This is a genomic window from Bacteroidales bacterium (assembly GCA_016709865.1).
Classification (GTDB): domain Bacteria; phylum Bacteroidota; class Bacteroidia; order Bacteroidales; family VadinHA17; genus LD21.
The window spans coordinates 173,015-403,700 of record JADJLX010000006.1 but is presented as its reverse complement, the minus strand read 5'-3'; the positions used below and the strand labels follow the sequence as shown (position 1 = coordinate 403,700).

173 protein-coding genes and 4 tRNA genes (2 of these 177 cut by a window edge) are annotated in these 230,686 nt (G+C 40.7%); 101 read left to right on the top strand and 76 right to left on the bottom strand.

The window, feature by feature from the left end:
- From radC to IPJ16_18025, 6 genes are all read right to left on the bottom strand, one after another.
- Window positions 1–464, bottom strand: the 5' portion of a protein-coding gene (radC, locus tag IPJ16_18050) for a DNA repair protein RadC (protein MBK7629070.1). The gene continues 220 nt to the left of window position 1, outside the view; 464 of the gene's 684 nt are visible here — the first part of the coding sequence; the start codon lies at window positions 462–464; its stop codon lies beyond the left edge, outside the window.
- Window positions 465–682: 218 nt separating this feature from the next.
- On the bottom strand, window positions 683–934 hold the full coding sequence (locus IPJ16_18045) for a 30S ribosomal protein S20 (protein ID MBK7629069.1): 252 nt from the start codon (window positions 932–934) through the stop codon (window positions 683–685).
- 39 nt (window positions 935–973) lie between these two features.
- Window positions 974–1,045: transfer RNA gene (locus IPJ16_18040), tRNA-Glu, on the bottom strand.
- 143 nt (window positions 1,046–1,188) lie between these two features.
- Entirely contained in the window at window positions 1,189–2,532 is a 1,344-nt protein-coding gene (locus tag IPJ16_18035; protein MBK7629068.1) for a peptidoglycan synthetase, read from the bottom strand.
- Window position 2,533: 1 nt separating this feature from the next.
- Entirely contained in the window at window positions 2,534–3,400 is an 867-nt protein-coding gene (locus IPJ16_18030; GenBank protein MBK7629067.1) for a TIM barrel protein, read from the bottom strand.
- A gap of 125 nt (window positions 3,401–3,525) precedes the next feature.
- Window positions 3,526–5,403, bottom strand: coding sequence for a heparinase II/III family protein (locus tag IPJ16_18025; GenBank protein ID MBK7629066.1), 1,878 nt, complete (start codon window positions 5,401–5,403; stop codon window positions 3,526–3,528).
- 108 nt (window positions 5,404–5,511) lie between these two features.
- On the opposite strand from IPJ16_18025, the gene IPJ16_18020 reads away from it, so the two are divergent.
- Entirely contained in the window at window positions 5,512–6,693 is a 1,182-nt protein-coding gene (locus IPJ16_18020; protein ID MBK7629065.1) for a hypothetical protein, read from the top strand.
- Between the two features lie 101 nt (window positions 6,694–6,794).
- On the opposite strand, the gene IPJ16_18015 is transcribed toward IPJ16_18020, so the two are convergent.
- Window positions 6,795–7,658, bottom strand: coding sequence for an esterase family protein (locus IPJ16_18015; protein MBK7629064.1), 864 nt, complete (start codon window positions 7,656–7,658; stop codon window positions 6,795–6,797).
- A 258-nt stretch (window positions 7,659–7,916) separates the two neighbouring features.
- On the opposite strand from IPJ16_18015, the gene IPJ16_18010 reads away from it, so the two are divergent.
- Window positions 7,917–8,759 carry an MBL fold metallo-hydrolase gene (locus tag IPJ16_18010; GenBank protein ID MBK7629063.1) on the top strand — a complete coding sequence of 281 codons (843 nt, stop codon included), beginning with the start codon at window positions 7,917–7,919 and terminating at the stop codon, window positions 8,757–8,759.
- Window positions 8,760–9,142: 383 nt separating this feature from the next.
- Window positions 9,143–10,753: a fumarate hydratase gene (locus IPJ16_18005; GenBank protein ID MBK7629062.1), complete on the top strand. Its 1,611-nt coding sequence runs from the start codon at window positions 9,143–9,145 to the stop codon at window positions 10,751–10,753.
- A gap of 77 nt (window positions 10,754–10,830) precedes the next feature.
- On the opposite strand, the gene IPJ16_18000 is transcribed toward IPJ16_18005, so the two are convergent.
- A complete protein-coding gene (locus IPJ16_18000; protein ID MBK7629061.1) occupies window positions 10,831–12,261 on the bottom strand; it encodes a nucleoside hydrolase in 1,431 nt (476 codons plus the stop codon).
- 330 nt (window positions 12,262–12,591) lie between these two features.
- Here IPJ16_18000 and IPJ16_17995 point away from each other — a divergent pair, with 330 nt between their 5' ends.
- From IPJ16_17995 to IPJ16_17985, 3 genes are all read left to right on the top strand, one after another.
- The gene (locus IPJ16_17995; protein MBK7629060.1) at window positions 12,592–14,124 is read left to right on the top strand and encodes an SUMF1/EgtB/PvdO family nonheme iron enzyme; all 1,533 of its coding nucleotides are present in this window, start codon (window positions 12,592–12,594) and stop codon (window positions 14,122–14,124) included.
- Window positions 14,125–14,416: 292 nt separating this feature from the next.
- Window positions 14,417–17,590 (top strand): TonB-dependent receptor, encoded by a 3,174-nt coding sequence (locus IPJ16_17990; GenBank protein MBK7629059.1) that lies wholly within the window; start codon window positions 14,417–14,419, stop codon window positions 17,588–17,590.
- Between the two features lie 29 nt (window positions 17,591–17,619).
- Complete coding sequence (locus IPJ16_17985) at window positions 17,620–19,524, top strand: RagB/SusD family nutrient uptake outer membrane protein (GenBank protein ID MBK7629058.1); 1,905 nt, start codon at window positions 17,620–17,622, stop codon at window positions 19,522–19,524.
- An 89-nt stretch (window positions 19,525–19,613) separates the two neighbouring features.
- On the opposite strand, the gene IPJ16_17980 is transcribed toward IPJ16_17985, so the two are convergent.
- The gene (locus tag IPJ16_17980) at window positions 19,614–21,386 is read right to left on the bottom strand and encodes a hypothetical protein (protein MBK7629057.1); all 1,773 of its coding nucleotides are present in this window, start codon (window positions 21,384–21,386) and stop codon (window positions 19,614–19,616) included.
- A gap of 125 nt (window positions 21,387–21,511) precedes the next feature.
- The gene (locus IPJ16_17975; protein MBK7629056.1) at window positions 21,512–23,002 is read right to left on the bottom strand and encodes a PD40 domain-containing protein; all 1,491 of its coding nucleotides are present in this window, start codon (window positions 23,000–23,002) and stop codon (window positions 21,512–21,514) included.
- 325 nt (window positions 23,003–23,327) lie between these two features.
- Between IPJ16_17975 and IPJ16_17970 the strand changes: the two genes are divergently transcribed.
- The 4 genes from IPJ16_17970 (at window position 23,328) to IPJ16_17955 (ending at window position 28,152) form a co-directional block, all read left to right on the top strand.
- Complete coding sequence (locus tag IPJ16_17970) at window positions 23,328–24,758, top strand: Gfo/Idh/MocA family oxidoreductase (GenBank protein MBK7629055.1); 1,431 nt, start codon at window positions 23,328–23,330, stop codon at window positions 24,756–24,758.
- Window positions 24,759–24,790: 32 nt separating this feature from the next.
- Window positions 24,791–25,738, top strand: coding sequence for a TIM barrel protein (locus IPJ16_17965; protein MBK7629054.1), 948 nt, complete (start codon window positions 24,791–24,793; stop codon window positions 25,736–25,738).
- A 93-nt stretch (window positions 25,739–25,831) separates the two neighbouring features.
- Window positions 25,832–27,031 (top strand): exo-alpha-sialidase, encoded by a 1,200-nt coding sequence (locus IPJ16_17960; protein ID MBK7629053.1) that lies wholly within the window; start codon window positions 25,832–25,834, stop codon window positions 27,029–27,031.
- A 5-nt stretch (window positions 27,032–27,036) separates the two neighbouring features.
- Complete coding sequence (locus tag IPJ16_17955) at window positions 27,037–28,152, top strand: lactonase family protein (GenBank protein MBK7629052.1); 1,116 nt, start codon at window positions 27,037–27,039, stop codon at window positions 28,150–28,152.
- A 1-nt stretch (window position 28,153) separates the two neighbouring features.
- On the opposite strand, the gene IPJ16_17950 is transcribed toward IPJ16_17955, so the two are convergent.
- Window positions 28,154–28,690: a cysteine hydrolase gene (locus IPJ16_17950; GenBank protein ID MBK7629051.1), complete on the bottom strand. Its 537-nt coding sequence runs from the start codon at window positions 28,688–28,690 to the stop codon at window positions 28,154–28,156.
- 240 nt (window positions 28,691–28,930) lie between these two features.
- On the opposite strand from IPJ16_17950, the gene IPJ16_17945 reads away from it, so the two are divergent.
- The 10 genes from IPJ16_17945 (at window position 28,931) to IPJ16_17900 (ending at window position 43,915) form a co-directional block, all read left to right on the top strand.
- On the top strand, window positions 28,931–30,175 hold the full coding sequence (locus IPJ16_17945) for an alkaline phosphatase family protein (protein ID MBK7629050.1): 1,245 nt from the start codon (window positions 28,931–28,933) through the stop codon (window positions 30,173–30,175).
- Between the two features lie 242 nt (window positions 30,176–30,417).
- Window positions 30,418–31,977 carry a glycerol-3-phosphate dehydrogenase/oxidase gene (locus IPJ16_17940; protein ID MBK7629049.1) on the top strand — a complete coding sequence of 520 codons (1,560 nt, stop codon included), beginning with the start codon at window positions 30,418–30,420 and terminating at the stop codon, window positions 31,975–31,977.
- Between the two features lie 32 nt (window positions 31,978–32,009).
- Entirely contained in the window at window positions 32,010–33,500 is a 1,491-nt protein-coding gene (glpK, locus tag IPJ16_17935) for a glycerol kinase GlpK (GenBank protein ID MBK7629048.1), read from the top strand.
- A 158-nt stretch (window positions 33,501–33,658) separates the two neighbouring features.
- Window positions 33,659–34,369 carry an aquaporin family protein gene (locus IPJ16_17930; GenBank protein MBK7629047.1) on the top strand — a complete coding sequence of 237 codons (711 nt, stop codon included), beginning with the start codon at window positions 33,659–33,661 and terminating at the stop codon, window positions 34,367–34,369.
- 140 nt (window positions 34,370–34,509) lie between these two features.
- The gene (locus tag IPJ16_17925) at window positions 34,510–35,814 is read left to right on the top strand and encodes a PQQ-like beta-propeller repeat protein (GenBank protein ID MBK7629046.1); all 1,305 of its coding nucleotides are present in this window, start codon (window positions 34,510–34,512) and stop codon (window positions 35,812–35,814) included.
- Window positions 35,811–38,411, top strand: coding sequence for a DUF4982 domain-containing protein (locus tag IPJ16_17920; protein MBK7629045.1), 2,601 nt, complete (start codon window positions 35,811–35,813; stop codon window positions 38,409–38,411). Before IPJ16_17925 ends, IPJ16_17920 begins: the two co-directional genes overlap by 4 nt.
- A 28-nt stretch (window positions 38,412–38,439) precedes the next feature.
- The gene (locus tag IPJ16_17915) at window positions 38,440–40,941 is read left to right on the top strand and encodes a DUF4982 domain-containing protein (protein ID MBK7629044.1); all 2,502 of its coding nucleotides are present in this window, start codon (window positions 38,440–38,442) and stop codon (window positions 40,939–40,941) included.
- Between the two features lie 186 nt (window positions 40,942–41,127).
- Window positions 41,128–42,453 (top strand): Gfo/Idh/MocA family oxidoreductase, encoded by a 1,326-nt coding sequence (locus tag IPJ16_17910; protein ID MBK7629043.1) that lies wholly within the window; start codon window positions 41,128–41,130, stop codon window positions 42,451–42,453.
- Between the two features lie 70 nt (window positions 42,454–42,523).
- Complete coding sequence (locus tag IPJ16_17905) at window positions 42,524–43,165, top strand: hypothetical protein (GenBank protein MBK7629042.1); 642 nt, start codon at window positions 42,524–42,526, stop codon at window positions 43,163–43,165.
- A 195-nt stretch (window positions 43,166–43,360) separates the two neighbouring features.
- Entirely contained in the window at window positions 43,361–43,915 is a 555-nt protein-coding gene (locus IPJ16_17900) for a hypothetical protein (GenBank protein MBK7629041.1), read from the top strand.
- Window positions 43,916–44,060: 145 nt separating this feature from the next.
- Here the strand turns inward: IPJ16_17900 and IPJ16_17895 are convergent, their stop codons facing one another.
- The 6 genes from IPJ16_17895 to IPJ16_17870 all read right to left on the bottom strand — a co-directional run bounded on the left by IPJ16_17895 (window position 44,061) and on the right by IPJ16_17870 (window position 50,869).
- A complete protein-coding gene (locus tag IPJ16_17895) occupies window positions 44,061–45,578 on the bottom strand; it encodes a hypothetical protein (protein MBK7629040.1) in 1,518 nt (505 codons plus the stop codon).
- A 144-nt stretch (window positions 45,579–45,722) separates the two neighbouring features.
- Complete coding sequence (locus IPJ16_17890) at window positions 45,723–46,478, bottom strand: response regulator transcription factor (protein MBK7629039.1); 756 nt, start codon at window positions 46,476–46,478, stop codon at window positions 45,723–45,725.
- Window positions 46,479–46,481: 3 nt separating this feature from the next.
- Window positions 46,482–47,555, bottom strand: coding sequence for a sensor histidine kinase (locus tag IPJ16_17885; GenBank protein MBK7629038.1), 1,074 nt, complete (start codon window positions 47,553–47,555; stop codon window positions 46,482–46,484).
- A 44-nt stretch (window positions 47,556–47,599) separates the two neighbouring features.
- Window positions 47,600–49,162: a carboxylesterase family protein gene (locus IPJ16_17880; GenBank protein ID MBK7629037.1), complete on the bottom strand. Its 1,563-nt coding sequence runs from the start codon at window positions 49,160–49,162 to the stop codon at window positions 47,600–47,602.
- A gap of 11 nt (window positions 49,163–49,173) precedes the next feature.
- On the bottom strand, window positions 49,174–50,361 hold the full coding sequence (locus IPJ16_17875; GenBank protein MBK7629036.1) for an esterase: 1,188 nt from the start codon (window positions 50,359–50,361) through the stop codon (window positions 49,174–49,176).
- 436 nt (window positions 50,362–50,797) lie between these two features.
- Window positions 50,798–50,869 (bottom strand) — tRNA-Met (locus tag IPJ16_17870).
- 286 nt (window positions 50,870–51,155) lie between these two features.
- Here IPJ16_17870 and IPJ16_17865 point away from each other — a divergent pair.
- From IPJ16_17865 to tatA, 5 genes are all read left to right on the top strand, one after another.
- Window positions 51,156–51,542 carry a dethiobiotin synthase gene (locus tag IPJ16_17865; GenBank protein MBK7629035.1) on the top strand — a complete coding sequence of 129 codons (387 nt, stop codon included), beginning with the start codon at window positions 51,156–51,158 and terminating at the stop codon, window positions 51,540–51,542.
- A gap of 98 nt (window positions 51,543–51,640) precedes the next feature.
- A complete protein-coding gene (locus IPJ16_17860) occupies window positions 51,641–52,504 on the top strand; it encodes a M23 family metallopeptidase (GenBank protein ID MBK7629034.1) in 864 nt (287 codons plus the stop codon).
- The gene (locus IPJ16_17855) at window positions 52,504–53,691 is read left to right on the top strand and encodes a 1-deoxy-D-xylulose-5-phosphate reductoisomerase (GenBank protein MBK7629033.1); all 1,188 of its coding nucleotides are present in this window, start codon (window positions 52,504–52,506) and stop codon (window positions 53,689–53,691) included. The genes IPJ16_17860 and IPJ16_17855 overlap by 1 nt, the downstream gene beginning before the upstream one ends.
- Complete coding sequence (gene rseP / locus IPJ16_17850) at window positions 53,688–55,019, top strand: RIP metalloprotease RseP (GenBank protein ID MBK7629032.1); 1,332 nt, start codon at window positions 53,688–53,690, stop codon at window positions 55,017–55,019. The genes IPJ16_17855 and rseP overlap by 4 nt, the downstream gene beginning before the upstream one ends.
- A gap of 71 nt (window positions 55,020–55,090) precedes the next feature.
- Window positions 55,091–55,276 (top strand): twin-arginine translocase TatA/TatE family subunit, encoded by a 186-nt coding sequence (tatA, locus tag IPJ16_17845; GenBank protein MBK7629031.1) that lies wholly within the window; start codon window positions 55,091–55,093, stop codon window positions 55,274–55,276.
- A gap of 145 nt (window positions 55,277–55,421) precedes the next feature.
- Here the strand turns inward: tatA and mqnC are convergent, their stop codons facing one another.
- A complete protein-coding gene (mqnC, locus tag IPJ16_17840) occupies window positions 55,422–56,546 on the bottom strand; it encodes a dehypoxanthine futalosine cyclase (GenBank protein ID MBK7629030.1) in 1,125 nt (374 codons plus the stop codon).
- A 329-nt stretch (window positions 56,547–56,875) separates the two neighbouring features.
- On the opposite strand from mqnC, the gene IPJ16_17835 reads away from it, so the two are divergent.
- The 5 genes from IPJ16_17835 to gcvH all read left to right on the top strand — a co-directional run bounded on the left by IPJ16_17835 (window position 56,876) and on the right by gcvH (window position 67,797).
- The gene (locus tag IPJ16_17835; GenBank protein ID MBK7629029.1) at window positions 56,876–58,150 is read left to right on the top strand and encodes a leucyl aminopeptidase family protein; all 1,275 of its coding nucleotides are present in this window, start codon (window positions 56,876–56,878) and stop codon (window positions 58,148–58,150) included.
- A gap of 6 nt (window positions 58,151–58,156) precedes the next feature.
- A complete protein-coding gene (gene pdxA / locus IPJ16_17830) occupies window positions 58,157–59,257 on the top strand; it encodes a 4-hydroxythreonine-4-phosphate dehydrogenase PdxA (protein MBK7629028.1) in 1,101 nt (366 codons plus the stop codon).
- A 2-nt stretch (window positions 59,258–59,259) separates the two neighbouring features.
- Window positions 59,260–59,841 carry a Holliday junction branch migration protein RuvA gene (gene ruvA, locus IPJ16_17825; GenBank protein MBK7629027.1) on the top strand — a complete coding sequence of 194 codons (582 nt, stop codon included), beginning with the start codon at window positions 59,260–59,262 and terminating at the stop codon, window positions 59,839–59,841.
- A gap of 18 nt (window positions 59,842–59,859) precedes the next feature.
- Window positions 59,860–67,296: a cell surface protein SprA gene (gene sprA / locus IPJ16_17820; GenBank protein MBK7629026.1), complete on the top strand. Its 7,437-nt coding sequence runs from the start codon at window positions 59,860–59,862 to the stop codon at window positions 67,294–67,296.
- Between the two features lie 126 nt (window positions 67,297–67,422).
- A complete protein-coding gene (gene gcvH, locus IPJ16_17815; GenBank protein ID MBK7629025.1) occupies window positions 67,423–67,797 on the top strand; it encodes a glycine cleavage system protein GcvH in 375 nt (124 codons plus the stop codon).
- Here the strand turns inward: gcvH and infB are convergent.
- The 3 genes from infB to rimP all read right to left on the bottom strand — a co-directional run bounded on the left by infB (window position 67,792) and on the right by rimP (window position 72,583).
- A complete protein-coding gene (gene infB / locus IPJ16_17810) occupies window positions 67,792–70,809 on the bottom strand; it encodes a translation initiation factor IF-2 (protein ID MBK7629024.1) in 3,018 nt (1,005 codons plus the stop codon). The two genes, gcvH and infB, sit on opposite strands and share 6 nt — an antisense overlap.
- Before the next feature lie 62 nt (window positions 70,810–70,871).
- Window positions 70,872–72,110, bottom strand: a complete 1,239-nt coding sequence (gene nusA / locus IPJ16_17805; protein MBK7629023.1) for a transcription termination/antitermination protein NusA — start codon at window positions 72,108–72,110, stop codon at window positions 70,872–70,874.
- Between the two features lie 20 nt (window positions 72,111–72,130).
- A complete protein-coding gene (gene rimP / locus IPJ16_17800) occupies window positions 72,131–72,583 on the bottom strand; it encodes a ribosome assembly cofactor RimP (protein MBK7629022.1) in 453 nt (150 codons plus the stop codon).
- 128 nt (window positions 72,584–72,711) lie between these two features.
- On the opposite strand from rimP, the gene IPJ16_17795 reads away from it, so the two are divergent.
- Window positions 72,712–73,623, top strand: a complete 912-nt coding sequence (locus IPJ16_17795) for a radical SAM protein (GenBank protein MBK7629021.1) — start codon at window positions 72,712–72,714, stop codon at window positions 73,621–73,623.
- Between the two features lie 163 nt (window positions 73,624–73,786).
- Here IPJ16_17795 and IPJ16_17790 read toward each other — a convergent pair whose 3' ends face one another.
- The 7 genes from IPJ16_17790 to IPJ16_17760 all read right to left on the bottom strand — a co-directional run bounded on the left by IPJ16_17790 (window position 73,787) and on the right by IPJ16_17760 (window position 89,524).
- Window positions 73,787–74,503, bottom strand: coding sequence for a hypothetical protein (locus tag IPJ16_17790; GenBank protein MBK7629020.1), 717 nt, complete (start codon window positions 74,501–74,503; stop codon window positions 73,787–73,789).
- Window positions 74,500–79,275, bottom strand: coding sequence for an efflux RND transporter permease subunit (locus IPJ16_17785; GenBank protein ID MBK7629019.1), 4,776 nt, complete (start codon window positions 79,273–79,275; stop codon window positions 74,500–74,502). Before IPJ16_17785 ends, IPJ16_17790 begins: the two co-directional genes overlap by 4 nt.
- 16 nt (window positions 79,276–79,291) lie before the next feature.
- Window positions 79,292–82,426, bottom strand: a complete 3,135-nt coding sequence (locus tag IPJ16_17780) for an efflux RND transporter permease subunit (GenBank protein MBK7629018.1) — start codon at window positions 82,424–82,426, stop codon at window positions 79,292–79,294.
- Window positions 82,427–82,431: 5 nt separating this feature from the next.
- Window positions 82,432–83,484: an efflux RND transporter periplasmic adaptor subunit gene (locus tag IPJ16_17775; protein MBK7629017.1), complete on the bottom strand. Its 1,053-nt coding sequence runs from the start codon at window positions 83,482–83,484 to the stop codon at window positions 82,432–82,434.
- A gap of 18 nt (window positions 83,485–83,502) precedes the next feature.
- On the bottom strand, window positions 83,503–84,987 hold the full coding sequence (locus IPJ16_17770; GenBank protein MBK7629016.1) for a TolC family protein: 1,485 nt from the start codon (window positions 84,985–84,987) through the stop codon (window positions 83,503–83,505).
- Window positions 84,988–85,132: 145 nt separating this feature from the next.
- Window positions 85,133–88,615, bottom strand: coding sequence for a hypothetical protein (locus IPJ16_17765; protein MBK7629015.1), 3,483 nt, complete (start codon window positions 88,613–88,615; stop codon window positions 85,133–85,135).
- 15 nt (window positions 88,616–88,630) lie between these two features.
- Window positions 88,631–89,524 carry an ABC transporter ATP-binding protein gene (locus tag IPJ16_17760; protein MBK7629014.1) on the bottom strand — a complete coding sequence of 298 codons (894 nt, stop codon included), beginning with the start codon at window positions 89,522–89,524 and terminating at the stop codon, window positions 88,631–88,633.
- Between the two features lie 319 nt (window positions 89,525–89,843).
- Between IPJ16_17760 and IPJ16_17755 the strand changes: the two genes are divergently transcribed.
- From IPJ16_17755 to lpxA, 4 genes are all read left to right on the top strand, one after another.
- Window positions 89,844–91,097 carry an HD domain-containing protein gene (locus IPJ16_17755; GenBank protein MBK7629013.1) on the top strand — a complete coding sequence of 418 codons (1,254 nt, stop codon included), beginning with the start codon at window positions 89,844–89,846 and terminating at the stop codon, window positions 91,095–91,097.
- Between the two features lie 16 nt (window positions 91,098–91,113).
- Window positions 91,114–92,151, top strand: coding sequence for a UDP-3-O-(3-hydroxymyristoyl)glucosamine N-acyltransferase (gene lpxD / locus IPJ16_17750; GenBank protein ID MBK7629012.1), 1,038 nt, complete (start codon window positions 91,114–91,116; stop codon window positions 92,149–92,151).
- Between the two features lie 121 nt (window positions 92,152–92,272).
- Entirely contained in the window at window positions 92,273–93,667 is a 1,395-nt protein-coding gene (locus IPJ16_17745; protein MBK7629011.1) for a bifunctional UDP-3-O-[3-hydroxymyristoyl] N-acetylglucosamine deacetylase/3-hydroxyacyl-ACP dehydratase, read from the top strand.
- Between the two features lie 7 nt (window positions 93,668–93,674).
- A complete protein-coding gene (gene lpxA / locus IPJ16_17740) occupies window positions 93,675–94,448 on the top strand; it encodes an acyl-ACP--UDP-N-acetylglucosamine O-acyltransferase (protein MBK7629010.1) in 774 nt (257 codons plus the stop codon).
- Window positions 94,449–94,456: 8 nt separating this feature from the next.
- Here lpxA and thiL read toward each other — a convergent pair whose 3' ends face one another.
- From thiL to IPJ16_17725, 3 genes are read right to left on the bottom strand one after another with little or no spacing between them, the layout of a single operon-like run.
- The gene (gene thiL / locus IPJ16_17735) at window positions 94,457–95,488 is read right to left on the bottom strand and encodes a thiamine-phosphate kinase (GenBank protein MBK7629009.1); all 1,032 of its coding nucleotides are present in this window, start codon (window positions 95,486–95,488) and stop codon (window positions 94,457–94,459) included.
- Between the two features lie 10 nt (window positions 95,489–95,498).
- The gene (locus IPJ16_17730) at window positions 95,499–95,876 is read right to left on the bottom strand and encodes a YccF domain-containing protein (GenBank protein ID MBK7629008.1); all 378 of its coding nucleotides are present in this window, start codon (window positions 95,874–95,876) and stop codon (window positions 95,499–95,501) included.
- Between the two features lie 17 nt (window positions 95,877–95,893).
- Window positions 95,894–97,507 carry a DUF4139 domain-containing protein gene (locus IPJ16_17725; protein MBK7629007.1) on the bottom strand — a complete coding sequence of 538 codons (1,614 nt, stop codon included), beginning with the start codon at window positions 97,505–97,507 and terminating at the stop codon, window positions 95,894–95,896.
- A gap of 208 nt (window positions 97,508–97,715) precedes the next feature.
- Here IPJ16_17725 and IPJ16_17720 point away from each other — a divergent pair, with 208 nt between their 5' ends.
- On the top strand, window positions 97,716–98,783 hold the full coding sequence (locus tag IPJ16_17720; protein MBK7629006.1) for a nitronate monooxygenase: 1,068 nt from the start codon (window positions 97,716–97,718) through the stop codon (window positions 98,781–98,783).
- A gap of 3 nt (window positions 98,784–98,786) precedes the next feature.
- On the opposite strand, the gene IPJ16_17715 is transcribed toward IPJ16_17720, so the two are convergent.
- Window positions 98,787–100,895: a hypothetical protein gene (locus tag IPJ16_17715; protein MBK7629005.1), complete on the bottom strand. Its 2,109-nt coding sequence runs from the start codon at window positions 100,893–100,895 to the stop codon at window positions 98,787–98,789.
- Window positions 100,896–101,109: 214 nt separating this feature from the next.
- Window positions 101,110–102,480 carry a citrate transporter gene (locus tag IPJ16_17710; GenBank protein MBK7629004.1) on the bottom strand — a complete coding sequence of 457 codons (1,371 nt, stop codon included), beginning with the start codon at window positions 102,478–102,480 and terminating at the stop codon, window positions 101,110–101,112.
- Window positions 102,481–102,905: 425 nt separating this feature from the next.
- Between IPJ16_17710 and sufB the strand changes: the two genes are divergently transcribed.
- From sufB to IPJ16_17655, 11 genes are all read left to right on the top strand, one after another.
- Entirely contained in the window at window positions 102,906–104,354 is a 1,449-nt protein-coding gene (sufB, locus tag IPJ16_17705; GenBank protein MBK7629003.1) for a Fe-S cluster assembly protein SufB, read from the top strand.
- A gap of 109 nt (window positions 104,355–104,463) precedes the next feature.
- Window positions 104,464–105,228, top strand: coding sequence for a Fe-S cluster assembly ATPase SufC (sufC, locus tag IPJ16_17700; protein MBK7629002.1), 765 nt, complete (start codon window positions 104,464–104,466; stop codon window positions 105,226–105,228).
- Window positions 105,225–106,583: a Fe-S cluster assembly protein SufD gene (gene sufD / locus IPJ16_17695; GenBank protein MBK7629001.1), complete on the top strand. Its 1,359-nt coding sequence runs from the start codon at window positions 105,225–105,227 to the stop codon at window positions 106,581–106,583. Before sufC ends, sufD begins: the two co-directional genes overlap by 4 nt.
- A 12-nt stretch (window positions 106,584–106,595) precedes the next feature.
- Window positions 106,596–107,813 (top strand): cysteine desulfurase, encoded by a 1,218-nt coding sequence (locus IPJ16_17690; GenBank protein ID MBK7629000.1) that lies wholly within the window; start codon window positions 106,596–106,598, stop codon window positions 107,811–107,813.
- A gap of 9 nt (window positions 107,814–107,822) precedes the next feature.
- Window positions 107,823–108,245: a SufE family protein gene (locus tag IPJ16_17685; GenBank protein MBK7628999.1), complete on the top strand. Its 423-nt coding sequence runs from the start codon at window positions 107,823–107,825 to the stop codon at window positions 108,243–108,245.
- 19 nt (window positions 108,246–108,264) lie between these two features.
- Window positions 108,265–108,585 (top strand): DUF59 domain-containing protein, encoded by a 321-nt coding sequence (locus IPJ16_17680; protein ID MBK7628998.1) that lies wholly within the window; start codon window positions 108,265–108,267, stop codon window positions 108,583–108,585.
- A 42-nt stretch (window positions 108,586–108,627) separates the two neighbouring features.
- Window positions 108,628–109,104 carry a DUF1730 domain-containing protein gene (locus IPJ16_17675; GenBank protein MBK7628997.1) on the top strand — a complete coding sequence of 159 codons (477 nt, stop codon included), beginning with the start codon at window positions 108,628–108,630 and terminating at the stop codon, window positions 109,102–109,104.
- A gap of 83 nt (window positions 109,105–109,187) precedes the next feature.
- Window positions 109,188–109,541: a hypothetical protein gene (locus IPJ16_17670; protein MBK7628996.1), complete on the top strand. Its 354-nt coding sequence runs from the start codon at window positions 109,188–109,190 to the stop codon at window positions 109,539–109,541.
- Window positions 109,542–109,647: 106 nt separating this feature from the next.
- Complete coding sequence (locus tag IPJ16_17665) at window positions 109,648–110,193, top strand: RNA polymerase sigma factor (protein MBK7628995.1); 546 nt, start codon at window positions 109,648–109,650, stop codon at window positions 110,191–110,193.
- A 2-nt stretch (window positions 110,194–110,195) separates the two neighbouring features.
- Window positions 110,196–110,741: a hypothetical protein gene (locus tag IPJ16_17660; protein MBK7628994.1), complete on the top strand. Its 546-nt coding sequence runs from the start codon at window positions 110,196–110,198 to the stop codon at window positions 110,739–110,741.
- A gap of 4 nt (window positions 110,742–110,745) precedes the next feature.
- On the top strand, window positions 110,746–111,810 hold the full coding sequence (locus IPJ16_17655) for a hypothetical protein (GenBank protein MBK7628993.1): 1,065 nt from the start codon (window positions 110,746–110,748) through the stop codon (window positions 111,808–111,810).
- Between the two features lie 80 nt (window positions 111,811–111,890).
- Here the strand turns inward: IPJ16_17655 and IPJ16_17650 are convergent, their stop codons facing one another.
- Window positions 111,891–112,397, bottom strand: a complete 507-nt coding sequence (locus IPJ16_17650; GenBank protein ID MBK7628992.1) for an RNA polymerase sigma factor — start codon at window positions 112,395–112,397, stop codon at window positions 111,891–111,893.
- A 395-nt stretch (window positions 112,398–112,792) separates the two neighbouring features.
- On the opposite strand from IPJ16_17650, the gene IPJ16_17645 reads away from it, so the two are divergent.
- The 4 genes from IPJ16_17645 to IPJ16_17630 all read left to right on the top strand — a co-directional run bounded on the left by IPJ16_17645 (window position 112,793) and on the right by IPJ16_17630 (window position 117,886).
- Window positions 112,793–113,608, top strand: a complete 816-nt coding sequence (locus tag IPJ16_17645; GenBank protein ID MBK7628991.1) for an alpha/beta hydrolase — start codon at window positions 112,793–112,795, stop codon at window positions 113,606–113,608.
- Window positions 113,609–113,684: 76 nt separating this feature from the next.
- Entirely contained in the window at window positions 113,685–114,671 is a 987-nt protein-coding gene (locus tag IPJ16_17640) for a GSCFA domain-containing protein (GenBank protein MBK7628990.1), read from the top strand.
- Between the two features lie 66 nt (window positions 114,672–114,737).
- Window positions 114,738–117,131, top strand: a complete 2,394-nt coding sequence (locus tag IPJ16_17635; GenBank protein MBK7628989.1) for a TonB-dependent receptor — start codon at window positions 114,738–114,740, stop codon at window positions 117,129–117,131.
- An 11-nt stretch (window positions 117,132–117,142) separates the two neighbouring features.
- Complete coding sequence (locus IPJ16_17630; protein ID MBK7628988.1) at window positions 117,143–117,886, top strand: hypothetical protein; 744 nt, start codon at window positions 117,143–117,145, stop codon at window positions 117,884–117,886.
- A gap of 1 nt (window position 117,887) precedes the next feature.
- Here IPJ16_17630 and IPJ16_17625 read toward each other — a convergent pair whose 3' ends face one another.
- The 3 genes from IPJ16_17625 to kdsB all read right to left on the bottom strand — a co-directional run bounded on the left by IPJ16_17625 (window position 117,888) and on the right by kdsB (window position 120,152).
- On the bottom strand, window positions 117,888–118,787 hold the full coding sequence (locus IPJ16_17625) for a MerR family transcriptional regulator (protein ID MBK7628987.1): 900 nt from the start codon (window positions 118,785–118,787) through the stop codon (window positions 117,888–117,890).
- A 166-nt stretch (window positions 118,788–118,953) separates the two neighbouring features.
- Window positions 118,954–119,325 (bottom strand): T9SS type A sorting domain-containing protein, encoded by a 372-nt coding sequence (locus IPJ16_17620; GenBank protein ID MBK7628986.1) that lies wholly within the window; start codon window positions 119,323–119,325, stop codon window positions 118,954–118,956.
- Window positions 119,326–119,378: 53 nt separating this feature from the next.
- Window positions 119,379–120,152, bottom strand: coding sequence for a 3-deoxy-manno-octulosonate cytidylyltransferase (gene kdsB / locus IPJ16_17615; GenBank protein ID MBK7628985.1), 774 nt, complete (start codon window positions 120,150–120,152; stop codon window positions 119,379–119,381).
- Between the two features lie 75 nt (window positions 120,153–120,227).
- Here kdsB and IPJ16_17610 point away from each other — a divergent pair, with 75 nt between their 5' ends.
- From IPJ16_17610 to lepA, 7 genes are all read left to right on the top strand, one after another.
- Window positions 120,228–121,472: a sigma-54-dependent Fis family transcriptional regulator gene (locus IPJ16_17610; GenBank protein ID MBK7628984.1), complete on the top strand. Its 1,245-nt coding sequence runs from the start codon at window positions 120,228–120,230 to the stop codon at window positions 121,470–121,472.
- Window positions 121,456–121,995 (top strand): LptE family protein, encoded by a 540-nt coding sequence (locus IPJ16_17605; GenBank protein ID MBK7628983.1) that lies wholly within the window; start codon window positions 121,456–121,458, stop codon window positions 121,993–121,995. Before IPJ16_17610 ends, IPJ16_17605 begins: the two co-directional genes overlap by 17 nt.
- A gap of 5 nt (window positions 121,996–122,000) precedes the next feature.
- On the top strand, window positions 122,001–122,837 hold the full coding sequence (locus IPJ16_17600; GenBank protein ID MBK7628982.1) for a hypothetical protein: 837 nt from the start codon (window positions 122,001–122,003) through the stop codon (window positions 122,835–122,837).
- 10 nt (window positions 122,838–122,847) lie between these two features.
- Window positions 122,848–123,210 carry a preprotein translocase subunit SecG gene (secG, locus tag IPJ16_17595; protein MBK7628981.1) on the top strand — a complete coding sequence of 121 codons (363 nt, stop codon included), beginning with the start codon at window positions 122,848–122,850 and terminating at the stop codon, window positions 123,208–123,210.
- A 158-nt stretch (window positions 123,211–123,368) separates the two neighbouring features.
- Window positions 123,369–123,647: a co-chaperone GroES gene (locus IPJ16_17590; GenBank protein ID MBK7628980.1), complete on the top strand. Its 279-nt coding sequence runs from the start codon at window positions 123,369–123,371 to the stop codon at window positions 123,645–123,647.
- 31 nt (window positions 123,648–123,678) lie between these two features.
- Window positions 123,679–125,313, top strand: coding sequence for a chaperonin GroEL (groL, locus tag IPJ16_17585; GenBank protein ID MBK7628979.1), 1,635 nt, complete (start codon window positions 123,679–123,681; stop codon window positions 125,311–125,313).
- Between the two features lie 190 nt (window positions 125,314–125,503).
- Window positions 125,504–127,291, top strand: coding sequence for an elongation factor 4 (lepA, locus tag IPJ16_17580; GenBank protein MBK7628978.1), 1,788 nt, complete (start codon window positions 125,504–125,506; stop codon window positions 127,289–127,291).
- Window positions 127,292–127,363: 72 nt separating this feature from the next.
- Here lepA and IPJ16_17575 read toward each other — a convergent pair whose 3' ends face one another.
- The 7 genes from IPJ16_17575 to IPJ16_17545 all read right to left on the bottom strand — a co-directional run bounded on the left by IPJ16_17575 (window position 127,364) and on the right by IPJ16_17545 (window position 133,147).
- Window positions 127,364–128,053 carry a response regulator transcription factor gene (locus IPJ16_17575; GenBank protein MBK7628977.1) on the bottom strand — a complete coding sequence of 230 codons (690 nt, stop codon included), beginning with the start codon at window positions 128,051–128,053 and terminating at the stop codon, window positions 127,364–127,366.
- Window positions 128,050–129,606, bottom strand: a complete 1,557-nt coding sequence (locus IPJ16_17570; protein MBK7628976.1) for a HAMP domain-containing histidine kinase — start codon at window positions 129,604–129,606, stop codon at window positions 128,050–128,052. Before IPJ16_17570 ends, IPJ16_17575 begins: the two co-directional genes overlap by 4 nt.
- A gap of 299 nt (window positions 129,607–129,905) precedes the next feature.
- Window positions 129,906–130,406, bottom strand: a complete 501-nt coding sequence (locus IPJ16_17565; protein MBK7628975.1) for a hypothetical protein — start codon at window positions 130,404–130,406, stop codon at window positions 129,906–129,908.
- 3 nt (window positions 130,407–130,409) lie between these two features.
- The gene (locus IPJ16_17560; protein ID MBK7628974.1) at window positions 130,410–130,850 is read right to left on the bottom strand and encodes an IPExxxVDY family protein; all 441 of its coding nucleotides are present in this window, start codon (window positions 130,848–130,850) and stop codon (window positions 130,410–130,412) included.
- A 49-nt stretch (window positions 130,851–130,899) separates the two neighbouring features.
- Window positions 130,900–131,640 carry a ribonuclease III gene (gene rnc, locus IPJ16_17555; GenBank protein ID MBK7628973.1) on the bottom strand — a complete coding sequence of 247 codons (741 nt, stop codon included), beginning with the start codon at window positions 131,638–131,640 and terminating at the stop codon, window positions 130,900–130,902.
- Window positions 131,640–132,887: a beta-ketoacyl-ACP synthase II gene (gene fabF / locus IPJ16_17550; protein ID MBK7628972.1), complete on the bottom strand. Its 1,248-nt coding sequence runs from the start codon at window positions 132,885–132,887 to the stop codon at window positions 131,640–131,642. The genes rnc and fabF overlap by 1 nt, the downstream gene beginning before the upstream one ends.
- 23 nt (window positions 132,888–132,910) lie before the next feature.
- Window positions 132,911–133,147: an acyl carrier protein gene (locus IPJ16_17545; protein ID MBK7628971.1), complete on the bottom strand. Its 237-nt coding sequence runs from the start codon at window positions 133,145–133,147 to the stop codon at window positions 132,911–132,913.
- A 182-nt stretch (window positions 133,148–133,329) separates the two neighbouring features.
- Between IPJ16_17545 and IPJ16_17540 the strand changes: the two genes are divergently transcribed.
- Window positions 133,330–133,932 carry a phosphoribosylglycinamide formyltransferase gene (locus tag IPJ16_17540; GenBank protein MBK7628970.1) on the top strand — a complete coding sequence of 201 codons (603 nt, stop codon included), beginning with the start codon at window positions 133,330–133,332 and terminating at the stop codon, window positions 133,930–133,932.
- Here the strand turns inward: IPJ16_17540 and IPJ16_17535 are convergent.
- Both IPJ16_17535 and IPJ16_17530 read right to left on the bottom strand, forming a co-directional pair.
- On the bottom strand, window positions 133,906–135,147 hold the full coding sequence (locus IPJ16_17535) for a peptidoglycan DD-metalloendopeptidase family protein (protein ID MBK7628969.1): 1,242 nt from the start codon (window positions 135,145–135,147) through the stop codon (window positions 133,906–133,908). The two genes, IPJ16_17540 and IPJ16_17535, sit on opposite strands and share 27 nt — an antisense overlap.
- Window positions 135,148–135,252: 105 nt before the next feature.
- The gene (locus IPJ16_17530; protein ID MBK7628968.1) at window positions 135,253–137,916 is read right to left on the bottom strand and encodes a leucine--tRNA ligase; all 2,664 of its coding nucleotides are present in this window, start codon (window positions 137,914–137,916) and stop codon (window positions 135,253–135,255) included.
- A 206-nt stretch (window positions 137,917–138,122) separates the two neighbouring features.
- Here IPJ16_17530 and IPJ16_17525 point away from each other — a divergent pair.
- Window positions 138,123–138,195: transfer RNA gene (locus IPJ16_17525), tRNA-Arg, on the top strand.
- Between the two features lie 56 nt (window positions 138,196–138,251).
- On the opposite strand, the gene IPJ16_17520 is transcribed toward IPJ16_17525, so the two are convergent.
- Entirely contained in the window at window positions 138,252–140,483 is a 2,232-nt protein-coding gene (locus IPJ16_17520) for a hypothetical protein (protein MBK7628967.1), read from the bottom strand.
- A 199-nt stretch (window positions 140,484–140,682) separates the two neighbouring features.
- On the opposite strand from IPJ16_17520, the gene IPJ16_17515 reads away from it, so the two are divergent.
- The 10 genes from IPJ16_17515 (at window position 140,683) to IPJ16_17470 (ending at window position 156,758) form a co-directional block, all read left to right on the top strand.
- The gene (locus IPJ16_17515; protein ID MBK7628966.1) at window positions 140,683–141,444 is read left to right on the top strand and encodes a DUF1080 domain-containing protein; all 762 of its coding nucleotides are present in this window, start codon (window positions 140,683–140,685) and stop codon (window positions 141,442–141,444) included.
- A gap of 14 nt (window positions 141,445–141,458) precedes the next feature.
- Window positions 141,459–142,937: a Gfo/Idh/MocA family oxidoreductase gene (locus tag IPJ16_17510; GenBank protein MBK7628965.1), complete on the top strand. Its 1,479-nt coding sequence runs from the start codon at window positions 141,459–141,461 to the stop codon at window positions 142,935–142,937.
- A 27-nt stretch (window positions 142,938–142,964) separates the two neighbouring features.
- On the top strand, window positions 142,965–144,218 hold the full coding sequence (locus tag IPJ16_17505) for a methyltransferase (protein MBK7628964.1): 1,254 nt from the start codon (window positions 142,965–142,967) through the stop codon (window positions 144,216–144,218).
- A gap of 515 nt (window positions 144,219–144,733) precedes the next feature.
- A complete protein-coding gene (locus IPJ16_17500) occupies window positions 144,734–146,131 on the top strand; it encodes a sugar porter family MFS transporter (GenBank protein MBK7628963.1) in 1,398 nt (465 codons plus the stop codon).
- Window positions 146,132–146,155: 24 nt separating this feature from the next.
- The gene (locus IPJ16_17495; GenBank protein ID MBK7628962.1) at window positions 146,156–147,187 is read left to right on the top strand and encodes a glycosyl hydrolase 53 family protein; all 1,032 of its coding nucleotides are present in this window, start codon (window positions 146,156–146,158) and stop codon (window positions 147,185–147,187) included.
- 12 nt (window positions 147,188–147,199) lie between these two features.
- Window positions 147,200–150,046 carry a beta-galactosidase gene (locus IPJ16_17490; GenBank protein ID MBK7628961.1) on the top strand — a complete coding sequence of 949 codons (2,847 nt, stop codon included), beginning with the start codon at window positions 147,200–147,202 and terminating at the stop codon, window positions 150,044–150,046.
- A 102-nt stretch (window positions 150,047–150,148) separates the two neighbouring features.
- The gene (locus IPJ16_17485) at window positions 150,149–151,201 is read left to right on the top strand and encodes a histidine kinase (GenBank protein MBK7628960.1); all 1,053 of its coding nucleotides are present in this window, start codon (window positions 150,149–150,151) and stop codon (window positions 151,199–151,201) included.
- A gap of 4 nt (window positions 151,202–151,205) precedes the next feature.
- On the top strand, window positions 151,206–151,964 hold the full coding sequence (locus IPJ16_17480; GenBank protein MBK7628959.1) for a response regulator transcription factor: 759 nt from the start codon (window positions 151,206–151,208) through the stop codon (window positions 151,962–151,964).
- Window positions 151,965–152,112: 148 nt separating this feature from the next.
- Window positions 152,113–154,359, top strand: coding sequence for a carbohydrate binding family 9 domain-containing protein (locus IPJ16_17475; protein MBK7628958.1), 2,247 nt, complete (start codon window positions 152,113–152,115; stop codon window positions 154,357–154,359).
- A gap of 143 nt (window positions 154,360–154,502) precedes the next feature.
- Window positions 154,503–156,758: a carbohydrate binding family 9 domain-containing protein gene (locus IPJ16_17470; GenBank protein ID MBK7628957.1), complete on the top strand. Its 2,256-nt coding sequence runs from the start codon at window positions 154,503–154,505 to the stop codon at window positions 156,756–156,758.
- A 49-nt stretch (window positions 156,759–156,807) separates the two neighbouring features.
- On the opposite strand, the gene IPJ16_17465 is transcribed toward IPJ16_17470, so the two are convergent.
- The gene (locus tag IPJ16_17465; protein MBK7628956.1) at window positions 156,808–157,593 is read right to left on the bottom strand and encodes a GNAT family N-acetyltransferase; all 786 of its coding nucleotides are present in this window, start codon (window positions 157,591–157,593) and stop codon (window positions 156,808–156,810) included.
- Window positions 157,594–157,740: 147 nt separating this feature from the next.
- Here IPJ16_17465 and IPJ16_17460 point away from each other — a divergent pair, with 147 nt between their 5' ends.
- The 3 genes from IPJ16_17460 (at window position 157,741) to IPJ16_17450 (ending at window position 160,538) form a co-directional block, all read left to right on the top strand.
- Window positions 157,741–158,733, top strand: coding sequence for an aldo/keto reductase (locus tag IPJ16_17460; protein ID MBK7628955.1), 993 nt, complete (start codon window positions 157,741–157,743; stop codon window positions 158,731–158,733).
- Between the two features lie 84 nt (window positions 158,734–158,817).
- On the top strand, window positions 158,818–159,714 hold the full coding sequence (locus IPJ16_17455; GenBank protein MBK7628954.1) for a prohibitin family protein: 897 nt from the start codon (window positions 158,818–158,820) through the stop codon (window positions 159,712–159,714).
- A gap of 11 nt (window positions 159,715–159,725) precedes the next feature.
- Complete coding sequence (locus IPJ16_17450; protein ID MBK7628953.1) at window positions 159,726–160,538, top strand: ThuA domain-containing protein; 813 nt, start codon at window positions 159,726–159,728, stop codon at window positions 160,536–160,538.
- 39 nt (window positions 160,539–160,577) lie between these two features.
- Here the strand turns inward: IPJ16_17450 and IPJ16_17445 are convergent.
- The 8 genes from IPJ16_17445 to IPJ16_17410 form a co-directional block, all read right to left on the bottom strand.
- Window positions 160,578–160,665: transfer RNA gene (locus tag IPJ16_17445), tRNA-Ser, on the bottom strand.
- 46 nt (window positions 160,666–160,711) lie between these two features.
- Window positions 160,712–161,746, bottom strand: coding sequence for an asparaginase (locus tag IPJ16_17440; GenBank protein MBK7628952.1), 1,035 nt, complete (start codon window positions 161,744–161,746; stop codon window positions 160,712–160,714).
- Window positions 161,747–161,755: 9 nt separating this feature from the next.
- Window positions 161,756–162,523 (bottom strand): TatD family hydrolase, encoded by a 768-nt coding sequence (locus IPJ16_17435; GenBank protein MBK7628951.1) that lies wholly within the window; start codon window positions 162,521–162,523, stop codon window positions 161,756–161,758.
- Complete coding sequence (gene gdhA, locus IPJ16_17430) at window positions 162,523–163,863, bottom strand: NADP-specific glutamate dehydrogenase (GenBank protein MBK7628950.1); 1,341 nt, start codon at window positions 163,861–163,863, stop codon at window positions 162,523–162,525. Before gdhA (IPJ16_17430) ends, IPJ16_17435 begins: the two co-directional genes overlap by 1 nt.
- A 179-nt stretch (window positions 163,864–164,042) precedes the next feature.
- Window positions 164,043–165,149: a DNA-protecting protein DprA gene (dprA, locus tag IPJ16_17425; protein MBK7628949.1), complete on the bottom strand. Its 1,107-nt coding sequence runs from the start codon at window positions 165,147–165,149 to the stop codon at window positions 164,043–164,045.
- A 155-nt stretch (window positions 165,150–165,304) separates the two neighbouring features.
- Window positions 165,305–166,642 (bottom strand): NADP-specific glutamate dehydrogenase, encoded by a 1,338-nt coding sequence (gene gdhA / locus IPJ16_17420; GenBank protein MBK7628948.1) that lies wholly within the window; start codon window positions 166,640–166,642, stop codon window positions 165,305–165,307.
- Between the two features lie 106 nt (window positions 166,643–166,748).
- Window positions 166,749–167,231 carry a hypothetical protein gene (locus tag IPJ16_17415; protein MBK7628947.1) on the bottom strand — a complete coding sequence of 161 codons (483 nt, stop codon included), beginning with the start codon at window positions 167,229–167,231 and terminating at the stop codon, window positions 166,749–166,751.
- Between the two features lie 118 nt (window positions 167,232–167,349).
- Window positions 167,350–167,790 (bottom strand): nucleoside deaminase, encoded by a 441-nt coding sequence (locus IPJ16_17410; GenBank protein ID MBK7628946.1) that lies wholly within the window; start codon window positions 167,788–167,790, stop codon window positions 167,350–167,352.
- A gap of 104 nt (window positions 167,791–167,894) precedes the next feature.
- Between IPJ16_17410 and aspS the strand changes: the two genes are divergently transcribed.
- Complete coding sequence (gene aspS, locus IPJ16_17405) at window positions 167,895–169,649, top strand: aspartate--tRNA ligase (protein MBK7628945.1); 1,755 nt, start codon at window positions 167,895–167,897, stop codon at window positions 169,647–169,649.
- A gap of 12 nt (window positions 169,650–169,661) precedes the next feature.
- Here aspS and IPJ16_17400 read toward each other — a convergent pair whose 3' ends face one another.
- The 4 genes from IPJ16_17400 to miaB form a co-directional block, all read right to left on the bottom strand.
- On the bottom strand, window positions 169,662–170,366 hold the full coding sequence (locus IPJ16_17400; protein ID MBK7628944.1) for a TonB-dependent receptor plug domain-containing protein: 705 nt from the start codon (window positions 170,364–170,366) through the stop codon (window positions 169,662–169,664).
- Window positions 170,367–170,393: 27 nt separating this feature from the next.
- A complete protein-coding gene (locus IPJ16_17395; GenBank protein MBK7628943.1) occupies window positions 170,394–171,101 on the bottom strand; it encodes a TonB-dependent receptor plug domain-containing protein in 708 nt (235 codons plus the stop codon).
- A 7-nt stretch (window positions 171,102–171,108) separates the two neighbouring features.
- Window positions 171,109–171,798: a TonB-dependent receptor plug domain-containing protein gene (locus IPJ16_17390; protein MBK7628942.1), complete on the bottom strand. Its 690-nt coding sequence runs from the start codon at window positions 171,796–171,798 to the stop codon at window positions 171,109–171,111.
- Between the two features lie 66 nt (window positions 171,799–171,864).
- The gene (gene miaB / locus IPJ16_17385) at window positions 171,865–173,184 is read right to left on the bottom strand and encodes a tRNA (N6-isopentenyl adenosine(37)-C2)-methylthiotransferase MiaB (GenBank protein ID MBK7628941.1); all 1,320 of its coding nucleotides are present in this window, start codon (window positions 173,182–173,184) and stop codon (window positions 171,865–171,867) included.
- Between the two features lie 175 nt (window positions 173,185–173,359).
- Between miaB and IPJ16_17380 the strand changes: the two genes are divergently transcribed.
- From IPJ16_17380 to IPJ16_17365, 4 genes are read left to right on the top strand one after another with little or no spacing between them, the layout of a single operon-like run.
- The gene (locus IPJ16_17380; GenBank protein ID MBK7628940.1) at window positions 173,360–174,103 is read left to right on the top strand and encodes a YebC/PmpR family DNA-binding transcriptional regulator; all 744 of its coding nucleotides are present in this window, start codon (window positions 173,360–173,362) and stop codon (window positions 174,101–174,103) included.
- Between the two features lie 28 nt (window positions 174,104–174,131).
- The gene (locus IPJ16_17375) at window positions 174,132–175,220 is read left to right on the top strand and encodes a hypothetical protein (protein ID MBK7628939.1); all 1,089 of its coding nucleotides are present in this window, start codon (window positions 174,132–174,134) and stop codon (window positions 175,218–175,220) included.
- A gap of 40 nt (window positions 175,221–175,260) precedes the next feature.
- Window positions 175,261–175,746, top strand: coding sequence for an SPOR domain-containing protein (locus IPJ16_17370; GenBank protein MBK7628938.1), 486 nt, complete (start codon window positions 175,261–175,263; stop codon window positions 175,744–175,746).
- Between the two features lie 2 nt (window positions 175,747–175,748).
- Window positions 175,749–177,650: an amidophosphoribosyltransferase gene (locus IPJ16_17365; protein ID MBK7628937.1), complete on the top strand. Its 1,902-nt coding sequence runs from the start codon at window positions 175,749–175,751 to the stop codon at window positions 177,648–177,650.
- Here the strand turns inward: IPJ16_17365 and IPJ16_17360 are convergent.
- Entirely contained in the window at window positions 177,644–178,606 is a 963-nt protein-coding gene (locus IPJ16_17360) for a GNAT family N-acetyltransferase (protein MBK7628936.1), read from the bottom strand. The two genes, IPJ16_17365 and IPJ16_17360, sit on opposite strands and share 7 nt — an antisense overlap.
- An 81-nt stretch (window positions 178,607–178,687) precedes the next feature.
- Window positions 178,688–179,524, bottom strand: coding sequence for a 1-acyl-sn-glycerol-3-phosphate acyltransferase (locus tag IPJ16_17355; GenBank protein ID MBK7628935.1), 837 nt, complete (start codon window positions 179,522–179,524; stop codon window positions 178,688–178,690).
- A 285-nt stretch (window positions 179,525–179,809) separates the two neighbouring features.
- Here IPJ16_17355 and IPJ16_17350 point away from each other — a divergent pair, with 285 nt between their 5' ends.
- The 15 genes from IPJ16_17350 to IPJ16_17280 all read left to right on the top strand — a co-directional run bounded on the left by IPJ16_17350 (window position 179,810) and on the right by IPJ16_17280 (window position 198,672).
- Entirely contained in the window at window positions 179,810–180,277 is a 468-nt protein-coding gene (locus IPJ16_17350; protein ID MBK7628934.1) for a division/cell wall cluster transcriptional repressor MraZ, read from the top strand.
- Window positions 180,277–181,173, top strand: a complete 897-nt coding sequence (gene rsmH, locus IPJ16_17345; protein ID MBK7628933.1) for a 16S rRNA (cytosine(1402)-N(4))-methyltransferase RsmH — start codon at window positions 180,277–180,279, stop codon at window positions 181,171–181,173. The genes IPJ16_17350 and rsmH overlap by 1 nt, the downstream gene beginning before the upstream one ends.
- A gap of 3 nt (window positions 181,174–181,176) precedes the next feature.
- Complete coding sequence (locus IPJ16_17340) at window positions 181,177–181,536, top strand: hypothetical protein (protein MBK7628932.1); 360 nt, start codon at window positions 181,177–181,179, stop codon at window positions 181,534–181,536.
- 4 nt (window positions 181,537–181,540) lie between these two features.
- Window positions 181,541–183,655: a transpeptidase family protein gene (locus IPJ16_17335; protein ID MBK7628931.1), complete on the top strand. Its 2,115-nt coding sequence runs from the start codon at window positions 181,541–181,543 to the stop codon at window positions 183,653–183,655.
- A 2-nt stretch (window positions 183,656–183,657) separates the two neighbouring features.
- Entirely contained in the window at window positions 183,658–185,115 is a 1,458-nt protein-coding gene (locus IPJ16_17330; protein MBK7628930.1) for a UDP-N-acetylmuramoyl-L-alanyl-D-glutamate--2,6-diaminopimelate ligase, read from the top strand.
- An 11-nt stretch (window positions 185,116–185,126) separates the two neighbouring features.
- Window positions 185,127–186,383, top strand: a complete 1,257-nt coding sequence (locus tag IPJ16_17325; GenBank protein ID MBK7628929.1) for a phospho-N-acetylmuramoyl-pentapeptide-transferase — start codon at window positions 185,127–185,129, stop codon at window positions 186,381–186,383.
- Window positions 186,384–186,387: 4 nt separating this feature from the next.
- Entirely contained in the window at window positions 186,388–187,722 is a 1,335-nt protein-coding gene (gene murD, locus IPJ16_17320; protein MBK7628928.1) for a UDP-N-acetylmuramoyl-L-alanine--D-glutamate ligase, read from the top strand.
- Window positions 187,723–187,734: 12 nt separating this feature from the next.
- Window positions 187,735–188,949: an FtsW/RodA/SpoVE family cell cycle protein gene (locus IPJ16_17315; protein ID MBK7628927.1), complete on the top strand. Its 1,215-nt coding sequence runs from the start codon at window positions 187,735–187,737 to the stop codon at window positions 188,947–188,949.
- Entirely contained in the window at window positions 188,933–190,039 is a 1,107-nt protein-coding gene (gene murG, locus IPJ16_17310) for an undecaprenyldiphospho-muramoylpentapeptide beta-N-acetylglucosaminyltransferase (GenBank protein MBK7628926.1), read from the top strand. Before IPJ16_17315 ends, murG begins: the two co-directional genes overlap by 17 nt.
- Entirely contained in the window at window positions 190,036–191,430 is a 1,395-nt protein-coding gene (locus IPJ16_17305) for a UDP-N-acetylmuramate--L-alanine ligase (protein ID MBK7628925.1), read from the top strand. Before murG ends, IPJ16_17305 begins: the two co-directional genes overlap by 4 nt.
- Window positions 191,424–192,203, top strand: a complete 780-nt coding sequence (locus IPJ16_17300) for a cell division protein FtsQ/DivIB (protein MBK7628924.1) — start codon at window positions 191,424–191,426, stop codon at window positions 192,201–192,203. The genes IPJ16_17305 and IPJ16_17300 overlap by 7 nt, the downstream gene beginning before the upstream one ends.
- A gap of 18 nt (window positions 192,204–192,221) precedes the next feature.
- The gene (ftsA, locus tag IPJ16_17295) at window positions 192,222–193,601 is read left to right on the top strand and encodes a cell division protein FtsA (GenBank protein MBK7628923.1); all 1,380 of its coding nucleotides are present in this window, start codon (window positions 192,222–192,224) and stop codon (window positions 193,599–193,601) included.
- Between the two features lie 15 nt (window positions 193,602–193,616).
- The gene (gene ftsZ, locus IPJ16_17290; GenBank protein MBK7628922.1) at window positions 193,617–195,098 is read left to right on the top strand and encodes a cell division protein FtsZ; all 1,482 of its coding nucleotides are present in this window, start codon (window positions 193,617–193,619) and stop codon (window positions 195,096–195,098) included.
- A gap of 141 nt (window positions 195,099–195,239) precedes the next feature.
- On the top strand, window positions 195,240–197,171 hold the full coding sequence (locus tag IPJ16_17285; protein ID MBK7628921.1) for a putative porin: 1,932 nt from the start codon (window positions 195,240–195,242) through the stop codon (window positions 197,169–197,171).
- Between the two features lie 61 nt (window positions 197,172–197,232).
- A complete protein-coding gene (locus IPJ16_17280) occupies window positions 197,233–198,672 on the top strand; it encodes a transporter substrate-binding domain-containing protein (GenBank protein ID MBK7628920.1) in 1,440 nt (479 codons plus the stop codon).
- 341 nt (window positions 198,673–199,013) lie between these two features.
- Here the strand turns inward: IPJ16_17280 and IPJ16_17275 are convergent, their stop codons facing one another.
- The 7 genes from IPJ16_17275 to IPJ16_17245 all read right to left on the bottom strand — a co-directional run bounded on the left by IPJ16_17275 (window position 199,014) and on the right by IPJ16_17245 (window position 210,923).
- On the bottom strand, window positions 199,014–199,652 hold the full coding sequence (locus tag IPJ16_17275; protein MBK7628919.1) for a CoA pyrophosphatase: 639 nt from the start codon (window positions 199,650–199,652) through the stop codon (window positions 199,014–199,016).
- Entirely contained in the window at window positions 199,645–199,962 is a 318-nt protein-coding gene (locus IPJ16_17270; GenBank protein MBK7628918.1) for an FtsX-like permease family protein, read from the bottom strand. Before IPJ16_17270 ends, IPJ16_17275 begins: the two co-directional genes overlap by 8 nt.
- Window positions 199,963–199,985: 23 nt before the next feature.
- Complete coding sequence (locus tag IPJ16_17265; GenBank protein ID MBK7628917.1) at window positions 199,986–202,043, bottom strand: ABC transporter permease; 2,058 nt, start codon at window positions 202,041–202,043, stop codon at window positions 199,986–199,988.
- Window positions 202,044–202,145: 102 nt separating this feature from the next.
- Complete coding sequence (locus IPJ16_17260; GenBank protein ID MBK7628916.1) at window positions 202,146–203,675, bottom strand: DUF4933 domain-containing protein; 1,530 nt, start codon at window positions 203,673–203,675, stop codon at window positions 202,146–202,148.
- A 33-nt stretch (window positions 203,676–203,708) separates the two neighbouring features.
- A complete protein-coding gene (locus IPJ16_17255) occupies window positions 203,709–206,021 on the bottom strand; it encodes an ABC transporter permease (GenBank protein MBK7628915.1) in 2,313 nt (770 codons plus the stop codon).
- A 38-nt stretch (window positions 206,022–206,059) separates the two neighbouring features.
- The gene (locus IPJ16_17250) at window positions 206,060–208,456 is read right to left on the bottom strand and encodes an ABC transporter permease (protein MBK7628914.1); all 2,397 of its coding nucleotides are present in this window, start codon (window positions 208,454–208,456) and stop codon (window positions 206,060–206,062) included.
- A 91-nt stretch (window positions 208,457–208,547) separates the two neighbouring features.
- Entirely contained in the window at window positions 208,548–210,923 is a 2,376-nt protein-coding gene (locus IPJ16_17245) for an ABC transporter permease (GenBank protein MBK7628913.1), read from the bottom strand.
- A gap of 219 nt (window positions 210,924–211,142) precedes the next feature.
- Here IPJ16_17245 and IPJ16_17240 point away from each other — a divergent pair, with 219 nt between their 5' ends.
- Together IPJ16_17240 and IPJ16_17235 are read left to right on the top strand one after the other, a co-directional pair.
- Complete coding sequence (locus tag IPJ16_17240; protein MBK7628912.1) at window positions 211,143–212,510, top strand: sigma-54-dependent Fis family transcriptional regulator; 1,368 nt, start codon at window positions 211,143–211,145, stop codon at window positions 212,508–212,510.
- A complete protein-coding gene (locus tag IPJ16_17235; GenBank protein MBK7628911.1) occupies window positions 212,507–213,859 on the top strand; it encodes an ATP-binding protein in 1,353 nt (450 codons plus the stop codon). The genes IPJ16_17240 and IPJ16_17235 overlap by 4 nt, the downstream gene beginning before the upstream one ends.
- Here IPJ16_17235 and IPJ16_17230 read toward each other — a convergent pair.
- Window positions 213,856–215,100, bottom strand: coding sequence for an ABC transporter permease (locus IPJ16_17230; protein MBK7628910.1), 1,245 nt, complete (start codon window positions 215,098–215,100; stop codon window positions 213,856–213,858). The genes IPJ16_17235 and IPJ16_17230 overlap by 4 nt on opposite strands.
- A gap of 151 nt (window positions 215,101–215,251) precedes the next feature.
- On the opposite strand from IPJ16_17230, the gene IPJ16_17225 reads away from it, so the two are divergent.
- Window positions 215,252–216,424, top strand: a complete 1,173-nt coding sequence (locus IPJ16_17225; protein ID MBK7628909.1) for a DUF1343 domain-containing protein — start codon at window positions 215,252–215,254, stop codon at window positions 216,422–216,424.
- A 113-nt stretch (window positions 216,425–216,537) separates the two neighbouring features.
- Here the strand turns inward: IPJ16_17225 and IPJ16_17220 are convergent, their stop codons facing one another.
- The gene (locus IPJ16_17220) at window positions 216,538–217,734 is read right to left on the bottom strand and encodes a pyridoxal phosphate-dependent aminotransferase (GenBank protein MBK7628908.1); all 1,197 of its coding nucleotides are present in this window, start codon (window positions 217,732–217,734) and stop codon (window positions 216,538–216,540) included.
- A gap of 132 nt (window positions 217,735–217,866) precedes the next feature.
- On the opposite strand from IPJ16_17220, the gene IPJ16_17215 reads away from it, so the two are divergent.
- Window positions 217,867–218,718: a phosphodiester glycosidase family protein gene (locus IPJ16_17215; GenBank protein ID MBK7628907.1), complete on the top strand. Its 852-nt coding sequence runs from the start codon at window positions 217,867–217,869 to the stop codon at window positions 218,716–218,718.
- A 3-nt stretch (window positions 218,719–218,721) separates the two neighbouring features.
- Here IPJ16_17215 and IPJ16_17210 read toward each other — a convergent pair whose 3' ends face one another.
- Window positions 218,722–219,681, bottom strand: coding sequence for a M20/M25/M40 family metallo-hydrolase (locus IPJ16_17210; GenBank protein ID MBK7628906.1), 960 nt, complete (start codon window positions 219,679–219,681; stop codon window positions 218,722–218,724).
- Window positions 219,682–219,822: 141 nt separating this feature from the next.
- Between IPJ16_17210 and IPJ16_17205 the strand changes: the two genes are divergently transcribed.
- Complete coding sequence (locus IPJ16_17205; protein MBK7628905.1) at window positions 219,823–222,456, top strand: valine--tRNA ligase; 2,634 nt, start codon at window positions 219,823–219,825, stop codon at window positions 222,454–222,456.
- 411 nt (window positions 222,457–222,867) lie between these two features.
- Here the strand turns inward: IPJ16_17205 and IPJ16_17200 are convergent, their stop codons facing one another.
- Window positions 222,868–224,169, bottom strand: coding sequence for a hypothetical protein (locus tag IPJ16_17200; protein ID MBK7628904.1), 1,302 nt, complete (start codon window positions 224,167–224,169; stop codon window positions 222,868–222,870).
- A 110-nt stretch (window positions 224,170–224,279) separates the two neighbouring features.
- Here IPJ16_17200 and IPJ16_17195 point away from each other — a divergent pair, with 110 nt between their 5' ends.
- The gene (locus IPJ16_17195) at window positions 224,280–225,788 is read left to right on the top strand and encodes a glutamine synthetase (protein MBK7628903.1); all 1,509 of its coding nucleotides are present in this window, start codon (window positions 224,280–224,282) and stop codon (window positions 225,786–225,788) included.
- Here IPJ16_17195 and IPJ16_17190 read toward each other — a convergent pair.
- From IPJ16_17190 to IPJ16_17180, 3 genes are read right to left on the bottom strand one after another with little or no spacing between them, the layout of a single operon-like run.
- A complete protein-coding gene (locus IPJ16_17190; protein ID MBK7628902.1) occupies window positions 225,763–226,707 on the bottom strand; it encodes a YihY/virulence factor BrkB family protein in 945 nt (314 codons plus the stop codon). The two genes, IPJ16_17195 and IPJ16_17190, sit on opposite strands and share 26 nt — an antisense overlap.
- 3 nt (window positions 226,708–226,710) lie before the next feature.
- A complete protein-coding gene (gene nadC, locus IPJ16_17185; protein ID MBK7628901.1) occupies window positions 226,711–227,553 on the bottom strand; it encodes a carboxylating nicotinate-nucleotide diphosphorylase in 843 nt (280 codons plus the stop codon).
- Entirely contained in the window at window positions 227,543–227,947 is a 405-nt protein-coding gene (locus tag IPJ16_17180) for a DUF4783 domain-containing protein (protein MBK7628900.1), read from the bottom strand. Before IPJ16_17180 ends, nadC begins: the two co-directional genes overlap by 11 nt.
- Window positions 227,948–228,101: 154 nt before the next feature.
- On the opposite strand from IPJ16_17180, the gene rlmH reads away from it, so the two are divergent.
- Both rlmH and IPJ16_17170 read left to right on the top strand, forming a co-directional pair.
- Window positions 228,102–228,575 (top strand): 23S rRNA (pseudouridine(1915)-N(3))-methyltransferase RlmH, encoded by a 474-nt coding sequence (rlmH, locus tag IPJ16_17175; GenBank protein MBK7628899.1) that lies wholly within the window; start codon window positions 228,102–228,104, stop codon window positions 228,573–228,575.
- A gap of 17 nt (window positions 228,576–228,592) precedes the next feature.
- Window positions 228,593–230,686: the 5' portion of a GHKL domain-containing protein gene (locus IPJ16_17170; protein MBK7628898.1), read on the top strand. Its footprint extends 1,605 nt past the window's final position; 2,094 of the gene's 3,699 nt are visible here — the first part of the coding sequence; the start codon lies at window positions 228,593–228,595; its stop codon lies beyond the right edge, outside the window.

The window sequence follows — 230,686 nt, the reverse complement described above, 5'->3', positions numbered from 1 at the left end:
GTTACAGTGCCGCTAATGCCACCCTGACTAAGTTTCATCAGGTTAATCACTCTGTTTGACCTGTTTAGAAAAAGGATCCAGAATTCCTCATGGGCAAGATCGGAGAGGATTGGCTGAAAAATGTCGGCAACATCTTTGGAACATTTGATCTGAGCAACCTCCGGGGACTCTGCAAGTTTTCGCCTTCTTCCAAGCTCAAGAGCAGCTGCTATGGTAACTGCTCTTGCAGTACCTATACCATGAAGCTTCCTGAGATCGGCAATTGTAAGCTTTCCCAGGCTGTTGAGATTATTATTTGCAAGAGTCAGCAGCTCCCGGCCAAGATCAACTGCCGATTTATCCTTTGTGCCTGAACTGATTAATATGCCAAGCAGTTCGGCATCGCTCAGACTGGAAGTCCCTTTCTGAATGAGCTTTTCCCTGGGTCTGTCCTCAACAGCCCAGTCGGTGATTTTAATTGACATGCAGCACGAAATTAGAAATGCAACTGCAATTTAATCAAATGATATAAATAAACAAAAGAGCACATGACTTAAGACACACGACTCAGGACGCACGACGCAGGGAAGAATGACCGGATTTCCGTTTGTCGTGTGCCGTGAGTCGTTAGTCGTGAGAAATGAGTAAAACAAAAAAGGCTATACCTTCCGATACAGCCTTTTGATTTATAATGTCAGAAATATTATAAGCTATTTACGTGCTTTACAAGTGAGGACTTAAGGTTTGATGCCTTTTTCTTGTGAATAATATTCTTTTTCGCAAGCTTATCGAGCATAGAAGTTAATTTAGGAAGCAATGTTGCAGCCTCTTCTTTGTTCGTTGAACTGCGAAGTGTCTTAAGAGCATTACGGGTAGTTTTTGCGTAATATTTATTACTGTCTTTCTTTACCTCGGTCTGCCTTATCCTTTTTTCGGACGACTTATGATTTGCCATGCTACTGTATGAATTAACTGCTAACTAATTAAAAATTTGTAGTCCATAGGGGAATCGAACCCCTGTTACCAGGATGAAAACCTGACGTCCTAACCACTAGACGAATGGACCGTGCAAAGAACTTTAAAATGCGGATGCAAAGAAAAGATGTTTTTTTTGATCTGCAAAATATTTTAAGGTAAAAATCCAGATATAATCAATTTTTAACCTTTGTGTACCTTTGTGAGAACCTTCGTGTCCTTTGTGGTAAAAAATTATATTATAGTTTTTAAATCAAATCCATCAAAATCCCCTGAACTCATGAAAAGATATACCGGGTTGTTATAATGCTGATTATTAATCTGTTTAAACAAATCCTGTGAATTATCAAATACCAGAATATTCTCACCTCCAAATGCATTTCTTACATTTTCCTTTCCAATCGGTTTGAGCTTTTTCAAAGCGATTGCATGAGGGTTGAAATATACATATGCTTTCGTGGCACTTTTCAGGGTTCCTTCATACAGAGGGAGAAAGTCGTCGCTAAGACTTGAGTATGTATGCAATTCAAGACATGCAATTATTTCGCGTCCCGGATACCTTGCTGCTACCGCTTCAACTGTAGCTTTTACTTTGGATGGTGAATGGGCAAAATCGAGATAGATAATCCCGCTCCCGGTTTCTTTAATTTTCTGAAGTCTTTTTGATGTGCCTTCAAAGCTTTGAATAGCTGTATAAAAATCATCCTCTGCCACCCCGACTGAAAGGCAGGCCTGCTTTGCGGCAGAAAGGTTCTGCATATTATGTTCACCGAATATTTTCAGAGGTACAACCCGGTTATGAGTAGCTCCGTAGAATCCTGTTTTGTTCTGAAAATATCCATGGACTTTATATGGGACCTTTATGAAATCACCTGTTGATTCCTCTGCAATTTTATTTACTTCAGGATCTTCAGCAAAATATATCAGGGTTCCTCCCGGTGTTATTTTATTAACAAATACCCTGAACTGTTCTATGTAATTGTCGAACGTGGGAAACACATTTTTGTGATCCCAGGCAATACCATTTATAATGGCTATATCAGGCATGTATAGATGGAACTTTGGCCTTCTGTCAAGAGCTGATGTCAGATACTCATCACCTTCAAATACAGCTATTTCTGCTTCCTCTGACAATCCAACCATAGTTTCAAATCCGTCAATTCCCGAGCCTACCATGTAATCGAATTTGATGTTCAGGAATCTCAGCACATGCATTATCATTGCAGTGGTAGTGGTTTTACCGTGACTGCCGGCAACGACAACCCGTTTTTTGTTTTTTGTCTGTTCAAACAGGTATTCGGGGAATGACATAATTTTCAGTCCCAGATCTTTAGACCTGAGCAGCTCGGGATTATCTGCCCTGGCATGCATGCCGAGTATAATTGCATCAATATCTGCAGTGATATTGCCGGGGTCCCATCCATACTTCTCCGGAAGCAAACCATACTGTTTGAGTCTGGAGAGTGATGGTTCAAATATCTCATCATCAGAACCGGTAACCCGATATCCCTTTTTGTGCAAAGCAATTGCCAGGTTGTGCATCACTGCGCCGCCGACTGCGATAAAATGTACTCTCATCCTAGACGTCACAGATCTGGATGCACTTTTTAAGCGATGCCAGTTTATCCTTATCCTTTGGTACAAATTCCTGCCCCACAAATCCTTTATAACCGGTTTTTACAATAGCCTGCATAATAGCAGGATAGTAAAGCTCCTGTGTTTCGTCCAGTTCATTTCTTCCCGGCACGCCTCCGGTATGTATATGTCCGATGTAAGGAATGTATTTTTTTATTGTATCAATAACATTACCTTCCATCAGCTGCATGTGGTAAATGTCATAGAGCAGTTTGAACCTGTCAGATCCGACCATTTCACAGAGAGCCGACCCCCAGGTGGTCTTATCGCACTGGTAGTCTTTATGTCCATAACTGTTCAGGAGCTCCATAATGATTGTAACTCCGTGTTTCTCAGCCGTTGGCATCAGTTTGCGCAAGCCTTTTGCACAATTTATCATTCCTTCCTGGTCATTCTGGCCTTCACGGTTACCTGAAAAACAGATAAGGTTCGGAACACCTGCTGCAGCTGCTTTTGGTATCATTGCCTCGAAATCGGCGATAAGCTTTTCATGATTGGCAACACGGTTGAAGCCTTTTGGAATACCCCAGTCCGTGGCATATCCCACAGCACATTTAAGTCCGTGTTTTCCGACAATTGCCCAGTCGGCTTCTTTCAGAAGTTCAATGGACTCAATGCCCATCTCTTTACATGCTTTGGCGAAGTCTTCCAGGGGAATATCTCCATAGCACCACTGGCTCACCGAATGACGGATATTGCCTTTAAGAGGGGCTGCATTATCAGTTGTACCTGCAAATACACTGTTAAATGGTGTTGCTGCTGTTACTACAGCTGCACCGGCGACACTTCCTATCATTTTTCTTCTGTTCATATGCTGGATTTTATGTAATTATTCATAAAAATAGTAATAATTTTCTATTTGTTTGTCCACTACCCCCTTCTCTCCCGGGAGTAGGGGGCAGCCTGCCTGCCGGTAGGCAGGGGTGGAGGTGTTCGCTATTTTGGCCAGTTTTCCAGTGTCATGTTAGTTATTTGGCTATTCTCAACAGAACCCTGAGGCAGCAAAAGCACTGTCAGTGATGCTTTTGTATTGGCAGGAACAGTAACTTCAAATCCTACCATTATAGTCCCGGGATTTGCAGCATCATAGCTATGTGAAGGCACTGTGCTCCAGGTTTTCATTGTTACTGAAGCCGGTGCTTTTACTTTTAGTTCTAGTTTCTTCCCGTTTTTAGTCAGGACTGCAGTATTATTATCAGTTATGTTAACAGCAGCCGAAGTAACCATGTTCCAGCGGATTACAGTTTCCGCATTTGAGGTTTCAACTTCATCCCTGACCGTAACATAACTGTTGTCAACAATTGCAATTCCTCTTATGGCTTTAGTTAGTATTCCGGAGTAAACTGAAGAAATGTCTGTAATAGCATTAATCATTCCTGCAGACTCTGAGGATGATGTTATCTTTGCGTACCCTCCGACAACCTGCAGCTGATTATTGACTGTAAGTGTGTTATGAGCCAGATTATTATATCTGAAAACCTCCCAGCGCTGTGAGTTCTGCTTCATATTCCAGAGGTCAACGCCTGCAGTCTCAAGTGAGTTATAATCCTGCATACCAAAATCCATAGCCCACCTCTCGCCCAGTGCCTCCATTACAAAGGATCCGACATCCATATGTCCGTGATTTACCGAAGGAGATCCTCCTTTTATTGCCACATACACAGCATCTTTTTCAGTCCAGGATGATCGCATAAGGGCAACAGGATTTTTGCCCTGGCCTACCCATAATTTTTTTGCAGGAGGTGTAATTTCATTAACAGACATTCCTGCGCTCCAGATCATAATTGCAGGAAGCAGCCGGTCATTCGGAAGACTCTTATTCTGAAGCATGTATCTTTCCGACCATAGAAGAGTCGGATCGCTAAGCCTGTTTGCAAGCCAAAACATAGAAGGCTGAAGACCCCCGCCTGATCCGGCATCAGAATAATTGAATGAGTTGCCTGTTGGGCCGGTCATATTCTCAAGGTATTCTGCTGTTTTGAAAAATCCTTCATTTATTGTAAGTCCATACTCACTCCCGAATGCTTTCTCCATAGCGCTGAGAAACATTATATTAAAGCTGGTACCATATCCCCAGTATCCGTAACCTTCTGGGTATGCACCATCGGGCTGATAATCTTCCATCGGCAGTTTAATTGAAGAAATTGCCCTGTCGATAATGCTTCCGGCAAGTTCTTTCTCTTCATCATATATTGCTAGAGCCCCGAATGTCATACCTGCATTGCAAACCTGGTTCCAGTTATGAGTGGCCTTCAGCCAGCTGTTATTTTTTGAATCAAGAGATGGCTTCAGTCCTTTTTCCAGAATAGCATTCTTAATTATCTTTCGCGATTCTTCGGTTAATCCATTGTAACACCAGTCATAACCAATAGAGACAGCCATAGTCATTTCAGCAACATCCAGGAAATGAGATGGATTCCAGTCACTGAAAGCTGCAACAGCCAGCATTTCCTTCTCCGCTCTGTGAAGGTACCTGGAGTCTGATGTCATACGCCACGAATAGGAGAGATAAAAAATCCTTTTAAGTGCTTCTCTCGATTTGTCAAGGAGTCTTCTTCCGATAAGCACTCTTTCAACCGGGAGCTTTCCGATTATATTATTGCTTTCGACAAGTATGAACTGATGTGCCGATCTCCATAAATCGTCAGAAGCCATTGTCATCTTGATAGCAGCCTCGTCACCCTCAAGAAGCATTATTCTGGGATGTCCGGGAAGAGGACCTGTGATACTACTCTTTTCATTCTGGGCACATGCAGTCAGGCTTATAATCCACATTATTGCGGTAAGCTTCAGGGCTAAGAAATCAGGTTTCATATTAAAGCTGTTTTGTTACATTTGTAAAGTAATGTAAAAAAGTCGAAAATAGTGATCTTGTTTTTAATGTCCTATCTTTGTATAAGAGACAGATACCATTAATAACTTATGAAGGTTCCTTCACGACACGATTATAAGAATGGTCACTCCATAAAACTTCTCAGGAGCGGGGAACAATATTTTGCAGAATGCGAAAAAATCATTGATAACGCGAAATATTATGTTCATTTCCAGACGTATATTGTCGATTCTGACGATACGGGAAAACGTTTTGTAGAATCACTGATAAGAGCAGCGAAAAGAGGAGTAAGGGTCTATTTTCTTCTCGATGCTTACGGAGGCAGCAGTTTTTCAAAAGAACTGACAGACAGGATCGAAAATGCCGGAGTACTCTTCAGAAAGTTTTCTCCCGGACTTATAACAAAGGGATTTCAGATGAGTCTCAGGCTTCATCATAAGGTACTTCTTGCCGACGGTGAAGTAGCCGTTATCGGCGGGATGAATGTGGCTGACCGGTATCATGGCACACCTGCTGCCAAAGAGTGGCTCGATTTCGCTATTATGATAAAGGGCCCTGAATGTTCACAGACGTTGCTTATTCTTAAGAGACTATGGAATAAGACTTTTCTCAAGCGAAAGGAACGCTCACATGAAATTATCCATTCTCCTAAGTATTATCCCGAAAATGTCAGAATTAAGGTTCTTCAGAACAACTGGTACAGGAATAAAATTGAAATATTAAAAAGCTACAGGTCGGCTTTAAAGCACTCGCAGGACAGGATGATAATCTTTGCCAGCTATTTCCTCCCCGGACGTAATGAACGAAAACTTCTGAGGAATGCAAGCAGAAGAGGAGTGGAGATAAAAATAGTTCTTTCGGCTGTGTCAGATTCCAGGATTTTCAAGAGAGCTACCAACTTCCTGTATGATTTTATCCTCAGAAACCATATAAAAATATATGAATATCTTCCTGCAAACCTTCATGCAAAGGTTGCAACGGTTGATGGTAAATGGAGCACTATAGGAAGTTATAATATGAACCACCTGAGCGACTATGGAAGCATTGAAACAAATGTGGATATCTCAGATGAAAATTTCTCAGGCGAGTTCGAATCGTTGCTTCTTGATATTATTGACACCGATTGCAGACAGGTTACATTCTCTGAGTATAGCCGCCGTAAAACTGTTTTGTTCCAGCTAACTGACTGGGTATCTTACCAGGCTATCAGGTTTGCTATGAGGGTAATGTTCCTGCTGACGGCTAAGAAATCAAAGCCGCATTCGATATAGATTGCCCCCCTGCCCCCCTAAAGGGGGGTTAATCCCGAATCTTAATATATATCTATTGGTGAGCAAGTTAGCCCCCCTTTAGGGGGGATGGGGGGCGGTAACTAGAATTGGTGAAACACCATCGACACATATTCCATCACCTTTGGCAATGATTCCCTCCAGTATGTCCAGTTATGAGCACCATCGCGTATTCTGAATTCATGAGGGATCTCTTTCTTTCTCATAGCAATGTGAACAAGTGAATTTCCTTCAAAAAGGAAATCATCGTCGCCGCAGTCGATATACCACCTGACTGCTTTTTTCTGAGCGTCAGGCATATTTTCAATGAGATTGAGAACGCTGTATTTTTTAAAGTAAGCTTCTTTATCTGCATCTGTAATGCCTTCAACACCAGTCCATAACCTGTAGTTTTTAAGCTCCTCAATGTTTCTAGGTCCGGTTGCAGCACTCAGCGGACATGCTGTTGAGAATAGTTCGGGATGATGCAGGGCATATATGAATGTACCTTCTCCGCCCATAGATAGTCCGGCAATGGCACGGTATCTTTTCTCACCTTTGATACGATATGTTTTTTCAATAAAGGGCATAAATTCCTCAAAGAAAAAATCTTCAAATCTCCATTCACCTTTCACATCGTTTACATAGCCTCTTTTAGTAGTGTTAGCATCGGGCATAACGATTATCATTGCAGTAGAAAGACTTGATTTTATGGCTTCATCAGCAATAGTAAGAACTTCGCCAAACTGTACCCATCCGGTCTGATCGTCACCAGCCCCGTGTAGCAGATAAAGAACCGGATAACTGCGCTGGGATGTTTCATAATCAGGCGGAAGGTAAATGGCATATTTACGGTCCATTTTCAGAATCTTGCTTGTCATGGTAAGATTATCTGATACCTTGCCGGTCTGTGCAAGAAGTGATGCTGAGATGGCAAGGATAGAGAACAGAGAGAGAACTTTTTTCATGATTTGAAGTTTATAGAGTGTAAAATAGATAATAGCGATTTTAAAGGTATTAAATTTTTTTAAGTATTTCTTTCTTTCTCTGTGGAACTCTGTGTGTCCTCCGGATTTTCTCTGTGTAACAAAAAATAGGAACTGTCACAGAGCTACACAGAGGAGGCACAGAGTTACACGGAGAAAGAATCCTTAAAGGCATTTTATTTGTTATTTAAGGAGGTAAGCATAATATTTCTTTTAATTTTATCCTGTAATTATTACTGTATGAAGATTCAGTTATTTAATATAGCCAGTTTCAAAGTTGACGGAGGAGCGATGTTTGGCGTTGTTCCCAAAGTACTATGGTCGAGGGTTTATTCTGCTGATGAAAATAACCTGATTGACCTGCCTCTCAGATCGTTAATTATTGAGACCGGGAATCATGTTATTCTGGTCGACTCCGGCTGGGGCGACAAACAGGACGAGAAATTCTTCCGTCATGTTCATCTTCATGGAGGCGAAGGACTAATTCAGGGATTGAAAAACAGAGGCTATGCTCCGGAAGATATTACAGACGTGTTTTTTACTCACCTACATGCTGATCATTGCGGGGGAGGAGTGAAAAAGAAAGAAACCGGAGAGGGGTATGAACTTACTTTTCCTAAAGCAGCTTATCACGTGAGCCGGACACAATGGGAGTGGGCTGTGACAAATAATCTTCGCGAGGCTGACTCATTTCTCGAGGAAAATATTTTGCCGATAGAACAGAGCGGACATCTTAACCTGGTTGACGAAGAGGAAGAATTGTTTCCTGGTTTCTCGGTTTTGTTTTGTTACGGACATACACCGGGTCTTATGATTCCGGTAATAAAATTCAAAGACAGGACACTGGTTTATACCGGCGATCTTATTCCGACCTCCGCACATATTCCACTAATCTGGAATATGAGTTATGATATTGAATCGCTGAAATCAATTGATGAAAAGCAGAGACTATTGAATAAGGCACTAGAAGAAAATTATATACTTGTATTCCAGCATGATAAAGATGTTGAATGCTGTAATCTTGAGATGACACAGAAGGGGATCAGAGCTAAAGACAAATTCCTGTTTAGCGAGATCTTGTGATTTGTGATCCCTTCTTTGGATCCGTCGGTTAAAACCGACGGCAATTTGGACACTTAATAGGGATTGAGCATCTGGTCTAAAGACATATTTATAAGATTTCTGCTCTTACATTAAACAATAATTTTGCTTATATGTCCAAATTGCCGTTGGCTTCAGCCCAATGAAACAATAATTCTGATTATATGTCCCAATTGCCGTTGGCTTCAGCCAACGGATTAAAGGATATAGATGAATAGGGCTTTAGCCCATCATTTTTTAAATTTTTCATTCCGATCCAAATTCTTTGTTTGTAAGACATTTGTTCTTAAATTTGATATATCCCGGCTAAGTATTATATTACATTCTCAAAATCAGGTAATTGTTAATTAAATAACAGCATAATTATGGCAGATTTCATCTATGAGAAACCATTTCAGATTGAAAAGGACTCAACAAAGTACCGGCTGCTTACTAAAGATTATGTAAAACTTATTGATCAGGGTGGGCGAAAGATTCTCCAGGTCTCTCCGGAAGGGCTCGAACTTCTCGCAAAAGAAGCTGTTTCTGATTTGTCATTTTATCTAAGGACGAGCCATCTTGAGAAACTTGCAAAGATCCTTGAGGATCCTGAAGCTACAGACAATGATCGTTTTGTGGCTTACATGATGCTGAGAAATACTGTAATTTCATCAAAGGAAGATCTGCCATGGTGTCAGGATACAGGTACTGCTATTGTAATTGGCAAGAAAGGGGAAGATGTACTCACCGGTGTCATAGATGCCGAGCATCTTTCAAAAGGCATCTTTGAAACTTATAAAACCAAAAACCTGCGATATTCACAGATCGTACCTCTTTCAATGTTTGAGGAGAAGAATACAGGTTCAAATCTTCCGGCACAGATAGATATTTATTCTGCTCCCGGAAAACGGTATGATTTCCTTTTCATAACAAAAGGAGGAGGTTCAGCCAATAAAACTTTCCTTTATCAGCAGACCAAATCCCTTCTGAATGAGGAGTCTCTTGTGAAGTTTGTTAAAGAAAAAATAAAGGATCTTGGTACTTCTGCATGCCCTCCATATCACCTTGCCCTGGTAATCGGCGGTACATCAGCGGAAGCTACTCTCAAGACAGTCAAGGAGGCATCAGCCGGCTATCTTGATCATCTTCCTGTTACAGGAAGTGCAGGAGGTAGGGCTTTCCGCGACCTTGAGTGGGAAAAACGGATTGAAAAGATCTGTCATGAGTATGGCGTCGGAGCACAGTTCGGGGGAAAATATTTTGTTCACGATGTGAGAGTTATCAGGCTGCCGCGTCATGCTGCTTCCTGTCCGGTCGGACTCGGTGTCAGCTGCAGTGCCGACAGGAATATCAAGGCTCATATTACCGAAGAGGGTATTTTCCTTGAGGAACTTGAGAGAAATCCTGCCCGTTTCATGCCGGCAAAAGCTCCCGAGCTGGAAAAACCGGTTGAGATAAACCTCGACAAACCTATGAAAGAGATCCTGGCAGAGTTAACAAAACATCCGGTAAAGACAAGGTTGAGCCTCACGGGAACTTTGATTGTTGCCAGGGATATTGCCCATGCCCGTATTAAAAAACTAATAGATGAGGGCAAGCCAATGCCTGAATATTTAAAAAATCATCCTGTATATTATGCCGGACCGGCAAAGACTCCTGAAGGCATGCCTTCGGGGAGCTTCGGGCCAACCACTGCCGGACGAATGGATTCATATGTTGATCTTTTCCAGAGTCTTGGCGGATCGATGATTATGCTGGCCAAAGGAAACCGGAGCCGTCAGGTAATTGATGCCTGCAAAAAATACGGAGGTTTTTATCTTGGTTCAGTGGGAGGGCCTGCCGCAATACTCGCTGCTGAAAATATAAAATCAGTAGAACTTGTCGATTTCGAAGATCTCGGAATGGAGGCAATCCGGAAAATCAGGGTTGAGAACATGGCAGCCTTTATTATTACTGATGATAAGGGGAATGATTTTTTTGATGAGTATAATCGGTAAAAGACCTCACCCCAACCCCTCTCCCGGGGGAGAGGGGGACGGGAGGGGGTGAGGTCATGATAAAAAAGTAAGCCTGCTTACTTAATCTCCTCAATATCAAATATCTCGTGCCTATCCAGATCCCGCCAGTATTTAACTGAGTTCTTCCTCACAAGTTCCCAGTATATATCGCTGTCGAGGCCATGAATGAAGTTGATCTCTTTTAGTTCTGAACTGATCTTTTCTGCTATTTCAGGTTTTAATGTCAGCTTTATCTTCCTGTCGAGATATGAAAACTCAACAGCCGGAATAGCCGGGGCATCGTTTATGACAGTCAGCAATCCATGTCCGGGAGTTGCACCGGTGCTCACCTGAAGCCCGTCATTCATGCAGCTAAGCGGAGGCATCGATCCTGCAAATGACACTGCACTGAACTCATCCACGCCGGTATTGAAATATTCCCTTGCCCTGATTCCCATTTTTACACCGATAATAGCAAATACGCCAAGGTGGCGATGAAGTTCATTTGCAATTACCCCTGATGTCCATTCATCAATGCCGTACCTGTTTATTATCTCAGTTACAAAGGGTTCAATATCATCAAAGTAGAATGAGGGAGACAGCGGAAGATCTCTTATAACCTGATTGCGTGCGATATTCTCTCCAGAAATAATCTTAGCCGAACAAATCCTTAATGAATCGATATTCCGGGGTGAACATGTTACATAATTCTTTCCCGAATTAATTGTGAACAGATTAGGGTAATGCAGAAACAATGGCACCATTTCATCGTATGCGTTAAATGAGAAGCTGTGATTATTTGCTGCATTTGCAGAGAAGAAGTCTGATATTTTCCGGGAGTAGGCATTATGGAGATTATCAATTTGTTTCAATAACGTTTGTGTGTAAAAAGATTCTGATTCCAGTCCCCTGACTATTTTTAATACTACATCACTTTTTAAAACACTTTCAGCTGCCGGAATATCCGCCTTATAGTTAAAGCCTTCTTTTTCATCGTGACCGGATCCGCTCCAGACGATTTGATTTACCTGCTTTTTAAAAACCGGAAGATCCTTAATAGCAGTTGCTGCCGTTGACATGCTCCCCAGGCAGATAAAAGTTATTTTGGTTTTTTCTGCAGACAGGATTTTAGCAATCAGATTCAGGTGGTCTGGTTCATTCTTTTCATTCAGCCCGGTTTCGTTTCCCCAATTAGTGGCTAAGGCAACAGGAAATTCCGGAGATTTGAACTTGCTTATCCTGTTTATACCCACAGGGATCCCTTCATGATAGAACGAATTGAGCAAACTCCTGACTTTAATATATGCTTCGCCTGAAGTAAGACTTCCCGGTGAAACAGTTATAGCCAGAACCCTCACATCAGGAGATGCCAGCAGCATCGTTATTGCCTTCATGTCATCAATACCGCCATCTGTATCAATTATAACATAATGGCGTGGTTTCCAGGGGTGTGAAAACAAAGAAAGAGTTAAGGAGAGGCAAATTATTGTGAAGAGAAGTCTTTTCATAGAAAATCAGTTTGGTTGTAAAAATAGTGATTATTATTTTGCCCCCCTGCCCCCCTAAAGGGGGGTTAAACTTGCATATTAAGATGATTCATATATAGTGTGTTATAGCAATATTTTAGGCAATAATTACGTAAATAGCAATAAAACAGTTAATTAAAGAATGAAAAGTCATAATAAAACAAGAATTAACCCCCCTTTAGGGGGGCATGGGGGGCAAAAACAAGGGAAGTACCGAAGTGAACTGTCAGGTAGGTTTTTATTCTTCCATGACAATTACCTGTTTTTGGTATTTGATAATTTTTTATCTTGACGCTGCAAAAAATTCAAATTATGAAGAAGTTCCTTATATGGTTTTTACCTGGATTGATAATTGGAAGTTTATTGATCCTTGGCGCCGGGAGAGTCCTGCATAATACCTCAACTAACGAGTATTGTGTTTCATGTCATATACATCCTGCTGCAGACAATGCATGGAAAAAATCTACTCATTATGATACGAAATCAGGTATGAGAATTGGCTGTGTAGATTGCCACCTCCCTCCCAAAGGAGAGAAATATCTATGGGAAAAAGGAAAGACCGGGTTACGCGACCTGTGGAGTTACTGGACAAAAGATTCAGCATCATTCAACTGGGAAGACCGTAGAAGACTTGAAATTGCAAGAGGCTATGTTTTTGAAAACAGCTGCAAAAAATGTCATGAGAATCTTTTCCCCTCAAAGCTTACCAAAGCCGGAGAAGATGCACACCTCTATTATACACAGACAAAAAAGACCGACGAACTGCACTGCATAAACTGTCACCTTAATGCAGGCCATTATATTGAGGGCTACACCCACGGAAGTAATAAAACTTTCGGCAGCACCTCTTCAGCTGCTAAAGAAATTTTCAAAGAGCCGACACCAGTTATAGAATTTAAGAATTACACAGAACGTGTTCCTGAATCTGCAATATCTTTTAATATGGTAGCAATTCCGGGCGGAAGTTTTAAAATCGGCAGTCCGGCTGAAGAACCTTTCAGAAAAGAAGATGAGGGTCCGGTTAAGGAGGTTGAAATCTCCCCGTTCTTTATGGCTGAGGTTGAAGTAACATGGGACGAATACATGGCATTCTATATTCAGACTGCTGCTGAAGGACGTTCAACTGATACTGAAGGGATCAGAAATAAGGTTGCAAGTGCTACAGACGCTATCTCAGGTGCTACACCTCCTTATGGACAGCCTGATCAGGGCTGGGGAATGGGACAGAGACCAGCAATATCTTTTTCATTTCATGCTGCTGAAACATATTGCAGGTGGCTTTCATCAGTTACCGGCAAAACATACCGTCTGCCAACTGAAGCTGAGTGGGAATATGCCTGCAGGGCTGGTTCAGACGGACCATATCCTTTCCCGGGAGATCCGAAGAAGTTTGAGAAAACGGGATTAAAAGCAAAACTTTCTAAAAACGATACCACTGTAATCAATACCTATATAATATATAAAGGTAACAGTCCGACAAAAACACAAACACCTGACAGAGTTAAACCTAATGCTTTTGGTTTACGTAATATGGCAGGAAATGTGGCAGAATTCTGCGCTGACTGGTATAAGGCTGATGCCTATGCTGATTATGATGATGGAATCAAAGATCCAAAAGGTCCGGAGACCGGTGAAGAACATGTTATCAGAGGAGGTTCGTTCCTGAGTACAGCTGATCTGGTAAGGAGTGCAGCTCGCGATTATACAAGAACAGAGGCATGGCTCAGGACAGATCCGCAGATGCCGAAGAGCATATGGTGGTATTCAGATTGTTTCAATGTTGGATTCAGGGTCGTCTGTGAGTATGATGAAAAGACTGGAAACTATGATTTGAATGAAAATTAAAAGTTAAATTTTAAGTTTTCGTGCAATAAATTATCTAAATTTTATTGTTTTTTAACATTTCGCTGTTTATATTGCATCATAATTATTCCGGTGATCAAAACCTGGAATGTGGTAAGACTAAATTTATAGAACAAAAAACAGCAAAAAATTTGGTGTAAAATAATGAGTGTACTTTTTACACTTAATCTTATAAACCTGACCTTAACCTTTTGATTTTTGAATTTTCAATTTTGAACTTTGAATATTAATCCTAATCACTAACTAATTATTTACTAACTAACAGTTTAACAGTATGAAAAAAACTCCCAACTACTTTTGGCTTCTAAAGCCAATGGTGACTATTCTTCTGTTTTGCGGACTGGCTTTCCCGGCCTTTTCACTGACTGAAGAGAGAGCATCCGGTGACGACATCCTGGGATCTGCAGCTGAAATGCAGCAAGGCAGAATTACAGGAACAGTTACCGACGCATCAAATGGCCAGGGTATGCCAGGTGTTAATATCCAGGTAAAAGGTACCAGTACCGGAGCAATCTCCGACGCTGATGGTAAATTCTCCATCACTACTACTGATGCCAATGCTACACTCGTATTCTCATTTATCGGTTATGTTACCCAGGAGGTGGCTGTTGCCGGCAAGAATGTCGTGGATATCGAGCTCAAAGCAGAACTTACCGGTCTTGATGAAGTTGTTGTTGTTGGTTACAGTACCCAGAAACGTGCAAACGTTGTCGGATCTGTTACCTCCATCTCCGGTGCAAGCATCCAGTCAATTCCTTCAGTTTCCGTTTCTACAGCTATTGCCGGACGACTCCCGGGATCAGTTGTAATTCAGGAAACCGGCGAACCTGGTAACCTTGGTGCAAGGATACTTGTTCGTGGTCGTAGTACCCTTGGTGGCAACAGAGCCTCCAATGCATCTGCAACCAGACCTCTTGTTATTATTGATGGAGTACAGGGTCGTTCAATGGACGAAATTGACCCTATGGATATAGCTTCTCTTTCTGTATTGAAAGATGCTTCTGCTGCGATCTACGGATCACAGGCAGCAAACGGTGTTATCCTTATCACCACAAAAACAGGTTCAGAAGGTAAACCAAAACTTAACTACCAGTTCTATCAGGGATTCATGACCCCTACAGTTATACCTGATGTAACAAATGCAGCTGAATATGCTACAATGCTTACAGAATACCAGGTTGCTAACGGAAAAGCCCGCAGCTATACTGACGAGCAGATCCAGAAATTTGCAGACCACTCAGATCCATGGAGATACCCCGATACAGACTGGTATGGTGACCTTATTAAAAAATGGACCACAACCTACAGACATAACGTTACTATTGATGGTGGTTCAAAAGGAATGAATTATTACATATCTATGGGTATGAAAGGTGATGAAGCTTTCTACAAGCAGTCATCAACTCAGTACAAACAGTATAACCTCCGCACAAAACTTGACCTGCCGATCAACGAATGGATGAAAGCAGGTGTTGATGTTGCAGCATTTTTCAATAACAGGGTCTATCCGTATAAGAGTGCTGATGCAATCGTTGGTCAGTCAACCCGTCTTGTTCCTACTACATGGTCATTCTGGCCATCTGGTGAGCCGGGCCCGGACATCGAGTATGGTGATAATCCTGTTGTTACTTCAACATTCCAGGGAGGTAAAAATGATCAGAAAACCTACAGATTACAGAATACTTTTAATCTTACTATCTCTCCTCCTTTTGTTAAAGGGCTATCGATGAATGGTGCATTCAGCTATGACCTTACAAACTATTATAACAAGGCTTTCTATCAACCATGGATTCTATACTATCCTAATAAGACTGGTACTTTGAATCCTACCACAGGTTTAAATGTTGATAGCCCACTCACTCCTACTCTGAGAGGACTTTCTTCTCCTCAGAATAATGAGACATATTCCAGAACTATCAACAAAACAATAAATATTAACGCCACATATACAAAGAAATTCGGCGATCACAATATCAGTTTGTATGGGGGGTTTGAGCAGTATGAGAACAATTACAACCAGCTGTACGGATTCCGTCAGTATTACATATCTACCCTTATTCAGACTATGGATGCAGGAGCTGACCTTGATAAGAACACCACAGGTTATGCTACAATCTATGCACGTAAATCATTGATTGGTCGTGCTACATACGACTTCAAAGGAAAATATCTGGTTGAAGCACTTTTCCGTCGTGACGGTTCTCTTAAATTCCCACCAGACAGCCGTTGGGGTAATTTCCCCGGACTTCTCGTAGGATGGCGTGCATCTGAAGAAGGATTCTGGAAAAACAATATTCCATTTATAAACTATTTCAAACTTCGTGCTTCCTATGGTGTAATGGGTATGGACCCGGGTGATCCATTCCAGTACTCAAACAAGTTTAGCCTTGGTTCAGGAATGGTGTTTGGAACAGGTACTTCTATTGAAACAGCTGTTGGACCTCCAACAATTGCCAACCCTGTTATTACATGGGAAACACAGACAACAAAGAATATCGGATTCGATTCAAAATGGCTTAACGACCTTATTTCATTTGACTTCGAATACTTCTACAACATAAGGGAGGATATTCTTGCTGCACGTGACGCTTCTGTTCCAAACTTCACTGGACTAACTCTGCCAAATGAAAACATAGCAAGAGTTGATAACAGAGGTTTTGAGACAGTTTTAGGATTCCATAAGAATGTTGGTACAGACTGGAGAGTTGACCTTAGCGGTAACTTCAGCTGGAACCGTAACGAAGTTGTATTTAAAGATGAGCCTGCAAGAGCAGTTGAATGGCAGAGAGAGACAGGACATCCTTATGGTGCATGGCTTATGTATGACGCAATCGGGATCTTTGCCGATCAGGCAGCAGTTGATGCTTATCCCCACTGGGCAAATGCAAAACCAGGTGACGTTATTTTCAGGGATGTATCCGGGGATGGTACTATTACAGGTGATGACAGGATCCTTATCGACCACGTTGATGCTCCAGAGACCTTCTACGGACTTAATCTCGATGTTATATGGAAAGACCTTACACTTACAGTTCTTGTACAGGGACAGGGTGAATACCTGAGGTTCAACCATTATGATGAGAGACGCGGTGAAGCAGGCAACTACTTCCAGTGGACATATGATAACAGGTGGACTCCAACTAATACCGTAACTGATGTGGCAAGAGCTTTCAACAGGAACGATTACTACTGGGCACACGCTGTTAACATGAGTACATACTGGCTTGATAATGTTGCATATACAAGGCTCAAGAACGTTGTTCTTACTTACAACCTTCCAAGCAAACTCTATAAACCTCTTGGTATTGCAAGAGCAAGCGTTTATTTCTCAGGAAACAACCTTGCACTTCTCTATTCGGCAACCAAGAAGTTCGATCCTGAGGTAAATGGCGCCGGAGTTTATCCCGCAATGAAAACATTTGCTGTTGGTGCAAACATTACCTTTTAATTAATTGAGAAATATTTAAATAATAAAATATGAAAAAAGTATTTAATCATATAATTGCGATTGGGGTGATGCTGTTCATGGCAACGTCGTGTACCGACGTTCTCGACCAACAGTCAGTCGACTCCTTTAACCAGGATGTGGTTTTCGCAGATGTTAACATTGTGAAAGCCTACCTGGGCAAATGCTACGACAGGATGGGTGGAATTCAAAATTCCACCAACATGAATAGCGATAACAATGGTATCCTGGGTATGCGTGAGGACCTTCTCTCATCAGCTACAGATCAGACTCTTTGTATTCACCGTCCTTCTAACTATGGCAACCTTAAGGGGACATTAAGTCCTGATCAGCTCGGATATTTTGCAAATACCGGTTATGCAGGATTTTTAAGGTGGCCACATCTATACAGCAATATTCAAAACGTTAATACAATCATTGCTAATGTTGATGCTGTAAAGGTTACTACTGCTAACGATGAAGCACTTAAGGCTCGTCTAAAAGGTGAAGCTTACTTTATCAGAGCTTTTGAGTATGCGATGCTTATGCTAAACCATGGAGGTGTTGTAATAAATAAAGAACCATTCAAACTTGGTCAGGATTTTTCAACACTTACAAGATCAACACTTGCTGAGACAAAAGATTTTATTTTATCTGATATTGATCAGGCAATTGCACTGTTACCAGCATCTATGGAGCAGGGCCGCGCCAATCGGGCAGCAGCTGCAGCCCTGAAATCAAGGGTTCTGCTCTTCTGTGCAAGTAAACTAACAAATGGCGGTTATGAGCCTTCAAACATGCTGGTTTCTTTTCCGGCAGGTAGCCAGACAGCCCTTTTAACTGCTGCAAGGGATGCTGCCAAACTTGTGATGGATGGAACATATGGTACATTTGCACTTGCAGGTTCAACAGCTGATCCGGTTCTTCCTCTTTCAGCAGCACAGGTAAAATCATATACCGACAACTTTGCATCTATCTTCATACAGAAGGGTAAGTGGAATGCGGAAACTATCTGGGGAATTCAGTATCCTCTCACAGGAGGTAACACCAACAACGCCAATATCTGGATGGGACCATGCGGTTATCATAACTGGGGAAACAATAATCCTACAGAACCCGCTGTAAGAAAATTTGAGATGGCTGACGGAACTCCTTTTGTTTGGGATGCATACACTCCCGGCGATCAGTTGTTACGTAAAGCAACTGCTGCCGAACTTGCTGCTGATCCGCTCAGAAACCCGTATAATGGCCGTGAGCCACGTTTCTACGCAACTGTCCTTTATCATGGAGCACCATGGCAGGCTCGTCCTGCAGATGCTGCAGGTTTTGATCCCCTTAACCAGGTGCAGACCGGCCATTTCTATAATACAGATGGAACAGTCAAAGCTTATGGCGTTGATACCAGGCAGGGACTTATCGAGTCATGGAACGGCACGAAGAACGGATACTACCTGAAGAAGTTCATGGATCCGGCAACTATTGGCCAGTACTACAGAGGCACACATACCTGGGTTGAATTCCGCTATGCTGAGATTCTGCTTAACTACGCAGAAGCATGTATTGAGCTTGGTGGCGCAGACCTGCAGAATGGTATTAATGCGCTTAATATGGTACGTAACCGTGCCGGTCTTCCCGACAGAGTAACTGCTGATCAGGCAACTGCAAGAGATTATGTTCGTCAGGAGAGATATATTGAGTTCTTTGCTGAAGGACACCAGTGGTACGATATGCGCCGCTGGATGACAGCCCCTACAGTAATCAAGGACGTCTTCGAGATGAAGATCAAACAGTTCACAAATGGTGATTTCGAATGGAAAGTTGACCTTGCAGCTAAACCTGATGCAAGATCATGGGCCAGTGACAAATACTATTGGCTTCCGATCGCTCGCGATGAGATGAATAAAGCACCAGCTCTGGTTCAGAATCCTGGTTATTAATATCTGATTTAGGTATATTAATTTCAAAAAATAAGTAAGGTCGGCCGTTTGGCCGGCCTTATTTATTTAAGTCCAAATAGGAACCAGGACTAACGGTAAAAGGCCCAATACCAGAATGTAGTTCCGAATTGTCTTTTTAATGCAGGTTCAGATGCCTTTGGATTGGTTCCATATTGCTGAAAAACAGTCAGGTACTGGTTCCATCGGTTTGTGGTATTACTGCTGATATGAATCCCGCCTAGATCTGGCAGTCTTCCGTCATTAAGCACTGAAAGTGCGGTTGCTGCTTCTTCAACATTTACCGGGAATTGTCTGTACCCCAGAGTTGAGAACCTGGGTAAAAGAGTTGCAATCCCTTCATAATTTTTTTTGATCATTTGAATGGCCATCATATAATCAAAAGCTTTCCTGTTAAGCGAATCTGTTATCAGAATCCGGCCAAGATTGATGTATGGGTCATCTGTAATAGCAAAGAAATCAGTATGAAGACGGATTTTTCTCTTTTCTCCAAGTTCAGGATCTTCATTTAAAGCTGAATCATTAAAAAGAAGTTTCTCATATTTTAAGGCCTCAGACCGGTAATAAATTGTTTTCTTAAGTAACCCGATATATCTGGAGGCAACCTTATAATTTCCATTTATGAGTTCTGTTTTGATAAGCATCTTTAATCCCTCGGGTGTATGTCCCTTCATAACCATATTCTCAAATGCCCACCTGTGAGCCTCATTTATCATACCCACAGAATAATAAAAATAGCCACCCCTCCTTAAAACTTCGCCCATCATCTCCCATTTAAGGTAAAGTGTTCCGCCTTCGGCATCCTGCGGAAAGCTAAATAGCTTATCGTTTAGCTGGTTAGTCTCGCATAGTGCAATGTTATTGAGGAATATAGTAAGCTGATTAGTTGGAGTATACTTTGTGTTAAAAGCAATTATTTCATTAAATTTCTTCTGATAAAACAGTTTTTCGACATGAAAATAGTTACTTGTTTTTTTGTCGTACCTGATATAACTGAGTGCACCCATAAAAACCATTATCACAACTGAAGTTATGAGGAATTGAGCTGGTTGAGTCAGTGTAATTCTCTCAGGAATCCTGTCTAAAGCAAGCAAAACCGGCAACAGCGATAAACCTCCGCAAAGTGAGAGAAAGATTGTGTGATGCATCCCTGAATTGAGTTCAGTAAATGGGAATGTCAGTAGTATCAAATTGGTTTGGAAGAACAGATACTCTTTTGAGATGTAGAATGTTAAATAACCTATACTCCATAAAAGTAAAAGTTTGATCCACTTGTCGTTTCCCTTTTTAACAGCCAGCCATAATGAGAAGAGTATCATAAAAATCCAGGCGAAGCCTCCTGTGGCAAAATAGAGCAGCGGACCGAATAATAAAGGAATCCAGCCTTTTAGAAGACTTAGGTATTTTATTGAAATATAGAATATTATGAGCTGAAGCAATAGTCCCAAAATATTAAAAAGAAAGAACTGGTAATCGGTCTGAACATAAAATAGAATCATTCCTGCAACTATTGATGGGATTATTGCATTTTTTCGGGATTGGAATTTTAATATTTCTGATAAATAGTAAACAGTCAATGATAAAATTGCTGCGATTATTAATGCGCCTGTAAAAGAATGGTAGAAGAATGCGGAAAGGAGTTTCCCCAGCCAGATAAGAAAGCCTCCGGGCTGGTGGAGATTCTCTTTTAAAAAGTCGGATGAGAAGATAAAAAGTGAGAATTTCTCCTGGTAGAATAGAACGTAATTCCCGAAGAAGGCAAAGTATATAAACACACTGACAAAGAAGGCCAGAAATGGTGACCTGCGATATAAAATGGAATTATTAATTTGAGTTTTGATCATTTTTAATATTCTTTTTTACCACAAAGGGCACAAAGGAATTCACGAAGGTCACAAAGGAGTTTCGCATTCCTCTTTAACTTTGTGTACTTTGTGTAATACTTCGTGTCCTTTGTGGTTAATGGATTTCATTTCTTATACCATTTTGCCTGAACCGCCTCAGTTTTTGCAAGGTCCCTTATTTTTCCCGGAGTCAGGTCTATTTCAATTGTTGAGAATTCGGGGATATTAAAACTCTTCAGGAATTTATCATAAAACTCCGGATCTTTCTGAGGCAGAATAAATGGCTTATCAGCTTTCCCGTTTTCATTTATATATGAAATGAACGGACGCGCTGTCAGTCCATCGCCGCGCTTGCTGCTGAAAACAAGCCATCTGCCATTCGATGACCAGGAGTGGTAGCTATCGGCAAAATCACTATTGAGATCTAAAGGTGCGGCTTTAAGATCTGAAAGATCTACTGCCCAGAGGTCTGCTTCCTTATGCCATATAGGGAAGGTTCCGTAATCAAATAATGTAAGAACCAATGTTCTACCGTCGGGAGAGATCCTCGGGAACGTCATGCTCTTGTTTAAAGCTGCAGCATCGAAAACAAGCTGAACTTCGCCGAATGAGCGATTGCTGATGTCAAAAGGAACACGGAACAGGTTATATTTTATTTCCCTGTAATCATATTCATCACCGATCTGAGGGGCCCTGCAGAAATAAAGATATTTGCCATCGGGCGACCATTCCGGGAATGTATCCATGAACTTCTCTTTGTCAGGCAGTTCAATGTTCATAATTTCGTTCCTCTCAACATCATAGAGCACAAGTGATGATTCCAGATCGCTAACTTCAACTTTCTTATTATCAGCTGCATGAAAACGCTGAATTATTTTATTTGAAGAGAAGGCGACAAACTTTCCCGAGGGATGCCATCGCGGATATACTGCCGCATTCTTCATCTCTTTTGTTTTCAGGTTTCTTTTTATGAATTCTCCGTCTTTATAAAAATATGTTCCTCCCATACTCCCTCTCATGTGAAAGAGGAAGTCATTTGTTTTCCCGTTATTGAATGAGTGGCAGTTGACACAGTTTTCCTCTGCGACACTGTTTTCAATTACAGACTGAGTTTTGAAACTCTCAAGATTCCGGCTGTTAATACTTAATTCGGCCCAACTCTCGTAGCCGGGATATAATAGCCTGTAATACAAATACGGATCAACCCTTTCAGCAGCAATCTTATTGGTGATAGTTTTAAATTTTAACCATTTTCCCTGATCATCTTTGCAATAGATATCAGCGTTGAAAGATTTCCCGATATTTTCTTGCAGCATTTTATGCCATTTCTTAATCGGGATTATTATTTTCCCATCCTTCGAACCAACTGCAAATTCAGCACCGGCTTCAGCTGAAAATTTAACAAAGAATGCTTCTCCTGTCTCTTTAATTATGAAGTTCAGTGGTGCAATGTTTGGAGGAATAGTAACACCGGAATAATCAGGATCAATTTTCGGTGCAAGTTCTGAAGTACTGAATTCTTTACCAGGGTTGCTGGTACAGCCAATAATAGTGAATATCAGCAAGATAATGAACAGATTCTTTTCCTTAAAAGTATGTAATATGTATGTCAGCATGGGAGTTTTTTACATTATCTTTTTAACTTATTTCCCTCACCGGTAGCAGGGCTTCCCCCCTTCCCTTATTGTTTAAGGGAAGGGGCCGGGGGATGGGTTAAGTTCTACCTTCGAAAAATACGAAAAAATCAGTTAATTGTCTTCAGATTTTACAATTATGGTACGAAACTAATTAACTCGTTATCAGCATCAATCTGCCTTAAGTTAAAAAACATTAAATACCTTTATTTATTTGCTTAATTCCTGCTCATTATTTACATTTGGTACAATCTGAAACTAACTTAAGGAATCTTATATAATCAGTTTTAAAAAATCCAATCTAACTATGAAAAATTCCAGTATTTCAAGGCGAAATTTTTTGGGTAAAGCAGCTACAGTAGGAGTAGCAGGGGTTATAGTTCCCTCTATTATTACCAGTTGCTCCCGTGAAGCTGCAAAAAAAGTTGTTACAATTCCAACTATGCTAGATCAGGCTCCGGACGGACCTGTTCTTAAAGCAGGTGTAATTGGTTGCGGAGGCCGCGGAACAGGTGCGGCAAATAACTTCCTCAGCGCAGGACCAAACCTTCAGATTGTTGCTTTGGGCGACACATTCCAGGATCGTGTTGATTCATGCAGGGCAAGTATTATGAAGCAGCATAATCAGGATGTTCCTCTTGACAAATGTTTTGTAGGCTTCGATGCTTATCAGAAAGTTATTGATGCAGGTGTTGATATCGTTATTCTTGCCACACCACCAATGTTCCGTCCTGAGCATCTTGCAGCCGCTATCGCAGCCAAGAAGCACGTATTTGCAGAAAAACCTGTTTGCGTTGACCCTGTAGGTGCAAGATCAGTAATGGCTACCGGACAGAAGGCAAAAGGAATGGAACTTTCTATTGTTACAGGAACACAGCGTCGTCACCAGCGCGACTATGTTGCCAACTGGCAGCAGGTAGGTCAGGGCCTTATAGGTGATATCGTTGGCGGTAATGTTTACTGGAATGGCGGTAAACTATGGCATCGCGATAATGATCCGAAATGGACTGAAATGGAATGGATGATCCGCGACTGGGTTAACTGGACATGGCTTTCAGGCGACCATATAGTTGAACAGCACGTTCATAACCTCGACGTAATGAACTGGTTTACAGGATCACATCCTGTTAAAGCTGTTGGTATGGGATCAAGGATCAGGCGTGTTACAGGTAACCAGTATGATAATTTCAGTGTTGACTTTACATTTGAAAATGGCATACATTTCCATAGTATGTGCCGTCAGATTAACGGAACAACACCAAACGTATCTGAAAGAATTCAGGGAGCAAAAGGTTCAACCAACTGCCAGAACACCATTCTCGACCTCGCAGGAACAGAACTCTGGAAATATGAATATCCTCTTGATAAAGATGGAAAGCCAACTAGAAGAGTAAGTGTTGATCCATATGTTCAGGAACATATCGACCTTGTTACAGCTATTCGTACAAATCAACCGATTAACGAAGCTGAAAATACTGCTATCTCAACTATGGTTGCTATAATGGGTCGCGTATCAGCTTATACCGGAAAAGAGACAACATACGAAGAGATGATGAACTCAGATCTGAAACTCGGACCAACAGTATTCGCATTCGGACCAGTTGATATCGACAAATCAGTTCCATTGGCAGGACTAGCTTATGATGCTGCAGCTGAAGCTGCTCAGGCAAAAGAAAGAGCTGCTGCAAGAGCTGCACGGGAAGCTGAAGCTGCAAAAGCTGCTGCTGCAACCAAATAGAGCGATTTTCAAATAATTCAATAATACTTAATATGGATTACTCAAGGAGGAATTTCATAAAGAGTGCCACAGCTACAGGAGCCGCCATTATGGCTGCTCCTGCAGTTTTTGGTACAGGTGCTGCTTCAAGGCCGCTGAAAGCTACTTATGCTGAAGCACCATTCAAACTTAAATATGCTCCCGGTATGGGCATGTTTCGCCAGAATGCCGGACAGGATCCTATCGATAATATCAAGTTCTGTAAGGATCAGGGGTTCAGGGCAATGTTCGACAACGGCCTTCCGGGCAGAGAGCCTGCTCTCCAGGAGAAAATTGCTGCTGAAATCAGCAGGCAGGGAATGGAGCTCGGACCCTATGTTCTCAGGGGAGACCCCAGAATTCCCGATTTTGTGCTGAATAAGCAGGAAATCAGGGATATGCTTGCAGAGGTGATGAAAAAAGCAATCGAGGTTACTAAGAGAACAGGTGTCAAACAGGCTCTGATAGTTCTCGGAAGATATGACGACAAGCTGCACATCGATTACCAGACTGCAAACGCTATCGACAATCTTAGGTTCTGCTGCGATATAGTTGAACCCGAAGGCATTACACTGGTGCTGGAACCGCTTAATAACCTTATTAATCACCCGGGACTTTTCCTTACAAGGGTGCCACAGGGTTATGCTATATGCAGGGCTGTAAACAGACCTTCATGCAAATTGCTCGATGATCTTTACCACCAGCAGATCACAGAAGGTAACCTTATTCCTAATATTGAGGCTGCCTGGAGTGAAATAGCTGTTTTCCATCTGGGAGATTCTCCGGGTCGTAATGAGCCAACAACAGGTGAAATAAACTACAAGAACATTTTCAAGCATCTGTATAACAAGAAGTATGATGGTACTCTGTGCATGGAACACGGAGTAAGCCAGAGAGGCACCAAGGAAGGCGAACTGAGAGTTATTCAGGCATATCGCGAATGCGATAGTTTTGAGGTATAAGATATCCAGGAGTTTTTTAACCACGGAGAACACTGAGTTGCACGGAGTAATAATCTGTGCAACTCCGTGCAACTCCGTGGTAAATTTTTTAGTATGAAAAGAACAATTATTTTATTCTTTTTACTTGTTACTACATTTTCCTTGTTTTCACAGGAACGTAAGGGAAATTCATACCTCAGTATACCGGTTATTGATCTTAATGATGAGACTTTCCGTCAGGTAGTTGTCGACAGGGAAGAGGGGCAATACCTCGGGCATCCCACAACTGTTCTTCTTGAGGATGGTAAAACAATCCTTACAGTTTATCCGAAAGGTCATGGCAGGGGAGAAATCGTGTATAAAAGAAGTATGGATGGCGGCCTGACATGGAGTGAGAGACTAAGTGTTCCGGAAAACTGGAAGACATCGAAAGAAGTACCAACAATTTTCAGGACTATCGATAAATCGGGAACAAAAAGACTTATTCTATTTTCCGGACTATATCCGGCACGACTTGCACATTCTGAAGATGATGGTAAAACATGGAGCGAACTTGAACCTGCGGGAAACTGGGGAGGCATAGTCGTAATGGGTGCACTATTCCCTCTTTCAACAGGAAAGGGCCATTATATGGCTTTGTTCCACGATGATATGAGGTATTTTACTGAAGATGGTCAGAAGTTGTTTGATGAGGATGTCAAAACTAATAAGGAACGCCTTTTTACATTATATAAAACAATCTCTGAGGATGGAGGATTAACATGGTCGCAACCAGCAGTTATCCTGAGCAGGCGCGATATGAATCTCTGTGAACCGGGAATCCTCCGGTCCCCCGATGGAAAACAGCTTGCAATGCTTCTTCGGGAGAATGCCCGGCGGCATAATTCTCAGATAATATTTTCAAACGACGAGGGCAAAACATGGAGTGAGCCCCGTCCATTGCCTAACGAACTCAATGGCGACAGACATGTACTTAAATACGCACCCGATGGCAGAGTGCTTGTCGTTTTCAGAGATGTTAGTCCGGCACGTTTCAAACCCGATGGGGGGAGTCCGACTGAAGGAGACTGGGCCGGCTGGGTGGGAACATGGAATGACCTTATTACGGGAGGGAAAGGTGAATACCGTATCAGATTTAAAGATAATCAGAACAGCTGGGATTGCTGTTATCCCGGTGTTGAACTTCTCCCCGAAGGGACCTTTGTGATAACGACTTACGGTCACTGGGATGCTGGTAAAGAACCATATATATTAAGTGTAAGAATGAAACTTAATGAACTTGATAAGAAGGTTAAAACAACAGTTAAAAATTAAGTGCTATGAGTAGAAAATCAGCTTCAGTATTCCTTTTCGTTCTTTCAATTATTTTATTTTCAGGCTGCACCGACCATTCACGATTATTTGTGGGAGGATTCACCAAACCTGATGCAAAGGGATTATCTGTTTTTGATTTTAATCCCCGGAGCGGAGATCTGAAACTCATTTCAGAGGCCCAGGTTGGACCCAATCCGGCCTATTTTTGTTTCTCCACTAAAACAAATTTGTTTTATGTGGCGAATGAAGTGATGGAGTTTAACGGAACATTCGGGGGCGGATTGACTACCTATAAATATAAAGCAGAGGATGCAAGTTTTGAGAAGTTAAATGAAATGCTGATACCCTACGGAGGTCCCTGCTACATTTCATTGTCGCATGACAGCACTCATCTTTTCATTGCCAATTACCCGAATGGCTCTGTAGCAGTTGTCAGGCTTGATGAGAAAGGTATTCCCTCTGTAATTACCGATACTATACTATATAATAAGAGCGCTCCTGATGAATCACATGCTCATATGATCCTTAGTGATCCTGCAGGTAAAAAGGTTTATGTGACAGACCTTGGACTTGACCGGGTTATTGTATATGATTTTGATAAGAATGCTGGGCAGCTGAATCAGTCTGAAAATGGCCTAGTTCAGCTTCCTGATGGGATCGGTCCCCGGCATTTTGTATTTAATGCGAACGGATCGAATCTGTATGTTATAAATGAGCTTGGTTCCAAGATGCTTGTTTTTAATATAAAGGAGAATGAGGAGCCTGGACTTGTACAGATCCTGCCAACAACAAGGTCAGAGTTCGAGGGCAATAATTATTGTGCCGATATACATTTGGGGAAAGATGGTAAATTCCTCTATGGTTCAAACAGGGGAGAGAATACGATTGTTACCTATAAGGTTGAGGCAGATGGTACTCTTACACTTGTCGGACACACATCATGCGGGGGTGACTGGCCAAGAAATTTTGTAATTGATCCCACAGGGAAATTTCTCCTTGTCGGAAACCAGAAATCAGACAGCATCTCTGTTTTCAGGCTTAATAAAAAGACAGGATTACCAATTGAACCGGGAGTAGATTTCCTGAGTACGGCACCTGCCTGTCTGAAGTTTATCGAATGATTTATTTGTTCCTGCCTTTAAGATATTCTTCTGTACTTATGATTGAGGCATAATTTTTTAAGGTGCTCAGAGTTGAATAATGCACATCTTCAGCTTTGATAATTTTATCGTTGAATTTCAGATCTTTTGTTGCACATGCATCATGTATAAGGATGCATTTATATCCCATGTCACTGGCTGCACGGGTGGCTGCTTCAACACACATATGAGTCTGCATTCCGCAAATAACAAGTGTATCGGGATGGATAGTTTTAAGCCATGCTTCGAGATCAGTTCCGATAAAGCAGTTAACTTCATCTTTTGAAATTATTTTTTCAGAGGGGAGTGGTTTGACAATTTTATTTATTTCCGCTCCTGTTTTGGCATTATGGCGCACATGAATTACAGGCAGTTTTTCTTTTCTGAAATTATCGAGCAATAATGCTGCATTTGCTGCTGCTTTTTCAGGTTCCACAAGTGCTGACGAACCTCCGGGAAAATAGAAATCCTGAATGTCAATTATTAATAATGCCTTAGTCGCCGGCTGGGCGGAAACCATAAGGATAATCATTGAAAAAAAGGCAAAGGATAAAATGAATTTTTTCATTGAATATTTTTTTTACCACGGAGACACGGAGTAACACAGAGTTTCACGGAGTCTGGTCTCCCATTCACCCCTTATCCCACTCTCCCCTTCTTTTTTTATTAAGGAGTTCTTGTGGCATATTTCCCCAAAGTTATTATTTTCTTTTTAATGTATATTTGAGCCTGCTAACATTAAAATTTTATGAATAAAACAATGAATAAGAAGCATCAATATAAACTCAGCAGAATTCCAATTTTCACTTTACTGATAATAGGTACCCTGATAATCATATCAGGTTTCAGAAAAGACTCCAGAAAACCATTTAAGAACTATGTTGTGCTTGTCTCATTCGATGCGTTCAGATGGGATTACAATAAGCTATTCAGTACTCCTAACCTTGATAAAATGGCAAGCGAGGGAGTAAAAGCTGACCGGATGATTCCTTCGTTTCCGACCAAGACATTTCCAAATCACTATTCAATTGCAACGGGTTTGTATCCCGATCATCACGGACTTATAGACAATAGTTTTAATGCTCCTGATCTTGGACTATTCTACAGAATGGGAGACAGGGCTGCAGTAGAAAATCCTGCATTTTATGGGGGAGAACCGATGTGGATTACAGCAGAAAAGCAGGGTGTTAAAGCCGCCTCTTTCTTTTGGGTAGGTTCTGAAGCACCTGTTGGAGGAAGGTATCCATCGTACTGGAAGAAATATGATGGAAATGTTACATACGAGGCGAGGATAGACACTGTAATGAAGTGGCTTGGTTATCCTGAAGATAAACGTCCTGAACTTGTAACTCTTTATTTCGATGAGCCTGACCTGGCCAGTCACGATTTCGGACCAACTTCCCCGGAGGTTGGGAAGAAAGTGCAATACCTTGACAGTATAGTTGGTGTGATAAGACAAAAAATTTCTGTCCTGCCAGAGGCAAAGAAAATAAACCTGATTGTCCTGTCTGATCATGGAATGGGACCTGTTTCAGGTGATAAATATGTGAGCATCAGGGCAGTCGTTCCGGAACGAATGATTGCATCCGTTACAGGAGGAAGTCCTGTATATTCGATCAACCCCAAAGAAGGTAAGCGGGATAGTATCCTCATGCTGCTTAACAGAGTAAAAGGAATTAAAGCCTGGAAGAAATCAGAACTTCCTGCCAGATGGAATTACGGGACTCATCCCCGTATCCCTGAGATTGTTGTGGTTGCTGACAGTTCATGGAGTATTGGCACCCGTCCTGATGGTTCATCTATTAGCGGAGGGGCACATGGATTTGATAATTACAATTCCGATATGTTTTCAATATTTTATGCCACAGGACCAGCCTTTAAGAAAAACTATAAATCCAAAGAACTTAATAACGTCGACATATATAACCTTGTTTGCAGGATTCTTGACATAATACCTGCTAGGAATGATGGTAATCCGGAGCGTATTAAAGGATTTTTACGGTGAGCTATGTGACACCTTCGCCAATTATTCGCCCCCCTACCCCCCTAAAGGGGGGTTAACTTCCTCTTTTGTTGGTATTTGTCTTAAAATGACGAACTTAGCCCCCCTTTAGGGGGGTTGGGGGGCAAAAATGGGAAGGATAATTAAGAGATTGATTACGTCCAGTTCAGACTTGAATTTGATTGTAAATTGGTTTTTGTTTTTCAAAAATTTCTCCGTAACATTATTATCAAAATCAGAGGCAGATGAATCGTGAAAGGATTATTAGTGATTTAAAGGAGAAATCAGGTAAAATCTGGGATATTATTATTATAGGAGGAGGAGCAACAGGATTGGGAATTGCTCTTGATGGGGCATCACGTGGCTATAGCACTCTGCTTCTTGAGCAGTCTGATTTTGCAAAAGGAACATCCTCACGAAGCACGAAGCTGGTACACGGAGGTGTAAGATATATGGCGCAGGGTGACCTGCTGCTCGTAATGGAGGCACTTCACGAACGCGGACTCATGCTGAAGAATGCACCTCATCTCACTTTTAACCAGGAATTTGTTATTCCTATATATACGATCTGGGATGCGATAATGTACACTGTAGGACTAAAATTCTACGATATTCTGGCAGGCCGGTTAAGTCTGGGTAAATCGTATTTCATAAATAAAGAAAAGACACTTTCAAAGCTTCCTCTCCTCAAATCTGAAGGGCTGAAAGGAGGAGTGGTTTATCATGATGGCCAGTTTGATGATTCACGGTTTGCTGTAGCACTTGCACAGTCCGCAACGGAAAGAGGAGGAACCATTCTGAACTATTGCAGAGTAACCAGCCTGATAAAAAATGAAAAGGGAAATGTATGCGGAGTAAAAGCTGCAGATGAGGTTTCCGGAAATGAATTCACTTTTGAAGCGAAGGTGGTTATCAATGCAACAGGGGTATTCGCCGATGATATTGCAAGGATGGATAATCCTTCCTCAAAACCAACAATAAAACCAAGTCAGGGTGTACACATAGTTCTCGATAAATCATTTCTTCAAAGTAATTCAGCAATTATGATTCCGAAGACTTCCGACGGGAGAGTATTGTTTGCCATACCCTGGTATGATGAAGTTGTTGTTGGTACTACTGATACACCTGTAGCTGATGTCACTCTGGAGCCTGTGGCTCTTGAAAAGGAAATCAATTTTATCCTGAAGACAGCTGAACTCTATCTTGTAAAACCACCGCGAAGGGAAGATGTTCTTTGCATTTTTGCAGGATTGCGTCCTCTTGCAGCCAATCCTGATAACCCTGAATCGACAAAAGAGGTCTCAAGGAGACATAAGATTACCCTCTCACCCTCAGGGCTTCTGTCGATAGTCGGAGGTAAGTGGACTACATACCGCAGGATGGCAGAAGAGACCATTGACAAAGCTATTGCTGCAGGATTTCTTAAGGATATGAAATGTATTACATCTGATCTGAAACTTACAAAACTCACTGATAACAGCAGTGCCGGACGTCTTCACATTTATGGCGAAAAATCAGCTGAAATTGAGAAGATGATTGCTGAAAACCCTGAACTTGGAGCACAGGTTGTTTCAGGTTTACCATATACAAAAGCTGAAGTAATCTGGATTTGCAGGAATGAGATGCCCGTGACAATTGAAGATCTTCTGGCCAGACGAACAAGAGCACTTTTGCTTAATGCACAGGCAAGCGCTGATGCTGCTCCCGAAGTCGCACGTTTGATGGCAGCAGAATTCGGGTATGACCAAAATTGGAAAAGCATCCAGATTGAGTCGTATAAGTCGCTGATTAACAAATATATATAAAATATTGATATTCAATTAATTACAAGGAAGATATGAAGAAATTCATTTTAGCACTTGACCAGGGAACGACAAGTTCCAGGGCAATAGTATTTGATCACAACGGGCTTCCTGTAGCAACGGCTCAAAAAGAATTTACACAGTATTTCCCTAAACCAGGTTGGGTGGAACATGATCCTGACGAGATCTGGTCGACACAGGCAGGGGTTGCACTTGAGGCGATTACCAAGGCAGGACTGGAAAGCTCAAATATTGCAGCAATAGGCATAACAAATCAACGCGAGACAACAATTGTATGGAACCGTAAGACAGGTAAACCTGTTTACAATGCAATTGTATGGCAGGACCGACGTACATCTGATTTCTGTGATCTTTTAAAAAAGGAGGGGCATAGCCGGACGATACGTGAAAAGACAGGACTAATAATAGATGCATATTTTTCTGCAACAAAGGTCAGGTGGATTCTGGAAAATGTCAAGGGAGCCCGGAAGCTTGCAGATGAAGGTCAGCTGGCTTTCGGAACAGTTGACTCATGGCTGGTCTGGAATCTTACAAAAGGTAAAATGCATATTACTGATGTGACAAATGCTTCGAGGACTATGCTCTATAATATAAATACTCTCAAATGGGATGAAGAGCTTCTGAAGATCTTTAATATTCCTGCCAGTATGCTGCCTGAAGTAAGATCATCAAGTGAAGTATATGGCAATACTGTTGGTAACTTTGCCACTGCAATACCTATAGCTGGTATTGCCGGCGATCAGCAGGCCGCTCTTTTCGGTCAGATGTGCACCGAACCGGGGATGGTAAAGAATACATATGGAACAGGTTGTTTCATGGTTATGAATATTGGAAACAAACCTATAGAATCGAAGAACCAGCTTCTGACAACCATTGCATGGAAAATTGGCAACGATACACAATATGCCCTGGAAGGAAGTATTTTTATCGCAGGAGCAGTTGTTCAGTGGCTCCGCGATGGACTTGGAATAATCAAAAAGTCAACCGATGTTGAGAAGCTTGCTGCGAAGGTTAAAGATAGTGATGGTGTATATTTTGTTCCTGCATTTGCGGGTCTGGGGGCACCTCACTGGAACCAGCATGCAAGAGGTACTATTGTTGGTATCACAAGAGGTTCCTCATCAGCTCACATAGCACGTGCTGCACTCGATAGTATTGCATACCAGACACTTGAGGTTCTTCTGGCAATGCAGAATGATTCGGGTATTGATATACGTGAATTGCGTGTTGATGGAGGTGCAACTGTAAATAATCAGCTTATGCAATTCCAGTCTGATCTTCTGCAGGCAAAAGTTGTTCGTCCGAAAATTACGGAGACAACAGCACTTGGGGCAGCTTATCTTGCCGGACTGGCAGTAAATTACTGGAGTAATATTAAAGAGGTTAAGCAGCAATGGCAGATGGACAGGACTTTTTCGCCTGAGATAAAACCTGCAGAAACTCACTCCCTGATAAAAGGATGGCACCGGGCTGTGAATGCTGCTAAAGTTTGGGCCGAAGGATAAATATTTCGGATTTCGGATTGCCGATTTCGGATTTATTGGAATCCAATTTCGACTTTAATCCGCAATCAAAAATCCGAAATCCGAAATTCTTTCAACAAAGACAAATTTATAAGATATACAGAATCTAATTTCAAGTGATAATTTAATAATTTGGTAATATGAATACATTTTTCGCTGAATTCTTTGGAACAGCAATAATCATCGTTTTTGGAGGAGGAGTAGTTGCCAATGTGCTTCTCAATAAAACAAAAGGTAACAACAGCGGCTGGATAGTAATAACTTTTGGATGGGCAGTAGGAGTGTTTACCGGAGTACTTGTGGCAGCACCGATAAGCGGGGCACATTTAAATCCGGCTGTAACACTGGCACTCGTTCTGGCCAATAAATTCTCTTTTTCACTACTGCCTCTTTATTGGTGCGCCCAGCTTTTAGGTGCAATGTTCGGGGCATTTCTTGTCTGGCTTGCATACAAAAAGCATTTTGATGCAACTGAAGATGCCGATTCAAAGCTGGCGGTATTTTGTACATCACCAAATATCAGAAGTTATTGGTATAATACACTTACAGAGATAATCGGTACATATATTTTATCTCTGGCTGTTCTATACATGGCAGCCCCTGATGTAGGACTGGGAGCACTTAATGCACTTCCTGTTTCTATTGTTGTCCTTGGACTTGGTCTGTCACTTGGCGGCCCCACCGGGTATGCAATTAATCCGGCCCGCGACCTTGGTCCGCGCATTATGCATTTCTTCCTGCCAATGCCATCAAAGCGCGACAGTGACTGGAGATATGCCTGGGTGCCTATAGTCGGTCCTCTTGTTGGCGCAGCGATAGCAGCAGGAATGTTTCTGATATTCGGAGTTTGAAAACAAAAGATTCTTCGCGATTGCGACACGATTTTTCTTTTTAAAGCAAGATTGGCATCTTATAAGAAACAGACCGGATATTGCATTCCATTATATTATATATATTCGAACCTTGGAATAAAACTTAAAAAAGCCATAATATGATAACAAAAATTTTTCGCAGAAGTATATACATTCTTTTATGCATTAGTGCATTTAGTTCTGCCATTGCTCAAGACTGGCCACAATATCTTGGTCCCAACAGAAACAGCATGTCTGCTCAGAAAGGTCTTCTACGCACATGGCCGCAGCAGGGTCCGGAAGTGCTTTGGACAACTGAAGTTGGCATCGGTTTTGGCGGTCCTGTTGTTAAAGGAGGGAAGGCCTATTTGCTTGACAGAGATGACAAAGTTGGGGATAAGATGAGATGTTTTGACCTTGCAACCGGTAAGGAACTCTGGAGTTTTAGTTATGATGCTCCCGGATCTGTAATGTTTCCCGGATCACGAAGCGTACCTGCTGTAGATGGCAACCGGGTTTATTCATGCGGACCTTATGGAGACCTTTATTGCATTGATATCAATACACATAAACCAATATGGAATAAGAATGTCTGGACTGATTATGGCGGGGCAAAAATCCCTACCTGGGCAATAAGCCAGTGTCCTATGGTTTACGGTGATCTGCTTATCCTGGCTTCACAGGCTCCTCAGGCTGGTGTTGTGGCTTACGATAAACTGACTGGAAAAGTTAAATGGGCAACCCCATCTCTCGGACCTGTTGGTTATGTAAGCCCTGCAATTGTAAAAGTTGGAAAAGAAGACCACGTTGTAATGATAACAGCTTCAGCTGGTCGCGGAGAAAGCGCCAGTGGCGGTAAAGTAGTTGGAATAGACCCAATTACAGGCAAAATTCTCTGGGAATATGGAAACTGGCAATGCTCAATCCCTGCCCCGAGTGCCGTTGACGCAGGTGAAGGAAAGATGCTGATCACCGGAGGATATAATGCAGGATCATCAATGATAAAAGTTGAGAAAAAGGCTGATGGCACCTACAATGTTACAGAACTTTTCAAGAATCCTGATTTTGGTGCACACACACAGCCTCCTGTTCTTGTTAACGGTTATTTCTACGCTCAGTATTCAACAAACGAAAGAAAAGACGGTCTGGTTTGTATGGGAATGGACGGAAAGGTAAAATGGATAACACGCAGAGCACCCTTATTTGATAAAGGTGGTATGATCCTGGCTGATGGTTTGTTGCTTGTCACAGATGGCAGCAGTAAGGTATATCTAATTGAGCCTGATCCGACAGCCTTTAAAGCGATCTCTTCTTCTGAACTACTTAAGGGTGATTCAGGCGATCAGAGGTTCCCGACACAGAACTGGGCACCGCTTGCATTAGCTGATGGTAAACTTCTTATCCGCGATCAGAGCCGTCTGATGTGTGTTAAAGTTGTAAAATGAAAAGGCAAAGCTTTCTGTCAGGTTCATTCGTCGTTACTCTCGCTCTGTGCCTGGGATTGACGATATTTAGCGGTCTGTCAGTATTTAGCCAAATCACAGCACCAGCCCCCCTTGTAAGGACACTCTCATTCGATGATGGCTGGCGTTTCATGAAAGACAGTATTGCAGGTGCTGAGAATCCGGGTTTCAACGATGCCAGTTGGAGAATCATCAGTGTGCCTCACGACTGGAGCATTGAAGATCTTCCGGGACAGAACGGTGATGACATCATCGGGCCATTCAGCAAACTTTCTGTTGACAAGATGAGTTCCGGATATACGGTTGGAGGAATTGGCTGGTATCGGAAAAGCTTTACAATTAAACCTGAAGATAAGAGCAAGATTGCCTATCTGCAGTTTGACGGAGTATACATGAATTCTGATGTCTGGATTAATGGAAAACATCTTGGATTTCATCCTTACGGGTATACACCTTTCAATTATAATATCACATCATTCCTTAATGCACCCGGAAAACCAAATGTTGTTGCTGTCCGTGTCAGAAACAAAGGATTGAATTCACGCTGGTATTCTGGTTCAGGTATCACACGTCATGTGTGGCTGACACTTGCTGATCCTGTCCATATTGATGTTGCCGGTGGTCTGTATGTTACAACTCCGTCCGTTTCGCAATATTCGGCAGATGTGAATATAGCCTCTTATATCACAAACAGTGGGTCAACGGAAAAACAAATTGTTCTTAAGACTCAGTTATATGATGCCTTGGGTAAGCAGGCTGGCGCGATAAATACCAATTCGTTAGTCAGACCTGGCCAGACAGTGGAAGTTCAACAACTCGTTACTGTTCAAAGGCCTGCTTTGTGGTCTCTTGAGGTACCCAACCTTTATGTGGCAAAAGTATCTGTAATTGAAAATGGAAAAATTATAGATTATGAGCAGGCTCAGTTCGGTATCCGAAGTATAAAAATAGATGCAAAGGCCGGTTTGACAATTAACGGCAAACCGGTTGAAATGATTGGAGGATGTTATCACCACGACAATGGTCCTCTTGGCGCAGCTTCAATTGACCGTGCTGAGGAGCGAAAAATTGAGATATTGAAGAAGTATGGTTTTAATGCCATCAGAACCAGCCACAATCCTCCATCGCCAGCATTGCTTGATGCATGCGACAAGCTCGGGATGCTTGTTGTCAATGAGGTATTCGATATGTGGGAAACCCCTAAAAAGGAGCAGGATTATCACCTTTATTTCAAAGAATGGTGGCAGAGAGATGTAGGGTCGTGGGTTAAGCGCGACAGAAACCATCCATCGGTAATAATATGGAGCATTGGGAACGAAATCCGTGAAACATTCGATACATCAGGATACAGGATCGCAAAAAATCTGACAGGTGAAATACGCAGGTTCGACAAGACCCGCTTTGTAACAGAATGTTTTAATGACTTTGCCTGGATGAGAGGTCAGAAAAGTAAATGGGATGAGATTCCTGAGCACATGGCCCTTTTTGATCTTATCGGGTATAATTATGCATGGAAGCGATATGAAGAGGATCATGTTAAATATCCCGACAGGGTTATGATTGGCAGTGAAACAAATCCTCCGCTGGCTCTTGAAAACTATGAAACAGTAAAAAAACTTCCTTATGTGATCGGATACTTTGTCTGGACAGCAACAGATAACATTGGTGAGGCAGGAGTAGGTATGCCTCAGCTAAGGGATATCACCTCAGAAGCCAATCCAGCATTACCTGCTGCCGCAAACCAGCAGGTTAATCAGGCTGCAAATGCACCGGCCGGTGCACCGGGAGCAGCTCCTGGAACACCTCCTGCAGGTGGTGGATTCTTCAGACGAGATGTATGGCCGGTATATACTAATTACCAGGGCGACATTGACATAATCGGAAACAGGAAAGTTCCGTCATATTATCAGTATGTTGTATGGGGTAAGAGCAAAGTTGAGATGTTTGTACATCGTCCAATTCCTGAAGGAAAGAAAGAGACTGTGAGCAACTGGGGATTTCCCGATGAACTTAAGAGCTGGAACTGGGCCGGACAGGAAGGTAAGAAATTCATTGTCCACGTTTATACACGAAGTCCTCTTGTGAAACTTGAGCTAAACGGCAAGGTAGTGGGTGAACAGAATATTGAACCCGGAAAATCAATTACTGCTACTTTCGAAGTACCCTATGAGCCGGGCAAGCTTGTTGCACGTTGCTTCGAGAATGGCAAGGAATCAGCATCTCAGATACTTGTAACTACTGGAAAGCCGTCTTCAGTAAGACTTATTGCAGACAGATATGATATCAAAGCTGATAGGAATGACCTCTCGTATGTGAGAGCTGAAATATTAGATCCGAATGGTAACATTGTTCCTGATGCCGATGATATCCTTGTGAATTTTGAGGTTACAGGAAGCGGTAAAGTAGCAGGAGTTGGTAGCGGTAATCCAAGAGATATGTCGAGTTTTCAGCAGCCAAAGAAAAAAGCATATCAGGGGATCTGCCTTGCGATAATACGTCCTGAGAAACCGGGAAATATCTATGTCAAGGCAACTGCTGCAGGATTGAAGGATGCAAATATTGTAATAGCTGCCAAATAAATTGCAGCCTGACTATAAAATAGCTTTTATGGAAAACAGGCTTAAGCGGTTGAATTACTTTTTATTTGGGGTACTTGTTTGTCTCTTACTTCTTTCATGTCAACACAGCAGTACTAATTGCATCTCCGGCAAAGCAACACTATTTGATTCTGACTGGCGCTTCAGGAAAGACTCGATTTCTGGTGCCGAGTCAGCTGATTTCGATGATTCTGACTGGAGAGTTATTGATATTCCGCATGACTGGAGTATTGAAGATCTGCCGGGGCAGAATGGTGTGGATATTATAGGACCATTCGACAGATCTGCAATTGATAAAGGTAGTTCTGGCTATATGGTGGGTGGTACAGGCTGGTACAGGAAGAAATTTACAATCAGCAGGGAGGATAAAGATAAGATCCTATACCTGCAGTTTGATGGTGTGTACATGAAATCAGATGTCTGGCTAAACGGGAAACATCTTGGATTTCATCCTTATGGATACACACCTTTTTATTATAATATTACTGAATATCTGAATCCTCCGGGCAAGCCTAATATTGTTGCTGTTCGTGTTAAAAATGAAGGAATGAATTCCAGATGGTATTCAGGATCAGGTATTTACAGGCATGTTTGGATTATTATAAAAGATCAGGTTCACATAGATGTTTCAGGCGGCATATACATTACAACCCCAATCGTCTCTGAAAACTCTGCGGTGGTGAAAGTTGATGCAACAATCGTAAACCGCGGTAACAGTAATGAAGAAATTGAATTGCGTACAGAGCTGTTTGATCCGGAAGATAAACTGGTTACAACTATTACCAGTTCAGCAGTGGTATCAGGCGAAACCTGTAATGTTTCTCAGGAGACTCAGGTAAGTATGCCATCTCTGTGGTCTATTGATGAACCACATCTTTATCTTGCCAGGGTTTCTGTACTTAAAAATGGCAATGTAATTGATGTTCAGGAAACTCATTTCGGAATCAGGAGTATAAAAATAGATGCTGAGAACGGATTTACATTAAATGGCAAGCCTGTTGAACTGATAGGTGGATGTATACACAATGATAACGGGCCACTGGGTGCTGTTTCAATCGACCGCGCTGAGGAAAGGAAGATTGAAATACTTAAAAGCAGTGGATTCAATGCAATCCGAACTGCACACACTCCGCCATCAGCAGCATTGCTCGATGCCTGCGACAGGTTAGGAATGGTAGTTATTGATGAAATCTTTGATATGTGGGAAACTGCAAAGAGGAATCAGGACTACCACCTTTGGTTTAGGGAATGGTGGCAGAGAGATGTGGAGTCGTGGGTTAAACGCGACAGAAATCACCCATCTGTTATCATCTGGAGTATAGGTAATGAAATCAGGGAGGCTTTTGATACCTCAGGACTAAGAATTGCAGGAAATCTGACAGGAGAAATCCGGCGATTAGACCAAACACGCTGGGTCACAGAGTGTTTTATGGATTTTGCATGGATGAGGGGTCAAAAAAGCAAGTGGCATGAGATCCCCGATCACCTTGCCCTCTTTGATTTAATAGGCTATAATTATGCATATAAAAGATATGAGGAGGATCATATTAAATACCCTCAGCGTGTAATGGCAGGTACTGAAACTAATCCCCCGCTGGCTCTGGAGAATTTTGAGATAGTAAAGAGACTTCCTTATGTAATAGGGTATTTTGTATGGACAGCAACAGATAATCTTGGAGAGGCGGGCAGGGGCATGCCTCAGTTGAGGAGTATAATTCCTGATACCAGTAATTTACAGGGGGCAGGTGGAGGATTCAACCGTGATGCCTGGCCTGTATTCACTAATTACCAGGGAGATATCGACCTTATCGGAAACAGGAAGGTTCCTTCATACTATCAGTCTGTGGTTTGGGGCAAGAGCAAAGTTGAAATGTTTGTCCATCGTCCTGTTCCCGAAGGCAAAACCGAGGTAACAAGTAACTGGGGATTCCCTGATGAGATGAAGAGCTGGAACTGGTACGGCCATGAGGGTGAAAAAATGCTGGTGCATGTCTACTCACGAAGTCAGCAGATCAGGCTTGAGTTAAATGGCAGGATTGTTGGAGAACAGAATACTGAAGCAGGTAAATCTATAACTACTTCTTTTGAAATACCATGGGAGGCTGGCAGACTGATTGCCCGCTGCTTTGACGATGGAATGGAGACAGCAACCCAAATTCTGGAAACAACCGGTGAGCCTGAGGCTATTCGACTGGTTGCTGACAGAACCAGGATCAGGGCAGACAGAAATGATCTGTCGTATGTTATGGCTGAAATAATAGATGCCAAAGGGAATATTGTTCCTTCTGCCGATGATATTCTTGTAACCTTTAATATAAAAGGTAAAGGAGAACTTGCTGGTGTAGGGAGTGGAAATCCGGCAGATTTATCCAGCTTTCAACAGCCGGAGAAAAAAAGCTTTCAGGGCATATGTCTGGCTATAATCAGACCGGAATCTAGTCCCGGGAAAATATATGTCAGGGCCACTGCAAAAGGATTGAAGGATGCCTTCCTGACTATAACAGCTGAATAAATATTACTATAACGTACAAGATCCTGAACATTTATGAATATTGAAAACCGTTCATAAATTTTGAAATGATTAAAACATCACCTAAATTTAGAATAGTTTAAATTCCTGAAATTTTACTGCAGGAACTGATAACAAAGGCATTGGTAACCAGGATCTGAAACTCAATTAATTACAAAAATAGTTATTATGAAAAGACGTACTTTTGTTAAATCCGTTGCGGCAACCGGAGCAGGACTGATTATCCTTCCGGGAGGTATTCTCTCAGGAAAAAGTCCAAGTGATAAACTCAATATTGCCCTCATTGGTGCACATGGTCGCGGTAGTCAGCATTATCAGGCGCTGGCCAGCGAGAATGTTGTTGCTATATGCGATGTACATGCAGGAAATATGGCACTGGCTGCGAAACAGTATCCAAATGCAAAACAATACACCGACTGGCGCAAATGCCTTGAACAAAAAGATATAGACGCAGTATTTATCTGTACACCTGATCATCACCATGCTTTTATCAGCATCTGGGCAATGAATCGCGGAAAACATGTTTATTGCGAGAAGCCTGTAGGTGAATGCGTTACAGAAGCACGTGAGGTTCGGAAAGTATATCTTGCAAACAAGAATAAACTTGCCACACAGCATGGTACACAGCGACATGCAAATGAGAATTTTAACCGGGTATCTGAACTTGTTCGCGGCGGTGCTGTTGGAGAACTGAAAGAGGTAGTTGCATGGGGTAACCGTACTCATGATAAGACCGGTTATCTTCCTGCAGCAGGACCTGCACCAGCTGATATTGACTGGGAACAGTGGATCGGTCCGGTTCAGATGCATCCTTTTAATCCGGGCTATTTCGGCGCAAGACCGGGAGCAGGTTGTCTTTTGTGGAATATGTACCATGATTTCGGCAGCTGGCAGAACGGAGACATGGGCGCCCATACGATGGACCTGGCCTGGAATGCAATAGATGCAGGCCAGCCTACAAGCGCCTGGGCAGAGGGAGACCCTTTCAATAATGAGGTTGTAGCCTCTAACCTTCATACAAAATTCAATTTTCCTGCCAACGACTGGCGCGGACCAATTACTGTTGAGTGGTACCAGGGTAAGTTAAGTCCCGCCTCCCCGAATCCAGCCGTTGACATTCTTAAAATTGGTCATGGTGCGATGTTCAAAGGCACAAAGGGAACTCTTGTAGCTGACTTTACAAACCGTATGCTTCTGCCAAATCGGAGCGGAGCAGACATGACTTACTACAAATCACCAAATAGCAGTCAGGTTGCACCTCCTATGGGAGATTTTGTTGCTCAGTGGTTCAATGCATGCAAGGGTGACCTTAAGACAGACTGCGATTTTGATTATGCAGGCCGTATGATTGAGACATTAATGCTCGGTCTTGCAGCTCATCAGGCAGGTAAGGAATTGCAATATGATCCGGTTGCAGGCAGGGTTACAAATGATTCAGCTGCGAATGCCTTCCTGACAAAGGAATATCGCAAGGGTTGGGTACTTAACGGATAATTTTTTTTATTCATTACAGACTGACCAAATATTTTTTAGACATTAGTATTAATAATTAACCCGTTTCAGGATGATTAGAAGATCCAAATTTTTGATTATAATTTTATTTCTTTCTGCTGGCATTTATTCCTTTGCATATGGCCAGGAAACAGGCTCTTTTACAGATGCAAGAGATGGTAAGGTTTACAAAACAGTTAAAATCAACGATCAGGTATGGATGGGAGAAAACCTTGCGTTTAAAACTGCAAGCGGATGCTCTGTCTATGAAAATGTAAACGACTATTTAAAGATTCATGGTTACTTATATACATGGGAAGCTGCAACAAAAGCCTGTCCCGATGGCTGGCATCTGCCTTCAATGCAGGACTGGTGGTATTTATCTAACTTTCTTGGAGGAGATGAACAGTCAGGAGGTAAGTTAAAACAGACAGGAACAGCTACCTGGAAGAGCCCTAATACCGGAGCCACAAATTCAAGTGGTTTTACTGCACTAGCCAGCGGGCAGGGCGGTGATAAAGCGATGGAACACCTGGGAAATACAACCTATTTCTGGACAAATGTAGATGATGATGATGTTACAACCTGGTGCGGGGCATTATACTCTTCCAAGCCTGATCTGTCTCTTTACCCGGTAAATAAGAAAAACGGGTTTTCTATTCGTTGTATTAAAAACTCTGACAAAGAGGAGAAGACTTTTGATTTCTGGGAGTAAACATTGATTGTGACAATATTAAAAAGCCCTGTTGAGATGCATCAGGGCTTTTTTTACGACGAGATATTTGCAATATCTAACCTTAACTTAATTAATGATATTCAGAACATCTATGAGCTGGATGTCATGATCTATAATAAAATTGCGATGTTCTAACACTTGACTTGAATCGAAAAAGGAAGTAATTTTGGTATAATGAGAAAACGTAAGGACACCGGATTCCTATTGTTTCTAGTTTTATCAACTTTTATGTTTAATTCCTGCCAAAAACAGGAAGACTATGATTTGTTCCCTCTTATCTTGGGGAATGAATTTTATTACACATATTCCAAATACCGTTTTACCGGAATTTCTGCTTATACTAATGGGACTGAAACCTGGAAGGTAACATCTGTATTAGAAGAAGACAGGTCAGTTAATTATCGTATCGAACGCATACTGAATGCCACTATTAAAGTTGCTGGTCAGACAATAGTAATATCAGATAGTATTTCCTACTTAACAATAATTGAAGATAAATCATCTTCACTGTTATCATTTTCATCATCGTTATCAATATGGAAAATCAGTTTTAAAAGATTTCAGGATGATAACATTTATGAACTTAAGCAAGAGGGGAATTCAAGTACCACACGTTGGAGTTTCAGATTTAAGGCAGATAGTGGGATGACACATTTTACTTATTATCATCCTCCTAACCAGATTACTAATGAATCACTTACTTTGGATAGTCTTAAGATAATTAATTAGGATACGGAAAGTCTGAGCAATACTTGAGTTTGGAAGGATTAATTCATGATCTGTTTTAGGGTGCTTTACACCAAGGCTTTTTCTTTGTAGACAGGAGGTTTGAAGTATCTAACCTTGAATTATTTATAGGCATGATTTGTCTGCTTCAAATTCTGCTGTGAAAAATATTCTTCATGTCATTATTAAAGGATGCTAAAGCTACAAAACATACTAACATAATTACACAAATCCAGGCAAACCAGTCCCCGGCCCAGGAATATATTGTCTTCATTCCTTTTACAGGTAACTCAGTAATAATAGACCTGTTTTTCAATGTTTTATAAAAATCCAATTGAGAAAGAACTCTTCCCTGGTAGTCTGCTCCCATCGTGAGTCCCTCAAGAGTTGTTCTAAGCATTGAGCATCCGTTTTCAACAGCACGGAACATTGATATTTCAGTATGCATGTTTGCTGCTCCTCTGGCTGGTTCGTCTCCAGGAACAATAAGGATGTCCACACCTTTTTTACCTGCTTGTCTTATAAAGCGGTGAAATTCCATCTCGAAACAGATTGGTGAGGCAATTCTCCCATAAGGAGTGTTGATTATTTCGACCATGTTACCTCTGTAAAAACTGGCATTTGGATTTCTTCCTTTGTAATGATCGTATTCGATCTGCCCGTCGGGCCGGATTGCAAGTACATGATTCTGATCAGGCCCTTTGTAATCACCGAGTACAAGCAGGCTGGGGAAAAAGTAAATCTGATTTTCCCTGGCGAAATTCTGCATACGGTTTATTAATGCAGCCTCATCCTCTGCAAACACAACAGCATTGCCACTTGCCCATGAGAGAATTCTGATCCCTGAAGGAATGAGCTTTTCTGAAGTAGCAAACAATTCATCCTGAACCTTAAATGTTAAGGCACGGTATTTTTCTTTCTCCCTGAGCTTATCTGCCTCCGACTTATCATCTTCATATATATAGAACATATTGTCTTCTTCAAAGCCGACTATTACTGATCCAACCTTGACCGTGCCAGAATCCGGAGCAAAGAAAGCCAGGCGGATACTGCCCCACATTACTATCAGAAGGAAAAGTCCTGTGAATACAGTAACAGGGATTTTAACTTTCTTCAGTTCGAATTTTTCTTCCCATAACAAATTGATTATGGAGGCTAACCATCCGACAAGGAAGGAGGGACCCCATATTCCTGTTATTGAAACAAGCTGTATAAGAGGTTTTAGCGAGAACATTGACCCGGTCCAGTGAAGTATGGTCCCTAGTTGTTCAACATATGAGAGGAGGAACTGTATCACAATAAGGGAAGCAGGATATACCATGGTTGAAAGGAGCTGACTGTTGATTTTTCGGTACAGGAGCCGGTCAACAAGGCATGGGATCATTATATAAAGTGTAAAGCTTACAGCAATGAGAATTTTAAATCCCGGTTCCACCTGTTCAGCAAGACCTATGAACCAGATATGTGAAGTCAATAGGATAAATGGGAAAGCCAGCAGGATTCCCCGGGATCCGGGTTGCATCCTGAAATATCTCAGAAAGAATATTGAACCGATCCAGGTTGTGACCGGGAGGTTCCATTTGCCGCCCATAAACAATAGAAAGATGCATCCTAACAGAAGCCAGAGGAAATTTCTCCCAAAATCATTTCTCTCATTTTTCTCCATAATTATCTCATTTAAGATTTATTTATAGCATACTTCAGAGGATAAAAATAGATATGGTTATATCAGATATACAAGATAATTCCCGGAAGCGGGACATTTCATAACCTGAATTGTACTTCTGCGGATGCGGATTGGACAGGGGTCTTATTTATTAAGCCACTCTTTGAAGCCCTGAACCCTTTCACGGCTTACTATAACTTCATGATTGTCAGGCAGGAGTTGCATGATCAGCCGGCGGTTAAAATAGCCTGAAAATTTATTAATAGCTTTAATACTTGCAATGGTATTTCGGTTTACCTGAAAAAACTGTTCAGGATCAAGTAAATCACTCAATTCAGTAATACTGTGTTCTACAATTGATCTTCCCCCTTTCAGTAATCCTGCAAACACCAGTCCATCTTCAGCAAAGAAAAATGCAATTTCATCTGATGAAAGGTATTTGTAATTATTGCCCGACTTTACAAGAAACCTCCGCTTATAGGTTTTCTGACCCGTCGAAATGATTTGATTATACTCTTTAAGATTTACTTTCAGATATGCTTCCTTCGTTCTAATAAATTTGTCAAAAGCCTTTTTTAGATCATCAGAATTCAATGGTTTCAGTAAATAATCAATACTGTTCAACCTGAAGGCATTTAATGCAAATTCGTTATAGGCAGTTATAAATATCACAGGAAGTTTCAAATTCACCTGATCAAAAAGATCAAATGACGTTCCGTCGGTCAGCTGGATATCTGCAAGAATTAGGTCTGGCATCTCAGTATTGTGTATAAACCATTGCATTCCCGTTGCAACCGAATCAATCACTGCAAGTACAGAATATGAGTTATCGTATTGTTTTATAAACCTTATGATCAGATCTGCAGTGCGTTGCTCATCTTCTATAATCAATATCTTCATACTTCAACTGAGTTTGGGAAGTTTTACAACAAAATAATTACCTGATTCCTCTATAAGCACCTCCTTATTGCTTTCCAGGGCATATCTCTTTCTGATATTTTTCAATCCAATACCTGTTGATTCCTGCAACAATTTACGTCTGCTTATATTATTGCGTACAATAATATATTCTTCATCTTCAAGGATCTCAACTACCAACAGGTTCTCCTTTGTAAATACGTTATGTTTCACAGCATTCTCAGCGAGCATCAGAAGTGAGTGAGGGAGTATTCTGCATCCTGATCTGGTTTGTGCCGTCAGTTTCACAATTAAATTGATAAGATCCTGATAACGGATTTTAATCAGGAAATAGTAGGAATCCAGTATTTCAAGCTCTTTTTCAACGATGACAACATTATCGGTATTTGTTTCAAGGATATAACGATAATGTTTCGCCAAATGTGAAATATAAGCAGCTGAAAGTTCAGTATCTTCATAAATCAATGATGACAGTACACTTAAACTGTTAAAGAAGAAGTGAGGATCAACCTGATTTTTAAGCGCTGTATATTGGGCAGTAATACTCTCCTTCTTCTGCTGAGCCGCTGCAACCTCCAATTCTTTCATATTCTTTACTGAAGTAATAAAAATATGAGCTCCATATACCAGTATGAAAAACAATATGAATCCAAAAAGTAATTCGGGATTTATTTTGATTGATTTTAAAATATCAAATGAGCCAAATAAGGCCGGATTTAAAAATGGCACATCATCTGTGCTTACAATTCCGAATAGGTCGTCCATCAAAGCATATCCATAGCTAAAGATCATCGATCCTGCAATGACAAGTAGCAACATGACCATAGTTACTAGAAAAAGCCTGCGGTACCATATTCTCTTGTCCTGTGAATTTCTAACAAGCTTGTTGTAGATCAAGCTGCAGACTTTCCAGAAAAGCATCCAGTAAATAACAAAATATAGGCTGAATACCAGACTTCTTAGGCTTGGTTCAAACGCACCTGAAAATGTCTGATCGCCCTGTTTGAATAGTAAATGAAATATTATTACTACTGAAAGGCGAAGGAAAAAGCTTTGCATATTATTATTCATTGCTGTAAAGCCTTCAGGAATGAAAAACGCTTTTATTTAGCCCAGTCTTTTCCTTCCGCTGTGCGTCTCCAACTGAAATACTCATCGAGGACTTTAAGCGATTCAGCACTCGGAACTGGTCCGATGTGAGGTGTTGGCCCCAAATACATTACCTCAGGATTGGCATCGCTGAAAGCTAGCCACATCGGAACTCCTTTGCCATTAGGGTCGCCATACTTCGCAAAATTAGTCCAGTATGTTCCCATGGCTTCCGAAATTTCAAAGTCAGATTGTGTAGTCTCCGGTTTCGATTTATCGAGTTGCATAAAAACATATGCCACATCCTGACCGTGTGGAGAGCCAAAACCATAACGCGGTGAATCTTTGGGATAATCGGGGTGCTGGTCGAAATAGTAATAGAATACTTTTGATTTTCCCGTCTTGCTTTGAAGTCGTGCCCAGATCCATGTTTGCCAGCCAAAGGCGGCATCGCGAGCCAGATCACGGGCTGTTTTCGGAACCGACGTTTCAGCAGCCGGATAAACTTTTATCAGGTCATCAGCAAACTTACCATACCGGGTTTTTACACCTTCGAAATATTCTTCAGGAGTTTTTTCCCTTGAAAAACTTGCACCTTCGTCGGAATTATAACCCACCAAAATTGGAATATCATTATACTTTCCCGCTTCATATAAAAGGTATTGGTCGTCGGGAATTACAACCCCGTCTACAATTGGCCATGCACCGCCCATGCCCATGCCCATCGGTAGTTTATCGGGTTCTATTTTGCGTAAATCGGCGATAGTAGCAACTCCCACCTTTTGGGCATATTCGATACCGGCCTGTTCAGCTTGTTGAAGTGTTTTCATGTTTTCACCCGGATACGTTGTGAGACGGGTTGGCCCGAACGAACCCCCACTCTGAGAAATGGCACCGTGAAACAAACCCTTTGCCAGCGGCGATGCACATAACATACTCACTGCAATTCCCCCTGCCGATTCTCCAAAGATGGTCACCCTCTCCGGATCGCCTCCAAAAGCAGCAATATTTTTCTGAATCCATTCCAGACCGGCAATCATATCCATTAAACCATAGTTTCCTGAGACTTTATTAGGATTTTCTGAGCTCAACTCAGGATGCGCCAGAAAGCCAAGCTGACCAACCCGATAAGCAATACTGACGAGCACAACGCCTTTCCGGGCAAGGTGTTCGCCATTGTGTACGGGGTCGGATGTTGAGCCAAAACTGAAACCACCGCCGTAGATCCAAACCAGAACAGGGACTTTTTCTTTTCCTGATTTTGCCGGTGTCCAGATGTTCAGATACAGGCAATCTTCGCTTTTTCCAGAAGGCGGATTTCCACCTTGAAAAGCAGCCGGGGCATATTCCGTTGTAATTTTAATCCCATCCCATTTAGGTGCGGGTTGCGGAGCTTTCCAGCGTAAATCGCCCACCGGTGGTGCAGCAAACGGAATTCCCTTGAAAACACGCAGACCATCTTCAATCGTTCCCTGCACTATTCCCTGTTCAACTTTTACCTGATCTGGAGAAAGTGTTGAACAACCGGTCATGATAGCAGCGACTGTTAGCGCTATCGAAAGAATTAATGTGTTCATAGTTGTTTGAGTTATTTGTTTTTCCACAAGGTGGGTAAAAATCGATAATACAACAGGTGCCTCCAGGTAGCCCAATCATGGCCACCATGACCACCCGTATAATATTCATGTTCAATGTTATGTTTTACCAATGCTTCATGCAGAACCAAACACCTTTGTCCCATAGAACCTGTGGCTTCTTCAGTACCCTGACCAACAAAAAGGTAATCTACTTTTTCATTCACTTTTGGGTCGTTTAAAAACTGTGCCAGAGAAGTTTCTGCATTGGTATCACCGGCGCTGAGAATGCCAAAATTGGCAAACAGGTCGAGCGAACGAAAACCGACAAACATGCTGTGACGGCCTCCCATCGACAAACCTGAAATAGCCCTGCCTTTGGGAGACTTTATTGTGCTGTAAGCTTCATCAACCAGCGGAATTACATGATTCCGGAGCTCCTTTTCAAAAATATCAAAAGTCAGTTCGGTATGTTTGGGATGATTCCTATGAATAATCTGGTTGTTAGGGATGGCTATAATCATTGGTACGGCTTTCCCTTCAGCTAACAGATTGTCCATAATAAAATTCACCCTTCCGTCGAACACCCAGTTAGATGGGAGTTCGCCACTTCCTCCCAGCAAATATAAAACCGGATATTTTTCCTTAGGGTTATAACCCGGAGGAGTGTAAACATAAAGTTCACGCTCACCTTTTGTTACTTCCGAATGATAAACATGGCGCGACACAGTTCCATGCCGGACATTTCGTGCATCGTAATATGCCGGCCCGTCGCCATGTACAATCAACTCACTGTAAGGTGGCATAGCTGTAAAAGCAGCGTAGGTATTGCTGGGGTCGGCAATTTGAACGCCATCTACATTAAAATGATAAGCGTACATATCGGGTTTTAGAGGCCCGATGGTCAGTGTCCAAATGCCATCATTGCCTTTTGTAAACGGAATAGGATCTTTGCCCAGGTTATTGGCCGTGTAGATTGCGCCGGTTGGCAAAACAACCTTTTGTGCATTGGGCGCTTTCAACCGAAAAGTAACGGTATGGTCGTCATGCACCTCAGGCGAATTTAGAGGAGCGCTGAAAGGGTTCAGTCCCTCTGTATTCTTTTGCGGATTGAAATCGAGATTGACATTGGCCTGTTGTCCAAAGGTACGACCCGAAATCCAGATTAATCCGACAACAATAATTGCATATTTAATTTTCATTTTCAAAATATTTATAATGAAATAGGTTTATTCCAGAACATCTTACAAATAATTAAAGATATAACAAATTCACAGTTTTACCAACGATAATAAGAGGTAGAACATACCCGCAAGCGCGTTTGGTAAGAGCAATGATGAGCAGGGTTAGACCGGGGCCACAATTCTATATTTTTCATTTAGATTTTGTCTAAATAAGATGGTAGACCAAATAATAGAATTGCCTGAAAGAGAATAAGGTAATTAGACATATCCGTTGATGCAGGAAGAATACTATCTGTTTGATCCAGACAACAAATATTTTTCAGATATCATTGTCAACATTGCGAATGGAATAAAGGAGCTACGGGTTTTAATATTTTCATTCCTTACAAATGCAAGCATTTGACGGATTGAAAATATTAAAGCCCTGGTGCTGGGCACCAAGGCTTTTTCTTTGTAGCGGAGGAAGGATTCGAACCTCCGACCTTTGGGTTATGAGCCCAACGAGCTACCACTGCTCCACCCCGCAATCTGGGTGCAAAGGTAATGCAATGAAAACAATTACCAAAACTATTTAAGAAAAAATAATTGGAGACGGAAGACAGAAGACGGGAGACCGGAGAACGTAATCGGTAATCAGTAATCGGTATTCGGTATTTTAACTTTTAACTTTTAACTTTGAACTTTGAACCAAGAACCATGGTTTCGGTCTTCGGTCTCCGGTCTCCGGTCTTCCGACTCCGGTATTCCGTCTTTGAATTTTAATTACTAAGTTTGCATATCTGTTTTACAATAAACTTAATAATCAAATAACTATGCCAAGGGTATTCAAAGCAACCGAAATAGAGAGAGAGGAAAAAGAGGTCAAACGCGACTATCTCGACAGGCATATGCCTCATGTATTTTGTCCCGATGAAGTAAAACGCGGTGATAAATTTGCAATAAAGGTAAAGCTGGGAGAGGAGTACCCTCATCCCGACGATCACGACCATTTTATAAGTGTAATCCAGCTCTGGAACCGCGAAACACTTCTTGCTGAAGCACGATATACTGCTGGAGTTTACGGAAATAAACCTTCACATTTTGAGATAGATTTCTATATTGTTGCTCCGGAAGTCTCAATGAATCTTTCCGCTATGGCGGTATGCACTAAGCATGGCCTGTGGCAGAGTGAAGATAAACTAGTGAAGGTAGTTGGCTGATCCGCAATCCACGATCCGCAATCCGAAATGTTCTGAATTCTTTAGGATAATTAATGAGATAGGATTATTACCTTTGCAAGCCGATTAGAGTAAAATATATGGCAAAAGAGGATAAAAAAAAGAATAACTGGCGAGATAAATACAGGTTTTCTGTTATCAACGACCATACCTTTGAAGAGGTATGGCGGATAAGGTTAACTCAATACAATGCTTTTCTCCTAATCACATTTCTAGTTGTATTTATCATTGGCGCAACTACTTCACTTATTGCTTTTACAAATCTGAGGGAATTTATTCCGGGTTATCCCGATGTTACAATGCGGCGTAACATACTTATGAGCGCAATCCGTCTTGATTCCCTCGATCGTGAACTCGCTCTGAGAGATAAATATTTCGCCAATCTGAACGCCATTATTTCAGGAAAACAACCTGTGGAACTCTCTTCACTCCAGGATACTTCGAGGAGTTATAATTCAATAAATTTCACTTCTTCTTCTGATGATTCTGCCCTAAGGGCCCGCGTCGAAAATGAAGAAAGGTATAATCTGACTCTCGGACCAGCTCCGGCTGAGCCTGCCTCCAATCTGGCAGGATTGCACTTTTTCCCTCCTGTAAAGGGAATAATATCAGGGAGATATGAGGTAAGGACAAAACATTTTGGTACAGATATTGTCACAAAACCCAAGGCACTTGTTTCAGCCGCCCTTGATGGTACTGTGATTTTTACAGGATGGACCATGGAAACAGGATTTGTCATACAGGTACAGCATCCGAATAACCTGATTTCGATATATAAACACAATGCAAGCCTGCTTAAGGAAACTGGTGATCTGGTAAGAGCAGGAGAAACGATTTCTGTAGTCGGTGATTCTGGTGAACTTTATACTTCCGGACCACATCTTCATTTTGAGATCTGGTATAAAGGCAGCCCTCTCGATCCTGAGAAACATATCTTATTCTGATGATTAATAAGTCGGGTATGCCACAGAGAATTGCATTGCTTGGATCGACCGGGTCAATAGGTACACAATCACTTGATGTTATCTCAAGATTTCCTGAGGAATTCGAAGTTGAAGTGCTTGTTGCCGGTAATAATGTAGATCTCCTGACCGAGCAGGCTCTGCGCTTTCAGCCCGATTCAGTAGTAATTGGAAACAAAGATCACTATCCCCTCCTTAAAGAGAATCTCAGAAATACCAATATAAAGGTCTATACAGGCGAAGATGCAATGGAACAGGTTGTAACATCATCTACTGTTGATACTGTTATCGCCTCAATTGTTGGCTACTCAGGACTGAAACCTACAATCGCCGCCATAAAAGCAGGTAAAAGAATCGCTCTTGCCAATAAGGAGACTCTTGTTGTTGCCGGTGAAATTATCGGCCGTTTGGTAAGAGAATCAGGAAGTATTATTATCCCGGTCGACTCCGAACATTCTGCTATTTTCCAGTGCCTGGTTGGAGAAGCCGGCAATCCGGTTGAGAAAATTACACTTACAGCATCCGGAGGACCTTTTTTTGGCTGGAGTGAAGAGAGACTGAGAAATGTTAAACCTGCTGATGCCCTTAAACATCCTAACTGGGATATGGGACACAAGGTAACAATTGATTCTGCTTCGCTGATGAATAAAGGACTGGAGGTAATTGAAGCAAAATGGCTTTTTGACCTTACTCCTGATCAGATCTCGGTTATCGTACATCCGCAATCTGTTATTCATTCATTTGTACATTTCTCCGACGGTTCTGTTAAAGCTCAGCTTGGAGTACCTGATATGAGAGTACCGATTCTTTATGCACTCTCTTATCCCGACAGGTTGATATCTGATCTTCCACGTCTTCAGTTAAGTGATTATAAATCATTTACTTTTGCAGAACCTGAGACAGAAAAATTCAGAAATCTTAATCTGGCATATAAATCAATTCGGAAAGGTGGCAATTTGCCTTGCATATTAAATGCAGCAAATGAAATTGCAGTCGCTGCTTTTCTTGAAGAAAAAATTGCCTTTCCTGACATGTCTGATGTGGTTGAATATGCCATGGAAAATACCACATGGTCTGCCTCTCCTGATCTTGGATTCCTGCAGGCTACTGATTCCGACGCAAGGGAGAAAGCACATAATTTTATTAATAAACTTTATAGAAAAAGATGATTATACTAATCAAGATCCTTCAGTTTGTTCTGAGCCTTTCAATCCTTGTTATCATACATGAATTAGGGCATTTTACTCTTGCAAAATTATTCAAGACAAGAGTTGAGAAATTCTATCTGTTCTTCGATCCATGGTTTGCACTTTTCAGGTATAAAAGGGGTGAAACAGAATATGGTATAGGATGGTTGCCTCTTGGAGGATATGTAAAGATCTCAGGCATGATTGATGAATCGATGGATAAGGAGCAGATGAAGCAGCCGGCTCAGCCATATGAATTCAGGTCAAAGACCTCATTTCAGAGACTCCTGATAATGACCGGAGGTGTTGTCTTCAACTTCATTCTGGCAATGCTTATTTATGTACTGGTACTTTTTGCATGGGGTGAAACTTATCTTCCAACATCAAGTGTTAAGTATGGTATTGAAACAGACTCAGTTGGATTAGCTATCGGTTTAAGAAACGGAGATAAGATCCTGACAGTTGATAATCAGAAAATTGAAAATTTTATCCAGATCACCTCCGACATAGTATTGAATGACCGGAAGACAATACAGGTTGATCGTAATGGCGAGATAATAAACATTGATATCCCAAAGGAATATATCCCAAAAATGCTGAAGGGAAAAGGTCAAATTGACCCCCGGATCCCTTTCGGTCCTTTTATTGTTTCATCATACGGTAAAGAGTCGCCTGGAAAAGTTGCCGGTGTAGCAATTGGCGATGAGCTTGTTGGACTCGACAGCATTAAGTTTACCTACTATGATGAATTTCAGAAATATCTCGCTGAGCATAAAGACCAACCGGTACTGCTTAATCTTTTACGGAAAGGTGAAGCTGTTAATGTTTCAGTGATGCCAACTGCAGCCGGATTGATTGGTATAAACAGATCTGTATCAATCGATCAGATATTCGAACTTAAAACAATTAAATACGGGTTCTTCCAATCGATACCTGCAGGCATAAATAAAGGATTCAAAACAATAGCTGATTATCTGAAGCAGTTCAAACTCCTCTTTTCAAAAGATACTAAAGCTTATGAATCACTTGGCGGGTTTATTACTATTGGAAATATATTCCCCGGTGAATGGGACTGGCACTCTTTCTGGAATCTTACAGCATTTCTTTCTATCATTCTTGCTGTAATGAATATCCTTCCAATCCCCGCACTGGATGGGGGACATGTGATGTTCTTGCTTTATGAGGTTGTCACAGGGAGGAAGCCAAGTGACAAGTTCCTTGAATATGCCCAGATAGCAGGAATGGTGCTTTTACTTGCATTGTTGCTATTCGCTAATGGTAATGATATTCTGAGACTTATAAAGAATTAAAATAATATTTACTGTAATTTGCATATAAATAAGATATTTATAACTTTGCACAAATTCTAATACATAAAGAGATGGGAAAGCTAGGAATGACCGAGATTATACTGATACTGCTTGTTGTAGTTCTTCTTTTTGGCGGACGTAAAATTCCGGAACTAATGAAGGGTATCGGGCAGGGTATGAAAGAATTCAAAAAGGCTTCTAAGTACGATCCTGCTACTGAGGATAATAAAGAAGCAGCAGAAAAGGACAAATTCTAGTGTTATAATATTAACAGTAAACCTGCATGGAAATGCAGGTTTTTTTGTTTTTGCCCCTTTGCCTCCCTGTCTTAATTGCCCCCCACCCCCCCTGAAGGGGGGCTATATTTCAATATAATCTTGTAATTTGTTTAAGAAGAGAGCATTAGCCCCCCTTTAGGGGGGTTGGGGGGCGGTCAGGGGGGAGAAAAGTTTCATATTTCTGGTTCCTTCTCCCCGGTACAAAACCAGCTTCTTTAATTACCTCCTGCATCTCTTTGGCATTAAACCTGTTTGATGCACCGGCAGCGCTTACGACATTCTCTTCTATCATAATAGATCCGAGATCGTTTGCCCCTGAATGAAGCGAAAGCATTCCAATCTCTTTACCAACTGTAAGTATTGATGCCTGAATGTTTTTAATGTTGTTTAGTATAATCCTGCTGATTGCGATCATCCTTAAATAATCGGGTCCTGTGTAACTGCTTCTTACTCCGTGTTTTTGCATTAGTACAGTACCTTCATCCTGGAAAGGCCAGGGAATAAAAGTGACAAATCCATAATTTCCAGCAGGTTTTCTGTCCTGAAGATCCCTTAGGAGTATTAGGTGCTCAATTCTCTCCTCAATAGTTTCAATGTGCCCGTACATCATTGTTGCAGAGGTAGGGAGGTTCAGGATATGAGCTTCCCTCATAACTCCAAGCCATTCCTGGGTGGCAGCCTTGGCAGGTGATACGATTTGTCTTACCCTGTCTGACAGTATTTCTGCACCTGCTCCGGGAAGGCTGTCAAGTCCGGCTTCAATAAGTTTTTCGAGAACCTCAGAAAAGGTTATCTTCTCTTTCCGGGCCAGATAAACAATTTCAGGGGGGCCTAATGCATGTAGTTTAAGAGCAGGGTATAATCTCTTAAGATTACTAAAAAGATCTGTATAGAAACTTAGTCCAAGCTCCGGATTCATGCCTCCCTGAAGAAGCAGCTGATCACCGCCCAGGGAATACATCTCGTCAATCTTGCTTATGTATTCTTCAGTGGTAGTCACATATCCGTCAACTGAATTTTTCTTTCTGCAGAAATTGCAGAAAGTACACTGCGAAAAACAGATGTTAGTAAGATTCACATTTCTGTCGATCATCCAGCCGACTACATTTCCGGGTACATGTTTTTGCCTCAGCTCATTGGCTATGAACATCAGATCTTCAACCGGGGCTTCCGTAAACAGTCTTACTCCTTCTTCCTTTGTCAGCGAAGTAAGGTTGAGTGCCTTGTTATATAGTTGTTCTAAAAGCATAGTAATAAACAATTTATATTAATCCTTGTTCATGCTTGTGAAATACTGTCAGCTACCGGATTAATAACTGCAAAGGTAGCGCTTTGAAAACGAAACAATCAATTTTTTAATTAACTTTACATCCTTTAAAACTGAGGCAGAAAAAAATGAAACCTGAAATTCTTAAGATATCTCAAATCTCAGCAGATCAATCAGTTGTTTGTATTATTGGAAATGATACCATTCCTGACAGATTAGCTCTTGGCAAATCTGAAAAGGAGTACACCAAAAAGCAATTGAAATCAAAAGAAGATTGTATTTATATCAATTCCTACAGTAAATATACTTGCATAATTCGACTAAAGGAAGGTGTCAGTCAGCACAAAGTCAGGGAAGAACTCCGTAAAGCTGCTTATAAACTCAGGAAGAAGATCAAAAGCAGTGATCATTCTGAACTGGTTATTACTTCAGAGAAAGCATATAAAGGTGCTGTTGAAGATTTTGCCGAAGGCCTCCTGCTCAGTCTCTATTCATTCGATAAATACAAGACTAAAAAAGAGGATGGGAAAAAGGAGAATACCCTAAAGAAAATTCTTCTTCATGGCGCTATTGCAGATAAAGATATTAAATGGCTCGTTGAGCTGACAAATGCAGTATATTTTTCCCGTGATCTTATTAATGAACCTGTAAATCACCTTAACGCTCCCGCCCTTGCTGAGGAGATAAGAAAATCGGGTGAAGCTGGCGGTTTCAGTGTTGAAATACTTACAAAAGGCAAGATAGAAGCTCTCAAAATGGGAGGTCTTCTGGCTGTAAATAAAGGGAGTGTTGACCCTCCTGTCTTCTGCATTCTTGAATGGAAACCCGCAAATGCCCTGAATAAGAATCCTATTGTTCTTGTTGGAAAAGGTATAGTTTACGACACCGGCGGACTAAATATCAAAACCGGAGAATTTATGGCAGGGATGAATGGTGATATGGCAGGTGCTGCAACAGTCACAGGTGTTTTATATACCCTTGCAAAAACAGGTATTCCGCTATATGTAATAGGACTGGTTCCTTCCACAGATAATCGTCCCGGCGGAAATGCCTATACCCAGGGTGATATTATAACAATGTACAATAAAACCACTGTTGAAGTTGGAAACACCGACGCTGAGGGCAGAATAATACTTGCAGATGCCATAAGTTATGCTTCGAAGTATAAACCGGAACTTATTATAGACATTGCCACTCTTACCGGTTCTGCGGCGATGACATTTGGAAATCAGGCAATTGCTGTAATGACCAATGCCGACAGAAAGTATATAAACATGCTTTCAGAGTGTGGTAACGATGTGTATGAAAGAATCGCTGAGTTGCCTTTCTGGGAAGAATACGGTGATCTCCTGAAATCCGATGTTGCTGATATTAAAAACATTGGCGGACGTGAAGCAGGTGCAATAACTGCTGGAAAATTCCTCGAGAAGTTTGCCGAGTTTCCTTTGATACATATGGATATTGCAGGGACTGAAATGCTCAAGAAGGATGATTTTTACAGGCTGAAAAACGGTCCTGCTTCAGGTTTGAGATTGCTTGCGACATTTTTGAAAAGACTTGCAGCCGGGTATTCTGCAAAAAAATAATTATTTATGGAAAAGAAAACAATATTAGCCGGTATCTCCCATGGAGATATTAACGGTATCGGATATGAAGTAATAATTAAGGCTCTTTCTGATCCGATGATCAATGATATCTGTACTCCAATCGTTTACGGGTCACCAAAAGTAGCTGCCTATCACCGGAAAGCTTTAAATGTTAATAATTTCACATTCAATAACATAAGAACTCCTGAAGAGGCTCATCTGAAAAAGGCAAATATGATAAACTGCCTCGATGATAATATTCGGGTTGAACTTGGGAAATCAACACAGCAGGGAGGTGAAGCAGCTCTTATCTCAATCGAAAAAGCTGTTGATGATCTTAAAAACGGAAAGATCGATGTTCTTATCACTGCACCAATTGACAAGCACAATGTACAGTCTGCCACTTTTAACTTCGCCGGACATACTGAATATCTGAAATCGAAGGCCGGTTCTGAGGAGGCACTTATGTTTATGATAAGCGAGAGTATGCGGATAGGATTCGCTACAGGTCATGCTCCGCTTAAGGATGTTTCAGAGATGATTACTGTTGAAACACTCCTGCGCAAGATCAGACTAATGAATCATTCACTGATACTCGATTTTGGCATACGCAGACCCCGAATTGCGGTTCTTGGACTCAATCCACACGCCGGCGATAATTCATTACTTGGTTCAGAGGAAGCAGAAATTATCATTCCGGCAATTGGAAAAGCCCAGAAGGAAGGTATTCTTACATTTGGCCCATTCCCGGCAGACGGATTCTTTGGTGCAGGGTCATTCGCAAAATTCGATGGAATTCTTGCTATGTATCACGATCAGGGACTTACCCCCTTCAAGGCGTTATCGTTTGATTCCGGTGTGAATTTTACTGCTGGTCTGCCTTTTATCAGAACATCACCCGTTCATGGAACCGCATTTGCAATTGCAGGCAAAGGAGAGGCATCTGAAAACTCATTCCGTCAGGCTATTTATCTGGCATGCGACATTTTCAGAAACAGACAGCTGTATGCGGAGATAAGCAAGAATCCTTTAAAACATCAGGACATAGAATTTCACAGCGACCGTATTGATGAACTTCCTCCCGATATCTTTAACGCAGAGCAGTAACCATGATAGAATATATTAAAGGACATATTACCCAGAACACGCCAACATTTGTGATTATTGAGACCGGTGGAATCGGTTATCTGGTAAATATCTCGATAAATACTTTTTCTCTGATTGAGGGTAAAACTGAGTATAAAATCCTTATACATGAAGTGATCAGAGAAGATGCCCATCAGCTTTTTGGTTTTGCTGATTCCGGTGAAAGGGAAATATTCAGGTTACTTATTTCAGTATCCGGCGTTGGAGCTAACACTGCAAGAATGATGCTTTCCTCACTTAGTCCGGGTGAAATTGAAAAGGCAATAGCTTCATCTGATGTGCATGTTCTTCAGGGAGTAAAAGGGATTGGCCTAAAAACTGCCCAGAGGATAATTGTTGACCTGAAAGACAAAATTGGCAAACATGCAGGAAGCGGTGAAATATTTACCCTCACAGACAATACAAACAGGGAAGAAGCGTTATCTGCTTTAGTAATGCTTGGATTTGCCAAAAGTGCTGTCGCAAAGGTTCTTGACAAGATTGTCAGGGAGGAAAAAAGCCTGACTGTTGAGGACATGATAAAGAGAGCGCTTAAAAACTTGTAATTCAGAACATAAGCCGGATTGGGATCAGGGATATCATATAAAAATCTTCTGGTATTTTTGTATCTTGTACTTTTAGCTTCTTTTTTCCTTACCACAGAAGCAAGGAGTCAGGCTACATCTCAAAATACTGTTCCGGCCGATACCGCCCGCCGGTCACCGCTCAGACTAAAAGAGGATACAGGTATACCCTGGGATTCAAAACAGAGGGCTCCTCTTTTTCTCAACAACCCATCAAACCTTAAATCAACAGTTGTTTACGATCCTGAAAAGAATGAGTATGTCCTTTATAAAAAGATAGGTTCTTATAATTACCGTACACCAGTTTTCATGACACCTGAAGAATTCAGAAAATATGAATACGAGAAGGCTATGCGCGATTACTGGGAATCACGAATTACAGGAGATGAATCGGGATTCAGGTCAGCACTGATACCCCAGATAGAGTTTGGAGGTGCAGCATTTGACAAGATCTTCGGAAGTAACACTATCAACATAATTCCTCAGGGTTCAGCAGAACTTATTTTTGGTATTAATATCTCCCGTACACAGAATCCAACACTTTCTGAAAAACTCAGGACAATTCCAACTTTCGATTTCAAGGAGAAGATCCAGATGAATGTCACCGGAACAATAGGTGATAAGATGCAGCTCGGTGTAAATTACAACACCGATGCAATGTTTGAGTTTGAGAACAGAACCAAACTGCAGTATGCCGGCAAGGAGGATGAGATACTCAGAAAAATAGAGGCAGGAGATGTAACCCTTCCTCTTACAGGAACACTTATAACCGGAAGTTACAGTCTATTCGGTTTAAAGACAGAAATGCAATTTGGTAAACTTACAGTGACTACTGTTCTGTCGCAGCAAAAAGGTGAATCTTCGGTAATTGAGGTTAAAGGTGGTGCTCAACTGACAGATTATGAGATCTTTGCAGATGAATACGAGGCTAACAGACACTTTTTCCTTTCTCAGTATTTCAGGGATACATATGATGATGCACTAAAGAATCTTCCTGTTGTAAGCTCTGGTGTCAATATTGAAAGGATAGAAGTCTGGGTTACTAATAAATCAAGCCGTTTTGAAGAGGCAAGCAACAGGAATATTGTCGCTTTTATGGACCTTGCCGAAAATGGAAGTCATATCTTCAATAATATTCCTGCATTTCAGCAGAGTTCCGGCGGAATGATCTATCCTCAGAACAGCACCAACCAGCTTTACGATCAGCTTACCACTTCTTACGGAATGATTCGTGATGTTGATCAGGTAACAAATGCATTTGATCCACTTTATCCCAATTTCCAGATAGGCCGCGACTTTGAGAAAATAGAAAATGCAAGGAAGCTTAATGAAAGAGAATTCTATTTTAACCGGCAGCTGGGTTATATTTCACTGAATACGGCACTTAATACCGATGAAGTTCTTGCTGTTGCTTATGAATATACTCTGGGCGGTCAGTTGTTTAAAGTAGGTGAATTCTCAACCGATGGAATAAGTGCCCCGCAGACACTCATTCTGAAGCTTATCAAAGGAACGACTCTGAGCCCCAAACTTCCTACCTGGGACCTGATGATGAAAAACGTCTATTCTCTCGGTTCAGGAAAACTTGAGAAGAAAGATTTTGAGATGAATGTGCTCTACCAGGATGACAAGACAGGTAACTCAATTAATTACCTGCCTGAGGGCAAGCTGGCTGATCAGATACTTTTGCAGGTTATGGGCCTTGATAATCTTAATTCCCAGCTCGACAGGGAGCCTGACGGCTTTTTCGATTTTATCAGCGACGTTACAGTTGTGATCGACAGGGGAAAAATTGTATTCCCTGTTATTGAACCTTTCGGTAATCATTTAAGGCGCAAGATTGCTGATCCTGTGGTAGCGGCAAAATATGTCTTCCAGGAACTTTATGATTCAACCCAGACAGTTGCGAGGCAGATGGCTGAAAAGAATAAATTCAAGATTACCGGGCAATACTCTTCCGAATCGGGTTCAGAGATAAGGCTTAATGCTGCAAGTATTCCCCAGGGAGCCGTTAAAGTTACTGCAGGAGGAGTTCCCCTTACTGAGAATACCGATTATACTGTCGATTATAATATGGGAACTGTTCGTATCATTAACAGTGCACTTATTGAATCACAGACACCAATTCAGGTTTCACTTGAAAGTAACCAGTTCTTTGGGTTCCAGACCAAGACTCTTGTTGGTACACATCTCGACTACAGGGTTTCAGATAATTTCGATATTGGAGGTACAATACTTCATCTTACAGAACGACCATATACCCAAAAGGTAAATTTCGGAGAGGAACCGATTTCAAATACAATCTGGGGCTTAAATACCTCATATAAATCTGAATCACAACTTCTCACAAAGATCATTGATAAGATCCCGCTGCTCGATACAAAGACACCTTCCACATTTTCATTCTTTGGAGAATTTGCAAACCTTGTCCCGGGTCACTCAAAAGCAATCTCAAGTGCAGGCAACTCATATATTGATGATTTTGAGGCAAGTGAAATACCGTTGGATCTTAAGTCCTTTAATGCCTGGACCCTTGCCAGTATTCCTCAGGGACAGGATCAGTTTTTTCCTGAAGCGAGGTTTAACAATAACCTTGTAAGCGGCTTTAACAGAGCAAAACTTGCCTGGTATGTGATTGATCCTTTGTTTCTCAGAAATGGATCATCAACACCAGATCATATCAAACAAAATGATACTGAACAGTCGAGTCATTTTGTCAGGGAGGTTTATGAAAATGAGATATTTCCATACAGGGAAAGTCCAAGCGGGATCCCAACCAATATAACAGTACTTAACCTGGCCTATTACCCTGAGGAGAGAGGCCCGAATAATTATGATACAGATCCTGGACCATATTCTGAAGGTTTGAGCCCTGACGGTAAACTGAATGATCCGAAATCAAGGTGGGGCGGAATTATGAGGGAGGTTCTTACAAGTGATTTTGAAACGGCAAATATTCAGTACGTGAAATTCTGGGTAATGGATCCGTTTGTAAATGATCCTGCTCACGAGGGAGGAGATCTGTATATAAACCTTGGTAATGTCTCTGAAGATATTCTCCGCGACTCACGGAAGAGTTTTGAGAACGGACTGCCCGGTTCGCCTGTTGCCAAAAATATTGATACAACAGCATGGGGACGTGTTCCAACAGTGCAGGCAGTCGTTCATGCATTTGACAATGCTCCGGAATCGAGACGATATCAGGATGTGGGACTTGATGGTTTAAGCAATGCTGATGAACAGACTTTCTTTGATGCTTATCTCCAGAAGTCGTTGCTTATTACCACCCCCGAAGCCTACCAGGAGATACTTAATGACCCTTCTGCAGATGATTTTCATTATTTCAGAGGGGGAGATTATGATCAGCAAAGGTTAGGGATCCTTGAAAGGTATAAGAAGTATAACGGTCAGGAGAGGAATTCGCCTACCTCGGAGATGTCAACGGAATCATATCCGACATCGGGCTCCACACTTCCCGATATGGAAGACATCAACCGCGATAATACACTTAGTGAAACTGAAAGCTATTATCAGTACAGGGTAAGTATGAGGCCGGGCGATATAAAAGTAGGATCAAACTATGTTGTTGATGAGATAGAGTATGAAGCTACATTTGCCAACGGAACAAAATCCAAGGTAAAATGGTATCAGTTCAAGGTGCCTATTACCGATTATCAGAAAGTTGTCGGTCCGATAAAGGACTTTAAATCAATCCGCTTCATGAGGGTTTATCTGAAGAATTTCAATAAACCGGTTATAATGCGATTTGCAAAACTCGATCTTGTAAGAGCTGAGTGGAGAAAATATAACATTTCATTCATGGAGGGCGGAGAACGCGTAACTGTACCTGAAGCTACTGATGGTTCATTTGAGATAAGCTCGGTAAGTATTGAGGAGAACTCGGGAAAGATCCCTGTGAATTATGTTCTCCCGCCAGGATTTGACAGGATAACTGATCCTCAGAATCCGCAGTTGAGGCAGCTGAATGAACAGGCTATGGTTCTCAGAATTCAGAATCTTGAAGACGGAGATGCCAGGGCTGCTTTCAGAAATGTAAATCTCGACATAAGGCAATACAGGCGGCTTCGTATGGAAGTACATGCTGAGGCTATGATAGGACAGCCTCTTCAGGATAACGAGCTGACGGCCTTTGTCAGGATAGGATCCGATTATAAAGGCAACTTTTATGAATATGAGATTCCTTTGAAGCTTACTCTTCCAGGCCGGTATGATAATAACTCTGATAAGGAGAGGACGGAAGTATGGCCCGTGGAGAATCAATTTGATATTGACCTTTCTGTTCTTCAGGATGCCAAGCAGGAACGAAACAGGCAGATGCAGGAACCGGGTTCTTCCTTAAGTGTATCAGATGTATTTGTTTATTCTCATGAAAATGCAAGAGTCTCTGTTTCCGGTAATCCTAACCTGAGCAATGTCAGGGTAATTATGATAGGAGTACGAAATCCAATCAAAACAAGGAACCAGACAGTTGATGACGGAAATCCAAAGTATGGTGAAGTGTGGGTGAATGAATTGCGTCTCAGCGACTTTGTTGAAAACGGAGGATGGGCAGCAAACGCACATATGCAGGCCAGACTGGCTGATCTGGGGACAGTAGATATGGTTGGCCAGACAAGTACTCCCGGTTGGGGAAGTATTGAGAAAAAGGTAAATGAGAGAAGCAAGGAACAGATCTCAAAGTATGATCTTTCTTCAAGTGTGGAACTCGGGAAGTTTTTCCCTGAGAAGATTGGTGTAAGGCTGCCGGTATACATTGGATACTCCGAGACAAGAATCAAACCACAGTATAATCCTCTCGATCCGGATATACCTCTGCAGGATGCACTTGATGCCGCTAAGAACAAGACAGTAAGGGATTCTATAAGAGCTATTTCTGAAGATTTTGCCCGGCGAAAGACAATCACTGTCAGTAATGCAGGAATCACTAAAAGAGGAGAGAAGCCTCATGCCTGGGACCCGGCAAACCTTAGTGTAAACTACACCTATAATGAGATTTACAGAAGTAACACCAAGACTGAAATTGATGTCGAAAAGAATTACAGGGGCGGGATAAATTATGATTATGAGGCGCAGCCAAAAAATCTTATGCCTTTTAAGAATGTACAGATTTTAAATTCTCCGGTATTCAGAATAGTTAAAGACTTCAACTTTTATGTGTTTCCAAAGAGCTTGTCATTCCGTACAGATCTGAACAGGTTTTATAATGAAGTAAAAACCAGGAACATAAATAATCCTTATCTGAAGGTAAAACCATCCTTCAGAAAAGATTTTGAATGGACCCGGATTTACGATTTCAAATATGATGTAACAAGGCAGCTGAAGTTCGATTTTACTGCTAACAATATTGCCCGTATTGATGAACCATTCGGCGGAGTGGATAAGCGCAGGTACGGGAATACCTATGAAAACTGGCGTGATTCAGTTATGGTTAATCTCAGGAATTTCGGAAGGACAACAACATATAATCACTTTATAAATGTAACCTATACTATCCCGATAAACAAACTGCCATTGCTTACCTGGGTCAATGCCAATGCCCGGTATGGTGCAGATTATACCTGGCTGGCAGGTCCGGTTTTCCCCGACAGTATGAATATCAACCTTGGTAATTCTATTAAGAACCATAATGAGCTTACCCTTACAGCAATGGCTAACCTTTCTACTCTTTATGGTAAGTCAAAATTCCTGAAAAACATTGAAAACAACACTCGTCCGGAAGCCGCTCAGCGTATGAAGGCCGAGATGAAGACTGTTATCTATGCGAAAGATAACATAAGCTTCAAACCAAATGTACCGAGGGCAATTAATCACAACCTCAAATCAAGGGATGTCAAGGTGAGGGTATTTGACAAGAATGGAGTAGAGGTGAAGGGTAAGATGGTTATTATCAGCGATAACAGGGTTAACTTTACTGCTGATGAACAGGCTGATGGTGCAAGGGTGACAGTTGAAGGTAAGGTACCAAAGACACGCAATCCGGTTATAGTAGTTGGAGAATACATGATCAGAGCAATGATGGGAGTAAGGTCCGTAAGTCTTACCTATACTTCAGCACAGGGGCAGTTCCTTCCCGGATACACACCGGGTACGAAATACCTTGGGATGTCGGGCAGCAATAACATGATGGCCCCTGGCTGGCCTTTTATTCTTGGCTACAGCGACAGAGACTTCTTTGATAATGCTGTTACAAAAGGATGGCTGTCAACTGATACTTTGCTGAATACACCGGCCTTATTCAATGATAAAATTGACATATCGGCACGTGCACAGGTAGAACCTTTCCCCGGAATGAGGATTGATATTAATGCTGACCGTCGCACTTTGGAAAATGTAAGTTCTTATTATATAGCAGATTATAATGGTAATTTCCCCGACAGCACCCGCAACAGGGTAATCTCCGGTAACTTCTCGATCTCTGTTATTTCGTGGGGAACCGCTTTTGAAAAGATCTCAAAATCGAATGACTATGTGTCACCAACTTTTGAGGCTTTTAAGAGCAATGCGGTGATAATATCTGAAAGAAGGGCAGACGAAAGGCAGAAAATAGACCCGGGTTATGATCCTGACACTGATCCAATAACAGGGTTGCCGGTTGACGGGCCATTTAAGAGCGGGTACGGACAGACTTCAAGGGAAGTTCTGATACCGGCATTTCTGGCAGCATACACAAAATCGGATCCGGGAAAGATTGGACTTGATCCGTTCCCGTCTGTATTAAGAATGATGCCGAACTGGCGAATCAATTTTGACGGATTATCAAAATTTGAGTTTATTCAGAGGACCTTCCGTTCAGTTAATCTGATGCATCAGTACAGGAGTACCTACCAGATCGGTTCATATACCACAAACATGAACTATGGGGCTGATGGAGATGGTATTAGCAGAATACGTGATTTGCAGAATAACTATATACAACAGTATGAGATAAATGTTGTGACAATCAGCGAACAGTTCAGTCCGATGATAAATGTCGACCTTAACTGGAAAAACAGTATGACAACCAGATTTGAATGGAAAAAGTCGCGTACTGTTTCACTTAACCTGACAAGCAACCAGATAGCTGATGCCAGAATTAATGAATTGATATTCGGTGCAGGCTACAGATTTGATAATGTCCAGATCATTCTCAAAACAGGAGGAGGTCAGAGAGCTCTGAAAAGCGATCTTAATCTGAGACTCGATTTCTCTGTAAGGGATAACAAAACACTGGCACGTAAACTTGTAGAAAATGTCAATCAGCCTGTTGTTGGGCAAAAAGTTTTTACAATTGGGACAACTGCAGACTATGTTCTGAGCGACAGGTTTAACCTTCAGATCTTTGCTGACCACACAATGAATAATCCATTTGTGGCCAGTACATTCCCGACTTCAAACACCAATTTCGGATTCAGTCTTAAGTTTACACTCGTTCAATAGAAGACAGATTGTATCCCTGCATTCAAAAAAAGACATTTATCATCTTGGATAAATAAAAAAAACTCTATTTTTGGCTTGCTGAATCAAAGGCGCAAAACATATTTTATCATCTAAAATCATAATAAAATGAACGTTCCCGGAAATTTATTGTACACCAAAGACCATGAATGGCTTCGCGTTGAAGGAAATATGGGTTATATAGGCGTAACTGACTTTGCTCAGGGAGAACTGGGTGACATCGTTTTTATTGAGATAGAAACTGTCGGGGAAACTCTCGCAAAAGAAGAAGTTTTCGGTACTATTGAAGCAGTAAAGACTGTTTCAGACATGTTTATGCCGGTGAGCGGAGAGATTCTTGAAGTGAATCCTGTTCTCGAAGAGACTCCGGATGTTGTAAATAAAGACCCTTATGGCAACGGGTGGATGGTAAAAATAAAGATCACTAATCCGTCAGAGGTTAATGATCTTCTTTCAGCTGAAAAGTATACAGCTTTATTATAGAGTCTGTTTTACTTCAAATTCCTGATATCCTTCAACTACGTCACCGATTTTTATGTCGTTGAAATTGTGAATGTTTAATCCGCATTCGTAACCACCGACAACCTCTTTCACATCATCCTTGAATCGTTTGAGTGATCCGAGTTCGCCTGTGTAGATTACAATACCATCGCGTATTATTCTTACCCTGGTATTTCTTGTAATCTTCCCTTCCTTAACATAGCAGCCAGCAACTGTACCCACTTTGGTTACTTTGAATACTTCACGTATCTCGAGAGTAGCTACAATCTCTTCTCTCATTTCAGGCATAAGCATACCTTCCATAGCAGATCTGATCTCTTCAATAGCGTTATAGATAATTGAATAGAGTCTTACATCTATCTCTTCTTTTTCTGCCAGTTTTCTTGCACTTAATGACGGTCTCACCTGGAATCCGACAATAATAGCGTTAGAAGCTGCAGCAAGCAGTACGTCTGATTCAGAGATCTGTCCAACAGCCTTGTGAATAATATTAAGTTGTATTTTTGGCGTTGAAAGTTTGATAAGAGAATCACTTAAAGCTTCAACAGATCCGTCAACATCACCTTTTACAATAATATTAAGTTCCTGGAAGTTACCGATAGCAATTCTACGGCCTATTTCGTCAAGTGTAATATGTTTCTGAGTACGTAATCCCTGTTCTCTCTGAAGCTGAGCTCTCTTGGTCGCAATGTCTTTTGCTTCACGGTCGCTCTCCATCACATTGAATTTGTCCCCGGCCTGAGGTGCACCATTAAGACCTAAAATAAGAGTAGGGGTAGCCGGACCAACTTCTTCGACCCTGTGACCGCGTTCGTTGTACATAGCTTTAACATGTCCGTAGCAGCTTCCTGCCAGAACAATATCACCTATTCTTAATGTACCTGCCTTTACAAGCACTGTAACTGTAAATCCTCTTCCTTTATCAAGCGAAGATTCAATTACAGTTCCGATTGCCGGTTTGTCAGGATTAGCCTTAAGCTCAAGCATTTCAGCCTCCAGAAGAATCTTATCTAGAAGGATGTCAATGTTAAGTCCGGTCTTTGCCGAGATCTCCTGAGACTGATACTTACCTCCCCAGTCTTCTACCAGGTAGTTCATTCCGGCGAGTGTCTCCTTAATTTTTTCAGGATTTGATGTTGGCTTATCTATCTTGTTTATTGCAAAAATAATTGGGACACCTGCTGCAGAAGCGTGATTGATAGCTTCTTTTGTCTGTGGCATTATACCGTCATCAGCAGCAACAACAATTATAGCGATATCGGTAATCTGTGCACCGCGGGCACGCATGGCAGTAAATGCTTCGTGACCAGGTGTATCGAGGAATGTTATCTGACGTCCATCTGGCAGGATTACACCGTATGCCCCGATATGCTGGGTAATACCTCCGGCTTCACCTGCAATTACGTTTGCATTTCTGATATAGTCGAGAAGTTTTGTTTTACCATGGTCAACGTGACCCATAACAGTAACAATAGGCGGTCTCGGTTTGAGATCTTCCTCGTCATCTTCCTCCTCTTTTACAGCTTCCTGCAATTCAGCACTCACAAATTCAACCTTGAAACCGAATTCATCAGCAAGAAGAGCCATGGTTTCAGCATCAAGACGCTGGTTGATAGAAACAAACAGGCCAAGACTCATACATGTTGATATGATTTCGGTTACAGCAATATTCATCATCGAGGCCAGCTCGTTTACTGATACAAACTCTGTAACTTTAAGAATATTCTTGTCGAGTTCGAGCTTGTCAGCTACCTCCTGGTGTTTCTGACTTATGGCTTCTCTCTTTTCCCTTCTGTATCTCGATCCCTTTGATTTTCCTTTTGTAGTTAAGCGTGCAAGTGTTTCTTTAATCTGCTTCTGAACTTCTTCCTCATTGACATCTGCTCTGATAGGTCTCTTTTTAACGACTTTTTTTGCACCTGGTTTGATGTCTTTCTTTTCAGTAATAACAGGTTTAACAACAGGCTTAACCTCCTGCTCTTTGAGGATTCTCTTTCTTCTTTTCTTTCTTCTGAAATCTGAATCTCCGCCAACTCTGACAGGCTGGAAAGGAGTTGATTTTTTCTTCTCTTCAACCGGAAGATCAATTCTTCCGACTACTCTTGGCCCTTCAAGTTTTTTAAAGTCTGTCTTATAAAGAGCGACTATATCCTCTTCAGGTTCCGGGATAAGAATGTCTTCAATTATATCATCGATTGTCGCTTCCTCAGCTACAGGTTCGGGAACAACTTCTTTTACAACTGCAGGCTCTTTCTTCTTCTCCTTAACAGGTTCCTCTTTTGATGGCTGAGTTTTTTCAGCAACTTTTTCCTTTTCCTTCTCCTTTGCCTTTTCTTTTGGTTTCTCTTTAGATTCCTCTTTTCTTGAAGGCTTTGTCTCTTTTGACAGAGAATCGAGATCAATTTTCCCGACTATATGGAGATCAATATTTGATTTTACTTTCTTTTCTGCAACAGGCTCCTCAGGAGGAGTCTCTTTAACAGGAGCGGCTTTCTTCTTCTCAACTGTTTTTGTTTCAGATTTCGGCTCTTCACTCTTTTTGACAGGCTCTTCTTTTGGTGCTGCAGGTTTTTCAGCAACCGGTGGTTTCATTGTCTTTTCAAGATCAATTTTACCAACAAGTTTGATATCAGGTTTTTTGATCTCTGTTCTGATATCAACAGTAGTCTTTGTCCCTGAAGAATCTTTAACAAGAATATCTTCATCTTTCTCGGTGTCTTCTGATTCGCCTTTCTCAGAAAAGTCTTCAATTGAAACAGACTCTTTTTTTCTGTGAAGATCTTTCAGGATAAGTTTTTCAGACTCTTTCTTTACACTGATATCTGTACTATACTCTTTAACAAGCAGAATGTAAGCTTCATGCGGAAGTTTAGTATTTGGATTGGGATCAAGATCAAACCCTTTCTTGTGCAGAAATTCCACAATAGTGGATATTCCCACATTAAATTCGCGGGCTGCTTTACTTAATCTTGTAACCTTAATATCCTCTGTCATAAATATGCCTTGCCTTTATTAAAACTTGTAAGATAACCTGTATTATGGTTGATATATAGCTTTTATTCAAATTCGGCTCTGAGTATGTTAACTACTTCCTTAACAGTCTCCTCTTCAAGGTCAGTACGTTTAACAAGATCGCTTATAGAAAGGTTCAGAACGCTTCTTGCTGTATCGCAGCCGATAGCTTTAAGTTCCTCTATGATCCAGTCTTCTATTTCATCGCCAAATTCTTCAAGATTAACATCTTCCTCATCTTCGCCACCCGGCTCTCTGTATACATCAATCTCATATCCGGTAAGCTGGCTTGCGAGTTTAATGTTAAGTCCACCTTTACCGATTGCCAGCGAAACTTCGTTTGGCTTGAGATAGATATTTGCTCTCATTGTAACCTCATCAATTTTGATTGAGGTGATTTTTGCAGGGCTGAGGGCACGCTGAATGAAAAGCTGATTGTTTGATGTATAATTAATTACATCGATATTCTCGTTTCTCAGTTCCCTTACAATGCCGTGAATCCTTGATCCTTTCATACCTACACATGCTCCGACAGGGTCGATTCTTTCGTCGTAAGATTCAACAGCTACTTTAGCACGTTCGCCAGGAACCCTGACAATCTTTTTGATTGTTATAAGGCCATCAAAGATCTCAGGGACTTCAAGTTCGAACAATCTTTCTAGGAAGACAGGCGATGTGCGGCTGAGTATAATGAAAGGAGTATTGTTCCTCATTTCAACCTTAATAACAACTGCCCTTATTGAGTCACCCTTACGGAAATGATCTGAAGGAATCTGTTCGCTTTTGGGAAGAATGAGCTCATTCCCGTCATCATCAAGCACGAGAATTTCTCTTTTCCAGACCTGGTAAACCTCACCGGTAACTATCTCACCGATACGGTCTTTGTATTTAATGTAGATATTATTCTTTTCAAGGTCAAGAATTCTGGCGGTCAGATTCTGCCTGAGCGATAAAATAGCCCTTCTTCCGAAGTCAAGAAATTTTACTTCATCAGAGACCTCTTCGCCAACTTCATAATCCTCATCAATCATCTTGGCTTTTGAAAGAGGTATCTGTATAACAGGATCGGTTAATTCATCATCCTCAACCACAACCCTGTTTCTCCATATTTCGAAGTCACCTTTATCGATATTGACAATGATGTCAAAATTGTCTGCCGAACCGTACCTTTTTGCCAGCATACTCCTGAAAACATCCTCAAGAACGCTCATCATTGTTGGGCGGTCAATGTTCTTCAGCTCTTTGAACTCAGAAAAGGTGTCGATCAAATTAACGTTTTCCATTTGGCGTAAACCTCTTATTATTACTTAATTGTTAAAATAACTCTTGTTGATTTTATCTGCTCGAAATTGAAAGACATATCTTTCAATTCTTTAGTTTTTCCCTTTACTTTTACCTCAGTCTCAAGCTCAAATCCCCCGGTTGTAATATTCTTAAGTTTCCCGGTAAACTTTGAACCTTCATTATCAATCACTTCAACCTTTTTTCCTTCGTTCTTGTAATACTGCTCAATAACACCGAATGGTAAATCAAGTCCGGGTGAAGATACCTGCAGTTCAAAATCCTCTTTATCGCGGTCAAGACTGTTTTCAACATGCCTGTGTATTGAAGCGCATTCATCAATTGTAATACCGTTTTTTGTATCAGCAAGGATTGTGATTCTGTTTGCACTGCTTACCTTTACAGCAACAATAAACAGATCAGTCCCTTTAATGAACTCATCAACTATTCCCTGTATGTCCTGTTTCTCTATCATTTGTAAAAAACTGCGAACAAAATAGGGGACTCTGGTCCCCTTATATACTCAACTGCGCCTCAATTCGGATGCAAAGGTACATATTTTTATTATATTACAAAAATTTTTATCATTAATGTTGTTGTTTTATGCTTGTGCTTCAAAGTTGTACAATATGTCCCAGGGAGTGCCGGGTTAACAGAATAGATGGTGAGAAAGGTTATTGCGGGACAGATGCGGGACTGAATATTGCATCGGTTTGTCTTCACAGGGGAGAGGAGCCTTTAATAAGCGGAGCAGATGGAATATGTAATATTTTTTTTGCTGGCTGTAACCTGCGCTGCATATATTGCCAGAATCATGAAATAAGCCAGAATTCTTTATCTTTCAGGAAAGCAGCAGTTGATTTGCCTGATCTGCTGAATCAGATCTCGGAGATAATTTCGCAGGGAACAGATTCAGTCGGGTTTGTCTCTCCTTCCCATATGGTTCATAATGTTAGGGCAATAATTGAAGGCCTGCATGAAAAGGGCCTTAAACCGGTTATTGTCTATAATACAAACAGCTACGACAAAGCTGACACTTTAAGAAGTCTTGAGGGATTAATTGATGTTTATCTTCCCGATTACAAATATGTTACACCTGCACTGGCTGCTGAGTTCTCAGGGGCTCATGATTATCCTGAAGTAGCTTTAAAAGCAATCAGGGAGATGTATTATCAGAAAGGTTCAACGCTGAGAACCGATGAAAGAGGCAAGGCTGAAAACGGTATCCTGATAAGGCATCTTGTTCTGCCAGGTTATGCAGAAGAGAGCATGAAAGTTTTAAGATCAATTGCAGAAGAGATCTCAACAGGGGTTCATATATCACTTATGTCGCAGTACCACCCTGAATGGCTCGCAGAGACTCATCCTTCTATTGGCAGGCTGCTCTATAAAGAAGAATACGAATCTGTTGTGGAAGAGATGGAACGCCTGGGCTTCAGAAACGGGTACATTCAGGACATGGAAAGCAATGTAAGTTACAGGCCTGATTTTAGTAAAGAACATCCATTTGAATGATAATTGGAACCGTTGGCTGAAGCCAACGGCAATTTGGAAACAGAATAAAATTGCAATATTATATGAGAGTCTGGAGTTTTTAAAGCCAACGGCAATTTGGACACAGAATCATATAAACCATGGCTCCAAATTGCCGTCGGTTTTAACCGACGGAATATTATAATCACATGAATTTTTCCCTTTTCTGCAGATTAAACAGCGCAGCCAGTAAGAACACTATTGATCCTGTGATCAGGATAATACGATTTTTAAGTGTGATTATAGCCCAGGTGGTCTCACTGACATCGTATGGCAATTCATAGGGATTAAGGAAAACATTCCATTGACTCTTCCGCAGGAAATCAGAAAGTATCATGAAAATCAACCCGAAAATGATCATAATCACTGCTGTTCCGTTCCCGTTACGAACAACAGTAGAAAGCATGAATGCCATCATGCCAAGGAAAATAACCGGGACCATAATCTGTGCAGTTACACTGAAGATTCTGAATTTTACTATTAGTACTGATGCCAGAAAAGTAAAAACAAGCATAATGAGAAAAGAAATAACAAAAATCAGTACAATCCTGACAAGCCACACTTTATACCTGTAGTTAGGAATCCCGAAAAGTATTTCGATGGTACGTGCATCCTGGTCATTCTGAATGCCAAATGCAGATGGATAGAATACCAGAAGCAATCCTGAAAAAAGAAATACTCCGTAAAGATCCCTTATCCTTGAAACATCCTCTGAGAAAACGTATATTACAGACAATCCCAGATAAAAAAGTACTGATCCGGCAAGAAACCAGATAAACTTGTTTGCAAAGATTATCCTCAGATTATAAATGATCATCCTGCTGACAAGTACCCACAAATTCTTTAAATAGTTTGCTTTCATGACTTAACAGTTTCATTATTTCCATTTCCCGGATAGTCTTTTCTCCTCAGAAGCCACAGATACGCATCTTCGAGATTCGGACTTGTGTTTATTGCTCCTTCCCAGGGTGAAAATTCGGAAATCACTCTTACTCTGACATTATTGCCTTCTGACATATGGTGCACCACAAGGTGGGTTGCAACAAAGCTATTAAACTCAGTCGCAGGGATATTGAATTGCCAAACATGTCCCTCGGCCTCCTTAGTCATATCAATAGGTTTTCCGAAATACCTGAGCTTCCCTTTATTGAGTACTGCTACCTGGTTACAGGAACTGGAGATATCCTCTATGATATGTGTTGAGAATATAACAACTCTTTCACGGCTTAATTCAACAAGAAGGTTCCTGAATCTGATTCTTTCCCGTGGATCGAGTCCTGCTGTAGGTTCATCAACCACCAGAATACGCGGAAGATGGAGGAGGATTTGTGCAATACCCATCCTTTGTTTCATTCCGCCTGAATATGATCCGATCTTATCGTGCCTTCGCTCCTCCATGTGGACAGCATTAAGCACATATGTCACTCTTTCTTCGCGAATCTTTGCATCGATGATGTTCTTGAGCATTGCCGGATAATGAAGATACTCATGGGCGGTCATGTTTTCGTAACTCCCGAACTCCTGAGGCAGATAGCCAATCAGACCCTGAAGCTCTTCTCTCATTTTCTGGGTATCAAGACCGTTTATCCATACTTTACCATAGCTCTGTTCCAGAATCCCGCATATGATTCTCATCAATGTTGTTTTACCGGCTCCGTTTGGCCCCAGCAATCCAAACATTCCGTTTCCGATATTCAGTGAGACACAGCTAAGGGCTTTAAAAGGTTTTTTCTTCTTCCCGATCAGAGGCACTGCTGCCACAATTCTGTAAACAGTTTTACGTAATCCCCTGAATCTTCCTTCGAGTCTGTATATATCAATATTTTCTCTAGAAAGCTTCTGTCCTGTTTTGTAGATAAAGAGCCCTGTAAACCAGAGAGATCCGAGAATCAGAACCACAACGATGTTCTCCCATTTTATCTGAAACCAAACAAGATTGGCAAACGGAATAAGCCAGAATACTCCAAAATCAGCTATGGAGGTAGCTCTCTTCAACCATTTCTTCCCGTTATCTGAGTAAAGATTGGTTAGCAACCTATTTACAGTAGTCCATACTGCCGAAAGGAAGAACCATGAAGCAATGCTGAAAAGGAAAATCCAGAATCCTTTATCAAGAAAGAAATACGTGAAATATAGTATGAACGCAAGCAGCGGTAGTTGCCATATTATCTCGCTCAGGTCTTTCCATGATCTGAATTCCTTTTCAAGGCCTAATCTTTTTCTGATTTTTGCACCTGCTTTCCATTCTCTCGACCATCTTTTCTCCCTTTCATAAATCTTTACAAGGCTTTGAATATAAATATTGATGTTCTCCTCCGGGGCAATAACTGTCTCTTTAGCTTTTCTCAGGCTGTTCATTACGAACCATGTTGTAGCCGGGACTAATATCACAACCAGAATTGTAGTGATAAGCTGCCACAGGAACTTGTCTATATAGGTATAGATTAGAAAGACCATGATCCCAAAAACTATAAACTGGATAGTTTTGTTTTTCCAGGTTTGGGAATAGAACCAATTCAGCGCTGTTTCAAGCCCAATATAAAATGTTGGTATAAAAATCAGTGTCAGAAGAGTACTTAAGGTCAATCCTCCGATTACTGTTATTGCAAATGCAGCACCTATTGCCGAAACATATTCAGCTTGTCCCATAGCGAGGGGAACCATTGCAACTATTGTGGTGGCCGCTGTAATTAATATAGGACGAAGTCGTGAGACACCTGCAGTCATAAGGGCTCTCTGGACCCGGTTCCCTCTTTTTCTCAGTATGTTAGTATAATCAATAAGGATAATTCCATTATTAACAACTACACCAAGAAGGATCAGGAAGCCCGTAAGGGTATTTGCATTCAGAAGAGAATTTCCTGTAAGAATCAGGGCAACAAGCGAACCGAGGGCAGCCAGAGGTATACTGAACATCAGAACCACGGGTGTGGCAAGTGATTCAAAAACTGCGGCAAGTATCATAAAAATCAGCAGGAATGCCACACCAATAAGATAGTAGAAATCCTTTAACTGGTTCTCTTCATGTACAATCTCAACAGCAATTCCTGATGGGATACTCAGTCCGGAGACAAGTGATTCTATCTCAAGTCTAGCTCCCTCCAGCAGGTCTTTAGAATCTTTTATCTCCGAATTGAAATTATAAGTTACCGTGATCCTCTTTTCCTGGTTTTCGCGGTGAATATTACCCATGCCTGATGAAAAAACAATATCTGAAAGTTCCTGCATCTCCATAACCGAGCCATTTGTTCCGCTCACCTCCAGGTTCTTCAGATCGTCAATTGTTTTATCCTGTGGTTCCTGAGGGGCACCCGGCTCCTCAGCATACTTTATCATGATATCATATGTCTCGGTACCCTGCTTGAATGTGGCACCTGAGGAGTATTCACGGCCGAAGGTAGAGAGTGCCTGAGAGATGTTTCCAAGAGTGAAATTATTCCTGCCGATGTAATCCATATCGAAAAGCAGTTGTACCTCAGGTTTATTATCCTGAACATTCAAACTTGAGCTGTTAATTGTTGAGAGATCATCGATATACGACTTAATATCATCGGCCAGATTTTTCATCTGTTCAAAATTCTGACCTTTTATAATAACACTCTCTCTGGTTGTTCCCAGTCCTAGCATATTCATAAAATCAGAACCCGGATTATAGGACTCGCCTCCTCCGCCGCCTCCGCCACCTGAAAAACCTCCGCTTGATGAGAGTTCATCCATGCTTATCTCGGCTGACGAAATATTTTTTGTCTTTTCCGAAATGTCATTTTTTATTTCAGGAAGCGACCTTTTACTGGTTTTGTCCCATTCCTTTGATAGATTGATTGTTACAGTTGCCCTGTTTTCTTCAATCCTTGATACAATATCCTCTTTTTCAGGAAGAGATCCCAGCCGCGACTCAATTTCAGCAACTACAGCATCTGTTTTTTCAAGTGTCGATCCTCCCGGCATTGTTACGGAAAGTCTGAAGTTTGGCGTTTCCACTTCCTGAGTAGTTGCTATACTAAGAGTGATACTAATGAGAAGGGCAGCAAAGAAAACAACCAGTGTCCCAATAATCGTTGCTGCAGGTTTCCGCATGCTCGCTTTAAGCACAAGATGGTATCCCTGTATCAGCCGGTCGTGAATTGAGAGTTTTTTGAATATCTGGGAATCACCCTTCGATGTTGCTGACAGAAGGAAATAAGTAGCCATTGGTATCAGAAGCAAGGCTACTGTTAATGAAATAACAAGAGTCGATATTATTGAAACTCCAATGTTTTTCCCAATCATTTTCACCATAAAATTACTTGCGAAAATGAAAGGAAGAAAAACTATTACTGTAGTTAGAGTAGAGGCAAAAATAGATCTCCAGACTTCTGAAGTGCCTTGTTTTACTGCAGTCTCCGGATCCCTGCCCTGTCCTGCAAGCCGGTATATGTTCTCGAGAACCACCACGGAATTGTCCACTAACATTCCAATGGCTAGCGCCATCCCAACTAGTGTAAGGCTGTTTATGGAGATATCGAAAGCATAGAAAAAGTTGAATGCAGCATAAACTGATATTGGAATAGATACTGCAATTATCATCACCAGCCTGAAGTTCCGGAGAAAGAACCACAAAATAAGTACTGCGAGGATTCCGCCTGTAATCGCAAGACTTATAATCTCATCGATATTCTTCTCCATTATTTCGGCGTTGTTGTTCTGGACAACAATTTCCACACCGGAAGAAGCAAGTTTTTTGTTTAATTCATCTACCTGATCTATTGCATCATGCGAAAGATCTATCAGATTAGCCTGGTTGTCATTTACAAGAGTAATTGTTACTGCATCCAGACCGTTTACACGGCTGTATGAGCTCTGCTCTTTAACACCGAAGAAAATCTCTGCCACATCGCGAAGCAAGACCGGTCCCTGAGATTTTACAATAATACCGCCGATTTCTTTTACATCAGTATACTCAGAGGTAACATTGACAAAAAACTCATTACTTCCATCAACTACTTTGCCGGCAAAGGTTTTATTGGCCCGGTTATTATTCAGAAGGTTCCTTACCTGGTTAATTGAGATTCCATTGGCTTTACAGGCTTTCTCATTCAGTCTTACTTCAATTGAGTTTTCCTGACCACCATAAACCTGCACCCCGGCAATGCCGTCGATATTCTCCAGTTCAGGTTTGATTTCCCTGTCGGCAATATTTCTTATTCTGTCAATTCCTCCTTCTCCTCTGACCTGCAGTTCCATGAACTGATTTGTAAGCTGTTCAAGATCTATCTTAATTACATTGATTATGAATTCAGCAGGAATAGAGTTTTTTACAATATCAATTTTCTCCTGAAGTTTCAGATTGGCATATTTCAGATCGGCATTCTGATTGTAAAATATTGTTATTGTTCCGTATCGGGATGAAATATTTGATTCTATCTTCTCTATTCCTTCAAGAGTTCCTATAGCCCCTTCAATAGGTATAATCGCCTGTGCTTCAATATACGAAGGATCCATTTCGAGAGGAGTGCCAACCTGGACGAACAATGCTGGCAACTGGGCATTAGGGAACAGTTCGACATCAAGCTTTTTATATGAGACATAACCAAGCATGGTTATACCCATAAAAAGCATGATGATCAGAATTCTTCTTTTTAATATAAAGTCCATTTTAGTCTTTTAAAAATTATAATGGCTGTTCTTCCGCTTTCTTCCCACCTGTAAGCCAATTGCTGAAGCTGTCAAAAACCCAGTATACACACGGAATCACAAGAAGAGTCAGAAGTGTGGATGAAACCAGACCACCGATAACAGCAAGTGCCATAGGGGCTCTGAGGGATGCACTGTCGCCTATTCCTATAGTAAGTGGAAGAAGAGCCAGTATTGTAGTAAGACTGGTCATTAGTATCGGTCTGATCCTCTGGGTCCCGGCAGTTACAATTGCTTTCCTCTTTTGCATACCACTCTCCCTGAGCTGATTTATTCTGTCAATCAGAAGTATAGCATTGTTTACAGCAATTCCTCCAAGCATAATTATGCCTATATAAGCCATCATATTTAACGTCTTGTCGAGCAGAAAGAAAGTTAGTACTGTACCTACTCCGGCAAGAGGAATTGTGAGCATTATAATGAATGGCTGCAATACTGATTCAAACTGTGCAGCAAGAACCATAAAGACAAGTACAAGTGAAAGAACAAGAGCAAATGTAAGGTTCGAAACAGATTCTTTTCTTTTTAGTTCCTCTCCGGTGAATTCCATCTTGTAATCGACAGGAAGTGCGATCTCTTTAAGAGACGCCTCTGATGTTTTTACCACCTGATCGAAAGCTGATTTAGCATTTACCATGGCATATACATAACATGTCCTTGCCTGGTTTCTTCTTGTAATCTCTCTGGGGCTTATGATAGTTTTTATTTCGGCGAGTTCACTGAGCGGCACTTTAACACTTCCTGCCGTAATCATGAGATCGCGTAGTTGGTGCAGTGAAAGATCTCCAAGCTTAATTGTGATATCTTTCATCTCACCGTCTTTCTCAAAACTTCCGGCTGCAGAGCCTGATAAATAACTCTTAATCTGGTTAATTACACTCTCGACGGTTACACTGTAATAGCTTGTTTTAAATCTGTCGATGGCAATTTCAACCTCAGGTGTACCTTCATCAAGTGAGGTGGTGATATTGTATAGTCCAGGATTATTTGCCAGTATAACCTTAGATTCATTTACAATCCTTTCGAGCTCGGCATAGTCTTCTCCTGAAATTTCGAGTGAAAATGGTGCTTCAGCAGTACCAAGTGATGACTGGAGTGCGGTCTCCTCCCTTGTGAAGCTGATCTCAATATCCGGTATCGTTTTAAGGTAATTTCCGATCAGGGAAATCACTTCATCAGTTCTGGAAGCAAAATCATTTGTCAGTATTACTTTTAGAGATGCGCTGTTTTCACCTTTATTTGCTGATGTCTGATCAAGGGTCGAATTATTGTCCGGACCCGATTTGCAGTAAATCATCTTAATTTTATCGCCAAGCAATCCCCTTATTATCTCTTCGGTTTTTGAAGCTGTACTATGTGTACGTTCGAGGCTAGTACCTTCAGGTAGTTTAATATCAACTGTAAATTCAGCAGATTCTGACTTAGGCATAAATTCACTTCCCAATTGCGGAATTAGTAATGCCGTTCCTGCCATCAGGATTACAGAAATCAGGATTATTATATTTCTTTTATCAATTGTACTTTCAAGGAATCTTTCATACCATGTGAAATGAACAGGTGCAGCAGTTTGTACTTTCTCTTTTTTATCCCTGAAGAAAGTTGAAACAAGCATAGGGATTACAAGCATAGCTACAAGGAGAGAAGATATAAGAGCAAAAGCCACTGTCCATGCCTGATCTTTAAACATTTCTCCAGAGGCACCATGCAGATAAACAATTGGAAGGAATACAACGATTGTTGTTACAGTTGAGGCAGTTATAGCTCCGCCTACTTCTCCGGCACCTTGAATTACAGCGTCTTTAAGAGACATGCCTCCTTCCCTCAGGCGGGTGATATTTTCGAGAACAACTATTGCATTATCGACAAGCATTCCTGCTCCAAGTGCAAGTCCCCCAAGAGTCATTATATTGAGGGTGAGATTATTAAAATACATCAGGTTAAATGTTGCAATTATGGATACAGGTATAGCAACACTTATAACCAGTGTAGTGCCTATTCTTCTTAGGAAAATGTATAGTACGAATACAGCAAGAAGTATCCCGATCAGCAGGGTGTTTTTTACTTCACCAATCGCACTGTTGATATAGGCTCCCTGATCCTGCACCCTTATAAACTCATAACCCGGGAGGGCTTTCTCAAGATCAGTAATTGCAATCTCCAGGCTTTTAACTGCATCAACAGTATTGTATTTCGGCTCTTTATAGATTGATAAACCAACACACCTTTCGCCGTTTATTGTTACAATATTCTCAGGATCCTTGTTGGCAAGTTTAATAGTGGCTACATCGCGGAGATATACAGGTATTCTTCCCGATACACCTCCTGTGGCTGAAGTTTGTGCCGCTGTGGTGCTGCCTGAAGTTGTTTGTTTAAATCCGACAACAATATTCTCTAGGTCGGTCATATCCTCAAGGACACTAACACCTTTCACAACGTATTTAAGACCCATATCAACGATTGAACCTCCCGAAACGTTTCTGTTGTAATTATTTATCTGGGCAGCGATTGCATCAGAGGTAAGTCCAAATGATTCAAGGACATATTTATTGGTCTCAATAACAACTTCACTCTCTTCAACACCTGTAAGTTTGACATCTGCAACGCCTTCTATCCTTACAAGTTCATTACGGATATAGTTCTCGGCAATTTTCCTGAGATCATCCATATTTGTGATGCTGGCATTCTTCAGGCCGACAATCATAACCGGAGCAGCGTTTGGATCGTACTGTGAAATAGTAAAATCCTCAAGGTCTGAATTCTGGCTGAATGAGTTTAGTTCTTTCTGGAGATCGAGGAATGCTTCATCCATATCCTTATTCCAGTCGTATTCTACAGTTATAGTTGCAGTTCCAACCTGTGATACTGATGAAACCTGAACAACATCACTCTGGCGCATTGAGAGAGATTCGATCTGGTCAACATAGTTTTTCTCAATCTCTTCAGGAGGCTTTTCACCTGCTTTCAGCTCAATATAGATCTTTGGATTATTCAGATCAGGAAAAAGATCTGTTCCCAGTTTACCGAATGAGATAAATCCAAGAAGAACTATCCCCAGCACAAGCATTAATACTGTAACAGGGTACCTTACAGCAAATCGGGCAATACTGTTCATGTCAGTTATTTAATAATTTTTACCTTCGACCTGTTACTCAGTGTCTCAAATCCGCTCGTAACAACCCTCTCGTTTTTAACAAGTCCCCTTGTAACTTCTACCTCTGTCAGATTTTCCAGACCTGTGTCAATAATCCTTTCAGCAACTACACCTCTGTCGACGATGAATACTGTTTTACCTCTCTGTCGCGACAGGATTATACTTTTTGGTATTACAATAACCGAATCTTTGTGATTTGTTATAATATCTGCTTTCACAAACATTCCCGGACGAAGCAGAAGATTTGGATTATTTATCGAGATATTTCCTTTGAATGTCCTGGTATCAGCATTAATTGCAGGAGATAGCTGAGTGATGTTTCCAATGATTGTATCTTCCGGAATAGTATAATTAGTAAGTTTGACCACCTGACCCGGTTTAATAACTGAAATATATTTTTCGGGTAGCTGTACATCCATATACATAACCTGGTAATCCATGATTTTGGCAATAGTTTTTCCAGTTTCCACCTGGGTTCCCTGAGTATAATAAGGAAGGTCAACTATTACACCATCGATAGGGGCTACAATTCTTGTTTTTTCCAGCTGGAGTTTTGAGTTTTCAACCGTTGTTTTGGCATTTGCATAATTGATGCTTGCTGTTTTAAGGTCTTTGAGTGTTACTCCTCCTTTTTCGTAAAGAGATTCCTGCTTTTTGAGTTCACTTTCAGTAAGTTCCAGATTAAGCTGATTAGTCTCAAGTTTTATTGAATTGACATATTCTTTATCTTCAAGACGTGCAATTAGTGTTCCCTCTTTGACTTTATCACCAAGCTGCCACATCCTTCCGGTCTGCGGATTCTTTTCAAGAAAATAGTAGGCAGTTATTTTTGATTTTAGTTCGATCTCTCCTTTGGGGAAGGCAGTACCTGTCGTATTGATGAATTCTTCAATTGACTTGAGCTTTATATCCTCGACTGATACAGGAATTTCAACATCTGCTGTAAGATTCTGATCCTGGTTTCCGCAGCCGGCAATTATCATTAAACCAACTGCAATTATGAAAATGCTCTTTTTCATTATATAATATTTAATCTGTTAATTATCTATAGTCATTTTTGGTGTGACACCCTGTTTCTTTTCAAAATCATACAGAGTCTGAATTTTAAGATTCAGTAATTCAAGCTTATATGAAATGAGTGAATTTGTAAATGAGAGTTGTTTCTCCGAGAGCTGATTCTGATAGATATTCAGATCCATACCTGTGAGATCACCGTTTTTGTATTTTTCAAGATTTAGATCATAAGTCAGCTGGGCATTTGTAACCGACTGACGGGCTATCTCAATCTGATTCTGGAGGTTCAGAAGGTTCCTGTATACTTTTCTTATACCAAGGATTATGTTGTTATGCTCTTCTTCAAGGGTTATGTTTGCAGATTCAATTGTCGCCTCTGTTGCCTTGATCCTTGATTTTCTTTCTCCCCAGTCCCAGAGCGGAATTGTGAGTGAAAGTGAAACAGTTTCATTATCGGTTGGAGCGTCATATACTTTTCCGAATTTTTCATTATCACCAAAAAGACCCAACGATAATCCGAGGCTTCCCCTGAACTCATTAAGTGCCTTTGTCTGGATCAGGTCAAACTGTGATGTTTCAATATTAATCTCACGCTGCCTGATTTCCATCCTGTTTGCCACTCCCTGGTCTATTGCAAAAGCTATATCAACTGCGACAGTATCAACCGCAATGTTGGGTATAACCAGAAGGTCATCATAAAGACTCATCCCTATCAGAAGTTTAAAATCATCCTTTGCATTTTCCAGGGTTACCTGCTTATTTTCAAAATCAGATTTTGTTGTAGCAAGGTTTAGTTCTGCCTGGAACATCTCCTCCCTGGCCGAGATCCCTGCATCAACTTTATTTTTCGATACCTCATAACTCTTCTGCATATTCTGGTACGCCTGATTTGCTATATCGAGGCTCTGCTGCTGCTGATACACATAATAGAAAGCCTGTGCTACCTGTCTCTCAAGAGCCAGAAGCTGTATCGCATAACTTAGCTGAGAATTCTCCAGAGATAACTGCAGCTCTTTCAGCTGTAACTTCGTCCTGTTGTATGTGAATAGCGGCTGATCAAGATTGAGCGACAGGTTATTGCTGAATCCTTTTGTTGTAATCCCCGAGTATTCACTATAAGAATCTTTGTAGCCGAACCTGTTGGTAAGTGATACCCTTGCATCAGTCAGAACAATTGGTTGCGAAACAGTAAAATTGCCATAACTCTCAGTTGTAGATCTTGAATTCCACTTTGAGATAAGATCGTTAAATTCCCTGTTCTGGGTATACCCAATTGGATTCAGAGTAAGTGAAAAATTCGACTTAAGAGAAGCATTCTGCGCATTAAGATTCTCCTGGCTTCTGATTAAGTTAAGTCTTGTCTTCTTCATTGTCGGACTATTCAGCTCTGCAACGTTAAGTGCTTGTTCAAGCGTAAGTCCCTGCTGGGAAATACCTGAATAACTGAAGAAAAAAATCAGGAGCATTGTTCCGACTATTGTTTTGTTCATTCTTCCAAAGTGTTTCATATTATGATGTTTATTCTAAATACTCAAATCCTTTTTAACACAGAGTTACACAGAGTACCACAGAGTTACACGGAGTTCATTTCTCCCAAACTAGGCTTTACGCTCTACGCTCTACGCTTTTTTTGCTTTTGTCCTTTGTCTTTATCTAATTCTGCTTCACCCATTTAATCGCATCTCCAATTACAATTCTTCCCGAAGACTGGTTAGTCAAGACAACCTTTGCTGTATCAGGAGAGAGGTAATATCTTCCCAGGTTATTCCAACCCCCCTCAGCATTTTCATAGTCGAGTGTTATCTCTTCAACCCCTTCGTCGTGGTAAATTTTGTAATGCATATCCTTATAAGGACTCTCTGCGGGCTGCCCACCTGCTTGTCCTCCCGGACCACCCGGGCCACCTTGTCCTCCAGGTCCGCCAGGCCCGGCACCTGCCCGCCCGCCACGAATCATCATATTATTTACAGTTTTACCGATATAGCAGTATATATCATAATAATCAGGCTCTTTTATAATTGTTGTCCAGGATATGGACTTATCACCTGTTCCTGCCCTTGTATATACCGACGACAGAATATATTTTCCGTAATAGGTAGATAGTACTACCGGCTGCCAGTATTCCGGAATATTCCACATACTTACTGCCTGATAAGTCTTTCCTCGTCTGTTTTCAATTCCAAGCAATTTTTTCAGCGGGCTTACTGTATTTTGTTTACTGGATATGAAGCTGCTGTCCTCATTATCAACAATAATCACTGACGGATCGGTGAAATCAGGAATTTTAGGAAGAAGCTCTTCTCCGGAGAATTCTTTTGTACTGCTCTTTGATTTTATTATTTCAGATACCGGCATATTAATTTCTCCCGGTATGTTTTTGGAAAATAAGGTGTTAACAAGCATAGCCCTGGGTTGTGCATCGAGAACAATTCCAATTCTTCGTGCTTCTCCGGGTCCCATAAAGATTATTTTAGAGATATCGGCAGCCTCCATTCCTCTTCCCTGAGTTGATATTGTTATACCACCCCTTCCGCCTCCCTGAAATGTCATTGTAGTTTGCATTCCTCCTCTTCCGGCACCACCTGGTCCGCCTGTTCTGAAAGCGACATTGAATAGGCCGGGGACCGGTTCCGGATTGGAGGCAATGAAAGTTACCTGGTACCTTGATCTGTCTCCGACTACTATCTCTGAAACGCTAAGTTTGTCAAACAGAAATCCCGGCTGTTCCTTACCATTGAACCAGTCATTTAGATAGGGATAGAACTCAAATCCGAATTTCTCCTTTACGTCTGCATTAAATTGCTGAATATCAACATGTTTAAACGACTGTTTGTCAGTGTATTGCGAAAACCAGGTCTTGAATTCCTCAATACCGGCTTTTGATCTGAGCAGGTTAAAGAACCAGTCGCCTTTTACGGTTAATACTGTTCTAATTGTATCTCCTGCCGGATTTTTCTTCAATAACTCCTTAAAACTATACTCTTTCAGTATCAGATTTGCTCTGTCATTCTCCGACAGCATACCCGACATCTCCTGGAAACCTCCACGCGGACCCTGCTGGAGCAGTTTTTGCAGATGAGATTCGAAAACCGCATTAATTACCGGATATTCAGATGAATAAAAATTATTCTTGAAAAAATAGAAACTTGGTCCCAGACGATATCTTGTCGGTTCATTTGCTGCTACACCGTTTACAAACCTGTAGTTCTCTCCGCTAATAAAAGTATTCCGAATGAAGTTATTAAAGAGTCTGACCTGCAGTTCTTTATCTGTTATGACCTGGTTTTGTCTGGCCATCCTTTTCTTTTGTCTTGTAAATTGTTTAAGGAATCCGGCGTTATCAAGAGTTGATAATTTTTCAGGAAGTAAAACGAGTGAAGGCTGGACCTCTGCCCTGGTCTGTGTGCTTGATTTTGGATATGAGAAGAACTGAACAGGCACTTCTGCCAGACTAAGTGTCTTAAACGGATATTTTGTAGAAAAATTTGTTTCAAGCTCTCTCATAATTCCCGAAACGAGATTTTTCAGAGTGTCACTGATCTCTGAAAGGTCCTTTTTATAATAATCATGGCCGGGGAAGTGATATGTTATATATTCAACGGAGTCAACTTTCAGTGTGTCCGACATATAATTTCCTATTGCAAGTGTAAGTCCGGTGAGAGGAGTGTCGGGCGAGAAGATGCTGTGTCCATCAACAATATTTTTCCTTCCCTGTGAAACAGCAGTCATTCCCGGTTCATCCTTAACTCTCAGGGAATAATTGCTGAAGTCAATTTTAATCCTGGCCGGATTTGAAGGATAGTAGTTAAGCGAAGTAACAGGATACCAGTGTGTTTCAGGTGTTAGTAACAAATACTTTTCCTCAAGGAAGGCCTGTCGTTTGTTAACATTAAGCATTGCAATACGGTACTGGTTTTCTTTCATGTTGTCGCTGTAATTAGGGTAACAGAATGATTCCAGTATTGAACCTGCATATGTAATTGTGACACTGTCGGTCTCTCCCGGGTTGAGCGGTTTCCCGGGATCAATCTCAATTATATGATTTGTCTTTGTGAATTTCATGTCTTTTCCGGCGGAATTGACATTTATAACATTTAGCGAAGGATTTAATGAGAACAGGTAAGTGTCAAGAGGTTCCCTGTTATCATTTATAAAAGTGATTTTAGTCTCTGCCTCTATGGATTCTCCTTTATGGGCAACATTAATAGATACATTTGTGGTACTTGCAAAATTCCTGTTTTCGAACTTTTTATTTGTCTCTATTACTGCCTCTTTATCGCTTACTCCTTTGGCATATGCAGCATAGGTGTTATATCCGCAGTATCCTGCAGCAATTGTAAAAATAATCATGAATACAATCGTGAAGATCCTGTGCGCCCTCGACTGGGGAAGCCTTTTAAAAAGAAGTACAGTTGCCAGTACCAGTGCCATTCCAAGGAAAAAATAGAGCAGTCGCTGGTTTATGATGAAGCTGAGGTTTGAGAATCCGATAACATCCGATTTGAAAACCGGCAGACCAAAGGCAGAGTAGTCAAATATTGATCCAAGCCTGAACCACAGGTAGAACATGTTCAGTGCGGCTATGCCAAGAAGAAGAAGAAATGTAATCGCCTGATTTCTTATAACCGACATCAGAACAAATGCCAGACCCAGACTGAATACTATAGTTGGAACACATATGATCAGCAAATATGCTACATAAGCCATGTAATCTATCGACATTGTTTTCGATATGATATTCATCAGAAGTCCGATAGCGAGAATGATCAGATCGAGACCAAGAAAGAGACGAAGAATACCCCAGGTTTTCCCGATAACATATTCGAAGTTAGACATTGATCTTGTGTATAAAACTTCATTCGTATCGAGTTTCTTATCTCTCTTCAGAAAATCTGCAGCCAGAAATATTACAACAATAGCCTGACCTATATTAAGAAGATAAAGGTTAATTAGCGGGACTGAGGAGGAGATTGAAACCAGGTCCCACGATTCATCTCCGATTGGTGAAAAAAGGCCGATATTCAAAAAGGTGAAGATGAACAATGCTCCCAAAGAAAAAAGTCTGAAAAACCAGCTTCTCCGGAGTGTTTTTGCTTCATACCGTGCAACCGTACCTATGTTATGAATGAGTGACATAATCTTATTTCGTTGTTAATCAGTTATATCAGCGTGTAATTTATGCTCCATAAAGTATACATAAGCATGTTCAATGTTCGGAATAATTTCAGCTGAGGGATACTCAGGAGCTTCATCAGAAACAATCTGGACTTCCCAGCCCGAATCAACCGGAATAGTGGATATCACATTGTACCTTTCCTTGACCCTCTCATAATCGTATGGATTAAGATTCATTTTGAAAACATGCCCTTCAGCGTGTTTAACGAGATTTTCAGGTGACCCTGAAAAGACAAGCTCACCCCGGTTGAGGAGAGCCATGCCCTGACATGTTGAAGAAATGTCGCCAACGATATGAGTTGAAAGTATTATTGTAACATCGTGCTGACTCAGCTGCGATAAAATATTTCTGAATCGTATTCTTTCATCAGGGTCCAGCCCTGTTGTCGGTTCATCTACAACAATGATTTTAGGATTACCGATCAAAGCCTGGGCAATGCCCAGCCTTCTTTTCATACCGCCGGATAACCTGTTGGCCTGTCTGTCACGAACTTCGAGAAGTCCCACCTGATCAAGCAGTCTGTCAACTTCAGCAATTCTTTCCTTTTTATTTTGTAAGCCGGCAAGAGCCCCTGAATAATCGAGAAACTCCCATGTCTTAAGTGAAGTAAAAAATCTGAAATCCTGTGGAAGATATCCAAGGATCTTTCGAAGCTCTTTCCTGTTTTTCTGTATGTCTTTTCCGTCAACAAGCACCACACCTGATGATGGTTTCATCAGGGTAACCATAATCCTCATCAGACTTGATTTTCCGGCACCGTTAGGACCAAGAAGTCCGAACATGCCGGTGCCAAACTCAAGGTTAATATCTTTTAAAGCATGGTTGCCGTTTGGATATATCTGGTTAAGGCCCTGAATTTCAATTTTCATAGAGAACTGTTATTTATTTCACAGAGGTAATCAATTATGAGTATTTGACGCATTAAAGACGGAAAATATTTCAATTGTTACAATAAAAATTTATGTTGTACAACATGCTGCATTTAAGAACATTATAATTCTTCGATAATAATGTCAGCGATTTCTTCATTCTGATAGTTAAAAGTACTTTGAAATGCAAAGTAGAGCTATATTATTTGCATTTCCAAAATCTTTAAGGTTTTTTTTATGACAATGGTATTTGGGTTGTGAAAACCTGAATTATTGCAATCTGAAACTAATTCCTATTTTTGTAATTAAATTTTTTCATGTGGTATATCTTACTAATAAGCGAAAAATAATAAATGACCCGGTTTATGGATTCATAAGTATTCCCGGAGATTTTGTTTTTGACCTTATTGAACACCCATGGTTTCAGAGACTTCGGAACATCAAGCAGTTAGGGCTTACCAGTTTTGTATATCCCGGAGCAAATCACAGTCGTTTTCAGCACGGACTTGGAGCACTGCATCTTATGGATATGGCATTCAGTACTCTCAGGAGTAAAGGTGTAACAATATCAGCAGATGAAGAAGAGGCAACATGTATAGCAATTCTGCTTCACGATGCCGGTCATGGACCGTTTTCTCATGCCCTCGAGAATTCTATTATCAGCGGAATCACTCATGAGGATCTTTCACTTCTTTTAATGAGGAAGATGAATGAAGAGTATAACGGGAAACTCGATCTGGCCATTGAGATCTTTACCGGTAAATATCCCCGTAAATTTTTCTATGAGCTTATCTCAGGCCAGATGGATATGGACAGGCTTGATTACCTGCGCCGCGACAGTTTCTTTACCGGTGTAATTGAAGGCTCTGTTGGCTCTGAGAGGATTATAAGAATGCTTAATGTGGTCGATAACCGGCTTGTTATTGATGAGAAGGGGATCTATTCTCTCGAGAAATTTCTTATTGCCCGCAGGCTTATGTACTGGCAGGTATACATGCATAAGACAGTTCTTTCATCGGAGAGTCTTCTTGTAAATATTCTTAAACGCGCAAAGGAGCTTGCAAATGAAGGGAAAGATCTCTATACAACACCTGCTCTGAGGTTCTTCCTTTATAATAAAATAGAATCTTCCGATCTGATTTCTGACGGGACTTTCACTCCCGGACTGATTGCTTCAAACTTTACAAGACTTGATGATACAGATATCCTTGTTTCAGCGAAATACTGGGCAGATGATTCTGATAAAGTACTATCAGATCTTTCCGGAAGAATGACCAGGAGAGATCTTTTTGCAATTGAGCTGCAAAATGATCCGTTCCCTGACAAAAGAGTCAGTGAACTTAAGAATTTAGCCGGAGTTTTAATGAAGATCAGTCCTGAGCTGGAAGATTATTATGTATATACGGGTAGTATCTCTAATCTGACTTATACTCCAGATGCTCCGGAAGTAAAGATCCTGCTTAAGAACGGAACAACTGCAGATATTTCGTCTGTATCGGATATGTTCGATCACAGGTTTCTGTCGGAAAGAGTTACCAAAAATTTTCTTTGTTATCCAAAAGAGTGTCGATAAAAATTAAGTATAGATCATGGAATTTACTGCAGCAATAATCGCCGGATTTTTAAAGGGAGATATCGAAGGCAATCCTGAAATAAAGGTCAGTACTGTTGCCAAGATTGAAGAGGGACATGAAGGAGCTCTTTCATTTCTTTCAAATCCTAAATATGAACATTTCCTTTATACAACAAAATCATCTGTTGTTCTTGTAAATAAGGATTTTAAGGCCTCTGGTCCTATAAGTGCAACTCTTATCAGAGTAAATAATGCGTATGAGGCATTTGCTTCGCTTCTGAACCTTGTTGAGGCATCAAAACCAAAGAAACTGGGAGTCCATCCAACAGCTATAGTATCTCCCTCCGCAAAAATGGGAAAGGATGTTTATCTGGGTGCTTACACATTCATCGGTGAAAATGCTGTTATAGGTGACGGATGCAAAATCTATCCTCACAGCTATATAGGTGATGATTCCAAAATCGGCAATAACTGTACCCTGTTCCCCGGAGTGAAGATATACCATGAGTGTATAATTGGCAATAATTGTATTATTCATGCAGGTTCAGTAATAGGAAGCGACGGTTTTGGTTTTGCCCCGCAGGAAGATGGCAGATACCTTAAAATACCTCAGATCGGGAATGTTATAATCGAAGATGATGTTGAGATTGGGGCGAATGTCACTGTTGATCGTGCAACCATGGGTTCAACAATTATCAGGAATGGTGTAAAGCTTGATAATCTTATCCAGATTGCGCACAATGTTGAAATAGGCCAGAATACAGTAATTGCTGCTCAGTCGGGCTTTGCCGGATCAGTAAAGGTTGGAAAAAACTGCATGTTCGGAGGACAGGTTGCAGTGGCAGGACACAGCAGGATAGCTGACGGAACCAAAGCTGGAGGACAGGCAGGTATAGCAGGAAATATAAAAACAGAGAATACTACCATTTTAGGTTCCCCTGCAATTGATGTCAAACAGTTTCTCAAATCTTCAGTGATCTTTAAATATTTACCTGAACTCAAAATAAAGGTTGATACCCTTGAAAAAGAGGTGGATTCATTGAAAAAGAAGTAGTTTTACATCAGATTCGAAACAGAATATGTTGGATTAAATTTAGTTAATGAAGAATTTTCTGGATTGTTCGAATTATTTTTATTTTTTTTGTACCCGGAATCTAAATTAATTTCTACCACTGATGAGTGAAAAACAAAGGACCCTTGCCAGGGAAATAAGCCTCACCGGAAAAGGGTTACATACCGGTATAAACGTTACAATAACATTCAAACCTGCTCCGGCTAATCATGGATATAAATTCTGCAGAACGGATCTTCCCGGGAAGCCTGTTATAGATGCACTTGCTGAGCATGTTACAGATACTTCCAGGGGAACAACTCTCGTTCATAACAATGCCTCCGTTTCAACAATCGAACATGTTCTTGCTGCATTTAACGGTTTGAGGGTAGATAATGCTCTGATCGAAATGAATGGTCCTGAAGCACCTATTATGGGAGGATCTTCATTAAAATTTGTTGAAGCAATAAACGAAGCTGGTATAGTTGAACTGAAAGAGGACAGAAACTATTTCGTTGTTAAGCAGAAAATTACTTTCTCCGATGAGGAGCATGGTGTTGACCTTATTGTTTATCCTGACGATCATTTCAGCATAAATGTACTTATTGATTATAATTCGAAGATTCTTGGCAACCAGTATGCAATCCTTGATTCAATAGATGATTTTGAAAAGAAGATTGCCAACAGCCGTACATTTGTTTTCTTTCATGAGCTTGAGCCGCTTTTTAATATGGGACTCATCAAGGGAGGAGATCTCGACAACGCAATTGTGATCCTGGAAAAAGAGGTTGAGCAGTCTGAGATAGACCGTATTGCTAAACTCTTTAACCGTCCGGGAATAAACACGCACGTAGCAGGTGTTCTCAATAATACTGAACTACGTTATCCTAATGAGCCGGCCCGTCATAAACTTCTCGATATTATGGGCGATATAGCACTGGTCGGGCATCCTATAAAAGGAAAGATAGTTGCAACCCGTCCCGGCCATCATGCCAATACCCGTCTGGCCAAGATTATGCGACAGGAGATGAAGAAAGCTGCTTCGAAGCGTGAGATCCCTGTTTATGATCCTTCGCAGCCACCGGTTTTTACTGTTGAGGAGATCAAAAAACGTCTGCCGCACAGGTTCCCGTTTTTACTTGTTGATAAAGTTATTGCTCTCGATGAATCTTCTATTGTCGGAATAAAAAATGTAACATTCAACGAAGCATTTTTTCAGGGTCATTTCCCTGAAGAACCAGTTATGCCGGGAGTCCTGCTCGTTGAAGCACTTGCACAGACCGGCGGATTGCTGGTACTAAGTACTGTGGAAGAACCGGAAAGATATTCAACTTATTTCTTAAAGATCGATAAGCTTAAGTTCAAACAGAAGGTTGTTCCGGGCGATACTGTAATATTAAAAATGGAACTTGCTGATGTTATCAGACGAGGTATTGTGACTATGTTCGGCCAGGCTTTTGTTGGAAATAAGCTTGTACTCGAAGGTGAAATGACAGCACAGGTAGTAAAAAATAAATAACAGGTTAATGATATCACATTTGGCTTTTGTTCATCCCGATGCCAGGCTGGGTAAAGATGTTGTTGTAGAACCATTCGCATATATTGCGGCTAACGTTGTAATCGGCGATGAAACATGGGTTGGCCCCAATTCAACTATTATGGATGGAGCCAGAATTGGAAAGAAATGCAGGATTTTCCCATCTGCAGTTGTTTCGGGAATTCCTCAGGACCTCAAGTTCAGGGGTGAAGACTCCACTGCTGAAATTGGCGATAATACTACTATCAGAGAAGGGGTTACTGTCAACAGGGGAACTGCTGCTGTAGGAAAGACTGTAGTCGGAAGCGGATGTCTTCTGATGGCATATTCACATGTTGGTCACGACTGCTCAATCGGCAATAATTGTATAATTGGTAATACAACAGGATTAGCCGGTGAAGTTAAAGTCGATGATTGGGCAATACTCAGCGGTGGCACGCTTGTTCACCAGTTTGCCCGGATTGGTGCCCATGTTATGGTGGGAGGGGGATCAAAAATAAGAACAGATGTTCCTCCTTTCATAAAAGCTGATCGTGAACCGCTTTCATATATGGGACTGAACTCTGTAGGACTTACAAGAAGAGGCTTCGAAAAAGAAAGAATTGATGAGATCCACAATATTTATCGTGCAATTTATCAGAATGGCATGAATATATCGCAGGCGCTGGAACATGTTGAGAAAGTATTTCAGCCGTCGCCCGACAGAGATTATATTCTTGAATTCATAAGGAAATCAGAACGGGGAATCATAAGGGCCAGATAGGCCCTTTTTTATTTTGATTTTATCCAGCCCTGGGCTGAGAGTTCTATTTCCGAACCTCCTTCGCCGACAAGATAATTGCCTGATCCCGATGGTGTTATGTGACCAATAATCTTTACGGATTCTAAAAGTTTTATCTTCTCAAACATTTCAAGCGGAACCGTAAACAGGAGTTCATAATCTTCGCCGCCGTTAAGAGCAGGTATAATTGGATCAATATTAAACTCTTCAGCAATTTTGCTTGTTTCGTAATCAATAGGAATTTTACCGGCAAATATTCTGCAGCCGGTACCTGATAACTTACAAATATGTATCAGATCAGAGGCTAGTCCATCTGAAACATCTATCATTGAAGTAGGCAGGATCTCTTGTTTTTTCAGTTCTTCAAGTACCGATACAGGAAACTCAGGTTTAAGCTGTCTCCCGACTGCATACTCAAATCCTGAAAAATCAGGCTGGGCAACTTTTTCCTTTTCAAAGAGCTTCCGCTCCCTTTCGAGCAGTTGAAGACCCATATAAGATGCTCCGAAATCGCCAGTTACACATATGAGATCATTAGGTCTGGCTCCGCTTCTTTTAATAATTTTATCCTTACTGACAGTACCGGTTGCAGTTATGCCTATGGTTAGTCCGGTAAGAGAACTTGTAGTGTCTCCGCCTGCCAGATCAACTTTATACTTTTCGCATGCGAGGTTTATCCCTTCGTAGAGTTCATCTATCTGCTCGACAGTAAATCTCGAACTTATTCCAAGTGAGATAAGTATCTGTCCGGGAGTACCGTTCATAGCATAAATATCTGAGATGCCTCTAAGTACTGCTTTATATCCCAGATGCTTAAGCGGAGTATAGATCAGGTTGAAATGTATACCTTCAAGAAACAGATCGGTCGATACCAGCGTAAGATTATTCCCGGAATCTATAACAGCCGAGTCATCGCCAATACCGGTTATTGTTGTTTTATTCTTCTTCCTTGCAGATCCGGCAATATGAAATATCAGTCCGAATTTTCCCAAATCCCCGATTGGTGTTCCTTTATTCTCCATAATACATCATCTATCTTATATTAACAATGTCCCTTCCGAACGGACTAAGGGCAATGGCTGTCAGTTTAAAGTGCTGAAGGCCAAATGGTATTCCGATTATTGTTATGCAAAGAATCAATCCGAATATTGCATGAGTCAATGCAATCCACAATCCCCCGGAGAGCAGCCAGATAATATTCATAAGTATGTACAGGCAGCCTGATGCCCTGTCGTGGACACGTGTATCTCTACCGAAGGGCCATATTGCCAAAGCAGCCATTTTAAGCGTCTGGATACCGAATGGGATACCAACAATAGTAATCATCAGAATAATGCTTCCGATGAAATATTCAACAGCGATAACAATTCCTCCGAATATCAGCCAGATGAGATTACCCAGGAGACTCATAGTTTTACTTTTAATTGTTACTCAAGGATAACAGTTTTGTCCTTTGGATATTTCACTGAATATGTCAGCACTAATTGCCGGGATTCCTGCGGTTTAATCTCAAGGTCCCATTTTATCTCTCCGGTTTGAGTATTATGTTTACCCGACGATAATTCAAGGGCTTCCACTGTTATCCCGCTGTTCGAAGAGACCGGAATCTGGTCATTAAGTGTGATCTTTACACTATTGGATTTGTTGTTCCTGATTGTTATAAGGAAAGAGTATGTCTCGGTTTTATTCGATCCGATAATTTTCTTGCTTGTGAAATCTTTCCTCTTTTCTCTTTTGACCAGAATGCTGTTATCTGTTCCAAGTGAAACTGTCAAAGTGTCTGTAAGCTGATTGACATTCAGATAAGATTTTCCAACAAATGAATTTTCAAAATAGAGTGTTGCTTCACCGCTCTGAAGACTAAGCTTGGCCCAGTCGGTAATATTAGCCGTAAGGTATGCAAGCTGTGAAAGTTTAGGAAGAGTAACGTACTTATAGTCAGCAGGGGCGGTGATTCGCTGTATTTCAACAGTCTGTACTTTTCCATCGGAAGGTATTGTGTATGGAGTTGCAATATCAAATGTTACTGAAGTTTCACCTATCTGTTTTTCCACTGCAACCGGAACTGCTTCTGCAAGGTCTTCCATTTTCGCTTCTTTTGCTGCCATTTCCATCATCACCGGAGCATCGCTTCTGGCTACACTTAAAAGTTTACCCCTGTTAGGTGGTGGTGCAGGATTATAAAAATCAAGGAACCATGGATATAAGACAGGCATATCGCCAGCCACCCATGGTGTTGCATTGGAAAAACTTAGTTTGACATCTTTCCATTGCACTCCTGAGTTCTGAAAAAGGTTTGCCTTGAAAAATATTGTAACCGGATTTTTAATGTCATCAACTCTGATATCGTATGAAGGATACCATCCTGCATTTGAGACGACATAACTGAAGGTGAGTCTGCCTGTAACCTGTTTTTCAGCCGTTACCGTTACAAGGATCTCTCCCGATGGAAGCTGCTGCTTGCCCAGTTTCTGAGCAATCTGCTGATTTAGTGCTGCGATCTGTTTCTCATAGTCCTTTATGAGCCTTTCCTTTTTTAATATTCCTGTTATCGCCTGATCAACATTTGTGGTATAAAGTTCCATAAGTGTCTTAAACTGTTCAATTGAGAATGCAGTTTCTTTTACAAGGATAGCCTTGTTGGCGCTCAGGAATGTTATTTTTTCATTCAGAACCTTAATTGCTGTTTTCTCATCTTCTGTTTTGATAGTGAGTGTCTCTATCTGACTCCTTATATTTTTAATTTCTGGACTATCCTCAAGGTTCTGGAGATAATTATTCTGCTGGTTTACTGAAAGAATAGTGAATTCTCCGAATCCTTTTACCTGAATGCTCTGGGGATCAATATATGGAGATAGTCCGGGAAGTTTGAGAATTGATTTCCCGCTTATAAGCGATACAGAGGTTTCGTGATCAATCTGTGCTCTGTCGGTAAAAACCGTAACATGTTTGATTTCAGCCTTTATCTCTTTTTCAGTCTGCGCTGTGAGGTTTAATGAAATCAGAAGGGTGAATACCGAAAATGCTATTATTCTTTTCATAATCATAAGTTGAAAATTAGAGTCTAAAGGTACATTTTTTTGGGCTGATTTTTTTCGACTATCCGGCAGTAATATTTTAAAACTTCAAGAAGATCGAATTATTTGGCAATAAATTCATTTTCAAAACCTTAAATATATGTTAAAAATCCATTTAATAGGATAAATCTTTTAATAATGTCTACCTTCGCGCAATATCAAAAAAATCAAAATGAAGGGATTAAGGATCGGGAACCTGACAATTGCAGTACCAATTATTCAGGGCGGGATGGGAGTGGGGATTTCCCTTTCAGGCCTGGCATCTGCAGTTGCAAATGAAGGCGGGGTAGGAGTTATTTCAAGTGCCGGACTCGGATTGTTATACAAAGAATTATCTGCGGACTATCTGGAGGCCAGTATTTTAGGACTTAAAGAGGAGATCAGGAGAGCCAGAGAGAAGACTATTGGTGTTATCGGTGTAAACGTAATGGTGGCAATGACCAACTTTACAGATATGATCAAGACAGCAATATCTGAAAAGGTTGATATCATTACAGCCGGAGCAGGACTTCCGCTTGACTTACCATCTTTTCTGAAAAAGGACAGTGTTACCAAACTGGTACCAATTGTCTCTTCGGCCAGGGCGGCTAAGATAATCTGTGAAAAGTGGAAGGCAAACTATGATTATCTTCCTGATGCTGTTATCGTTGAAGGACCTAAGGCAGGAGGTCATCTTGGATTTAAAGTTGAACAGATAGATGATCAGGATTATTCACTTGAAAAGCTTGTTCCTGAGATTGTAAGCGAACTGAAAACTTTTGAAGATAAATACAATACAAAAATTCCGCTAATTGCTGCCGGAGGAATCTATACCGGTGAGGACATAAATAATATATTGAATCTGGGAGCTTCCGGCGTTCAGATGGGGACGCGCTTCGTTACAACTGACGAATGCGATGCTTCACCTGAATTCAAGCAGGCATACATTAATGCCGTAAGTTCCGATATAGAGATAATTAAAAGTCCGGTCGGGATGCCAGGAAGGGCCATCCTCAGTAATTTTATTACCAAGGTACGAGATGGTAAGAAGCAGCCTAAAGTCTGTCCTTTTAAGTGCATAAAGACATGCGATATCTCAAAAAGTCCCTATTGTATTATAATTGCATTGATAAGTGCGCTTAAGGGTAACTTTGAGCACGGATATGCTTTTGCCGGAGCCAACGCATTCAGGGCAACAAAAATTTATTCTGTAAAAGAGACTTTTCAGGCGCTGCTTAAAGAGTATAAAGAGAGTAAATAGACTTTAATATTTGATATAATGGCCAACCAGAGTTCCATTTGCGTACTGAAGCCACACTGAACACCATCCTAACTGACCATCAGCTATTCCAAAATGGATTTCGAAGCCGTATCCATTTGTATTTGTTCCAAATATTATTGATGTTGTTGTTGCACCGGGAATTCCGCTTGCATTTCCGGCTGTTGTTGACCCTTTTTGAGTCTGAAACCAATAATCACAATAATCTGTTGGATGAGTGTTTATTATGCTTATCTCCCCTGTTGATTTATTCCAGTATAAAGTGAAATAAGTACCATAGGCTGTAGCTATATTACCATTTGCAGTCAGGTAGACTTTCCCCATTGTCATTCCGTTAATATTCCCGGTTACATTACCTGTCAGGTCGCCGGTAACATTCCCAGTAACATTGCCTGACAGATTACCGGTTACATTTCCGGTTAAATCACCATCAACTGGTCCGGTAATAGATCCAGCCTCCAAATTTCCTGTAATTTCTGCATCACCTGAAACATTAAGTCTTCTTGGCAGAGCTGTAGTACCTATACCAATATTTCCAGTTGAAAAATCACCATATATGATACTATTTGTGAGTGAATTTGATATATACAGTTTATTACTACCAGTTTCATAAAATCCTGCACCATATCCAAGAAAAACATTTCCTGTTCCTGTACGAAGCATTGCTCCGGAATAGGCACCTAGCATAGTGTTATTAGAGGCACTTTCCAGAACTCCTGCAGTGAAAACACCGAGTGCTGTATTATTACTACCAGCTGCATCCGGAGGATCATTATCAGGACCGCCTCTGCCTGATTCCGCTCCTATGAAGGTATTTCCGCTCCCTCCATCGAACCAGTAACCAGAATTGCTTCCAAAGAAAGCATTGTTTACACCGCTCGACATAGCATAACCTGAATTAATGCCATAATATGAGTTGAATCCTCCCGTTGTGGTATTGTATCCGGCTCCGATACCGACAAATGTATTATACCATGCTGTTGAATTTTTTCCTCCGGCATCAGGTCCTAAAAAGACATTACAAATTCCAGAAGTATTATTAAATCCGGCACGATGCCCAATAATCAGGTTTTTTATTCCGGAAGTATTATTAAATCCGGCCCAGTTACCAATAAATGTATTGAAATATCCATTTATGTTTTTATAACCGGCACTGTCTCCGATAAAAGTATTACTGAATCCTATTGTATTACTGAATCCTGCCTTATATCCGATAAAATAGTTCTTTCCTCCTGTAGTAGTATTGTATCCAGCCTGATAACCAATAAAGGAATTATATAAGCCTGAGCTGATATTTAAGCCGCTTTCATGTCCAATGAAATAATTCTTTGGAGTTACATCCATGAAGCTTGTTGGAATCAATCCTTTAGCCCCGAATTCTCCGATTGCAAAGCCTCCTTTTGGAGCTTTTCCAGGCAGTGGCGGATTCATGTTTATTCTGGCTTCATATGGAGTAATAGTAAAGTATTCCTGTATGTCTGCCTTCCCTTTTGCCCCAAACTCTCCGATTGCAAATCCCCCTTTTGCCCCTTTTGCGGTTCTGTCGCCAACATACATTCGAACGCCATCCCCATATACTGCGAAGACGGTCTGATCGAGGTGGTTCTTTACCTCAAATAATACCTCATCCATATTAGTTGTAGTGCCAGCTACACTAAGCTTATTTGCACCACTTAAATTCTGGGATACCAGGGAATAAGGAACTGAAAATAGCTGAGCATCTCCCATAACCTCCCAGACCTCACCATTTAAAATTGATGTTCTGATATATAGAGGTTGAATGTTCCAATCTATTAAAGTGAAATTTTCCACACCTCCTGAAGGCTCAGTCCATACCGCTTCAGGATCTCCGACAATTAGTTTAAACTGTCCGAAATCGTCTGTTTTTACAATATGTTCTTCCTCCCATACATAAACAAGAGGATCAGTTGACTTAAGTATTGCTATCCGGATCTTCAGGTCGGTTCCCTTAAGAATCTCCCCGGATAAATTTCGGGCTATTGCCATGTAATTAAATCCCCTCGGAACCTGGGAAAGTGAAACGGAAGAGACGAAAATCAAAATACAAAACCAAAAAGAGAATCTAGTTTTCATAGCGGTTGGTTTTGGTAAATAATTGGGAGAAAAAAGTTACACCAAATTTCAACGCAAGTCAATTATTTTTGACTAATTGGTATTAATCTGCTGCCAACCGCAATATTCCTTATACGGAGTGTTAATTTATTAACAGTAAAGGCTGCAGATGCAGCCTTTAACTCTAATAATGAATATATTGAAACTCGTGATTGCTATTCCTGATTCGTAATTCCTAATTCCTGATTAAATCCAGGTAACCTATAGTTCCGGGTACATTTTCAGCAATTCCTTTTTCAGCCATCGGGCATCCGGGTACCGGACAATCTATAACTTTATGTTCCTTATTATCAGCAGGCTCCCAGCCCATTGTAAGGTAAAGAACGAAAAAGCCGATTACATAGGCAACAGATACATGCCATCCTTTTTTAATCCATTCAATTACATTTCGTCCTTCAGGAAATTTGTTTGTTATTGCAACACCGGCAGATGATCCAAACCAGATCATCGATCCTCCGAAACCAACAGAGTATGCAAGCATGCCCCAGTCATAATGCCCCTGATCGAGACAAAGTTTTGTAAGTGGAATATTGTCAAATACTGCAGAAAGGAATCCAAGAGCAAATGCTGTAATCCATGAGGCATCGGGAAGCTCTTCCACAGGCATCATTGAAGCACACATTACCAGGCACAACAGGAATATTGTTCCTTTGATTGCTCCCGGTACCTCCTGCCATGGAACCGGCCTGATAAAGGTTCCGATTACGATTGCAATCCAGACCCCAAGTGCAGGCATATCGTAAAGTATATTTGAAATTATAGCTCCTGTAAGGATAAGTCCGACATTGAAAATTTTCATCCAGTCAATTTTTGCTGACACACTGGCGTCCTTCTGAATGCGCTGATATTTGTCCTGTTGCTGAGAAGCGAACCATGCAAAGAACAAGAGGGCTGCTGCTGCGGCAACAAATGCATGCAGAACATTAAATGCACTAACTCCGTCTATCCACATCATTGTTGTTGTGGTGTCACCAACAACGCTTCCGCTTCCGCCGGCATTACTAGCTGCTACTATTGCAGCAATATACCCGATATGTACTTTTTTCTTAAAAACAACAAGAGCAATAGTTCCTCCGATAAGGGCTGCTGCAATATTATCAAGGAAAGAAGAAAGGATAAATACAAAAACCAAAAGTATGAAAGGACCTTTCCAGTCATCAGGCAGAAATTTGGGAAGAACATCCGGGACACCTGATTCTTCGAAAATCTTCGAAAGAATAGCAAATCCTAGCAGAAGACCGAGCAGGTTAAGAATGATTCCCCATTCACCCTGCCTTAATCCTTTGTCCATTATCTGCTCCATCATCGGAGTTTCACCAAAAAGATGCTCGAAGAGATGAAATCCGGGGTCGAAGACTAATTTAAATGTAAGCAGCACGGTCAAACCTATTACCGCGACCCAGAATGTCTGCTTATGAAAAAGTGCAACTCCCAAAAGGATTAGTCCGAATATTATAAATTCTATTCTTATCGGTCCTATGGATGGCACTCCGCCATCTGCTGCAAAAAGTGAGAATGGTAAAATAAGTGCAATCAGTAACATCATAATTCTCTTGCTGTTGCAGAGAGCCAGAGCTTTAAGTGTATTTCTCATACGTTATATTTTTGAAGGAAATTAAATCTGAAATTTAACAGGGTGCCAATTTATAAATATTTTTACATTCCTAAAGCATGATAATATCATCATTTTGAATTATGAGAGGAGGTTAAATCCTGTCACTTTTCTGTCTAAATCTTACAACAACTCATCTATTTTTTATATTTTTGCTGTTTATTTAGATTAAATTTAAATTATAAAAAACCCTCCCTTGCCCTCCCTTATGGTTAAGGGAGGGGTGAATTTCTTCACTCACAGGGAATTACTCCCCTTTTCTTACTTTTTAAGGGAAGGGGATGGGGGATGGGTTAGAAAAAACAAAAGGCAATAAGAATTGTTAATGCTTATAGACAAAGTTGTTGAAAAACAATCAAATGGAAAAAGATCAGGATAAGATATTAAGTGATGTAACCTCCGGTGAATATAAATATGGTTTCTATTCCGATATTGAGATGGAAAAGATTCCAAAGGGGCTGAGTGAAGAGGTTGTGAGAATAATCTCGGCAAAGAAAAATGAGCCGGAATGGCTCCTTGAATTTCGCCTGAAGGCTTACCGTCAATGGCTTACAATGAAGATGCCTTCATGGCCAAACCTTAAGATCCCTCCGATAGATTACCAGGAGATAATATTCTATGCAGCGCCGAAACCACGTCCGAAACTTAACAGTATTGATGATATTGACCCTGAACTGCGAAGAACTTTTGATAAACTGGGAATCCCGCTTACAGAACAGAAACATCTTGCCGGGGTTGCTGTTGATGCAGTAATTGACAGTGTATCAGTAACAACTACTTTTAAAGAAACACTTGCTGAAATGGGTATAATTTTCTGCTCATTCAGCGATGCTGTGAAGGAGTACCCCGATCTTGTTAAAAGATATATGGGATCGGTTGTGCCATATACCGATAACTTTTTCGCGGCCCTCAATTCAGCAGTATTCAGCGATGGTTCATTCTGCTATATTCCGAAAGGAGTAAGGTGCCCGATGGAACTTTCAACATATTTCAGGATCAACTCTGCCAATACCGGACAGTTCGAAAGGACTCTTCTGATAGCAGATGAAGAGAGTTATGTCAGCTATCTCGAAGGTTGCACCGCTCCGTCGAGAGATGAAAACCAGCTTCACGCGGCTATTGTTGAGATTATTGCTGAAAAGAGCGCAGAGGTGAAATACTCAACTGTTCAGAACTGGTATCCTGGCGATAAAGAAGGCAGGGGCGGGATCTTTAATTTTGTCACAAAAAGGGGAATGTGCCGGGGTGAGAGCTCTAAAATTTCCTGGACACAGATCGAAACGGGTTCTGCCATAACCTGGAAATATCCGTCATGCATTCTCAGAGGCGATAATTCTGTAGGTGAATTCTATTCGGTTGCCGTGACAAATAATCATCAGCAGGCCGATACAGGAACAAAAATGATACACATCGGAAAAAATACCAAAAGTACAATTGTATCAAAGGGAATATCTGCCGGACATGGACAGAACAGTTACCGCGGATTGGTAAAGGTCTTAAAGAATGCATCAAACGCCCGTAATTTTTCGCAGTGCGATTCATTATTGCTTGGTGATAAATGCGGTGCTCACACTTTCCCATATCTTGAGGTTGACAATCAGACTGCTGTTGTTGAGCATGAAGCAACAACCTCGAAGATTGGTGAAGATCAGATCTTCTATTGCAATCAGCGCGGTATTTCAACTGAAGATGCAATAGGACTTATTGTTAATGGGTATGCACGTGAAGTAATAAATAAACTGCCAATGGAGTTTGCTGTGGAAGCTCAGAAACTATTACAGATCAGTCTTGAAGGCAGTGTTGGATAAACCATGATAAGGGACTTTAGCATAAAAAGCGTAGAGCGTAGAGCGTAAAGCGTAGAGAAGATGAAGGACAAAAGACACAATTAAAAAGATAAAATAAGAAGGGAATAACATGTTGATCATTAAGAATTTAAAAGCCTCTATAAACGGCAAACACATATTAAAGGGAATAAGCCTGAACGTAAAACCTGGAGAGATTCATGCTATCATGGGACCAAACGGTTCCGGCAAAAGCACACTGGCATCTGTACTGGCCGGACGTGAATTTGTTGAGGTAACTGAAGGATCTGTAACTTATTTGGGTAAGGATCTGCTCGAAATGTCTGCTGAAGAAAGAGCAAAAGAAGGCATATTTCTTGGATTTCAATACCCGATAGAAATTCCGGGGGTAAGCATGGTTAACTTCATGAAAACAGCTGTTAATGAGCATCGTAAACATAAAGGTCAGGAGCCTCTTTCGGCATCCGATTTTCTTAAAATGATGCGAGATAAGAAGGAGCTGGTGGAGATAGACTCAAAACTGGCTAACAGATCTGTAAATGAAGGTTTCTCAGGTGGTGAAAAAAAGAAGAATGAGATCTTTCAGATGGCTATGCTCGAACCCAAACTTGCAATACTCGATGAGACTGACTCCGGCCTCGACATTGATGCGCTCAGGATAGTCGCCAACGGGGTTAATAAACTGAAAAGACCAGATAATTCATTCATTGTAATCACTCATTATCAGAGACTTCTCGATTATATTGTGCCCGATGTGGTACATGTTCTTTATGATGGCAGGATTGTAAAAACAGCCGGGAAAGAACTTGCACTCGAACTGGAAGAAAAGGGCTACGACTGGATCAAGAAAGAGGTTGAAAATAACGTAATAGCATGAACGGAAAATCTGAACTAACAGAAAGATATATAGCTCTGTATAAGGAGAATATTGACAGGATTTCATCAATATCATCTCCGTATATCAATACTTTCAGGAAGGCAGCTTTTGAAAAATTCAGCGAGCTTGGCATTCCTACCAAAAAAAATGAATCATATAAGTATACAAACCTGAATATCTTCTTCGACCACGACTACAAGAGCTATTTTATGCCCGAAGAATCAGATTTTGTAAAAGCTGAGGAATTCCGCTGCGATGTAACTGATCTCGATGCGCATGGAATTGTGCTGCTTAATGGATTCTATCCCACAATAAATGAAAAACTCAGACAGCTGCCCAGTGGAGTATGGATCGGCAGTCTTAACGTAGCAGCTATTAAGTTCCCTGAAATAATTAAGAAGCATTTTGCCAAATATGCTGACAGCGAATCAGACGGACTGATCCATCTTAATACAGCCATGGCCTCAGACGGCGTATTTGTTTATGTTCCTGAGGGAGTGACTCTTTCTAAGCCAGTACAGGTGGTAAACCTGGTTCAGTCTGATGAGGATATGTTCAACCAGCACAGGAATCTGATAATTGTTGAAAAGAATTCGGAATTCTCAATTATTATCTGCGATCATACTCTTTCCCCAAGGAAATTTCTGACAAATGCTGTAACTGAAGTGTATGTCGGAGAAAATGCACACTTCGATCTTATCAGGGTGCAGAATGAACATAACTCTGCAGGTAAGTTGACTCATACATTTATTCACCAGGAAAAAAACAGTGTCGCTTCTTCGAACAATATGACACTTCATGGCGGACTTATAAGAAACAGTACTTACCATTATCTTGGGGGAGAGAGAGCCGAGTGTAACTCTTATGGTCTTTACCTGACTGATAAATGGCAGCATGTTGACAATTTTGTAAATATCGATCATGCATTTCCTAATTGTACAAGTAATCAGTTGTTTAAAGGTGTACTTGATGACATGTCGACCGGTGCATTCAATGGGCGGATTATGGTAAGACCCGATGCCCAGGGAACTCTTGCTTATCAGAAGAATAACAATATACTTCTGACCGATGATGCTAAAATGGATACCAAACCGCAGCTCGAGATATTTGCTGATGACGTAAAATGCAGCCATGGTGCCACAGTTGGCCAGCTCGACGACGATGCACTATTCTACCTTCAGTCGCGCGGGATCAATAAACGCGAAGCCAGACTAATGCTGATGTTCGGGTTTGCCCATGAGGTTATCCAGAATATTAAGGTTGAGGCATTGCGTGAAAGAATGGATAACCTGGTAATGCAAAGGCTGAAGGGTGAACTGTCGCGTTGCGCAAGTTGTATGGTCAAATGCGGATAAATAATTAAAAGAGTGAAGACTATTGAAGAAATAAGAGCCGACTTCCCGATTCTCAGCAGGCAGGTCTACAATAAACCTCTTGTCTATTTCGACAATGGAGCAACTACACAGAAACCTAAAAGTGTAATTGATACACTTAATGAAGTGTATACATCTTACAATGCAAATATTCACAGGGGAGTACATTATCTGAGCGACACATCATCAGAGGCTTATGAGAATGCGCGTGAGAAGGTAAGATCCTTCATTAATGCCACTAAAAAAGAGGAGATTGTATTCACATCAGGGACTACCGGATCAATAAACAGTATTGCTTTCTCATTCGGAGAGCGTTACATAAATAAAGGTGATGAAATAGTAATAAGTCATCTGGAACACCATGCAAATATTGTCCCGTGGCAGATGATGTGTAACAGGAAAGGCGCAGTTTTGAGGGTGATTCCTATGAACAGTAATGGCGAAATAAATTTTACTGAGTACCGGAATCTTCTTTCTCCGAAAACAAAGCTGGTATCAGTTACACAGGCATCAAATGCTCTGGGTACACTTCTTCCCGTAAAAGAAATAATAGAGTCTGCACATTCAATGAATATCCCGGTTCTTGTCGACGGAGCGCAGGGGGTACAGCATGGAGTTAACGATATGCAGAAGATGGATTGCGATTTCTATGTTTTCTCCGGGCATAAGATCTATGGTCCTACAGGGATCGGAGTTCTTTACGGTAAGGAGAAATGGCTTTCAGAACTGCCTCCGTATCAGGGCGGAGGAGATATGGTGGATAAAGTAACATTCGAAAAAACAACATATAACGAGCTCCCGTTCAAATTTGAAGCAGGTACAATGAATTATACTGGAGCCATTGGTTTATCTGCTGCTCTGGATTATGTACTTGACATTGGACGAGAGCGGATATCCGTTATGGAAAATGATCTTCTTGTTTATGCAACTGAAAGGTTATCAGCGATAAAAGGACTGACGATATTTGGAAATTCAGACAAAAAAATTTCTACGGTTTCATTCCTGCTTAACGGTATTCACCAGTATGATACTGGTATGATACTTGATAAAATGGGGATAGCTGTACGGACCGGTACCCATTGTGCACAGCCTGTGATGGAATATTACGGTATTGACGGCACTGTAAGAGCATCATTGTGTTTCTATAATACCAAAGGTGAGATTGATTTACTGGCTGATGGGATTGAAAAGGTAAAAAGTATGTTTGCTTAAAAATGGAATATGACGATTAACGAGACACAGGATAAGATAGTTGATGAATTCTCGATGTTCGATGACTGGATGGATAAATACAACCTTCTGATCGATTTAGGTAAGGAACTGCCGGTTGTCGATCCAAAGTACAAGGTTAAGGATTATCTTATTGAAGGCTGTCAGTCGAAAGTCTGGCTGCATCCTGAGTATAAGAACAATATAATTTCTTTTACTGCTGATAGTGATGCTATTATTACCAGGGGGATTGTTGCGCTTCTTATTAAAGTACTTTCTAACCGTACACCCGAGGAAATTTTGTCTGCCGATCTCTACTTTATTGAAAAGATAGGATTGAGACAGAATCTTTCACCTACACGCTCAAACGGACTGCTATCAATGGTACGTCAGATTAAACTTTATGCGATGGCATATAATGCAATAAAGAAATAGAAAATTAAAAACTTAAAATATGGATCCGGCAGAACAACTCGAAATTGAAACCAGGATAGGAGGGGTCCTCAGAAGTATCTACGATCCCGAGATCCCCGTAAATATTTACGATCTCGGACTTATCTATGAGATTAATGTGGATGATGATCATGTCGCTCATATTACTATGACCCTTACGGCTCCTAATTGTCCTATGGCTGAGGAACTTGTAGAGGAAGTAAAGTATAAGGTAGGCGGCACAAAAGGAGTTAAGGATTGTGATCTGAAGCTTACTTTCAACCCGCCATGGGACAAAAGTATGCTCAGCGAAGAGGCAAAATTAGAGCTGGGATTTCTTTAGTTATTTTGTCATATGGGCTCCAGGGCAGATAAAAATATCTCTGTGCTTATAAAGAAGAAAGCTATCGAACTGGGCTTCGATATCTGTGGCATCGCTGCATCACGGCCACTTGTTGAACGTGAAGAGGTATTAAAAAACTGGTGTTCTGCAGGCATGAACGACTGCATGAATTACCTCTCAAGGGATTTTGAAAAACGCATAAATCCGGAGTCCCTGGTTCCCGGTGCAAAATCACTGATAGTTACAGGTCTAAGTTATTATACTGATAATAAGCAGAAAAACCCTGACGTTCCCCTCCTTTCCAGATATGCTTATGGTGAAAGTTACCATACAGTAATAGGCAGAAAACTGGAAAAGCTGTATTCTTATGTACAAACACTTTATCCAGAGGCGGAGGGACGTGCATTTGTCGACTCGGCACCACTTCTCGAAAAGGCCTGGGCAGTAGAGGCAGGTTTGGGCTGGCAGGGAAAGCACTCAATCGTAATAAATAAAGAGATAGGATCATTCTTTTTATAGGTTCACTGATCCTCAATGTCGAACTTGATTATGATAGCCCTTTTACCCGGGAGTTATGCGGGGAGTGCACATATTGTATTGATATGTGTCCTACCGGAGCAATAAATGAAAACCGTACTATTGATGCCAGGAAATGCATAGCCAATCTGACTATCGAAAACAGGGGTCCTATTCCTGAAGAATTTATTCCAGGTGTCGGTTCCAGGGTATATGGATGTGACAAATGCCAGGAGGTTTGTCCATGGAATAAAGACATAAAACCTCATCATACTCCTGAATTTAATCTTCCGGAGGAAGTAGAAAACATGACAAAGGAAGAATGGCTGAATCTCACAAAGGATAAATTCAGCAGACTTTTCAAAGGAACCGCGCTTGAAAGAAGAAAGTATGAGCCATTCATGCGAAATGTAACAGATGTTACAAAATCTACACAATAATCCTTTGTGTTCTTTGCGCCTGCTTTGCGTCATCTGCGGTTAAATGTTTTTTTTCTTTTTACCTTGGTATTATTATTACGTCTTAATAATACAATAACAAACTATTTTGACAGATCTCAAAATTATAGAAGAGTGCCGCAGTGGAAATCTTGAAAATTTCCGGAAACTGGTTCAGATGACTTCCCCGTTTGCTTTTTCAGTTGCTTTCAGGATGCTTGGAGATGAAGATCAGGCTAAAGATATTGTTCAGGAAACAATGGTTACAATCTGGCAAAAACTTAATAAGATTAAGTCAGCAGAAGCCTACAAGACATGGATCTACAGGATTGTTATAAACAAATGCTATGATCAGATGAGAAAGAAGAAAGCCAACCCTGAATTTTCCGCTGATGAAAACACATGGAGATTAATTTCAGACAGAATATCTGTGGAGCCTTCTGCTGAACTTGAAAACAGTGAGACGGCTATGATAATAAAGGTTCTGACAAACAAGCTGAGTCCAAAACAAAAAGCTGTTTTTGTGTTATCAGATCTGGAGCAGATGTCGCAGGATGAAATATCTGAAATCACGGGTATCAGCAAATCAGGAATCAAAGCGAATCTGCATTATGCAAGGAAAAGTATCTCTGTAATGGTGGAAAAATATTTATAGCTATGGAAAAGAATAGTGAAAAAACCGACAGGATAATAAACACTTTGAGAGCCTCAAAGCCCATTCTGGATTCTGCATCTGATATTGAAAGGGAGGTTATTAAGAAAATCTCACAAAAGAACAGGTCCGAAACAGTACTTTCAGATATTACTGATTTTCTGTTTGGCTGGGTATATATTGGCTGGGTACGAAGGAGCCTCATAACAGCTTCAGTATTTCTTGTTGCATTTTTCGTCTGGCAGCAGGGTACAATAATAAAACAGATTAATTACCTCAGTTCACAGCCGGTTATGATTGAAAGTGAGAGCAGATCGTTTCAGACCGGGTTCTCGGGTAATAAAGTAATGTTACTAAAGCTCTTTGGTAACAGACTGCCTTCACAAAATGTAACAATTTCAAAAGAACAGATGGACACTCTGCTTGAGTCGGTCAATGATTTGCAGACCAGGTACAGGGATCTTATTAATCTTATAGAAGAAGATCCTGAGCTGAAGACATATCTCGAGAATAAAATGAAAGAAATGAACATGACAAAAATTAAATTATAAAGCTATGAAAAGAGAAAAGTTTAAACTCATAATAATGATTTTGCTGATGTTTGTCGTCTCCTGCGACGAACCGGAAACTATCGTCACCAATATCGTCCATGCTGACGGAACCATTACCAGAATGATTGAGATGCGAAGCCCTAACAATAATTCTGCAGACCGGTTTAAACAGTCAGATTTGCAGGTGCCGTTTGACGATTCCTGGACTATTAAGGATTCTCTTGAAGTCAGCCCCAAAGGGGATACTGTTTGGGTGAAAAGAGCCGAAAAACTATTCCTTTCAGCTGATGAAATCAATATGACTTACCGGAAGGATTCAGGTGCAAATAAAAATATTTCTAGAAATTCAGTATTTGAAAAGAGGTTCAGGTGGTTCAATACCGTATACAGATTCGCCGAGAAAATTGATAAAAAAATGGAATTCGGCTACCCAATATCCGATTTTCTTAATAAGGAGGAACTAATATTCTTTTATTCGCCTGAGAGTATAAAAGAAGTTTATCAGAACGGTCCTGACAGTACAAAATTCCGCTCATTCGGGGATGTACAGGATTCTGTAACAGACAAATGGCTGACAAAAAGCCTTGTTTCAGAATGGATTGGGAAGTTTTCAAACCTCACCAAAACTGAAGCATCAGAGGACTTGTCATTTCAGTCTTTGAAAGCAAGGGAAGATGATTTTGTGAATACACTTACCCGGAATGAGAAAAACTTTGACAGTTTATGGACAAACGGGATTATTCTGAGAGAGATGATAGGGGAGCAACACGCCCTGAAATTCAAAACGGAGGCTGACTCGGCAATAAATATGGTTACAAATAATTTGTTACTTGACTTTAAGGAGTATTCTGTCAGGATTGTTATGCCGGGGAAACTGATAAGTACAAATGGTTATAAAGACAGCAGTTCGATACTGCTCTGGCCGGTAAAATCTGATTATTTTCTGACAGAGCCGTACGAGATGTGGGCAGAATCGAAGGTTACCAACATATGGGCCTGGATAATCTCCGGTTTATTTGTTCTTTTTGTGTTTACAGGTTTGGTATTTAGAATAAAAAAGAAAGGCTGAATTTCTCAGCCTTATCTTAAACCCAATCAACCTAAAAGTCTAATTACCTAACTAACAAATAATTAGTATCTTCAATATTTTTATCTTACATAATCTTTTAACATAAGCATCAGTTTCTGACGTGTAAAGAAAATTCTGCTTTTAACTGTTCCGATTTTCAATCCGAGTTCATCAGCTATCTCCTTGTACTTGTAACCTTCAATATGCATTCTGAATGGGATTCTGAACTCGTCACTAAGTGATTCGATCGCCATCTCAATCTCGCCCTCGGAATATTTCGATTCAGGTGAAATAAAACCTTTGTCCTGAGGCTGGTTGATATAATAAAGATCCTGTGTTCCGTCTATTATTGTGTTTTCTTTTACATTTCTCCTGTAGTTATTAATGAAGGTATTCTTCATAATTGTAAAAACCCAGGCTTTAAGATTTGTATAATCGACGAATTTATCTTTATATGTAATAGCCTTAAGATACGTATCCTGTACAAGGTCAAGAGCTGTATCGCGATCAGATGTCAGGCTCATCGCAAATCTGTGAAGATTTGTTTTCATTTCGATGAGGTTATTATTGAATTCATACTGTGTCATGGCTCTTTTGTTTTTATTTTGCTCAACAAATTTATTACTATAAATAAAGATAAGCAAATCTTAATATCCTAATATCGTTATATTCTAACCGGATTATAAATAAGCATAAGGTGTAAAAACATGAGAGACAATAGCATAACGTTAATATGACTAAATTTGTTTTAAATAGAGAAATCGGTGTTTTTGGTAGAATTTTAACAAAATTGCTTAATCCCCAGTCCAGCTAAGCGAAGTCTCCAGACTTCGCTTTATCTGAATTGCACTCTCCAGACTGCATTGTATTAGCGGCGAAGTCAGAGACTTCGCCGGGCACCCGGGGAAAGATCACCATGATATTAATTCAGATCTGTTATAAATTATTGCCCCAACTTTTGTACTTTTAAACAAAAAACAGTATGGATTTTAACATTAAGCTTAAGAGTGGCCTTAATTTAAAGGGGATGATCCATAGTCCGGGTGACAACATTAAAGCTGTGGTTATCCTTGTTCATGGTCTTGGTGAACATATACAAAGATATGATCATTGGGCCGATCTTTTCAGGAAAGAGGGAATCGGATTTGCAGGAGTTGACCTTCCCGGTCATGGACGTTCCGATGGCCGCAGGGGTAATATCAGAAGTTATGCTGTACTCGGTGAGATGCTTGATATTTTAGTAAAGACCACACTAAAAACATTTCCCGGAATACCTGTATATATATATGGTCATAGTCTGGGCGGAGGAATAGTACTCGACTACCTTATCCGCAGGAACCCAAAGCTTAAAGGGGCTATTGTTACATCACCATGGCTCAGGCTATCCTTCGAGCCTCCGAAGATCAAGGTTGCCATGGCAGGCGTAATGAAGTATATTCTTCCGGGTCTGATACAGTCGTCAGGATTAAATGTTAATCACATTTCGCACGACCAGGATGTGGTTGAAAAGTATAAAAATGATCCTCTTGTTCACGGGAAAATATCTGTAAGCCTTTTCGACGGAGCGATGAGTGCTGCGAAAAATTCACTTGCTAACGCTTCAGAACTGAAAGTGCCTACTCTGCTGATGCATGGAAGTGATGATCAGCTCTGTTCTCCTGACGGAAGCAGGGAATTTGCTTCAAAGAACAGCAAGGTGGAACTGAAAATCTGGGACGGAGGTTATCACGAATTACATAACGAGCCTTTTAAGGAAGAGGTGTTTAAATACATTATTAATTGGATCAATAAGAAATGAGATTTCGGATTTCGGATTTTCGATTTCGGATTAAAAGCAATCCGCAATCCGCAATCCGCAATCCGAAATTCCTACAATGGAACTCAGAACCAAAATAAATATAACCCCTTCTCCCCGAAAGATCACTTACAATGATGGAGTGATGTTCATTGGTTCATGCTTTGCCTCTTCAATAGGATCGAGGCTTGAAATGGGTAAGATTCCTGTTATGATCAATCCGTCAGGTACTGTATATAACCCTGTTTCAGTTTGTAATACGCTTGATACAATAACATCAGGAAGAGAATTGTCGCAGAGTGACCTCTATAATTATAAAGGTACCTGGCTGAGTTTTAATCACTATACAGATTTTTCTTCTGATGATCCTTTGTTTGTTCTGGAGAAAATCAATTCAAGATCAAAAACCGCCCTTTCATTCCTTGAAAATGCAGGTTTCCTTTTTATTACATTAGGTACTGCCAGAGTATTCCGGCTGAAGGAGACAGGGCAAATAGTATCAAATTGTCATAAGATTCCTGCTTCATATTTTGAACCTGAAATACTGACTGTTGATGAAATTGTTGCATTATGGACCGGTCAGCTGGAAAAGCTTCAGAGACTTTTCCCAAATTTAAAAGTAATCTTTACAATAAGTCCTGTAAGGCACTGGAAAGACGGAGCCCATGGCAATCAGGTGAGTAAATCGGTATTGTTTCTTGCAGTGGAAAAGTTGCTTGGACATCCTTCGGCTCCGGCCTACTTTCCTGCCTATGAGATTGTTATGGACGAATTGCGCGATTACCGGTTTTACAGCGACGACATGCTTCATCCATCTTCTCTTGCAATAGACTATATCTGGGAGTATTTCTCAGGCAGTTACCTGGATAAGTATACTCTTGATCTGTATAATGAAGTATTGAAAATAGGAAAGGCAACTACCCACCGGATATCTAAGAACTCAGGTGCAAGTATTAAAGATTTTGTTTCCGGCATGCAGAAAAAGATCTCTGATATTGAATCAAAGGCACCTGAAATAGACTTCTCTGTTGAGAAAAAATATTTTCAGGATCTCTTAGGTATTTAAAACATTTCAATGGTTCAGTCGAACATTTTGTCTGAATATTTTGTTTCAGGATAAACTTTAATAAAAATGAGAGGCAAAATATTTCTTTTAACTATTACATTATTTATATCACTTTCTCTTTCAGCCCAGCAAAATACAGGAGTAATTAAGGGACGAGTGTATAATACAAAGACAAATGAGGGTGTCCCTTTTGCTACTGTTCAGATCTGGGGGACCACTATCGGGGCAGTAACAGATTTTGATGGAAATTTCTTATTTACAGGAATAAAACCGGGGTTCGCTGAACTAAGGGTTTCCTCAATAGGTTTTAATCCTTTTATATCAAGTGCTGTTATGGTTACAAACAGTAACCAGGTCAACCTTGAGATCCCGCTTGAAGAATCTGAAATCAGCATAGGAGAGGTGGTCATAAAGGCATCACCTTTTACAAAAAAAATTGAGACCCCTGTTTCAGTGAGGATCATAGGCATTGATGAAATAGAGAAAAATCCGGGTGGAAACCGTGACATTTCAAAGGTAATTCAGTCATTTCCCGGTGTCGCTTCAACACCTGCTTTCAGAAACGATGTCATTATCAGAGGCGGCGGTCCGAATGAAAACAGGTTTTATATCGATAATGTTGAGATCCCATATCTTAATCACTTTTCAACCCAGGGCGCTTCAGGAGGTCCGGTCGGCATCTTAAATGTGGATTTTGTTCAGTCGGTAGACTTTCTTTCAGGGGCATTTCCTGCTTCTAAAGGAAATGCACTGAGTTCAATACTCAACTTTACCTTTGTTGACGGGAACAAAGACAAGATGAAGTACAGGGCGACTTTGGGAGCCTCTGACCTGGGGCTTACGATTGATGGTCCGACAGGAAAAAACAGTTCTCTCCTTATGTCAGTCAGAAGATCATATCTTCAGTTTCTCTTCAGTGCCCTGGAACTCCCTTTCCTTCCTACATATACCGACTTTCAGCTAAAATACAAGGTAAGGCTCGATCCGAAGAATGAGCTGACTGTCATAGGTCTGGGCGCAAAAGATGACTTCAGGCTGAACCTTGAAGCCAATGAAACAGAATACCAGCGCTTTATCCTCGATTACATACCCGTTCAGGAACAGTACTCTTATGTTACTGGTCTGGTCTACAAACATTACAGGGACAATGGTTTTGATACATGGGTACTCAGCCGTAATTATTTAAACAACTCACAATCAAAATATCTGAATAATATTGAAGCAGACACAAACAGGACACTTGACTACCTGTCGGGTGAAGGAGAAATAAAAGCCCGTTATGAAAGAACGATTCTGGGGAAAAACGGATTCAGGTTGAGTTATGGAGCAGGTTATGAATATGCGCATTACAGAAACTCAACATTCAGACGGATCTATTTTGGCGGTATGCAAAACGATATTATGTATGATACTAATCTGAAACTGGGTAAGTATGGTGCATTCGGACAGGTTAGCAGATCATTTCTTGATCAGAAGCTGAGCCTTTCATTTGGTTTAAGGAGTGATGCAAATTCATACTCATCTGCGATGTCTAATCCTTTAAATCAGTTATCGCCCAGATTATCAGCCACCTATCGGCTGGGAGAAAAGCTTAATCTGAATTTCAGCACTGGTCGTTATTATCAGCTCCCGCCGTATACAGCGATGGGTTATTCAAACAGTGCAGGTGTCTTTATTAATAAACAAAACAACCTTAAATATATTGCTGCGGATCATTTCGTGGCAGGATTGGAATTAATCCCGGAGGAGAGTGTTCAGCTTACTATTGAGGGCTTTTATAAGAATTATTCACGTTATCCTTTCTCGGTAAGAGATTCAGTTCCGTTGTCAAGCAAAGCAGCTGATTATGGAATATTCGGTGATGAAGAGCTGGTCTCAACCTCCAGGGGAAGAGCTTATGGTCTGGAGTTTTTAGCCAGGCTTAAAGAGTTTAAAAAGACCAATCTGGTTTTCTCTTATACCTTTGTAAGGAGTGAATTCAGGGGGCTTGATTCGGAGATGATCCCATCATCATGGGATAACAAGCACCTTATCAATATGACAACAACGAGGAAATTCAACCGCAACTGGGATATTGGGTTGAAATGGAGATTTGTCGGCGGAGCACCTTATACTCTTTATGATCTTGAGAAATCATCTTACAAAGCTGCGTGGGATCTGCAGGGGCAGGGTTATCTGAATTATTCTCAGTTCAATTCTCAGAGGCTTAAGGCATTTCATCAGCTTGATATCAGAGTTGACAAACAGTATTTTTATACCGGATGGTCACTCATGCTTTATGCTGATATTCAGAATCTTTATAATCACAAGGCAGATCAGCCTGCTATTCTGATAAGGGAATCAGACAGCAACAAGCTTCCTGTAACTGATCCTGCCAATCCGTTGAAATACAGTCTGAAGTATCTCGATAATGAGTCAGGAACTGTGCTTCCTACAATAGGAATTATTATTGAATTTTAAGTCGTAACGATATGACAAGAACTATTATATTATTAATGCTGTTAGTCGCCGGAGGTTGCTCTTCAGGTATAATGAAAAACAAAGATGCCGCACCTGAGCAAATGTCAGTATTGACTACAAACCAGGGCGGGAGAGGTCCTGAGCTTATTGTTGAATTCTATAAAGGAAAATCATTTTACTATCCTCTGATGGCTGTCTGGCTTGAAGACCAGTCGGGTAAATATATCCAGTCGCTTTACGTGCCGCCGGCAGTTGCAACAGGAGTTTTCAGGTATGGCAAACAGGAGAATGGCAATTGGGTTCCGGCATCTAAAAGGGCTCCCCAGACTTTACCATACTGGGCACATAAACGGGGAGTTATTGCATCTGATGGTCTTTATATGCCTGAGAAGGGAAGTGAAGTGCCTGATGCTTACTCGGGCGCCACACCTGTTCAGAGTTTTGTTTTAAATACCCGCGCTGATAAAGATTTACCGGCAGTTTATAAGGTATTACTTGAAGTAAACCAGAATTGGGACTGGAATGAGTTCTGGACCAATGATAAATATCCTGATGACGAAAACTATAAGATGTCATGCCAGCCCGCAGTAGTTTATGAAGCTGTGATTACCCCCAGCAGCAAGGATGGAGTGTGGTCAATGAAACCGATAGGTCATAGCCATTATTCAGGGAAAAGCGGTGAACTATTCCCTGATTTGAACACTCTCACTACTGCACTTAGTATTGCAGACTCAATAATTGTAAGAGTAAAGTAAATTAACGGAGAGATTCGACAACCTTAATAAATTGTGAGGGATCTTTTGTAAGGGTAAGTTTATCGTAAGTTTTCTTTGTGAACTCCTCCGGAAAATCGGTAAGAATTATTCTTTTCAGCATAAGTGATTTACCTATACTTGTGAAATAGCCGATTTTCTTGTCGGCAAAGTCAAAGGCACTGGAATTCACAACCAGGTATTCAAAAGCTTTTATTTTATACATTTCAACTACCTCTGATGAAGGAAGTATTCCTCCGGGGAATATTACATCGTAACCTCTTTTCTTAAGAACGTACTTGTAAAACAGGAAGTTATTATCAGTAAGGTTGTCGGAAGTATTTATCATCGCAACTGAAGACCCGGATTTAGCCGCAGCCGGTTTCAGCAGATTATCTTCGATGATTATAAGCTGCTTAATAGTATTCCTGACAAATTGTTCCTGGGCTCTTGAGAGGCTGCCTGTCTGCCAGAGAATCCTTGATTTTTCCAGGAGCGGGGAAAGGTATTTTGCATAAGCTTCCTCGATACCCTGAAAGCGGATAAAGGGAAGAAGTGCTTCCTTAAATAGTGTTTCGTTAAAACGGATAGCCGACATGAGAATTTTTCCGGGTTGGAAATTCTGATCCAGATCGTCATTCTTGCTGCTGACATTCATGACCTGCTGGGTAAGTTTGTCATCATCAAGCTTAGCTATCTTCGATATCTTCAGTCCATTGCGGTTCAGATAAGCTACATTAAGAATCTTCTTAAGTTCCGCTTCACTGTAAGTCCTTATATTCGAATCTGTTCTGTCTGGCTCAAGTATCTTGTATCTCTTTTCCCAAATTCTGATTGTATGTGCTTTTATACCAGAAAAGTTCTCAAGATCCTTTATAGAAAACACATTAAGTCCTTCTTCCATAGCTATGCATTAAAAAGTTTGGACAATTGTTTATAACTGTAATAAAATAAACAATCATTAAGCAGGTTTGTTTAATGTCCGTTTTTTAGATAATACCTTATTGATTGATTTTGACGAGACTTTTCGCAAAAATGCTCAACAAGCAACTAAAAATAGTAATATTATTCTATTCAGATTCTTCTACCATTATTTTTTTTACCACCCTTATGCCATCACCAAACATGATGGTTACCAGGTACATTCCTCTTTTTGGATTTTCAAGAGGGATTCTTACCAGCTGAACAGGATTATTAAACTGGATTCTGTAGATATCCTGTCCGATAATATTAGTTACCCTTATAAGTGAGATATCCCTGTCAGTTCTGATGGTAAAACTGTTTTCCCTTACCGGAACCGGATAAATGCTGATATTTATGTTTGCTGCCTCTGAAGACTTGTTTCTTTGTGGTTCAATTCCGGCAATACTGGTACTATCCTTCTGTGCCTGAAGATTTAACGAAATTATTATTAAGAAGAGAAAGAGTAAACTTTTCTTCATAAGTGCCTTTTTATTGATGTGCTGCAAAAACTATGCAAAAGTATAACATATTATTAACTAAATTGTTTTAAAAGCTCTTTAGCGCGTTCCAGATCGTCGGGAGTATCGATTCCAACGCTCTCCCAACTGGTAACTGCAGTCCTGATCCTGAATCCGTTTTCAATCCATCTGTTCTGTTCCAGAGATTCAGCAATTTCTAGGGGACTGCGCGGAAGTAATGTAATCTTTTTAAGCACATCGGTGCGGTACGCATACAGGCCTATGTGCTTATAATAGACATGTTTGTGCGACCACTCCTTCTGATCAGCATCTCTGAACCAGGGAATTGCTGCCCGGCTGAAATAGATTGCATCACCCTTAGTGTTTATTATGACTTTGGGCTGATTAGGATTAAAGATATCTTCGCCGCTTTCAGCTTTTCTGATAAGTGTGGCTATTTCAACAGCCTTATCGCTGAAGCAATCCTTTAGAAGATCTATCTGTTCAGGTCTGATAAATGGTTCATCACCCTGAATATTGACGGCAATATCTATTTTAGTTCCCGTTTCTTCAACTATATGCAGAACAGCTTCCGCGATACGATCAGTCCCGCTCTGATGCTCAGTAGATGTCATAACTGCTTTCCCCCCGAATTCCAGAACAGCATTGAATATTCTTTTGTCATCGGTTGCTACATAAACGAGGTCAAGTGATTTCGAAGCCTGTTCATAGACCCTTTGTATCATTGTCCTGTTTCCTACCAGGGCAAGTGGTTTCCCCGGAAACCTTGATGAGGCATATCTGGCAGGTATTATCCCGGCAAACTGATACTGCTTATAATCTTTCATATTGCGAAATTACACAAAATGCATTTCCCAATGTTTTAAAAAAACGTTAAATTCGCACCATTGTTAAATAAGGAGATGAAAGATCTGCAGAATATTAAGCAAAGATTTGGGATAATCGGGAATTTCGAGGGACTTAACCGGGCTATTGATATAGCTGTTCAGGTTGCACCTACAGATCTCTCTGTTCTTATATCCGGAGAGAGTGGTACGGGGAAAGAGATCTTTCCGCAGGTAATACATAGTCATAGTACCCGCAAGCATGGGCAGTACATAGCTGTGAACTGTGGTGCAATTCCTGAAGGAACAATTGACTCAGAGCTGTTTGGTCATGAAAAGGGATCTTTTACCGGTGCGTCGGAAAGCAGGAAAGGTTATTTTGAAGTAGCCGACGGAGGGACGATTTTTCTTGATGAGGTGGCTGAACTGCCTCTGTCGACCCAGGTCCGTTTGTTAAGGGTGCTTGAAACAGGTGAATTTATACGGGTTGGATCATCTAAAGTACAGAAAACAAATGTCAGGGTAATAGCCGCTAGTAACGTAGATGTCCCCAATGCCATCGATAACGGGAAATTCCGCGAAGACCTGTTTTACAGACTGAATACGGTCCCTATAAAAGTACCTGCACTGAGAGAGCGGGGTGAAGATATCTTTCTGCTTTTCAGAAAATTTGCAGTTGATTTTGCCGAAAAGTACCGTATGCCTGCAATACGTCTTGATTCTGAATCAAAAAATATCCTTCTGGCATATTCATGGCCCGGAAACGTACGACAGTTGAAAAACATTACTGAGCAGATATCGATAATAGAAAAAGAGCGGGAGATAACTGCGACAGTGCTAAGCACTTATCTTCCTGAATATGGTGGAATAAAACTCCCTGCAGTTATAAACAGGGAAAGTGAGAAATCATTTTCATCCGAACGCGAGATCCTGTATAAGATCCTTTTCGACATGAAAAGTGATATGAATGATCTAAAGAAACTAGTATTTGACCTTATAAGAAAAGGTGAAGTTGACCTTACGTTTCATGATTCAAATTCAAGAGTAATAAAAAATCTGTTCAGAGAGGCTAATAATGAAGAACAGGTTCATAGTGAGAATGATACTTCGACGGTTGAGTTTCAATCTCACCAGGCACGGAATGATATACAGGACACTGAGGAGATTATTGAGGAGTCGCTCTCACTTTCCGATAAGGAGATTGAGATGATAAAAAAAGCTCTTGAAAAATACAATGGTAAGAGGAAAATGGCTGCCAATGAACTTGGTATTTCTGAACGGACCCTATACAGAAAGATTAAAGAATATGGAATTGAATCATAGCACCAGGATGAATCTCCTGAACCGGACTATAATTCTGCTGATAATCAGCGGAAGTGTCATAATTGCCGGTTGTAAAATTTCATATTCCTTCTCGGGAGCCAGCATTTCCCCTGCAGTTAAGACTTTTAGCGTACAATACTTTCAGAACAGGGCATCACTTGTACAGCCCGGTTTAAGTCAGCTTATTACAAATACCCTGATTGACAAGTGCCGGTCACAAACCAACCTTAACTACTTAAATGGAATTGGTGATGCCAACTTTGAAGGAGAAATAACCGATTATAATACCAAACCATATACAGTTGCAGCTGATGCCAGAGCTGCATCCAACAGGTTTACAATAACTGTAAAGGTAAAATTTACAAATGTTATTGATCCTGATCTCAGTTTTGATCAGTCATTCTCAAGATATGAGGACTATGACAGTAACCTCGACCTTAGTCAGGTTGAAGGTGACCTTTCAGAAAAAATAGTTGAGGCTATAGTTGAGGATATCTTCAACCAGGCCTTCGTAAACTGGTAGCTGTAATGAACAGGAGCGACTTTATAAATATGATGTTAGAAACAGGAACGCTAAGCCGGCAATCGTTAGGTGAGGTTTACGAGCTTGTTGATATTTTCCCGTATTTTCAAAGTGCTCACCTTCTTTTGCTTAAAGGGCTTCACGATAATGCCGATGTAAAGTTTGAGAGTCAGTTAAAAAATTCTGCAATACATATTGCCGACAGAGAGGTGCTCTATTACCTTCTTGCTGAAAAACCTGTTGAGGTGGTTGAACCACCAAAAGAAATAATTGAAGCACGTATACCTGAACCTGCGGAAGCTTCCGAAACAGAACAGACAGTTATTGAGTCTGCCAGGAACAGCATTGAGCTGATATCTGAATTTGAACGTATAACCGACATGCCTCAGAATCAGGATGATCAGGATCAGGAGGAGGAGAGTATTTTTTATATGGATCCCGGTTTTTCACTGTCTGAACAGGATGATCTTCTTGAGCTCGATCTTGACATCAATAAAAAATATGATGAAGATGATAATGCTATTGAGGCTGAAGTTAAAACAGTATTAGAAAAGCCGTCCGGAAAACAGCTTCAGGCAGATCTCATAGACAGGTTTATTATTGCAAATCCGCGTATCGAACCAAACAGGGAAAAAACAAATGTGCCTGTTGAAGATATTTCAAAACCTTATACAGAAGAAAAAGGTGGCTTTGTAACTGAAACACTGGCAAGAATTTATGTCAGTCAGGGCTATTACTCAAAGGCAATTGATATTTATGAAAAATTAAGTTTGAAATTTCCGGAAAAAAGCAGTTACTTTGCGTCTCAAATTGAAAAAGTTAAAGAGCATATAAAAAATTGAACAGATGGGAATTTATATTTTTGTTTCAGTATTGGTAATTGTAGCCTGCTTTCTTCAGATCCTGATCGTTCTTGTTCAGAACTCAAAAGGTGGAGGACTGGCTGCTAATTTCACATCAGCAGGACAATCAATGGGAATCCGTAAAACAGCTGACTTCCTTGAAAAATCAACATGGACTCTGGCAGGAGCGATTCTGATTCTCTGTGTTGTAGCAACTGCAACGATTCCACGCGGAGAGGGTGCAGGAAAATCAAGAATCGAGAGTCAGATTCAGAATGCTGTTGACCCTAATGCAATTCCAACACTTCCTACCGCTGTTCCTCCGGCAACAAATCCAACTCCTGCTCCGGGCCAGCAGACACCAGGAAACTAGAACTTATTTTATTGAAATATTTAAAAAAAGTGTCAGTTTGTCACATACTGACACTTTTTTATTTTAATAGAATACAAAATGGCACTATTTTCAATTTGGCATAGAATATGCTTAAGTAGGAAGTCGGAAATTGATGTTTAACTTTAAAACTATATAAAATGGCACAATTAAAAGGAAAAATTTTAGCAGGTAAGGTTCTTGTGAAACCGAATGAAGCTGAAGAAAAAACTGCAAGTGGTATTATTATCCCGGATTCCGCAAAGGAAAAACCCCGTCAGGGAAAAGTTGTTCTGGTAGGTGCAGCAAAAAAAGATGAAGAGATGGAAGTAAAGAAGGGCGATGTCGTTCTTTACGGAAAGTATGCTGGTCAGGAGCTTTCAATCGACGGTGAAGACTATCTTTTAGTTTCTCAGACAGATATCCTTTTTATAGCTTAATTTTCAGATAACAAATATAAATTTTAATGATATGGCAAAAGAGATTAAATTCAATATTGATGCACGCGCCCTCCTTAAGGAAGGTGTTGATCAGTTAGCTGATGCAGTTAAAGTGACACTCGGTCCAAAAGGCCGTCACGTAGTTCTTGAGAAAAAATATGGTGCTCCCCAGATAACAAAAGACGGTGTTACCGTTGCAAAAGATATAGAGCTTGCCGATGCATACCAGAACATGGGTGCCCAGATGGTTAAAGAGGTTGCTTCCAAGACAGGAGATATTGCCGGTGACGGAACAACTACTGCTACAGTACTTGCCCAGGCTATTATTAATGTAGGTCTGAAAAACATTACTGCAGGTGCAAATCCTATGGATGTTAAAAGAGGTATTGACAAGGCAGTTGAGAAAGTTGTTAAACATCTTGCAGGTCAGGCTAAAGTTGTTGGTGATGACCTTAAGAAAATCGAACAGGTAGCAAGAATATCTGCGAACGACGATGAGGAAATAGGAAGACTTATCGCAGAAGCTATGGGTAAAGTTCACAAAGAAGGTGTTATAACTGTTGAAGAGTCAAAAGGAACCACAACATCAGTTGAAGTTGTTGAAGGTATGCAGTTCGACCGTGGTTATATCTCCGCATACTTTGTAACAAACGCTGAGAAAATGGAAGCTGACCTCGAGAATCCTTACATTCTTATTTATGACAAGAAGGTTTCTACTATGAAAGATATGCTTCCTGTTCTTGAAGCTACAGCTCAGACAGGTCGTCCTTTACTTATCATTTCTGAAGATGTTGAAGGCGAAGCACTTGCAACTCTCGTTGTAAACCGTTTACGCGGTTCACTCAGAGTATGTGCTGTTAAAGCTCCCGGATTTGGTGACAGAAGAAAAGAGATGCTTGAGGATATAGCAATTCTTACAGGTGGTACAGTTATTTCAGAAGAAAAAGGTCTGAAACTTGAACATACTACACTTGATATGCTTGGTACTGCTGAAAAAATAACTGTAAGCAAAGAAAATACAACTATTGTCAATGGTGCAGGCGACAAAGATATGATCAAAGCACGCGTTGCCCAGATCAGACAGCAGATGACTACAACTACTTCTGACTATGACAAGGAAAAACTTCAGGAACGTCTTGCAAAACTCGCAGGTGGTGTTGCAGTCCTTTATATTGGTGCTGCTTCTGAAGTTGAGATGAAAGAGAAAAAAGACCGCGTTGATGATTCACTTCATGCAACTCGTGCTGCTATCGAGGAAGGTATTGTCCCTGGTGGCGGTGTTGCTTATATCCGCGCGATTTCTGCTCTTGAAGGTTTCAAAGGCGACAATGAAGATCAGACAGTGGGTATTGAAATAATCAAACGTGCAATCGAAGAACCACTTCGTCAGATAGCGGTTAACGCAGGTAAAGAAGGTGCAGTTGTTGTACAGAATGTTAAAGCAGGTAAAGCTGATTATGGTTATAATGCACAGACAGATGTTTATGAGAAACTCTATGCTGCCGGTGTTATTGACCCAGCTAAAGTTACACGTGTTGCCCTTGAGAATGCTGCTTCAGTTGCCGGAATGTTCCTCACAACAGAAGCTGTTATTGTTGAGTTAAAAGAAGAACATCCTGCTATGCCTCCACAGGGTATGGGCGGCGGTATGGGTGGTATGATGTAAAATTTACTTCATCAAAATATTTTGCAGAGACAGGCCGTGAGACCTGTCTTTTTTTATAGTGAATTTCGGATTTCGGATTTGGGATTTCGGATTTGGGATTTTTCATCAATCCGCAATCCGCCTTCCGCAATCCGCAATTAAAGAGTGGATTTTTTATATATTTGCACCTGATTTAAAGCACGACTGTTGAATGGACAATATCCGTAATTTCTGTATAATAGCACATATTGATCATGGTAAGAGTACCCTGGCAGACAGGTTATTGGAAAAGACCAATACAATAACTGAAAGAGATTACCAGGCCCAGATACTTGATGATATGGATCTGGAAAGGGAGAGGGGTATTACGATTAAAAGTCATGCAATTCAGATGGAGTATTTCCACGACGGAAAGAAGTACTTCCTTAATCTGATAGACACTCCGGGACATGTTGATTTTTCATACGAGGTTTCCAGATCAATTGCAGCCTGCGAAGGTGCTCTGCTGGTTATAGATGCAACCCAGGGAATTCAGGCACAGACAATTTCAAATCTCTACATGGCAATTGATCATAATCTCGAAATTATTCCTGTGCTGAATAAAATGGATTCACCTGCCGCTATGCCGGAAGAGGTTAAGGATCAGATTGTCGATCTGGTTGGCTGTAAAAGGGAAGATATTATAGAAGCCAGTGCAAAAACCGGAATGGGAGTTGAATTGATACTCAGAGAGATTGTGAAAAGAGTACATCCTCCGGCCGGAGATCCTGAGGCCCCCCTGCAGGCCCTGATATTTGATTCCATATTTAATTCATTCAGAGGAATTATAGCTTATGTCAAAATCGTTAATGGTACTGTCAGGAAAGGTGAAAGAGTTAAGTTTGTAAATACAGATCATGAGTACAATGCTGAAGAGATAGGTGTACTAAAGCTTAAACAGGAACCACGTAATGTAATGAGTGTGGGTGATGTTGGCTATATAATTACCGGTGTTAAGGCTTCAGCAGAAGTAAAAGTAGGAGATACAATAACTCAGGTTAAGAATCCCTGTGATGAAGCTATATCGGGATTTGAGGATGTTAAGCCAATGGTGTTTGCCGGTATCTATCCGGTTGATGCCGATGATTATGAAGATCTGAGAATATCTATTGAAAAGCTGCAGTTAAATGATGCTTCACTCACATTTATTCCAGAATCATCTGCAGCACTGGGCTTCGGCTTCAGATGCGGATTCCTTGGACTGCTGCATATGGAGATTATTCAGGAACGTCTCGACAGGGAGTTTAATATGGATGTCATTACGACAGTACCAAACGTATCTTTTAAAGCATATACTACAAAGGGAGAGGAGATTGATGTTCATAATCCTTCAGGCCTTCCCCCTGTAAATCACCTTGAGAGAATAGAGGAACCATATATTTCAGCACAGGTGATTACTCTGTCGGAGTATGTTGGTTCGATAATGACACTATGTATCGATAAACGCGGTGTGCTGAAGAACCAGGTATATCTTACCAGGGACAGGGTTGAATTAACATTTGAAATGCCACTTGCTGAGATTGTTTTTGATTTTTATGATAAACTTAAGAGCATTTCGAAGGGATATGCCTCTTTTGATTATTACTACATAGCTTATCAGAAGGCTGATCTTGTCAGGCTTGATATTCTGCTCAACGGCGAGATGGTTGATGCTCTCTCCACACTCATATACCGGGGACACGCATATGAATTTGGACGTAAAATGTGCGTTAAGCTGAAAGAACTCATTCCCCGCCAGCAATTTGATATTGCAATACAGGCAGCTATTGGTGCAAAGATTATATCAAGGGAAACGGTGAAGGCAGTAAGGAAAGATGTTACTGCGAAATGTTACGGTGGTGATATAACAAGGAAAAGAAAGCTTCTTGAGAAACAGAAGAAAGGCAAGAAAAGAATGAGGCAGGTTGGTAATGTTGAAGTCCCCCAACAGGCTTTCCTCGCAGTCCTGAAACTGGACTAATCCTGTGATATTTAGTTGAATTACAATTATTTATAGAAATTGAACCCCCTTTAGGGGGCAGGGGGCAAAAAACTAACATATCAGTTTATACCCTTTTCCGTGAACATTAAGGATCTTGACAGCAGGATCTTTCATCAGGTATTTTCTCAGACGAGTAATGTATACATCCATGCTCCTGGCATTGAAGTAATTATCATCAATCCATATTGTCTTTAATGCAAAGTTCCTTTCAAGAATTTCATTGCCATGGCGACATAACAATTCCAGCAGTTCAGATTCTTTTGTTGTTAGTTTTGTCGTTTTATCATTAAAGATGAGCAGTTGTTTTAAGGGGTTAAAAGTGTATTGTCCAATGGCGTATGAATCTTCTTTCCTGACAAGTGAACTGCTGCCTGTTCTCCTTCGAAGTATGGCTTCTATCCTGTAAAGGAGTTCTTCCATAGAGAAAGGCTTGGTAATATAGTCATCGGCTCCGCTTCTGAATCCTTCGAGAACATCTTCTTTCTGATTTTTGGCAGTAAGGAAAATAACAGGGATATCCTCATTTATCATCCGGATCTCCTTTGCCAGGGCTAGGCCATCCATCTCAGGCATCATTATATCAAGAATGCATAGGGCAAAGCTCTCTTTAGAAAATGCATCAAGTGCTACCCTTCCGTTGATGCAGAGTGTGGTCTCGTAATTCTTGGCAGCAAGATATGTTCTTAACAGGTTTCCCAGGTTGCTATCATCTTCAGCAAGAAGAATTTTGATGTTTTTCATTTCAGGAAGTTTTGTGGAACAAAAATAGTGAATTTTGTGCCTTTATTTAACTGACTATCAACTTTAATAGTTCCGTCATGTTCTTCAATTATCTTCTTAACGTAACTTAATCCCAGACCAAAACCTTTAACATTATGAACGTTTCCCGACGGGACGCGATAAAACTTATCGAAGATTCTTTTCTGGTTCTCTTTGCTGATCCCAATGCCTTTATCTTCAAATATTATCAGTAGCCCTTTTTTATTATTTCTTGTTGAGATAGTAATCTCGGGTTTATCCTTTGAATATTTAATTGAGTTGTCAATGAGGTTGGAAACAGCATTTAGAAAATGAATCTCATCTGTTAATGCAAGTGAAACAACAGCCTGATAATCTTTCGTTATCTGTCCGTTCCGGTTATTTATCTGAAGAGTAAAATTTTCAATTGCTTTATCGATTGTTGTATGAACATCAGATTCAACCAGGTTAAGCTTCATCTTCATTTTTTCAAAAATCGCCATCTGAAGCACTTTCTCTACCTGAAATTTTAATCTCATACTCTCGTCAGAGATGACCTTTGCAAGACTCGCAATATTTTTATCCTTATCCGGGATTGATGTATCTGCCATCATCTGGGATGCCAGGGAGATTGTCGAAATCGGAGTTTTAAGTTCATGAGTCATGTTGTTGATGAAATCATTTCTTATCTCTGACATCTTTTTCTGCCTGAAAATAACTACAAATGTTCCGGCAGATAGAAGCAGCAGGAATGTTGTGAAAAGAAGCGACATAAAACCAAGACTTCCGATCTTTTCAAATTTATAATGTTGTTCCTGAAGGCAATATAGGACTATCTGGTTCTGACTGGGAACAGGATCATTGGGAAATAGCTGAATAATGAATTTGTTGGTACCGGGTTTGTCAGTAAATCCAGGTGTACTCCAGATATTCCCATATCGTCCGGAGCGAATTGCAAACTCATAATCGAGATATATTCCCACATTGTTAAGGGCAGTACGCAGTTGCTGATTAATGCTTTCAGGATCAACTCTTTCTCTTATATCAGGTGTTGTACGAAGAATTTTCTCCATTATATTTTCAAGGAATACTATTTTGTTGCTTACTCTTCCGGTTATCTCCGAATTCGTTATCTGAGGCGATGGCTCAGCCGATTCAATTGAAGTAAATGGGGAGCTGTATTCCGAAGAAATAAAAATTTTATGTCCGGAAGAAGTTACTGCAACTGGTTTGTCCGGATCGTTAAGCCCGTACATGGCCAGGAGTTCAGCGTTTGGCTGATATCCCTGGAGCTTTCTGGCAAGAGGTGATCCGGCAGGTACTTTAACAGTTATAGAATCTGTTGAGGCCGGATCTATATCTTCTACGATATTTCTTATTAATTCCTTCTCTTCCAGATCAAGAACAACAGATTCAAGTGCCTTATTTGCCTGATAAGCGAACTGACGGTCAGTAATGGCAATTGCATTTCGTATCCAGTACAACTGAATAAGTATTAATCCGGATAACGCCAGAAAAAAGAATATTGCAAGTAATACAATGGTTCTCCGCTTCATACAATTGCAAAAGTACTTGTATATATATTAAATAGCGCTTCTTTAACTTTCTTTAACTAAGGTAGGTACTCCGAACTCTTTAAATAGTTTAACATATCATTAAATATATGTTAATATTCAGCTATATACGCTGCAGGGTTTTTTTAATCGGAAAACAGGTCTTATATTTGTACAGGAATTGGCACGATATTTGAAACACAGGATATAGAGGTTTTTTTCATAGGTTAGGTTAGTTTTAGGGTTATCAAAAAAGTGAGGCTGACAATCGTCAGCCTCTTCTTTTTTTACCTATGCTGTGTTTACTTTGTTTTAGATAGATTTGGAACCTTGGTAACATTAAGGTTTTTCTCCCTTGCAGCATGATAGATGTGTTTTCTTATGATTCCCGCCTTTTTCCCCTGGAGATATGTCAGATCGATTATAAAGGAAGTACCATCCTTAAAGAATAGTTGTGCCTTTTTTTGTTTATGAGGCATTACCAGTTCTTTTACATCTGCCCAAATGAAGGAGTGTTTTTTTGGATTTAGAAGACCATATCTGAACTCAATTTTGTCGTCGTCGATAAGAAAAAAAAGATCTTTTCTTTTAATTGTTGCTAAAGCAGCTATAACCGAGACGACAAGGCTAATACCATAAGGTGCTGTTGCCAGTACTGCAGGAATGCTTTTATGCCCCAGAAGAAGGCTGGAAATCAATACCCATGAGCCAGCCAAAAAAAACAAAATAGCGAACCCCCATAACAGAAGCTTCCTCCCTTTAGTAAACTCCTCTTCAGATAAATTGAAATACAACTTTTCCATAGACTAATGAGTAAGGTAATGTAAGTTCTTGTCCTTAAAGGTAAGTAAATCAATATAGAAAACCGCATTTACTGTTTCAATTTCTCTCATTTGTGATGTAAGCAATTCAGAATCAAGGATTTTCCCGGGATCATAAACGCTGAAAATATAATCAACATTTTTAAGTTTATTGAGCAAAAACATTTTGCCGGATCTGTTTGAAATAAGATTATAAGATATTTCGTGTGCTTTTTTTGAAAAGGAAAACCTGCTGAAAGTAAGTTGTGTGCCATCATCCTCCCCGGGCTTTAAAGGAGCTATACTCTTTAAAGAGATTGAGAGCTTATTATTTATTAAAAGGGACAGTTTATAATCAGGTTCTGCGCATACTAATCCAAGAAGAGTAGTATCCTCATCATGATCAATATTAAGTTGTACCCTTGTAATCTTCTGAATTTTCTTCATCTGGAAACGACCTAACTGATAAAGTTAAACAAAAAATGGATTCCAGATCTTACTCGTTACAATTATCTTTAAGCCTCTTCCATGCCTGGCATGAGGCCTCCTGTTCTGCCTCTTTTTTTGATGAGCCGTGACCCTCTCCCAACTCCTTTTTATCTATTGTCAGTATTGTAGAAAAGACAGATTTTTTAAGATTAAAATCATATTCTTCATTATAGGTAAAGATAAGGTTTGACTTATGCTTCTGTACCCACTCAAATACGAGGCTTTTATAATCTGTATCTGTATTTACAATTTCAGTAAGGTTGAGATATTTGTTCAGTACGTTTTTGAGGAAAAGCTTTTTGGTTTTTTTAAAGCCTTTATCAATGAAGACAACTCCGATCAGGGCCTCGAAAGCGTCGCCATACAGATTTTTTGTCGGATGTGCTGAGCTGACATTACTTACCAGAATCTTATTAATTCCCATTGATATGGCCAGCTGATTAAGAACTTCCCTGTTTACAATACGGGATCTTATTTTTGTCAGGAAGCCTTCATTTGCATCAGGAAATTTTTCAAAAAGAAAGTCTGATAGGATTGCATCAAGTACAGCATCTCCGAGGTACTCAAGTCGTTCATTATTGACTTTTTTACCATCTGGAAGTGTAAATGAGGCGGACCTGTGTATGAAGGCTATTTCATACAGTCTGAGGTTCCCTGGTCTGAAGCCAAGGATTTTCCTTAAACGGGAACTGAATTCCTGTTTATCAAGTAAATAAGTACCATTAATTCTTTTGCGGAATAACGACACTAAGCTTCAGCTTTTTTAACAACAACAGAAGCATTATGTCCTCCGAAACCAAATGTGTTGCTAAGGGCATAATTTACTTTTCTGTGTTGAGCTTTATTGAGAGTTAAGTTCAGATTCTGATCAATATCCTGATCAGGAATGTTGAAATTGATTGTCGGAGGAACAATGTCGTGAACAACTGACATAATTGCAGCAATGGCTTCAATTGCACCTGCCGCACCAAGAAGATGACCAGTCATCGATTTGGTTGAGCTGATATTCAATTTGTAGGCATGCTCTCCAAAGACATTTACGATTGCTTTTGTTTCTGAAATATCACCCAGGGGAGTGGATGTTCCATGAACATTAATGTAATCAATGTCTTCAACCTTTAGGCCTGCATCCTGAATTGCAAGTTTCATCACATTTCTTGCTCCCAGTCCTTCAGGGTGAGGAGCAGTCATATGATATGCATCTGCTGTAAGACCAGTTCCAACCAGTTCAGCATAAATTTTAGCTCCCCTGGCTTTTGCATGTTCATACTCTTCAACGATTAGTGCTCCAGCTCCTTCTCCAAGTACAAAACCATCGCGGGTTTTATCAAAAGGCCGGGAAGCAGACTTATAGTTTTCATTATTTGTTGAGAGGGCCTGAAGTGCATTGAACCCACCTATTCCGGGTTCATTAACAGCAGCTTCTGAGCCTCCCGTAATGAAAATATCAGCTTTGCCCCAGCGGATATAGTTTATGGCATCAATTATCGAATTGGTAGAAGATGCACATGCTGAGACAGTTGCAAAGTTAGGTCCCCTGAAACCATACTTTATGGATATTGCCCCTGCGGCAATGTCTCCAATCATCTTGGGGATGAAGAATGGACTAAACCGGGGTGTTCCATCCCCAAGAACATAATCTTTGATTGCCAGAAAAAAGGTTTCAAGTCCCCCGATACCTGAAGCCCATATAACGCCTGTCCTGTCCTTATCAATAGAATCAAGATCAAGACCTGAATCTTTCAATGCTTCTTCAGTGGCTACAAGAGCATACTGAGAATACAAATCAAGCTTGTTGGCTTCTTTTCTGTCAAAATAAGTTTTAGAGTCGTAGCCTTTTAATTCACATGCAAACTTGGTCTTGAACTTCTCGGTATCAAAGCGGGTTATCATTACTGATCCGCTTTCACCGTTCTTCAAACCTTCCCAATAGTCATGCAAATTATTACCTAAAGGAGTTAGTGCTCCTAGTCCTGTAACTACAACTCTTCTCATAAATGGGTTATTAACGATGCAAACTATTTTGCATTTTCCTCAATGTACTTGATTGCATCACCAACTGTACCGATGGTTTCTGCCTGATCGTCTGGAATTCCGATATTGAATTCTTTCTCGAACTCCATGATTAACTCAACAGTGTCCAGAGAATCTGCTCCTAAATCATTTGTGAAACTGGCTTCCGGAGTTACTTCTGATTCGTCTACTCCAAGTTTGTCAACTATTATTCCCTTTACTCTTGCGGCAATGTCAGACATAATAATAAATTTTAATTAATATTAATTTTTGAACCATGCAAAGAAATATATTTGTACTATATTTTTCAAGAGATTTGATGTTTTTTTATTTGAGGTACAGTTTAATGTGTTGATAATTAGAAAAATAATCTTATTTTAATGAATTATTAAGGATAGTTGACAAATCTACTAATTATCACATAATGAGGAATATCGCTATTTTTGCTTCAGGTTCCGGAACCAATGCAGAAAATATAATTAAATACTTTTCGACCAGAAATACCGCTCAGGTAAGTCTTGTTTTGTCGAATAAGCGTCAGGCAATGGTTCTAAAAAGGGCTGAAGCACTTAACATAAGAACACTGTTTTTCGAACATAAAGAATTTTATGTTACAGGCAAAGTCCTCCGGTATCTTACATTATATAAAATTGACTTCATCGTGCTTGCCGGATTTTTGTGGCTCGTACCTGGAAACATCATTGATCATTTCTCGGGACGTATAATAAATATACATCCCGCCTTACTCCCTGCTTATGGCGGAAAAGGAATGTACGGAGATATTGTTCATAAGAGTGTAATAGCAGGTAAGGAAAAGGAATCAGGAATAACAATTCATTATGTTAATAAACAGTACGATAAGGGGGATATTATCTTCCAGAGCCGCTGTAAGATTCTGAAAGATGAAACTCCGGAAACACTGGCTGAAAAGGTACATGCCCTTGAATATCTGCATTACCCCAGGATTATTGAAGATATTGTAACGAAACTGCCCGATTTTCTAGTTAAAGGTCCCGAGGAGGCTTAAAACAACCTGTTTGTTCTTTTCAAACCGGGCAAGATTCATTTCTGAAACAGGTTCTACCGGCGGGGCTTCAACTTTAAGCGGATCAACCGGGGAACCATTTTTATAAAACCTGAAATCAAGGTGAGGACCAGTCGATAGTCCGCTCGAGCCAACATACCCGATTATCTGACCCTGTTTGACAAACGCTCCTCCGGTAATACCCGTCCCAAAACGACTCAGATGAAGGTATGCAGTTGCATATACGCTGTTGTGCTGTATCCTTACCATTTTACCTGATCCGTTCTCTGTTGTAGCTGAAATGACACGACCGTCGCCTATTGAATGAACCGGGGTCCCGAGTGGTGCAGCATAATCAACTCCGAAATGTGCCCTTCGGATCCGCAGGATAGGATGCATCCTGTTCGCTGAAAATCTTGAACTTATTCTCGAAAACTGAAGAGGAGCTTTGAGAAATGCCTTTCTGAGACTATTTCCTTCAATGTCGAAGAAAGTCTCTGTACTGTCCTGTATGAAAGGGATTGCAGTTATAACATTACCTGACCAGTTGAACTGTGCACCGTAAATCCTGCCGGCTCCCAGTGATTTATCATCTATATATAATTCCTCATATATAACTTTGAAACTATCCCCCTTCTGAAGTCCGAAAAAATCTACTGTCCAGGCAAATATCTCAGATAACTCAGATGCAAGGGATGCGTGGAGCCCGCCTGCCATCATTGCATCCCAGAGGGAGGTTTCAATTGTACCTGATGCATACTTTATCTTGCCCGAAATTTTCTTTCTGAAAGGTGTAATATTCAATGAATCATTAAAACTGAAGATGTAACTTGTGGTGGGATCATGTTCGTAAACCATGTATCTTGCTTTTGCAAGGCTGTCTCTGCCGCAAAAAAGAATATAGTTGTTCCCTGATTTGATATTACGTACATCAAATACCGACCCGGAGTTTTTAACAAGCTGGTCAATCTCAGACATACTGATACCATATTTTAACAGAATTCCGGAAAGAAACCCGTTGGGTTTGATATGTCCGGTAACCAGGTTAAATGAATCGGAGGGTATTCCGTATAAAAGAACCGGATTATTTGGCTTTTTAATTGTAGTTGTGTCAGAAACATTCAATTCTTCAATTGCCTTGTTTTCAGTGGTGTTACAGGAAATGGAAAAAACTAGAAGTGAAAAGCTTAGTATGATTTTAGAAGTCCTGAAATTCATTTTTTTATTATATTTTTTCAATGGGTCTGAAGACCGGAGACCGAAGACCGGAGACTGAAGAAAATGGTTTTACTTCCGTCTTCCGTCTTCCGTCTCCCGTCTTTTTTAGCTCTTCACCACAATATTCACAATCCTGTTCGGGACAACAATAATATTAGAAGGAGTAGAATCACCGATCCATTTTTTTGCCCTCTCATCAGCCAGTACCGTTTTGATGATATCTTCCTTCGACATACTTACAGGAAGCAAAATGTTGAATCTCATCTTCCCGTTGAAAGATACCGGGTACTCGAAGTTATCCTCTTTAAGGTACTCTTCATTGAATTCAGGCCATGGCTCGTATGCAAGCGAATTGCTGTTTCCAAGGAGGTGCCACAACTCTTCAGCCATATGAGGTGCGAAGGGTGATAATACCCTCGCGAAAGTGCATGCTGTTTCATGTGTGACTTTTCCCTTTTTCGTTGCAAGATTCAGGAATATCATCATTGCAGAGATTGCTGTATTAAAGCGAAGTGTTTCAATATCTCCGGCAGCTTTCTTAATAAGTTGATGAAGGCCCTTCAACACTTCAGGATCTTCTTCTCCCTGAACGATATTTTCAGGATTTGACAGGAATCTGAAGGCTCTTCCAAGGAATCCGAAAACACCTTTTACTCCTTTATCGTCCCATGGTTTTGTGACGTCAAGAGGCCCCATAAACATCTCATAAAGTCTCAGTGAGTCAGCCCCGTATTTTGATGTGACATCATCGGGATTAACAACGTTTTTGAGCGATTTCGACATCTTGGCGACGATCTGTTTCAGTTCGGAACCAGTCTCCTTATGAAAGTATTTGCCTTCACGTTCTTCGACCAGGTCACCTGACACTTTTGCACCTGACTCTGTCTCATATGCAAAGGCAAGGATCATTCCCTGATTGAATAATCTCTGATAAGGTTCATCGGTTGATACAATTCCCAGATCGAAAAGTACCTTGTGCCAGAATCTGCTGTAAAGGAGATGGAGAACAGCATGTTCAGCGCCGCCAATATACAGATCGACAGGCATCCAGTATTTTTCTTTTGCCTTGTCAAAGATCAGTTCGTCGTTGAGCGGATCGATAAAGCGCAGATAGTACCAGCATGAACCGGCCCATTGAGGCATTGTGTTGGTCTCTCTTCTTCCTTTCCTTCCGTTCTTATCAGTTACATTCAGCCATTCGTCAGAATTGGAGAGAGGTGATTCTCCGGATTCTCCAGGCAGATATTTTTCAAGCTTTGGCAGTTCAAGAGGCAGCTCATTATCTTTGAGCAGAGAAATCTCTCCGTCTTCCCAGTGAATCACAGGGAATGGTTCGCCCCAGTATCTCTGTCTGCTGAAGAGCCAGTCGCGCAGTTTATAGTTTACTTTTGAGGTACCAAGGTTTCTGCTTTCCAGCCACTTAGTGATTTCAGCTATTCCTGCTTCTTTATTAAGTCCGTTAATATTTATGCCGGTTGATTCATTTGAGGAATTGATATATTTTCCATCTTCTGTCCAGCACTCTTTCCCTTCAAGGATTCTTTTCTTCTGGTCAGGGTCTGTTACTGCAGGATCCTGAATGCAGGCGATCTGCAGATTGAATTTCTGTGCAAATTCAAAGTCTCTCGTGTCGTGTGCCGGCACTGCCATTATTGCTCCTGTACCATAACCTGTTAATACATAATCAGCAACCCAGATCGGGATCTGTTTGTTGTTAACAGGATTAATAGCATATCTGCCTGTAAATACACCTGTTTTATCTTTTGCCAGGTCAGTTCTGTCCAAGTCAGATTTCAGAGAAGTGGCCTTCTTGTAATTTTCAACATCAGCCTTCTTTTCATTTGTGGTAATGGCGTCAACAAGCGGATGTTCAGGCGCAAGTACCATGTAGGTTGCACCAAAGAGTGTATCAGGACGTGTCGTAAACACTGTCAGTTTTTTATCAAGACCAGCAATGCTGAAATCAACTTCGGCACCTGTTGATCTTCCGATCCAGTTGCGCTGCATATCCTTGATGCCTTCGGGCCAGTCGAGGTTGTCGATACCTTTAAGCAGTCTTTCTGCATATAGCTGAATACGGAGCATCCATTGTTTAAGGTTTTTCTTTTCAACCCTGTTTCCGCATTTTTCATGCGAGCCATCGGTCAGGACCTCTTCGTTTGCACACACGATACGGCAGCTTGGGCACCACCAGACCTGTGCATTGGCATAGTATGCAAGTCGCTGAGAATCAATGTATTTAACAACCTCATTATGACCAAGTTGCTTAACTTTTTCCGGAATATGTAATTCAGATATTGGCCTGCCTTTCTGCAGACTATGATCAAACCATGTATTGTAAAGACGTATGAAAATCCACTGGGTCCATTTAAAATATTTCGGATCGGTTGTATTTATTTCTTTATCCCAGTCGTAGCTCAGACCTAATTCTTTGATCTGTCTTCTGAAAGTATCACAATTATTTTTTGTAGTTATTGACGGATGGGTTCCGGTCTGGATAGCATACTGTTCTGCAGGAAGTCCGAACGCATCCCATCCCATAGGATGAAGAACGTTAAAACCCTTCATCCTCTTATATCTGCTGAAGATATCAGTAGCTGTATAGCCTTCAGGATGACCAACATGCAATCCTGCGCCTGAAGGATAGGGGAACATGTCGAGGATATAGCATTTATTCGGATTTGTTAAATCTTCAGGAGTTTTGAATGTTTTGTTATCCTCCCAGTATTTCTGCCACTTCTTTTCTATTTCATGAAAATTGTAATCCATAATCAGATTAAGTTTAAGGTTGCGAAATTAGAAAAACTTTGGCAATTGTCATTCATTCCTTCCTTTTAACCACGGAGACACAGAGATCACAGAGAAGTCACGGAGGCATATCTCTGTGAACCTCTGTGTAATCCGTGTCTCTGTGGTTATTATTTTCAATTAGTTGTAAAACCCGGCATTTGGTTATACTTTTGCAGTATTGATCCGGTCCCGTAGTTCAATGGATAGAATGACAGATTCCGGTTCTGTTGGTTGGGCGTTCGAGTCGCCCCGGGATCACAGACAAAATGTTGGTAGAGACGCAATGCATTGCGTCTCTGCGCATTTAATCAGGATTACATTATCCCCCATTTAGTCAGAATATCATAATACCAAAGCAGATAAACACCTGCTGCAAATAGTATAACAGCAATTATTATTGCAGGCCATGGGTTCTTCTTCTTCTTAAACGGATCGAACAGATCAACTTTTGAGTTCTCAGGTAATGATGCCAGGTGTGTAAGTGTTCTTCCGAAAAGGATATTGATTGTTAACCTTGCATTCACAGCCCAACCGTTTGCATCGAGTACCGGAGCCAGATTTCTCTTACGGAGTTTCAGCCAGGCAAGAACCATTGAAGGCAGAGAAATCGCAAGGATTATTCCAAGAACTGCCAGAGGCATTTGCCACCAGTGCAACTTAAAGAATCCTGTCAATATTGACATTATCACAGATCCTATGGCACCTAAAGCCAGACTTAATGCTGCAAAAATCCCGACGAACTTACCAATATCAAAAGGCTGAGCCGGTGCGGCAGCCGGTGCCGCCGGACCTGATTTAACAGCTGTATCTACAGTTGTTGTAACCTTCTCCGCATGTGAACTGGCTGATGCTTCAACGGCTTTCTCCTTTGAGGATGCAAATTTCTCTACCTGATTATTAAGAAATCTTGAGAACTTCTTATAAGGCGACCAGAAAGCCTGGCGTATGCTTATCGGATTATCAATAATTTTAATTATTGTAGCATCCCAGTCGCGCCCCTGCCTGTCGTAGAAAATTGCGTTCCTGCCTACAGTAATATTATCAATATCACCATCGGTTAGTGCAGCAACAATTGTCATCGATTCATTTGTAAGCCGGGCAATGCAATTACAATATACAAGACAAATTCCGCTCGATCCGGCCATGCTGTTGTGCTTTGGCATGTCACTTACTTTAATGCACAGGTCGCAGCAACGCTGATCGATAAATAGCCTTCCGGCCTGGAAGATGGCATCGGTATCGGATGAATAGAAATCGTTAAAGTTTACATAGTTTTTCAGAAGAGTGTACAGGTCGCGATAAAAACGGGTAAGTTTATCAACAAGGATAATATTGTCGGCTTCGTTTTTCAAAGCCAGATCCTGGTCAATCAAAGCGAGTAATTTATCCTTGTCATTCTTCTTAATAACTTCCCTGATATTTTCAAGTCCTAATTTTTCTACAGCAGCTCCTTTTTTGGAGGAGATCCATTGGTTATAATTATCGAATTTAGAAGGAATTGATTCCCATTCTGTCAGTGTGATATGCGATTTATTTGAGAATAACTGATTAATAACAAGAGTTTTGAATTTCTCCAGAGCTTTCTCCCATGAAGGATTTATTGCTTCATTTAGGGGTAAAGTCTTTTTTGATCCCATTTTGGCAATAGGTAGCATGGCAATTTCATCATTACAGGCTGAGAGATTTCTTGCACTTATAGCCTCATACTGTGACTTGAACAGATTAAATACCTCAGCTGATGCCGGATCATATTCAGCAAGCTGACAGCGTAAGAAGAAATCATCAATCTTTGGTTTTACTGTCAGATAAGCACTCAACGCTTCAGCGGTATTCGCTCCAAAAGGAAGAATTTTACCGGCATTCACTTCAGCTGATTTGTACCACTCTGAGTACTCTTCACACTGTTTATAGAAATCAGTTATATTTTCGGTGTTAATTCCCGGTTTCCCGTTTCTGTCGTTGTTAGCATTAATGCAACTGATTATTTCTTTGATCAGTTTCTTCAGTTCTTCTTCATCTGCAGAATCTTCCGTTATAATTCCGTCGCCATTGAACTTTGTATTTGCAAAAATACCGGCGAAATCAGATGTTTCCTTCACAGTGATTTCTATATTATCAGGTTTGCCAAGATTCTTGAGAATCTGTTTTGCAGAAGCCAGCAATGCTTTTCCTTCATCAGTTGAATCATTTATAGAAGAAAGTGGAAGGCTTTTGTTTTCTGCAATAAGATCATCAGGGTTTTTCAGGAGTGAAGTGATCCATTTTGCAGCCGCGATAATCTCAGGAACTCTTATTCTGTTATCACCGTCTGAATCAATCAGTGCAAGTGTCTTGGAATCAATTTCCATTCCATGTACAGGACAACTAAGTGCAGTCCATAATTTCTGATCGAGCTGATCCAGCGATTTAATATCATTTCCTGATAACAGGTTTACCCTGTTGACGCCTCCGACACTTGAGAAATTCCAGATATGGGTTTCCGTATCGGATTTGATTAGGTTAGTGATCTTTTTTACAGGGTTCAGTAAGGTAGTTTGCTTAGTCATAATTACCGGTTTTATTTTAGATTCTTCAGAATAATTATTTGATTGATTCTGCTATGATTATTCTGAACAGCAATATAATTTTGATTAGTGATTAATTTCTTAAAAATGAATAATGCTGTTATTTTTTACAATAAAAATCGTATTTTTCATATCAGATAAATTCGGCTTAACTGATACTTAACTTTCAAAAATTAAAAATATGAAAACCTTTATGATTAATTACCTTTTTCCGGTATTATTATTTGCAGTAATTGCATGCACAAATTCTGACACGCGTGAACCCATGTCGCTATGGAAACAGGTTTCCGGTAATAATACGCCAAATTCATTGTCGCCTGGTGAGGCAAAAGCAGGATGGACCCTTTTGTTTGATGGAAAGACAACCGGCGGATGGCATGGTTATAATATGAAATCATTTCCCGACTGCTGGGCCATTGAGGATGAATGTTTCACAATGAACACAACAGGAGGAGGTGAGAGTCTCGATATCCTTACCAATAAAAAATACCGGAGTTTTGCATTCTCTGTTGAATATAAGCTTACCAGCGGGGCTAACAGCGGAATCATATATCAAATTGCCGAGGACACTATTTATAAATATCCTTATGAGACCGGTCCCGAGGTCCAGATTATTGACCAGGATGGGTGGCCCGGTAAACTTGAAGAGTGGCAGATAAGTGGTGCAAACTATGCAATGTATACTCCGATGGTTAAACCTTATAAACCGGTTGGCGAATGGAATCAGCTGCTCCTTGTTGTTGACGGAAACAATGTAACACAGATTCTTAATGGTCAGGTTGTTGTGAAGTTTGTTAAAAATTCAGAAGAATGGCTTAAATTGAGAAACAGCGGAAAATGGACCGATTTCCCCGACTGGGGCAAATACGATGAAGGTTATATTTCACTTCAGAACCATGGGACTAAAGTGTGGTATCGCTCTATAAAAATAAAAGAGTTATAGCAGGAGGTTAAAAAATGACAGACAGAAGAAGCTTCATAAAAAAGACAGGATTCGCAGCCGCCGCTATTACGATTGTCCCGCGCAGTGTCTTAGGCGGGTCAGGGCATAAAGCACCGAGCGATAAGCTGAATATTGCAGGGATAGGCATCGGCGGAAAGGGACATCCCAACCTGAAAGGTATGGCAACAGAGAATATAGTTGCTTTATGTGATGTTGACTGGAAGTATTCTGAACCCTGCTTCAGAGATTTCCCATCGGCAAAAAAATACTGGGACTGGAGGAAGATGTTTGATGAATTAGGAAAGTCGATTGATGCAGTAATGGTAGCAACAGCCGACCACACCCATGCAGCAATTTCTGCAACTGCTCTAACGCTTGACAAACATGTTTACTGCCAGAAGCCTCTTACACACTCGGTTTATGAATCAAGGCTGCTTACGAAGCTGGCTGAAAAACACAGGGTTGCCACCCAGATGGGAAATCAGGGTAACTCAGGTGATGGAGTGAGACAGCTTTGTGAGTGGATATGGAATAACGAGATTGGCGAAATAAGGGAAGTTCATGCCTGGACCGACAGGCCGATCTGGCCGCAGGGGATTGAAAGACCAGCGAAAGAGATGCCAGTACCAAAGACACTGAACTGGGACCTGTTTACAGGACCTGCACCCATGAGACCGTACAATGAGATCTATACACCATGGAACTGGCGGGGATGGTGGGATTATGGTACCGGTGCCTTCGGAGATATGGCATGCCATGTGCTTGATCCTGTTTACAGATCACTGAAACTTGGGTATCCCGATATGGTTAGGGGAAGTTCAACTTCAATAAACACAGAGTCGGCTCCGCAGGCAGAGACAGTTGAGTTTTCGTTTCCAGCCAGAGAGAATATGCCAAAGCTGGCAATGCCTCCTGTTAAGGTAAACTGGTATGATGGAGGCCTGCTTCCTAATTTATCTGATCTGTTGCCCGAAGGAGAAAATCTGATGGCAGATGGACTTGGAGGTTGTTTGTTTATCGGATCAAAAGATACTCTGATGTGCGGCTGTGGAGGTTTTAATCCAAGACTTTTATCGGGAAGAGTACCTGAAGTGAAACCATATCTGCGGAGAATTCCGGGTGCAACAGGCTACATTGACGGGCCTCATGAACAGGATTGGATCAGAGCCTGCAAAGAGTCGCCTGAATCAAGAACAGAAGGGACATCCTATTTTGCCTATTCAGGACCATTCAACGAGATGGTTCTGCTGGGAGTACTTTCCATCAGGCTTCAGGGTCTGAACAAAGCACTTAAATGGGATGGAGAGAATATGAAATTCACAAACATCTCTCCGAATGAGGAACTCAGGATCATTACATCTGATAAATTCAGTGTTCATGACGGTCATCCGACCTTTGATAAGCAATATAAAACTTTCAACGCACTCGAAGCAGCAAACGGATATATTAAACATACATACAGAGAAGGATGGAATCTTCCTTCAATGCCATGAAACTTAGCTTCTTTAAAAAAATAAAAAATGGCAAATACTTCCAAAGAGAACTTTATAAAGACAATAAATCACCAGCAACCCGACAGGGTGGTTGTGGATTTTGGCACTACTGGTGTAACAGGAATTCATGTCCTTATTGTTGAAAAACTCAGGGAATATTATGGACTTGAGAAAAGACCCGTAAAAGTTATAGAACCTTACCAGATGCTGGGAGAGATAGATTCAGAGCTGGTAAAAGCTATGGAACTTGATGTTATAGGATTGTTCGGAGCCAAAAACATGTTCGGAGTGCCGAATGAAAACTGGAAGGTTCATAAGACTTTGTGGGGACAGGAGGTTATGTTTCCCGGTACTTTCAATTATACCTTTAACAGTAACGGAGATATCCTTATGTATCCAGAGGGTGATACTTCTGTCCCTCCGTGTGCCATGATGCCAAAGACCGGATATTTTTTTGATGCACTCGACAGACAGAAGCCTGTAGATGACTCAAAACTGAATGTCGAAGATAACCTTGAGGAATTTGGTCATGTTACACAGCAGGACCTTGACTATTGGAAGAAAAAGGTTGACTCCCTTGATGATAATTCAAAAGGCGTAATCGCCTCTCTGGGCGGCACAGCCCTTGGCGATATCGCTCTTGTGCCTGCAATTAATCTTAAACATCCAAAAGGTATAAGAGGTATTGAAGAGTGGTATATTTCCACTTTGATTCGGGAAGATTATGTCAGGGAAGTATATGACAGGCAGACTGATATTGCGATAGAGAATTTGAAATTGCTTCACCGGGTGATCGGCTGCAAAATTGATGTGGTATTCACCTGCGGAACTGATTTCGGTACACAGAATTCAACATTCTGTTCACCTGAGACCTTCGATTCTTTATGGCTCCCATACTACAGGAAAGTTAATGACTGGATTCATCAGAATACAAACTGGAAAACATTTAAGCATTCATGCGGGGCAGTCGAACCGTTGATGAAACATTTCATTGAAGCCGGATTTGATATTATAAATCCTGTTCAGATAAATGCTTCGGGTATGGATCCGCGTAAACTCAAGAAAGAGTATGGCGACAAACTGGTATTCTGGGGCGGCGGTGTTGATACACAGGGTGCTTTTGCATTCGGAACCCCTGCCCAGGTTAAGGATCAGGTAAAACTGCAGTGTGAAATCTTTAACAATAACGGAGGATTTGTCTTTAATACTGTCCATAATATTCAGGCTAATGTTCCTTTCGGGAATGTGGTTGCAATGCTTGAAGCCCTGAAAGAATTATAGGGCACAGTGGGGGGGGCCCGGCGCCCCGCCCGGGCCCCAAGGGGGTTTGGGGGGGGTTTTTTTTGGGGAAATTTTGTTTTAAAAAAAAAAAAAAAAAAAAAAAAATGATGATTTTTGTGGGGGGGAATTTTTTTGGTGAGGGGGGGGGGGGGGGGGGGGGGGAGGGGGTGTTTTTTTTGTTTTTTTTGGGGGGGGGGGGGGGGGGGGAAAAGTTGGTTTGGCAGTGGGGGGGGGGGCGGCGGGGGGAGGTAAAAATTTTAGGTGGGGGGGGGGGGGGGGGGGGTTTTTGTTTTTTTTTTTTTTTTTTTTTTTAAAAAAACCAGGTGTTTTTTTTTGGGGTATTTTAATTTTTCTATTTTTTAAACAAAAAAAAAAAAAACGTGGGGGGGGGGGGGGGGGGAAAAAACGTGGTTTAAAGAAAAAAAAAAAAAAAAAAAAATTTTTTCCAAAACCCCCGCCCCCCCCCCCCGCCCCCGGCCCCCGGGGCCGGGGGGGTTTGGATTTAAATTTCCTATATGACTTACATTAAATACAATTGGGGTTATCTGATTTCAATTTCGCTGGTTTCAGCCATGGGTGGCCTGTTATTTGGTTACGACTGGGTTGTTATCGGAGGTGCAAAGCCATTCTATGAACCATTTTTCGGAATTACAGACAGTGCTTTTCTGCAGGGATGGGCTATGAGCTGTGCACTAATTGGCTGTCTGGCAGGAGCAGTAATATCAGGCTGGCTAAGCGACAGGTTCGGCAGAAAGAGATTATTGATACTCTCTGCAGCTCTCTTTGTTGCTGCTTCAATAGGTACAGGCGGTGCCACTTCTTTCTTTATGTTTGTCCTTTTCAGAATTCTTGGAGGGATAGGAATCGGACTGGCATCAAATCTCTCACCAATGTATATTGCCGAGGTCACTCCAGGCAGCGTAAGAGGCCGGTTTGTATCAATCAATCAGCTCACAATTGTTATCGGGATTCTTGCTGCACAGCTTATTAACTGGCGAATAGCTGAGCCGGTTGCTGCAGGGGCAACAGTAAATGATATCATGAATTCATGGAATGGACAAACAGGATGGCGCTGGATGTTCTACGCCTGTACTGTTCCGGCAATCCTGTTCTTTATTCTGATGTGGCTGGTACCGGAGAGTCCGAGATGGCTGGCAAAAGACCATAAAAAGCAGGAGAAGGCTCTGGGTATTCTGACGAGAATAGGGGGGGCACAATTTGCATCAGCCGAGCTGGCTTCAATAAATGGAACTCTTAATTCTGAAAATTTAAATTCTGAATTCTCATTTCTGCGTCAGTCAGGGACAATTAAAATTATTGTTTTAGGTGTTGTACTTGCTGTTTTTCAGCAGTGGTGCGGGATAAATGTGATATTCAATTATGCTCAGGAAATATTTGCAAATGCCGGATATAGTGTATCGGATACACTATTTAATATTGTAATTACGGGCAGCGTAAATCTGGTATTTACTTTTGTCGGTATGTTCACTGTCGACAGGCTTGGAAGAAAAGCACTAATGCTTTTTGGTGCAGGCGGATTGGCAATGATCTTCACAATTACCGGCACCATGTATTTCTTTCATATGCAGGGATTGCCATTACTTATCATGGTTGTAATTGCTATAGCCTGTTACGCCATGTCGCTTGCTCCGGTGACCTGGGTTGTTCTATCTGAGATCTTTCCAAACAGGATCCGCGGTGTTGCTATGTCGGTTGCAACTTTTGCATTATGGACTGCCTGTTTTGTTCTTACCTATACCTTTCCTCTGCTTAATAAGCTGCTTAATGCTTCAGGTACTTTCTGGCTTTATGGTATCATCTGCATTTTTGGTTTCTGGTTTATTCTCAGAAAACTGCCTGAGACAAAAGGCAAGTCACTTGAAGAGATAGAACAAGAGTTAACAATAAGATAATTTCCGGATAATAAATTAAAACCGATGAGAAGAGAAGCCTTTTTAAGAAACGTTTTATCTGCATTTGTTTTTCTGCAATTATTTAGCGGTCAATCTTCAGGGCAGACTTTTGCCAAAGGAGGTGATATAAGCTGGCTCCCTCAGATGGAAGCTACCGGATATAAGTTTTATAACGATCAGGGTGTTGAGGAAGATTGCTTCAAAATCCTTAAAGATCACGGAATGAATACAATAAGGTTAAGAACTTTTGTGAATCCTTCTCTGGACAGAGGCAGCGGGCATTGCAGCAAAGAAGAAACCGTGGCAATGGCAGTAAGGGCAAAGAAATGGGGGATGATGGTAATGATAAATTTTCATTACAGCGACAGCTGGGCCGATCCCGGTAAGCAGAGGAAACCCAAAGCATGGGAAGGCCACGATTTCCCGACATTACTGGAAGATGTATACAATTATACTTTTAATGTTATGACTGCTCTCAAATCGGCCGGTATTTATCCTGAATGGGTTCAGGTTGGAAATGAAACCCCTGGCGGAATGATATATCCTGAAGGAAGTACCTCAAACTGGAGCCAGCTTGCACAGCTCATTAATAAAGGATATGATGCAATCAAAGCAGTCAGTCCGGCTTCAAAAGTACTCCTTCATATCGATCAGGGAAATAACAGTGAGCGATTCACAACCTGGTTTGACAATGCAAAGGCAAATGGCGCAAGATACGATGTAATAGGTTTTTCTTATTACCCGTACTGGCTGAAAGACAAGCCTGATTATACACTTTCAATTGATGCCCTGGGAAATAATCTGAAAGACATGGCTTCAAGATATGGTAAAGAGGTTATGGTAGTTGAAGTGGGAGGGGAAGACTTTAAAGTTGATAATACTTATGACATGCTGGTGGCAGTCATTAAAAAGGTCAGGGAGGTTCCTGATGGAAAAGGCCTTGGTGTAATATACTGGGAGCCTGAAGGTGCACGAAGCTGGAGCCGTTATGGATTAAGTGCATGGGGAAGCGATGGCAGGCCAACCAGAGCACTGGATGCATTTCTTGAAAACTAAAAAATCTGAAGAATGAAAAATCTGATCTGGCTGATGCTTTTGCTTTCATGTTGCACTGCAGAGCAAACTGACCCTAATCAAAAACTTTCACTTGCAGGCGAATGGAAATTTAAAATCGATTCGCTCAACTCAGGTATTGAGAACCGCTGGTACGAAATGACTCTTGAAGAGATAGTTAAGCTTCCGGGATCAATGGCAGAGAATGGAAAAGGATATGAGGTTGATCTTAATACTCCCTGGACCGGTGATATAGTTGATAAAACATATTTCACCGATACCAGATATGCAAAATACCGTGAAAAGGGAAATATAAAAATTCCATTCTGGCTGAAACCTGTTAAGTACTACAAGGGTGCTGCCTGGTATCAGAAGGAATTCGATTTACCTGCAGGATGGGATGAAAAAAATGTAATCCTGTTTCTTGAAAGACCCCATTGGGAATCTACAGTTTATGTGAATGGTAAGAAAGCCGGAAGTGAAAACAGTCTGGCAGTTCCTCACCAATTTGATATTACGGATCTTCTTGTTACAGGAAAGAACCGAATCTCTATCCGTATTGATAATAGTATCGTGATTCCTGTTGGTGTAAACTCCCATAGCATAAGTGACCATACCCAATCGAACTGGAACGGCATTGCAGGTGATATCAGTCTCAGAGCATCTTCACGGGTTTTTATAAATGAAATCAGGGTCTATCCTGACATTAAGACTAAATCAGCAAAGGTAATTGTAGCTATAACAAATAATTCGGGAAAATCATTTGAAGGAAATGTTATTCTTCAAGCCGGAAGCTTCAATACAGATGGACCTCGTATCTCCGGCAAGATGAAAGTCAGTGCAAATACTGCGTCAAAAGATCTTCAGTTGATTATTGATTATCCTCTGGGGAATAAAATGCAGATGTGGAGTGAATTCAATCCTGTTCTGTACAAACTCAATGTAAGTCTGGAAGGATCAGACGGAAACCTTATTGATAAGAAATCAGACGATTTTGGTATGAGGGAATTCAAAGCTGAAGGAACCAGATTCGCTGTTAACGGCACTCCGGTATTTTTAAGAGGAACGACGGAATGTGCCATTTTTCCGCTTACAGGTTATCCTCCTACTGATTATGAATCGTGGGAAAAAGTACTTCAGATTTGCAGGGATTATGGTTTAAATCATGTCCGTTTCCACTCTTTCTGTCCGCCTGAAGCTGCATTTGAGGCAGCCGACAGACTTGGGATTTATTTTCATATTGAATGTAGCTCATGGGCGAACCAGGGGACCTCAATTGGTGATGGAGGCACAATTGACAAGTTTATTTATGAAGAAGGTGACAGAATAATAAAAGAGTATGGAAATCATCCTTCATTCGTCATGCTTGCGTATGGCAATGAACCGGCCGGAGGCAAACAGAAAGAGTACCTCGGGCAGCTTCTGACTTACTGGAAAGCCAAAGACAACAGAAGGGTTTACACATCTGCAGCCGGATGGCCGATAATACCGGAAAATGATTATAATCTGAGTCCGGAGCCAAGGATACAACACTGGGGTGAGGGTTTGAAGAGTATTATCAATGCTGTGCCGCCTCAGACAATGTATGATTTCCGTGAGTATGTTTCAGGTTTCTCAATACCTACAGTGAGCCATGAGATAGGTCAGTGGTGTGTTTACCCCGATTTTAAGGAGATTGAAAAATACACAGGGGTACTGAAGGCCACAAACTTTGAAATATTCAGAGAAACACTGAATGATAATGGAATGGGAGAACAGGCAGAGGACTTTCTGATGGCTTCGGGAAAGCTACAGGTCTTGTGTTATAAGGCTGAGATAGAGGCTGCGTTAAGAACTCCGGGCTTTGCCGGATTTCAGATCCTTCAGCTTCATGATTTTCCCGGACAGGGGACTGCACTGGTAGGGATCTTAAATCCATTCTTCGAATCAAAGGGATATGTAACACCTGAAGAGTTCCGGATGTTCTGTAATGAAACGGTACCTCTGGCCAGAATGGAGAAACATGTTTTTTTATCAAATGAGACCTTTAAAGCCGATATTGAGATTTCTCATTTTGGCGAAAGCCCGCTTAAGGATAACATGGTGATCTGCAAGCTGATCATGGAGAACATGGATACACTTACTGTACATGTGTTTAAGGGTATGCCTGTTGGTATCGGAAATTGCATCAGTATCGGATCGTTCTCATTCGACCTTGCCCTGGCAAAAATTACCAAAGCTCAGAAAATAAGGCTGGAGGTCTCTATCGATAAAACACCTTATGTTAATAAATGGGATTTCTGGGTTTATCCTGAAAAACAGCAAATCAGTCCGGGAAATGTTTTGGTTACCGAAACTCTTGATAAAAATGCTTCAGATGTATTGAAAAAAGGAAGATCGGTTCTTCTTCTTACTTATGGCAAAGTTGGAAAAACAAAAGGGGCTCAGGTAGCTATCGGCTTCTCGAGTATATTCTGGAATACTGCATGGACAAATAACCAGCCTCCTCATACACTCGGGATCCTGTGCGATCCGAAACACCCGCTTTTTTCAGATTTTCCAACTGAATATCACAGCAACTGGCAATGGTGGGATCCGGTAACCCATTCTCAGGCGATGATCATAGACGGTTTTCCTGCTGAACTTCATCCCTTAATACAACCTATAGACACATGGTTCGAGAACAGACGCCTGGCCCTGGCCTTTGAAGCAAAAGCAGGAAATGGCAAACTTTTTATCTGCAGTATAGATCTGAAAGATAAAATTGAAGAAAGACCAGTTTCAGGACAATTATTGCAATCGCTCCTGAAGTATATGAATAGTAAATCGTTTGATCCACAGATTAAGGTTGATCTGAGCAGAATAAAAAGTATAATGGAATAGCTTCAAAATTCAGGTCCGGAATATTCAGTTTCAGAGTATGATTTGGACATTTCGCATTTATATAAAAACTTACAATCATATAGCGCTGTATATTTGAATGATATGAAAAGCGGACAAGTTTGGAGATATATAAAAATTGTGGCGCTGATCTCATTAGGAATCAGCACCCTGATTCATTTCAATTCAATTCTCGGGCTCTTTTCTGATGGAAGCATTGGTATGCATGGAAACATGAGAAGAGAGACCCTTTCTGATGTAATCGATGAGATTTTCGTATCAGGGATGGTGGCGTTCTGTACATTTATGATAAATTATTACACAATAAGGCCATTAAGCAGGATTGAAAAAATTGGCTTAAAGAGAATAGCTGTTTCAATAATACTAACACTGATTTCAGTCTACTTTTTAAGCGATTTGTTTTTTGCGATAAAACATTTTCTGAATGATGTGAATAATCCCGGTAAGTTTAATTTACTCTATTTCTTCAGGGATATGTTTACTGCGACAATTGTATTAGCCTGTGTATATGTAATTAAGTTATTCTTCGACAGGCAGGCTATTCTGATAGAGAATGAAAAACTATTGCGCGAGAATCTGCAAAGCCAGTACGAATCACTTAAAAACCAGCTTAGTCCTCATTTCCTCTTTAATTCTCTTACTGCATTGAAGACACTTATTGAAGAGTCTCCCAATGTTGCACAGGAATATGTGAATAATCTTTCAAAGGCTCTGCGTTATACACTGCAAAGCAACCTGGAACAGCTGGTAGTCCTTAAAGAAGAAATGGATTTTACCGATTCATACATGTTCCTTATCAAACTGCGATTTGATACAAACCTGGTTGTTAAGACATCAATAGACGAAAAATACTCAGGCTACAAGCTTCCTCCGCTTACTATCCAGACTTTAGTGGAGAATGCAGTAAAACATAATGAGATAAGCAGACGGAATCCGCTCACAATTACAATTTTTACAACGGACAATGAAAGTCTGGTTGTTACAAACAACTTACAGGAGAAGGTTACACAAGAGGATGGAACAGGAATCGGACTAACAAACCTTGCAAAGCAATTCCAGTTACTTCTCAGGAAAGATATAAGTATCAGCAAGGAAAATAACGAATTCAGGGTTGAGGTACCCTTAATAAAACCATAACGGGATGAGAGCTTTGATTATTGAGGATGAGATTCTTGCAGCAAAACATTTGAGGCATGTCATTGACGAGGTTGGCGGAATAGATGTTCTGGCGGTAACTGAATCAATTACAGAGTCAGTTGAATGGTTCAGAAAATATCCTCAGCCCGATCTCATCTTTATGGATATTCATCTTGCAGACGGTTCCGCATTTGAAATATTCAGACATATTTCAGTATCATGCCCTATTATATTTACAACAGCATATGATGAGTATGCTCTGAAGGCATTTAAAGTGAACAGTATTGATTATCTTCTTAAGCCAATCGATGCAGTGTCAGTTAAGGGTGCGATCAGAAAGCTTGAACTTCTTTCACCCAAGAATTCATCTCAGGATGACTTCAAAAAATTCATAGACACATTTACAAAGGGTCTTACATATAAGTCACATTTTTTAATCCCTGCAAAAGGAGATAAACTGATACCTGTACAATCTGCTGAAATAGCTTATATATACATCGATTCAGGAACAGTCAAAGCTGTTAAGTTTGATGAAAAGTCGTTCAGATTTGAATACACACTCGATGAACTTGCAGAACTGCTTGATCCTGCCGATTTTTTCAGGGCTAACCGGCAGTATATAATTTCGAGGAAAGCCATTAAGGATATAGACCTGTGGTTTAACAGCCGTTTATCTGTTAACCTTAAACTGACTGCTCCTGAAAAAATTCTTATAAGTAAAGCCAGGATTCCTGAATTTAAAAACTGGTTTGGAGGTAATTAAAATTTACACGGCTTCCAGGACATTTCACTGACCTTTTTTTCAGTCTCAGCATTATTTTCCAAATTAATCTCTGTTCAGATTTTAGATTTGTCGTTGAAAGACAAATAGAATAAATATCAGAATAGAAACATGATTAATTGAAAATAATATGAGACAGGTAAGACTTAAAAAATTCGTATTGGCAGCAGCAATTATTTTGCTTCCGCTAGCTGCACGTTCTCAGGAGCAGATTTCGATTCCCAGAATCAGCGGGGAATTAAAATTTGATGGCATTGTTGATGATGCCAGCTGGAATGGCGTCGGGGTACTTCCGATGGTAATGCACACACCAACCTTTGGTAACAATCCTTCTGAAAAAAGTGAAGTGATGATCTGCTATGACAATACTTATATATATGTCGGGGCCAGGCTTTACGATTCTGAGGCGAACGGGATGCTTATTACTTCCAAAAAGCGTGACGAAGGATCAAACAGCAATGAATCACTTTCTTTGGTATTTGATTCATTTAATGATAAAGAGAATGCACTTGTTTTTTCCACAACTCCGAGCGGATTGAGAAACGACCTGACGGTTCTTAATGACGGGATAGCAAGTAATCCGCGGAATCCACCTTTTAATAATAGCTGGAATACTTTCTGGGATGTCAAAACCACAATGGATGAAAATGGCTGGTATCTCGAAATGAGAATCCCTTTTTCGAGTATGCGTTTCAAAGAGAATAATGGAAAGGTGGTAATGGGCCTGATCTGTTTCAGAAGGATAGCTCACAAAAATGAGATAGATATATACCCTGCTATTCCTCCTGACTGGGGAGTGTACAGTACTTATCGTCCTTCTATGGCTAAAGAGATTGAATTTGAAGGCATCAAGTCAAAGAAACCATTTTATCTGGCACCCTATGCAATAACAGGATTCCAGCAGGACAATACTCTGAATGAAACCAAAACCGGATACGATCTGAAAGGAAGTCCTAAAATAAATGCCGGATTAGATGCAAAGTATGGAATTACAAATAACCTGACACTGGATGTTACATTAAACACTGACTTTGCCCAGGTAGAGGCTGATGATCAGCAGGTTAACCTGACCCGTTTCTCACTCTTTTTTCCTGAGAAACGAACATTTTTCCAGGAGCGTTCAAGTATTTTTAATTTTGGATTTGAAGGGAAGAATAATCTCTTTTACAGCAGAAGAATAGGACTGAACAGAGGTGAGCAGGTACCTATTCTCGGAGGGGCAAGGATAACAGGAATGGCCGGGAAATGGGATATTGGTTTCCTCGATATGCAGACAAATGAGTTTGATCCCTCTGACCAGGCACAGAGTACTCTTCCCTCTGAAAACTTCAGCGTGCTGAGGCTCCGCCGGCAGGTAATCAACAGAAACAGTTATGTGGGAGGGATCCTGACAAACAGGCTGGGAATGGACGGGACATATAATTCTGCATATGGACTTGACGGTATATTCAAGATTCTGAAGAATGATTATCTGAATCTGAAAGTGGCTCAGGTGATGGCAAAAAATGCAGAAAACAATCCGGCATCTATCGATCCCACAAGAGTATTCTTTAACTGGAAAAGATATAATGACAGAGGCCTTGGGTATGATTTCATATACACTATCAGCGGAAAGGATTTTAAACCTGAAATAGGATATCAGCAACGTAATAATTATTCATACTATTCCGGAATGTTGCAATATGGATGGATTCCGGGTGAAAGTTCTTTGCTGTTGAATCACAAATTTGAATTCAGTGCTTTTACCTATACCGATAATCTTTCGGGAAACACTCAATCATCAGAGTTTGCTTTGAAGTATAATTTCTTCCTGAAATCAGGCTATAACGGTATGCTTGAGGTGAATAACGCCTTTGAGAATGTAGAGAAGCTCTTCAGTTTCGCTCCCGATGCTGATGTCCCTGTTGGAAAATATAACTTCTCTCAGTTCGAGACTCATCTTCATTCTCCCGATTCAAAATCAATTTTGGTAAATCTTGATGCATTTGCCGGCAATTTTTATGATGGCAATCGCTTCACCGTTGCATTGGAACCAAACTGGAATATCGGGTCAACCCTGCAGCTTAGTGTTGCTTATGAATACAATAAGGTCAACTTTGATGAGCGGAATCAGAGCTTCACCGGTAACATTGTAAGGTTTAAAGCTCTGGCAATGTTTACCACTAAACTATCTGTCAGCTCATTTATTCAGTACAACAGCGTTGATAATGCGCTTGTTAACAACCTGAGACTTAGATATAATCCGAAGGAGGGAAACGATTTCTTTATTGTTTACAATGAAGGAAGAAATACATACAGGAGTCTGGAGGACCCAAGACTTCCAACATTTAATAACAGATCTATCCTTCTTAAATATACTTATACTTTTACTTTATAGGGTTAGTGAGTTGATCCATAATTTAAAAAAGGGATGCAGTTTATGACTGTGTCCCTGTATTTTATATAAACGAATCCGGATGCCGGGAATAATTCAGCTATCTTCTTTGTCATAATAGCATGTTTTAACTATTTACTATTATTATGAGAAGAGAAAAGCTTATTGTCCTGTTTCGATGCATGCTGTGTTTTGCAATTTTTTTAGTACCTGTTACCGCAAAGTGCCAGGACAAAATTAAGATAACCCGCATTCAGGGAGAATTCAGGTTTGACGGGACAGTTGACGATGAATGCTGGAAAAATGCACTTCCGCTTTCTTTGATAATGCATACTCCTGCATTTGGGAATCAACCGTCAGAGAAAAGTGAGGTTATGATATGCTACGATAACGCTTTTCTTTATGTTGGAGCCAGACTTTACGATTCCAACCCTTCAGATATGCTTGTATCTTCTAAAAAAAGAGATGAAGCTGAGGTTGTCAGCGAGGAGCTGATGTTGATTTTTGACTCATTCAATGACAAGGAGAATGGTCTGGGATTTGCAACCACACCTTCAGGGCTCAGGAATGATTTTACAATATCAAAAGATGCTATGGGTATGGAAGGGGGACCAGGGAGAGGTCCTTTTAATCAGAGCTGGAATACATTCTGGGATGTAAAAACATCCAGAAATGACCAGGGCTGGTTTGCAGAGATCCGCATTCCTTTTACAAGTATGAGGTTTAAGGATAATGATGGCGAGATAACAATGGGTTTAATATGTGTCCGCCGGATCGCTCACAAGAATGAGATTAATGTATTTCCTGCTATTCCGCCAAACTGGGGTGAATCAAGTGCTTACCGGCCTTCAAAAGCTCAGGAGATTGTATTTGAGGGACTTAAGTCAAAAAAGCCCTTCTATATTGCACCATATATTATTGGTGGCTACCAGCTTGATAATATGTTAAACAGTACCGGAACATCATACGAGCTTGAAAAGAGTCCGAAATTTAACGGAGGACTTGATGTAAAGTATGGCCTCACAAATAACCTGACGATGGACCTAACTATTAATACTGACTTTGCACAGGTTGAGGCAGATGATGAACAAATAAATCTGACACGCTTTTCACTTTTTTTTCCTGAGAAAAGAACTTTTTTTCAGGAAAGATCAAGTGTCTTTGCCTTTGATTTTGAGCCGGGTAGCAGCCTATTTTACAGCAGAAGGATAGGTCTTCATCGGGGTGAACAGGTGCCCATTTACGGCGGTGCCAGGATCACGGGAATGGCAGGAAAATGGGACATAGGATTCCTCGATATGCAGACCCAGCCTATAAATGAGGGCACATGGTCAGAACTTACATCCGAGAATTTTGGGATCTTGCGATTGAGGCGTCAGGTAATTAATGAAAACAGTTATGTTGGCGGAATTTTAACTTCCAGGATCGGTACAAATGGTACATATAATACAGCTTATGGGGCTGACGGGATTTTCAAAATATCGGAGAACGATTATCTCAATGTAAAGGTGGCTCAGGTTCTTGATGCGGCAAACAGGAACAAGGTTATGTCGCTTGATCCGACCCGTTTATATCTTAGCTGGAACAGATTTAACAGGAAGGGATTAAGCTATGATCTTACCTATTCGAGAAGCGGAAAGGATTTTAATCCTGAGGTAGGATTCCAGATGCGCAGTAACTATGCCCATTATTACGGAGGACTGGGATACGGGTGGATTCCGGGAGAGAAGTCTTCAATACAGAATCACGGAGTCCGCTTCGGTGGAGCGGTATATACAGATAATCTGGATAATTCAACACAGACTATTGAGACAGAACTTATGTACGATCTCAGATTCAAGTCCGATTTCGGCGGAGTTGTTATGTTTAAGCATATGTACGAAAATGTGACAGATACATTTAACTTCTCAAAAGACTCATTTGTCCCGACAGGTAAGTATACTTTCAGTCAGTTTGAGACACATCTAAATTCGCCAAAGACAAACCAGTTTGTACTGGGACTCGATTTTACGGGCGGTGCATTTTATGACGGCACAATTATGTCATTCGGTTTTGAACCATCGTGGAATATAGGTTCAAGTCTGCAGTTGGCCCTGGAATATAATTACAACATCATTAATTTTAAATCCAGAGATCAGAAATTCAGCGAAGGAGTAGCCGGATTCAAAGCACTTCTTATGCTTACCACAAAGCTTTCGGCAAGTACTTTTATTCAGTATAACGGAGCGGAAGATGCAGTAATTTCAAACTTCAGATTGAGGTATAATCCTAGGGAAGGGAATGACTTTTACATTGTGTTTAATGAAGGCCGTAATACTTACAGGGATATTGAGAATCCAAGACTGCCGCTTTATAATAACAGATCAGTTTTGCTGAAATACACTTATACTTTCACGCTATAACCGGAACTTCACAAAATAATAACCATTGAATCTGAAAAGAGGTTCATTGTCAGGCTAATTTTCTGACCCTCTTTTCAATTTTTCTCTTGATTTTTGATAACGACGGAGCTGGTCCGACATTAATTTCCTTACCATCAATATACATCGCATCGAAGATTCCCCATTCATTAAAGAGTTCTCTGTCTGTAGTTTCTAAAATCTGAAGGTTAGTTTTAGCGGGAAACTCAAGTGATGCTCTTTTTGCTCTTTCACATGCAATATTCATTGTCTGGCACCATCCGTTTCTGAACAGAGTTATATTAACTTTTCCGTCTCCTCTTTCAGGTAACTTCTTAGGCCTTGTAAATTCAGGCAGGATGGCATTCTCATTGAAAGGTTTCCATAATAATCTCATTATGCCTGATTTGTCAACTGTCTTATAACCTTGTTTCCTGAACCAGGAAGCTCTCATAAAAACCGGGATGATCAGTCCCCAGGTAACAAGTCCGTTTGCTCCAAGTTTTTTAGCGTCTTCTTCAGCCGCTGCTAAAAGAGCTTTCCCCATCCCTCTTTTGCGGTAGTCGCCCCGGCCCTGTTTATGTCCGTGTACCCAGATACAGAGTACAACATATAAGTTTTCACCGGCAAACATTGAGTACTCTATAGGTATATATTGAATCATTCCTCCGATCTTATTATTGTCATCTAGAGCAAATTTTACTCTTAAGCCTTTATCTTTCATCTCCGAATACCACTTTTGTTTATAGTCGCCGGCCTCCTTAATCTCATCTGACCATTCCTCGAGACAACATAAATACTCATTCTCTGTTTCAGGTGTCATATCTATGATTTTCATAAACTTAGTTATTAGTTATTTTAACTTTATTTCAAATTTATGACATACGGAATTCATTAGCAAAAAATATATTTGACCTGCAGAAAAGCTTTTTTGTTATAATAAATGTAAATTGGTACAATCGTTTCGTTAAAAAATTCATGTAATATGGGCAAAGAATATTCGCGCAGAAAATTTATTAAAAGGACCTTCACAGCAGGAGTGGCTATAGCAGGCACCCGTTTAGCTTTTTCAGGTGATATTAATGTTAACCAATACGATCCAAAAGGCTTGCCAACAGCTGTTTTGGGCAAGACCGGTGTTGTTATTCCCCGGATAGCTATCGGACTGGGCAGCAGGTTTCTTAATATCAAAACTCTTGATGAAGCAATAGAGATGTGTAATTATGCCCTGGATAATGGCCTGTATTATTGGGATACTGCTCATGCATATGAAAATACAGCTACGGGTGCAGTAAGTGAGGAACGGCTTGGTCACATTGTTAAATACCGCCGGAAAGAGATTTTCCTGTCAACAAAAGTTACCGCCCGTAATCCTGAAAAGGCGAAACTGGAAATTGAAGACAGCCTGAAAAGACTTCAGACCGATCACCTCGATATGCTCAAAATACATGCTGTGGAATCACTGAAAGATGTTGAAGAGATACGCAAAAAGGGCGGAGTTCTTGATGTATTGTCAAAACTTAAGGAAGAGGGTGTTACACGTTTTATAGGCTTTTCAGGACACGGAGATGCTGAAGCTCTGAAAACTATGATTGATACAGGCAGATTCGACAGTATGCTTTTTGCCATGAATCATTACGATGCAAATAAGCAAAACAGACAGGGAACACTTATTCCTGCAGCAAAGGAGAAAGGAATGGGAATCATGTTAATGAAATCTGTAAGGCCGAAAGAAACTATTAAAGGTATCGATATTAAAGAGCTAGTCAGATTTGCCCTGTCCCTGGAAGGGCCCGATGGTATTGCTGTTGGAATGGATAGTAAGAAAGTTGTTGAGTCGAATCTTGATTTGCTGCGAAACTTCAAACCAATGAATGCTGATGAGAAATCAAAATATGCTATGCTTCTGGCACCTTTCTTCAGACACGAAAATCTGGAATGGATGCGTCAGGGATATTTTGATGGATACAGAGGGTAATAAAAATTCCTGCTTTAGTATACTTTTTCTGACTACATTTGTGTGTTTCGTTCACTGTTTTTTTAACCAATTAATTATAAAAATATGTCTATTATTATTGTAGGATTATTAATACTTGCGGCAGGATTTATACTGGCAAACGCTGATGCAAACCTGAGGAAGTTCAAAACTATATTTACAGCTGTTGGAGCTATAGTTATTATAATTGGTGCCTCCATGGCTTGTGTTGTGCAGATTGAGCCCGGACAGGTTGGCGTTCAGAAACTATTCGGGAAAGTGAATGATGATATTCTTGAAAGCGGTTTGAACGTTATTAATCCACTGGTAAAGGTTGTCATGTTTGATATCCGTACAGAGAACTACACTATGTCAGGAGTAAATGATGAAGGAATGAAACAGGGTGATGACGCCATCAGGGTTTTATCAGCAGATGGACTTGAGGTAATAGTTGACCTGACTGTTTTATATAAGGTTATACCTTCTGAAGCACCCAGGATTCTTAAAGAAGTCGGGGTGGATTACAGAAATGTTCTTGTAAGACCAATATGCCGGACCAAGATCAGGGATAATGCAGTCTATTATGATGCTGTTGCCCTGTATTCAACCAAAAGGGATGAGTTTCAGAACAGGATATTCTCAACTATTGAATCAAACTTTAAGGAACGTGGACTTATGCTTGAGCAGCTTCTGGTGAGAAACCTCACTCTGCCTGAATCAGTTAAAGCTACAATAGAATCAAAGATCAATGCTGAACAGGATGCCCAGAAAATGACTTTTGTTTTACAGAAAGAGAGACAAGAAGCCGAAAGAAAGAGAGTTGAAGCTCAGGGTATTGCCGATTATCAGAAAATTTTAAGTACGGGTCTGAGTGACAGGTTGTTGCAGTACGAAATGATAAAGGCGATTTCCACTTCCCCTAATTCAAAACTTATCTTTATGACAAACGGTAAGAATTTACCGATACTTGTGGATAGTAAATAAATTTTAGATATATGATTACACGCAGGTCTTTCATTACAAAGAGTGCAGTTGCAGCAACTGCAGTTTTAATTGCTCCTTCAGTTTACAGCCGGAGTTTACGGTCAGCTGATAAATCGCCTCTTGAGGGCAAACGGGTATTATTTGTATGGGGAGGATGGATGGGGCACGAGCCCGATAAATGCCGAGATATTTTTGTTCCCTGGATGGAAGCTGAAGGGGCAAAAGTGACAGTGTCAGATACCCTGGAAGCATATGTCACCCTTGATTTACAGAAAGATTTTGACCTGATCGTTCAGGCCTGGACAATGGGTACAATTACAGGGAAACAGGAAAAGGCACTTCTCGACGCAGTCAAAAGCGGTGTAGGTTTGGCAGGCTGGCACGGAGGACTGGGCGACTCATTCAGGAATAATACCGAATACCAGTTTATGGTGGGCGGGCAATGGGTTGCTCATCCGGGTGGTGTGATAGATTACAGGGTAAATATAGTTGATCATAAAGATCCTGTTACCAAAGGACTATCTGATTTCGCAATGCATTCCGAACAGTATTACGTTCATGTTGATCCGAATGTTAAAGTACTGGCAACAACTACATTCGGCGACCAGGCTGCAGCATGGATCGGAGGAAATGTTATTCCGGTAGCATGGAAGAAGGTCTATGGTAAAGGCAGAGTCTTCTACTCATCACTTGGTCATGTCGCTGCTGATTATAAAGTAACAGAAGCTCTTGAGATTCAGAAAAGAGGAATTCACTGGGCCTGTATGAGCAAGTTTGAGGCAACGGAGGATTTGAGGAGGCCGATTTATAAGAATCTAAAGTAAATAAAAAACCCCGCCGGAGCGGGGTTCATGAAGGCTTTGCGGAGAGAGGGGGATTCGAACCCCCGGTACCCTTTTGAGGTACACACGCTTTCCAGGCGTGCCAATTAAACCACTCTTGCATCTCTCCAAAAACAGGGGCGCAAATTACTAAAATATTTTAAATTAAGAGCCACTCAGGATATTTCTCCTGCCAATGACAAATTAAGGGCCTCGGTAACCTTCTCCTTCGACGAATATCTTCCAAGCAGATGCATCAGTTTTGTTATTGAAGCCTCTGAAGTAATGTCTTTCCCGCTTACAACACCTGATGCAAGCATTTGTCTGCTGGTCTCATACAATCCCATCTCCACGCTTCCGCCATGACACTGGGTTACATTCAGAATTATACCTCCGCCGTCAATGAACTGTTTCATATCATCGAGAAACCATTGATAGGTAGGAGCATTACCAGAACCGAAAGTTTCCATTATCAGTCCTCTCAGACCCTCTGTTTTAATAATTGCTTTTACTAGTTTTCTGTTGATCCCGGGAAAAAGTTTGAGAATAGCAACGTTTGTATCGAACGATTTGTGGACTATCAGTTTATCCTGGTTACTTCGCCGGCTTATAAGTTGATTGAAATATCTCAGATGCAGGCCTACCTCAGCAAGCGGGGGGTAATTCGGAGAATAGAAGGCATCGAAATGTTCTGCACTCATCTTTGTTGTGCGGTTACCCCTCATAAGTTTGTTGTCAAAATAGATGCAAACCTCCGGTACAGCAGGGACATCATTTTCCATTGCAGCAGCAATCTCAATTGCTGTAATCAGATTCTCTCTGCCATCGGTGCGAAGCAGTCCGATTGGCAGCTGCGAGCCGGTAAGAATAACCGGTTTTGCAAGGTTTTCAAGCATGAAACTGAGTGCAGATGCCGTATAAGCCATAGTATCTGTGCCATGTAAAACCACAAATCCGTCGAAATCATTGTAGCTGTCTGCGATGATCTCGGCCATCCTTACCCATACCTCCGGATCTATGTTTGATGAATCCTTAACCGGATCGAAGGAGACAGAGTGAAGATCATAACCGAACTTCCTAAGTTCCGGTACGTGATCAGTAATATGCCTGAAATCGATTGGTATAAGTGAACCGGTATCAGGATCCTGAACCATACCGATTGTTCCTCCGGTATATATTATAAGTATAGATATTTCTTTATTGGTCTTCATCACTTATTCTTAAATTTTGAACAAATCTGCAGAGGTCGCAAATGTAATTGCTGCAACCTCTTTTTCACTCTTCCCAAAGATCTCTGCAAGCTTTTTATTTATTATGCAAATATACGAACTCTCATTCCTTTTTCCTCTATATGGAACAGGTGCAAGGTATGGTGAATCAGTTTCCAGAATGAGGTTTTCAGGTCCGATCTCCTTAACTACTTTGTCGAGGCCCGAATTCTTAAAAGTGACTATACCACCTATGCCAAGCTTAAAACCAAGGTCAAGAGCTTTCTCCGCGTCTTCAATCGTTCCGGTAAATGCATGCAGTACACCCTTTAATCCTTTGCCCCTGAATTCTTCAAGTACACTGAAGACCTCCGGGAATGATTCGCGGGAATGGATAACCACCGGTAACTCTTTTTTCAGGGCAAAAGAGATTTGTCTCCTGAGTGCAATCATCTGTTCCTTAAGAAAGGTTTTATCCCAGTAAAGATCTATGCCAATCTCACCTATAGCTATGAACTTATGTTCTTCGAAAAGCTTCTCAAGGATATCAAGCTGCTGTAAGTAATCTTCCTTAACAGAAGTAGGATGCAGACCTATCATGGGAAGACAAATATTCCGGTATCTCTCTTCTGCAGATAGCATACTGTTAACCGAATTCACATCAATATTTGGCATTAGCATCTTTACGACGCCGTTGCTGACTGATCTCTCTACTGCTTCGTCTCTGTCAGTATCGAATTCAGGAAGGTAGATATGTGTATGAGTGTCAATAAGAAACATCAAACAACCCCCTGTGCAATCATGGCATTTGCGACTTTCACAAAACCTCCGATATTAGCTCCGTCGACATAATTAATAAATCCATTCTCCTTGGTGCCGTATTTTACACATGTTTTGTGAATATTCTTCATGATTGTCTGAAGCTTTTCATCTACTTCTTCTCTCGACCATGGCAAACGCATCGAGTTCTGGGTCATCTCAAGTCCCGAAGTTGCTACACCGCCAGCATTTGCAGCTTTCCCCGGTCCATACAGGATCTCTGCTTTAAGGAATACCTCTACCGCTTCAGGTGTTGATGGCATATTGGCTCCCTCAGAAACGCAGATGCAACCGTTGTTTACCAGCAGCCTCGCTTCTTCCTCATTTATTTCATTCTGGGTCGCATTCGGCATTGCTATATCACATTTGATGATCCAGGGTCTTTTCCCTTCGTAGTACTCAACGCCATATTTTTCAGCATACTCTTTAATCCTTCCCCTCCTGACATTTTTCAGGTCCATTATATACTGAAGTTTTTCAGCATCAATTCCTTTAGGATCATAGATGAATCCGTTTGAATCTGACGATGTTACTACTTTGCCTCCGAATTGTGTTACTTTTTCAGTGGCATACTGAGCTACATTTCCTGATCCTGAGATGCAAACCGTTTTCCCCTTAATACTGTCACCTCTGGTGGCCAGCATCTCCTGTGCAAAATAGGTTGCTCCGTAGCCGGTTGCTTCGGGACGAATAAGAGATCCTCCCCATTCTATTCCTTTGCCGGTAAGCACACCCGTAAATTCATTTTTCAGTCTTTTATACTGGCCAAAAAGAAAGCCAATTTCTCTTCCGCCTACTCCAATATCACCTGCCGGGACATCAGTGTCGGCACCAATATGACGGAACAGCTCCGACATAAAACTCTGACAGAATCTCATAACCTCGTTATCAGATTTTCCTTTGGGATCAAAGTCAGATCCGCCCTTGCCTCCGCCCATAGGCAGAGTTGTAAGGCTGTTTTTAAATACCTGCTCGAAAGCAAGGAATTTAAGAATTCCGAGATTCACCGTGGGATGGAGCCTTAGGCCGCCCTTATACGGACCAATGGCACTATTCATTTCAATTCTGTATCCGCGATTTATCTGAATCTCCCCTTTGTCGTCAAGCCATGGAACCCTGAAGATGATTGTCCTCTCAGGTTCCGCCATCCTTTCCAGGATCTTGGCATGTTTATACTTTGGATTTTCCTCAATGAAGGGAATAAGTGATTCTGCAACTTCCTGAACAGCCTGATGAAACTCATTTTCACCAGGGTTCCTGGCTTTGATCATAGCCATAAACTGCTGTACTCTCGGATCCATAATTGAAAATTATTAAGTTAAAGGTCAATATACAGGTTAAATATATAAAAAATAAATAATTTTCGTAGAGTTTGCTGAAAATTATTAAGAAGGAAGACGGAAGGTAGGAATTTCGGATTTCGGATTGTGGATTTCGGATTTGAATTTCCGCAAACCGCAATCCGCAATCCGCAATTTTTTTATCCTGGTCGATAAAGGTTCCCGGGGAAGCATTTCACAAGGCCTTTGAATTCCATCTGGAGCAGGAGAGAGGATAATTTATAGACAGGTATTTCAAGTCCCCTGCAGATGCTGTCTATTGTAAGTTCTCCCTCTTTGGATATTAGTTCGTAGATTAGTTTCTCATTGTCATCAAGCTCAGAAAACAGTGTTCTCTGAACTGGTGGTTTTGCCTTCTCAGGCTTCCAGTCGAGGACATATTCGATATCTTCAGCGCATTCAATCAGGGCAGCTTTATTGCTTTTAATAAGGCTATTGCAGCCTGCAGACCATTGATCTTCAGGTCTTCCGGGAACTGCCAGTACATCACGGTTATAAGAATTGGCTATGTCTGCCGTGATAAGCGCTCCTCCCTTAATTCCCGATTCAACAACCAGAGTAGCATCTGATAGTCCTGCAATTATTCTGTTCCTTTTAATAAAATTGTTACGTTCAGGCAGTGCATCGGATATGAAGTCAGAGAGTAGTCCTCCCTGTTTTATTATTGATTTTGCTGTTGAAGAATGAATTGAAGGGTAAATTGTTTTAAACCCATGGGCAAGGACTCCAATTGTTTGAAGTTTATTTGCAAGTGCGGCTTTATGCGCAGCTATGTCGATTCCGTATGCCAAACCACTGGATATAATAAGGTCAGGATGTCCGGCAGCAAGTCCTCCGATTATCTTATCGCATAGCTCTTTCCCTCTTCCAGTGGCATTACGTGTACCTACTACACTTAATATTTTACCTGCATTCAGATCGCAGTTTCCTTTAAAAAAGAATACTACAGGAGAATCATCACATTGTCTCAGACGGTAGGGATAGTCGTTATCAAGATAAAAGAAGGTTTTTATGTTATTTGCAGTTACATAGTCTGCTTCTTTCTCAGCGGTTTCAAGGTAGGTCCTGTCACTGATATATTTTGCTAATCCTGAGCCAATACCAGGTATTTTAATAAGATTTCCGTATGGTTCGCTGAAGACAGCTTCTACACTTCCAAAATGTGATACAAGTTTGCGGGCATTAATATCACCAATACGCGGAATAAGCCCCAGAGCAATTTTATGCTTTAGTAATACATCTGACATAGCACCAGAAAATTGAGACACCTAAAGATAAAAAAAAGAGCTTGGAATCCAGCTCTTTAATAATTTTAATTTATACAAATGTTATAAAGGTGCTAGTTGCTGGGTGCTGGGTATTGCAAACAAGCACCCAGTACCCAGTACCCAGTACCCAGCACCTAGATCACACCCATATCCAGCATTGAATTTGCGACCTTCAGGAAGCCGGCAATATTGGCACCCTTTACATAGTCAACATATCCATCTTCTTTTTTACCGTATTTAACACACTGTCCGTGTATATTGCACATGATCTCATGCAGACGGTCATCAACCTCCTGACGGTTCCAGCGAAGTTTCATTGAGTTTTGAGTCATCTCAAGTCCTGATGTAGCCACACCACCTGCATTTGATGCTTTGCCAGGTGCAAATAATATTTTGTTCTTGTGAATTATCTCAATAGCCTCAGGTGTACTTGGCATGTTAGCGCCTTCGCATATGCAGATACAGCCATTATTGATAAGTTTCTGAGCATCTTCTCCTCCCAGTTCATTCTGTGTTGCGCAGGGAAGTGCAATATCCACTTTTACTTCCCAGGGACGTTTTCCTTCATGAAACTCAACACCTTCAAATGCATATGAATAAGGTTTTACAATGTCCTCATTTGATGCACGGAGTTCAAGCATATATTCAATTTTTTTGCCGGATATTCCTTCCGGATCATATACATAACCATCTGGTCCTGATATTGTAACAACTTTGCCACCGAGTTCAGTAGCCTTCAGGGCTGCTCCCCATGCAACGTTACCAAAACCGCTGATAGCTACTCTTTTCCCCTCGAATGATTCGCCGCGTGTTGCCAGCATCTCCTTTGCAAAATAGACACAACCAAATCCTGTTGCTTCCGGACGAACGAGTGAACCGCCCCAGTTGCTTCCTTTACCTGTAAGAACTCCGGTGTGGTCACCTGCAAGCCTCTTATACATACCATATAAGAAACCAATTTCACGGCCACCAACGCCAATATCGCCGGCAGGAACGTCTGTTTCTGGTCCGATATATTTCCATAATTCGAGCATGAATGACTGGCAGAAGCGCATTACTTCAGCATTTGATTTTCCTTTAGGATCAAAATCAGAACCACCCTTACCGCCACCCATAGGGAGAGTTGTGAGTGCATTCTTGAATATTTGTTCAAAACCTAAGAATTTAAGAATTGAAAGATTTACACTCGGGTGAAACCGGAGACCACCTTTATAAGGTCCTATTGCATTATTGAACTGAATCCGATACCCAAGGTTTACTTTTACATTTCCTTCATCATCAACCCATGGAACTTTAAAAGTAATAACGCGGTCAGGTTCAATTATCCGCTCAATAATATTCGCTGAATCGAACTGAGGGTTCTCATTATAAACCTCTTCAATTGATTCCAGAACTTCTCTTACTGCCTGTAAATACTCAACCTCTCCGGGATGCTTCTTTTCGAGGTTGTTCATGATTTTATCTACGTTCATTATCTTAATTTTTTAGTTATGATCAGGAACAAAAAATGGTGAGTCAAAATTGAGAATGTTAAAGAATATTAAAAATGATAAAACTCATGTTATCAGATGATAACCTTCACGCAGGAGTGGAATACAGATTTAGTGATTTTACCATTTTGGCTCTTTCCTCCTTCGAAAGTGCACTGATATAAAAAGGAGGATACTTAGCCACTCCTTCATTGAATCGCTGGTACAAAGTTATTTTTTGTCTCAGACCAAAAAGCTCAGGTACAATTTCGTAACCTGATAAAGTCCTTTTGTCAATCTCAACTGTGTTTTTTCTTCCGCCTACTATTCCGGCGGTAAAATATCTGAAAATAATTTTCTCTGTATCATCAGAGTAGTACACATACTGATAATTCAGAATCATTGGAAGGAAGGCAATAATCAGGTAAATAGCCACCAGTATTAATGTCCAGGTTGTATCGCTCATCCCCAACAGGGGGAATTTTATAATTTTGGCTATATATGTCAATACAATATATGCCAGAAATACAACTGTTGCTGCAAAAAGCTTGATCCTGAGACTGATAATTGTCTTACTGTTGTCAAATGTCATACCTTAAATTTTATATAAAGCTAGTCTTTTATTTCCATATTTTTTGCCCCCTGCCCCCTAAAGGGGGTATATCTACATACACAAAATTAGCCCCCCTTCAGGGGGGATGGGGGCTGATTTATCTCTTCGTTTTGAAAAATTTCGTGAGTAATTCTTTGCATTCTTTTTCCATTACTCCTCCTTCCACTTTGGTTTTAGGGTGCAGCAATGAATCTGAGACTTTTCTGAATCCCTTCTTTTCATCTGATGCACCAAATACTAATCCAGATACCTGGCTCCATCCCAGTGCACCTGCGCACATTCCGCATGGCTCAAGTGTGACGTATATTGTGCAGTCTGTGAGGTACTTGCCTCCAAGCCAGTTTGTGGCTGCAGTAATGGCCTGCATTTCGGCATGCGCTGTAGGATCGCTAAGCGTTTCTGTAAGATTATGGCCGCGGGCAATAATTATATCATTACACACAATAACTGCACCCACAGGAACCTCTTGTCTTTCAAAAGCTTTTAATGCTTCTGCGAGAGCAGCTTTCATATAGTGTTCCTTTCTGTCAGGAGCCATTTTTTCAGTATTACTGCATAAAAGTAGAAAGAAAAAATGGGAATTCTCTTTCCCTCTGCTATCTGATTATTTTGTTATTTTTGCTGAAAATTAAATAGAAGGCGATGTACAGAACAAATACTTGCGGTGAGTTGACCATGACCAATATCGGGCAGGATGTTATTTTATGCGGATGGGTACAGAAGTCGAGAGATCTTGGAGGTATGACTTTCGTTGATCTGCGCGACAGGTATGGAATTACTCAGCTGGTATTTAATATGGATACCAACAAGGACTTATGCGAGAAAGCACGTAAGCTCGGGCGCGAGTTTGTTATACAGGCAAGCGGAAAAGTAAGGGAGCGCAGCAACAAGAACCTTAAGATAGCTACAGGTGAAATAGAAATCGATGTGGCAGAACTCAACATTCTGAACCGAAGTGATATCCCTCCTTTCACAATAGAGGAAGAGACAGATGGCGGAGAAGAACTCAGAATGAAATACAGGTATCTTGATCTGAGAAGAAGTTCAGTGAAGAATAATATTATCCTGCGTCATAGGTTTGCACAGGAGGTTCGCAGTTATATGGATTCGATTGGCTTTGTTGAGGTAGAAACACCTGTTCTGATAAAATCGACACCAGAAGGAGCACGCGATTTTGTTGTGCCATCGAGGATGCAGCCCGGTACCTTCTATGCCTTGCCTCAGTCGCCACAGACACTTAAGCAGTTACTTATGGTAGCCGGATTTGATAAGTATTTCCAGATTGTAAAATGCTTCAGGGATGAAGACCTCAGAGCTGACAGACAGCCTGAGTTCTCGCAGATTGATTGTGAAATGTCTTTCGTTGAAAGAAATGATATTCTTGAAACATTTGAAGGTCTTGCCAAATACCTGTTCCGTCAGATTCGGAAGACAGAATTCAATGAGCCATTTCTGAGGCTTCCGTATAGTGAGGCAATGGAGTTTTACGGTTCTGATAAGCCTGACCTTCGTTTTGGAATGAAGTTCCATGATTTTACATCACTTGTGAAAGGGCACAATTTTCCTGTGTTTGATGGCTCAGAATATGTTGGTGCAATTTGTGCAGAGGGTTGTGCAGATTATACACGTAAACAACTCGATGAGCTGACTGATTTTGTAAGACGTCCTCAGATAGGTGCCAAGGGACTAGTTTATGCGAGGTACAACACAGACGGGACTGTAAAATCTTCAGTTGATAAGTTCTATTCACCGGAAGATCTATTAAAATGGGCTTCTGCAATTAATGCTAAACCGGGCGACCTTATTCTCATTCTTGCCGGTGATAAAAAGAAAACACTGCCTGCTCTTTCTGAACTTAGACTGGAGATGGGTAACAGACTGGGATTAAGAAAGAAAGATACATTCTTTCCGTTATGGGTAATTGATTTCCCGCTTCTCGAGTGGGATGAAGAAACAAAAAGGTTCTATGCAATGCACCACCCGTTTACATCACCTGTTCCAGAGGATCTTCATCTTATGGAAACCGATCCAGGAAAGGTTCGGGCAAATGCTTACGACCTTGTAATAAACGGAGTTGAGATTGGAGGCGGGTCGATAAGGATTCATGATGCCGCCGTGCAGAAACTTATGTTTAAGGTGCTAGGATTCAGTGATTCTGAAGCACAGGAACAGTTTGGCTTTCTTCTGGATGCATTCAGATTCGGTGCTCCTCCTCATGGCGGAGTTGCTTTCGGATTCGACAGATGGGTGGCGATGTTCGGAGGTCAGGATTCAATACGCGATTTTATAGCATTCCCGAAAAATAATTCAGGCAGAGATGTGATGCTTGAGACTCCTTCGGCTATTTCGGAAAAGCAGCTCGATGAACTTCAGCTCGTTTTAGGTAAAAAGAAATAAGGATATCCGGTTTTATTTATTCTTAATCTTTGTGCTAATAAGCACTACCCCTCCGAATCCCCGTGATCCGTACATTGAGGCGGAGGAACCTTTGAGCACCTCTATTGATTCAACTGAGGTCGGTGAGATATCTGCGATAGACTGAACATAAACACCATCAACAACAAGAAGTGCAGGGACACTTCCATCGAGTGTTTTAGATCCCTGTATAATTATATAGTCTCCGTTAACTTTAACTCCCGATACTTCTCTTTGTATCATGTCATAGATTGAGGAATAAGATGCATACTTTTTATTTGTTCCGTCAATCTTGCTTATATCGGTAGTTACATCTTTCTTCTTAACCACCCTGTAACCTGTGTTTATAGCTTCATCTCCTGCTTCAATTTCTTCATCTACTGGTTGCCCCGCTGCAGCTGTACTGAAATTGAAATCTATTTTAATCCTGCCGTTAATGTCTTCTTCACGGACACCGTTTCCAAAGGTAAATACTCCGATCTTCAGAGCATTCGGTTTCACTTTGACGCTATACTTGCCCTCAGCATCAGTTACTGAGCTGGTTTTAATATTGTCGATCATTATTATACCATTTGCAATGGGCTTTTTGTCAACACCAAGAACGGTACCTGTGATTGTAACTTTTTTGCTTTTTTGGGCTGGACTTACCTGAAAGCAGAAAAGAGAAAGCAGGATTACAAAGAAAATTTTATTTTTCATTACTTTGGTTTTATAAGTCTGGCGACTTTATTTTTTCTCCCCCTGGATAAGGTCAATCAGAATAACACCATTAGCCCCTCGTGAACCATATATTGATGCAGAAGACCCTTTAAGTACCTGTATTGATTTCACCATATTTGGCTGTATACCTTCAAGTGTTGACACAACAACTCCGTCAACTACCAGAAGAGGCTCTGTTCCGCTCTGAAAAGAGGATGCTCCCTGAATCTTTATTGAGGTACCAGTCACCTGAACTCCGGGTTTCCCTTTTAGCATATCATAAATGGTACGGTATGATTCATATTTAGTGTCTTTACCGTCAATTTTACTGACATTAGTCAGCAGATCTTTCTGCTTAACAGTGCCGTAGCCGATATTTACATCTTCCTCACCGGCTTTATTTTTCTGCTGATTTGAATCAGCCTGGCTGTTTATCTTAAGAGAGAAGTTCACAACCGATTTACCATCAATAGGTAACTCGGTAAGGTTTCCGGAAACAGTCATTACACTTACAGTTTTGGCCCCCGGCGATACTTTTACCTTATAAACTCCTTTACTGTTGGATGTCTTTCCTGTACTCTGGTTATCTATAAAAATTGTCGCACCTGAAACAGGTTTCTGATTTATATCGGTAATTGTACCAGTAATCTCTGTTTTCTTATTGGCTTTTTGTCCATATGAAACCGTAAAAGCGCATACTGAAAGCAGAACGAATAGCAGAAGTGTTTTTTTCATTTTAATATTATTTTTCTTTTTCTGTACCATTAATGAGATCTATACTAATAACACCATTGGAACCACGTACTCCGTAAATTGCAGCCTGTGATCCTTTAAGTACCTTGATGGACTTCACCTCAAGAGGGTTAACATTATCAATACTGTTAACAATGACCCCGTTTATGACAAACAGTGGTGTACTGCTCCCGAAGAATGAGTGTCCCTGCTGTATCTGAATACTTCTTCCGCTTACCACAACCCCGCTCACCTCAGCACGTATCATCTGGTAAATATCATTATAGGTATTCATTTTTCTTGCCTTAGGTCTTTCACTTTTTTCCGAATCAGTATCGGAGACTTCCTCCTCCGCAGCTCCGGATTTTGCCATATCTCCTTCCTTGCCACCAAGCGTAAAGTTAATCTTCGTTTGGCCGTCAATAAGGGTCTCAGCAGTTCCGAATTCTGAAGAGATTACTTTTAATTTAAAAGCAGACGGACTAACCTTTATCTTATATGAACCATCACTTTTTGTAATGTAGGCTGTTTTAACATTGTCGATATAAAAAACAGCTCCCGACACCGGCATCTGGGTGGCATTCATTACAGTACCTGAAATTGTTACAGGCTTGTCAGAATTCTTATCAGGCTTTTGGGCCATGCTTATCTGCGAAAGGCAGACAGCAGTAATCAGTGTTAAAAGTTTAAAGCACTTCATAATTTTTGCAGCATTGTTTAATGCAAGTTACATCTTAGTGCAGAAAAGAGCAAATTAATTTTATAGTTAAATACATTTACCGATCAATGTGGCTGAGGTGGATCTTTCAATTAATACTTTTACATACTCACCTTTTTTACTTGCCACAACGGGAAATACTACAACCTTATTATGTGTTGTGCGTCCGGAAAGAAACTCTGCAGATCTCTTTGAGGACCCTTCAATAAGAACATCAAATATCTTGCCAATATCACTTTTTTTTGCCCTTATTGAGAGTTTATTCTGAAGAGCTATCATTTCACATAATCTTTCAGATTTAATGGCCTCAGGAACATCATCCTTATATTTTCGTGCTGCTTTCGTGCCAGGTCTTTCACTGTACTTGAACATATAAGCAAAATCAAAACCTGCCCATTCCATAAGTGTGAGAGACTCCTGGTGATCTTCAGCTGTTTCTGTGCAGAAACCTGTTATCATATCTGTTGAAAGTGCACAGTCAGGAATGATTGAACGAATAGCCTGAACCCTGTCCATATAGAATTCCCTGGTATACTCCCTGTTCATTAGTTTAAGTATTCTGCTGCTGCCGCTCTGAGCAGGAAGATGGATGTGCTTACATATGTTTTCATGCTTTGCAATCATATGAAGAAGATCATCTGAGATGTCTTTCGGATGTGATGTTGAAAACCGTACTCTCAGAAGAGGATTTATCAAAGCGACTCTTTCGAGCAGTTCCGGAAATCCAACTTTATCTCCATTATTCCAGTTATATGAATCAACATTCTGACCCAGCAGTGTCACCTCCCTGTATCCATTATCAAAAAGTTCTTTTGCTTCTTTTACAATTGATTCCGGATTTCGGCTTCTTTCAGCTCCACGTACATAAGGCACAACGCAGTAGGCACACATATTATTACAGCCACGCATTATTGAGACAAATGATGAAACTCCGTTTCTGTCCATCCTTACCGGAGATATGTCAGAATAGGTCTCTTCCCTGGAAAGGAGTACATTCACTGCTTTATGTCCGGCTTCAGCCTCTGCCACCAAAAAGGGTAGTTCCCTGTAAGCATCAGGTCCGACAACGATATCAACAAGCTTCTCGGTCTCAAGCAGTTTTTCCTTCAGTCTTTCTGCCATGCATCCGATAACTCCAATCTTAAGCTCCTTGTTACGTTTCTTGAGATGCCCCATGTCCTTCAGTCGTCCCCAGATCCTTTGCTCGGCATTGTCGCGGATGGAACAGGTGTTTATCAGAATCAGACCTGCTTCCCCGATTTCTGTGGTTGGAGTATATCCTGATTTTGACAAAATCGACACAACGACTTCGCTATCAGCAACATTCATCTGGCAGCCGTAGGTCTCGATATATACTTTCTTACTCATTTATTATTTAGTTCTATTTATTTGAAGCTCAGGGCTCAGAGCTCAGAGCTCAGGGTTTTGCTCAGTGCACTGCGCTCTGTGCTCTGTGCTTGTCTTTCCTGCACAAATCTAGGAACTATGAGTGAGGTTTGAAAGAATTATTTAATTTTGCAACTGTATAATAAATAAATAAAATATGTCAGGTCATAGTAAGTGGTCAACGATAAAACGGAAGAAGGGTGCAATTGATGCTAAGAGGGGCAAGATATTTACCAAAATTATCAAGGAGATTATAATAGCCGCCAAAGAGGGAGGAAGCGATCCTGAAACAAATGCCCGGCTCCGTCTGGCTGTACAGAACGCAAAAGGTGCCAACATGCCCAAGGATAACATTGAAAGGGCTATTAAAAAGGCAACCGGTGCGGAAGCAGAAAGCTTTAACGAAACCACTTTTGAAGGATATGCACCATGCGGTGTTGCTGTATTTGTTGAGTGCCTGACTGATAATAACAACAGGACAGTTGCTTCTGTACGCTCTGCTTTCAATAAGCATGGTGGTAACCTTGGGACAAACGGATCACTGAGTTTCCTTTTTGACAGGAAAGGTATTTTCACAATAAATAAAGAGGATATTAACCTGGAAGAGCTGGAACTGGAGATGATCGATGCCGGAGCTGAGGATTTTGAAGTTGACGGAGATACCCTGACTGTAACCTGTGCAAAGGAGGATTTTGGCAGCGTAAACAGAAAACTGAATGATCTTGGTATAGAAGTTGAAGAGGCAGGACTTAAGAGAATCCCTAATGATTTGAAGAAGCTTGATATTGAGTCCGCAAAAAAAGTAATAAGACTTATCGATACGCTTGAAGATGATGATGATATACAGCATGTCTATCATAACCTTGAGATGACTGACGAACTTGCTGAAGAGCTGGGTTAAACTGTTCGGATAATTAATGCTATTTACTATGAAAAGACTTATTCCGGTTTTTTTCCTGATCATTTTGTTTTCGTCATGTAAAAAGACCGAAAGTGATTTCATCTGGGAAAAATCTTTCAGTAAGGGCACCGCATATTTTATTGAGTCAGCATCCGATTCGGGATATTTTGCATGTGGCGAAAAGGGTGGCAACCCATACTTTGTGCGATTTAACAAGAAGAGAAGTCAGATCATTGAGTTTGCCTCAGAGAATCCCGGATTATGGAGCTCTGCTTGGTTTGATACATCAGGTTATATTACAGGAGGTAACAGTGCAGGTAAAATTCTTCTGATGCGTTACAGCTCAAAAGGTGACATGCTTTGGGAAAAAACTATTGATGCCGGATTTAAGGTTGATTTTACTACCCTGTTTTATACCGGATCGGGTAATCTTCTGTCGGTATCAACTGCCAGTTCAGATTCTGCCGGGTCAGGAACAACATACCTCTATTTTGTAAGGTTTGATACAACAGGTAATGTAGCTTCAGAGAAGCAAACTGCTGAATCAGGATTTGTTTCAGCAAACAAAGCGGCTCTGGATAATTCAGGAAATATCTTTCTGCCTATTACGCGCAAAAACACTTTTACAAATCCAAAGGCAAGTGTCGCAAAATACAATAATCTGTTCCAGAAAATCTGGGAAACGGAGCTTTATAATAATCCGGACTTTAGTGCATCAAGTCTCGCAATATCTGCTGATGCCTCAGGTAATATTTATGTATCTGGCAATACAGAGGTTTCCGGAAAGGATGGTCTGCTTACCAATTCTTTTCTTGCCTCTCTTACTGGCAATGGAACAGTCAGGTGGAAAAAATACCTGGAGTACTACAACTCAGGTGCAGCAATGACTTTTGATGACTCAGGTAACCTGCTGATGCTCAACAGTAATTGTTATATTATTAACAGAATCGTTACTGCTAACGGAGATGATGCAGGTATTATTAAATCATTCAGTGTATGCAACTCTCAAAGCACTGATGCATTCGGGAATGATATTGCTCTCAATTATGATTCAAACGTTCTCTTAGCCGGATCGTTGGGCGGAAACTTCTTCCTTGCTCTGAAGTCATCCCAATAGAAGATTCAGGAATAAGAAAATATTTTCCTACTTTTGCGCCATGATCAGAAGCCTTTTTTTAATTCTTGTATACCTCGGACTTTCTTCCGGGATTGTAATGGCACAATCATTTATTAAGACTGCAGATCTTTTTAAAAGACCTGAAGCAGATTCACGTACCGGACAACTCAACATCTCACAGGACCCTGCTCTTGATACACTTATCAACAGGTATATTCTGATGAGTAAAAAGGTGTATAAGGAAATGAACTATTACGGGATGAACGGTTTCCGTATTCAGATCTACGCCAGTTCAAACAGAAATGCCAGGGAGGAATCAAATAAAGCCCGTGCAGATTTTATAAATAAGTTTCCTGATATTGTTTCCTATCCCGTTTATCAGCATCCGGGTTACTTTAAAATCAGAGTGGGTGACTTCAGAACCAGAACAGAAGCAACAAAATTATTCCTGATTATAAGTAAGGAGTTCCCTGATGCATATATCGTTCCGGATATTATAAACTTCCCCGACCTGAATACAAAATAATTATGAGCGACAGGATCAAGCATGAGTGCGGCATTGCAATGCTAAGATTGCGAAAGCCGATGGAGTATTATATTGAAAAATATGGTACCTGGAGTTATGGCCTTCAGAAGATGTACCTCATGATGGAGAAGCAGCATAACAGGGGGCAGGATGGCGCAGGTATAGCAGGAATAAAACTTAATGTTCAGCCCGGTAACAGATATATCTTCCGTCAGAGATCAAACCAGGCAAATCCGATCAAAGAGATTTTTGGACTTATTTATGAAGATATTGACGCACTTCTCAGAACAAACCGGGACGATTTCAGTAATCCCGATTATATAAAAGCAACAGTTCCTTTTGCCTGTGATATTTACCTCGGTCATCTCCGTTACGGAACATATGGTAATTATAATATCGACTATGTTCATCCAGTGAGCCGTGAGAATAATTACAAGTCGAAAAACCTTGTGATGGCCGGCAACTTCAATCTTACTAATGTCGGGGAAGTTTTCAGCAGTCTAGTAGAACTGGGGCAGAATCCGGTTGATTTCTCAGATACTGTTACAATACTTGAAAACATCGGACACCGGCTCGATGAGGAAAATGAAAGGATTTTCCGCAAATTCAAGGATGAGGGTTATTCGAAAAAAGAAATAACTCCGATGATCGAGAAAAATCTCGATGTTGCCTCAATACTCAGAAAAGCAAGCCGGAACTGGGATGGCGGATACGCCATGGCTGGAATGGTTGGACATGGAGATGCTTTTGTTATGAGAGACCCTGCAGGGATTAGACCTGCATTTTATTACATTGATGATGAGGTGGTTGTTGTGGCTTCTGAACGACCCGTAATTCAGACCATTTTTAATGTAAGAACCGATGATGTGCTTGAGCTTCCTCCAGCCAGTGCGATTATTATCAAGACCTCGGGAGAGACTACAATTGAAAAGATAAGAGAAGAAACAGAGCTTCGTAAGTGCTCCTTCGAAAGGATCTATTTTTCAAGAGGAACAGATAAAAATATCTACAGGGAAAGGAAGAAACTCGGAGAACTTCTTACAAATCCTGTTCTGAAATCAGTCGGATATGATCTCGACCATACAGTTTTTTCGTATATCCCTAATACTGCTGAAAGTGCATTCTACGGGCTGATTAAAGGTGTTGAAGATTACCTTAACCAGGTAAAAGTTGATCATATTGCCAGCAGGGGAAGTTACCTTACAAGGGAGGAACTGGAGAAGATCATCAAACAGCGGCCAAGAGTTGAAAAGATTGCAGTAAAAGATGCTAAACTCCGTACGTTCATTACTGAGGATAAAGGCCGTGACGATCTTGTCGGACATGTCTATGATGTTACTTATGGGGTGATCAGGCGCGGTGTTGATAACCTTGTTGTTATTGATGATTCAATCGTAAGGGGAACAACTCTCAAGAAAAGTATTATCAGGATCCTTGATAAGCTTGATCCAAAGAAGATTGTCGTTGTATCTTCTTCACCTCAATTGAGATACCCCGATTGTTATGGTATCGACATGGCAAAGCTGGGTGACTTTATTGCATTCAAAGCTGCAATCAAATTGCTCAAAGATACCGGTCGCGAATCTCTGATCACTACAGTATATAACGCAGCTATTGAAGAACTGAAAAAACCGGTCGACGAAATGAAAAATGTTGTCCGTGAAATTTACAAGCCTTTCACTACTGAGGAAATCTCGGCGAAGATCTCAGAAATGCTTAAATCAGAGGAGATTAAATCGGAAGTTGAAATAGTATTTCAATCGATTGAAGGACTGCATGAAGCTTGTCCGGGTCACCTGGGCGACTGGTACTTTACAGGTAATTATCCAACACCTGGCGGCAATAAAGTTGCCAACCAGTCATTCAAAAACTATATTGAGGGAAGGAATGTAAGGGCTTACTGATTCTCGTGAGAGAACCAGGTAATCTCAAAGTCTTTTTTATATGAAGAGAGATGCCTGTTGATCTTTTCAACATAGATATCCCGGAGTGTTATCATAATGCCTGTTTCTTCTACGTCACCGAACTTATGATTTAGGAAGGTGCCGAAAGTGCGCATGGTTGGTGAAAGGTTCATGTAGGCATTAATAAGCGGGGGGATATTCTCACCTAGGTTTCTTACCTCTCTTGAAAGAATTTTATAGTTTTCCTTATATCTCCATTTCCTGAAAAGTTTTTTCATCTCATCCTGATGGATCTCGATATGTGCAGGGTCCTTAGGAATAACAAGTCCGTCAGGGTCGTTAAAGTGTCTTTTAAGAAAATAGAGAATCATATCCCTGGCTTTCTGGTTGAAATGTGGGTACATTGTAACCTTCCCGAAGAGATATTTAAGATGGTGATTATCAATGATAATGGCGCCAAGTCCGTCCCAAAGGTTATCGAGGGCAAAGAGGCTTTTTCTTCCCATGGCCCGCGACTGATAATCGGGGTGGACAAAAGAACGTCCGAGTTCCATAAGATGAGGATAGTATTTTGAGAGAAATTTGTCAGAAAAGTGAAAATACGACGATGATGCGAGTCTTGTGATATCGCAGTCGGTACACCCTTTCTCAGGGAAATAGAACCTGTAGCCGCCAATTATCTCTTTGTTCTCCGGGTCCCAGACTATAAGCTGTCGCTGAGGATTAACCTTAGCTGTGTCAAAATCATCGATATCTATTGCCTTGCCGGTACCGCCTCCTGCATGCCTGAAGGTCAGCTCTCTGACCCTTCCAACTTCATGCATAAGTGTCGGAGAACTGTTATTGTCAAAGATATAAACCTCGTTGTTTCCGTTATTGGTCTTGCGGAGAAGCTTATCAGGGGTCAATTCGGAAATGATCTGGTCCTTTGGTAACTGGGCAACAACGGGTTCCATTTAACAGTATTAAGAGTTTAAAAATCCGACTTGAAAATTCGAAATTTAGAATGCAATTTACTCTTTTTTTTTGTTTTGTAATTACCGGGGGATAAATGATTCCAGCTCATATGACTTTGATTTGACCCATTCAGCCCATTGGGGAGCCGTTTTCGTTTTATCAAACGTCTGCCAGGGGATAGGTTTCCCGAAAACAAGTATTATCTCTTTTCCTTTCTGCCTGAACATCTCATCGGCAAGATAAAGCATCTCAATATTTACTTTTATCCCGAGAAGTTTTCTGATCCTGGCAAGGTTATAAAAGAAGTTCGAATTCCTTCCCGAAAAGAATGCGGGGATTACGTCTCTTTTATGCTGTATAGCCTTTGATATAAAGCTTTTATGCCACTGCAGATCTTTTATTACTCCTCCTTTTTTTCTGGAACATAAACCTGCCGGGAAGTAGAGAATCTGATCATTTGAGGCATATGATTCTTCAATGCTTTTTGCCGCAGCACGATCCTGCAGTCCATGCTTGTTTACAGGAAGAAAAATGCCTGACAGATTTTCAATATTGGTGAGTATGTCATTAACCGGGAATTTTATTACAGGAAAATGTTTTGACAATTCCGATATAAAAACCAATCCGTCAAGTCCTCCCAGAGGATGGTTGGAAACGAATATATTTCTCCCTCCTGCAGGTATGTTTTCAGTGCCTTTAACTGTGTATGTGATTTCAAAAAATCTCAGACCTGCATCAATTAACTGTGCATCTTTCAGATGTCCAGATTCTTCAAGGAAACTGTTCAGATCGTCCTGATGCACAATCTTTTTAAGGTAGTTGACTATAAAAGGAGGAATAGTTTTTGCCAGAGTCGGATTTTTTGACCGGAGTACTTTTTCGACATCAATTTTACTCTTTACCGGAGAAATGCTCATTATCCCAGCCTTATTGAAAAATTAGATTCAAATTTATTTAAAAAAACAATAACCAGGTATAGTTAATTCAGATTCCCACAATTAAAATACCTCTCCCCAACCCCTCCCCCAGGAGGGAGGGGCTAATTAATTGACTATATTTTTCTTCCCCCCTTCTCTCCCGGGAGAAGGGGGCAGGGGATGAGGCATTATTAAAAGTTATTAACAACAATGTAAAAAAGTGGGGCAAAGTGGAGTAAAGTGGATAATTTTTATTTATTTTAGCCTTTTATTTAAAAAGCGAGGATGGCCACATTCATAGGTGATTACACGTGCAAGGCGGATGTCAAGGGGAGGATAATCCTTCCGGCGGCATTCAAAAAGCAGATGCCTGCTGATGCACAGGATCATTTTGTGGTGCGGAAAGACATCTTCGAAAACTGCCTGGTGCTCTATTCAATTGAAGACTGGAACAGGCAGCTCGACAAGATCCGCAAAAAAATAAATCCTTACAATCGGGAGCATAATCAATTCCTGAGAAATTTCTTCAAGGGTACTGCTGAACTCTCGCTTGATAACAACAACCGTCTTCTGATACCGAAAAGATTAATGGATCTTATCGGTGCACAGCGCGATGTTGTTCTTGCCGGACAGGACGGAAGAATTGAAATATGGGCTGCAGACATCTATGAGAAAATTGATATGCCTGCTGAAGATTTTGCCAACCTGGCTGAAAAACTTTTGGGTGGTAGTATAAATGATCCTGAAGCGTAATGGTTTACCATATTCCCGCACTGCTCAAAGAGAGTATTGATGGGCTGAATATCCGGCCCGACGGGATTTATGTCGACGTTACTTTCGGAGGCGGAGGACATTCAATGGAGATTCTGAAACGTCTCAAAACAGGAAAACTGATCGCATTTGATCAGGATGAAGATGCCGCTGCAAATGTTCCGGGAGATGAACGGTTTCTCTTTCTCGGTCAGAATTTCCGGTTCCTGAAAAACAATCTTCTTTTCAATAACATAGATGCTGTCGATGGACTGATTGCAGACCTTGGTGTCTCATTCCATCAGTTCGATGAGCCCGACAGGGGTTTTACTTTCCGTCAGGACGCACCTCTCGACATGAGAATGAATAAAAGCGGAAAAGTAACTGCAGCCATGCTTCTTAATACACTTGAAGAATCAGATCTGGCTGACATATTCTACAGGTTTGGCGAGCTTCAGAATTCTCGCAGAATAGCAAAGGAGATTGCTTTCGCAAGAGCAAGGAAACCTATTGAATCGGTTAATGATATGATCGAAGCAATCGGAAAACTTGCTCCTTTCAGGCAGGAACATAAGTTCTACGCCCGTGTATTTCAGGCTCTTCGTATTGCTGTGAATCACGAGATTGATTATCTGCAGGAAATGCTGGAACAGGCTCTGGAAATGCTTAATCCGGGAGGAAGACTTGTAACAATAACCTATCATTCGCTTGAAGACAGGGTGGTTAAGAACTTCATGAAAACCGGAAATTTTGAAGGGGAGGAGAAGAAAGATTTTTATGGGAATATAGAGACTCCTTTCAGAATAATAAATAAAAAAGGGACTATTCCCGGCGATGAGGAGATTGCAAACAACAACAGGTCGAGAAGTGCACGGCTGAGGATAGCAGAAAAGATCTGAGAGATGGCAGAAGAAACAGAAGATAAAAAAAAGCATATAACCACCGGTGCATTTGTAAAAGAGCTCCTCAGTGGGACTATGGTTTCAGAAAAACTGATCCTGAAGAATCTCGGATATGTATCTCTGGTAACTCTCCTGCTGGCAGTTTATATAGCAAACAGATTTCATGCAGAAAAGATTACAAGGGAGACTTCGAAAGTCCTCAGGGAAGTTAAAGATCTTAAATCTGAATCGCTCTCAACTTCAGCTGATCTGATGTATGTGAGCCGACAGTCGGAGGTATACAGATTGGTAAGGGAGAGGGGACTGAACCTTGAGGAACTCAAAGCTCCACCGTATAAACTTTTAGTGAATAAGAAATAGGCAAATGGCAATAAGGGACGAAATAGTATGGCGCAGTGGCATTGTATATTTTGCAATAGCCATTCTTGCTGCTGCATTACTTGTCCGGATCCTTATTCTTCAGACTGTTCAGCGCGGTAAATGGACTGATATGGGTGAAAAATATGTCTATAAAACCGCTGAAGTTCCTGCAAACAGAGGCGATATTCTGACAAATGACGGACGCCTTTTGGCAAGCTCCGTGCCATATTACACAATTTACATGGATACCAGAAGTACCGGTATGTCAGGCGCTACATGGTCGAACGGGATTAACGGTCTTTCTGCCGGACTGGCAAGACTTGTCGGCGAAAGATCAGCTGCCGGCTGGAAATCGGCAATAACTGAGGCCAGAAGAAAAGGTGACAGGTATTTTCTTATTAAAAGAAGAGTCGATTACGAGACTCTTAAAAAACTCAAGGAACTGCCCATTTTCAGGGAGGGTCAGTATAAGGGCGGAATGGTGGCACAGGCTGAGAACAGGAGAGTACTCCCAAACAGCGACATGGCAGCCCGTACAATAGGATATCTTAATCTCGGGAGCGAAGGGAATGAGGTAGGAATTGAAGGTGCATTCGATCAGGTACTGGCAGGTAAAAATGGTGTTGCGGTAAAACAGCGCCTTACAGGCGGCGACTGGATAACAGTTGATGGTCCCAACAGTGTGGATTCGCGTGACGGCAATGATGTAATTACGACTCTTGATATTGATCTGCAGGACGTTGCAACAACAGCATTGCTCAATCAATTACGGAAACACGATGCTGATCATGGCTGCGCAGTACTGATGGAGGTGGAGACTGGCGATGTTAAAGCTATTGCCAATCTCGAACTCGGAAGCGACGGTGGTTACCATGAGACCTATAATTATGCTGTTGGCGAGAGTACCGAACCCGGATCAACTTTCAAACTGCCTGCCCTGATGGCCGCACTCGAAGACGGTGTTATAGATACCGGCGATATTGTAGATACAGGTAACGGGAAAGTAAAATTTTACAATAAGATAATAAGGGATACAAAAGAGGAAGGTTACGGCAAAATCACAGTAAAAGAGGTATTTGAAAAATCCTCTAACGTGGGTACCTCCAAGATAATAAATGAAGCTTATAAGGACAAGCCGAAAGAGTTTGTAAACAGGCTTTATGCGATGAAGCTTAACGAGAAGCTTGATTTGCAGATCAGGGGTGAAGGTGCTCCGCTGATAAGATACCCGGGCGATAAGCTGTGGTCAGGGCTTTCACTTCCGATGATGTCGCATGGCTATGAGGTGCAGATGACACCTTTGCAGATCCTTGCATTTTATAATGCCGTTGCTAATGATGGCCGTATGATGCGTCCCCGGTTTGTGACTGCTGTATTGAGAAACGGAACAGTAATAAAGAGCTATGAACCTGAGGTGATTATCAACTCAATAGCTTCAAGATCAACAATAAGAAAAGCCAAAAGTATGATGGAAGGTGTAGTACAGCATGGTACAGCCACTAACCTGAAAAACTCTAATTATCAGATTGCCGGTAAAACAGGAACTGCACAGATTGCCAAGGATAAATCGGGTTACAGACAGGGCTCACGAATTTCATATCAGGCTTCATTTGTTGGTTATTTCCCTGCACAGAATCCTCTGTATTCCTGCATTGTGGTAGTGAATGCCCCTTCAAACGGTGTTTATTACGGCAACCTGGTTGCAGGTGCTGTTTTTAAGGAGATTTCAGACAAAGTATATGCAACAAGCTTCTTCAGGGATTATACGGCTGAGAAGGTTGATGATAAAAAGCTTACTGCTCCGGAAGCAGGTAACGGTTTAAGAAAAGATATCGATGAGGTACTTAGTAATCTGGATGTCAGATACAGAAGAACATCCGATAACGACTGGGTTGCAACACGCGAAAGCGGTGATACAATAAGGCTGGCTGATGTTAAAGTGCAGGAAGGACTTGTTCCTGATGTAAGAGGCATGAGTCTGAGGGATGCAATATTCCTGCTTGAAAACTCCGGACTAAGAGTAAAATACAGTGGTAAGGGAAGAGTCAGAAGTCAGTCACCGGCACATGGCGCAAGATATTATGAGGGTTCAACGGTTTCACTTGAAATGAATATGTAGCAATGATCAGGATTGAAGAAATATTAAAAGGTGTTGATGTAATCAGTGTAACGGGAGACCTGGGCAGTCCCGTCTCAGGTATTGAATTTGACTCAAGAAATGTTACTCCAGGTACTCTTTTTGTCGCGGTGAGGGGTCAGAAATCTGATGGCCACGAATTTATTGAGTCCACAATTAAATCGGGTGCTGCTGCCATCATTTGTGAGATAGTTCCCTCTAATCATGATAAAAAGATCTGCTGGATTAAAGTGGCTGACTCTGCAAAAGCTCTCGGAGTGGCAGCTTCAAATTTCTATGGTAATCCATCGTCTTCTCTTAAACTTGTTGGTGTAACCGGAACTAACGGCAAAACAACAATCGCAACTCTGCTTTACAGAATGTTTATCGGTCTGGGATATAAATGCGGGCTCTTTTCAACAGTTTGTAATTATATAAACGGAAAGGAACTTCCTGCAACTCACACTACTCCCGATCCTGTTCAGCTAAACAGAATTTTATCAGAAATGGTTAGTGAAGGGTGCGACTATGCATTCATGGAGGTAAGCTCACACTCGGCAGATCAGAAGCGGATAGCCGGACTGAATTTCGATGGGGCGATCTTCACAAACCTTACACACGATCATCTCGATTATCATAAAACTTTCGACAACTACCTGGCAGCAAAGAAGAGTTTCTTTGATTCATTATCTGCGGGGGCATTTGCCCTGGTAAATGCTGATGACAGAAACGGAAGGGTGATGCTTCAAAACTGCAAGGCCCGGCCTTATACATTCTCTGTCAGAGGAATGGCAGATTACAGGTGCGGCATTATTGAACAGAGCTTTGAAGGTATGGGTTTGAGGATCCAGGGTGAAGAAGTCTGGACAAGGTTTATAGGTGACTTCAATGCATCCAACCTGTTGGCAGTATATGCAGCATCTGAACTTCTGGGCGCCTCTAAAAAGGAGATCCTTACAATTTTAAGCGATCTGCGCTCTGTTGCAGGAAGGCTGGAGGTTGTTAAATCAGAGAATGGGATCTCAGGACTTGTTGATTATGCACACACACCGGATGCTCTTCTGAATGTAATTGATACAATAAACAAGATCAGAGAAGGTGGTGTTCAGCTTATTACGGTGGTTGGTGCCGGCGGAGACAGGGATAAGACCAAGCGGCCAAAAATGGCAGCAATATCTGCCGAAGGCAGCAATAAAGTTATTCTCACATCTGATAATCCGAGAACAGAAGATCCTGAGATGATTCTTAACGATATGGAGGCTGGTATAACGCCGGACCTGAAAAGAAAAACACTTCGAATTGCAGACAGGCGTGAAGCTATCAGAACAGCCGTGATGCTGGCAGAAAAGGGCGATGTAATACTTGTTGCAGGTAAAGGTCATGAAACCTACCAGGAAGTAATGGGTGTGAAACATCACTTCGACGACAGGGAGGAACTAAGAAACGCATTATTACTGAAGTAAAAGAATAGAAGATGCTATATTATTTATTTCAATGGCTTGATAAACTGAATGTTCCCGGGGCGGGTATGTTTACATATATCTCCTTCAGGTCAGCTATGGCTATCATAACTTCCCTCATTATATCATTATTAATCGGAAAAAGAATTATCCTTCTGCTTCAGAAGAAGCAGGTAGGTGAAGTTGTGAGGGATCTTGGCCTCGAAGGGCAATACCAGAAAAAAGGTACTCCTTCAATGGGAGGAATAATTATTCTTGCTTCAATTATTATTCCTACCCTGCTTTTCGCGAGGCTTGACAACGTGTATGTGATCCTTATGCTGCTGACGACAGTATGGTTAGGGTTGATTGGATTTCTTGATGATTATATCAAAATATTCAAAAAGAACAAAGAGGGACTTGCCGGAAAATTCAAGGTGATAGGTCAGGTTGGTCTTGGATTGATTGTAGGAGTTACACTGTTTCTCAGCGATGATGTAATAATTATGGAGAAGGTAAAAGTCTCCGATCTGACTTCAAGGGAGAAGACTGAACTTCTTGATCCGGGCGCATCTTTTGCCTCACAGCAGGAAGTCTCGATGGAAAGAAAGTCAACCAAAACCACAATCCCTTTCATTAAAAACAATGAATTCGATTACTCATGGCTTGTTGGATTTATTAAGGAGGAAAGTCGTCAGCCATGGACCTGGCTTGTATTTGTAATTATTGTAATATTCATTCTTACATCTGTTTCCAACGGGGCTAATCTTACCGACGGTCTCGATGGTCTTGCCACAGGTACATCTGCAATTGTGGGAGTAGCACTGGCAATTCTGGCTTATGTCTCCAGTAACGTTATCTATGCCAGTTATCTTAAAATAATGTATATACCGGGCTCTGAAGAGCTTGTAATATTTGCAGCAGCATTTATCGGAGCTACAATCGGCTTCCTCTGGTATAATTCATTTCCTGCCCAAGTATTTATGGGAGATACCGGTAGTCTTGCTCTGGGAGGCATAATTGCGGTATTTGCGATCATAATCAGAAAGGAACTTTTAATTCCAATTCTGTGCGGAATATTTCTGGCAGAAAACCTTTCGGTTATGATTCAGGTGGCATGGTTTAAGCGAACTAAAAAGAAATATGGTGTTGGGAGAAGGGTGTTTCTTATGGCTCCGCTCCATCATCACTATCAGAAAAAAGGTTTTCCCGAACCGAAGATTGTCACACGGTTCTGGATAGTTGCAATAATACTTGCAGTATTAAGTATTGTGACACTTAAGATCAGGTAATGAAATGAAGAAGATTGTAATTCTTGGGGCGGGAGAGAGCGGAGCAGGATCAGCAGTTCTGGCAAAAAAGCATGGATTTGACGTGTTTGTTTCCGATATGGGCGAGATCAAGGAAAAATACAGGGAGATTCTAAGGAGTAACAATATCGACTGGGAAGAAGGGAAACACAGTGAGTCAGTTATACTCTCAGCCGACGAGGTTATTAAAAGTCCCGGAATTCCTGATAAGGCTCCTTTAATTGTCCGACTTCATGAAAAAGGTATACCTGTCATTTCTGAGATTGAGTTTGCAGGGCGCTATTGCAAAGGGATAAAGATTTGTATAACAGGAAGTAACGGAAAGACAACAGTTACGAACCTTATTGCACATATTCTGAAAAAAGCAGGAAAGAATGTGGCTATGACAGGCAATGTAGGAAGCAGTTTTGCAATGGCTGTTGCGGAAGGAGATTATGATTATTATGTGATAGAGCTTAGTAGTTTTCAGCTTGATGGCATGTACGAATTTAAAGCTGATATAGCTGTGCTGATGAATATTACGCCTGATCATCTTGACAGGTACAATTATAAACTTCAGAATTATGTTGACTCCAAGTTCAGGATAACTCAGAATCAGAAGAAATCTGACTCTCTGATTTACTGGGAAGGCGACCCGATTATCAGGGCCGAACTGGAAAAAAAGCATTTTGAAATGACACTTCTCCCTTTCTCGGATGAGGTTAAGGAAGGAATGGCAGCATACGTGGAAAACAATGATATTATTATCGATTACCCAAATAAAACCAACCTTATGACCATTCACGAACTGGCTCTTAAAGGCCGTCACAACACCTACAACTCAATGGCTGCAGCCATTGCCGGCAAAGTCCTTAATATCCGCAAAGAGGTGATCAGAGAGAGTCTGGCTGATTTCCAGGGCGTTGAACACCGGCTGGAACCGGTAATAACAGTCTGCGGTATAAATTTTATTAATGATTCAAAAGCTACCAATGTAAATTCTGTATGGTATGCTCTTGAATGTATGGAAAATGATATTGTCTGGATTGTCGGAGGGGTTGATAAGGGTAATGACTATTCGGAATTATTTTCGGTTGTGAAGAAGAAGGTGAAAGCTATTGTCTGCATGGGTAAGGACAATAAAAAGATAGTTGAGGCATTTAAGGACAAGGTGGCAACAATAGTTGAAACAGGGTCTATGGAAGAAGCGGTAAGATCATCCTATTACCTTGCTAAAAAGGGAGATACAGTATTATTATCTCCGGCATGTGCAAGCTTTGACCTTTTCAGGAATTATGAAGACAGGGGACGGCAGTTTAAACAGGCAGTAAGAAATCTATAATCTGGTAGTAAAATGCAGCAGGGCTGGTTAACAAAAACATTCAAAGGTGACAAGGCAATTTGGGGTCTTGTGGCTCTTTTTATGATCTATTCCCTCCTTGCAGTTTACAGTTCTTCAGTTGGTGTGGCGTTCAGAAGTTATGGCGGTAACACAACATATTTTCTAAGGACCCAGTTTATCATGCTTGTGCTCAGTCTGGTTATAATTGTTGTGGTCCATTACCTTCCTTACAGAATTTATTTTTCTATGGCAGGCCTCTTTCTGATAGTGGCTGCTGGATTGCTGGTGCTGACCTTTGTTTTTGGATCGAGAGTAAATGAAGCCACACGATGGCTTGTTATCCCGGGCATCGGAATCAGTTTGCAGACATCAGATGTTGCAAAAGTGGCACTCGTGATCTACCTGGCCAGGTCGCTGGCTAAATACCAGAACGAACTGAATGATTTTATGCTTGTTTCAAAATATTTCATGATTCCTGTCGCTGTAATCTGCGGTCTGATAATGCCCGAGAACCTTTCAACAGCAGTGATGATATTCGGCATCAGTATAATAATTCTGTTTATCGGAAGGGTGCCATTTAAGTTTTTGCTTGCTTACATCGGGATTGCAGTGGTTGCAATAGTTCTCTTTGCAATGGTTCTTACAGTTGTGATGAAATCCAACAGGGTGGAAGTATGGAAGAACAGAATCGAGAACTACTTTTCAGGAAAGGAGGATCCGGATGGCGATTACCAGTCGAATCAGGCAAAGATTGCTATTTCAACAGGTGGTCTTTTTGGAAAAGCTCCCGGTAAAAGTACTCAGCGAAACATGCTGCCGCAGTCAAATTCCGACTTCATTTTTGCAATTATAATTGAAGAATACGGTTTGATATTTGGCGCTATCCCGCTAATTCTGGCGTACATGATCTTATTGTTCAGGGGCATTACAATTGCAAAAAAGTGCGAGACTGCTTTCCCGGCCTATATGGTTATGGGATTGATAATTATGATCGTGGTTCAGGCTATTCTTAATATGCTTGTTGCGGTTGGATTATTCCCTGTAACCGGGCAGACTCTGCCAATGGTGAGTTGGGGACGAACCTCTGTTCTGATGATGAGTTTTTCAATTGGCGCTATACTTAGTGTAAGCAGGGTAGTGAATGCAAGAATAAAAAATGAAGAGCTTCCTGAAGAGGAAAAGAATGATGAAGGAGAAAAGATTTATGAATCTGCAAAAGCATCATAGGATAATAATCAGCGGCGGCGGTACCGGAGGACATATCTTCCCGGCTATCTCCATTGCAAACGCTCTCAGGAAAATTGAGCCTGAGATTGAGATCCTTTTTGTTGGTGCAGAAGGTAGAATGGAGATGGAAAAGATTCCCGCTGCAGGATACAGGATTATCGGATTGCCTGTTGCAGGTCTCTACAGAAGTCTTACTCTAAAAAATTTCAAAGTCATTTTGAAGCTTTTTAAGAGCCTTAAAATGGCGAAAAAAGTAATTAAAGAGTTTAAGCCTGATGTTGTTGTCGGGGTTGGAGGGTATGCGAGCGGACCGGTTTTAAGGCAGGCAGGAAAGATGAAGATACCTACACTTATTCAGGAACAGAACAGTTATGCGGGAGTTACAAATAAGATTCTGGCAAAAAAGGCTTCTGTAATCTGTGTAGCTTATGATGAAATGGATAAATATTTCCCAGCAGAAAAAATTATTAAGACCGGGAATCCTGTACGTCAGAATTTTGACAGCCTGAAAGAAATTGAAGATGAAGCTTTGAATTTTTTCAATCTTAAAAAAGGGTTACCTGTTATACTGATTCTTGGAGGCTCGCTTGGAGCTGGTACCATAAACAATGCACTTTCAGATAATCTGGAAAAAATGAAAACGGCTGATTGTCAATGGTTATGGCAGACCGGAAAACATTATTTCGAAAATGTAAAAGCACTTGTTTCGGTTTCCTGTACTAATAATATATCGGTTTATGGATTTATAAATCGTATGGATCTTGCATATGCGGCAGCTGATATCATTGTTTCGAGAGCAGGAGCAGGGACCATTTCAGAACTCTGCCTTGTTGGCAAACCTGTCATTCTGATCCCTTCGCCAAACGTGGCAGAGGATCATCAGACAAAAAATGCCCAGGCACTTTCAAACAGAGAGGCAGCAGTGTTAATACCTGATAATGAGGCTGTAAAAACACTTGTTCGTGAGGCACTTATGCTGGTTTCAGATAAAAGGAAAAGAGAGGCCCTCTCAGCCAATATTGTGAAAATGGCTGACAGGGATGCTGATGTAAGAATAGCAATGGAAGTTATAAAGCTTGCAGGAGAATGATTGATTTCAGAAACATAGAAGGGATTTATTTTGTGGGTATAGGCGGAATCGGAATGAGCGCCCTGGCCCTCTATTTTTCTAAGGGAGGGTATATCATTGCAGGTTATGACAGGAGTGAGAGCAAGATTACTGATTCGCTGAGTGAAACAGGCTGCATTATTTCCTACAGCGATGAAACTGCCTCAATACCCGAACTTTTCAGGAACACTACACTTAAGGATAAGGTGATAATAGTATATACGCCTGCTATTCCTGCAGAGAGCAGGATCCTATCTCATTTCAGGGATAACGGATACAGATTATATAAAAGGTCCGAGATCCTGGGTGAGATCTCTGCGCATACTGATACTCTTGCTGTTGCCGGCACTCATGGCAAGACAACCGTATCCACAATGACTGCCCATCTGCTTAAACAGTCGGCGGTGGATTGTTCCGCTTTTCTTGGAGGGATATCAAAGAATTACGGATCAAATCTTTTGTTGGGTGAAAGCAGATACACTGTTATGGAGGCCGATGAATTCGACAGATCATTTCATCGTCTGACTCCCCTTATGGCCGTTGTCACCTCGCTCGATGCAGATCATCTTGATATCTATGGTACCCGTGAAAACATGGTAGAGGCATACAACATTTTCTGTTCAAAAGTCAGGAAAGGGGGCACGCTCATAGTTAACAGTAAGATAAGGAAAGAGATTACTGTGCCTGATGGTGTCAGTTGTTTTACATACGGACTCGATAAAAACTGTGACTTCAGGGCAACTGATATTGAGCAAACAGAAGAGTATTACAGATTCAATATTAAAACACCGGAAACAGTTATAAATGATATTCATTTTGCTTTCCCCGGCATAATAAACATTGAAAATTTTATTGCCGCAATAGCAATAGCACTTAAATGCGGAGTCACAGAATCTGAGATCAGAAAAGCGGTACTTCTTTTTCAGGGTGTAAAAAGAAGATTTGATATCAGGATAAACACTAAGGGACTTACCTATATTGATGATTATGCCCACCATCCTGAAGAAATCAGGGCTTGCATCAATTCAGTAAAGGAATACTTCAAAGGAAGAAGGATCACCGGAATTTTTCAGCCACACCTTTTCTCAAGGACGCAGGACCATGCTGAAGGTTTTGCAGCAATACTTGATGTACTTGATGAGACAATATTGCTTCCGATATACCCTGCCCGGGAGAAACCGATCCCCGGTGTTTCGTCAGAAATGATTTTAAACAAAATGAAATCGGGGAATAAGAGACTATTGTCAAAAACTGATATCCCCGGGAAGCTTGATGTTAACCAACTTGATGTACTGATTACTATTGGTGCCGGTGATATAGATGCCCTTGTAAAACCAATTGAGGATAAGATAAGAAAGGAGAGAGCGTGCTGAGAAAGATTTTTAAAATATTGCTTATCATCCCGCTGTTGTATCTGATTATAACTCCGGTTTACCTTGCCAGTTCTGTTAATTCGGTACGTTGCGGTAAAATATCTATTGACATTAAGGATTCTTCAGATTATCATTTCGTTACAAAGAAGCAACTATTAAGTCTTGTTTATAGTGCTACTGGTAAAATCCTCGGGCAACCGGTTAAGGATCTGTCGGTCAACGAAATTGAAGATAAGATAAATGACCTCCGCGAACTGAAGGTAGCAGAAGTCTATACAACTGTCGATGGTACAATGCATGTTTATGTTGATCAGCGCGATCCTATAATGAGAGTCATGCCCGACGGCGGCGGAGATTTTTTTGTCGACAGGGAAGGTGTTGTCATACGGAAAAGGAATCTTTATACTCCTCGGCTTCATGTTGTCGGAGGGAATATTAATATCAGTGCAGCAATGCTCAATGGGGTAAGTGTTCTCGATACCAGTATTAAGAACTCAATACTGAAAGATATTTATTACCTCGTTGAATATATAAAGGATGAAAGCTTCTGGTCGGCACAAATCGATCAGATCTATGTTGACAATAATGATGAGATCGACCTGATTCCGCGTGTTGGCAACCAGCTTATTCACCTTGGAACAACAGAAAACCTTGAAGGAAAACTGCGCAATCTGGCAGCATTTTACGACAAAGTACTTCCTGAAGTTGGGTGGAACAAATATTCGCTTATTAACCTTGAATTTAAAGATCAGATAGTTTGTAAAAAGAGATAATCAGAAACAACCATATTTATGAATAAAAAGGAACAGTATGTAGCAGCAATCGACATAGGAACCACAAAAATTGTGGCAATTGTCGGTAAGAAAAACGAGAATGGGAAAATCGAAATTCTTGGACTCAGCAAAGCTCTTTCCAAAGGAGTAAAGCGGGGCGTTGTTCTTAATATTGAAGAGACCGTAACCGCTATCCAGACAACTGTGGACGATGTACAAAAACGTTCAGGTATAATGTTCTCAGAGGTCTTTGTAGGTATTGCCGGACAGCACATAAAAAGCATGAAGAACCGAGGGTATATTACCCGTGATAACTATGATGATGAGATCCAGAAGGAGGAAGTCTTCAGGCTGATCGAAGACATGCATAAGATTCATATCGATATCGGCGAAGAGATTATTCATGTCATTCCTCAGAATTTCATAGTTGATAATGAGACCGGTGTAAAGAGTCCAATAGGAATGTGCGGAAGGAGACTTGAAGCTAATTTCCACATTGTGATCGGTCAGGTTGCAGCTGCCAAAAACATCGAGAAGTGTATCCGTAAGGTAAACCTTACTGTTAAGGATATGATACTTGAGCCGCTGGCTTCATCCGATGCTGTGCTCACAGAGGACGAAAAAGAAGCAGGGGTGGTGCTTGTTGATATCGGCGGCGGAACAACTGATGTTGCCGTTTACTACGATAATATTATAAGGCATACAGCTGTGATTCCTTTTGGCGGAAATGTTGTAACAAAGGATATCAAGGAAGGTTGCGCAATCCTTCAGCGCCATGCGGAACAGCTTAAGATACAGTATGGCTCAGCTCTTGGTGACATTGCTCCTGATGATAAGGTTGTTTCTATACCCGGGATAAGCGGCAGGGAGCCAAAAGAGATCTCATTCAAGAGCCTGGCTTATATCATCCAGTCGAGAATGGAAGAGATAATCGATGCTGTAAATTTCGAAATTCAGAATTCAGGCTATGCAGATAAACTGGCTGCCGGAGTTGTTGTAACCGGTGGTGGTGCAATGCTGAAGCATCTTCCTCAGCTGATGAAATTCAAAACAGCGATGGATGTCAGGATAGGCTTGCCAAACGAGCATCTTGCCGGCAGTGCCAGGAATGAGATTAACCAGCCAATGTACGCAACAAGCGTTGGTCTTATTATGCGTGGCTTTGAATATCTTGAGACATATAAGAAAACATTCAATGCGGGCAGTGCTGAAGAGTATTCAAAACCAAAGGTCGCTGAACAGGTAAAACATGTGGAAGCAGTGGTGAAAGAGGAGGAAGAAGAAACAGTAGATTCATTCACATCCCCGGAACCCGAAGAGGATAAAATTCCTTTGACTGAAAAGATTAAGAGTATGCTCTCAAAAATGTTTGAGGTTGAAGATCAGCCAATTAAATAATTAAAAATCAAAGCTATGTCAGACGATATAATGAACTTTGATCTGCCTGTAGAGAGATCGTCGATTATTAAAGTTCTCGGAATTGGTGGCGGCGGCAATAATGCTGTTAACCACATGTTTGAGAAAGGGATCAGGGATGTGAACTTTGTGGTTTGCAATACCGATCATCAGGCACTTACAAAGAGTCAGGTACCTATTAAGGTTCAGATCGGCGAGTCACTCACCGAAGGCAGGGGGGCCGGCAGCAAACCGGAGGTCGGACGGCAGGCAGCCATCGAAAATATCGATGATGTTATGGATGCCTTATCAGGTAATACCAAGATGGTTTTTATTACCACTGGTATGGGCGGAGGTACAGGAACCGGAGCTACACCGGTGATTGCCAAAGCCTGTAAGGATGCAGGATTACTTACAATTGCTGTTGTAACTATCCCTTTTAAATCCGAAGGTAAGGTACGTATCCGTCAGGCTATCGATGGTGTTACTGAGCTGAAAGACCATGTTGACTCGCTGCTCGTGATTAATAATGAGAAGCTCAGAGAGATCTACGGTAATCAGCCTGTATCGACAGCTTTTGCAAAAGCAGACGATATACTTACAACAGCAGTGAAAGGAATTGCTGAGATTATCACTGTGACCGGCTATATAAATGTTGATTTTGCCGATGTTGAGACAGTAATGAAAAACTCGGGTGTATCCATTATGGGAATGGGTAAAGCGTCGGGCGAAAACAGGGCAATAAAGGCAATAGAGAATGCTCTTTCTTCTCCATTACTTAACTCAAATGATGTAACCGGAGCCAACAGTATACTTATAAATATTTCTTCAGGAACAGGTGAGCATGAACTGACAATGGATGAGCTTGGAGAGATAACAGATTATATGTATGAGGCAGCATCGGATGATGCTTTAATTATACGTGGTCTTTCAAAGGATGATACTCTCAATGAGGAGATCAGTGTGACTGTTATTGCTACCGGATTTGAATCGAACAGTATTTTTCAGCCCTATAAACCCAAGAAACCATCGAAGGTCGAACTTCTTTCTAATAAGAATGCAATTCCAAGCCGCATCATACCTGAAACAGGGAATGATGTCTTTTCTGTTCATGAGAAAGGAAAGAAGTCTATTATTACCGATTTCGAGGAAGAGCAGGGGATGCTGGATTTCAATCTTGAACAAAGTGAGAACTTCAATGAATCGAATCGTCAGAGAAATCAGGATTATGAGGATTCGGGAGAAAAGCCTGAAGCTACACTGAGGAAGGTGAAACATATACAGAACATGCTCAAGAAGGAGGGACTATCGAATAAAACGATGAAAGAGAATATCGACACTTTCGAAGATGTACCGGCATATGTAAGGCGTAATATGGCAATTGGCGGCGGCGATAGCGCTGCAGAAAGCAAGACATCCAAATTCACTTTAACTTCGGGAGATAACGACGAGCCTGTTCTTCGTGAGAACAACGCATACCTGAATGATAATGTAGATTAGGATTTTTTTTAACCACAAAGTACACAAAGGTATCACAAAGGACGCAAAGGGATAATTTATGACAGTTCTCTTTGTGCCCTTCGTGTTAATCCTTCGTGACCTTTGTGGTTAATGGATTTCTATTTTCTATATTTGCGGCTGATGATAAGATTCACCTTTATAGTACTGTTTCTCTTTTTATCCTCTGGCATTTTTGCGCAGAAGCAGGATACTGTAAAACATAAGATTATAAAGCAATGGTCACTCTCCCGGGATTTTTCTGAAGAAGTAGCCCTCCCATTTGATACTGTCTTTTCATTCTTCCATCGATTCAGGACAGCCGACAGGTTCTCTCCGGTAAATGCTACTCTTGGCAACTACGGACTGCCATTCTATCAGTTCAGTTTTTTTGACCGGGTTACCGATCCTGACAGATTTCTTACAAGCAATTATTACCCTTTCCTGTTTCTTCCTGAACGGGCTGTTTTTATGAATACACAGAAGCCTTTCAGTGAGCTTGTGTGGAGTTTCGCAGGGCCGCGTGAGACTTCAGAACAGACTTTCAGGATACGGCATTCGCAGAATGTAAACCGTTTTCTGAACTTCGGACTAATCTATGATATTATTTATAGTCTGGGTCAGTATAATTACCAGAGAGCAGAAAATAAGGACTTTACCTTCTTCTCCTCTTACACCGGAGATAGATACAAACTCTATTTCTCAGCCGGAGTGAATAATCTGGTTTCATACGAGAACGGAGGCATAACAGACGTTAAGGAACTGGAAAAAGAGAATACCAAGACCAGGGAAGTGCCTGTAAATCTGGGAGCACTTAACAAAGCAACCAGTTTCCTTAAGAACAGAAACCTGCTGCTTGTTCAGCGTTATACGATTGGCAGTAAACCTGTTAATAAAGCAGATACCATTCCTCAGGAAAAAACAGGCTTACTGGGTTTGAGCGGAACGTTTTCACATATTTTCACTCTCGAATCAAACAAGAGAACTTACTCTGATAACTCACCCGGATCAGGCTTCTATGATACTATTTACATTAATAAAAAAGTAACATTCGACTCACTTTATTCAAGAAGTGTAATGAATACACTCAGGTTCGATTTTACCACAAGTGAAGCACGTAAATTCAGGCTTGGAGGTGGTGTTGGCATCAGAAATGAGATGTTTAAGTACAGCCAGATCGTTCCCATGAAGGATTCTTTACTGAAAGGTGATACTGTTGTCTGGAACAGAAGTAATAATGTCCTTGTTGGCAGATTGTATAATAATATTGGTGATAATTTCCGCTGGCTGGCAACCGGGGAACTTTTCCTTACCGGATACAGGTCAGGTGATGTGATACTAAATGGTGAAATTTCAAAATCGTTCGATTGGAAAAAAGGTCGCGCCGTGTGGCTTATTACCGGCGGACTTTTGACCAGACAGCCTTCGTTCTGGTATGAGAACTGGGGTAGTAATCACTTTAAATGGTCTAACAATCTGGATAAAGAAATCCGTGCGGACATTGGTACAAGATTCTCATATCCTGCCCGGAAAGCTGAACTCAAATTCAATTATGCCATAATTGATAACTACACCGATTTCGGTCCTGATGCCACTCCGTCCCAACACTCGGGAGGTATCTCAATAGCAGCAGTTACCCTGAGCAAAGATCTGCACCTATGGAAGTTCCACCTGGCTACAGACCTGATACTTCAGAAAAGCAGCAATCCTGAAATTATCGATTTGCCTCTTGCAACAACCCGGTCAGCTGCTTACTTCGAGCATCTATTCAGATTTGAATCTACAAACGGAAGGCTGAATCTGCAGGTCGGAGCCGATGCAACATATAATACAATGTATCATCCTTATGCCTACATGCCAGCTATCGGCAGGTTCTACAGGCAGGATCAGATAAGTACAGGAAACTACCCGTTTGTAAATCTCTTCCTTAACTTTAAAGTTAAGAGGACAAGGGTCTTTGTAATGCTCGATCATATGAACGCAAAACTCATGGGTTACAAGTATGATATGATCCCCTCTTATCCCATGAATGTCAGGATGTTCCGTTACGGTCTTGCCTGGACATTTTATGATTAAAAAAATTGTTGTATCTTTGCACCCATTTTAAAAAAGCAAGTGTTTAACTAATACAACACCTTTGATAAAAAAGTTCTTCATTCTATTTCTTTTACTTGGAACAGTTTTAACATCATGTTCCTACCTGAATCCAGGCTCAGAAACCAACACTGCCAGATATAACTCTTTCGATCTTGATTCGATAAGGAGCAGAGGTAAGTTAATCGCAGTAACTGATTTTAATTCAACTAATTACTTCATTTACAAGGGCGAGCCAATGGGGTTTAATTACGAGTTGCTTAAGTCATTCTCTGATAATATTGGTATTGATCTTGAGATTATTTCTGAAAACCAGCTCGATAATGCTTTTGAGTTGCTAAATACAGGAAAAGCAGATCTTGTCGCAACTGGTCTTACAGTTAATTCCTCAAGGAAAAAAGATATCCTTTTTACTGAGCCCATTGATGAAACAAGACAAGTACTTGTACAGCGAAAACCGCGTAACTGGCGCTCATTGACTGCTGATGCCGTTGACAAAAAGCTTATCAGGAACCAGCTGGGTCTGGCCAGGAAAACGATCTATGTACAGGCAGGCTCTTCACATGTTGAGCGTCTGGAGACTCTGGCATCCGAACTTGGTGATTCTATTAACATTATTGAAGTACCTTTTGATTCTGAAAAGCTGATCAGGAACGTGGCTGAGGGATTGATTGACTATACAGTATGTGACGAGAATATAGCCATGGTTAATGCCACCTACTATCGCGATATAGACATAGCAACTCCTGTCAGTTTCCCTCAGAATCTGGCCTGGGGAGTAAGAAAAGAGAACTCTGAAAAGCTTCTGCATGAGCTTAATCACTGGATCACCTCATACAAGAAGACGGGATCATATGCTCTTCTTTATGCAAAGTATTTCAGGAACTCCCGGTCGAGTATGATTGTCAGGAGCGATTATTATGCTTTAAGTACAGGGAAGGTCTCGCGTTACGACGACATGATAAAGAAGTACAGCGGCCGTATAGACTGGGATTGGCGTCTTCTTGCCTCTCTCATCTGTCAGGAATCACGTTTCGATCCCGATGTTGAGTCGGGTGCCGGTGCAATCGGACTTATGCAGATAATGCCTTTAACAGGTGAGAATTTCGGTATTGATATAACCGCTTCACCTGAAAGCAATATGAAGGCAGGTATAGAATATATAAACTGGCTGCATTCCATTTTCGATTCAAAAATACCGGACGAGAAAGAAAGGATAAATTTCATACTGGCTGCATATAATGCTGGTCCGGGACATGTTCTTGATGCGATGAAGCTTGCTGAGAAGCATGGTATGGATCCGCATAAGTGGGATGGCAATGTTGCTGTCTGGCTTTTGAAGAAATCAGAGCCGAAATATTTTAATGATGAGGTCGTCAAAAACGGATATTTCAGGGGAACTGAATCTGTTGCCTTTGTCTCACAGGTGATAAACCGCTATGAGCATTACAAGAACATTATCCCTGAGGAAAAAATAAAATAAGTTTCCGGCAGATCATTTGGGACTAAAGTCCCTTTTGTCAGAGACTCCTTAAACCGTTGGCTGAAGCCAACAGCAATTTATTCATATGATTCAGATTGATAATAAGGGAATCAGGCAATTCTCTTTCATAATATTACCCAATATTAAATGAATTCTCTTATGTGTCCAGATTGCCGTTGGCTTCAGCCAAAGGTCAGCAATTTATTTATATGATTTAGATTGATATTAAGGGAATTAGACAATTCCTTATTATAAGATTTTCAAATAATATAAGAATTTTCTTATGTGTCCAAATTGCCTTGGCTTCAGCCAACGGTTCAAAGTATATGAAAATAAGGGCTTTAGCACAACATGATTTTTCCATTTTTTATAATAACTAGCAACTCATTAAGTATCATTGCAGTTGCACCCCATATCACATGTCCGTCATAATCAAAGTACTTTACATTGATCATTTCATGTCTTATTTCAAAGGGTTTTGTCTTTATAATTGAAGGCTCGAGAAATCTTTTGAGTTCAGCATTTATGAGGAAGACTACCTCTTCGGGTTGATGGTTAAAGTCTGGTTTCTTATCTTTCCAGGCAACCACGGGAGTAACAATCATATTACTTACAGGTATGAAAAGAGGAGTAAGTGTACCCAATACACTTATTCCTTCCGGGTCAACACCTGTCTCTTCCACAGCTTCGCGGAGTGCGGTTTGTATAATGTCTTTATCAGCCTCCTCCTTTTTTCCTCCGGGGAAACTTATCTGTCCGCCATGAACCCCGTCATAATTATGTCGTTGCATGAACACTGTATGCACAGAGCCTTTATCAGGATAAAGCAGAATAAGTACCGCGGCAACACGTGCATCTGGTCCCGGGACTCTTGGGAAATTCTGTATCATTCTGTCTGAAGAGGCCATTTCCCATTGCACTTCTGTGCCGGGAAGCTTCTTCGTTAGCTCATGTTTCAATATTTCAGGAAACTTACTCATATCTCAATGCCTCCACCGGATTTCTTGTTGCAGCGCGCCAGCTCTGCCAGTTTACAGTTATAAGCGCTATTAATGTGGCAAACAGGCCTGCAACGATAAATATCCACCAGCTGAGTTCAGTTTTGTACACAAAATTCTGCAGCCAGTTATTCATAATGACCCAAGATACCGGTGCAGCAATAATAAAAGCAACAACTACCCATTTTATGAATTCCTTATTCAGGAGTAATAGTATTTCGGAATTCTTTGCTCCGGCAACCCTTCTGATTCCTATCTCCTTTGTTCTGCGATCAATTGAAAAGATGGCCATTCCAAGGATTCCAAGTACAGAAATTACAATTGCCAGAATAGAAAAAGCGATTGTAATGTTTCTAAGTCTTGTTTCTGCACTATATTTTTCTTCAAGCAGGTCGTCAAAAAAGCGATACAAAAACTCTCTGTCATCCCTGTGTTTCTTATATATCTTCCTGATATAATCAAGAGTCTCGGAAATTTTGCCGGATCGATCCTAACATTCATTGTTTGAATTGTCTCCGGATTATTTGTTATTACTAAAGGACCAATAGGGTAATGCAATGGTCTGTAATGAAAATCTTTCACAACTCCCACAATCACATTATTTCCCAGCCTCTGGCCTATAGGATCATCAAATCCGAGCATCTTTTCTGCAGTTTCGTTTATAACCATCGGAATTGACACAGTATAATCTAATCCAGCTTTTCTAAGTTTACCGGACTTTTCCATTTCAGCCCAGTAGGCGCTGTTATCCATCTGGAGGAACTGCCCCTTTTTAACTTCCAACCCGTATGTTTTTGCAAAATCCTCATCTGCCCAAAAGAGATTTGCCTGTATAGTATCTGTACGACCCTGACTATTAAGTGGTATACCCTGTCTCCAAGCAAAATCTACAGGAGCTGTTACACTGGCAGAAACACTTAGTATTTGTGGGTTTTGTAAAAGTTCTTCTTTAAAGTGTTTATTCCCATACCATAATCCGGTTGGTATAACAACAATATTCTTCTCAACAATTCCAAGGTCTTTATTATGAATATAGTTCAGTTGCTTAATAAAAATCAGTGTTGCTAAAATAAAGAAGATTGCAATTGAGAACTGAACTGTGACTAATATCCTGATAAAGTTACTTCTTGACCCGGATATTGATCCACCTCTGAAAATGCCTATAGGATTAAACGATGACAAATATAATGAAGGATAGATACCTGAAATAATACCTACAAGGAATGTCAGAAGAAAAAGGTTCATAACAAGTGCAGGGGAAAGATTAAGTGTCAGTGTTTTTAATGATAAGGTATTAAAAAGTGGAAGCAAAAGCCATACAATAAAAAGAGCAACAAATGCTGCTGCAAAGGTCTGCATCACTGATTCTGCCATAAATTGACTTATTATACTAATTCTGCTCCCCCCGGTTACTTTTCTTATCCCGATCTCAATAGATCGTTCCGAAGAACGGGCAATTGAGATTGCAGAAAAGTTAAGAGCTGCCATGAGAATTATTATAATTGCAAGTCCTGAAAAAATCCAGACATATTTGGCGTTGCCAGGATTCTTACTGTAATAATCTTCCGGATAATCAGAATAAAGATGTATATCTGCCAGGGGCTGAAACATTAGCTTGTCGGTAATTTTGTTGTACCTGCCAATGTGATTTGTTATCTCAGAAAGGAAATGTTCATCTATTTGGGCATCCTTATTCAGTTTGATATAAACCCTTGTAAATCCTTTATCTCCCCAGTTATTTGAGTACACAGAGTATCTGCTCTTCTGTTCAGATAACATGAAACCGAAATCAATATGGCTCTGCTCAGGAATTCTTACTACGCCTCCAACTGTATAGACTTCTTTTGTGTATTTATCACTAATCAGGACTTTCCCAATTGCAGGCTGGTCACCGAAGATTTTTCTGGCAATTTTCTCAGAAAGGACAATATTGTCAGGTTTTGTGAAGGCCGATTCGGCAGATCCTTCTGTAAACATAAATCCCTCGAATATCTTAAAAAAGTCCTCTGATGTCCAGCACATTCTTGCTTCAATTTTTGTTTCGCCTGATTCCTGTTTAAGAGGAGAGTCTTCAGAACTGTAACTGATATAAGTCGCATATTCGATCTGAGGATAATCCATTTTCATAGTTTTGGCAAGAGGCCGATAGCAATATGGGGATTTTACAATCTGATCCCCTTGTTTAGACAGAGTCAGGACCCGGTAAATCCGCTGATAATCAGGGTGAAATTTTTCATAACTCAGCTCATTATAAACCCAGATATAAATAAGAAGACTGGCTGCAATACCGAAGGTGAATCCTGTGAAGGTTATTATTGAATAGACTGGTTTCCTTTTGTGGTTGCGAAGTGTAGTATTGATTAAGCGGTTCATATCTAAAGACCTTATTAATTGTATTTTAAGTAACCACGGACTTAAGACCGTGGTTACCAGATGCCTTTAATCCAGGGCTTTAACCCAAAAGGTTTTTAATATTCATTTGATTATCATTAGTATATCTTCCGATTCTGAAACTGAGGCGGCTAGTTTTTCAAGTTCCATTTTCTTATGCTCCGGAGCCGATGACTGACGATATTCCTTTGATTTGATCCGCCTTTTTATGTCTTTCCCCTTGAGCGATACAAGAATTTCCCCGTTTTTGCTGATTGAATAAAATGCCGGCCAGACCGGAACTCCGCCATCAATATTGTTGTCGAGTATCTCAGGAGCATAGTTAAAAGGATCTCCTTTTATAACCTTTAATATTCCCGACTCTTTGTAAAATATTGCATAATAAATCTTGACTGTTTTATTCTTTCTGGTGTTTGGACAATCATAATCATCTTTGGTAAATGTCATGAATATATGTTTTCTGGTTTCAGCCCAATCACTAGGGATTATTTTGTCTGTTAGTTTGAAATCGGGATCAACTCCCTGTTTTTTAGTAACTTTGTAGCTTCCAAGGTTGAGTATATAAACCGGTGTCATCCTGTTTGGAGGAGTTATCCGGAATACGGTATCATTAAAGGCGGGCCTTACATAAAGATATCCATTTTCTTCGTATTGACTTCCTCCGTCTGTGCCTCTCATCAGTGATTTTGTGTAGTTCACAAGTTTCTCCCTTCGGGTGAATTCTGAAAGCGTATCACCCTGATAGTTAATGACAACCAGCATGTTTTTATCATCATGGACAGGATATATATATGTGTCAGCATCTAATAACTGCACAGCAGGGTCATAATAGAATGCTTCAGGGTTTCCGCTGAACATTCCCTGGTGCTTTCGCGGAGGGGGAGGAACAGTATTTCCGTGATTAAGATCAATTGAGACATTTCCGAGACCGGAAATCCTGTCAGGATTCTCAGGATCGAACTTGTAGTCAGGAGTTAACTGGGTTGATGAGCAGTCATATTCCATAATGTAATTCTGTCCTGTGATATTGCTGCTGTAATTATAAAACAACTTGTTGCCATCAACTCTTGTAACGCTCCTTCCTCCCTTCAGAGTATAATCAAACCAGAATTTTAGCTGTTCGGAAGTAACTTCAACCCCTGTCATTTCATTCTTAACAATCTGCCGGATGTATCTTCCATCTTTTGCATAGAGGTGAATGCCATAGAGGTTATTTGCAACAATAAAATTATCCATAATGTTGTATCTGAACTTCAGGTCGCTGGGAATTGTCGTATCAGGAATCGGAGCCATGCGAACATATTCGATGCTGGTGCCTATGTCGGAAAGTTTTAAATCTGCAAAATTCTCAAGGTTGCCTGCAATATCGATCCTGACAGGAGGTGACGAAGGATCCACTGAACGGTCTTCTGATCTTTTAAATCCACCTGAAATTCCACTTACCCTGCTGTTCATTCTTCCGGCCCTTTTTGTACTATCGTCAATGGCTCTTAGCCTCTCTTCCTTTTTCATTTTATCAGACAAAACCCGTTCATCAGTTTTCAACTTGTTCCGGTGACAGGCAAACCCAAATAAAAGCAGAATCAGAAAAGTTGTTTTAAGAATGTTTTTCATTTTCCAATTACCAAATTATCTCATTTCCAAATATTATTCGTATCGCAATGCCTCCACCGGATTTCTAGTTGCTGCGCGCCAGCTCTGCCAGCTGACTGTTAATATAACTATTCCTATTGTAACAATACCTGAAAGAGCAAATATCCACCAGCTGAATTCTGTTTTATAGGCGAAATTCTGAAGCCATTTATTCATAATATACCAGCCTAAAGGAAAAGCCAGCAGAAATGAAATGGCTAACCATTTCGTAATATCTTTATTAAGCAACATTAATATTTCTTTTATTGTGGCTCCATTTATTTTACGGATTCCAATCTCCTTGGTTCGTCGGTGACTGGTCTGATAAGATACTGCAAACAACCCTATCATTGAGAGAAACAGACTTATTCCGGAACAAGCTCCTATCAGTCGGATGTAGTTCTTATTTTCCTGATGAAGAACCTCGTAGCGGTCTCCTATTGTTTCAATGTTTACCGGGTAATCAGGAATGATTTTTTTCCAGATCTGACTTATTGTTTCTCTGGCCTGAACCTCCTGATTGTCCAGAGCTTTAACCATCAGGTGAGTGCCATTTTCCGAGTAGGAGATAAACGCAGGCTCAATCAGAGATTTCAGACTGGAATAATTGAAGTCCTTTACAATGCCAATTATTATCTGATCTTCCATTCCCGGAATACCTTTGCCTATTAGACCCTGGTCACTAAATAGTGCTGCAAAGGATTGATTAACAAGACATTTTTTATTATTCAATGTAAGGTCTTCTGAAAATCCTTCTCCTTTTATAAGTTCGAGTCCAAGTGTACTTAAATAATTTGCATCACCTGTGAAACCAGCCGGGGAATACTGTTTTTCAACACCATCCTGATTATACTTTAGCAACAGCAGAAAATGTTCAAGCAGCGGAGATGCACTCACAACTGAGACTTTTTGTATTGAACTGTTTTTTAATAATTCTTCTTTAAAAACTGAAACCTTACTTGTATTCGGTCCTGACAATTTAACTTCAATTACATTTCTGTCCAGGCCAATTGGTTTATCTGAAATGAATTTTATTTGTTTGGTTATAACGATTGAACATATGATAAGAACTATAGAACTTGAGAGTTGGAAAATATTAAATGCAGGCAGTTGTATGCGTTTAATAGTATGGTGGTTCCCGGGTTTTAATAAATTCGTATCTATAGTAGATTGAATTCTTAACAGAATGAAAATCAGTGTAAGAAAGACAAGAAATATCAATATCATTATCAGAACAGGGAGTTGTTCTATCCGGAATATAAATTTCTCGGACAAATTGCTTCCGGTCAATTCATTGAAAAACGGCAGAAGCTCCTGTATAATAAAGAGGCTTATAACAAATGAAACGCCAAGAACGATTACGTTTTCTAAAATAAAGTCGAAAATTAGCCCTGCTTTTGACCCTCCATTTATTCTTCTTATAATATAATCTTTTTGTTTTTCGACAAGTTTATTATTTAATAATCCCAGGTAATTAAAGGAGGCTATACCTATTATCATCAGTGCAATTACAAGTGCTATCCAGATATCTTTCTTATTCCTGTTTGCCTCAATTGCAGATGCTCTGGCCTGGTCGAAATATGCATCAAGGAAAGGCTCCAAATAGTATGTGTTGGGTGTTCCGGTATTTATTACCGGAATTGAAGCATTATTTTCTGAGAATAGTTTTTCAACATCTTCTTTTACATCTGGAGAGGTTAGCCTTAAATAACACCGGCTATCGGTATCTTCTGTCATTCGAACCATATCGAAAACAATCTGGGTATTCGCGATTGGTTTTTCAAAAATCCCGGTTACGATCATAGTCTCTACCTTATCCTGCCTGACAAGTTTAATGACCTCTCCAACAGCATCATCTTTTCCAAAGTATTTTTTAGCCAGATCAGATGAGATGACAATATTATCTGAAGCCTGTAAGACTGACTGAGGATTATTAGTCAGAAGCTTATATGAAAAGAAACTGAAAAAATTTTCAGATGCTGATAAAATAGCCGGGATATCTGAGTATTCCTCATTCCCGGCAATTATTTTCAAGGCACCACCTTGCTTTAATCGGCAAAATTCCTCAACCTGCGAAAAATTGTTTTTAATGTATTCAGCAGAACCTTTTTTACAGAAATACATTTTTCCCCCCGGAACCCATGGATCATCACTTTTCAGCGCATAGATCCTCTCCTTGTTATTTTGAAAAGAATCTGTTTCCAATTCCCGGTTAATGAACATAAAAAGCAGGTTAAAGCAAGCAAGCCCTAATGCAAGACTAATTATTATTACAGTACTGTTGAGGGGATTTCTTATGTAGCTTCTGATTATTGGGCTTAACTTCATTTTTATTGTTTTTATAATTTTTGAAAATATATATGACATTATTCGTAACGCAGCGCTTCCACCGGATTTCTTGTCGCTGCCCTCCAGCTCTGCAAGCTAACCGTTAACAAGGCAATTCCGAAAGCCAATAATCCAGATGTTATGAATAACCACCAACCTAAATCAGTCCTGTAAGCAAAGCCCTGCAACCATTTGTGCATTGCCAGCCATATAACCGGTACAGCAATTAAATAGGAAATTGAAATAAGAACTATATACTCAATATTTAGCAGATATAGTATTTCCGATACTCGGGCTCCGTTCAATTTCCTGATACCGATCTCTTTTGTCCTTGATATACTCGCCGCCACTACCAGACCAAACAATGAGAGACTTGTTATAAAAACAGCCATTATGCTAAACAGGATGAAGCTCCTGAAAAGCTGTATGTGGGATTTGTATTGTGAATTAAAGAATTCATCGAGGAAATAATATTCAAAGTACTCATCCTTGAAATATGTCTTAAATTCTGAAGAAACCTTTTTAACAATATCTTTCGCATCAGCATTTCTCATCCTGATAAATATATAATACCCGACTTGGTCGCAATTAAATATTGTTGGTTTCACTTCCTGATCGAGTGAATTCTGGAAATACCCGTCAATGATTCCAACCACTTCTCCCATTTCTTCCTTCAAATCAGAATCCCAGAGAGTCTTTCCTATCAGATTCTCAATTTTGTCTTCGCCGAAAGCCATAGCTGCCTCCCTGTTCAGGATTAAATGCTTTGGCCCGCCGAGCCAGTTCGTTTCATCATTGTAAAAGTTCCGTCCGGCAAGTAGTTTTACATTGAAAAACTTAAAGAAATCAGGCGAAACATCCATCTGGAAAAACTGGTAACCCAGTTTCTCTTTTCCCTTGATTGTAATTCCACCTTTTACCCACGTGTTCTTTTCTCCGGGAGCAATTGTGGAAAATGTAATCTCACTTACTCCCGGATGTTTTAGCAGAGCTTCCTGAAATGATTTCTGAACTGTATTATATTGCCTGGCGGTTGGCCTTTTGACAACAAGTGTCTGGTCAATATTCATTGTGAAAGCCTCCTTTTGCATGTAGCCGATCTGTTTTATTGCTGCCAAAGTGCATCCGATAAGTACAATCGCTATAATAAATTGACCTGCTAGCAGAGGCCTTCCTGAGTTTTTCCTGTTATTAATCTGAAAATGACCTTTGATGAATGATACAGGTGTTACATTATAAATTTTCAGACCCAGTAATAGTCCTGCAATCAGACTCAGAAAAAGAAGGAAGGAAGAAGGCAGGAGCCATGTTCTGATGTTGAAAAGAGAGTTAAGTGTGAACTGCAGATCAAGGAGATCTTTGAAAAATGGATATAGCAGAAAAAGCAAAAGAAAGGCCAGAATAAGGCTTATTACCCCGGTAAGAATTGCTTCGGTAATAAATTCAGAAATTATATTCCGGCCCGAGGCCCCATTGATAATTCTGATCCCAATTGAGTTTATCCTCTTTCCTGTAGCAGTGGAGTAGAGATTAAAATAGTTAAATCCTGCACTAAGGAGAATCAATAATGCAATGGCAAGCAGAATAGAAAGATATCTGCTATTCCCGTTAGTCTCAAATTCAAAACGGTAATTGGAACGCAAATGGATATCAGTTATTGGCTGAAGATGAAAATCAATAGGGAAATCAAGAACAATATCTCTAGATGTGAAATTTTCTTTTGCAAGCTCGGTGATTTCCGCGGAGATCTTAACAGGGTCACTACCTTCTCTCAAGAGAAAGTAGGTATTGGTGTTGTTACAGCTATAACAGTATGATTTATCAGTGATAGTTGATAATGATATTGCAAGTTCGAATTTGAGATGTGAGTTGACCGGTACATCTTCTACAACTCCCAGAACAGTTAGCGGTCTTTTACCGGGATTAACAGCATAGATTATTTCTCCCACCGGATTATTATCACCGAAGTATTTCTTTGCTGTAGATTTTGTGAGTATAACAGTATTTGGTTGCCTTAAAAAGTCTGCTTTATTGCCTGATATAACTTTATGGGAAAACATATCGAAAAAAGAGCTGTCGGCATAAAGTGTTCTTTCTTCTTTGAAGATCTGCTCTCCTGCCTGAAAAAATGCAGCGTCTCTTTTTACGCGACAGAAATCCTCTATCTCAGGAATTTTTTCAGCAGCAATCTGTCCTATAAAGTAGTTATTCCCAACACTTTTGTCTAGTCCGGTCTGGTAATATCTATAAAAAACCAGACGCTGAAGGCGATTTGAATTTTCAAAGAATTTGTCGTAGCTCTTTTCAAAGCTGATATACTGGAAGATAAGGAGAACTGCCATCATACCGACTGAGAGTCCAAGAATGTTTATGCTGCTTACTCCCTTGTTTTTCAGGATATTTCTGGATGCAAGTCGTATGTCTTTCAGTATCATATCTTAGAATGCATTATTAATCTGACAGTCATTGCGAGGAGAGTACGACGAAGCAATCTTCCTGGTTATTTCGAATTTACTTATGTCCTGCCTATTCATATCTCAATGCCTCCACCGGATTTCTTGTTGCTGCCCTCCAGCTTTGCCAGCTGACTGTAATTAATGCAATCATGATTGCAGAGAGCCCTGCTATTGCAAATATCCACCAGCTCAGTTCTGTTTTATATGCAAATCGGTCCTGCCAATCATTTACAAGATAATATGATACAGGTATTCCAATAAAGAGCGATATCACAACCCATTTTACAAAATCCTTATTAAGAAGGTACAATACCTCAAAAACAGAGGCTCCGTTGACTTTTCTGAGACCAATCTCTTTTGTTTTTCTTGAGATACTTATCAGGGCAATTCCAAAAAGTCCCATAATAGCAAGAACTGTAGCCAGTAATGAGAATGCTCCGGTAATTTTAGCCTGATTTCTTTCTGTCAGGTAAAATTCCTTCATATTATCAGTAATATAACTAACTTCAAATACCTCATAGGGATCGATCTGACTGAAAACCTCTTTCAGTTTTTCTGTGATCAGTTTATCATTTGTTCCATCGGTTTTAATGGCAACCAGACCCATTTTTTCAGGGTTTTGCTGAAGGATAACCATTGGTTGTATAAGTGTGTGAAGCGAATGTGAATGAAAATCTTTTAGTATTCCCCTGATATAAAATACACCAAGGTAATTGTCACCCACCTTAATGTTGAATTTTTTGGCACTTGATTCATTAATCAGCACATCCATTCTGGTAGTTTGATATGGGCCGAATGCTGAACCTTCAAGAATCTCCATGTCAAGCATCTCCGTCATCCCTTCTCCCATTATCAGGCCGTCAAATCTGTTTTTCTCCCCATTGGGATTAGCCAAAGTTATTGGAAGAAAATCGCGGAAGGGAGGAATAAATGAGCCCCCGGCAACTTTGACCACGCCGGGCATACTTTGCATCTCATTACAGATTGTTGTAAATCCTGATTGTAATTTTGGGGAGTTGAGGTAGCTGACCATTATATTTTTCGGATTTATTCCGGTCAGATTATTCATTGAATATCTGATTTGTTTTGTTACAGTTAAAACACTTACAACCAAGATAATATAGAGGCTGAAATGGAATACGAGAAATGAATAGTCCCATCTTATTATTCTTGATTTTTCAGAAGTCTTTGCTGACAGAAGAAGTAAGGATGGAGTTCTGGAAATACTGGAACTGATAAGCAATCCGGATGCAGTGCCTGTAAAAATTACTACAATTATGAGAAGCAGCCACATAAGTGGATTGGTAAAAATTTCACTTGATAAGGTTCTGTTTAATGTGTTGTTAATAAATGTCATCCCGAAATCGATAACGAAACTGGCCGGAATCAGGCTAAGTATCGTTACCAGATTAGACTCAACAAGAATTTGTTTCCTAAGAGTGGCTCCTGAAGCGCCCATAACTTTTCTGGTCCCAAGTTCTCTGAGCCTGTCAAATGTTGCTGCCCTTGTGAGGATAATATAATTCGCGACAGAAATGAGCAGGATCAGGAAAGATATAGACCAGTAATATTTAAGTTCATTTGAATTTCCGATCCTTATGGCACCATTGCCTCCTGAGATTCCTGCTGATTTTAAGTAAATTTCATCGACGGGTTGCAGGACGAATTTCCAGTCTTTTAAGTTCTGATCCCTGAAGAGAGATTTATATTTCTCCATCTTTATAGCCAGGGCTTGTTTGTCTGTGTTTTTATCGAGTACCACATAAGATAAAATAGATAAATTATCCCAGTTGAGCGCAGTTGTTATCCCTCCGCCGAACTGGCCTAACTGAGTCTGGAAGTTGACAAACATCTTTTCTGATAACTTTATATCTGCTATCAGATTAGGCGTAATTGTTGAGTTAGGCGGAAATTCCTCAAATACACCTGTAACAGTAAGGCTTATAAGTTCTTTAGGATTAATTTTTACAAACAGAACAGCTCCAAGCGGAGAACTTTTTCCAAATATCCTTTGTGAGGTTTTTTCGGAGATTGCAACATCACCCACCGAATTTGCAGGCACACCTGCAATAAATGTAATACCCATAATATTATACATCGAGGCATCAGAAAAGGAAAAACTCGATTCAAAGGCCATCTCGTTCTTTGCCTTTCCGACAGGTACATTATAAGCCTGGTAGAATCTGAAGTAGTCCTTCACTTCAGGAAAATCCTTTTTCATCTCCTCTGCAAGAGGATAAGAAGTGGATGAAGTCTGACCAAATAATATTCTGTTCACATTATGATAGTCCGGAATATATTTGTCAAACGATGTTTCATGGACTATTAAAGCGAGCAAGAGAATTATTGAACCAAGTCCGATACCCAGTCCAAGTATACTTATTGCAGAAAGGACTCTATTCCCTTTAAGGGTCCTCACAGCTATTTTTAAATCTAGCAGCATCATGATGGTAGAATTTTCAAATTAAATACTATAATTATGCCAGATTTGTATGTATTAGAAAATCAGCATAATAGAAACCAGTATGATAAGGCTTGGTAAAAATAATTTACAATTTAGTGTAAAAATATTTTACATATCCTTGACTTTCGTGTTTTTATAAATTAGTTTTGAGGTAATTCTGAGTATAAATAAAGCGCCCTTTTGGGAGTTGGGAGCATTAAAATGCAACAACCAGGTAACATACTTGTAATCGACGATAATAAAAGTATCCTGAGTACCCTTGAGATACTGCTATCGCCTCTATTTCAATCTGTAACGACACTCTCCAATCCAAACCTCATCCCTGCTGAGCTTCGTAAAAAAGACTACAATCTTGTTATCCTGGATATGAATTTTCAGGCAGGAATAAACAGCGGAAACGAAGGATTATACTGGCTGGGAAAGATCAGGGAAACCTATCCCGATGTCTCGGTGGTTATGATAACAGCCTACGGGGATATTGATCTGGCAGTCAAGGCTCTTAAAGCGGGGGCTTCAGATTTCATTCTGAAGCCATGGGATAATGAAAAGCTTATTGCTACACTAAACATAGCACTCCAGCTGAATTTTTCAAAAAAAGAGGTTAACGAATTGCGGGAGCGGGAAACAGGATTAAAAAAGGAACTGAACCGCGACCAGAAATACATAATTGGCTCATCACCACAGCTGATGAAGGTTTTAAATATGGTCAGAAAGGTTGCCAAAACTGATGCCACTGTTCTGATAACAGGCGAGAATGGTACCGGAAAGGAACTTATAGCTCAGGAGATTCACCGTCTTTCTGCGCGGTCAAATGAGGTTCTGGTGAGTGTAGACATAGGATCATTAAGTGAAACCCTTTTTGAAAGTGAATTATTTGGCCATACCAAAGGCTCATTTACAGATGCTCGTGAGAACAGACAGGGAAAATTTGAGATTGCCGATAAAGGGACCTTATTTCTTGACGAAATCGGAAATCTGTCATTCCATCTTCAGGCAAAGCTTCTTGCCGCTATTGAGAACCGTCAGATTACTCGTATTGGTTCAAATCAGGTTATACCAACTGATATAAGACTTATATGTGCTACAAACAGAAATCTTGAAAAGTTGGTTGGGGAAGGACTGTTTCGCGAGGATCTTTTATACAGGATCAATACAATTCAGATCGAACTTCCGCCTCTCAGGGAAAGAGGTAATGATATAATAATTCTGGCTGAATTCTTTCTGAAGAAATATACCTATAAGTACGGTAAACCTGATATAAGAATAAATCAGCAGGCTCACGATAAGCTTTTAAGCTATTCATGGCCCGGAAATATCAGGGAGCTTCAGCATACTATCGAAAAGGCAGTTATTTTAAGCGAATCAGTTGTCCTTAAAGCTGATGATCTCTACCTGAGGAATGCTCATCTGCCGGGTAATAATTATGCTGTTTCCACCCTTGAGGAGATGGAGCGGAAAATGATTAGGCAGGCTCTTGAAAAAAACGATGGCAATTTTACCGCCGCTGCTGAAGAGCTTGGTGTTACGAGGCAGACACTTTATAACAAAATGAAAAAAGCAGATCAATGATTAGCAAATACCTGTACGTAAGTATTATTATCCGCGTCTTACTCCTTGTTGTTTTCTGTTCGTTACTCGGATATTTTCTCCTTGTTGATTACTCGGTCAGAATTGCAATTATCTGCCTGATCGCAATTATTGTACTTACCATAAACCTGATTTCGTTTCTGAATACAACAAATAAAAAAATCAGATTCTTCTTTGATTCTGTTCGCAATGATGATTCAAGTCTCTCATTTCCTGGTGATATCAAAGGTTTGGCATTCAGTGAATTGTATGAAAGCATGAATAGGGTTAACCGGCAGATCCAGAAGCTGAAAATTGTAAACCGGCAACAGGAACAATACTTCCAGACACTGCTTGAACATCTTGCCACCGGTATTATTACATATGATAGCAGAGGCCATGTTATGCATGCCAATTCTGCTGCAAAACGACTTCTGTCAGCAGAAGTGCTTACCCATCTCAGCCAAATTGAACGGATTGATAAAAAGCTGTTTAATACAATAAATAATATAAAACCGTTTGAAAGAAAGCTTGTTGCATTAAACAATGAACGGGGTGAAACTCAGCTCTCACTCAAGGCTACATCTTTTGGAATGAAAGAAAATGAGCTCATAATCCTGTCTGTTCAGGATATTAAGCATGAACTAGATGAGAAGGAACTGGAATCGTGGATGAAACTTATCAGGGTGCTGATGCATGAAATTATGAACTCCATAACTCCGATTACATCTTTGTCGGAGAGCCTCTCCAAGATCTATACAAAAAATGGTGATCCTGTACCGCCTGAGGAAGTGACATCAAAAGCAATTGATACAACACTGCAGGGTCTGAACGTTATAAAAGATCAGGGGAAAGGTTTGATGTCATTCGTGGAATCATACAGGAAGCTGACAAAGGTGCCTGAACCTGAAAAGAAGATCTTCAGGGTGACAGATCTATTAAGCAGGGTTAAGATTCTTTATGAATCCCTTGAAACGAGCAGGAAAGTTGAATTGTCAGTTAAGGTAATAAATCCGGATCTTGAAATCTTTGCTGATCAGAATCTGATATCGCAGGTCCTTATTAATCTTCTTAAGAACGCACTGGAAGCTAATGAAAACAATCCTGACACCCGGATCACAATAATTGCAAATACTGATATTGATAACCGGCCTGAACTATGTGTTATTGATAATGGTCCGGGAATCTCAGAGGCAAAACTCGATGAGATCTTTGTGCCGTTTTTTACAACTAAGGATAAGGGATCAGGAATCGGATTAAGTATATCGAGACAGATTATGAAGGTACATGGCGGTAACCTGAAAGTAAGATCAGTGCCTTATAAGGAAACGGTATTCTGCCTGAGTTTTTAATCGTATCTTATTGCTTTCACCGGTGTTATCCTGCTTATAAGTTGTGAAGGAACCAGAAGCATAATTACAATTGCAGCCATGGTACCTGCATTTAGTAATAAAATATGCGCAAGTTCAAGATTAACCGGAACCGTTTTAATGTAGTATGAGGAGGGATCAAGTGTTATTATGCCCGTTTTAAGCTGCAGAAAAGCAAGTCCTATTCCGACTACATTTCCCCAGATCAAGCCTTTTGCAATGAGGTAAGCTGCCTGATAAAGAAAGATCCTTCTTATAGTTTTATCTTCCGAACCGAGTGCTTTAATAATGCCGATCATGTTGGTTTTCTCCAGGATAAGAATAAGCAATCCTGAAATCATATTGAATCCGGCAACAACAAGCATAAGCAGGATTATAATTATGACATTAATATCCTGAAAGTTTAGCCAGTCGAAGATCTGAGGGTATCTGATCCTGATATTTGTTACCTTGAATTTTGCATCTTCTTCAGTAATCTTATAACCTATTGCATCCCTTACTGCCAGAGTCATTTCATCCAGCCTGTCAAAGTCATCAATAAACACCTCAAAACCGCTAATCTGATCATCTTCCCATCCGTTTAACCTTTTAATATGGCCGATATCGCAGAAGACATACATCTTATCAAACTCCTCAAGACTTGTTTCATAGATACCGCTGATAGTGAATTTTCTCATCCTCGGAGGATCCTGTATGAAGTGCATTGCAAATGAGTCCCCGTTTTTGAGGCTTAGCATATCTGCAATTTTCTTAGAGATTAATACTTTATCTGTTCTTCCTGTATCAGTAACTGTAAAGACGGAACCTTCCACCAGATTACTGCTGAAATAGCTCCAGTCAAAATCACTTCCTATTCCCTTCAGTACAACACCCTGAATATCTTCATCTGTTTTAATAATACCTGCCTTAGTTGCGAAAACCTCGATATGTTTTATCCCGGGGATTGCTTTTATCCTGGGAATAAATTCCTGATTACCGCTGATAGGAGTAGTCTCAAAAGAGATATTCGAATCGAAATTCATGATCTGAATATGAGACCCGAATCCGACAACCTTATCCCTGATCTCCTGTTTAAAGCCTGTAAGTATAGCTACTGCAAGAATCATTACCGCCAGTCCCATAGCAATGCCTATTATGGCAATAACATTTATCGGGCGCGAAAAGGATGTCTCTTCCCGTCTCCCTTTAATGAGCCTTTGTGCTATGAAATATGGTAGATTCATGTAATATTTTATAGTCCCCAAATTTAATAAATTAAAGGTTAAGTAAATGAATCTTATTTTCTTTAGTTACACAGAGAGACAGGGAGAAGACACAGAGAAAACAATTTTGAAATAAAAAAATCTTAGATTTACATATCAAATTTAAATTCAAATGAAAAAAGTACTTGTTGTATCTCTGTTGGCTGGTATTATAGCTTTATCTGCAGAATGTTCCGGGGCAAAAAACGATCCTGTTCCAGGAGCCAGTCAGATAGAACTTTACAGAAACCAGATTGAAGGAAAAGCTGTTGCGATAGTCGCAAATCAGACTTCACTGGTTGGTCAGACCCATCTTGTTGACAATCTTTTTGGAATAGGTATTGATATTAAAGTGATTTTTGCTCCGGAACACGGATTCAGGAATCTGGCCGATGCCGGCGAGCTGATCGAAGATGGAAAAGATCCGGTTACCGGGATAAAGATAATAAGTCTGTATGGTACTCATCAGAAACCAACACCCGAAGATCTGGCAGGTATCGATGTGGTCCTCTTTGATATACAGGATGTAGGGACACGTTTTTATACCTATATTTCAACACTTCATTATCTTATGGAGGCTTGCGCGGAAAACAATAAAAAATGCATTATCCTCGATCGTCCCAATCCTAACGGCTTCTATTTTGATGGAAATATTCTCGACACGACTTACCGCTCATTTGTAGGAATGGATCCTGTGCCTATTGTTCATGGAATGACAGTAGGAGAGTACGGACAGATGCTGAATGGTGAAGGATTCCTTAAGGGTGGTCTAAAATGTGATCTTGAAGTTATTAAGTGTAAAAATTACACTCATAAAACATACTATGATCTTCCCGTGAAACCTTCGCCAAACCTGCCAAATCAGAATTCAATTTACCTTTATCCTTCAACCTGCTTTTTTGAGGGTACCGTGCTCTCTCTTGGCAGAGGGACAGCATTCCCTTTTCAGGTGTTTGGTGGTCCAGACATGCCCGACAGGGGATTCAGCTTTACTCCTGAGAGTGTACCGGGTGCAAAAAATCCGCCACTCCTGGGTGTTAAGTGTTATGGCACTGATCTAAGAGATGCATTAAAGAACAAAATTGTCCCCAAACCTCAGATTAATCTCGATTGGATTATAAGTGCCTACAATGATTTCCCGCAGAAAGATAAGTTCTTCACAAAGTATTTCGATACTCTGGCCGGTGGTCCGGGATTACGTGAGCAGATTCAGAAAGGTATGAGTGCCAAAGAGATCCGTGAAAGCTGGAAAGATGGGTTGGAGAAGTTTGGGAAGGTCAGGGAGAAGTACCTTTTGTATAAATAGTTGTTCCTACCTCAGATCGCCCCCCAACCCCCCTAAAGGGGGGCTAAATTTGCATATATAGAAGAATTACAGTTAGTTGCAGGAATTAACCCCCCTTTAGGGGGGCAGGGGGGCTACACTCTTCCAGGATATACCTTCAGCGCTTCAGCAAGGATCATCATAGCCTGTTTCAGATCATCGATCTTCAGAACATAAGCTATGCGGACTTCATTTTTTCCTGACCCCGGAGTTGAATAGAAACCCGATGCAGGAGCAACCATAACTGTTTGATTGTTATACTCAAAATCTTCTAACAGCCACTGTGCAAATTTGTCAGCATCATCAACAGGGAGCTTTACCACAGTATAAAATGCCCCTTTCGGTTTTGGGCAGTAAACTCCCGGGATTTTGTTAAGCGCCTCCACCATATAGTTTCTTCGGGCCGTGTATTCTTTGTTTACCCCCTCGAAATAATCTGCCGGAGTTTCTATTGAAGCTTCTGCAGCAATCTGTCCGAGTCCGGGAGGGGAGAGACGAGCCTGCGCAAATTTAAGAGCTGTTGAAATTACCTCCTTGTTTTTTGTAATAAGGGCTCCGATCCTTATCCCGCATTCGCTGTATCGCTTTGATACAGAGTCAAGAAGAATTACATTATTTTCTATTCCTTCTAGATTCATCGCAGAAAAATGTTCAGCACCATCGTAGCAAAACTCCCGGTAAGCTTCATCAGAGAAAAGGAACAGGTCGTGTTTCTTTACAATCTCTTTTAGCTGAAGGAGTTCATTTTTTGAGTAGAGGTAGCCTGTGGGATTATTTGGATTGCATACAATTATCCCTTTTGTTTTAGGAGTAATCTTTTTCTCGATATCCTCAATTGGAGGCAGAGCAAAATCATTCTTTATATGAGATGTTACAGGTACAATTTTTATACCGGCTGTTGTTGCAAAACCATTATAGTTGGCATAAAAAGGTTCAGGGGTAATGACCTCTTCACCCGGATTTACGCACGACATCAGTGCGAATAATATGGCTTCCGATCCTCCTGTGGTTATCAGCATCTCGGTGTGATCAACCTTAATGCCAATCTTCTGGTAGTAAGCAGCCAGTTTCCTGCGGTACGATTCATTTCCTGCTGAATGACTGTATTCCAGAACTTTAATATTTATGTTACGAAGGGCATTCATCGCCACTTCAGGGGTAGGGATATCGGGCTGACCAATATTAAGATGATAAACTTTCCTTCCTTTACGTTTTGCTTCTTCTGAATATGGAACAAGCTTCCTGATCGGTGATGCAGGCATCATTTTACCTTTATCGGATATGGCTGGCATATGTTTATGTTTTGTTTTGCGAAACAAAAGTAAACAATTTGAATATCGTAAAATATGATCATTAGCACTTTATTATTTAAATAGCAATAAACCGCTGAAGCTGATCTGACTATAAATTATATATTTGAACTTATGAAAAGGAGATCAGTTCTGATTTTTTGCCTGCTTGTAATTTTACTTGTTCTCTCTGGTCCACTGACTGGTCAGATCACAGGATTTGAAAAGGTTAAATGGGATCGCGAAAGAATTGCCCCCGGGTTAATCTGGAAATCAGCACATACAATCTTAAATGATTCAATTCCCCAGAATCTGAATGTACTTACAGTTAACACCAGAAGAAGGAGAATTGCTCTCTACTATGAATCTGGAAAAAACAGTGTCCTGAGCAAACAGGCTGTGAATTCAGGTGCCCTCGCTGCTGTCAATGGCGGTTTCTTTAATATCAGGGACGGAGGATCTGTAGCATACATTAGAACGGGGGGATTGATAAAGGATTCAGATACTTCAAAAATCTGGAGCCGGAATGCAAATATGACCGGGTCATTTCTTGTGAATAAAACTGGTGATGTATTTATTGAAGAAGCTCATACAAACAGCTGGTATGATACTCATCCCGAGTATGGTGAAGTACTTGTAACCGGACCATTATTATTGTCGGGAAATAAACGGATACAGCTTCCTCTTACTCCTCTGGTTGTAAACAAACATCCCAGGACAGTTGTAGGAAAGAAAAGCAAACATAAAATAGTTATCGTAACGATTGACGGCAGAACTGACCAGGCTGCTGGACTTACAATTAATGAAGTAACTCAGCTGATGCAACTGCTTGGATGTAAAGACGCTGTTAATTTCGACGGCGGAGGTTCAACAACAATGTGGATCTCGGGAAAACCATTCAACGGAGTTGTAAACATGCCCTGCGATAATAAGAAATTTGACCATGAAGGAGATAGGGCTGTGTCTGATATCCTTGTAATACGATGATTATCAGTTTTTATCAATCAGAATTGCACAATTTAATTTTACTATTTCACGGCAAAACTCAAAATTGTATTTGTCGGCAGTATCATCTAAAGTGTGATAATAGGGATCAGAAGTTGCCGATATAAAAAAGAGAGCCTTGAATCCGTTTACAAAAAAAGGATAGCTGTCACTTTGCTTATTATAGGTATTATAGTTATAAGTTTTCAGATCAGTAAATTGCCCTGATATCACTTCAGCTTCTTTCCTCAGATTGTGTGAATTATCATAGTCCATAATGTTCACACTCCAGTCAGATTTATTTGATGATGGATTAAAGGCGATCATGTCATTATTCAGCATCAGCTTTATCTTTTTCGAGTTTATCCTGGCATAATCAGAATAATAAAAGCTGCCGAACAACCCTAACTCCTCTGCCCCGAAAGCAATAAATTCTATTGTATTATCGGGTTTATAATTGTTTGTTTTAAAAACTCTCGCTATTTCAAGTGCAGCAGCTACTCCGCTTGCATTATCATTGGCCCCGGGCGCTGCCGTGAAGGGATCGCCGGTTTTTAGAATGTTGTCATAGTGACCTCCGATAATGCAAATTGAGTCGGGATAAACAGAGCCGGTAATTGAGGCTATTACATTATACTGCCAATTCTGGTAATACGATACATTTCTGTAGATCTTATTAATGGGAAATGAATCCAGCCTGACATTCGTATATCCCAGTCTTTCAAAACGTTTTTTAATACTTATAGCAACATTTTTGCGGTTTTCTGCCAGGGCAAACCTTGTACCCATCTGCTGGAGCCATGTTACAACTGATTTCAGAGAGTCAGCATTAATCTCAGAATTGAACTTAATTGTCAATGCCTCTTTTCTTTCTGCTTCAGTCTCTTCATCTTTTGTACAGTATGAAGCGAAAACGCAGATCAGGATTAAAAATAATATCAGACTGAAAGCTCTGTTTCTCTTCATGGCAGCAGATTTATTTTTCCGGAACAGGTTAATGATCTTGTTTTATGGAACCAGCAGCCCTTTTTCCTTTTGTATTCAGCGAATGTAATGAATTTTTATAATTTTGCATTTCATTTATTTCAGATAACACCACAGTAAATCATGGATATTCCCTCAAAATACGAACCCGGTAAAGCAGAGAACAAATGGTACCGGTACTGGATGGAAAATGGTTTCTTCAGAAGCATACCTGATGAAAGAGAACCTTATACAATAGTAATTCCTCCTCCCAATGTAACAGGTGTTCTTCACATGGGGCATATGCTGAATAATACCATTCAGGATGTTCTGGTACGAAGGGCAAGGATGCTTGGAAAGAATGCATGCTGGGTTCCGGGTACTGATCATGCTTCCATTGCTACCGAGGCAAAAGTGGTTGCAAAACTTAAGGCTGAAGGAATTGAAAAAAGAGATCTAAGCAGGGAGAAATTCCTTGAGCATGCATGGGAATGGACTCACAAGCATGGGGGTATAATTCTTGAGCAGCTTAAAAGACTGGGAGCATCCTGCGACTGGGAGCGGACTCTTTTCACAATGGATGAAAAGAGGTATGATTCGGTGATTAAAGTGTTTGTAGATCTCTATAATAAAGGCCTTATTTACAGGGGAGTACGTATGGTTAACTGGGATCCCCAGGCCATGACAGCCGTATCGGACGAGGAAGTGAACTATACCGAGGAGAGATCTAGACTCTATTATGTCAGATATAAGATCGTTGGTGAAGACGGATATGTTATGGTTGCAACAACCCGTCCCGAAACAATTCTTGGCGATACAGCCGTTTGTGCCAATCCGGATGATGAACGATATAAGCATCTGAAAGGTAAAAAAGTCATTGTTCCTATGGCTAACCGCGAGGTGCCATTTATTTTTGACAGCTATGTTGATCCTGAATTCGGAACCGGATGTCTGAAGATTACCCCGGCACACGATATCAATGACTATGAGATTGGATTAAGGCATAATCTTCCGTCGATAGATGTTTTCAACGAAGATGGTACAATCAGTTCCAGAGCCGGAATGTTTGAGGGAATAGACAGGTTTGAGGCGAAGGTTCTGGCTGAGAAGGAGCTTCAGAAAAGCGGGAATCTTGTTAAAGTAGAAGATTACAACAATAAAATAGGCCGTTCGGAAAGGACCAATGCAGTAATTGAGCCGCGTCTCTCACTTCAGTGGTTTCTTAAGATGAAAGATCTTTCGGTACCTGCTCTTGATGCTGTAATGAATGATGATGTGCAGATACATCCTGCCAAGTTTAAGAACCTGTACAGGCATTGGATGGAAAATGTACGCGACTGGTGCATAAGCCGTCAGTTGTGGTGGGGTCACAGAATACCTGCATGGTATTATGACAATAATGAGTTTGTGGTTGCTGAAAATGCAGGTGAAGCGCTTAAGCTTGCCAGGGAGAGAAGCGGAAAGACCACCCTTCAGGAGAGCGACCTCAGGCAGGATGATGATGTGCTTGACACATGGTTCTCATCGTGGCTCTGGCCAATTGCATCATTTGACGGGATTACTGATCCGGGTAACAAAGACATAAAATACTACTATCCTACAAACGACCTTGTTACTGCTCCTGAGATTCTTTTCTTCTGGGTTGCCAGAATGATAATTGCAGGATATGAATATATCGGAGAGAAGCCATTCAGTAATGTTTATCTTACAGGGCTTGTCCGCGACCAGCAGAGAAGGAAGATGTCAAAATCGCTTGGTAATTCTCCTGAGCCTCTTGAGCTGATTGAGAAGTATGGCGCAGATGGTGTCAGGGTAGGTATGCTCCTTTGCTCACCGGCAGGTAATGATCTGTTGTATGAAGACTCGCTTCCTGAACAGGGACGTAATTTTGCCAATAAGATCTGGAATGCGTTCAGGCTTGTGAAAAGCTGGAATGTGGACGAGACTATTGAGCAGCCCGAATCGTCAGCAATTGCCGTTAATTGGATGGAAGAGGTTTTAAACAAGTCCATAAGTGAAATTGAACTTAACTTCGACAAATTCAGGATCTCCGAAGCCCTGATGACTACATACAAACTTTTCTGGGATGAGTTTTCAGGCTGGTATCTTGAGATAATCAAACCTGAGTATCAGAAGCCGATTGACCGGGCAACCCTTGAGGCTACAATAGTTCTCTTTGATAAACTTGTCAGGTTGATACATCCGTTCATGCCGTTTATCACTGAAGAGATCTGGCAGCTTCTTAAAGAGAGAAAGGATGGAGAAAGTGTAATGATGACACTTATTCCAAAGGCAAATAAATATGACCAGGAGATGGTTGCGGCTTTTGAAACTGTTAAGGAGACGATAAGTGCCGTCCGTTCAGTGAGGAAAGACAAAGATATTCCCAATAAGGAAAAGCTGGAACTTCATATATTGTCAGATTCAGATAATAAGGTTTCGGGCTATCTTCCTGTTATTAAGAAGCTCTGCAACTTATCAGAGGTGAAATTTGTTTCTGAGAAGAAGGATGGTGCTGCTTCATTCATGACAGGCACCACAGAGTATTTCATACCTCTTGATGGAAAGCTTGATGTTGAGGCGGAATTGGCCAGGATCAGGGAGGAGATAGAATATCATAGGGGATTTCTTAATTCTGTTATGAAAAAGCTTGATAATGAGCGCTTTGTTCAGAATGCACCTGCTGCGGTCCTTGATCTCGAGAGAAAAAAGAAAAGTGATGCAGAGTCGAAGATCAACTCACTCGAGGAAAGGATAATTGAACTAAAAAGGCTTTAATTATTTGCCCCCCTGCCCCCCTAAAGGGTAAAGATGTAACCTTAAGCATTGGGGGTGTATGAGAACATAAAAAAGTTTCCCCTCCTTTTGAAGGAGGGGTGGTCGGGAGTGCTGATTATCTGACATATAGGAAGTTAGATTTCCCGACCGGGGTGGTTGATTCATAGAACTCTTCTTACCTTAATTTGTATGAAAAACCAAAACCTCTTTAGCAGCAAAAGTCTTAAGTTCTTCAGATAATAACTTAGGAATAAATCATCTTCAGCTTAGGTAATCAACCACCCCGGCCGGTATGAGCATTTGTATCATAATTAAAATGTGGTCCGGCCACCCCTCCTTCAAAAGGAGGGGAAATGTATCAAGTTTATAGTCAGTACTTTGTACTTTGTTTTGTACTAAGTTCTCTCACTTTTACGGCATCAGCTTTCTTACGAAATAGTTCTCTTCAACGGGGACCAGCTCCCAGTCGCTGTTAAGAATTATATGCCACCCTTCACCATAAATGTGGTTCTTGTCTCTCTTGAATCCCTTAGCAGTTATCCGGAGGTATTTTAAGTTATTTGAAACAAGGCAGCCGCCTTCATCCAGAGTCAGTTTCCCCCAGTTATCAGAGACCCTCATTGAACTGTAAAGGGTGCCAAGTGTATCAAGAGGCTGAATATTTTCAGGTTCAAAATCAAAATACGGGCTTTCGAGTTCAAGGAAAACAACAGGCTTCTCGGTAAAGGTGCTGATAAGTTTGTGAACACTCTCTTTTATATCTGCCAGTCTTTTTTCCTCTTCTTTGTTTATTACATCAATATCATAGCTTAGAGCAAGGCTTCCTGCAACATCCCTGCAGATGGCCGGCAGCTCAATATTATACAGTTCCCGGACTGTATTCCCGAGATCAATATTGTCGGTATTTATTTTCCTGAAATCATAACCCTTATCATACAGAAGTGATGCATAAAGGGCACCATGAATAAAACCGTATGATCTTGAATATGACTGCATGCCGTAAAGCCTGTCGAGGTTTTCCAAAAGTCTGGCTTTGAATTCCTGGGGACTATTAGTGCAAAGCAAAGTATAAGTAAAAGTAGCCAGTCCTTCATATGCCTCAAAGCGGTTTTCCATTGTTGCATACTTACTGTAGAGTTCCCTGTTGGAACCTCTGAATATAAGAGCGTCCCTTATTGCAAGCTGCCGTTCTTCGTCAGAGGAGTTAATAGCTTTCCTTAAGGCTTTCCATTCAAGTTTGATCCAGAGCCTGGCTTCCTTATCATCCATATTGCTGAGATTGAATAAGGCTGGCTGAATTCCATTCATTTCCTGGAAGCGGTGAAAAAGGCTGTGAACAGCACGTGTTTTTATCCTGTAATCATCTTCCTCATTTGGCAGAGGAGCCATAGCGAATTGTGAACCGCCAAAACTAACAGGTGCGTTACCAATAATAAGTTCTTTTGGGTAAAATCCGGTGTAGACTCCTTCCTTTCCTTTGAGAAGTCCTTCGTTATCAGGAGCATTGGCAGTTGTTCTCCGGCTTGTTCTCTCTACAAACAGAATGGGGCCATACAGGTTTTTCCCCCATAATTTTCCATTATCACGATTACATATCTCTTCAATACCTTTAAAGTACTGAGATGCTTTTTCAGCTGTAAAGTATGTATCTGCTGTCTTTTCCTTACAACTTATAAGAATAAGCATTATAAGAAAAGAAATCCATTTTTTCATTCCGCTGGCATTGTCGCCCCGAAAGTAATGAAAAAAAATACATAACATTCATCATGTTCCTGCTAAAGTTTAATACATATTTTTGTCTGAGTATAAATACTGTTCGGTAAATGAATAAAAATAACGACATCCAGATGAATCAGAATGAGCTGGTTCAATATCTGAAAAAATCAGCAAATGATTTTACCCGTGATGATATAATCAGGTTCATTGAAGCTAAAGGTATCTCGATGCTTAACTTCAGGTACGTAGGTGATGACGGAAGACTGAAGTCGTTAAATTTTGTGCCATTCAGCAGAGATCACCTTGAGTCGATCCTTACTGCCGGTGAGCGTGTTGACGGATCGAGCCTTTTTTCATTTGTTGAATCGGGTTCAAGCGATCTTTATGTAATACCAAGATACCGTACTGCTTTTGTTAATCCTTTCACAGAGATCCCTACTCTTGAGATCCTTTGTTCTTTCTATAATAATGATGGAAAACCACTTGAGAGTGCCCCCGAATATATTCTCAGAAAAGCATACACAAGATTTAAAGAGAACACGGGCTTTTTGTTTAAGGCATTCGGCGAACTTGAATACTATATCAAGTCGCCACATGATGATCTTTATCCGCTTACAGATCAGAAGGGGTACCACCAGGCACGGCCATTTGCTAAATTTGAGCAGCTAATGATCGAGGCTATGGAGCTTTGTGCAAAAGCTGGTTGCAGAATCAAATATGGTCATTCTGAAGTAGGTAGCTTTTCAAAGGACGGATATGATTATGAACAGCATGAGATTGAATTCCTCCCCGTTGAGATAGATGAAGCTGTTGATCAGCTACTTATAGCCAAGTGGATCCTTCGCATTCTGGGTTCTGACTACGGAGTCGAAGTCAGTTTTGCTCCTAAGATTACTGTGGGAAATGCCGGTTCAGGAATGCATATTCATATGATGCTTGAAAAAGATGGCAGCAATATGATGGTTGAAAATGGCAAGCTGAGCAATGTTGCAAAAAAGATGATAGCTGGAATTTTAGACCTTTCAGGATCACTTACTGCATTTGGGAATACGATCCCAACATCATATCTGAGGCTGGTCCCTCACCAGGAAGCACCAACAAACATCTGCTGGGGCGACAGGAACAGATCAGTTCTGATCCGTGTGCCGTTGGGATGGAACGGGGCAATGAATATGATAAAGGATGCAAATCCTGCCGACAAAACCGATTTTCCCGACATGCCTTCAAAACAGACTGTCGAAATCAGATCGCCTGACGGGTCGGCAGATATTCACAAGCTATTTGCCGGACTTGTAGTTGCGGCAGAGCATGGGCTGAACATGAAAAACGGTATTGAGAAAGCTCAGGAACTATATGTAAACTATAATATCTTCAATGCAGAAAAGGACGGTAAAAAGAACTACCTGAAGTCATTACCTGCATCATGCTGGGAATCGGCTGAAACACTAATATCTCAGAGAGAATACTTTGAAAGAGACGGAGTTTTCCCTTCAGGAGTAATAGATAATGTTGTAACCCGACTTAAGTCGTTCGAGGATAGAGGTCTGAGTGAAAAGCTGTATAACAAGCATGATGAGATAAGTAAGCTTGTCAGACAGTTTCTTCATTGCAGCTGATTGTATGATTGTTTATCTCACCTTCAGCCCTTGCTGCTATTATACTGACGTTCAGTTCAAAGCCTATAAGTATTGCTATTGAGTTCAGATAGAGCCATACAAGAACAACCATCAGGGTTCCGATAGATCCATATAGCTTATTATACTGTCCAAAGTTATTTACAAAGGCTGAAAATCCGAGCGATGTAAGTATGAACAGTACTGTCGCTAGAGTTGATCCAGGTGATAGAAATCTGAAGCCTGTCTTTCTGGCCGGTGCAAGATAATAGAGGAAGGATATTGCCAGAAAAAGAAGAACAATTATAAGGATCCATTTCAGAAAAACAAGAAGATAGATCACAAGATTCCTTTCAATTAAATGAATCTCAACAAGCCTGTTGACAGCAATCTTGCCGAATATCACAAGGAAACCGGCAGTTGATATCATCAGAACAACTATTAAAAGAAGTATCACGGATATCTTTCGTTGGTTTACCCACGATCTTGACTTGAATGAGTGAGCTGAAACGACAAAGGCATTAATAACAGCGTGAATCCCGTTTGTTGAAAAGACAACTGTGGCAAAAAACATAAACAGCAGCAATCCACCGCTCTTATTTGTAACTATATCAACTATAGTGGCTTCCAGAAAATGAAATGCATTTGATGGCAGGATATTTTCAAACAACCGGATCACCTCCGATTGAAAATTAGGTATTGGAATAAACGGGATAAGCGTGAAAAGGAAGATAGAAGCCGGCAGCAGGGCAAGAAGCAGATTGAAGGCAATTGAAGATGCCCTGGTTACCAGAACACCTTTCCGTAGGCCTTTGATAACAAAGGTTATAACATGACTGATAGGGACACCATCAAATCCCGGAAGAACAAGCTGCTTAATCTTTTCCTTCTTAATCAGAGGTGCTATGTCGCTGAGTATCATGGGTCAGATTGCTTTTAGGCTCATATCAAGACTCCTGATATGATGCGTAAGTGCTCCGACAGAGACAAAATCAACTCCGCATTCGGCATATGATCTTATCGTATCGAGTGTAATACCGCCTGATGATTCTGTTTCGTATCTTCCAGAGATCAGTTCAACAGCTTTGCGAGTATCTTCAACTGAAAAGTTATCGAGCATAATACGGTTAACGCCTCCCACTTCAAGGATTTTTCTGATATCTCCAAGGTTTCGGGCTTCTATTTCCACTTTCAGGTTAAGATTGTTGCTATTCAGATATTCCAGGGTTTTGGTAATTGCTTTTTCAATTCCACCTGCGTAATCGATGTGATTGTCTTTCAGCATTATCATATCATATAATCCCATCCGGTGATTCATTCCGCCGCCGATTTTAACCGCTTCTTTTTCGATGAACCTGAATCCCGGAGTTGTTTTCCGCGTGTCAAGAACTTTTGTTTTAAGTCCTGAAAGGCGGGATACATACTCACTTGTACTGGTTGCAATACCGCTCATTCGCTGCATAATATTGAGGACCAGTCTTTCAGACTTCAGGATTGATTGTGTCGGGCCGGTAATATAGAATGCAATATCTCCAGGTTGGACTTTAGCTCCATCATCAAGGAGTATTTCGGCATGTAAATTTTTATCAATTACATGAAATAGTTCCCTCGCTATTCTGATCCCGGCCAGAATACCCTTCTCTTTTATAAGTAGTTTTGCTTTACCTGTTGCCTCAGGCGGAATGGAGGCGAGGGATGTGTGATCTCCATCACCGATATCTTCGGAAAGACTCCTTAGTATGAATTCTCTGAGAATTCTATTTTCCATCGTCAGGCTCAATACGTATTACATGAATCAGGAGTTCCTGGTTAACTTTCTTCAGAAGAATATACACCCTGAAGTCGCCCCTCTCTGTTTTTAAATTTCCAATAGCGTATTGTGCATCATTTTTTGCCCCCTGGTGCATTATGTTAAAATCCTTTGTATGATATCCGTTAAAGAAGTCATTCAGAATCGTTTCCGCAACATTTTTCTTGTAAAAATCCTCCTTGTCAAGCAGCAGAAGTTCTATTGTGGAATTCATATACCTTGACAGTTCAGATGCATTTCCGGCCTTTATAGCAATTGAAATACCTGCAGGGATCTTGACCTGATCCTGAGCCGTTAGGTTTAGGCTGATCAAAGAAATTAGGACAACAGGTATTGCATATAATAATCTCATTTCACTTTTGTTTAAGATCTTCCGCTTGTATAAATGGAAACTACAAATTTAACAATTAATTGATTTGGATGTTCAAAAATCGGGCCGCAAATACATATAATAGTTACTTTTGTCTTTAGCGGGCTGATATTTCAATTACCCGCAGGCTAATTATATGAAAATAACTTTACTTCAGACTGGAAAGACAACAGACAGAAATGTATCGGAACTGGCAGATCTGTATATTGGACGTATTAAGAAATACTCCGGTTTTGAAGTTATTACTATTCCTGATCTTAAGAATACAAAGAATATTCCGATTAAGGATCAGAAGGGAAAGGAAGGTCAACGAATACTTCAGTCAGTTTCTGCCGATGACTATGTTATCCTTCTCGATGAAAGAGGAAAGGAATTCAGAACTCTCGAATTTTCAGGTATGATGGAAAAGGTTTTTATGTTACCAAAGAAGAGGATTGTATATGTTATAGGTGGTCCCTGGGGGTTTTCAGATGAGGTATACAACCGGGCTGATTTAAAAATGTCGCTTTCAAAAATGACTTTCCCTCATCAACTGGTACGATTATTGTTTCTTGAACAGCTATACAGGGCATTTACAATTATTAAAGGTGAACCATACCACCATGAGTAAGATATAACTATCAAATTATGACCGGGAAGAGATTCAGGATAGTTCTTGCAGTTGTGACTCTATTATTTGTTTTATTATCACTTGTTGCCGAATCGGTTTATTTCAGCGATTTTGAATACCGGTTCAGAACACGGTTGTTTAATAAGACCCTTATTGAGAAGGAGGAGATTCTTGAAGATTGTCTTCAAAAAATGAGACCCATTCTTGCTGTTGAGGATCACCATGGATCGATGCCGGAAAATAATCTTTTTGCTTTAGCAGAACTAAACAAGATAACTATACTTGAATATCTTGACAATAAGTTGATGTACTGGTCGGAAAATGATTTTAATGTTCCTCAGGTGCTTATTGATTCCACATATAATAAGTCACTTGTTTTTTTGCAGAATGGCTGGTTTCTGACCCGTTCTGTAAGAGCCGGAAACGAGACGATAGTTGGACTTCTGAGACTCAGCACCGAATACAGTTTTGAAAATGATATTATTAAAAGCGGTTTTGAGAAAGAGTACAGGGTACCGGACAATGTTAAATTAAGTACTGACAAAGATGCCTCTGAATTTCACATTACCGACAGCTCAGGTCAGTTTCTGTTCACACTTGTTTTTCCGGATCAAAAGGAAAATACATATTTCATTCTGGTTCCACTTTGTTTGTGGACTGTTGTTTTCTTCCTGATCCTTCTGCTTGCAGTTGAAGTTGTGAAACTTCTGGTAACCAGAGGAAAGCCATATTTTGCAGTAATCTGCCTTCTGATTTTCTTCATTTTTCTTTATGCATCATTTCTATATTTATCCCTTCCGGCAGTATTTTTCAAAACTGAGCTGTTTTCGCCATACATATTTTCTTTAAACATAATTGTTCCGACACTCGGCCATCTAGTTTTACTAAGTATTCTTACTGCAGTTTATGCCGGAGTCTGTTTCAGGTTTCTTCCGTTTGAAGGGAATCTTGATCTAAAGGAGGCTAAAAACTTAATTTTCATAACCGGAATGTTTTTAGCCGGGGTACTGATGACAGTAGCGATACATATTATATTCAGCAGACTTGTATCAACTTCAAACATTAACTTCGAAACATATAAGGTGCTGGAAATGAACTTGTTTACTCTGGCGGGTTTTTCCTCTGTTTTATTATTGATGCTTGCCCCGGTACTTTTATTTCTGAGGATATTCAGGAGTATTAAATTAACAAATAATTTCATCATCCTTTTTTCATTAATACCATCACTGATTCTAGTTATTTTATTGTTCAGAGACGATCCGGGTACTCTGATCCCGCTGGAATTGTTCATTGTATTTCTCGTTGGAATAATTTGGATGATAGAGAAATATAATGTTGGGTTCTTTAACATGACAGTTTTGTTTTCACTTATTTATGGTTTATACAGCCTCTGGTTTATAACCACCTTGTCGGAAGAGAAAACCATAGAAAACAATAAGATCCAGGCAGTATCTTTATCCTCAGAGAATGATCCTGAGGCTGAGCACCTGTTGCTCACTATGTGGCCTGCAATATCATCTGACAGTATTCTTTCGGATCTGATGAAAGTCCCCTTTTTCAGGAAGAGTGATGTGGACGGTATTTCTGACTTTTTACAGAAGAATTATTTCACAGGGTACTGGCGCAATTTCTCATTCAGGATCGTATGCTGCCACTATGATCAACCACTACAGATTGGTAATAATGGTGAGATGGCGAGTAACTGTTTCAGTTTTTTCGAAAACAGAATCCGTCAGGATGGGCATCAGCTGACAGGAACAGGATTCTATTTTATGGATAATCAGAGTGGAAGATCGTATTACATCGGAAGATTATTCGTAAAGGCAGAGGATAACTTCACAAATGGCTTATTCATTGAGTTGTACAGTGATATAAATGTTTTCCAGCCGGGTTATTCATCAATTCTTCTTGATAAAAAGTATCATGGTTATTCTGCACTTAAGGATTATTCCTTTGCCAAGTATCTTAATGGTGAAGTTGTACTGAGCACAGGCGAGTTTCCATTTGATAAAACAGATAACAAATACATTGATAAAGTTACAGACTACAGGATTTTCAGGTATGACGGATATAAGCATGTACTTTACAAAAACGGGAACGCAACTGTAATA

What these genes read in the sequence shown, in the direction of transcription:
- IPJ16_18045 (MBK7629069.1), bottom strand. Translation starts at nt 934, where the DNA reads ATGGCAAATCATAAGTCGTCCGAAAAAAGGATAAGGCAGACCGAGGTA.
- IPJ16_18035 (MBK7629068.1), bottom strand. Translation starts at nt 2,532, where the DNA reads ATGAGAGTACATTTTATCGCAGTCGGCGGCGCAGTGATGCACAACCTG.
- IPJ16_18030 (MBK7629067.1), bottom strand. Translation starts at nt 3,400, where the DNA reads ATGAACAGAAGAAAAATGATAGGAAGTGTCGCCGGTGCAGCTGTAGTA.
- IPJ16_18025 (MBK7629066.1), bottom strand. Translation starts at nt 5,403, where the DNA reads ATGAAACCTGATTTCTTAGCCCTGAAGCTTACCGCAATAATGTGGATT.
- IPJ16_18020 (MBK7629065.1), top strand. Translation starts at nt 5,512, where the DNA reads ATGAAGGTTCCTTCACGACACGATTATAAGAATGGTCACTCCATAAAA.
- IPJ16_18015 (MBK7629064.1), bottom strand. Translation starts at nt 7,658, where the DNA reads ATGAAAAAAGTTCTCTCTCTGTTCTCTATCCTTGCCATCTCAGCATCA.
- IPJ16_18010 (MBK7629063.1), top strand. Translation starts at nt 7,917, where the DNA reads ATGAAGATTCAGTTATTTAATATAGCCAGTTTCAAAGTTGACGGAGGA.
- IPJ16_18005 (MBK7629062.1), top strand. Translation starts at nt 9,143, where the DNA reads ATGGCAGATTTCATCTATGAGAAACCATTTCAGATTGAAAAGGACTCA.
- IPJ16_18000 (MBK7629061.1), bottom strand. Translation starts at nt 12,261, where the DNA reads ATGAAAAGACTTCTCTTCACAATAATTTGCCTCTCCTTAACTCTTTCT.
- IPJ16_17995 (MBK7629060.1), top strand. Translation starts at nt 12,592, where the DNA reads ATGAAGAAGTTCCTTATATGGTTTTTACCTGGATTGATAATTGGAAGT.
- IPJ16_17990 (MBK7629059.1), top strand. Translation starts at nt 14,417, where the DNA reads ATGAAAAAAACTCCCAACTACTTTTGGCTTCTAAAGCCAATGGTGACT.
- IPJ16_17985 (MBK7629058.1), top strand. Translation starts at nt 17,620, where the DNA reads ATGAAAAAAGTATTTAATCATATAATTGCGATTGGGGTGATGCTGTTC.
- IPJ16_17980 (MBK7629057.1), bottom strand. Translation starts at nt 21,386, where the DNA reads ATGATCAAAACTCAAATTAATAATTCCATTTTATATCGCAGGTCACCA.
- IPJ16_17975 (MBK7629056.1), bottom strand. Translation starts at nt 23,002, where the DNA reads ATGCTGACATACATATTACATACTTTTAAGGAAAAGAATCTGTTCATT.
- IPJ16_17970 (MBK7629055.1), top strand. Translation starts at nt 23,328, where the DNA reads ATGAAAAATTCCAGTATTTCAAGGCGAAATTTTTTGGGTAAAGCAGCT.
- IPJ16_17965 (MBK7629054.1), top strand. Translation starts at nt 24,791, where the DNA reads ATGGATTACTCAAGGAGGAATTTCATAAAGAGTGCCACAGCTACAGGA.
- IPJ16_17960 (MBK7629053.1), top strand. Translation starts at nt 25,832, where the DNA reads ATGAAAAGAACAATTATTTTATTCTTTTTACTTGTTACTACATTTTCC.
- IPJ16_17955 (MBK7629052.1), top strand. Translation starts at nt 27,037, where the DNA reads ATGAGTAGAAAATCAGCTTCAGTATTCCTTTTCGTTCTTTCAATTATT.
- IPJ16_17950 (MBK7629051.1), bottom strand. Translation starts at nt 28,690, where the DNA reads ATGGTTTCCGCCCAGCCGGCGACTAAGGCATTATTAATAATTGACATT.
- IPJ16_17945 (MBK7629050.1), top strand. Translation starts at nt 28,931, where the DNA reads ATGAATAAGAAGCATCAATATAAACTCAGCAGAATTCCAATTTTCACT.
- IPJ16_17940 (MBK7629049.1), top strand. Translation starts at nt 30,418, where the DNA reads ATGAATCGTGAAAGGATTATTAGTGATTTAAAGGAGAAATCAGGTAAA.
- glpK (MBK7629048.1), top strand. Translation starts at nt 32,010, where the DNA reads ATGAAGAAATTCATTTTAGCACTTGACCAGGGAACGACAAGTTCCAGG.
- IPJ16_17930 (MBK7629047.1), top strand. Translation starts at nt 33,659, where the DNA reads ATGAATACATTTTTCGCTGAATTCTTTGGAACAGCAATAATCATCGTT.
- IPJ16_17925 (MBK7629046.1), top strand. Translation starts at nt 34,510, where the DNA reads ATGATAACAAAAATTTTTCGCAGAAGTATATACATTCTTTTATGCATT.
- IPJ16_17920 (MBK7629045.1), top strand. Translation starts at nt 35,811, where the DNA reads ATGAAAAGGCAAAGCTTTCTGTCAGGTTCATTCGTCGTTACTCTCGCT.
- IPJ16_17915 (MBK7629044.1), top strand. Translation starts at nt 38,440, where the DNA reads ATGGAAAACAGGCTTAAGCGGTTGAATTACTTTTTATTTGGGGTACTT.
- IPJ16_17910 (MBK7629043.1), top strand. Translation starts at nt 41,128, where the DNA reads ATGAAAAGACGTACTTTTGTTAAATCCGTTGCGGCAACCGGAGCAGGA.
- IPJ16_17905 (MBK7629042.1), top strand. Translation starts at nt 42,524, where the DNA reads ATGATTAGAAGATCCAAATTTTTGATTATAATTTTATTTCTTTCTGCT.
- IPJ16_17900 (MBK7629041.1), top strand. Translation starts at nt 43,361, where the DNA reads ATGAGAAAACGTAAGGACACCGGATTCCTATTGTTTCTAGTTTTATCA.
- IPJ16_17895 (MBK7629040.1), bottom strand. Translation starts at nt 45,578, where the DNA reads ATGGAGAAAAATGAGAGAAATGATTTTGGGAGAAATTTCCTCTGGCTT.
- IPJ16_17890 (MBK7629039.1), bottom strand. Translation starts at nt 46,478, where the DNA reads ATGAAGATATTGATTATAGAAGATGAGCAACGCACTGCAGATCTGATC.
- IPJ16_17885 (MBK7629038.1), bottom strand. Translation starts at nt 47,555, where the DNA reads ATGCAAAGCTTTTTCCTTCGCCTTTCAGTAGTAATAATATTTCATTTA.
- IPJ16_17880 (MBK7629037.1), bottom strand. Translation starts at nt 49,162, where the DNA reads ATGAACACATTAATTCTTTCGATAGCGCTAACAGTCGCTGCTATCATG.
- IPJ16_17875 (MBK7629036.1), bottom strand. Translation starts at nt 50,361, where the DNA reads ATGAAAATTAAATATGCAATTATTGTTGTCGGATTAATCTGGATTTCG.
- IPJ16_17865 (MBK7629035.1), top strand. Translation starts at nt 51,156, where the DNA reads ATGCCAAGGGTATTCAAAGCAACCGAAATAGAGAGAGAGGAAAAAGAG.
- IPJ16_17860 (MBK7629034.1), top strand. Translation starts at nt 51,641, where the DNA reads ATGGCAAAAGAGGATAAAAAAAAGAATAACTGGCGAGATAAATACAGG.
- IPJ16_17855 (MBK7629033.1), top strand. Translation starts at nt 52,504, where the DNA reads ATGATTAATAAGTCGGGTATGCCACAGAGAATTGCATTGCTTGGATCG.
- rseP (MBK7629032.1), top strand. Translation starts at nt 53,688, where the DNA reads ATGATTATACTAATCAAGATCCTTCAGTTTGTTCTGAGCCTTTCAATC.
- tatA (MBK7629031.1), top strand. Translation starts at nt 55,091, where the DNA reads ATGGGAAAGCTAGGAATGACCGAGATTATACTGATACTGCTTGTTGTA.
- mqnC (MBK7629030.1), bottom strand. Translation starts at nt 56,546, where the DNA reads ATGCTTTTAGAACAACTATATAACAAGGCACTCAACCTTACTTCGCTG.
- pdxA (MBK7629028.1), top strand. Translation starts at nt 58,157, where the DNA reads ATGGAAAAGAAAACAATATTAGCCGGTATCTCCCATGGAGATATTAAC.
- ruvA (MBK7629027.1), top strand. Translation starts at nt 59,260, where the DNA reads ATGATAGAATATATTAAAGGACATATTACCCAGAACACGCCAACATTT.
- gcvH (MBK7629025.1), top strand. Translation starts at nt 67,423, where the DNA reads ATGAACGTTCCCGGAAATTTATTGTACACCAAAGACCATGAATGGCTT.
- infB (MBK7629024.1), bottom strand. Translation starts at nt 70,809, where the DNA reads ATGACAGAGGATATTAAGGTTACAAGATTAAGTAAAGCAGCCCGCGAA.
- nusA (MBK7629023.1), bottom strand. Translation starts at nt 72,110, where the DNA reads ATGGAAAACGTTAATTTGATCGACACCTTTTCTGAGTTCAAAGAGCTG.
- rimP (MBK7629022.1), bottom strand. Translation starts at nt 72,583, where the DNA reads ATGATAGAGAAACAGGACATACAGGGAATAGTTGATGAGTTCATTAAA.
- IPJ16_17795 (MBK7629021.1), top strand. Translation starts at nt 72,712, where the DNA reads ATGCTTGTGCTTCAAAGTTGTACAATATGTCCCAGGGAGTGCCGGGTT.
- IPJ16_17790 (MBK7629020.1), bottom strand. Translation starts at nt 74,503, where the DNA reads ATGAAAGCAAACTATTTAAAGAATTTGTGGGTACTTGTCAGCAGGATG.
- IPJ16_17785 (MBK7629019.1), bottom strand. Translation starts at nt 79,275, where the DNA reads ATGGACTTTATATTAAAAAGAAGAATTCTGATCATCATGCTTTTTATG.
- IPJ16_17780 (MBK7629018.1), bottom strand. Translation starts at nt 82,426, where the DNA reads ATGAACAGTATTGCCCGATTTGCTGTAAGGTACCCTGTTACAGTATTA.
- IPJ16_17775 (MBK7629017.1), bottom strand. Translation starts at nt 83,484, where the DNA reads ATGAAAAAGAGCATTTTCATAATTGCAGTTGGTTTAATGATAATTGCC.
- IPJ16_17770 (MBK7629016.1), bottom strand. Translation starts at nt 84,987, where the DNA reads ATGAAACACTTTGGAAGAATGAACAAAACAATAGTCGGAACAATGCTC.
- IPJ16_17765 (MBK7629015.1), bottom strand. Translation starts at nt 88,615, where the DNA reads ATGTCACTCATTCATAACATAGGTACGGTTGCACGGTATGAAGCAAAA.
- IPJ16_17760 (MBK7629014.1), bottom strand. Translation starts at nt 89,524, where the DNA reads ATGAAAATTGAAATTCAGGGCCTTAACCAGATATATCCAAACGGCAAC.
- lpxD (MBK7629012.1), top strand. Translation starts at nt 91,114, where the DNA reads ATGGAATTTACTGCAGCAATAATCGCCGGATTTTTAAAGGGAGATATC.
- IPJ16_17745 (MBK7629011.1), top strand. Translation starts at nt 92,273, where the DNA reads ATGAGTGAAAAACAAAGGACCCTTGCCAGGGAAATAAGCCTCACCGGA.
- lpxA (MBK7629010.1), top strand. Translation starts at nt 93,675, where the DNA reads ATGATATCACATTTGGCTTTTGTTCATCCCGATGCCAGGCTGGGTAAA.
- thiL (MBK7629009.1), bottom strand. Translation starts at nt 95,488, where the DNA reads ATGGAGAATAAAGGAACACCAATCGGGGATTTGGGAAAATTCGGACTG.
- IPJ16_17730 (MBK7629008.1), bottom strand. Translation starts at nt 95,876, where the DNA reads ATGAGTCTCCTGGGTAATCTCATCTGGCTGATATTCGGAGGAATTGTT.
- IPJ16_17725 (MBK7629007.1), bottom strand. Translation starts at nt 97,507, where the DNA reads ATGAAAAGAATAATAGCATTTTCGGTATTCACCCTTCTGATTTCATTA.
- IPJ16_17720 (MBK7629006.1), top strand. Translation starts at nt 97,716, where the DNA reads ATGAAGGGATTAAGGATCGGGAACCTGACAATTGCAGTACCAATTATT.
- IPJ16_17715 (MBK7629005.1), bottom strand. Translation starts at nt 100,895, where the DNA reads ATGAAAACTAGATTCTCTTTTTGGTTTTGTATTTTGATTTTCGTCTCT.
- IPJ16_17710 (MBK7629004.1), bottom strand. Translation starts at nt 102,480, where the DNA reads ATGATGTTACTGATTGCACTTATTTTACCATTCTCACTTTTTGCAGCA.
- sufB (MBK7629003.1), top strand. Translation starts at nt 102,906, where the DNA reads ATGGAAAAAGATCAGGATAAGATATTAAGTGATGTAACCTCCGGTGAA.
- sufC (MBK7629002.1), top strand. Translation starts at nt 104,464, where the DNA reads ATGTTGATCATTAAGAATTTAAAAGCCTCTATAAACGGCAAACACATA.
- sufD (MBK7629001.1), top strand. Translation starts at nt 105,225, where the DNA reads ATGAACGGAAAATCTGAACTAACAGAAAGATATATAGCTCTGTATAAG.
- IPJ16_17685 (MBK7628999.1), top strand. Translation starts at nt 107,823, where the DNA reads ATGACGATTAACGAGACACAGGATAAGATAGTTGATGAATTCTCGATG.
- IPJ16_17680 (MBK7628998.1), top strand. Translation starts at nt 108,265, where the DNA reads ATGGATCCGGCAGAACAACTCGAAATTGAAACCAGGATAGGAGGGGTC.
- IPJ16_17670 (MBK7628996.1), top strand. Translation starts at nt 109,188, where the DNA reads ATGTGTCCTACCGGAGCAATAAATGAAAACCGTACTATTGATGCCAGG.
- IPJ16_17660 (MBK7628994.1), top strand. Translation starts at nt 110,196, where the DNA reads ATGGAAAAGAATAGTGAAAAAACCGACAGGATAATAAACACTTTGAGA.
- IPJ16_17655 (MBK7628993.1), top strand. Translation starts at nt 110,746, where the DNA reads ATGAAAAGAGAAAAGTTTAAACTCATAATAATGATTTTGCTGATGTTT.
- IPJ16_17650 (MBK7628992.1), bottom strand. Translation starts at nt 112,397, where the DNA reads ATGACACAGTATGAATTCAATAATAACCTCATCGAAATGAAAACAAAT.
- IPJ16_17645 (MBK7628991.1), top strand. Translation starts at nt 112,793, where the DNA reads ATGGATTTTAACATTAAGCTTAAGAGTGGCCTTAATTTAAAGGGGATG.
- IPJ16_17640 (MBK7628990.1), top strand. Translation starts at nt 113,685, where the DNA reads ATGGAACTCAGAACCAAAATAAATATAACCCCTTCTCCCCGAAAGATC.
- IPJ16_17635 (MBK7628989.1), top strand. Translation starts at nt 114,738, where the DNA reads ATGAGAGGCAAAATATTTCTTTTAACTATTACATTATTTATATCACTT.
- IPJ16_17630 (MBK7628988.1), top strand. Translation starts at nt 117,143, where the DNA reads ATGACAAGAACTATTATATTATTAATGCTGTTAGTCGCCGGAGGTTGC.
- IPJ16_17625 (MBK7628987.1), bottom strand. Translation starts at nt 118,787, where the DNA reads ATGGAAGAAGGACTTAATGTGTTTTCTATAAAGGATCTTGAGAACTTT.
- IPJ16_17620 (MBK7628986.1), bottom strand. Translation starts at nt 119,325, where the DNA reads ATGAAGAAAAGTTTACTCTTTCTCTTCTTAATAATAATTTCGTTAAAT.
- kdsB (MBK7628985.1), bottom strand. Translation starts at nt 120,152, where the DNA reads ATGAAAGATTATAAGCAGTATCAGTTTGCCGGGATAATACCTGCCAGA.
- IPJ16_17610 (MBK7628984.1), top strand. Translation starts at nt 120,228, where the DNA reads ATGAAAGATCTGCAGAATATTAAGCAAAGATTTGGGATAATCGGGAAT.
- IPJ16_17605 (MBK7628983.1), top strand. Translation starts at nt 121,456, where the DNA reads ATGGAATTGAATCATAGCACCAGGATGAATCTCCTGAACCGGACTATA.
- IPJ16_17600 (MBK7628982.1), top strand. Translation starts at nt 122,001, where the DNA reads ATGAACAGGAGCGACTTTATAAATATGATGTTAGAAACAGGAACGCTA.
- IPJ16_17590 (MBK7628980.1), top strand. Translation starts at nt 123,369, where the DNA reads ATGGCACAATTAAAAGGAAAAATTTTAGCAGGTAAGGTTCTTGTGAAA.
- groL (MBK7628979.1), top strand. Translation starts at nt 123,679, where the DNA reads ATGGCAAAAGAGATTAAATTCAATATTGATGCACGCGCCCTCCTTAAG.
- lepA (MBK7628978.1), top strand. Translation starts at nt 125,504, where the DNA reads ATGGACAATATCCGTAATTTCTGTATAATAGCACATATTGATCATGGT.
- IPJ16_17575 (MBK7628977.1), bottom strand. Translation starts at nt 128,053, where the DNA reads ATGAAAAACATCAAAATTCTTCTTGCTGAAGATGATAGCAACCTGGGA.
- IPJ16_17570 (MBK7628976.1), bottom strand. Translation starts at nt 129,606, where the DNA reads ATGAAGCGGAGAACCATTGTATTACTTGCAATATTCTTTTTTCTGGCG.
- IPJ16_17565 (MBK7628975.1), bottom strand. Translation starts at nt 130,406, where the DNA reads ATGGAAAAGTTGTATTTCAATTTATCTGAAGAGGAGTTTACTAAAGGG.
- IPJ16_17560 (MBK7628974.1), bottom strand. Translation starts at nt 130,850, where the DNA reads ATGAAGAAAATTCAGAAGATTACAAGGGTACAACTTAATATTGATCAT.
- fabF (MBK7628972.1), bottom strand. Translation starts at nt 132,887, where the DNA reads ATGAGAAGAGTTGTAGTTACAGGACTAGGAGCACTAACTCCTTTAGGT.
- IPJ16_17545 (MBK7628971.1), bottom strand. Translation starts at nt 133,147, where the DNA reads ATGTCTGACATTGCCGCAAGAGTAAAGGGAATAATAGTTGACAAACTT.
- IPJ16_17540 (MBK7628970.1), top strand. Translation starts at nt 133,330, where the DNA reads ATGAGGAATATCGCTATTTTTGCTTCAGGTTCCGGAACCAATGCAGAA.
- IPJ16_17535 (MBK7628969.1), bottom strand. Translation starts at nt 135,147, where the DNA reads ATGAATTTCAGGACTTCTAAAATCATACTAAGCTTTTCACTTCTAGTT.
- IPJ16_17530 (MBK7628968.1), bottom strand. Translation starts at nt 137,916, where the DNA reads ATGGATTACAATTTTCATGAAATAGAAAAGAAGTGGCAGAAATACTGG.
- IPJ16_17520 (MBK7628967.1), bottom strand. Translation starts at nt 140,483, where the DNA reads ATGACTAAGCAAACTACCTTACTGAACCCTGTAAAAAAGATCACTAAC.
- IPJ16_17515 (MBK7628966.1), top strand. Translation starts at nt 140,683, where the DNA reads ATGAAAACCTTTATGATTAATTACCTTTTTCCGGTATTATTATTTGCA.
- IPJ16_17510 (MBK7628965.1), top strand. Translation starts at nt 141,459, where the DNA reads ATGACAGACAGAAGAAGCTTCATAAAAAAGACAGGATTCGCAGCCGCC.
- IPJ16_17505 (MBK7628964.1), top strand. Translation starts at nt 142,965, where the DNA reads ATGGCAAATACTTCCAAAGAGAACTTTATAAAGACAATAAATCACCAG.
- IPJ16_17500 (MBK7628963.1), top strand. Translation starts at nt 144,734, where the DNA reads ATGACTTACATTAAATACAATTGGGGTTATCTGATTTCAATTTCGCTG.
- IPJ16_17495 (MBK7628962.1), top strand. Translation starts at nt 146,156, where the DNA reads ATGAGAAGAGAAGCCTTTTTAAGAAACGTTTTATCTGCATTTGTTTTT.
- IPJ16_17490 (MBK7628961.1), top strand. Translation starts at nt 147,200, where the DNA reads ATGAAAAATCTGATCTGGCTGATGCTTTTGCTTTCATGTTGCACTGCA.
- IPJ16_17485 (MBK7628960.1), top strand. Translation starts at nt 150,149, where the DNA reads ATGAAAAGCGGACAAGTTTGGAGATATATAAAAATTGTGGCGCTGATC.
- IPJ16_17480 (MBK7628959.1), top strand. Translation starts at nt 151,206, where the DNA reads ATGAGAGCTTTGATTATTGAGGATGAGATTCTTGCAGCAAAACATTTG.
- IPJ16_17475 (MBK7628958.1), top strand. Translation starts at nt 152,113, where the DNA reads ATGAGACAGGTAAGACTTAAAAAATTCGTATTGGCAGCAGCAATTATT.
- IPJ16_17470 (MBK7628957.1), top strand. Translation starts at nt 154,503, where the DNA reads ATGAGAAGAGAAAAGCTTATTGTCCTGTTTCGATGCATGCTGTGTTTT.
- IPJ16_17465 (MBK7628956.1), bottom strand. Translation starts at nt 157,593, where the DNA reads ATGAAAATCATAGATATGACACCTGAAACAGAGAATGAGTATTTATGT.
- IPJ16_17460 (MBK7628955.1), top strand. Translation starts at nt 157,741, where the DNA reads ATGGGCAAAGAATATTCGCGCAGAAAATTTATTAAAAGGACCTTCACA.
- IPJ16_17455 (MBK7628954.1), top strand. Translation starts at nt 158,818, where the DNA reads ATGTCTATTATTATTGTAGGATTATTAATACTTGCGGCAGGATTTATA.
- IPJ16_17450 (MBK7628953.1), top strand. Translation starts at nt 159,726, where the DNA reads ATGATTACACGCAGGTCTTTCATTACAAAGAGTGCAGTTGCAGCAACT.
- IPJ16_17440 (MBK7628952.1), bottom strand. Translation starts at nt 161,746, where the DNA reads ATGAAGACCAATAAAGAAATATCTATACTTATAATATATACCGGAGGA.
- IPJ16_17435 (MBK7628951.1), bottom strand. Translation starts at nt 162,523, where the DNA reads ATGTTTCTTATTGACACTCATACACATATCTACCTTCCTGAATTCGAT.
- gdhA (MBK7628950.1), bottom strand. Translation starts at nt 163,863, where the DNA reads ATGGATCCGAGAGTACAGCAGTTTATGGCTATGATCAAAGCCAGGAAC.
- dprA (MBK7628949.1), bottom strand. Translation starts at nt 165,149, where the DNA reads ATGTCAGATGTATTACTAAAGCATAAAATTGCTCTGGGGCTTATTCCG.
- gdhA (MBK7628948.1), bottom strand. Translation starts at nt 166,642, where the DNA reads ATGAACGTAGATAAAATCATGAACAACCTCGAAAAGAAGCATCCCGGA.
- IPJ16_17415 (MBK7628947.1), bottom strand. Translation starts at nt 167,231, where the DNA reads ATGACATTTGACAACAGTAAGACAATTATCAGTCTCAGGATCAAGCTT.
- IPJ16_17410 (MBK7628946.1), bottom strand. Translation starts at nt 167,790, where the DNA reads ATGGCTCCTGACAGAAAGGAACACTATATGAAAGCTGCTCTCGCAGAA.
- aspS (MBK7628945.1), top strand. Translation starts at nt 167,895, where the DNA reads ATGTACAGAACAAATACTTGCGGTGAGTTGACCATGACCAATATCGGG.
- IPJ16_17400 (MBK7628944.1), bottom strand. Translation starts at nt 170,366, where the DNA reads ATGAAAAATAAAATTTTCTTTGTAATCCTGCTTTCTCTTTTCTGCTTT.
- IPJ16_17395 (MBK7628943.1), bottom strand. Translation starts at nt 171,101, where the DNA reads ATGAAAAAAACACTTCTGCTATTCGTTCTGCTTTCAGTATGCGCTTTT.
- IPJ16_17390 (MBK7628942.1), bottom strand. Translation starts at nt 171,798, where the DNA reads ATGAAGTGCTTTAAACTTTTAACACTGATTACTGCTGTCTGCCTTTCG.
- miaB (MBK7628941.1), bottom strand. Translation starts at nt 173,184, where the DNA reads ATGAGTAAGAAAGTATATATCGAGACCTACGGCTGCCAGATGAATGTT.
- IPJ16_17380 (MBK7628940.1), top strand. Translation starts at nt 173,360, where the DNA reads ATGTCAGGTCATAGTAAGTGGTCAACGATAAAACGGAAGAAGGGTGCA.
- IPJ16_17375 (MBK7628939.1), top strand. Translation starts at nt 174,132, where the DNA reads ATGAAAAGACTTATTCCGGTTTTTTTCCTGATCATTTTGTTTTCGTCA.
- IPJ16_17370 (MBK7628938.1), top strand. Translation starts at nt 175,261, where the DNA reads ATGATCAGAAGCCTTTTTTTAATTCTTGTATACCTCGGACTTTCTTCC.
- IPJ16_17365 (MBK7628937.1), top strand. Translation starts at nt 175,749, where the DNA reads ATGAGCGACAGGATCAAGCATGAGTGCGGCATTGCAATGCTAAGATTG.
- IPJ16_17360 (MBK7628936.1), bottom strand. Translation starts at nt 178,606, where the DNA reads ATGGAACCCGTTGTTGCCCAGTTACCAAAGGACCAGATCATTTCCGAA.
- IPJ16_17355 (MBK7628935.1), bottom strand. Translation starts at nt 179,524, where the DNA reads ATGAGCATTTCTCCGGTAAAGAGTAAAATTGATGTCGAAAAAGTACTC.
- IPJ16_17350 (MBK7628934.1), top strand. Translation starts at nt 179,810, where the DNA reads ATGGCCACATTCATAGGTGATTACACGTGCAAGGCGGATGTCAAGGGG.
- rsmH (MBK7628933.1), top strand. Translation starts at nt 180,277, where the DNA reads ATGGTTTACCATATTCCCGCACTGCTCAAAGAGAGTATTGATGGGCTG.
- IPJ16_17340 (MBK7628932.1), top strand. Translation starts at nt 181,177, where the DNA reads ATGGCAGAAGAAACAGAAGATAAAAAAAAGCATATAACCACCGGTGCA.
- IPJ16_17335 (MBK7628931.1), top strand. Translation starts at nt 181,541, where the DNA reads ATGGCAATAAGGGACGAAATAGTATGGCGCAGTGGCATTGTATATTTT.
- IPJ16_17330 (MBK7628930.1), top strand. Translation starts at nt 183,658, where the DNA reads ATGATCAGGATTGAAGAAATATTAAAAGGTGTTGATGTAATCAGTGTA.
- IPJ16_17325 (MBK7628929.1), top strand. Translation starts at nt 185,127, where the DNA reads ATGCTATATTATTTATTTCAATGGCTTGATAAACTGAATGTTCCCGGG.
- murD (MBK7628928.1), top strand. Translation starts at nt 186,388, where the DNA reads ATGAAGAAGATTGTAATTCTTGGGGCGGGAGAGAGCGGAGCAGGATCA.
- IPJ16_17315 (MBK7628927.1), top strand. Translation starts at nt 187,735, where the DNA reads ATGCAGCAGGGCTGGTTAACAAAAACATTCAAAGGTGACAAGGCAATT.
- IPJ16_17305 (MBK7628925.1), top strand. Translation starts at nt 190,036, where the DNA reads ATGATTGATTTCAGAAACATAGAAGGGATTTATTTTGTGGGTATAGGC.
- ftsA (MBK7628923.1), top strand. Translation starts at nt 192,222, where the DNA reads ATGAATAAAAAGGAACAGTATGTAGCAGCAATCGACATAGGAACCACA.
- ftsZ (MBK7628922.1), top strand. Translation starts at nt 193,617, where the DNA reads ATGTCAGACGATATAATGAACTTTGATCTGCCTGTAGAGAGATCGTCG.
- IPJ16_17285 (MBK7628921.1), top strand. Translation starts at nt 195,240, where the DNA reads ATGATAAGATTCACCTTTATAGTACTGTTTCTCTTTTTATCCTCTGGC.
- IPJ16_17275 (MBK7628919.1), bottom strand. Translation starts at nt 199,652, where the DNA reads ATGAGTAAGTTTCCTGAAATATTGAAACATGAGCTAACGAAGAAGCTT.
- IPJ16_17270 (MBK7628918.1), bottom strand. Translation starts at nt 199,962, where the DNA reads ATGGCCATCTTTTCAATTGATCGCAGAACAAAGGAGATAGGAATCAGA.
- IPJ16_17265 (MBK7628917.1), bottom strand. Translation starts at nt 202,043, where the DNA reads ATGAACCGCTTAATCAATACTACACTTCGCAACCACAAAAGGAAACCA.
- IPJ16_17260 (MBK7628916.1), bottom strand. Translation starts at nt 203,675, where the DNA reads ATGAAAAACATTCTTAAAACAACTTTTCTGATTCTGCTTTTATTTGGG.
- IPJ16_17255 (MBK7628915.1), bottom strand. Translation starts at nt 206,021, where the DNA reads ATGAAGTTAAGCCCAATAATCAGAAGCTACATAAGAAATCCCCTCAAC.
- IPJ16_17250 (MBK7628914.1), bottom strand. Translation starts at nt 208,456, where the DNA reads ATGATACTGAAAGACATACGACTTGCATCCAGAAATATCCTGAAAAAC.
- IPJ16_17245 (MBK7628913.1), bottom strand. Translation starts at nt 210,923, where the DNA reads ATGATGCTGCTAGATTTAAAAATAGCTGTGAGGACCCTTAAAGGGAAT.
- IPJ16_17240 (MBK7628912.1), top strand. Translation starts at nt 211,143, where the DNA reads ATGCAACAACCAGGTAACATACTTGTAATCGACGATAATAAAAGTATC.
- IPJ16_17235 (MBK7628911.1), top strand. Translation starts at nt 212,507, where the DNA reads ATGATTAGCAAATACCTGTACGTAAGTATTATTATCCGCGTCTTACTC.
- IPJ16_17230 (MBK7628910.1), bottom strand. Translation starts at nt 215,100, where the DNA reads ATGAATCTACCATATTTCATAGCACAAAGGCTCATTAAAGGGAGACGG.
- IPJ16_17225 (MBK7628909.1), top strand. Translation starts at nt 215,252, where the DNA reads ATGAAAAAAGTACTTGTTGTATCTCTGTTGGCTGGTATTATAGCTTTA.
- IPJ16_17220 (MBK7628908.1), bottom strand. Translation starts at nt 217,734, where the DNA reads ATGCCAGCCATATCCGATAAAGGTAAAATGATGCCTGCATCACCGATC.
- IPJ16_17215 (MBK7628907.1), top strand. Translation starts at nt 217,867, where the DNA reads ATGAAAAGGAGATCAGTTCTGATTTTTTGCCTGCTTGTAATTTTACTT.
- IPJ16_17210 (MBK7628906.1), bottom strand. Translation starts at nt 219,681, where the DNA reads ATGAAGAGAAACAGAGCTTTCAGTCTGATATTATTTTTAATCCTGATC.
- IPJ16_17205 (MBK7628905.1), top strand. Translation starts at nt 219,823, where the DNA reads ATGGATATTCCCTCAAAATACGAACCCGGTAAAGCAGAGAACAAATGG.
- IPJ16_17200 (MBK7628904.1), bottom strand. Translation starts at nt 224,169, where the DNA reads ATGAAAAAATGGATTTCTTTTCTTATAATGCTTATTCTTATAAGTTGT.
- IPJ16_17195 (MBK7628903.1), top strand. Translation starts at nt 224,280, where the DNA reads ATGAATAAAAATAACGACATCCAGATGAATCAGAATGAGCTGGTTCAA.
- IPJ16_17190 (MBK7628902.1), bottom strand. Translation starts at nt 226,707, where the DNA reads ATGATACTCAGCGACATAGCACCTCTGATTAAGAAGGAAAAGATTAAG.
- nadC (MBK7628901.1), bottom strand. Translation starts at nt 227,553, where the DNA reads ATGGAAAATAGAATTCTCAGAGAATTCATACTAAGGAGTCTTTCCGAA.
- IPJ16_17180 (MBK7628900.1), bottom strand. Translation starts at nt 227,947, where the DNA reads ATGAGATTATTATATGCAATACCTGTTGTCCTAATTTCTTTGATCAGC.
- rlmH (MBK7628899.1), top strand. Translation starts at nt 228,102, where the DNA reads ATGAAAATAACTTTACTTCAGACTGGAAAGACAACAGACAGAAATGTA.